Source organism: Planococcus versutus (genome assembly GCF_001186155.3).
GTDB classification, from domain to species: domain Bacteria; phylum Bacillota; class Bacilli; order Bacillales_A; family Planococcaceae; genus Planococcus; species Planococcus versutus.
The window spans coordinates 1,546,716-1,777,401 of record NZ_CP016540.2; the positions used below are offsets into that span (position 1 = coordinate 1,546,716).

The window sequence follows — 230,686 nt, forward strand, 5'->3', positions numbered from 1 at the left end:
AAGTTGGCAAAAAGCACTTAATAGTTACTGACCTAGATAAATTTTCTTTATTTGATGTGTGGAAAGACTTGCAGGGATTACCAAATAAAGCAACAGCTATTGTAGCTGCTACAGATGAAATTGCTATTCAATTGATGGACTTTTACCAAAGAGCAGGTTACAACATTCCACAAGACATTAGCATCATGGGGATTGGCAATTCAGCGATTAGTGAACATTCATCGCTTGGATTAACGTCTGTGGGAACATCGACTAGTTTAGCGAATATAGGTCAAGAAACCGTAAAGCGTTTGCTTGATATCGTCAACAATAACCAAAACGAAGCTTTTCACGTAACTAAAGAAGTTCACGTCTACGAAAGAGCGACAACAGCAATTTTGTGAGGCCGTCTTGCAATTAGCGCAAACGGTATCAAAGAGCCTTACCGAGTTTATCGGTAAGGCTCTTTGCGTTTAGAAGTCAAGTAACTTTATTTTAGTTCTTTATGTGTGAATGGACATTTTCCTTTAATCGGTTCGCTATCGTCACCAATGAAAAATTGTTTCCACTCGTTGTGTTCAGGATCTCCAAAATGGCTAATGTCTGGATGTGTCGGTAAATGATCCCATGCTTCTACACGTTGACGCACTTTTTCACGCGACATGACGCCGCCTTTTTCCGTGCCTTTTAATCCTTCAAAAATGCGACGAGGTTGGAATCCCAGAACCATTGAATTTCCGAGGTCACGTGTTTTACGTTGCTTATATGCAGGGGTATTACCGAAGACAAAGATTGGTTCGCCTTTGAACGTGAAGTCCCATAAATAATGATCAGGATCACGTGGTGCGTCTTTTGGCCAGTCCATTTCATCTTCATCATGCAAGTATTGAAGAATGTCCCAAAACTGCTTACGGTATGCTTCTAGTGTGCCTTCTTGTTTAAACGGTTCAACAAAGATAAACAATCCGTGACGTTTGTGTTTAGGATCGTTGAATAAGCTTAAGAATGATTCAACCGCAAGCGGTAAATTACGCCAATCGTCTTGTGTAATGTAGGCATAACGCAATTCACCTTTGTTCTCCCCATTCATGCCGAAATAACATGGAAACGTCTTGTCGGTCACCGTATCATGAAAAGTTTTGTATTCAGTTAAAAGCCATTCAGGCAAATCTGTCCGTGTTGAAAAATCTTTTTTTGTGAGCAGAGCAGTATTAGTTGTAATCATTAAAAGTTCCTCCATCTTCCAATTGAAATAAATTCTTGTATTTATTCTTGTTCCCTAAGGGACGAAGAACAAAACAAAAACGACTGAAAAGTTTCAGTCGTTTGTAAGTATTTAAAAAGCACCGGATCCGCCACCACCACCACCCACGCCGCCACCAGATATAGAGCCTGATGCACTAGCTGAAGCGCTTGTGCTGGTATTGGCTGCGATAAATAGCCCGGTAAGTAGTACGGGGTTATAAAAGATGCCAAAGTTTGCGAAAGCCGTGTCGCTATATGCTTGTGTAAAGCGTTTTGTTTTTTCATTTGTCGATTTTTCGTCCGTACCAAGAACATAAGCGTAAGCCCTCATTTTTTCATCTGAAGTGAGCGCACGCCATTTGGAGTTATCAAGATTTTCCATTGCTAAACGTAAGTGTTTCCATTCCTCTCGAATGACATGACCTTCATAAACAAGTGGGGAATAAAAACAAAAAGCAACAAACAAGATACTAAGAACCAGTGCAGTTGCCATTAATAATAAGAGATTCATGACTCCGAAAAATACTGCTGAACCCATTAAAGCTAGTCCGATAAATCCGACTGTCCAGCGAAGTAAGAGAGGCTTACCATACAAATTATGTTGTTTCACTTCTGCTGCAACTTCTTGTTGCCATTGTGTAATTGAATCATTGTAAGCAGCATGATTGAGTTCGTTGTCTGTATAGTTTTTTAGATCTTGTGTTTTAAAAAACTCATCATCGCCAACTTTATCAAAAAGCAATTCAATTAAAACAGACTCATGATCAAATTCTGTCTTGCGATTGATCAAGCGGAATTGATCTTCTGAAAGTTGTTCAACATTCTTTTTGCGAACCAATTCCATTAAAGCCGCTGCCGTTACAGCAGGCGTTAAAATGGAAGACTGAGTGAAATACAAAGTTGCTGGAATGCTCATTTTTTGTTGAGGTACCAAAAACTCATCTGTTTTTGGTTTTGCTTGTTGTTTTGTTTTACGTGTCCGGTTCCAAGCCCATGCGGTCATGGCGAGTAGTAAGGCAGCTACAGCAGGTAACAGACTGGTGCCAATTGATCGACCGGTGTTTTGCCTTGTTGCAAACACCAAAGCTTCGTCTTCTAACCGTTCTTTTTCATCAGCTATCTCCATTTTGATCGAGCCATTTTGTTCAGACAGTGTAGGGAACAACTCTGCATCAAAAACAACTCGGACGTCTCCGTTAGCACCTGAAGGAACTTTGCCCATCGTAAAACGAACCTCACCTTTTTCTTTTAATTGACCTGTCTCATACGCTTCACCATAACCAACAAATTCTACTTGTTGAGTTGGAGCAGGGGGCAAGACCGTTATGACCATTTGTTCGTAGTCACTGTCATTGCGGTCATCGAAAAACGGCCAATAAAATTCAGCGCCATCTTCAAATTTTTCAACAGCGTTTTGAATCTCGTAACGCAATTGGATGGTTACAGTTTCGTCATCGCCTGAGCGGAATATTTTATACACATTGCCTTCACGTTCGACTTTTAACTTTTTGCCATTTTCTTCACCTGTGAATTTCTGAATTGCTGTACCATCTTTTGGTATGATTTCGCGACTGATTCCATTAAAGTCATCTTCAAACACATAAGTATGATTTTCTGTGACATCTACCGTTCCATCAGCATTAACTTGTGCCTCAATCAGTACTTCAGAAATGGCATACTCAACAGCCAGTGCTTGTAGGGGAAACAAAGTAAATAGAAATAGCGTGATCAACACTGCAAGTCTTTTTTTCTTATACATCGTCTTCACCTCTCTTTATTTACGAGCTAGTCTGTAAAAAAATTCAGAAAGATTAAATAAACGTAATTTAGTTTACTTTTACTATTAATTGTCTCTAACGAACGAGTGTCAACAAATTCTACAGTTAAAATTGATTGATATTCACCGTGAAAAGAAAAATGGAAAGGATTTTGAATGGAAGAGCATAGTATGAATTGCAGAAATCTCTCTTTCAAAAAAGTGAATTTTCACTTATTGTTGTAAGTATAACAAGAATTAGCACAATACAGCAAAAAACTAGAAAGTTAGCTGTTTTTGAATAAATGCACAGCGGATAAATACATCCGATGTGCAAGTTTATTGCGTATTTATTTCACTTTTACAAACTTGGCCATGATCGACCATCTGCTTTAAGACCACCAAGCAATTTTCTTCGACGAGTTTCTAGTGTTGCAAAGCTATTGGTGTATTCTTTTTCTGACCTTAAGGGAATTCCTACGTCGTGAAGAAAATGAAAGTTTGGCAGAGCTGGTTCAATTTCTGATGGTTGATAAATAGATTGTTCAAGTGCTTTTAAATACAAATCGACACTTGATCGCATTTCTTGTAAAAGCATTTGATTTGGATGGTGCAGCGTTGGAATTGCAAATTTAATAATACTCAACGTTTCGTCTAACACTGTTACAGCTGTTGGAACAGCTGTGTCAGTGCTGACAGAGTGGTAATAATGTAGAACAGGATAAGCGACGTGTTGAGCGGCAAGCGAGCTCAATTGGTCCGAAAAACTAGCAAGTAGCAAATCGAAATCGTGAAAATCTTCTCCATTCCATGCACTTTTTGTCAGTTCTTCCGCCGACTGACCTAATCCTAATACACTGGCTGCAAACGATCGCTTCATGGTGACTGCTCCCAAAATGGAAAGTATATAAGTTACACCAAATGTGATCAACAGCATACCCGTACCCGTTGCAAAAACTGAAACCATTTGTGCATTGCCTTCTGCTGGACTAAAATCACCATTGCCAAGTGTGAAAATTAAATAACCAGCAAAATAAATGCGGTCAAACCAAGAAATGGGATCTGTTCCTTGTGACGGAGAAATGCCTTGTTCTAATCCAGTAAAGACAAAAGTCCATCCAGCCCACAATGATAAAATCCACATTAATAAAGTCGCACTTAAAACAATCGGACCGGCTAAACTTAACAAGGTAGATTGTCCTCCACTTAACATTTTCATCACTTTCCAAATAAGCGAAGATAAGCGATTGGTAATTGGTCCTGCGCCACCGTCGACCCATAAAGTGGTCCAAATAAAATCAATAATGCATAGTACAACCAAAATAATACCAATAAGTAAGTAAACTGTATTCAACCAATCATTCCTTTCGTGAAAAACATTCTATTATGCAGAAAAGAGGAGAGTATTATGGAAAGTAAGCTTAAACTTAACATCGTCGACAGGGCTGAAGTACGCAGAGAAATTGACGAACTTACAAATCAAACCAGTCAAGTTGACTTGTCCAAATGGGCTATTAGCATTGCCCAACATGCATACTTAGCTTTGACAAACGACTTCCCCTATAAAGCAAAACTTGAAAGTGAAATAAATGTAAATAAACAGTGGCAACAAGGTCGAGCAACCGTTCATCAAGTGAGACAAGCCGGATTCAGCGTTCATAAAATCGCGAGAGAATGTGAAGATGAAACGACAAAAGCAGTGATAAGAGCTATTGGACAAGCAATTAGTACAGGGCACATGAAGGCTCACGCATTGATTGCTTCGGACTATGCCATCAAAGCAGTCGGGCTCTATTCGAACGACAATCTTCATCTAATTACTGAAGAAAGAACATGGCAATTAGCGGAATTGAAAAAAATCCACAATTAAGGCATGGACATTTTAGTTCAAAAAAGGAGTAGAGCAAATGAAAAAAACTTTGTATTGAGCCGCTTGGTTATCACGCTATTTCTTATGATACAGGGGTGTGTCAAAAAAGACGACTTTTTAAAAAGAGAAAACCAAATGACTAAACTGCAAGGAACGTGGAATGGAACAATTCAAGTGGCTACTTAATCATTGCCTATTGATGTCACATTTGACGACCCACAAGTTTATTTTGAAATGATGATTCAAAACCAAAAACTTACATTTGATAGAGCGCTTGACCAAGAAAGTATTTTAGGAACGTTCACACAATAAAGGCAATCTTTTAGGTTTGATTTAAAAAAGTCCAGAAGTTCGGAAACAGAGGAAATTGGGACGAAAATAGAAATTCCAGTAGCAGAAGAAACATGACAGCACTCGTCGTGATACCTGAAGGAGAAGGATCGTTTCCGGCAATGTTAATTTGGTCAGGTTCTGGACCAACGGATAAACATGGCAATTCGCCATTGATGACAGGAAATAATAATAGCTTTCAAATGGTAGCGCAAGCGTTAGCAATACAAGGAATTGCATCTATTCGTTACGATAAGCAAGAAGTCGGAGAAAACACAGCGCTAGTCAGTAAAGAAGAAGACTTGCGATTTGATGATTATGTTCGTGATGCGGTGGCTTGGATAGATTATGCTAGTACGGACGACAGCTTTAGCTCGATTGGCGCCATTGGACATAGTGAAGACTCTTTAATCGGGATGATTGCAGCAAAACAACAAGCATCGTCTTTTGTATCACTTGCAGGAGCGGGAAGTGCAGTTGATATGTGTTGAGCGAGCAATTAATCGCTCAATTACGAGAAAATCTACTTGCTGAATCAACTGACATCATCGAACAATTAAAAAGCGGAAAAACCGTGGATCGTGTGAGTCCAGAACTCACTCGTATTTTCCGGCCATCGGTGCAACCTTCTTTGATTTCTTGGGTAGCTTACGACCCTCAAGAAGAACTAGCAAAGTTAAATGTGCCACTCGCAGATGGATTGATCGAGAAAATCACCACATTCATAAAATAAGATTCAAACCTGGGTTCTGTCACTTCATGCGACGAGAAGACTTTCAGTAAAAAAATAAAAAACTCTTTATTTATCTTAAATTTTTGCTAAAATAAGAAGGCGAGTGGATTAGAAGCTTTCATAGACAAAGTCGGCCACTTTGCAAAAGGGAGGAAGAGTCAATTTCAAATAATTGGTTATGGTTGCCGGTATTGATTCTTGCGATGAATTGTATTCGCTATGTAGAAAAAATAATACATAGCAGTTTGGCTTTCCATCAAGTCGTTTTATTTTCATTGTATATCGTCGGCATCCTGTATGTGCTGTGGGCTATTTATAGAGGACAACGTATACCAAATAAACCAACAGGCAAACGATATTTTAAAACCTGATGCCTAACTAAAAACCGCTTGCCCTAAGTAATGGGGCAAGCGGTTTTTAGTTTTTTTGATCAAATGGGATAATGTTCGTCTTGTAATAAGTTGTTCAGTGCTTGTCTTTCTAAATTAATTTCGCTACGTGTTCGAAAACCTTGTTGGCGAATCAATAAGAGAGGGAGGCTCCAACCTTTTAACTTTTGTTGAAGCAGAAATACACTCAAAATACCACTGACAATTGCCCATTTTTTATGGGTAAGTGATAAAAGAAAAGTTGCTGCTGTAGCGGAAGCTAAACTAACCACCAATACTTTTTCAGCATGCGTTTCACTGTCGAGTTCAGCAATCCGTTGAATGATTTCTTCAGGACTTTTTCGTTTAAATTGATGAATGCGTGCTTCAGTTTGACGTTCAATTTCCTGATTGATGTATTCAGGTGTCTTTTGAGTTATGGTTGTTTGAGTTTGTGGCAAAGTGTCAATTTCTATAGACATGTTTAATTCCCCTGCTTTCGGTCTTTTCTTTTGTATTCCGCATTAACAGACAGTTAAACATCAGATCAGTAAAAAGCGTCTACAAACTCTATTAGGAACTTTCCGCTTAGGCGAGCAACCACCCACGAATCCGTTGTGGCTATTGTGAAACTCCGTAGCAGAAAGAAGAAAAGAGCATAAACATGATCGGCATCTTATGTTGTGTGCTTAGAAATAGTTGCTGTTCGCTTAGTTTACTAGATGTCAAATTTCTTCCACACTACCGGTAACACTTCTATCAATTCGTGAGCTAGCAACGTATGTGCAGAGCGTGTGGTGATCCATTCATCGGCACACGCTCCGTGAATATGAACTGCGTTTAAAACCGCGTGTTTCCAGTCCTCGTGGCAACACAGCATGCCGAGCATCATCCCAGTGAGCGTGTCACCTGAACCGCCTTTGGCAAGTGCGCTATTTCCTGTAGGATTGATCCACGTGTCGCCGTCTGGAAAAGCAACTACAGTCGAAGGTCCTTTTAGTACGATGGCGACTTGTAACTTTTGTGCCCATAAAGATGCATAATGACTGCGGTTGGTTTCTAAAAGATTGATATCGACCCCTGTAATTCGAGCAAATTCAGCGGGATGTGGCGTTAAAATAACAGGCGATTGTCGAGTCGGGTAACTTCTTTTGCTTAATGCACCGGCATCTAAAATAATGGGAATCTGGCTTTCAAGTAAAACCATTACAGCAGATTCTGTTGCACTATCTGGATGTGTTCCAGGTCCAATAGCTGCTGCTCGGTATGGATCTATTGAACTTTTACGCTGTGCGATTTGTTGTAAGCCGTTTTGTAAGTACGTCGCTTCAGGTAAACCCGAGACAATCATCGCGATTGCTTCGGGTTCAGTGGCAATTACTAGTTTACCTAAACCGCTCCGCATGGCACCGAGTCCTGCGAGAAGTGCAGCGCCTGGCATTTCTTGTGTGCCAGCAATTAATAACGCTGTACCAAAACTGCCTTTATGGCTGTTAGAGTCTCTTCTGGGTAGTGTTGATTGCACATGAGCAGTTGTCCACAACTGAGGTGTGGAGGGAATTAAAGTCATGTTTATTCCTCCCTTAGTTAGCTTCTTTATAAAGTTTAACTTATGCATAGCTTACTAATTGCTAAATCATTTATATGGAAATGCTTTATATAAGTAGTAAGCTTCACTTTTATTGTGAAACCGGTAGAATGTTCTTATCATCGCTTTTACTTACACTCAATTCTAGTCAAAAGGGGATAGAGAAATGAAAAAAACACAACCGGTTCAGTTAACAGAACGTATCCACATTATTGATGGCTTTGATCTTGGGTTATCAGAACGCACAGGTACGTATGTCATTAATGAAGAGCAATTAACATTAGTGGATACAGGACCAAGTCCTTCAGTTTCTTATGTTAAAAAAGGATTAGCTCTTTTAGGATTTGCGTTAGAAGATATTAAATACATAATTGTTACACATGTTCATCTAGATCATTCAGGAGGAGCAGGATTGTTGCTACAAGATTGCCCTAATGCCAAAGTTGTTGTACATCCTAAAGGTGCCCGGCATTTGAGTGATCCGAGTCGGTTAATTGCGGGTGCGAAAATGGTCTACGGAAAGCAATTTGCTCAATTGTTTGATCCGATTGTAGCAATTCCAGAAGACCGTTTAGTGGTATTAACGGAAGGAGATCAATTGACCATTGGCGCTAATTGTACACTCGACTTTTGGGATACACCGGGACATGCTAAGCATCACTTTAGTATTTATGATCCTGTAAGCAATGGCGTATTTGCAGGTGATACGGTTGGCATTCGCTACGAGCAATTGGCAAAAGACGGCATTGATTTGTATTTGCCTTCTACATCGCCCAATCAATTTGACCCACAAGCGATGCAACAAGCAATTGAACGTATGCTAAATGCAAAACTAAACGCTATTTATTATGGGCATTTCAGTAAAACAGATCAACCAGAGCGCGCCTTGCACCAAGTAGAACAATGGCTCAACGTATTCTTAGAAGAAGGCAAGTCCGCTAGTAAAGAAAATTGGACGGTAGAACAATTGGCTAGTCAGTTGTTCTACCGTGTTCAAGCACATTTGCAGACAATAAATGTACCCGACGATCACCTGGTGTATGCGTATGTGCGTTTAGACATGCAAGTCAGCGCTATGGGAATTTTAGATGCTTTATCCAAATAGTAAAAGTACATGATCGAATGCAGTAAATAAAATGAATAGAATTGAATAATTTGATGAATAATGAATAATGAATAATGAATAATGAATAATGAATATTTGGAAGACATTCTTTGCTAGAAAAAATTTCATCACTGTTTATCACATCGCCTGTTAAGGGTAAAGACAATGTATATGGATTTTATAACTCCGTTTACCCGCTATTTTTTAATGTGAAAAACAGTGTAACGGAAAATGAGCGAGAGGTGGCGTATTTACTATGCAATCATTAACTGAAAAAACTGCTTTTATTACCGGTGCTGGAAAAGGCATTGGACGCGCAACAGCAATGGCTTTAGCCAATGAAGGCGTTAACGTAGGCTTAATTGCTCGTACAGAAAATGATTTAAAAAAATTAGCAACAGAAATCAAATCGCTTCGTGGACGCGCAGCTTATGCGGTGGCAGACGTTTCAGATTTGGTTCAAGTAGAAGCGGCTGTTGCCAAATTAACAAATGAATTAGGAACGGCCGACATTTTGATCAATAATGCCGGCATCGGCACATATGGACCATTTTTAGAAATTGACCCAGATGAATGGAAACGCGTAATTGACGTGAATTTAATGGGGATGTATTATGTCACCAGAACGGTTTTGCCACAAATGATTGAAAAAAAAGGTGGAGACATCATCAACATCTCATCTAGTTCAGGTCTGCGCGGAACTGAAGGGTCTAGTGCATACAGCGCTTCCAAATTTGGAGTGCTCGGCATGACAGAATCGCTATCTCAAGAAGTGCGCAAGCACAATATTCGAGTGTTTGCTTTAACACCAAGTCGTGTAGTAACCGATCTAACCTATAAAGAAGGCGAAACTGCAGCAGACAAAAAAAAGTTCATGCAACCAGAAGATTTAGCAGAATACATGGTGTCACAACTAAAGCTGCATCCGCGAATTTTCATTCCGACATCAAGTCAATGGGCAACAAACCCATTTTAATATAAAAAACGAGCGAGGAATATTTCCTCGCTCGTTTTTTATTGATTTGACAGTTTTTTTACATAGTCTTCTACTTGTTGAGAAGTACCTAATGCTAAAATACGGTCTGTATGCTCAGCCATTTCAGCTTTTGATAATTTACTGATTTGTGAACGAGCTTTTAGAATAGATGAAGCGCTCATTGAGAACTCATCTAAACCAAGGCCGAGAAGAATTGGAATGGCAATTTCGTCTCCTGCCATTTCGCCACACATGCCCGTCCATTTTCCTTCGCGGTGAGATGCGTCGATTACCATTTTCACTAAACGCAAAATCGCTGGGTTGAATGGTTGGTACAAATACGACACACTTTCGTTCATGCGATCTGCAGCCATGGTGTATTGAATCAAGTCATTGGTGCCAATCGAGAAGAAATCAACTTCTTTTGCGAACGTATCAGCCATGACCGCAGTTGATGGAATTTCGACCATGATGCCGACTTCAATCGATTCGTTCACAGCTACGCCTTCACTTTCAAGCTTTGCTTTTTCTTCGAGTAACAATGCTTTTGCTTCGCGGAACTCATCGAGTGTTGCAATCATCGGGAACATGATTTTCAAATTGCCGTGAACACTTGCGCGAAGAAGGGCACGTAATTGCGTTCTGAACATATCTGGCATCTCTAAGCAAAGACGAATTGCACGCAAGCCGAGAAACGGATTTAGTTCTTTCGGCAAGTCCAAGTAAGACAATTCTTTATCGCCACCAATATCAAGTGTGCGTACTACAGTTGGTTTGCCTTTCATGCCTTTTAACACAGCGGCATAAGCTTCTGTTTGTTCATCTTCTGTAGGGAATGAATCGCGTCCCATATACAAAAATTCTGTACGGTACAAACCAATCGCTTCGCCGCCATTTTCAAGTACACCGGCAATGTCTTTAGGTGTCCCAATATTTGCGCCTAGTTCAACTGCTTGGCCATCTGCTGTAACCGTTGCTTCGTTTTTTAATACTGCCCATTCGGCTTTTTGCTGATCCCATGCTGCTTGTTTTTGTTTGTATTGTTCAATGACAGACTCTTCAGGATCCACTAAAATTGTACCGTCTAATCCGTCAACAATAACCATCATGCCATTTTGAATGTCGTCCATCGCTGTTTTAGCCCCGACCACAGCTGGAATTTCTAAAGTACGCGCTAAAATTGCAGAGTGGGAAGTGCGCCCTCCAATATCCGTAATAAAGCCTTTGACAAACTGTGCATTTAATTGAACGGTATCCGAAGGCGTTAAGTCTTCAGCAATGATGATCACTTTATCAGAAATCATGCTTGGGCTTTGAACCGTAACACCCAACAAGTGTGCTAGCACGCGTTTTCTCACATCGCGAATGTCTGCTGCACGTTCTTTCATGTAGTCGTTGTCCATTGCTTCAAACATCGCAATAAACATGTCCGTCGCTTCTTGTAGCGCAAACTCAGCATTGACGTTTTCTGTTTTGATTTTTTCTGTAATCGGTCCTATGAGTTCTGGATCACTTAATACGAGTAGGTGAGCTCCAAAAATGGCAGCTTCTTTTTCACTAATTTGTTCGGCGGTTTTTTTCTGGATTGCTTTAAGATCAGCGGTGGATGTAGTTAATGCATGTGTTAATCGCGAAAGTTCGACGTCAACATCCGAAATTGTGCGCTTGTCCACATTCAATACCGGATTTTCTAAACGAAACGCTTTCGCGATGGCAATGCCACTTGATGCTGCTATTCCCGACATCGTTGTTGTCATTCGTTTGAAATTCCTTGTGATTTCATCACGTCTGCTGCTTGGTCCAACGCTTCGTTTTCATCTTCACCGTCTGCTGCAATGGTAACAACCGAACCGCTTGGTATACCAAGAGACATAACACCCAAAATAGACTTTAAGTTTACTTTTTTGCCTTTGTGTTCGATGGTGACCTCTGATTTAAATTTCGATACCGCTCCTACTAATGCCGATGCGGGACGTGCGTGCATACCTGCTTCATCTGTAATTGTAAATTGTTTTTCGATCATGATTGTTTTCCTCCTTTATAGGTATCGTCATTTGCTTACAGTTGGAATCAATGGTGACTGATTTTGACTGTTTAATAAATTTAAATGACTTTTTTTGATTACTTATGAACGATTATGATTGATTTTGGAAGCGATTTCAAGTATTATCTCTTTAACAGACGAATGACTTTAGTGAAAGGAAGGTGGAAATGTGCTAACAAACGAACGGCATCAATACATTTTACAGCTACTTGAAGAAAAACAAACCGTCAAAATTCAAGAACTGGTGGAATTCACTGGCGCATCAGAATCTACCATTCGAAGAGATTTAACTGACCTTGAACAAGTTGATAAATTAACACGTGTTTTCGGTGGTGCTACATTAACAGGAAAGAATTTACTGGAACCGAGCATTTCTGATAAATCCACACAGTTACTTAAAGAAAAAATAAGCATCGCTCGATTCGCTGGCTCTTTTGTTCAACAAGGCGATAGTGTGTATCTCGATGCGGGTACCACGACTTTTCAAGTGATTCCTTTTTTAAAAGATAAAAAAGTGGTCGTTGTTACCAATGGCTTGACGCTAGTTGATGCTTTAAATGAGCAAGGTATTACGACTTACTTGATCGGTGGATTAATGAAGTCACGAACTGGCGCTTTTGTGGGATCCCAAACCATTCAAGCTTTAAAAAATTATCGCTTTGATGTTTGTTTTTTGGGCGTTAATGGCTTTCATGCAGATTATGGTTACACAACACCTGACCCAGAAGAAGCAGCGGTCAAACAACTGGCGAGTTCACTAGCGCGAAAAACCTATGTGCTTGCTGATCACTCGAAACACAATAAAATTAGCTTTGCCAAAATAATGGATTTAGAACGCGCCACTTTAATTGTAGATGAAATCTCAGAAGAAGCCAATGCCATACTTGAAAAAAAGACACTTATAAAGGTTGTGAAACCATGATTTATACTTGTACTATTTCTCCTTCCATCGATTACACAGTGTATGTACCCGAATTTGAAAGTGGGAAACTAAACCGATCGGAAGAAGTTCATTATTATCCGGGTGGGAAAGGCATTAATGTTTCGCGTGTTTTAAAGCGTTTAGGCATCACAAGCCAAGCGCTCGGTTATGCTGGAGGCTTTACAGGACAGTATATAAAAGACTTCTTAAAAAATGAAGAAATCAAAACAGACTTTATTGAAACATCTACCATTACGCGCATCAACGTCAAAGTTAAATCTACACAAGAAACCGAGTTAAACGGTCCTGGACCTGAGTTATCAACTTCGCAACTTTTGGCGTTAACCGATAAAGTGCAAGCCATGAAAAAAGGTGACTGGTTTGTGTTATGTGGTAGCTTACCGGAATCTATTGCATTTGAATTTTTCTTAGAACTTGCGACTCAGTGTGAGAAAAAAGGTGTTCGATTTGTATTAGATACATCAGGTCCTGCATTAAAACAGCTATTAAAAGCTTCAGTCTTTTTGGTGAAACCCAATCAATATGAATTAGGTGAGTTGTTCGGAGTGGAGATCTCTAGTGTATCTGATGCTTTCTACTATGCTCGTCGCTTAGTAGAGGAAGGCACAGAGAACGTGATTGTATCTATGGGAGGCGACGGTGCGTTACTTGTCACAAAAGACTTCGCGTTGATCGCCAAAGCGCCGGCAGGAACCGTAGTGAATACAGTGGGTTCGGGTGATTCACTGGTTGCTGGATTTATCGGTTGTTATTCACTCACTGAAGATTCATATCAAGCGTTCCGGACAGGTGTTGCAAGTGGCAGTGCAACGGCTTTTCGATCAGACTTATGCCAAGTAGAAGATGTAGAAAAATTGCTGGGACAAGTTGAGATTTACCCATTCGAAGAAAAGGAAGTGACATGATGAAAATTACGCAATTGCTAACAGAAGCAACCATTGTCTTGAATCTTTCGGCTACGTCCAAGCTACAAGTACTAGAAGAGCTTGCAAATCAGTTGGACCGTGCAGGCAAATTAACAGACAAACGCGCATTTACAGAAGCCATCATGGAACGCGAAAGTCAAAGTACAACAGGAATTGGTGATGGCATTGCTATTCCTCATGCCAAATCTGTAGCTGTCAAGCTACCTGCCATTGCGTTTGGTCGTTCGCTCGACGGTGTGGATTTCGAATCACTTGACGGCCAACCAGCCAATTTGTTTTTTATGATCGCAGCAACTGAAGGTGCGAATGATGATCATTTAGAAGCTTTGTCACGTTTAGCGACGTTTTTAATGGATGATCAGTTTCGAACGCATATATTAGCAGCACATTCCAAACAGCAAGTGTTGCAAATTGTTGCGGACAAAGAAGCTTCTGTCGAAGAACCGGAAGCTACGGTTAAAAACACACCGACATCCACTGCACAAAAGAAAATTCTTGCAGTAACCGCTTGCCCAACAGGCATTGCGCATACTTACATGGCGGCTGAAAAACTAAAAGAACGAGCTAAAGAACTAGGCATTTCGTTAAAAGTAGAAACCAATGGCTCAAGTGGTGTGAAAAATCGCTTGACTGCAGAAGATATTGCTGGAGCGGATGCCATCATTGTCGCAGCAGACACAAAAGTAGAAATGAGTCGTTTTGACGGCAAGCCGGTCATTCAAACAGCCGTTGGTAAAGCGATTTATGAAACGGACAGTTTGTTAAACCGAGCAGTAACGAAAGACGCGCCGACTTATAGACACATACAGTCTAAAGACGAAGCGGATGCGAGTGAAACTAAAGGTGGATTTTACAAGCATTTAATGAACGGCGTATCCAATATGTTGCCGTTTGTTGTCGGTGGCGGTATTCTTATTGCCATTTCTTTTTTCTGGGGCATTAATGCTGGAAACCCGGATAGTCCAGAATACAATGAATTTGCAGCGATGTTAAATACCATTGGTGGTGGTAAAGCTTTCTTCTTAATGGTTCCTGTACTGGCTGGGTTTATCGCTATGAGTATTGCTGACCGTCCAGGATTTGCACCCGGTATGATTGGCGGATTGATTGCGATTACCGTCACTGGTGTGGAAGAAGCGAGCGGTGGATCTGGGTTTCTTGGCGGATTGATCGCGGGATTCTTGGCAGGTTATGTGACTGTACTAGTTAAGAAGGCTTTTTCTAGATTGCCTGATGCACTAGAAGGATTGAAACCAGTGCTGTTTTATCCGGTTTTTGCGATTGCTATTACCGGTATTATTATGATGCTTGTCAATCCGCAATTAACGAAGGTCTATACAGCTATTTCTACGTTCCTTGAAAGTTTAGGTGGCACAAACTTAATTCTTGTTGGCTTATTACTAGGTGGGATGATGGCTATTGATATGGGCGGGCCAATCAATAAAGCGGCCTATACATTTGGTATAGCCATGTTAGATGCACAAAACTTTAATTTCATGGCAACTGTTATGGCGGCTGGTATGGTCCCGCCATTAGGTCTTGCTATTGCGACGAGCCTATTTAAAAACAAATTCACAAAGCCAGAACGCGAAGCGGGCAAAACTGCATATGTGCTAGGCGCTTGCTTTATCACAGAAGGTGTCATTCCATTTGCAGCAGCTGACCCAGCGCGTGTGATTCCTGCAACTGTAGCAGGAGCCTCTGTTACGGGGGCACTCGTTATGTTGTTTGACATTGGACTGCGCGCACCGCACGGCGGAATCTTTGTCATCGGTCTTGTAGATGGTGGGGTTACAAGCACTATGCTCTACGTTTTAGCTATACTAGCAGGAGCATTTGTAACTGCGTTTGTAGCAGGAGCATTGAAAAAAAGAATCGTTGCTTAATAAAAACCGCTCTAGGACATACCTGGAGCGGTTTTTATGTTTTCAATGTGAATAGCATCCAAAACGACGCAAGTGACTGTAAAATTAAAAATTCATAAGCGTTATCCGTGTAGAACCAACTAACAAAACAACTGGATTACTTTGGAAAGCAGGTTTTTTTATGTAGATAAAAAAAGTAAGGGGTTTTAAGTAATACATGTAACTTTCTACATAAGGTTTATCAACTCATAATTCACGTACAGTTTTTACAAACTAAAAAAGACCTAGGAAGGTTTTAGTTTCTCGACAATTTCTCCACATGTATTCGTTATACTCAGAAAAAATAATATCGCTAAAGCAAGGGGGAAAGAAGATGGAAGTGCAAGTCATTTGTGAAGAATGTCAAGCTATCGGGAAATTTCGATCTTCTGGACTAAATGGAGAAGTTGGAATTCACTCGATTTCATCCGGTTTCCAAGTAGGTGTAAGCTGGAAAAGCGAAGTAATCGAACATATACAAGATGATTTAATACAAAAGCTAGGAAAAGTCACTACCGATCTCGAAAGAAAAGAATTGCTTGAAGAAGAACTAGCGGCTAATGCATACGCCGAAACTATCGATTTTGAATTGAGCTTTACTTGCAGAGGGTGCGGAAATCGCATTACGTTAAATGACTTTCATTTGATTGATTTGTTGGGCTTTTAATAGGCATTATTTTTTAGTTATGCTAAACTAGTCGAATCAGTAGCATGACTAAAGAGGTGAAAAAATGACCACGATTTGTCTAGTCCGACATGGAGAAACCAATTGGAATGCACAAGGAAAGATTCAAGGGAAAACAGATATTCCATTAAATGCAGAAGGTATCAAACAAGCTAAGCGCTGTGGTCAGTATTTAACGAATGCTAAGTGGGATGTTATTATTACGAGTCCTTTGAAACGTGCTCGCAAAACGGCCGATATCATCAATGAAACTTTACGCGTACCACTTGTTGAAATGAGCGAGTTTGAAGAAAAACATTTTGGAGATGCAGAAGGCATGACATACGAAGAACGAGCGCAAACTTTTCCTGAGCGTTATTATCCAAACCAAGAAAATGATACTTTATTTGTAAAACGTCTAGCTAAAGGACTTGAAACAATTCAACGACATTATCCGAATAAACGCATACTTGTTGTGTCTCATGGTGGTGTGATCAATGCGTTATTAAGAGCTTTATCAAATGGTGAGATTGGTTCAGGAAAAACAAGACTGTTGAATACGTGCATGAGTCACCTTACGTTTGATCAAGGAAAATGGGTTATTCAAAATTACAACCAAGTGAACCATCTTGAAAAAGTGATAAGTGGATCTCCTTGTCGATAGAAAAAGCAACTAGACTTGTTCAGTCTAGTTGCTTTTATTTGTCTTTCGGTGCGGGTTTGTCTTTGTCCAAACGGTACAAGTAAATAGCCAATGCGGCCATGAATAACGCAGAATTAAACCAAAAAACAAGATCTCCAAGAACGCCATCAAATAGCAATGCATTAACGGCAGTAATAAGCTGCATGGCTACAATAAGTAACACAAGAATTGTCGCTGTTTTTATTCTAATCACTCCGTTCCTTTATCTATTATAAAGGGCATATTCATTAATACAAGGCATAAAAAAGCAATAGAACGTGAATATTCATAAAATAAATGAGATACTAATTAGAAGACAGCTAATTTCGAGGAGGCTTTTCTGTGATCAAGTGGAAAGAAGAAATGACGATTGAAGCTAATATCGAACAAGTTTGGAGTTTGTTTAAAGATGAACAAATAAAAAAACTCATGCCGAAAATTGAAGAGCACATTTTGTTGGAAAACAAAAATGACTCTGTTGGTGCAAAACACGCACAAAGCTACCACGAAGGAAACCAGTTGCAAACGTATATCGTAGAAACAGTTGGTTATGAAGATTCACCAACTAAAAAACGCAAGCAAACGCAATTTGAAATGGGTCAAAGTTTTGATGTGTTTTATTCGTTTACATTGTTAAAAGAAGAAGAATATCGCACGAAATTTATATACGAAGGCTCAAACAAAGGCAAAGGACTGATGGGGAAAGCTATGTTGTTGTCAGGTAGTAAAAAAACGCGTCACCAAACTATAATAACATTTATGGAACGTGTAAAAGACGAAGCATTAAAACTACAGGAGGACTGACGATGATTGAGTGGAATGAACAATGTGTTATTAAAGCCCCGATAGATCGCGTATGGGTGCTGTTTTCAGACCAACATTTACCAACAATTATGCCGCAATTAGAAAAGCACGAGCTGGTCGAGGGATCTCCTAACAAAATCGGGGCAAAATACGCACAACAAAATCGGATTAAAGGGCGTTTAGTAAGCTATATCATGGAACTTACTGTTTTTAGCGATCTACCTGAACACAAACAGAAAGATTTGTATTTTGTTCCTGCTGGACTGTTTTACATAACACTCAGTTTTGATTTAAAAAAACTAGATGATCACCAAACTCTATTCATTTATCGTGGTTCAAACCGGGGTGCTAATGTTGTCGGGCGAACTTTGCTAAAGTTGGATTCACAAAATAGCAGCAAGCAAGAAGTATTAGCATTTATGCAACGAGTGAAAAAAATTGCAGAGTCATAAGATTTTGCAACAGAGGCTTTACTGTGGGTGAGTGAAAAGTGAGAGCGAATAGATTGCTGATTATGTGCACAGTGGCTAGATAAAGCGCATCGAAGAGTTTATCATTTGCCGATGCCGACTAAAGAGCGGATAAAAGAACAATCAGTAAACAGCTGAAAGAGAATAGCCAACTGTTATCGTGTTTTGGGTTATACATGTAACAAACTACTTAAGGAAATTTAATGATAAATAAAAACCGTTAACAACAAAAAAAATACGTAATACACAGGTTGTATAGCGACTATTTATAAACATCTGTATCATACAATACAAGGCGCCACAATGATTCGAAATCAGCAAAAGGGGATGGGTATAATTAATGTTTATAAAAAAGAACAAATTGTGTGTATAGAAGGAACGCTAGAAAGAACGGACAGCAAAGTAAAAGAATTCGTCACTTAAGTCCGAGAGCTACAACTTTAGGAGTTGTGAGAAAAGATCAATTGATTTTATTAGAACAACAATTTGTGAGACATTCAGCAGGAAATGGTCCTTTTTACCGACCGATTGGCGGAAGCATTGAACTGGGAGAGACGTCTGGTAATGCTTTGAAACGAGAATTACAAGAAGAAAGTAGCGCTGATATTGATATCGCGCGTTACTAAGGCGTATTAGAGAATATTTACACCATGAACCAACAAACTTATCATGAAATTTCACTGGTTCATGAAGTAGCCCTTTAGAGACCAAGGTTTGTACGCAGAAGAAAAAATCGACGTGATAGAACAAGGGAAAAAGACCCAAGCAAAATGGGTATCTATAGAAGAGCTTCTGCTTGAAAAAACCGTTCTTTATCCATTAGGGCTACTTGATCTACTATTGAATTCGCGACAAGCTATAGAATCCAATCCAAAGTATAATCAACAATAGACAATCAACAAGAACATCCAACGTTGTTGTATACTAAAAACAATCTTCTCGCTTGATCAAGTAGCGACGAAAGGAGACTTTCTTTGACAAACTATCTCATTATGATTTTGGAATTACTTTTAATCGCAGTATTTATTTTTTACGTAAGTGGTCGATTGATGGGATCAAAAGTTAATTTTACGAAGAGACTTCTCTCCGTATTGCTAGGAGTTAGTTTAACCACTTTTGTTTATTGGTATTCGTATTTACGCCATACTGATTTTCTAAGCGAAGGCATGGGCTTTGCAGTTGCTGATGCGAGTGCCATCATTTGGATTGGCAGCATGTTGCTCATTTCGATGTTGTTTTATTTGTTTTTCGAGTTATTTGATCCAATTGAACTAGGAGACCGAGGCGAACGCATCACAGGGCAAAAGTTTATCGTTCAACGTATGAAACATCGCTGGATGCGTCAAAAACGATTAAGCAAAGTAGTAGAAATTGCTGTACGAAATGGCTTTTCACGTACCATACGCTATGCACGTCATAGAGAAAGTAATCGAGATTTTGCCATTGCGTTCCGTGACACATTAGAACAAAGTGGTGGGATTTTCATTAAGTTTGGTCAAGTTCTATCTACACGTACAGAGTTGTTTTCACCAGTATTCATCGAAGAACTGGAAACTCTGCAACAAGACGTTAAACCCTTAACTACTGATCAAGTGACGATGATTTTGAAAAAATCTTTGTCCGCAGGAGTAGAAGACGTCTTTTCTGAATTTACCATGGAACCGCTTGCTGCCGGATCTATTGGCCAAGTGCACCGTGCCGTATTGAAAAAAACGCAAGAAGATGTGGTTGTAAAGCTTTTACGCCCTGAAGTTAAAGGTGTTATGTTGAATGATTTGGATATTCTCGTTGAATTTGCGGAATGGGTAACTAGTAAATCTGCGTGGGCAGAGAACATTGGGTTCCGTGAACTTGCTGTCGGTTTTGCAAACGGATTGCGCGAAGAAATCAATTTTGAAATTGAAATGCGCAATACCATTCAAGTCGCAAACGCCTTGAAAAAAAGCGATTATTCGGTAAAAATTCCGCATATCTACCAGGAATACAGCACCGATAATTTGATTGTGATGCAGTTTTTCAAAGGCAAAAGCATTTCGCGCGGACAAGCAGTATTTGATCAATTTAATATTAGTCAAAAAGAATTTGGCCGCACAGTTTTGTTCTCTTTTTTCGAACAAATGTTATTTTCAGGTATTTTTCATGCCGATCCACATCCAGGTAACATCTTTATAGACGAACAAGATGGCAAACCGATTCTTTTAGACTTTGGCGCGGTTGGTAGACTCGCTGCCGTCCAGCAAGACGGTTTAAACTTGTTTATCATTGGTGTGCAACAAAATGATGCAGAAATCGTTTGTGACGCGATTAACTCGCTTGTGGAAGACAATACGCACATTGATCGCCAAAAACTCGAACAAGCCGTGGGACAATTGCTGTTGAAGATTGTGTACGTAGATAAAATACAAACCGAAGAACTGATTCTTGCCATGTTTGATATTGTTCGTGAATTTGGCTTAGCGTTTTATCCTTCTGTGGGTATGGCGCTACGCTCATTAATTAGTTTAGATAGTACATTGCATACCATTGATTCAAAATTTGATATGTTCACAGAAGCGAAAGTTTTTGCAAAAAAATACAAAACATCCGTTTTGAAAAAACCATTCAAAGAACCACGTGAGACTAAACAAAAAATCGAAGAAGAGCTTGCTTTGCTAATTCCAGAACTGATGAAGTTGCCAAAACGTGCAGATCAACTGATTCAACGCATTGAAGGCGGCAAGATGATTTTGCACCATGACGTGTTTTCCGATAAACACAACGCCAATTTTATCTTGCAGTTATTTTCGCGGTTCGTGTTATTGTTCTCGGGAATCACGTTTGGCATTATTTCGGCCGCTCTACTGGCCATTGCGCAGTTTATCAATACGGCTTATGCTGTTTACTTAAACACAGCAGCGTATACTGGACTGTTCTTATGCGTTATTTTGCTTGTCCGACTATCAATTCAAGCAATACGTGATATGAAACGCAGTACGACATAAAACAAGAGGAGAATGCTAAAAAGACAACCAATTAAAGCACTAATTGGTTGTCTTTTTTCTGTTTGTTCAATTGATCGTTAAGAAATTTTCAGTCCCTAGTCGTTTAGCTACCAGCACACTGGACATTCATTTGAAGGAAGTAGTGTGTTTTTTTACCAAGAGAATTTTATGACAGGCATAGTAATTCTGCTAGACAAGTATAATACTAAAATTTCTTTATTTGAAATTTTAAAAAACACGCTTAGTATATATGTAAAAGATAAGAGGCAAGTTAGCCCAAAAAAAGGGTTATTATCAAAATTTCTTTTTAGTTTACATAATATAAATTATCGGAAGTAATGTTTCATTAAATAAGTATACTTAAGACAGTGAGATAAAACGTTTTTTACATTGAAAACAATGATTTTTTACTTAGTGCTTATCAGATAATTTTTAATCAATTTTTCCACATGAGTTGTTTATTTTACTAAAGAATTTTACATTCTATCAAAATCCTTCAGCAAAATTTAAGTTTTCAAATTAACGCTACTGTAAATTTGGCAATTTTACCTACACAAACGCAATTTATTATACCATCAGCAAATTCCAGCAATGTTCATCTAATTTTATAAATCCTGCGCTGTAAGCTTCATGTTGTACTAATACTTCCTTAAAAAAATTCCATGTTCTCTTTTTGCTTTGCTAATCATCTCAACAAGTTTATTTCTTATCTCAATAGAAATTGAAAATAACACTTGTGTGAATTTTAGAAACCACTCATCTTTTTTCAATAAGACATATATCGATCTTTTCCGATTTCTAGCTTTCTTTCTGCAGGTTCTTTAATTTACTAAGTTATTTTCCTGAATCGAATTGTCAGAATAATGCATTTTAAAACAATGAATTATGAGTAGTTTTAAATCCTGAGAATTTTTTTATTAATTCTTGTTTACTTTTCTGTTTAAGGCTAAATATTACCGGATTAATACAGTTTTTATTATTAATTCTTGCTAAACTTAAAGAAAAATAGAAATGAGTGTTTCTATTGTCCATACTCACAGATCTTTGCTCCCCGCCGTTTTTATCTCACAGCATTGAATCGTTTTTGATACCAGTCGGCGAGTCACACCAAACTCCGCTCCACCAGCACCCAGCAACTATAGAATTGGTGCTAATGTTAGAAGGTGCCGTCCAGTGCGACATCAACGATGAAAGGCATACAGCCTCTAGTGCTACAGTATTGGTCATTCCATCCGAATCTTGGCATGAGCAAGTGTATGCTGCGTCTCAACAACAATGCGGCTACCAGTTGACTGTTTGCTTGAATTCGGACCTGCTCCCTTCTTTTATAGCAAAGTGGCCACCCGTTATACCGATTCGTGACATAAAAAGACTTAAAAGCTTGTTTGTTCACTTACAACACGAGAAAGAGTGGCCACAGACAGATTCACATCAAATTAAACAGCAACTACTCGGGCTCTTGTTTACGTTCATCAACCGCTCCACAATTACACAAAACACAAGAAATGAGCTCTCTCTTGAAGATCTCATTGGAAAAATTAAAAATCATATAGAAGAAAACCATTCCAAATCGTTATCACTTGAACAGTTGGCCAATCAGTTTCAACTAACTAAATACGAATTGGCACGGCTTTTCAAGCAGGTAACCGGAATAAGTCCGCTCCAGTACATCATCTGGTGTCGCATCATGACCGCTAAACGATTGCTGCAGACAACCCAGCTTTCTATTGCGCTTGTTGCAAAAAAAGTTGGTTATAAAAGCGCAACACAGTTTCAAGCAGCGTTTAAAAAAACAACCGGTGTCACACCACGTTCTTATCGTATTCACTCTATATCGAGTAGTAACATTAAAAAAAGTTGAGTATTCGCAAACAAGCTGGATGATTCCGTAAACAAACACACAATCTCTGCAAACAAAGCTATTGTTTTAGCTGATCTATATTAAGAATGAACGTGTCCATTGTAGACTGCGACTTTTTCAAACAGTCGCTCTATTTTTAGCGTTTGAAACCAGCTATACCGATTAACTCATTAGAGACTTGATCTTCGCAACGTTGTTAGTTGAAAAACAGCCGGCCGAACGGTAGTGTGTGAGAGAAAGTAACTGTTACATTCGTCTGTAATGTGGTTAGTAATCTTACAAAACTATTCAAAAATGAGGGCTGACGATGGAATACAAGCAACAAGAAACAAAATATGAGTACGCAGCTGATAACCCAAACATTAACGTGTTTCCCATCATGCTGTCGTTAATTATCGGGGCTTTTTTTGCCATATTAAACGAAACTTTACTAAACATCGCGCTCGTGACATTGACTGAAGAATTTTCAATTACTTTGCCAACAGTCCAATGGATGGTTACTGGCTTTTTACTGGTAATGGCTGTGATCATTCCGGTATCTGCCTTATTGCTGCAATGGTTTACCACGCGTCAATTGTTTTTAGCCACGATGTCCATTTTTACCATGGGGACCATTGTCAGTGCCAGTGCACCGACGTTTTCCATTCTACTTGTCGGGCGATTAATTCAAGCGGTGGGCACAGGGTTATTAATCCCCGTTGTCTTTAACGTGGTGTTACTCATTTACCCTCCGCACAAACGTGGCAAGGTAATGGGAATCGTTGGTCTTGTTATTATGTTTGCACCTTCTATCGGACCTACATTGTCAGGTGTAATTGTCGAATACTTTGGATGGCGTTACCTTTTTATTGTGGTCATTCCATTTGCGTTGTTTTCCATCGCGTTTGCTTATAAGTATTTAGTAAACGTCTCAGAAGTAACAAAACCCAAAATTGACGTGTTGTCGCTAGTGTTTTCAACTATTGGGTTTGGGTCACTGGTTTACGGCTTTAGTTCTGTCGGATCAAGCGATAACGGATTTTTAAGTATGCCTGTTTTACTAACGATCAGTACGGGCTTGTTAGGAATTGCATTGTTTACTCTCCGGCAATTTAAACTAAAAGACCCTGTCATGGACTTACGTGTGTTTAAATACCCCATGTTTACACACGGCGTGTTGTTATTTTTAATCATTATTATGGTCATGTTTGCTTCTGAAATCATTTTGCCGATTTACATGCAAGGCCCGTTAGCATTAACGGCCGCTACGGCGGGACTTATTTTATTGCCAGGAGCTTTATTGAACGGATTAATGTCGCCAATAATGGGTGCGGTTTTCGATAAATACGGACCCAAAGTATTAATGATTCCCGCGACACTTGTATTAAGTGCAACGATGTTTGTGTTGAGCCGTTTGACAATTGACACCTCTCTATGGATTATTGTGGTTAGCTATATCGTATTAATGTTGGCCATTTCAGCTATTATGATGCCTGCTGAAACAAACGGATTAAACCAATTGCCAAAACGACTTTATCCGCATGGCACAGCCGTCATGACGACGTTGCAACCGGTAGCAGGTGCCATTGGTGTATCGTTGTTCTTGAGCATACTCAATGCGAGACAACTAAAGATTTTGCAACAATCTGCGACTCCCACAGATGCAGCCACCATCAATGCCGCCATGGTTGCAGGAGTTGAACTCGTGTACTTTATCGCTTTTGTGCTATCCATTGGCGCGGTGTTTTTGTCCTTTATGGCGTACCGTGCGGTTCCCAAAGAATTAGATGAGCCCCCAATAAAAGAAAAGGAATGCTAGCAATCATCTTGTTCTACTGGTTTTATGTCTTTAGTAGATCCGGATAATCTTAAGTTGAAGTAGTAAACGTAAAAGTTTCGTTTGCATGCGCCAACAACCCATAAGTTAAACAAAAAACAAGAGCGGGAAAAATTCTCCGCTCTTGTTTTTATATTAAAACACGTTACGATACCGAATCTGAATGGTTCTTTTGTTTATCCTTAGCCACAAGTTGGCGATGCCCGGTTAAGCCGAAAAATGCGAACATGCCAATGACTGACGTACCAAATAAAATCGTGCCCATCGGTATGGCTGAAATTTCATTAATGCCAACTAGTGGTGAAACGGCTGAACCAATCACCAGTGGCAACATCCCCACTACCGCACTAGCGCTTCCAGCTCGGTGTCCTTGTCCTTTCATCGCAAGTGTAAACGAACTCGTAAAAATCATGCCAATCGCAATCATGTAAATAAAAATTGAAATCACAAGTGATGCGAGCGGTCCTTCAATAATCGTCATGAGCAATAACACAAATGTGGCACTCACTGCAACGACTACCGCTCCTTGTAACAATCGGTGCTCTGACACAATGTCACCAAACTTGCCAATGATAACACTACCGAGAATCATCGCGATGCCATTAATGCCAAACAACACACTAAAGGTTTGCGGAGAAACACCATAAATGTCTTGATACACAAAAGGCGTTCCAGCAACATATGCAAAACTGCCACCATGAATGAGCCCAACGACTAAGGCATAGCCAATAAACGGACGTTCTTTAAACAAACTGCCCATCGTGCGAATCGAATGACCAATGGAACTGGGTACGCGTTGTTCAGGTGATAAGGTTTCCGGTAGACGTAGTGTAACAACTACTACCATGACAACACCCAGCAAACCAAGAAAATAAAAAATTGTTTCCCAACCGGCAAATGGCAAAGTCAAAATCGCGCCACCTGCAATAGGAGCAGCCATAGGAGCAACTGCATTAATGACCATTAACAATGCAAAAAATTTAGTCATTTCACGGCCTGTGAACACATCACTGACTACCGCTTTTGATAAAACCACTCCACCAGATGCGGTAAACCCTTGTACAAAACGAGCGGCAATCAGCAACTCAATGTTCGGTGCCAAAGCACACAATATAGACGCCAACGCAAATAAAATCACTGAGACAATGAGCGGTTTGCGTCTGCCTATAGCGTCACTAAAAGGACCCACAACAATTTGCCCAGCAGCGAGTCCTATTAAACACGCAGTCAAACTAAGCTGAACAAATGACACATGCGCATCGAGCTCGTTGGCGATGGCTGGAAACGCCGGCAAATACATATCGATATTCAACGGGGCTAGTATGCCAAGCATGCTCAAGATCAATGCCAGACCAATTCGCTTTCTTCCTTTTGGGTTTTGCAACATATCTTGAAAGCACCTTTCAGTTCTATATAAATTCTTTATTAACTATACAATATTCTGGTGAAAGGTGTAGGACTTTTCTAAAGTTATCCAAAAGCTTCTCTCTTTTCAATTGCAACACCTACCAAGTTTAAACATGCCAACAACTATTTTTACCAGTGGTTTTTTACTGTTTTTTTGTTGATTGCTGTGTTTGATTTAATAAATTGTTCCTTAAGTAGATTACTACATTTATAATATAATACACTCTATTCTTCTTTTTAAACTTGTTGCATAGCCCATGCATTGCCTTGAATGAAAAAACCGTGTGTGGTCTTTTTAGAACTGCTCTATAAGCTTTCTTTCTTTAAAATATAACGTTTCAATGGTATATTGGCTCACTGTTATTCCCATTATGTTTTTAGTCGTTTTACTTATGAACGTAGTTATTGGTTATTACTTCCTAAAAGTTCGTGATAAAAGTTATTGGGTTGCTTCTACTGTCATGAGTTTTGTGGGCACCATCATCTTTGTCTCTATTTTATAGCAAGTCTACAAAAAAAACGTCCAGCAACTGCCGGACGTTTTTTAAATCAGTTTATTTTTTTGAACCGTTCCAATACATTTCGCGCAGCCTGAATTTTTGCAGCTTGCCAGTAGCGGTCTTTGGTAGATCTTCTACAAACTCAATTGATTTTGGCGCTTTGAAATGTGCCATATTGTTACGTGTGTAAGTAATGATGTCTTGTTCTGTAACTTCCGCACCTTCACGCAAGACAATAATGGCTTTTGGTACTTCTCCCCATTTCTCATCTGGTACTGCGATCACTGCGACTTCCATCACAGCAGGATGTTTGTAAAGGACGCCTTCTATTTCAGTAGAAGAAATGTTTTCGCCGCCGGAAATGATTATGTCTTTGATTCGATCTTGGATTTCAATATAACCATCTGGGTATGTTACAGCCAAATCCCCTGTATAAAACCAGCCATCTTTAATCGCTTCTGCTGTTTTCTCTGGATCTTTATAATAGCCACTCATAACCACATTCCCTCGCGTAATAATTTCACCTAATTCCTTGCCATTCCATTCGACTTCTTTGTTGGTTTCTTGATTGACAACTTTGGTTTCTCCATTAAATGCTAATTCAATGCCTTGTCGTGCTTTAATGGTCGCTTGTTCTTCTAGGGTTTTGTCGTTAAACTCTTTTTTCCATTCATTATACAAAATAAATGGGGACGTTTCAGTTAATCCGTATGCATGCATCATATTCAAGCCAAGCAATTCTTGTGCTTTACCAATCAACGCTGCAGCAGGAGGTGAACCCGCTGTTGCCATCCGCGGATGGGTGGTCATCTTAATGGTTTTTGCTTTCGGTTCATTGACAAGCATGTTGACGACAGTCGGTGCACCGCATAACACAGAAATTTGGTGCGTTTCAAATAAATCCAAAATCAGCTGCGGATCGACTTTTCGCAAGCAGACATGCGTGCCACCAGCTGCAGTTATGGCCCATACACCGCCCCACCCGTTCGCATGGAACATTGGCAAAGTATGCAAATAAACATCATCGTGTTCTACTTTTAAATGATACAAAAAGTTCGCGGCATTCAAGTAATTACTGCGATGCGTCAGCATGACACCTTTAGGATTAGACGTGGTTCCGCTAGTGTAGTTTAAAGTCAGCATTTGGTTTTCATCAATGCGCACTTCCGGTAATACAAACTCACTCTCTGTTTGAATGAATGCTTCGTAACTAACACCGTTAATTTTTGAATCATGACCATCAACGTGAACGACAATAAACTTATCAATCGGCAGTTTGTCTTGAATGTCTTCAATTAATTTACCGAACTCTGCATCCACAATTAAGGTTTTTGCATCACTATGATTGAGGATGTATTCCAAATCCTTGTCAGTTAAACGGTAATTAAGAGGCACCATGACTGCGCCAATCTGACAAATACCATAAAAGCATTCCAACATGTAATGCGTGTTTGGAAGCATGACTGCAACATGGTCGCCTTGTAGGACTCCTGCTTTATGCAACGCATATGCCAGTTGATCAGTTCGTTTGCCAAATTCTTTGTATGTAAAGGTTTTTTCTTCATCAATAACCGCAATTTTATCTGGGTAATACTTAACAGCTCTTCGTTTCCAATCAAGTGGCGTTAACGGTGCAATCATTTTTGGTAGTCCCCTTTCAATCTCGTCGTTGGTTAATAAAGAAAAGCGAAGACAGCTCTTCGCTTTGTATTTGCTCCATTTCCTTTTCTGACTGTGCTCACTCTATTTCTTGTAATTGGAATGGATAGAGGCGAAGTCACCACGCGTTAACTATTTCCTAACTCTTCGAAAAACTTAAAAGCATAAAGAGCGCTTTGCTTTAAATAAAGCTAACTAAACTGCTGTATCGCAAGTATAAAGAGTGTTTGGAACTGTGTCAATATAGTTTCCAGAATAGACAAATAACTCAAAAACCGTAGAAAAGTGCCGCCGGATTTTTAATACAGCGGCACTTTTCGGTATACCCAAACACTATCAGTTTTCCGTCGCAATAAACGCACGAAAATGCATTCTTATAAACTAGCAAATTTTTGTTAAACACTGTTTCGTGTTGTACTGTCTTATAAGTTTAACAGCAATCTACAGGTACTTCTTTAGCACGCAAATTTTTAAGGTGTGGATCGGATTCAGCGATACAGCTTAAAATATCCGTTACTAATACAGCGTGAACCGACTCTTTATTCATGGAGTAAAATCGCCACTGTCCTCTTCTTTTTTCCTTTACAAGCCCCGCTTGCTTTAGCTTACGTAAATGCTGACTAATGGCTGGTTGGCTCATATCAAACATCTCAACAAATTGGCAAACACATAACTCATTAGTCTCCACCAACTTCATCATCATTAAGCGAGTGGGATCACTGACGGCTTTTAAACAAGTCGTCACGTCAGCTGCAGATTGTTTCAATACGGTCCCCATTAAACATCCACTCCTTTACCATAAGTGTAAAACAGGTTTATTAGATTAGTCAAAACGCATACAGTGCCACTAAGCCACTCTATGCACTAGTTGCATTGTTTACTGACCGTATACGAATATCGAATGAATAAAAATTGAGTAATTATTCCGTTTAATCAAAAATGAAATGAATAAGTTATTTATTTTGAATAACCCACAAATCTTTCACATCGATCCCAAAACTTATTTCTTGTCCAACAGTGATATGTGATGCTTGTTGGCTATTCAAATTACATTCCAAATAATACTCAGCTGTTTGTATATTCACTACATAAAAACCATGACTAAATCGTATTTCATTAACTGTTCCACGTAAACAAATTCCGTCTGGTGAAATAACCGATTCCTTCGTTACGAGTTGGAATGTTTCAGGACGCAGAATTAACTGGCTCTGTCCAGGAGGAGTTGTCGTGTCGATTGAAAAGTTAAACTGCTTTTCAGAACAAATAAATTGTCCGTTTTCGACAATTCCATTTACGCTATTTTTCAAGCCAAGAAACAAAGCCACTTTTGTTGTTTCGGGGCGCTCGTATAATTCTTTTGCTTTGCCCACTTGCAATATTTCTCCATCGCTCATTACAGCAATTCGATCAGATAGATAAAAAGCTTCTTCTCGGTCGTGTGTTACAAATAATACTGTAACTTGAAACTCTTGTTGTATTCGACTTAACAATTCGCGCATTTCTTCGCGTAGGCTCGGATCTAAAGCACTAAAAGGTTCATCCATTAACAACACACTAGGCTGAGTTACAAGAGCTCGTGCTAATGCTACACGTTGTTGTTGCCCCCCACTTAACACATCTGGAAAACGCGTTCCGTATCCATTAAGTCCAACACGTTCCAACATATCATGGGCTTTAGCCAAACGGATTTTTTTACTGACTTTTTGCATTTTCAATCCAAATGCAACATTGTCTTCAACGTTCATATGCGGAAATAATAAGGATTGTTGAAACACCATCGCAAATTGACGGGTTTCTGCAGGAACTGTCGTTAAATTGCGTTCCCCCATCCAAATTTCTCCATTATCCGGAGCGAGCAAACCGGCAACTAATTTAAGTAACGTGGTTTTTCCACAACCAGATGGACCGAGAAGAGAAAAGAACTCACCTTCATGAATAGTCAATTTGACAGCTTGTAAAGAAAAGGCTGTATTTTCATGTTGTTTTGTATAAGGATATTGTTTTTCAATTTGAAGGATTTGCAAATCACTCATACTATCACTCCTTTAGCCTTTTTCTGTCGTATTTGTTTACGGTGATAATAAAGTTTCAGTAAAACATCTAAGCCTACTAAAGACGTAATTGCCATCACAGCAAATAATAATGAATAAGCAGAAGCTACCGCGGGATCGCCACCACTTATGAATGGAAATAGCAAAATTGGCAACGTAACGACTTGACCCGAACCAATAATAAACGTGATTAAGTATTGACTCAATGAAATTAAAACGCTTAAACTAGCCCCTGCTACAATTCCAGGCATCAAATGTGGAAGAACTACTGAGTAAAAACGTGGAATGGCTCCAGCACCAAGCATACGTGCTTGATCTTCCCAATCGACTGATAAGGTTTGGTAACTAATCATGACAGCACGTATCACATACGGCAAAGTAGGTGATACATGTGCTAGCACAACTCCTAAAATAGTCTCTGTTAATCCGAGTCGCAAAAATGTCAAATGGATGCCCATCACAGCAACAAAAGGCGGAATCACAATTGGTGCAAACAAAATCGCTTCCATTAACCATTTGCCACGAAAACTAAAACGAACAAGCGCGTGAGCAGCCGGAATGGCTAGTAAAATGTTAATACTAGTAACAAGCAATGCAATTAAAATACTGATTCCTATCGCTTTCCACGTTCCAGAACTACCGGTTAACACATAGTTCCATGCACGCAAACTAAAAGCTTCAGGTATTATCTGTGGCCACTGCCACCCGAATGAAAAACTAGATAAAAGCAAAGGAATAAAAGGCACTGCAAACATCAAGAATACCAATAACAACAACATGCCTTTAACAAAAGAGAGACTTTTCCGCATCAGTTCCACCCCTTTAATACATTCCAGCGTTTACTAAAAGCATAAACCACTAGACCCAATAACACCATTAAAGCTGCAAGAATAATATTGACTGCAAGTGCTTCAGGACGATCTGCTACTGTGCCACTTGTATACAATTGATAAGAGTATACTGGCAATGTGCTTGGGTACGTAACACCGAGTAAAAAAGGAACTTCAAAAGCGGAAAATGTAAAGACAAATACGATGAATGTCGCAATGGTCCAAGCAGGCACTATTGCGGGTAACACAATTTCTTGGACGAAATTCCAATTATTAGCACCGTAAACACGTGCAACATCACGCCATGAGCGATGAATCCGCGACAACACGGGATAAATCATCAGTGCAATAAAAGGCGCTTCTTTCCAAGCATAAGTAAAAATAATGCCCCAGCCAAACAAATCATTCACCACAACAGGAAATTCAGCGATGGTCTCAATCCAACCTAAATTTTTGAAAACTCGTGAAACAAAGCCGCTTTGCATAAACAACAAGACGATAACATATCCGCCCACAAGATGTGGAATCGTTAACGGCAATTGAAACAATCGATTCCAAAAAACAGATACTTCCTTTTTTGTTGTTTCATTTAACATAAATAAAGAAATGGCGATTCCTGCACCTAGAATAGCTGCAAAAAGTGATGATAAGGCTGCGATGCGTAACGTTAAAGAAAGTGATGTCCAAAATTCAGCGGAGCCTAATAAGTTGCTGTACGCTGTGAGTTTAATAGTTGTTTCCCCGAGTGCAGGGAAATAGCCGAGACTTTTTAAAAACCCATCAAAAAGTCCTCCAAAAAACAGGAGGACGATGGTGCCGATGGCTGGCAACAGCAAAAGATACGGTTTATTCTTTTGCCACATGTTGTAACCATCCTTTTTCAATAATTTCGATGTAATCTGAAGACAATTCAGGAATGCGATGCGCTTCTAATTCTTCTAGCGACAACGTTGCATCTCCTAAATCCACACCATTCATCGTTTGTTGTTGTTCAGTCGATAATTTCCCTAAATCCAAAGCCGACAAATCACCCCAGTTTTCTGGTGATAGTTTAGCCGTTTGCGCTTCAGGTGACAGCAATTCATTAATTGCAACCATAGCTCCCGCTTTCGCGGTCGAATTAAATGGAATAGACACGAAATGTGTATTGGCTAGTGTCCCTGCATTTAAAACAAAAGTACGAGTGGATTCAGGGAATCGCCCTTTTAATACTTCGCTTGCTGCTAGAGCTGGATCGTAGCTCATTGTCATACCGATTTCACCACTCGCAAACAATTGGTCTTGTTTGGCCAAGCTTTCGGGATAAGTTTCTCCTTGGCGCCATAAGTAAGGTTCGATGCTGTTCAAGTATTGCCACATCGGCTCTAAACGCGCTTCCAAATCATCTATTTCATTTGCTGGTTTTTGATATTGCTGGTATCCCCCAGTCGTTTCGTATAACACATGACGAACAAATGCACTTCCAGTAAAGTCAGGGAGAGCGGGATACGTAAATTGTCCGGGATTCGCTTCTACCCACTGAGCCAGTTCTTCCATCGATTTCGGAGGATTTTTTGACTTGTTTTTATCGTGAACAAACACAAATTGGGCTTTCCCCAAGGCGCTTCTAAGCCGTCAACAGGTTCACCAAAATCATTGGCAATTTCGGGTGCATCTTGGTCAATAAAATCCACAAAATTCGGCAATTTGTTCGTAAAGCTTCCCCACAACAATTCATTGTCTTTTGCTACTTTAAAATTTTCTCCATTAATCCAAATGATGTCCATGCTTCCGCTTGTTTTTCCCGCTGCCTTTTCATCGACTAATTGGTTGACAATGTCTTGCGAATCATTCATCGGTACACGATTCAACTCAAGGTCGTGTTCTTTTTTCAAACGCGGAGCGACCCATTCATCCAGATAACGGTTGATGTTGTCGTTGCCACCCCACATATACACATTGACTTCACTGCCTTTAGCCGATTCAGCAATTTTTTGCCAGTCGCTCGACAAAAGTGTTGCTGAATCGGTGGCTGCTGTATTTTCTACTTGTTGCGAACAAGCAACTAATGTGAAAACTAGTAAACTTGGTATTAGCAATAGACGTTTTTTCATTTTTCACTTCCTAACCCCTATTGAGTAACTTACAATCATTTCTCAACTGCTTGTTTTTTGTTCCATCGATTACGTAGAATAATAGGCACTATTGTAAGAATAACAAAAACAGCAACAGCAAGAACAATAATTTTTGGGTTTCCACTAACAAAACTACTACCTAAAAAGTTATAGGCAAACGTTCCAGGGATAATACCAATCAATGTAGCTAGTGCAAAAGACGAAAAACGTACTTTCGCAAAAGCCGCAACATAACTGATTAAGTCAAAATTAATAACAGGAATAAAGCGAAACAGTAACACGTAAAAAAAACCGTTTTGTTCCATTTGAGATTGAATTTTTTTTACGTTGCCAGTCCACGTTTTGCGAACAAAGCTCTTACCGAGCGTTTTTGCTACATAAAAAGACAACATTGCGCCTAGTGTAGCTCCGATAATGGTATAAAGTGTACCAAGCCATGCGCCAAATGCTAACCCCCCGCAATCGACAAAATAGATGCCGGGAAAAAAATAAGCGGTCGGATTGTGTATATCAACATATAAACGGCTGGTGACCAATAACCAAAAGACAATATCCAGCTACGTAAATCATTGGCATCTACTTGAAATACCGAACGACTTAACCAAACGAGAACAACAACAGATATAACAATTATTAGCCACTTAAGCAGCTGGTTTAACTTGATGTTTTTCATGAATTTATTCGGTGAGCTGAAATGTTGAAATAACGACTTCTCATTTCGTCATAACGTTGTCGGTTGACGCCCCAATCGGAGTACCCTACACGAGAAGCTGAACGGAACTCAATTCGTTGCGCCGCATCGTTAAAGTAAAATTCAATATCGTCTTTAAACCGAAAGCCTTTAGTTGTGAAAACTGCATGAACGTAGTTTTCATCATTTTGATTGATCTCAACGCCTTCGTATCCTTTTAGCATGCCAATCAAATTCTTTTTGGCTTGTTGTTTCGAGCCATTATATGGCCATGCCGGGACTCGCTTGTCGGTGTCTTTTGTTTGGGAAGATACAGCATTAGGTGTTGATGGTACTTCTTTCAAACATCCATTTTCAATCCCTAGTTTCGGTTTGAGGTTGTTTTGAATCGCTATGTTCGCAATGCCAACACTGGCTACTGCCGCTGCACCATAAATAGCAATTTTTTCTTTTGGAAGTTCTCCGGCTCTTGCTTGATTAAATACTTTTACGACGGGCTGGTTGAGTAAATTGTCTACGTATACTTTCTTTCCGATTTTCACCAATACTTCACTGTAGGTTGGATAAGGGTGAATGACACCTGACAATTTGCCCATATTAATTTTCAGTGATTTGATGGTTTGAATTTGACTAATGATTTCACCAGCACGGTCTCCCAAAATACTCGCACCTAAAATATAGCCTTTTTTGTCTAAAACAATTTTCACTTTGCCGATGCTGTCTTTTTTTGTATTCGCACGGTCGATATCAGCATAGTCCTGCTCATAGACACGTATCGAATCACCATATTTTTTACGTGCTTGTTCTTCGGACATTCCCGATCTGCCAAGTTCTGGATCTGTGTATGTAACCCACGTTACCTGTTCGTAATCCATTTTTTTGTTAATGGGCAAAATCGCGTTTTGTGCAGCAGTAATGCCTTGTGCATTTGCCATATGAGACAATTGATATGGTCCGACGACATCGCCAATTGCATAGATTCCTTTTGCAGTTGTTTCCATATGATCATCGACTTGGATACTTTTTGAAGTGTATTCGACGCCTGCTGTTTCCAAGCCATACCCTTTAACATTTGCTTGACGTCCTAGTGCAACTAAAAGACCTTCACTAGTAACCGTCATTTCAGTGTTGTCTTTTTCTACAATCAAATCAATAGTATGACCTTTTTGTTCTGCTCGTACAGCCGTAGCACCTGTGTGAATAGTAACTCCTTCATCGATTAGACGTTGTTGAATCATTACCACCAACTCTTTTTCATCATTCGATAAAATACGTTCAGCTTTTTCAACAAGCGTCACTTTTACGCCGATACGGTTTAAAGCTTGACTCAGCTCAACACCAATTGGGCCACCGCCAAGAATCGTCATGGTTTTCGGGAAAGAATTTTGCGTAAAAATGGTTTCATTGGTTAAGTAAGATACTTGGTCTAGTCCTTCAATTGGTGGAACCATTGGCGAAGAGCCGGTTGAGAGAATAATTTTTTTGGCTTCAATTTTTTCGCCATCTACTTCTAGTGTATGAGGACCCACAAATTTTGCGTAACTATTCATAAAATCAATACCAGCGTTTTGCAGGACTTCAGGCGATTCACCTGCATATACTTTTTGAATAACTGCTTGAATATCGTTTAACACAACCGACGTGTCTATTTGCAAGTCAGGTGTGTATTTTTTTGCGTGATGCACTTCTTTGGCAATATTGATCAGCGATTTACTTGGAATACAACCAGACCACGTACACTCGCCTCCGGGTAAGTTTTTATCAATGAGGACGACTTTTTTTGAAAATCCTGCTGCTGTAAAAGCAGCAGTGAGTCCAGCTGCTCCAGCTCCTAAAACTACGATATCATATTTTTTTACCATCATTACCAATTCCTTTCGTTTGTTGAATTATTATTATCTTATCAATAAAGGTGTTATTTTTTCGACTAATCACTCTTAAATACACTGCACCGAGTGAAATTACGGGTTTGATGTGCCATGCTATTATATACTAAGTATAGTCTGAAAACGAAAAGGTGAACCCGATGCTTGATACACATGCTAGAAAATACATACAACCTATCGTTGAGAAGTCAGCGGATGCATTGCTCAAAACGGGTTTTACCGCTAATGGGGTTACAAAAATCGCATTTGCAATCGGCATCACTTCAGGGGTTTTCATTTACTTAAATGAGCCGATGTGGGCAGTGTTTGCACTATGGTTTTCTGGATATTTAGATGTAGTCGACGGCACGATGGCACGCAAAACAAAGCCTTCTTCTTGGGGAACTTTGCTAGATATCAGTTTCGACCGTCTTGTCGAGATTAGCGTTGTGTTGGGTTTGGCTTTCCGCTATCCGGACTCAATGTGGGCATTGTTGTTACTCAGTGTTTCCATTATCATTGCCATGACAATTTTTTTAACAGTTGGCGCTTTGGCAGAAAAACAAGGAGTCAAGTCTTTTTACTACCAAGCAGGATTAGCTGAAAGAACGGAAGGATTTATATTGTTTACCCTAATGATTATTTTTTCAACATACTTAACAGTGATTACTTTAATTTTTTTCGCGATTCAGCTATTTACTATCGCGCAGCGTATGACCGAAGCTAAACGAATACTACAATAGAAAGGAGTCGTGTGAAATGAAAACACTGATATTAGTTGGTGGTGGTCACGCCCACTTACATTGCCTTGCAGAACTAACAACTACACACACAACAAATTGGCAAGTTGTACTCATCTCGCCTTCTCCTTTTCAATATTATTCAGGAATGTTTTCAGGGTATACAGAAGGTGCTTACACACTCGATGATATTCGAATCGATTTACCAAAACTATGTGAAAAAATCGGCGTTACGTTTGCAGAAGACAGTATACAAATGATAGATGCAGATGCTAAAAAAATAACGGGTGTAACTGGTGTCGTCTACCCTTACGATCTTGTGTCTTTTGATATTGGCTCGCGTACAGACATGCCAGAAACAGTTCAAAAATACGCGTCCTCCATCAAGCCAAACTTTCGATTTCCAGAGGAATTGGTTCGTTCTCGCGATTCTGCTCATCCCGTCATAGTTGGTGGTGGTGCATCTGGCGTGGAGTTGGCATTTTCGATATTGTCTTGGAGAAAAAAACACAATCTCCCTGCAAATGTAGCGTTATTTAGTTCGACGCCACTTTTAAGTACTCTTGGTGATCTAGCGTCGAAAAAAATTGAAGCCATTGCCAGACAAAAAGCATTACCTTTTACATCAAACGTTTCGGTCGATACAATCGATAATGTTACTGTTACAACGAGTCATAAGAAGACTTACCCACAATCAGCCGTATTGTGGCTAACGGGGCCTAAAAGTGCAGCGCTGTTCGAACGTTCAGGTTTGTCAACAGATACTGATGGGTTTTTGTTGGTCAATGAAAAACTACAAAGCCTCCAACACGCTGCTATTTTTGGTGCTGGAGATTGTATCACCATTGATCAATACCCTGCGCTTGCTAAAAATGGAGTATACGCTGTTCGACAAGGTCCTATCCTTTGGGAAAATTTAAAAAAGAGCTTAAGTAAAGGTGAATTGGTCAGATTTACACCGCAAAAAAGATTTGTTTCAATTCTTTCGACAGGTGATGGCGAAGCATTTCTCTCTTATGGTAACCATCTTTTCCACGGCAAGTGGCCCTGGAAAATAAAACAATACATTGATAAAAAGTTTATGAAGCGGTTTAAAACTATATATGAATAAAATAGTCCTCGTTGAGCAATGCTCAACGAGGACTATTTTTCAAAAAACTAAAGATCAACGTATATTAAGCTTTTAACAGTTTCGCATTAATAGCCACAATGATCGTACTTAAACTCATGAGAACCGCACCGATGGCGGGACTGACGATAATACCCCAAGGAGCTAACACACCTGCAGCTAACGGAATAGCAAAGATATTGTATCCAGATGCCCACCATAAATTTTGTATCATTTTCCGGTATGTTTTTTTGGATAAATCGATCAACGTAACGACATCATGAGGATTGCTTTTGACCAATATGACATCTGCTGTTTCCATCGCAACATCCGTACCCGCTCCAATGGCAATTCCAAGGTTTGCCGTTGCGAGAGCGGGTGCGTCATTGACACCATCTCCCGTCATCGCTACTTTCCATCCTTTATCTTTAATTTTTTTAATTTGATTGGCTTTATCGTCTGGCAAAACTTCCGCGTATACTTCGTCGATGCCAACTTGTTTTGCTACCCAATCTGCCACTTTCTTATTGTCACCTGTGAGCATAATAGGATGAATGCCTTGCTCTTTTAAAACTGCAATAGCTTCTTTCGCAGTTTCACGAACAATGTCAGCAAGCGCCACCATACCAATCAATTGATCTTCCATTAACACAAATACAACCGTTTTTCCTTCTTCTGAGAGCTCGTTAAAATGGTCTGTATCATAACTAAGATTTTGATCATTGACATAACCTGGACTGACTACATTAATTTTCACACTTTCAACTTGGCCTTGAATTCCTTTTCCAGCAATCGATTCAAAATTTGTCACTTGTTTTAGTTTAAGTCCTCGCTCTTTTGCAGAATTCACAACACCTGTTGCAATAGGGTGCTCTGAATTTTGTTCAATAGCCGCCGCAAACTGCAGCACTTCGTCTTTTGTATACTCACCACTTGGTACGATGTTAGTCACACCAAATTCTCCTTTTGTTAATGTCCCTGTCTTATCAAAAACAATCGCATTTAAATTTCGTGCATATTCGAAACCGACACGATTGCGAATTAACAATCCGTTTTTAGCTGCAATCGAAGTTGAAACGGCTACAACAAGCGGTGCAGCTAGTCCTAACGCATGCGGGCAAGTAATAACCATAACTGTTACCATACGCTCTACTGCAGTGTCTACAGAGTAACCAAGTAACATCCAAACGGTAAACGTAACTAGACCTGCGACTATAGCTACGTAAAATAGCCATTTCGCTGCACGATTGGTTAAATCTTGTGTTCTTGATTTTGATTCTTGTGCTTCTTTTACCATTTTAACTACTTGAGATAAATAAGATGCATCTCCTGTTTTCTCTACTTCTACTACTAAAGAACCTTCTTTATTCACCGAACCACCAATTACTTGATCGCCTTCGTCTTTATCGATCGGCAGCGATTCACCCGTTAACATGGATTCGTCAATCGTTGATTTCCCTTCAATAATTAGTCCATCTACAGGGATTTTTTCACCCGGCTTCACGAGCAACCGATCTTGGTTTTGAATTTCAGCTAATGGCACATCTTGAACTTCGTTATTTTCATCTAGTTTATGTGCTTCGCTTGGCATGAGTTGAATCAACTCTTCTAGAGCATTAGAAGCGCCCATGATAGAACGCATTTCAATCCAGTGCCCAAGCAACATAATAACAACTAGCGTGGCAAGCTCCCAATACAATTGATTGCCATTCCATCCAAACACCACCATGGTGCTATAACCGTAAGCAATCGTAATTGCTAAGGCAATCAACATCATCATGCCGGGATTTTTTTCTTTTAACTCGCGAATCCCACCCGTTAAGAAAGGCCAGCCTCCGTAAAAGAAAACAACGGTTGATAACACAAATAAGACATACAGATCATTGTCAAAACGCCAGTCTACACCTAAAAACATTTGAATCATAGGAGATAATGCCAATATCGGAAGCATTAAAATTAAGGATACAAAAAAGCGCTTTTTAAAGTCTTCTACCATATTATCGTGTCCGCCATGTCCTTGATGATCGTGCTTTGAATGTTTTTCATGATCATGGTGCATTTCATCTGAACTCATATAATCCTCTCCTTTGTTAGCTTACAAATCCAGCATGGGGATTAGAGAAATTGAAGCTAAAGTAAGTGTCTTTCATAACTTTTTTCTCCTTACTTTTAATTTGTTACATTAAATTTAATCTAATCAAAGAAGTGTAGAGTAAGTTTAACTGAAAAGTTTTGATTTTTTGTGCAGATTTGCGTCTTTGCTTAACTAGCTAACTTTATTTTGCTTTCTTTCAAAGTAAAGTTAAACTTTTCACCACAATCAACTAAGAAACATGAAAAAATCATACTTTCAGCCATGATGAGGTCTGGTGAGTGTTTATATTCTAATATAGCGGAGATGTTTTGAGGAAAAAAGATTCGAACAGAAGAGTCACTGTGAGTTATGTGCCGATATTTCATTTAACTGTACCTGCTACTTGTAAGTGTTTTTAGCATTCGTTTACTTGTTAATCGAGCTGACGTTCCTACTAGCTTATTGCTTGCAGTATTATTTACAGTAGAATTATTGATTTTGAGTGTATTCTACTCGCTCTTTTCATGGCGAAACGGTACATATATTTTACTAACGATTACAACAACTATTCTTTACAATCTTTTTGAACAGAAAGGGACGCGTTTATACTAAAAAAATTACTATTCGGTATTTTACTTTTAGCAGGTATTGCTATCATGGCGATTAATTTCTTTTCAGAAGATGAAACCGCATCTGACTCTACAGTACTTACTGCTTCTACAAATGGCTAAAATCAGGCTTTTTCTCAAGGCGCAGTATCTCCTGACTTTACCTCAATCGATCAAAATGATAAAACAGTTCGGCTATCTGACTACCGTAGCAAAAAAGTTATTCTGAATTTTTGGGCAACGCGGTGTTTACCTTGTCGAGCTGAAATGCCACATATGCAGCAATTCAATCTTTTATTGATGAATTTGGATTAACTTTCGCGATACCAATAGACAAAACTGGAAGCGTTGCTCAAGCCTATCACGTTCGTACGGTACCACGACATTCATTTTAAATACCAAAGGCGAAGTCACTCAGAAAATCGATGGACCTATGGATAAACAAATTGTGAAAGACCAAACAGACGTTATCGATTAATAACGTCTGTTTGGTCTTTGGTGAAAATAAAGCGCCTTTGATAGATATAGTTGAATACTGTCCAGTTCGAAGGCGTTTTAGTCTGGTGAAATAATGTTTTGCTAAAATAGTGGCCTTTTTACTTTGCGCATACGGAATTATTTTTTGGTATCTTCTTTTCTAACTTGTCCATTTAACGTTTCTTCAACTAAAAAGTATTTTGATTTCCATTCTTTGTCTACATTTTTATAAAAGAACCCTAAGCCGGTGATGAATAAAGTTGCACTTATAATCAAAGGAACGATTCCAATTTCTATTAATGCTGAGCCATATAAACCAAATTGTCGGGAATAGCCAATCGAAGATAACTCCAGCGCATATATCGATGCAGCAACTAAAGTAAATCCGAACAAAGTAATACCCGATAAAACACCAACCCCGCCAATAATGCTATTTTTCACATTCATCCCATCCTCTAGTTTTATGCCTATAAATCATAAGATTATTCCTTATCAACTTTTTTTGAAATACGTTATAAATCTTATTATTTTTTATTTGTTACCTTAAATTTAAATACATTTAGACTATAAAATCGCTTACACAGTCCTATTCGCAAAATTCACAATGTTAAATCAGTAAAGAATCATGTTATCGATCGGAATCGATTGTTCTTCTACAAATACATCAATCGTCTCACTATTTTTATCTACGTTTAACTTGAATATATAGGATTCTACTCCATTATTATTTTTAGAATTTTTTTAAGTTTTACATTTAATTTATTGCCTTGCTTTTCAACAGTTACTGTCACGGTATCAGCTGACTGGTATACAATGTAGTATATTTTTTCTTTTTGTGTTGCGAGTTGGAGCGTGTCTGACGGATCTAACTGTTCTTATAGTGCTTTCGGTACTTCATCGACTTGTTCAATACTAGGAGATTTAGAACTTAAGCTACATGCGGATAATAAAAAACACATCAACAGTACGCATATTTTTTTCAACTTCTCATTCCTTTCTGATTTTCGTATTCTTTAAGAAGAACGTTTTTTTGTGGAATCATTACTAGTATTTTCATTATCTCTTATATTTTCTAAAAAGTCTGTATTTTCATGTATAGATTATTATTCGTTAATTAATAAAATTAAAAAACCATCCTCTATTTTCTAGAGGATGGTTTTTCTCATCTTATTTTTTTAAGTCATCTGCGTTTTTAGCTTTCTGCTGCAACTCGTTATAATATTGAACGCTTGTTAAAGCACCTTCGTCGACCATTTCAGAATCATCCATGTCTATTGGTTTACCTAGTTCTTTCACATATTCGGTATCTAAATTCTTCATAGCTCGATTTAAGTGGCCTTTTATTTTTTTTCTATTTTTACTTTTTGAAAGATACACTGTACTTGCAACGACACCAGCCGCTCCAACTACTTTCGTGAATTTACCCATTACACTCAGCTTCCTTTCATAAAGTTTATCGTCATTCTATGGTATTCCCTAATAAGTGGTCTTAAAACGTTTAAGTACATTCTAATCTCGCCTCTCATTCATTAAAATGCATTAGTGAATTAGTGAATATGTTTATTCGCAAAAAAGCGTTGCCACATTAATTGATAAAAGGACAACACTTTTTATATACTTATGTTAATGCAAGCTCCGTCAGACAAGTTGAATCGCCTTCAAAAGTTGAAAATTCATACTCTGTTTTCTTCCCTTCGTATTCTACTTTTATTACGTATGTCTCATTTCGCGGCAGCCAAAAATCCATAAACCCATTTTCAAGTGTAGGAACAACATCATCCACATGCACATTGCCTTCAGCATCGGTAATTGTTACATTCATTTCTTTTTCCGTTAGTTCACCTTGACACCCGGTTAAGCTATGCACTTCACATGGATGTGTGTATGTTTCATACGGAGCTACCGAAACAAAAAAATCTTCTTCAGGCAAAGCATAGGAAGTTTTTTCACCTTTATCTTCAATGATTAGTTTTTTGTCATCAATAGATGCTGAGTCTACAAGTTGACTTGCACTTAGTTCCGTTACACGTTCTTTTACCTCTTTTTCACTAGACTCTTCGCTCGTTGTTGAACAGCCTGACAAAATTGCCAATAAGCCAATTGCCATCACAAAAGATTTTAACTTCATAATAATTCCCCCTCACTCTTTTTACTATACCAAGTTTAAAGCATCAGTAGTCTCGATTTTGTCTCAACTTTGTGAAGCTAGAAACCGCCGTTTCACATTTACAAACAAAATTCCGGATGGTTCAATAGATATTGTCTTGTTGCATAATTTTTTTTAAAAGAGCTAAGTTTTCATCGAAAAACTGAGCATTTTTTGCTAGGCCTCGACGTCTGCACCAGCCGATACTATTAAAAGCATCAATAAATTGATAAAAAGGAAGCACTACCTCCAAATCTAGTAGTGGTCTTACACTATTGTAGCCTCTTTCGTACGCTTGGTACAATAGCGGGTTGAAGCTTAAAAAATCTCGATTCAATTTTGTGAAATCGATTTCTATTGAACCAAAACGAACACTTTCAAAGTCAATAACCCCTGTCACCTTTTCTTTATCCACTATAATATTTGCAGGTCGAAAATCCATATGCACAAAACTGGGTCCGTCAACAGCAGGTAATCCACTTTTCATATCATGAAACTTGTTTATGCTTCGCATATACAAATCCGCATCAATCATTTCTTTTACGTCTTTAGCAAAACTAAAGAATTGCGTTTCAATAAAAATCATCCAATTAGGAAATTCATTTTTTATACTTGTTAGTTCATAATCAGAATCAAGTTGAATACTATGCAAGTTCGCATGCAAAACGCCAACTTGAAAAGCAACTGCTGGAGATGCATCTCGAGTTAATGGCTTTCCTTTTAGTTCAGACAGCAAAAAAGCTCCTGGACACCTATCATCTCCAGGCCAGAAGTCAAGCATATGCGGAATGGAAACGCTTCCTTCTAGTATGACATAGGCCTCTAATTCTCGTTGATACTTTTGCTTTGTGTATGGGATTTTCACATAAACATTTTCATCTTCACTCAATCTACATTTATACACAACTGAACTAAAAGAATCTTCAACTCCATTGATTGAAAGTGGTTGCAGATTAAACTTTTCAAGCACACGATAGATCACTCAATCAACTCCTTACGTCCATTTTACTGTTTTGTGGATTTTTAACACAATTAAATTTATATAACCTTGTAAACGCCGTAAAGGTATGCCGGACAATTGTTGCTCCAAAGGTTCCGTGTGTTAATTTTTCTACTAAATGAGCAGAACTTGATATTTTTCATAGAAAGTAATAAAAATTTTTTGAATACAGTTTATAAAAATCTTCCAACTAAAAAATGTTTTGTTTACTGCGTTGGATTATAGGTTGCTTATAAATACTTAGTAGAAATAAATGAGGAAAAGGAGAAAATATTCCTTTTCCTTATTTATTTCTTTGATTCAATTGATAGTAAAGCTATAAGCATTTGTTAATTGATTATGGATCACAATTTCGTATTCATGACCGTACTTCTCAGCTTGTTCTATTAATAAATCAATTTCAGCAGCATTAAAATAACTTTGGGAAGCCATCAATAACAAAATCACCAAAGGAATTAGAAGAAATGTAGGCACCGTCCATTTCCATTTCGATGATGCAATTTTAAAATGCATTTGTCTTCACCCTTTCATAAAGCGTAGTTTTTCCATTCTATTGATTTTAAGGTACTAATTGTTTTAAATAATTTTCTGGTACATTCAGAGTAGTCTTTAAATGTCTCCTGTAATATTTTCCATCGACTGTTTCAATCTCTAACAAAAGTTCATCATTCGATGCTAAATTGTAAGGTGGACTGAATTGGATGTCTATAGTTTCTCCTTGTTCTAATTGGATTGGGAATTTCGGCTCTTTATCATTTTGTAAGTAACCTAATGTTGCGACTGAGTCATAATGACCAATTGTTGTTATTGACATCGGCTCTGGTGCGATAAATGTGTAGTTTAAAACATCTTCTTTTATGACTCCTTGTGCTGCTTCATTTTCTTTCAATACAATAAGAATTGTTTCAATTGGTGCATAGTCTTTGTATGAAATCGCAACAAGAAGCGTATGGCCCATTTGATCAAAATGATCTATTTCGTTTTCTGTCAGCTTTATAACATCTTCTCTCAATTGATATCCTTGCTGGCTTAAGAGATTTTTAGTAGGCACGCTTTCTGCGTTCTCTTTATCAGAATTTTTAGCAGGATAAAATATTTCACCATCTACTTCAGCACTCATTAAATATGTTTCGTCTTTTTTTGTAGTGATATAGGATATCGAAATTGTATTATTTTCTTCATTCAATTGTGCTGAGACAACGACGGGTATTTCAACGCTTGCTTTTGGCCAAAGCGAATACACTGATGCACCAAGCACTACAACTAAAATGCCAATCCCTATTTTCAATTTAATACCTCCTATTGCAATCTAGTAATAGTTAAAACTATTCGAATAGTTTTGCCAAATTAATTTATCAAACGGTTTTTATATATTTTACCATTACTGGTTAGTAATTGACCCATCATTTTTAAAAGTCGGAATGTTTTTAGTTTTCAAGTGTCTCTATAAATTGCTTGATACCTATGTTAAAATTCTAAATAATTAACAAATTCAACTTGTTGCCTATTGCTTAAAATACACAGTCTTTTTGTCACTACACATGAGAAGAAAGAAGTGAGTTTAAAATGTGGATTTTTTTTATTCCTATTGTTTTATTAATTTCATTGGGAACATGGATCGATTGGAGACGAAAAAAAAGAAATGATATTGCTCATAGAGAGAGCAATCCTCACACAAGACCTGGAGAAAGTTCGAATTATCAGATGGGTGATAATAACTATACGAGTAGTGGAGAGTAATTTTGAGTAGAAGAGATGCCGGCAACAAGTTGTTCTCGCTGGTCTATAAATACAAAAAAGACATTCTTCACCGAATGTCTTTTTTGTTCTTACGTTCTCTTGTTTAGTTTCTTAAAAAATCCTTCTTTTCCACAATGCCCAACCAATCAAGACTACTAATACTAACGCTAGCATTAATGTACTAATCCATGAAAATGGATTTTCTTCCGCAATGGGCAAAGTGACATTCATCCCAAAAAAACTAAATACTAATGTGGGAAGAGTTAAAAAGACGGTAAACACAGTAAGAGTTTTCATCGTGTTGTTCAGTTCATTGGAAATGAGCGAAGAATACGAATTGGTAATACTGTCTAGAATTTGGTTATACAGCTCAGTCGTTTCAATTCCTTGGTTATTTTCAATTTTGACATCTTCTAGAAGATCTTTATCATCTTCGTACAACTTGATGGAATGAACACGAAACAACTTGGTGATGACAGCTCCATTTGACTTTAACGATGTGAGAAAATAAACCAAACTTTTCTCAATTTCCATCAAGTCATAAAGTTGCTTGTTCGTTAACGAATCGCGCAAATTACTTTCTATTTTAAGCCGTTGTTTATTGAGATCTCTCAAATTGTCTAAATACTGCGTTGATATGGATAATAAAACTTCTAATGCAAAACGGCTTTTCATTAAAGTACTTATATTCTTTTTAATTAATCCTACTAAAAAACTACTGGGTTGATGGCAGATCGTTACAATATAATCGTCTCCTAAAATAATTCCAATTGGAATGGTGATATAGGAGTTAATTCTGTTGTTCGTTGCATTGATTACAGGGAAATCATTGATAAGTAACGTGCTATTCGTTTCATCATCATACTCAATGCGTGCAGTTTCTTCTAAATCTAAGGGATCTTCTAAAAAATCCATAGGGATGTTAAAGTGATTGGAAACTTTCTCAAGCTCTTCTTTTGACGGTGAGGTAATGTTGACCCAACAATTCTGATCAAGTGTTTTTATCGTTTCTAGAATTCCATCAGCAGAGGATTTGTAAATGCTAAACATCAAATATCCCTTTCTCTTTTATCAAACACTCTTTTATTCAACGTGCTATTCAATAACTAGCCTACCTCAAAAACACCTCTAGAAAAAGAGTTTTCTGTGAGGCGTTTTTTGTTAACAATCAGTCTATGTTGGCTACAGATTTTCTTGCTTCATCTGTTTTCTCTTCCTGTAATGGCTTTAATTCTCATTAGGTATTCATTGCTAGTGTCATAGCATTTTACTTTATACTCGAGTTCTTTGCTTTTGATTTCTAACTTTAATTTAGTCATTTTTGAATTTGCATGGGAATTCAAGAATTTTTAAAAAGCGTCTTCTAGCGTTATTTTTACATCATTATAAGTTACTCTGTCTTCAACTTATTATCAATCCTATCCAAAAGACAATTGGATATCTATTTATATGTATTACAGAAGATTGTTAATGCGTATATTCCAAAACGCATTATAAATGGACATGCTAGGAGTAGTTATTGAATCTTAAAATCGATTAGTTCTTTATGACTTCTCAATAAATCCAAAAATGCAGAAAGAGCTTTTGTTTGAAATGGTGATCTCGTAACGATAGAAAAATCCCTCGTATAAGGCAGCTCTTTGACATTCAAGATTTTTATATCCCCGTAGTGTAGCTCTTTTTGAATCGCCCATTCTGATAGGAGACTAATCCCCATGCCAGCCTCGACCATCGCTTTGATTGGCTGTGTGCTACTGAAATGCATAATAGACTGCGGAAACATCGAAAATTGCTCGAAGACATTTTCTGTTGCTTCTCTTGTACCAGAACCAAGTTCTCTCAAAATCCATGTTTCTTCTGCCAATTCCTTCATTTCTATCGGTTTGTTGTGATGTGTTAAAGGATGATCAGATTGCGCAACGACCACCATTCGATCTTTCGCAAATGGTTCAGTTTTCAATTCCATTACATCTTTGAAATGGCCTTCTACTATACCTACATCTAATTGATGGCTGAGTACAAGCTCTGCAATCGTTGCCGTATTGGCAATCGTAACAGTCGGCTTGATATCCGGAAACTGTTCTTTTGCTTCTGCGATGATGCGTGGTAGTAAGTACTCACCAAACGTATAGCTGGCACCAATTGCAATAGAACCACTCGCTTTATTGGTCAAATCATCGAGTAGATGGTTCATTTTGGCATACAGTTCTTTGATTTCGAGCGTGTGATGGTAAACAATTTCTCCTGCTTTGTTTAGTCGCACGTATTTATTTGTTCGTTCTAGCAACTTAACACCTGTTGTCTCTTCGAGTGATCGGATATACTGGCTAACAGCGGGCTGTGTCATGTGCAGTTCTTCTGCAGCTTTAGAAAAATTCTTTTTTTCAACTACTTTTAAAAATACTTCTAAGCGCTGATCCATTTTTCTTCTCCTCTCACATAACGCTTTACTTATTATAACCATATTAAATAGTTATTTTACTAATGTATCATGTTTTTTTATACTTACTGCAGGAGGTTTTGCTATGTCTACATATCTTACTAAACTTAATCGGTTTAATTTGCAGCCACCATCACCTAAAGCTGCGTGGTTAGGCGGTGTAGCATTTACATTTTTAATCGCATTTCTTGGATATTTATTAGCACAGGTGCCTGGCTTTAATCAAATTGGTCAGTTGGCTTGTGCCATTATCATCGCCGTTTTCTATCGGCAAATTTTCGGATATCCAAACGCTATTCGATCGGGCATCACTTTTTCTTCTAAAAGATTACTGCGAGTCGCTATTATTTTGTACGGATTAAAACTAAATATCGATACTGTTTTAAGTGATGGACTTGGTTTACTGGTGCGGGATATGGCTGTTATCGCTTTTGCAATCTTACTGACAGTTTGGCTAGCAAAACGTTTTAAAGCCGATAAAACCATTTCGCTACTACTTGGAGTTGGTACTGGGGTTTGTGGAGCTGCTGCTATTGCTGCAATCGCACCTATTATCAAAGCAAAAGATGAAGATACAGCGATTGGTGTCGGCATTATTGCATTGATGGGAACGGTGTTTGCCATTACTTATACAATTATCCGTCCATTTTTGCCACTTGATGACATTGAATACGGCATGTGGGTTGGCATCAGCCTTCATGAAATTGCCCACGTGGCATTAGCTGGGGCACCTGCTGGAGAAGACGGCTTAGCAATTGCATTACTAGGCAAATTGGGTCGTGTATTTTTACTTGTACCTCTTTGCTTCATCTTTATTTTCATGATGAAACGTAAAAATAAAGATGAAGAAACAACTACTAAAATTGAATTTCCATGGTTTCTTCTCGGATTTATCTTACTCAGTGTTTTAGGAAGTTATGTTTTGGGTCCAATTATTCCTTTCCCAGAAGCAATGCGTGACTTTGTATCAACAGCAACAACCTGGTTATTAACAGCGGCAATGGTAGGGCTTGGCTTGAATGTTAGTTTACGGGATTTACGAGAGCGAGCGTTACTGCCTCTCGTTGCTATGACTATTACTTCTATTATATTATCTATCCTCACATATTTTATCATTTAATATGGATTATAATGTATTTTCCATGTTATTAAAAAGGAAAAGAAATGGCCAGTTGGCTGTTTCTTTTCCTTTTCTGTTGATATATAGTCTAATTATGTTGTACTGTCCACTCTTCTCGCACTGTTAACAAAATTTATCTAATAAAGGCACTGGTATATTTCTCACTTCTCCCTTTTCTCCTGTAACTTTCACCATTAGAGCTTTCTTTATTCTATTCATTACTTTTAAACTATTGCTTTTTCAGGTATTCGCTTTTCTGGCCAATTTACTAAGAAAATTCCCATAAAAATTAAACTGCCTCCAATTAATAAAGCCAAGCCAAGCGGCTCTCCTAAAACGAGCCATCCCGATAAAATGCCGAAAAATGGTGCTAAAAAGAGAAACGCGCTCACCTTACCAGAATCGCCTTTTTGCAGCAAATGGAACCATATTGTAAATTGAACGATTGATGCCGGAATCGATAGCCATAACAAGATAGAAATCGATGTGGAGTTGATAACGATATAAGCATTTTCCAAAAACATCGAGCCCGCTAATAAGATTAAGCCTCCGAATAACATTTGATACGCCGTTAACACCCACATATCAATCGAGACGCCCCATTTCTTAATGAGAAGCGTACCGATCGCCCAAAAAGTAGCGCTCATAAATCCAAGTAATGTGCCTATTTCTAAATCCAAGTGGCTGCCCATTGTAACAAAAACCCCTGCAAAGCCAACAAAAACGCCAATCCACTGAACCAGTCGGTAACGCATGCCGAGTACCAATGTACCAATCAACACAACTAATAGTGGATTCATAAATGTCAAAATGGCCGATTGACCCGAGGTTATCGTACGCAAACTTAGAAAAATTGCCCCCATAACACCTGCAGTTTGAACCGCACCGATAACTGCAACTTTTCCCCATGTCACAGCATCTTTTGGATGTTTTCTTTTAAACAGTAAAACAAAAAAACCCATGATACTTCCGGCAATTGTAAATCGGATGCCTGCTAATAACAAAGGAGAAATATAAATCAAGCCGATTTTTGCAACAACAAAAGAAGAGCCCATCAAAGCTGTCGTCAAAACAACTAAAAATGAAAAAATTAGTTTAGCTTTCAAGTTTTCACTCTCCTTGTTTGTATGTATTTCTTACTAATTTTCCACCCGATTTCTGCGAAAGAAAAAATCATGATTTTTATCATTGTTTAAAATCTATCATTTTCATAAAATAAGCATACCATTATTCAATAAAAATACATGTACGATTTTATTCAAGCTATTATTTGAAACTTGTCCTCTTTATCGCAATGCGCTTTATCCGACAATTTGTGCAGTTTCTATGAAGTTTATTACATCCACATCAAGGTATATAAAGAACATGTGTTGTTAGTATATAAATCAAGTCGAAAGGAGGGAATTTTCTTATGACTGCCTATATAAAATTCGGTATTATGATAGTAACTTCTACTTTTTTGATGTATGGGTTAATGTACTTGAACGTTTTTCAACTAGATCACATTTTCTATAGCGAAACGCGACTGTATATGGCATTGATCATGGGATCCATTATGGCGATTGTCATGTTGTTGTTTATGTGGCCGATGTATAAAAACAAAAAAACCAATTCATTGATTTTGGGAATGGCTGCAGTTATTTTTACTCTTTCGTTATGGCTTGTACGCAGTCAAGTTTTAATTGAAGACACTGGCTGGATGAAAGCGATGATTCCTCACCATTCCATTGCAATTTTAACAAGTGAACGTGCGAATATTTCAGATCCGCGTGTACGAGAATTAGCCGATTCAATTATCAACGCGCAGCGACAAGAAATCGATGAAATGAAAAAGCTCATCAATGATTTAGAAAACAAAGAATAAAGCGAGACGATCCAATCAAAAAGACCAAGCGCAGTATTCTGTTGCGCTTGGTCTTTTGATTGAAATTTTATATACATCAAAATATTTTAGTTGAGCACTTTTCTATAATTAGATATGTTAAAAAAGAAAGTTGTTTTTTTATTTAAACTTCAAACTTAAATGAGAAAACAGTCCCATTGTCACTCGATTGAACATCAACTTTTGCTTTGTGACGTGCGGCTATAGCATAAGAGACACCAAGTCCTAATCCTGTACCGTTGTCTTTTGTCGTGTAAAAAGGAGTTCCTATTTTTTGTAAACTCGCTTCGTCCATGCCGTTTCCTTGGTCTTGAATTTCAAGTACAATGGTATGTTGATCTTCTGCATAAGTGCGGATAGACAACATCTTGCCTGGCTTCATCGCTTCTAATCCATTTCGACACAAGTTAATAATCAATTGCCGAATTTCATCACGGTTTAATAAAAAATCAGGTATATCCATTGTTTCAATTTGTATCAATTTATTTTGATTATATGAATCTATTTTTAATAAAGGAGCTATTTCATTGATAACTGTATTTAAATTTTGAATTTCCAAATCGGTAGATCTGGTATTTCCCATTGATAAAAACTCAGAAATGATAGAGTTTGCTCGATCCAATTCATCAATCATTAAATCAAAATAAGAATTATAGTTTCTCAATTCTTGTTTATCTGTGAGTAATTGCAAAAATCCACGAACAGTCGTCATGGGATTTCGGATTTCGTGGCTAATTCCGGCTGCCATTTGTCCAATAAGTTCTAAATTAGACAAACGCTTTAACTCATTTTCATAGATTTTTTGATCTGTAATATTTTTGCACAAGCAGCAAATCCCTTCATCAAAAGGATAAGCAACCATATCGTAACTATATGCATCTTCTACAGAAGACATTTCAAAACGGACTGGTTTTCTATTCAGCATAGCACCAGAAAATTCTTTATACAAAACAGCATTATATTGTTCAGGGTAAACCGCCCAGATTTTCATTCCCAATACATTTTCAGGTGTTCTGCCTAATGGAAGTGGCTGGTATTGGTTGATATAAATAAATTCCCAGTCTTTATTCAAAGCAAAAAAACCATCTGTTATACTTTCTATTACATTTATTACTTTTTCATTTGCGTTTGCAAGTTCCTGCGTTCGTGTTTGAACACGATGCTCTAGTTGATCCATATAAGTTAAATTGGAAAAAGTAATAGCTGTCGCATCAACAATGGATTGTGCTAAATGAATTTTTGACTTTTGATCAGATTCTAAAGTTTCCATTAAGCAAGCAATCGCAACGATGCCAAAGACTATGCCTTTTGAAATTAGTGGAATTAACAACAGTTCGCATTTATTTTCGTTTGGAAAAAAGCAAATTTTTTTTTTGATAATTATTTTTTGAATGATTGTCTCCGTATTTTCTGTTGATTGAAAATCCTCTATAAAGTTTTCCCATTTAGTTTTTGACCAATTAGAACTCTGACTCTTTTCTTTAAAATAAATAGCTGTTGGTTTGTTTGGATTTCTTAAAAAAACAGCGATATTATCACAGCCTACAGCCGCTCCTAAATAGTGGAAGCATGAAGTTAAACTTTCTTTAACAGAGGAACACATTGCCAGTTCACGATTTACATCAAGCAACAATTGCTTTTCAGTTAAAAGCCGTTCTTTTTGGTTTAAGTTATTGGCATTTTGTATCGCTACTGCTGCCATATTGACATAGGCTTCGACACTTTGAATTTGCAGCTCTGTCAAATCCATTTGCTTGCCATTATCGAACAAAAATACCAATCCAAATAAATGCTGTTCGTAAATTATGGGAAGTCCGAGCAGCGATTTGATATTGAAAAGTTTTACTGCTTTTAGATTTAAACGCTGTTCTTTCGATGTATCTGGTATGTACATAACTTGCTTGGTCAGCGCAATTTCTTTTGCAAAAGGATCTGTATCTAAATTGATTTTTTGAGAAGAAATCGAGTGGCCTCCTAACATCTCAGGTTTTCCAGCAACTGCACGAAACTCTCCTTCGCCGTCTGGTAAATAAATACCTATAGAATCACATTGGACAATTTCTTCTGAAATAGCGATGGCGACGTGTTGCAGCATATCATGCAACTCTAGTTTTGTGTTGATAATTCTTGTTATTTTTGCCAACCTAGAATATCGTTTTTGTTCTTTTAACATAGTTGTTCTCTCCGCTCTTCATCACGATAAATTAAGGATTCGTATTTTCCATGGCCAAACATATTACTTCTAATAGTACAGCATTTTCACGGTTGTTGGCAGACAATTTATGGATTCAATGAAAAAAGAACGCAAAATTTCGCGTTCTTTTTTATTTATTTTAAACTCGTTTTCATATAGCGGTATTCTCGCAAACTGCTTAAATTATAAATTTCTTGTAGCAAGCTTTCACCAATATTGGTTTCTCTTACTTTTTTACGTTCTAATTCTTCGTCTACCAATCGCTTCACAGACAACACATCTGTGCCATTTTGCAAAACTTCTTCTTTGGAATTGAATAATTGATGGGCCACTAATTGCATGCCATACGAATTGTACAATAAAGTATAGCCAGCAATTCCTGTTGTTGACTGGTAAGCTTTTGAAAACCCGCCATCAATCACAAGCATTTTTCCATTAGCTTTGATTGGATTTTCTCCATCTCGTTCTTTTACAGGGGTGTGTCCATTAATAATTCGTCCATGATCAGCATTCATTTCAAATTCCGTTAAAATTTTACGGCAAATTTCTTCGTCTTCCCGCAAATAATAATAAGGGTTTTTGCGTTCTTTATGTGTTTCTTTATCAGCTACAAAATAACGTTCAAATGTCGTCATTTCGCGCTTTCCAAATAAAGATGAATATTCACCCGTCCATAAATACCAAACCATGTCTGTAGCAAAATCGTCCGTTTCATTTGGATGCGCAAATGAATAGCGAAGGTACCGTTCAAACACATCTAATAATTCACGTCCTGCATATGACTTTCCGTCAATTTCCATTTTCTCCATATCGCCATTTTCATCTAATGGAATGCACCCATGAATCAATAAATTACCATTGTATTTTAAATACAAACTGCCTTTTTTCATTAAGAAATTCATATGTCTAGCCAATTTTTCAGAATGTTGCAGAGAAAAAAGTAACTTATCAATAACTTGCGCTTCTTCTTCTAACAATTCATCGGGGCGATCAAGGTTTATGGTCGCAAAGCAATTATTTTGAAGCGGATAAATCTTTCCTTGAATGGTGACTTCATTTTTTTCATAGTCAACTTTTTCAAGCAATAGCCGATCTTCCATATCAAAACAAGGCCGTCTCTTGATGATTGGACTTTCTAATTTAAACTGAATGATGGAAATGGCTTGATGTATTTTGGTAATTTGCAGTTGTTCGTGTTCCGTCATTTTCTCATTTGAAATTCGTTTTGGCCGAAAGGCAACATTGTCATCGTAGTACGTTTCCGCTAAGTTCAACAAAGGACGTAGATTGATTCCATAAACGTCTTCAATAATATCCAAATTATTATAACGTGCGCAAATCCGGATGATGTTGGCTAGACAAACTTTTGAACCTGCAAAAGCTCCAATCCACAGCACATCGTGATTGCCCCATTGAACATCAACTGAATGATAATCGATTAACGTGTCCACTATTTTATGAGGGTCAGGTCCGCGGTCATAAATATCGCCGACAACATGCAAATGATCCACAACAAGACGTTGCGTTGTATAAGCCAAACCAACGATTAATTTGTCTGCTTGACCTAAAGAGATAATTTGTTCAACCATTTTCGCATAATATTCTTTTTTGTTTTTGAATTCATCTGTTTTGTATAATAATTCTTCGATGATATAGACAAATTGAGATGGTAGTGCTCTCCTTACTTTCGAGCGCGTATATTTAGAAGAGGCATAAGAAATTAGCTTGAGGAGCCGCTCTATTACGAGTATGTACCATTCGTGCAATTCCGCTTTGTTTTTAAACTGACTTTTTATCAGTTTTAGTTTTTCTTCCGGATAATACACCAATGTCGCAAATTCATTTAGTTCTTCTTCACTCAACTCATCTTTAAACAAGTCTTTAATTTTCACTTTTACATTACCAGAGCCGTTACGTAAAACGTGTTGAAACGCCTGAAACTCCCCATGCAAGTCACTGACAAAATGTTCAGTCCCTTTTGGCAAATCCAAAATCGATTCGAGATTAATGATTTCCGTTGCCACTTTTTCTTCGCAGTCGTATTTTTGAGCTAACAGATCTAAATATTTTAAGTTCAGCATCATGTAAACTCCTTTCATCTCTCGTTTCTATGGGTGAACATAGAAAATGGAATGGTTTGATCCCTAATGATTTTTATAGACAAATTAGTTTGCACAGTCATTTTTTAAAAGTAAAAGTCTACCTTATGCCTTAGTTTACAGGAGAACAGCGATTTGCTCTAGTAGAAAAAATAAAAGTTCCACAAGCCTTGTTACTTTCTGTAGTTGCGATTACAAATACAGTTCTTCACGTGATCATCCACCATTCCAACGGCTTGCATAAACGAGTAAGTAGTCACAGGACCCACAAACTTAACTCCTCGTTTTTTTAACGCTTTGCTAAGTTCAACAGATAATGGCGTTTGCGTCGGAATCAACTCATCAGTGTCCCAATTGTTATAGATGGGTTCTTCTTCAACAAAATTCCATAAAAATTTAGCTAAACTCCCCATTCTTTTTGAATGATGATGACTGCTTGTGCATTGGTACGAATGGATGATAGTTTAGCGGCATGTTTAATGACGCCATAATCGGCTTTAATTGTTTCAAGAGTTTCATCGGTTAATGCTGCACAATAAGCAAGATCAAACTGACGAAAGGCCTCTATATAGGCTTGGCGTTTCGACAAAACAAGATTCCACGATAAGCCTGTTTGCGCCCCTTCCAAGCAAAGCATTTCAAATAGGTAGCGGTCATCCCAACTCGGTTTGCCCCATTCTTCGTCATGATACGTTTGCATACGCTTATTGCTTTGTGACCATACACATCGTTTTCCCACGTGTTTCACCTCATTTTATTGTTCTCTTTACTATATCATTTTCTGTACCTTCGGTTATTTTAACCTCCAACAAAAAACTGTACCCATCTCGGGTACAGTTTTTTGTTGGAGGTTTTTAAATAAGTAAATTAAATAATAAAGAGTCGTTATTAATGTCTTTATACGGAAAACCATTTTCTTTCATACGCTTTACAAGCGGTCCATAATCTTCTGGTGTTTTCAATTCAATTCCAACAAGGACTGGACCTTCTTCGCGATTGGTTCGTTTGGTGTATTCAAAGTGTGTGATGTCATCAGTTTCACCTAGAACTTGCTCCATGAATTTGCGTAGAGCACCTGCACGTTGCGGGAAAGTGACAATAAAATAATGTTTTAAGCCTTCATAGATTAGTGATTTTTCTTTAATTTCTTGCATGCGTTCAATATCGTTATTACCTCCACTAATCACACAAACGATGTTCTTTCCTTTAATCTCATCCTTATAAAAATCCAGCGCCGCTACTGACAACGCACCGGCCGGTTCTGCAACAATGGCGTTTTCGTTATACAGTTGCAAAATGGTGGTACACACTTTGCCTTCTGGGATTAAGGCAATATCATCGAGGACTTGCGAACAAATAGCCATCGAGAGATCGCCCACTTGCTTGACGGCAGCGCCATCCACAAATGTATCAATCGTTTTTAAACGCGTAACTTGTCCATGCGTTAAAGATGTCTTCATTCCCGCTGCACCTGCTGGTTCCACACCAATTAATTTGGTCCCTGGGCTAATCCCTTTTAAATAAGAGCCTACGCCTGAAGCCAGTCCTCCGCCACCAATTGCGCAAAACAGGTAATCTACAGGTTCTTGCATATCATTTAAAATCTCAACTGCTACTGTTCCTTGACCTGCGATGATGCGATTGTCATTAAACGGATGAACAAACACTTTTTCTTCTGTAGTACAGTAGGCCATAGCGGCTGTAAACGAATCGTCAAACGTATCTCCTGTCAACACAATCGAAACTTTATCTCCTCCAAATCGGTTAACTTGAGATACTTTTTGGCGTGGTGTCGTCAGCGGCATAAAAATTTTCCCTTCGATTCCAAGAGCAAAACACGCATATGCCACGCCTTGTGCATGATTTCCAGCACTTGCACAAACAACGCCTTTAGCACGATCAATAGCGTCAAGACTAAGAATAAAGTTATAAGCTCCTCGCAGTTTAAAAGACCTAACCGCTTGTAAGTCTTCGCGTTTCAAATACACGTTACATTCATAACGAGCTGAGAGCAATTCATTTTTTTGCAAAGGTGTTTTGATGACAACATCTTTAAGTGCTTGGTTAGCTACCATTATTTCTTCCACGGATACTTTTTTGAATAACGCTTTTCTTTCATACTCTTTGATGAGGCTCTTAGTCATAGTTGTCACCTTCTTATTTTTATTTATCACATTACTCTAACACATTAAAACAACAAATTATATCGAAAATTTCGATAATTCTACGAATATGCATTTATTACAACTTGTTTCGTATGCTCTTTTTAAATGAATACATTTTTGAACAGATCTTAAGTTAGTCATTTGTTGTTAACTTTGGATATGTTATTGAATAAAAATAATTTTTTATTCACAAAAAACTCATCCCCTTATTCAAAGGGATGAGTACTCCATATTATTCTTTTGCTTCTAAACGATATGCATTGATCACTTTGCCGTCTGTTGCTTCATCAACAATGAATGAACCGTTTGAATAACGGTCTACATTTTTTAATGAATTGACTGTGAGTGGAATTCGAATACCTTTGGATGTTTCCAAGACAATTTCTTCTTTGCCCGTTGCCCCAATTACGGCAACTACACGATGAGGATTTGATTTCAACTCACGAAGCATAATAACACCACGTTTCGCTCGGCCACCGCTTTCAAATTCTTGTTGCTTCATTTTCTTTGCTGCTCCACGATGAGTGATTAAAACAAGTTCTTGTTTAACAGTTGAATCGATCAAAACAGCGGAGACGGCATTGTCTCCATCTTTTAAATTCACGCCCTTCACGCCACTTGTTCGAAGTCCAGTTAACGGCACTTCATCCAACGAAAAGCGAACACCATAAGCTTGATTGGTTGCGATAAATAATTCCGTTTCTTTTGTTACCAGTCCTGCATAAATCATGACGTCTTCTGATTTCAAGTTCATTGTTTTCACAGTACGTGAATAGCGTTGAATTTGATAATCCTTTAACGCTGATCGTTTAACTTGTCCCATTTTTGAAACAGTTAAAATGCTAGCATCTGCATCAAAATTTTCAAACGGATATACAGTAAGAACAGATTCATTGGCATCTAATTGAATGATGCTGGATAAATGCTGACCCAAATCTTTCCATTTGATATCTGGGAGCTCGTTTATTGGCTGGAAAACGAAGTTTCCTGCAGTAGTAAAAATTAATACCGTATGCTGTGTGTTTAAATTGCCTTCAAATAACAAATGATCGGTTTCTTTCATCGCAAAATCCTTGCCGTTTGATGCAGCATAGGAACGTGTGCTTGTCCGCTTTACATATCCTTCTTTTGTAACGGTTACGACAACTTCTTCACTTGGAATCATAATTTCACGCGTGATGGTGATTTCTTCAATTTTATCTTCAATCACTGATCGACGAGGCTCCGCAAATTGCTTGCGAATATTCGCTAATTCTTTTTTAATCACATTTTTTAATTTAGTGGTACTTGTTAAAATGCCCGTCAATTCAGCAATTGTTTTTTTGAGTTCAGCTTCTTCTTTTTTTAAATCTGTGATGTCTGTATTGGTCAATCGGTAAAGTTGCAAAGAAACGATGGCTTCTGCTTGTGCTTCTGAAAAATCGTAAGAAGCAATCAAATTGTTTTTTGCATCGCGTTTGTCTTTTGACGCACGAATAGTTTTGATAACTTTGTCTAGGATGGACAAGGCTTTCATTAGTCCTTCTACGATATGCATGCGATCACTTGCTCGTTGCAAATCAAACTCTGAGCGCTTTGTAATCACTTCTTTTTGATGTTCAATGTATGCATCTAGCATCGTTTGCAACGTCATCATGGTTGGACGTCGTTTGTAAATTGCGACCATATTAAAATTATAACTAACTTGCAAATCTGTATTTTTGTAAAGATAACTCAATATCCCTTGTGCTTGTACATCTTTTTTCAATTCAATTACAATACGCAATCCAGTTCTGTCGGATTCGTCGCGCACTTCAGAAATACCTTCGAGTTTGCGATCAAAACGATGATCATCAATTTTCTTAATCATTGTCGCTTTATTCACTTCAAACGGAATTTCTGTAATGACAATTTGTTCTTTTCCACCTTTTAATGGCTCTATTTCGGCTTTAGAACGGACAATTATCTTACCTTTTCCTGTTTCATAAGCTTTTCGTATACCGTCTAGACCTTGAATAATACCGCCTGTTGGAAAATCAGGACCTTTTATGACACTCATGAGTTCAGCAACAGTCGCTTGGGAGTTATCCATTCGCATTAACACGGCATCCAGAACTTCATGAAGCGCATGTGGCGGAATATCTGTTGCGTATCCTGCGGAAATCCCTGTGGAACCGTTCACTAACAAGTTCGGAAAACGAGCTGGTAATACGGTCGGTTCCATATCGGAATCATCGAAGTTTGGAATAAAATCTACTGTGCGTTTGTCGATGTCACGCAACAACTCAGAAGAAATTGCAGATAAACGAGCTTCCGTGTAACGCATCGCAGCTGGCGAGTCACCATCCATCGACCCATTATTGCCATGCATTTCAACGAGCATATGACGAATTTTCCAGTCTTGACTTAATCGAACCATCGCCTCGTAAACAGAACTGTCTCCGTGAGGATGATAGTTCCCAATAACGTTTCCAACAGTTTTTGCAGATTTACGGAATGCTTTATCATTAGTGTTTCCTTCGTGATACATCGCATATAAAATTCGGCGCTGAACAGGTTTCAATCCATCACGTGCATCAGGCAAGGCACGATCTTGGATAATGTATTTACTATACCGGCCAAACCGATCGCCAATTACTTCTTCTAATGGCAAATCTTGAAATCGTTCGGTTTGTGTCATACAAGTTCCTCCTCAGCGTGAATCAAATCATTTTCAAGAATATTGCTATCGTTTTCTAAGCCAAAGTCGACATTGTTTTCAATCCATTTGCGTCGCGGTTCAACTTTATCACCCATCAATGTCGTAATGCCACGTTCTGCACGTGCACTGTCTTCAATAGTTACGCGGATTAACGTTCTGGTTTCTGGGTTCATAGTCGTTTCCCACAATTGGTCTGCATTCATTTCTCCTAATCCTTTATAGCGTTGTAATGTATAGCCTTTTCCAACTTTTTTAATAGAGGCATCTAGGTCAGCTTCAGTCCATGCATAATCAATCACTTCTTTTTTACCGAGTCCTTTAGAGACTTTGTAAAGTGGCGGCAAGGCAATAAAGACTTTACCAGCCTCGATTAAAGGCTTCATGTAACGGAAGAAAAATGTCAACAGCAGCACTTGAATATGGGCTCCATCAGTATCCGCATCGGTCATGATGATGACTTTATTATAAGCGATATCATCGATTGAAAAGTCCGAAGAAACACCGCCTCCTATTGCATGAATGATGGTCGAAATTTCTTCGTTTTTCATAATTTCTTCTAATTTAGCTTTTTCTGTATTGACTACTTTTCCGCGAAGCGGCAAGATCGCCTGGAATGTTCTATCACGACCTTGTTTGGCTGAACCGCCAGCAGAGTCACCTTCTACTAGATATAATTCGTTTTTCTTTGCATTACGCGATTGGGCAGGTGTTAGTTTACCTGATAACAGCGCATCCGACTTTTTGCGCTTTTTCCCGTTGCGTGCATCTTCTCTAGCTTTACGTGCAGCTAATCGAGCTTGTGCAGCGCGAATTGCTTTTCGCACTAAAGAAGCACTAAGATCCGCGTTTTCTTCTAAATAATACATTAATTTTTGAGAAACCACAGCATCAACAATGCTACGCGCTTCGCTTGTTCCTAATTTACTTTTTGTCTGACCTTCAAATTGCAACATGCCTTCAGGAATGCGAACCGATACGATTGCTGCCAATCCTTCGCGAATATCCGAGCCTTCTAAGTTTTTATCTTTTTCTTTTAACAAATTAATTTTCCGTGCATAGTCGTTAAAAACACGTGTCATTGCTGCTTTTGCACCTGTTTCATGTGTTCCACCATCACGTGTTCGAACATTATTAACAAACGATAAAATCGTTTCTGAATAGCCATCGTTAAACTGGAATGAAAATTCGATTTCCATTTCATCTTGCCGGCCTTCGATATACGATACTGGATGAAGAACATCTTTTTCTTCGTTCAAGTAAGCAACGAACGCCTCGATACCTGTATCATATTGAAAAACATCTTTCGCTTCTGTCCGTTGATCGAATAACTCGATGCGTAACCCTTTTAACAAAAAGGCAGATTCGCGTAACCGTTCAGAAAGTGTTTCGTAATTGTATTTTGCTACAGAGAAAATAGTTTCATCGGGCAAGAAATGAATCATCGTACCGGTTTCTTTTGTTGAACCAATTTCTTCTAGTGTAGTAACAGGTTTCCCACCGTTTTCAAATCGTTGACGATATTTTTTGCCATCACGATAAATGGTCACTTCTAAAAAACTTGATAATGCATTCACAACAGAAGCACCGACTCCATGGAGTCCACCACTTGTTTTATACCCACCTTGACCAAATTTCCCTCCGGCGTGGAGCACTGTCAAAATGACTTCAGGCGTGGGTTTCCCACTGCGGTGCATCCCTGTTGGCATACCACGTCCAAAATCTCGAATACTGATGCTATTGTCTTCCTGAATGGTAACAGTAATTTTGTCACCATACCCAGCAAGTGCTTCATCGACCGAATTATCAACGATTTCATAGACTAAATGGTGAAGTCCTCGTGTGTCTGTCGAACCAATATACATACCCGGACGCTTTCTAACAGCATCCAAGCCTTCAAGTACTTGGATTGCTTCTTCGTCATATGCGGTGCTTTGAATTTTAGCCATCTAATCTCCCCAACAAACGTTTGTTCGTGTTTTATTTATCTTTATGGTATTCCATCTTTAGTCTATCTGTCAAACTTCATAGAAAAAGAGCGCGATGCGCCCTTTAGCGATAAAAGTCTTATTTCAAAATGGCATGCTCTACTTTTATACACCGATCCATAATGACTGTATACCCCGCATCAGTCAAACGTTTGAATACATTTTCATCTACTACATTTAATTGAGACCAAAACACTGCGCTTTCAATTTTTATAAAGTCATCGGCAATTTCTTCTAAAAATTCACTGCGCCGAAAAACATTTACGATGTCTACTTTTTCAGGTATTTCAGTTAAACAACCATAACTTTTTTCACCAAGTACAGTGTCTGTCATCGGATTAACCGGAATAATTCGATAGCCTGCACGTTGCATTGCTTGAGATACAATATAAGAAGTACGACTTGGATCTGGGCTTAAGCCAACAACTGCAATAGTTTTAGCTGTGTCTAGTATAACTTTAATTTCGTTACGGCTAGGATTTTCCAAAAGATTCACCTGTCCTTTTTATTCTATCATACACGATTTTGTCGTGTCTGTTGAATAATCTACCGACTATTGTTCAAAGAAGTTCAGTCATGGTAAACTAAAACTATAAAATAAGGTTGTTGTAAAGGAGTTCATCATGACCATACTACTGCCCATGTTACTTGCATACTTACTTGGTTCAATCCCTTCTGCTCTATGGGTAGGGAAACTATTCTACAAAACTGATATTCGTACTCAAGGTAGTGGCAACCTTGGAGCTACAAATACTTTTCGCACACTTGGAAAAAAGGCCGGAATTGCTGTCACGCTTTTAGATATTTTGAAAGGTACTGCCGCTACATTAATACCGCTTTATATTGCAACTGATATTCATCCGCTTGTTTTTGGTGTATTGGCGGTAATCGGTCATATTTATCCGGTATTTGCTAAGTTTAAAGGTGGAAAAGCCGTGGCTACTTCAGGTGGTATCTTACTTGGTTATCAATGGCCTTTGTTTATTATGGCAGTTGCAGTTCTATTAATTGCACTTAAAATCACTAAAATGGTATCCTTATCATCAATTATCTTAGCAGTAGTATTTATCGTCTATATCACGATTTATGCCATTTTCACTGCAGATTATTTGTTTATGGCGGTCATTTATATTTTGGCGTTATTCATTATTTTTCGACACCGTGCCAATATTTCTCGTATTCGTGAAGGGACAGAACCCAAAATCAGCTGGATGTAATCAGTGGAAAGAGGTGGAATATGCAAATTATCATTAGCAATGACGCTCTCGATTGGTTTAAAAAAGAAATGGAAGTTATGCACGGAGAAGCCGTTCGCTTTTTTGTCCGTTACGGTGGTTCAAGTAAGCTACAGCCTGGCTTTTCACTAGGTGTAACAAAAGATCAACCTCGAGAAATAGGGGTTCAACTTGAACGAGATCACGTAGTTTATTTTATCGAAAAAAATGATATTTGGTATTTCGATGAGCACAATCTAGAAGTTAGCGTGAACGATGACTTACATGAACTTGAATATTCATATATAAAATAAAAAAGCATGAATAACTCATGCTTTTTTATTTTGCAGTTTATTCAATTGTGCTAAATGGCCTTCACGCTGCAAAATGTCTCGCTGACGCTCGCCAAATAAATCAAAATGAGGATAATTGCCTCGCAAATCCATCCATTCACGTTGTAATCCGTACTGCTTTCCCCATGTTTCAAGTTTAGTTAAGTCATTGCATCCGACTTTTGTTACGGTATTGCAGCCAGGAAATCGATTATCTACCCAATAATGCGTCAAAAACGAAATTTTCCCGCTATCAACACCCTGTTTCCAAGACTCGAGTTCGTCTCGTTTAATTCCGAATGCCATCGAAAATCTTTCTTTTAACTTCTTCGTATTTTTGATGCCATTCTGGGTAGATTTTTTGAATGGACACAGGACGGAATGATTCTTTTTTAACAACGACGTGTTCAGATAAAGCTTTAGCAGCGATTGTTCCATCTTCATGAACAACTTCATAGCCATACTTTGTCCGCAGACGCCCATGTTCTTCTACCCATGTTCGGATAAATGCTTTTTGTCCGTAACGAAGCGCTGCTTTATATTGAATGGAGATGTCCACTACGGGAGATAAGTAGCCATCTTTTTCCATGCCTGCATAAGTAAAACCTAAATCTTTAATCAGCTGTGTACGGCCAATTTCTAGCCAAATAATGTAGTTTGCGTGATAGACAACGCCCATTTGATCTGTCTCTGCGTAGCGAATTTCAATTTCTTTTTCGCTTATGTACATACTCACTTCACCTCTTTATCAGTATACAAGAAATTTCTTTTCGATTGTATGTTAGACGTTATAAATAACTTGAAATAGAAAAAGGCTGTCGAGAATTTCCGACAGCCTTTACTAATCTTAAACTTCTAGCAATTTGTTACGGAGTACCATTTGCAAAATACCACCGTGTCGGAAATAGTCTACTTCTACTTCAGAATCAAATCGAGCTAGCACTTGGAACTCTGTTACTTTACCATCTTCAGCAGTAGCTGTAGCTGTAAGAACGTCACGTGGTTTCACATCATCAGTCAAGTTTACACTGATTGTTTCATGACCCGTTAATCCTAGAGAATCTGCGCTTTCGCCGTTAACAAATTGCAACGGTAAAACACCCATCATAACAAGGTTAGAGCGGTGAATGCGCTCATAACTTTCAGCGATAACTGTTTTGATGCCCAAAAGGAATGTTCCTTTAGCCGCCCAGTCACGTGAAGAGCCCATACCGTAATCTTTACCAGTCAAGACCACAAGTCCTGTACCTTGTTCTTGGTATTTCATCGCTGCGTCATAAATCGCCATTGTTTCGCCCGTTGGCCAGTAAGTTGTATAACCACCAGTTGTTCCTGGTGCTACTTGGTTACGGATACGGATGTTCGCAAATGTTCCGCGCATCATGACTTCATGGTTACCACGACGAGATCCATAAGAGTTGAAATTACGTGGTTCAACTCCATTTTCTCGAAGGTATAAGCCTGCAGGCGTATCTTTACCAATTGCACCAGCTGGTGAAATGTGGTCAGTCGTGATAGAATCTGCGAATTTCGCTACGACACGGAGGTCAGATAACGCTTGAATTGGAGAAGGCTCTTTCGAAAGACCTTCAAAGAAAGGTGGATTTTGGATATACGTCGATGTCGAATCGAATGCGTATAATGAATCATCATTTGTTTCAATTGCATTCCAAGCTTCGTTCTCGTTAAATACATGCTCGTATTCTTTACGGAATAATTTTGGAGTAACTGTATCTTTTACTGTTTTTTTGATTTCTTCAGTTGTTGGCCAGATGTCTTTAAAGAATACGTCTTTACCTTCTTTGTCTTTACCAATTGGATCAACTGCAAAGTCGATATCTACAGTACCAGCAAGTGCATAAGCGACAACTAGCATTGGAGATGCCAAGTAGTTTGCTTTAACAAGTGGGTGAATGCGTCCTTCAAAGTTACGGTTACCAGACAATACCGACGATACCAGTAAATCGTTATCAAGAATTGCTTCTTCGATTTCTGGAAGCAATGGACCTGAGTTACCGATACAAGTTGTACAGCCGTATCCGACCAAGTTAAAGCCGATTTGGTTCATGTAATCTAACAAACCAGAATCGTTCAAGTAACCTGTAACAACTTTAGATCCTGGAGCTAATGAAGTTTTTACATAAGCAGGTGGAGCTAATCCTTTTTCGACTGCTTTTTTCGCTACAAGTCCAGCACCAAGCATAACGTATGGGTTAGAGGTATTTGTACATGATGTAATTGCTGCAATCGCTAGTGAACCGGTCTTCATTTCAGCAGTTCTGCCATCTTTAAAGTTGACCGTTGCTGTTTTTTCGATTTCAGCTTCATCAAGTGCAAAACCATGAGGTCCTTCTTCACCTGTTACAGCTTTATTGAACTCAGTTTTCATTTGAGACAAAGGAATCAAATCTTGTGGACGTTTTGGTCCTGCAAGGTTTGGTTCGATTTCAGAAAGATCAATTTCTACTAAATCTGTATAAATGGGATCTTCGTTATTGACAGTGAAAAACATATCATTGGCTTGTAAATAAGCTTTTGTTACAGCAATTTGCTCTTCATCACGAGCAGTTAAACGCATGTAATCAAGTGCTTCTTCATCAACTGGGAAGAAACCACACGTCGCGCCATATTCTGGAGCCATATTCGCAATTGTTGCGCGGTCAGCTAATGGCAATGTCGTAACACCAGGACCGAAAAACTCAACAAATTTACCTACAACGCCTTTTTTACGTAAAGTTTGTGTCACTTTCAATGCCAAATCAGTTGCAGTTGCACCGTTTGGAAGTTCGCCTGTCATTTTAACACCGATAACTTCAGGAATTGGGAAGTAAGAAGGTTGTCCGAGCATACCGGCTTCAGCTTCGATACCGCCAACTCCCCATCCAAGAACACCTATTCCATTGATCATTGTCGTATGTGAATCTGTTCCGAACAATGTATCAGGGAAAGTTTCGAACGTTCCGTCTTCATTTTCAATGGAATGGACAACGTTTGCTAAATACTCAAGGTTTACTTGGTGAACAATACCTGTCGCAGGTGGAACTGCACGGTAGTTGTCATACGCTTTTTGAGCCCAGCTAAGAAACTGATAACGTTCAGCGTTGCGCTCAAACTCTAGTTCCATGTTAATACGAAGAGAATCTTCAGTGCCGTAATTATCAACTTGAACCGAGTGGTCAATGACCAGATCCACTGGAATTTCAGGATTGATTTTGTTTGGGTCTCCACCCATTTCAGCCATCGCTGAACGAAGTGCAGCTAAATCAACAACTACTGGTACCCCGGTAAAATCCTGAAGAATAACACGTGAAGGTTTAAAAGGTACTTCTGCTTCTTTGTTGACATCTTTGCCCCATTTAGCTAATTCTTCAACATGCTCATCTTTGATAACGTAGCCATCATGCTGACGTAATACCGATTCCAATAACACTTTAATTGAATAAGGAAGGCGTGATACTTTAGCGATCCCTGCTTCTTCTAATGCCGCTAAACGATAATAGTTATACGTTTTGTCATTTAGCTCAAAAGAAGTACGACTATTATGCAAACTGCTCTTTGCCATATGTGTATTCCTCCTTTGAATCTTCTGAAAAGCGCCAAACAGCACTCTTCTCCTCTTCTATCATACCGAATATAAGACTATAAGTAAATTACATTAAAATTATAGAATGTCATAAGTTTTTCGAATGACTATTTTTTTAAGTCATTCAGTTTTCTTAAGGTCTCTTCTAATTGTTTAAAATGACGCTTTTCGTGCAGTCCTACAAAAGGAAACCACTGACTTAATGGTACTTTTCCAAAAACAGGGTGATCCATTGATTTTTCTTTAAGCTGTGCCTTTGATGCGGAATCATATACCTCGTACAGAAGGTTATGTGAGCTATTTAATCGTTCTTTTACTTCTTCAAGTGTTGTGAATTCATCCGTAGGTACAACATAGGTTGGAGCTTCCACTTTAAACGAACGACTAACAGTCAAAGAAATTGGCTTTTTTATGACCTGTTCACTTTTTTCTTTTGTGAGTTCTTCAGATATATTTTTAGCTACAACTTTTTCCATCAACTGAAGATGATCTAAAATTTGAATAGGTGACCATTCAGCTTCTGATGGTTTTCGATTTAACTCGTCATCTGTCATCCCTTTTACTGCTTGAAGAACTTGGTTTCTAATTTTTGCATTGTCTTCTTTAAACATTTTTTAGCCACCTTTAATTTGTCTGATTGTTTATCTATCTTAACATACCCTAAAAACAGCGAATTAAGTACCGATTATGGCTAGAATTTACGAAAATATAAAAAGAATTCATTGCGACTGTTGTCAAGGGAAAGCACGTTCTATTTTTCTGAATTAATGGTATAATGTAAAGAAATCCCTTAAGAAGAGGTGACGCACGATGCCTTATGGTTACGAGAAATTCCGACTGGACAACGGCATTAGTCCGAATACTGTTGTTCATGAAGTTCAATTGATTCGCTCGCTCTTCGCTTTTCTTAGGCACACATATAAAAAACCAGTTGAACCACATGACATTCGTCCAACTGATATTCAACAATTTTTAATGGATCAACACATGGCCGGTATTAAAGATAGCACCTTAAATCGAAAGTTAATTTATATTAGAAGATGGTTTGACTATATGTGGCAGATTGGTCGCATTCCTAATGATTTTATGCCCAAATTCAAATTCAGCCGAAAACTTGATCTCACACCAGCTGACATTCATATGAACTATGAAGAGTTATTGAAAAAGAAAGACGCTGTACTTGAAGCTGATCGCTTATCGTTGAATGCAAAAGTTTTGTACTTGCTATATTTACGTGGACTGCGTCTTCGCGATATGGTTGACATTGATGTGGATAATTTTGACGACCGTGGCGGCAAGCTTTTGTTGGCTGTCGATAAAAAAGATGGCTATCAATGTCGAATGGAATTCTTGGATAAAGAAATCCCGGTCATGCTTGATGCAATTGAACGCGCAGTATTCCGTGGCACCCCTTACTTACTTTCGTCTAAAGTAAAAAATGAGTATACAATGTTTCAGATGGGTTCTTTGTCTGACTATACAGAAGCACTTTCTTCTTTTGTCGGAATGCCGATGCGTTCAGGTGATATTCGCTTTGCGTATGTACATTATTTGTATTCTGTTGAACACAAAAATTTAGAAGAAATCCAAGAAACACTTGGTGTTTCACTCGATTCTGCTTCTCGGATTTTGAAAGACTCACTTACTCGTTTAAAGCGATAAATCAAAAACATGAAAACAGCCTACCCCATATAAATTGGGATAGGCTGTTTTCATGTTTCCGGTCATGTAAAAAAACCGAAATCCAAAGCAAAATTAAAAATGAGCAATGTATGAAACACAACAAAAATCATTGCTTGTCGATCTATTTTTTTCACATTTTCATATTGCATCAGGACCACCCCTTCTCTATTGATTAATCTGATTATACTGAAAATAAAGACTTTCTGCAAGTATTGTTTCTTTATAGCTCTTTTACTTTATACTTAAGAAAAAGAGAGGATTGGATAAATTGAAAAAAGTATTATTGGTTGTCGATTATACGGTAGATTTTGTAGCAGATGACGGAGCATTGACATGTGGTAAGCCAGGACAAGCAATTGAAGAAACCATTTGTCAGCTAACAGAAGAATTTCTAGCAAACGAAGAATTGGTTATCATGCCGGTTGATTTACATGAACAAGAAGACACTTACCATCCTGAGACAAAACTATTTCCGCCTCATAACATAAGAGGAACCGATGGCCGAGCGTTATACGGTCGTCTTGCAGACATTTATGAAGCCAATAAAAATCGTATACTTTGGATGGATAAAACAAGATATAGCGCATTTGCAGGTACAAACTTAGAATTATTGTTGCGAGAGCGCAATATTGAAGAAATTCATATTGTTGGCGTCTGCACAGACATTTGTGTATTGCACACAGCGGTAGATGCATACAATAAAGGATTCACTATTTTTATTCATAAAAATGGTGTTGCAAGTTTCGACCAATCCGGCCATGTGTGGGCTTTGCGTCACTTCACCGCAACCTTAGGAGCAGAAGTTTTATAGTTTTTTTATTTTTTATGTTTCAAATGTAATGAATAAGGTTATATCTAAAGTGTAGCACTTATACATCACATTAAAAGGAGCTGGAAAAAATGGGTTTTATTTTGTATCTTATTATGGGTGGCATCATCGGTTGGATCGCCGGAATGATTCTTGGTAAAAACGTACCAGGCGGTATTATTGGTAATATTATAGCTGGTATTATTGGTGCTTGGTTAGGTGGAATGATTCTTGGAGATTTCGGACCTGTCATTTGGGACATTGCAATTGTACCAGCATTAATCGGTGCATTAATCTTTGTATTCGTTCTTAGCCTGATCATGGGATCTATGAGAAAAAGATCATAACAAGCTAAGCAAAAAGAGTAGACATACTGTCTACTCTTTTTTCATGCATTAATTTAGTTGTTCTTCATACAAATGGTAATAATAGAGTACATCTGCTACATATTCTTCACTATGATTGTATTGAAAAATAGCTTTTTCTAAATCTCCTTCAGCTGCACCGTTTTGTGATAAGTAATTGGCAGCACTGTATAGAGCATCGGTTAAGTTATATGGGTCGGCAATGCCATCTCCATCTCCATCTACACCGTATCCGCCGTAGTAAGCTATAACATCAACATCGACTTTATCTTCTTCACTAATATTCCCTTGTCCTTGCCCCGAGCAACTTGGGTGACTCCATCCTACAAATGTACACGGCATAAACTGAAGATGCCCTTCTGCTCCAACGGGAGACAATAATGGATCCATCGTCGAAAATCTAGTTTCGATTCGGTGATGTGCTGCAAGCAATGTCCAAGGAATATCGTAGGCATCTGCTGCTTTTTTATACAACGGTATATTTTCTTCAGGAACTTTTAACTCAATCAAGTGACTGGGACCTTCTTTAATGGTTTTAACCACCAGCTCAGAATTGACTACAGCAAAAATAAGAATAGCGATTGTCATTGCAACAATCGCTGCTGGAACAAAGAGAATTAAACACCCTATCTTTCGCTTCCATCTTCTTGGCAATTTTTTTTTACTCATTTTTCCACACCTAATATTTCATTTGCTTAAGTGTAGCACATGAACACACAGTTTACCTTTTTAGAGTCAAAATTTGAAAGTAACTAGTTTTACATCCTATATTTTTCAGAATCTTTCTGATATGATAAACAATAGATTAATGGAGGTGAATATTGTGTGGGAAGATTTTAAGAAGTTTGCTTTAAAAGGAAACGTCCTTGACTTAGCAGTTGCCGTAGTTATTGGTGCGGCTTTTGGGAAAGTTGTCTCTTCTTTAGTGGAAGATATTATCATGCCAGTTGTTGGAATTTTAGTCGGTGGAATTAGCGTAGAAGATTGGAGTTATAAAGTGAATGATGTGGTCTTGAATTACGGTTTGTTTATTCAATCCATAATCGACTTTTTCATCATTGCATTCTCTATCTTCATGGTCATTCGTATCTTTACAAAAATGAAACGCAAAAAAGATATACCTGCTGAAGAAGAGCCAGAAGTTTTAGACAAAACTCAGGAAATCTTAATGGAAATTAAAGACTTGTTAAGCAAAGAAAGAACCGGTCTTTAATTAAATAAAACAATCAGTGAAATAAACTTATTTCACTGATTGTTTTGCATTTATACAAAGTAAAATTTAAACAAAAAGCGATAAACCACTCGACGTTACCAAGTAGTTTATCACTTATAATAACTTAAAATTCTTCATTCAAGTAAGTTGCGTAAATCATTGACAATATCTTTTACAGGAACATTGTCAAAGCCATCATAATTATTAACGACAACTCCTTCTTGGTCAACTAAATAAAAGCTCGTTCCGTGTATTACTTGGTCACTTTCAGGGTCGTTTCGTACAAAAGACTTAAAATTATCTTTTGCGTATTGAGCAATTTCAAGCTGTGTATAGCCCGTCAACAAATGCCATTTTGACTCATCAGGCACTGTATAATTTGATAAATAAGCTTGCATCGTTTCGGGTGTATCAACGGCTGGATCTACGCTGAATGCTACAATTTGATAATCCTCTAAGCCTTCCGCTTCTAGTTCTTCTTGAATGCTACTTAAATTAAATGTCATCGGAGGACAAACCGTCTCACAATTCGTGAAAACAAAAGTCGCCAGCCAAGGCGTACCTTCTAAATCCTCTAAAGAAACGGTATCTCCTCGTTGATCTGTATACGAAAAATCTTCAATTGCGGAATTACCGCATGCTGATAACAATAGCACTAAGCTCAGCAATGCCGCACAAGAAACGAATCGCATCAAATTGCCTCCACTCTTCTTTCTCTTTAATCATAGCGAAAGTGTAGAAACGGCACAATACATCTTAAAGCTTCATTGTCACAAATTTGTGAAGTCAATTTAGCTTCAAGGTTAAAAGTGCGTCATGAATGGCGACCAACTTTGTTTCCACACGATGCATCAAATAAAAAGATACAAATATAGGGAATCCGAGTTCTTGAATCCATTGCATCCACTCAGCCATTACTCTCACCTCCAATTAAGAAAAGCTGAAGCTGTCGTTTGATTCGACAGGCATAAGACATACTGGCGACGCGATGTCTTTTGTCGCACAGCTATTTTCTAATGAAAAAAGCTCTCCAATTCAGGAGAGCTTTTTGCTTATACTTCGTACTCTACAATATTTCGTTCGACAATACGAGCACCTTTCACAGCGCCTAATGGCGAGCCTTCTACTTCGAAAACAGCGTGTGTAATAATGGCTTGCATTCCTACAAGCAATTCAGCATCCGTAACGTCTTCTCGTGGGTCATCTACTGTCAAAGTAACATCTTTTCCGGCAGTTGTCATAAAAATCAATTCCAATGTTTTAGCCATCTTTTTTTCCTCCTAAAATGTATTACTGATAAATTGTACTAGCGGATTGCTTTTCAACATTCATCAATGTCTTTGTTCCAAAGTTTGTTAAGACAGCTGCTGTGCCAAAAATGCCGTCCACTGCTGCAGCTTCTTTAACATTATGGTACGATTTAAATTTTCTCTTTACTTTGCCATTCGTATCTAATCCGTTGTCGTACGTGTAAGTGAGTGGTTTTTTATCTAGTCAATATCAGTCAAAATAAACATCTGAAATCGAGTTCCTTCTATATAATACAGATTCAGTACTCTAATCTAATGTAGAACAATCCAAGTTGTGATGTGCGAATTTTTGTGCGAGTAACTCTATGAAATAAAAAAAGCCCTCGACCGGTTAAGGTGAGGGCTTTTACATAGGTACTCTCAATTGAGTGGTCAGCTAGTGACTTGCGCTATGTTCGCATATGCATCTTCAAACTGAACCAACGTTTCCGCGCCAGTCAGCAAAACCATGTCTTTAGTATATCGACACAACAATAAGAAAACAAATAAAAAAAGCCCTCCAACTGTTCCCAGGCAGTCAGAGGGCTTTTAGTGAAGTAATGCTATTTAGTATCTTACTCTTATTTTGTTCGTACCTAGATTATACGTTTAACCCATCGCGTCTTGCAAGAATGACCGCAAGCTCTGCACGTGTAATGTAATCGTTAGGTCGGCCATCTCGTATAAGTCTCTTTTCTTCAACGTGTTCCCAAGCCTTTTCTGCCCATTCTGGAATTTCATTTTTGTTTTCAGCACTTTCCACTTTTTCTTCCTCCTTCGGTTTCTGGACTGGCGGTACAGGTTTTACAATCGGTGGCTCTGGTTTGTTTAGATTAGCGATAATGGCATTGAGTTTTGCGTCTGTAGCTTTTCCTGCAATGCCGTCAACCTTTAATCCTGTCGCTCGCTGTACAGTCTTAATCGCATTTGTAGTTGCTTTCCCTTTCAATCCATCTACCTTTAATTTGTATCCAGCTTTTACAAGTTTCGACTGAATCACTTTCACGCGTTCTATTTCTTCTTTGATGATTCGGTCTTTCTCTTTATGGATAACTGACATTGTGCCACGTCCTGGAATACCATCTACTGCACTAAAGCCTTTAGCCTTTTGGAACTTCTCAACAGCTGTAATAGAACCGTCTCCGTGGATGCCGTCAACATCACCTGTATAAAAACCTAATTGAACTAAAACTTCCTGTACCGTTCTAATTTCAGGATCATCAATCCATAATATCGGATTAACATTTGTTGTATAGCGATTATTCCAACGCCCTTTTGACATCTCAAAGTGAAGGTGTACGCCTGTAGATTTTCCTGTCGTACCCTTCACTCCGATTTTCTGCCCTTGTTTAACACGTTGGTTCAGCCTTACGTTAATAGATGCCAAGTGTGCATATAACGTTTCATAGCCATTATCGTGTGTAATGATGAGGTAACGTCCAAATCCTGTACGATTCGGGTTGTTGTCCAGAAAGCGAACCTTGCCAGCTGCAGAAGCGACGATGTTGTTGTTCGTATGACTCGTATAATCTGCGCCCCTGTGCATGACTCGTGGCTTTCCTGTTTTAGGATCTACACGATAACCAACTAAACTGTTTAAATAACCTTCACATGGTTTAATAAATGTTGCCATCTTAAAACTCCCCTTCTTTTGATTGTCCTTCGCGCTGTTTGACTACTTCGAACAGACCTACACTCGCAAGTCCTGCAAGACCACCTGCCCACAATCGATTAACGTAATCCAAGTCTGTAAATGGTGCTGCGGAAAAGCCAATCAGTAAACCGACCAGTAAAGCGATAACTGGAATAAAGTTAAGTGGTACATTCACTGCCTTTTTAATCATTTCTACCAATGCTGTGATAATTGGCGCCAAAATCGCTGCAAAGATTAATACTGCTGCCATTATTATTCCTCCTTTTTATTGTCTTGCTTGATATTTTCATATTGGACTTGCTGTATCTCTTTGATAAGAGTTGTTTTATCAAGTTGTTCGAGTACTGGATCTCTTAACAATTTTTGTTCTTTTCCACCAGGGTCCTTATTTAATTTGTCTAATGCGTTATAAAGGATTGGTGGTATCGGTAACCCCATTTGCGCACAATTCTCTAGAATAGAAAGTCCTTCATTTACAATAAAGAAACTTGCTACGCCCATAATGATGATGCCGTTTGTATCTTGGCTCATATGAATAAAAAAGTATTCGATGCCTGCTGTCATAGCCAGTACAACGAATACTGCAAATTTCTTAATAAGACCAGCCATCCCTAACGTGCTATTTAATGATTTTGTCATCCAAGCACGCAAGATTCCGGTAGTCATATCTAAAAACATAAAAAATAATAATACGACGGTAGCCTCATTGATTAAGCCCGCCAAATAAACCGCAAAGCTTGTCAATGCTGCCATGAAACCTTTCACCGCCGTAACCTCCCACCTGAGCATATGCCTCATCCTCTCCCATACCTCAATCCCCCTATTTCTCTTTTTAGCAAAACAAAAAGAGCGCCCGATTGGACACTCTTTGGATAGTTGCTGAGTTTTACTTATAGCGTATTCTCTAAATAACTATCTTGTTGGCAAATTAATCGATAACTTCTAGAGTTATTTTCACAATTTTTCCCTTCAGCTCAATCAGTCTTTCGTCAAGTGAATCACTGCAATCAGAAATGCTGGAAACTTCCATAAAATCTCTGCAAGACTCCCCTTCCCAATCTTCATTCAGCCAAACCCTACCAACAAACGCCTCCATAAATCTTACTCCCTTCTATCGATAAAGTAACTCATTTAGCCAGATGCTAAAGTGCTCATCGTCCATCTTAATTACATGATTTAGATCTGTTAAGAATCTCTTTATAATTCTTCTGAGTATTTCATCTACCTCTGTTGAAAGTTCTTCAACACTGTCCAAAAACTTCAAACTTCTTTTCAAGGTTTTTTCACTAGAAACAGAACCATGAATGTAATTTGATCTGAAAGTATACGCTATGCTGATTATACGGTTGATTCGAACCCTTTCCTCATAAGAACTACCTAGTATTCTTGCGACTCTATCAGCTACTTGCATCCTTAACTCAACATTTGAATTAGATAAAAGCGACTCTAATGCAGAAATGTAGAATGTTAACTTGCCTGGTAAAAATGATTCGCTTCGCGCTAATAAAATAAAACGATTTGCTCTATCAAGTTTGTCCGCCTTAAAGTATGGTAGACTATTTGTGGTATAGGTTGTCATAGAGCCTATGGTAATCTTAGGTCTATTGTAGTCTGGTTTCTTCTCTGTAATTGCTAACTCTTTAATAAACCAAGATTCCGCTTCAACTATTTCTTCTTTAGAAAAATAATTTTCTGTATAGTAGCCCTTTGAATTCACAAAGGTAACCGGGGATTTATTTATGGATAACCCACTTTCACTAACGCCTAAAATAATATCAGAATGTAAAGAATGATCTTTAACTAGCCAAAATGAAAATAAAATTCTTTGATAAATAGATCTAATAGTATGCAGCTCGTTGGAATAATCCAATTGATTATCCGGAACCTCCATATTCAAATAAAAGCAGGGGGAGTTATTTGCTGAATCGTACCCTATCGTACCGATCTGATCTTTTACGCGATTTTTTTTCAATAGCGAGACTTGAGAACCGCTTTTTTCTAGATTCATCAGTGAAAATTTCATTCTTTTAAACTCATCTGCTAATTTCATGTTCGGTAATGTACCGATGACCGCCATTCTCATACTTGTGCTCCTTTTATACTTTGATTTTCCATGGTATAATAGGATTAACTGAATTCTATTATACTAAGACCTCACAGGGTTACCGCCCTTACGTGAGGTCTTTTTCTATTGTAAATGTTTCCCTTCAAGAAGAAAAGTTTATTCTTTATTTAAATTGTCCGCTTAGTCGACAGTTTGAACCGATTTTTAATCGAAAACAGTAACCGAAAAACGGTGTCGGGTACTTAAATCGCTAGTATTCGGGTTTGTAATTCTCACGTATGCTTTAGCGTCCGCAATGTAAGGCATGAAGAATAAGTTAAACCCTAACGGCATCCCATAACCCGATATAGAAATTTGACTACTGTTGACCACACCTACCCCCGTTAATTCTTTATCAATGTACGTATTTGCTGGAATGTTAAAAGTTCCTAAATCAACTTGTGGATATTTTCGGTACTTTGCTTGTTTTTCCCATGGCAAGAAAGTAGTTGCCCCTGTCGAGTTTCGGTAGTATACATCGTTACTATTTCCATCGTGGAAAAATTGGAATGTCCAAAAACCGATGTTTTTTTTCTTTGTCTTGTACGTGATAAACGTACCCGATGGGGTAGGAAAACCGCCATTGTCCGATGATGTTACACGCATGTTTGATATGCCAAGTGGGAACACGTCTAAATTAGACGTATTGGTTGCAAAGTTCCTCGGTAAAATATTCACACCCCCGCTTGTACTTCTCCCTTCTTTCGATACCGTAAAATCTGCTAAATTGGTCGCGTTGCCGTGGTACAGTAATGCTTTTGTCACAGTCGTCATTTCAATTTTTGAAGCTGTGGCTTTAGTTAAGAAAGAGCGTAACCGTAGTTCTAATCCTCCCCATCCGTTTGTATGTCCTAACACAATCAACAGGCTTTTTTCAGTGGCTACTTTTGTGAGTAAGTCGTCCATTTGTTGATCTGTTAACACGAGCAATTCTGAACATTTCATTTCAAATTGATTTAACGGAATTTCATCACCATCAAATACACCACCGTTTGTGCCTGCAACCCCGTTTGTCGCACTTCTCGCATAACTGAAATGACTTTGAATCACTTTTTTAGCAGAATCTGTTGTACTGCCCCACGGATATGCTAACCCGTTACAAGGAATATTAAGCGATTGTAAAAACTCTTTTGGTTTCACAATTTCAAGAAGAACATCTTCTTCGTGCAACCAAGCTTGTGCGGGTTTCGGTAAATTAAAGTTTACAGGTTCTGATAATTGTAGTGTTAGCACACTACCTGTCAATGAATACCCCGTGGAAACAACCGTTTTGTTGATCGTCCCTGCTGAATCCATCAACCTTATCTTCGTACCCTTTGCAAAGGTTTTCACCATTGGAATACCGCTTGTGTTGATTAGTTTTAACGTAGTATCTCCAATTGCTAACGGTTCAGAAAAAGACATATAACTTAAAATGGTGTGACTGTCGGTATGTGAACCAAATTCCCAACCTTCTTTATACATTTCGATAATTTCAGTTTCACCTAACTTACTTTCGGTATACCCTGTGTAAGTGCTATTGATAAAGATTGTTCCTTTTACGCCAAATTCATCCATAACGGGTTTCATCTTCGTGTAGTCATTCATGTACGCATCATCGAATGTAATGGCTATGACAGGTTTACGTTCATAACCGCCACCGTTGCTAATGTTGTGAGTGGCAATCCCTTGCGATTTTTCTTTATTTAATAAAATGGGCAGTTCTTCGAGTTTTAACGATTCTTCTGCAAGCTGTTCACTAAGCTCTTGCTTTTCAGCATCTAATCGTGCTTTTAAAGTTACATACGTTTTGTCGTCTGATACTCTAGCTGCAGCTGCTTCTATAGATGAATCGCCTTCCACTATAATGCTGTCGAATTGCGATTGAACGCCTTTCGCTACTATCTCAGCTGTGGTAGCTTTTGATAATGCTGTAGTTGACTTGGTTTCCGCATTCAATACTTTTGTATCAACTTTAGATTCGTAGGCACGTTGTATTGCTAGTTGTTCACCTTTTAATTGCGAAACCGTAATCACATTAACGCCCGTAGCTTCTAAATCATCAGAACTTTTCTTAACTGTAATGCGCCCAGACGTCGTGTTGGTCGGAAACTTCTTACGATAACTCGAATCTGTGGAAGACGTAGCTGTAAACTCCACTTGGTATTCACCGGCTGGAATTAACTCTTTCAACGTGAATCGGATTATTTCTGCACTAAACGTTGCTGAACCTTCAAATACTACTCCGATACGTCCCCAAATAGAAACGGATAATATTTTATTCGACAGATCCACAACACCACCTTTTTCATCACGAGGAATATACCCAAGCGTTAAATGGTGCCCTTGCTTGAATACATTACCACCTTCGACCAAATCTATATTGGTCACTTCGAGATTATTCATTCGGCATAGCTCCTTCCTTTAGCACTAGCGATTTCTTAAAACCGTCAAGTTGCACTTTGTATTTGTCTAACTCTTCAGCTACAACAGGCGAGACCATGAAGAAGAAGTCAAAGTCTTCTGATGCGGCGATGTTTTGTCCGATTTGTCCTGAGAGGATATCGCCGTTTTTATCTACGTTCACAAACACCTGAACAGTTTCCTCCATATTCAACCCTCCTGCCAGTAATCCGAGACAATGGCAAACACATCTGCACCATCAAGAGAACTTCTCATTCTAATTTGGAACGTATCGCGTTGCCCGTCAGGAACACCCATATCTACGGTTAGCACGGAACCATTAAGTACACTTGGATCATACTCGTCCGTAACATTGGTAAACGCAGAGGCAACCTTCACTCCGCCACGCCAAATTTCTAAATGTGCCCTATTTGAACCGCCCGCCAATAAACGGAAACCGACTTTCAAATAACGACTGTCATGCTTAAATCGGTACTGGTTGTAATCAAGAGACACAGTACTTCGTGAGCGCATCCATACAGAATAACCTTTCTGAACTTGAGCCACACCAGCACTATGAAACATCGGAACAGTGATCGCTTGAATGTTGACGTCATAAACGCTCATACCGTTATAGATGGTCGTGTACCCATCTGGACGTTTAACGTTTAAGCCGCCACCCTCCACATCAATATTGCCTGGTGTAATACGTACAAATTTATTTGTATCTGTTAACGACGTTGATTTAAATTCATCGCCAGTTAAGAAAATTTTGCCGTCTGCACCTTCAAGGCGCACTAACGAAGTGTTTACCGTTCCACTCGTTATAGCTGTAGCGTTTATTCCATAACCCGTTAATGCTTCGGGAAACGTTTGACCACCATCACGAGATACACCGATACCCGCTGAATTAAACAGCACCATGATATTCGGATTTACTTTATCTATTGCTAAGATTCCCCCACTTTCAGGGAATGTTAATTCAGTTTGCGCACTTTGTAATGCTGTAGTCGCTTGCTGTACCGCATAAGCCAACGCTTCAAACGGCAATGGACGTTTACCCTCTATTGCATCTGCCAACGTCTTAGTAGCGTTGTGAATACGCCTCTGTTGTTCGAAGATGTTTGAGAAGTTAGAAAGCGTGACATCACAATCAAGAACTGTTCCGTTCGGGTGAAAGTATTCAGTGATTTCAACGATTCGTGTATCTACCTTCAAATCTAATCGCTCGTCAATCAGTAAAATCATGTCGCCTTCGTTTGGATGAATCTTGTTATAACCAGAAGCGCGTAGATCGTTTTGCTTCACTATAAGCGAAATTTTTAAACTATCATCCACAGTTTTTTTCACTTTTTCGAACAGGCTCTGATATACAGTAAATCGTTCATCACGTATCGCTTTTATTGGTCGGCTGCCATGGAGTGCTGCCAGTGGTGAAGTATATTCTGCAAACAGCCCATTCTTGCCGTATGCTTTACCATATGTGCTGAAATCAAGTGCATCCACATTGCGCTCAATCGATTCTAAATTAAACTTGTGTCGATATTGAAAGTCGGTTGTTTCGCCAATTTCCTTCTGTAATGTCACTACTTTGCCATCCACTGTAAATTCAGCTTCGTATCTTTCTAATGCCGTCTTAAATAATTCTAGACCGTAATCGTCTCCAAAGTTTTCAAAGGTTTTTGCATAGAATGAGCTGACAATGTTAAACGTATAACCCGAACGATCAAAAATAAAATTCATCATGTCGATAAATGTTTTAGAACTCGAAAACGATTCATACACCACGTGATTCCGCATGTCATCAAAAAAGCTATGAAGGCAACTGACTTGCCTTACATAGCCATCTCCTTTTGCGATATCCCGATAGATTAGGACGGGGTATTCTTCTCTATCAAAATCAATGACACGCCACAGCTTTCCTATATCATCAAAGAAGTGTGCGTTTTGATCTGTTTTTTCAATCGTTAGTGATAATTCTCTTTCGCCATTTACACGCCGCGTTCTTTTGATTTCGGAAGCGCCTGTTAAGATATATTCTTCGCCGTATAAGTCTCGAATGGCTAACATGACACGCCTCCTTTATCTAAAGTATTCACGGAACTCAAAGGCAATTTGTCCGAAGGTTGCGCCTTCTACCTTGATTCGGTTTTGTCCTGGTGACAATGTGATCAACCCAAGGTTGGTATTTCGGACAATCGATAACCCTTTTAATTTCGACTGTACACCATCAATTTCAATAACGTTTCCTGATGCAGATGATCCAGTAAAGCTCCATATAGTGCCGTTCGTAAGATTCTTAATTTTTAAGTTGGTGCTTGGACCGATGTAATAAATATAGAGGTGCATACCTTCGACAGGATCTATAGTTTCTGTACCGTTATTCGTAACAATAAAATCAATGGGTACATCGGATTTCTTTTTATGAATCATTGCTGATTCACCGAAAGGCAATTTGATTGTAGAAAAAGTAATTTCATCTAATCCCCACAACCCTTGCTGATTCGGTGACATTTCATTGGTGCGTCTAACAAGATATCGTTTGCTAAAATCAATGTCCGATTGATAGTCCCAAGTGTCATTGCTTTCACCTGGTAACTCGAATTGCGCTTCCACTTCGCTACGTCCCTCGTAAATATAGAACGCTTCTTTACCACCAAGCCACGCGAATATTTCATCACGTTTTTCTCCATAGCTTGCCAAATCTTCTGATTCAAACATAAAAGGCACGGCGATGTTTTTTACATCGTAATCCGCGCCTTTATCAATTCTTCCAGATCTACCCGTTACCTGTGAGCCATATTCACGCAACCCAATTGATGATACGCGGAAGTCTCGAGGGATTAGCCCTAAATCAGAAAACCGTTTTGTCTGACCATCTAGTTTTTCAATTAATACATCCACGCTTTCCCCTCCTACTTCCCGTAAAACCCATCTGAAAGACGCGACTGTCTAGCTTGCCCACGATTCACAGTAGTTAAAATCTTGTCCCCAACCAATTCATTCGTTACGTAAATCGCCGGTTCGTTTTGTTCAACACTATCAACTTCAGCAGCAAATGCATGACGTACTACACCCATGTCTGCACGACTGACAGAAGTATTGAGTTGGGCCGAAGCGCTCATGTTCGCCATTTCTAGTTGCGGATTAAATGAGCTTGTCATATCGCTCGCCATCCGTTTTACACTGCTGACAGCCATCTTCGCCTTGTTTTTAACGCCTACTGCTAAACCTTCACTTACGTAAGCACCCATTTCCATGAATACCCGAGAAGGTGATTTGATTTTGAAGAAGCTTAATGCCGCATCAACCATGTCACCAGCAATTCGTTTAACAGCTCCGATTGCGCTACTTGCCATTCCGACAGCACCATCAATTAAACCTTGGATCAAATTTCCGCCTGCAGAAACCATTGCACTGACATAGGACAAGACTTTGCCTGGCATTTCCGCGACTTTTGCGCCAAGTGTCGTGACTGCTTCAGTCATTTTCTCACGCACTTTAGTTACGACTTGCGAGAAGAATTTGTATACTGATGAAACTAAATTAGCAAGCTTAGAAGCTGTAGCTGATTTTGCTTCTTCCCACTTATTCGCAAGTGCTGTTTTCGCTTCAGTCATTTTTGTTCGTACTTTCGAAACAATTTCAGTGAACTTCGTCGCTACCGATACAACGATAGAAGCAATTTTTGAAATCGTCGCCGCCTTTGCTTCTTCCCATTTTGCCGATATTTTTTGTTTTATTTCATTCATCTTCACTGCTGTAGCGACTGCCATTTCAGTGAATTTTGTCTTAACAGCGTTAACGATAACGGGCAAGGCTTTGGCAATATACGCTTGTATAGCAGACCAAATTCTAGAAATTGACGCACTCATTAACTCCATTTGAGCCGATGCCGCATCTTTCATCCCTTGAAAATCACCCGTAACGAGTGCTTTCAGCCAAGCTAGTGCGTTTGTAAAAGTGCCTTTTATTAATTCCCAAATTGTAGAAAGGAATTCACTTGCCATCGTCATGTATGCTTGTATGACTGTATACAAAGCAGGGAATTTTTCAGATACCCATGCCATAATTTTATCAATTGCTCCTGTTACGGCCGTAGATACAGCCGTCCAAGCTTTAGCTGTCCATGCAGAAATTTCATCCCAGTATTTATAAATAAGGATAGCTAAAGCTGCTATCGCGATAGTTACCCAACCGATTGGACCCATCGCAATAAGCCATCCAGCTGCAACTCTTGCACCTTGTAAAAGCGCTTGTGCTCCCATTTTTATTAATGTTGCGATAAAGCCATCAGTTAATGCGTTCAGTCCGACAAGAATCGGCATGGCCGCTAAGAGTGCACCCGCCATGACAGTCATAACGACTACGATTTTCCCTATCCATGGATGCGCTGCAATTAAACTGTTAGTGAAACCTAATACTGCTGAAGCTACCGATAACATCCAAGAACCGATTGGAGCCGCCGCCATACCTAATCTGACAATAAACTCTACAATTTTACCAATGACAGATACCACGACTGGTCCATTTGTTTTGATGTAATCAATGAAGTTTTGAAATCCTTGATTCTGTGCAAGAGTTGAGGACCATTCTTTGAAACGTTCCATCATGTCTTGTAATCCGGACATCATATCTGATGATGAAACGCTAAAGCCTGCAAACAGATTAATGATTCCTTGAATTGCATCGCTAAAGATTGAACGTACTTTTGGCATGTTTGTGCTTACGTAATCTACAAAGGATTGGAATTTTTCACTTTCACTCAAGCCATCAGCCCATGATCTGAATGATTCGGACATTTTCAAGAAGCTATTTTGTGTTTCGGTTGCTAAAGGACCGAACGCATTCATCATATTAAATAGCCCCATTGTGAAGTTACCAACAGCTTTACCGATTGTTTCAAGTGCCGGGCCCGCAAAGTCACCTAAGAATTTAAAGAAGTCTTTCACGTCTGTAGCTTCTAAACTCGCATTCAGTGAGTCCATTAAGTTCTTTACAGAATCCGTGACATTTTCTATCATTGGACGCGCTAAATCTAGAATTCCGGTTACCCCTGTCAATCCCGAAGCAAATGATTCAAGCACTGGTTTTTCCATGTCTTTAACAAGATTCGAATAATTGTCTTTGAATTTGTTTAACGCATCACCAGCGGTAATTTGAGCCTTGGACATGCCATCCAAAATGCTACTTTGCTCTTTCATGAGCTTGTTGCGCTCTTTCCATGTCGTTGCCGCTGCTATTTTCTCTTCGATATCCTTCAGTTCTTTGGATGTTTTCACCACTTTACCGATAGAAGGAATGGCTACTGCCGCGAATCCTGCTGCACCTATTCCTGCTGCGCCAAATGAAGTTGCTAAAGCAAATGTAGATCCCATGATTACTCCGAGCATTGGTCCAAGTTGACCGAGCAAGCCGACAAGCGAAGCTACAATTGGTACAATTGCTGGTGAAATAAAGATTCCGATACCACGGGCAGTCATGCCAATAATTTCACCGAAATTCCGAGAGAAAGCCGCCATCGCTCCCATCACTGCTTGGTAGTTCGCCCATCTAGCTCGAATGCCAACTACAAAGTCTCTTGCCGTTAACGCTCTGACTTGTAACCATAGCGCTGAAATCCTCGCACTAGCACTTCCTGTATCGGCTCGAATGTTAACATCGTGTGTACGCGTTACAAGGTCTAATTGTGATTCTACTGAAGCCATTTGAGCCATGAACCCAGCAATATCTGCTTCTACTTCAGGACTGGCAGTTGATCGTGCAACTTGTCGCATACGATCCTGGACATCCGAAATATCTCGCATAAAACTGTTAATGTCTGCTTCTATACGAGGCGTTACAGTATCATCAGCATCTGCAAGCGCTCTAACCACTTCAACCATACGATTTTCAAATTGACCGATATCAGCGCCAATCTGTGCTTCTGTGATGCGTCTACTTAGCGTATTTGTTTGCCGATTGACACCTCGAACAGCATTGTCGAAATTCGAGCTATTGCCATTGATGTTAATCGTTGAGTCATCATCAAGACCTGCTAGACCTGCGTTTGCTTCTGCAATCGCTTGTTGCAGGTTCGAGACATCGCCTCTGATGGTTACTTCCGTTCCGCGATCTAAATTCTCGATTTGCCTTTCAACAGTCGTCGCATTCGCCATAAAGTCCGTAATGTTTGCACCAATGTCGACAATCACTTCAGAAGCCATCTTTTGTATGGTCTTGTTAACAGTTGCAGCTTTTTTCATAAACTTGCTAATATCCGCATCAATAGTTGCGTTAAACTTCGGTGTTATTGCCATTTATTCACCCTCCTTTCTCTATGTTCTGAGGACGGAAGTTCCGCATAGCTTTTTGTGCTGCATGAAAACGTCCTAAATGACGAACGGTTTCTTTCTTATTTTTCGGTGCAAGGATTTTCTTGCGTGCCGAGTTCGCATCGTAGAGGTCCTTGATGCTTACTTTCTTTTTGCTATTTGATGCTTTGGCTGTAAATAACGCATTGGCTGCTTCGCGTTCCCACTGATCCGTTTCACGAAGCTGTGCACCCTTGATAAAGTTATTGAATTCTCTCGGTGTCCACGAATAAATCAAGTCAATGTCGTAAACGTTTAAAAAACGCGCCGCATCAATAAGCAATTGATCGTAGTCTATGCCAGTAGTTTGTCTCTCGTTTCTTCCAGCTCCTGATACGATGCCTTGCTCTGTTCCTGTTCCTCTTCCGTTTCGCCCGCTTCTTTCATCTTCTCGAACTGTTTCCAGATCTTGTTCTTCTGCTTTCTGTAAAACCCCGAATTATGAATCGCTTTGAAGGCATCTTTAAATAAGCGTTCGACTTCCTCTTCACCGTTTTCTTCATCGTCAATAAAGGCCATCAATGTTTGTTCAATGTCTTTTCTCGAAGGTGCTTTCTTTCCATATTCCGAACATGCCGAATCCCAGAAAGCGAGTAAGCCTTTGAGGTCATCTCCTAGCAATTTCATGTAAATGCTCATGAATCCGCCTATTGCATTTCCTTTTTTGTCGACTTCGTTATACTTTTCGTCTGCTGCTTGATCAAATGCGAAATTGCATTTCCCTTGATACTCAATTCCGTTCACGTTTAAAATTGCCATTTTCCTATTCCTCCTAAAAAGTTGAATGATTTATACAAATAAAAAAAGAAGTAGGGGAATCCCTACCTCTCGTTAAACTGTTTTTTGATCTGGAAACTCGCCTGTTGCTTCACCAGGTGTTTCAAATCCGTATTTCGCAAATTCAATAACTTCTGGTGGAAGTGCCGGGAACTTACCTTCGACTGATTCATGAATAACTTGCACAGTGGACGAGATTTCCTCGAAGCTTTCACCTGAAGTACGTTCAACGCTTTCTACGATGCAGTAAGCAAAGATTGCGTCATGTGTACCAAGCTCATCGGGGGTTACTTCAACTTCCCAAATCTTAATTTGCTTCTTGTTTTTAATGGCATCGAGTACTGCCTTTTGACCGGCATCGCCTTTTTCGCCATATGCCGTAATTTCAAACGATTCGCTATTTTGACCGTAGCCCACGATGCGACCAAACTTTGTTTTCTCATCGATAATGTCGTTCTCAATCGAATGGCCGTGTTCGGTTAAGCTACCAAACACAACAGCATCCGTTCCTAATACAGCATCTGCTGCTTGAATCAATAAGATTTTATCTTTCCCTTGGTTCATGAATGTCCAACTCCCTTAGTTGTTTTTAATCGTAAATGTAAATCGTGCCAATCCGTGCTTAATGCGTGGATCTGCATCGTCGATGACTTGTAAGTCCGGACGACTCACCGCGAGCAAACGAAAAGGACCCTCAATTGAGAGCCCTTTGCCGATTGCTTGGTGAATCAAATTTAAGAGTGCATAACTTTCCTTTTTGCCATTCGCTACACTCCACGTGCTAAGTGTTACACTCACCTCTTCAACAAACGTAGTTCGCGTGCTGATATTGAGCGTTGAAGGCGCGCCCATAGTCACGTAAGGAAAAGTTAAATCCTCTTCTACAGCGTCATATACACCTGTAGATAGCTGCATCAATTGACTATCCGAAGACAATCGCTTATACACTGCTTTCTGCAACTCCCATAAAGCCGTTTGCGTCATTTAAAAACGCCTCATTTCTCTCATGAAGTGGCGTTCTCCTGCATCAACTGCTGGTTCCCAAAACTCTTGCGCACGCATACCGGAAGTTGTAACGAAACGTCCTAGCTTTTCCGAGAAGTACACCCAAGGAATTTTCTTAGCACGACTTCCGCCAGGTCCCTCAGCATAAATTCCGGTGCCGTAGTTGACGTAGATTGCGTAAAAGGCTCCGACATGAACAACAGCGGTATATCCGCCATTCTCAATTTCCAAGGTGACGGAATCAATTAAGTGACCGCCATCACGCGGCGCTCTCGCTTTTACCTGCGCTTGGATAATTTGTGCTGTTTCCAAAACGATTTGTTTCGCTCGCTTTTCCACTTTGTCGGCATACTCTCTCGCATGACTTTCAAGTTTGGGCCAGCCGTATTTGATCGTGCCCATTACTTCACCAACTTTAATGGAACTAGCATAACTTCACGCTGTCCACCTTGATCTTGTGGCTTGCCAATCAGTTCGTATGTTTCGATAATACCGTCGTTATTATAAACACAACGCATATTCGGATAAATATCGGTTCGATAAGGAAAATAAAAATTGCGATCCAGTGGATTGTTTAACTGCTGCGCTTCAAAAATCTCACGACTCGATGGCGTATCTAAGAAGCCTTGCGCCATTACTTTTGTCGTCCATAGCTCAGTAAATCCACCACCACCATCCGGAACCTTTGAAAGCGTCTGAAAAGTGACTGTGTGCGGGTATTCATCGTGAAGCATGGAATTTCACCTTCTTATAAGGCGTTAAAAGCCGCATCAATTCTTTTGGAATTTCGGTATCGTATGAATAAGAAACAGAACCCATTGAACGGGATTTTAACCCCGTTTTCATGGTGTTTCGTTCAATTGCTTTCGCCAGATAGATTTTCACGCCACCTGGTATGCGCATGGTTCCATCTGCTTGGATGTTGAAGGTGTTATTGGTTTCAGCCATGACTGCTTCCATCATTAACGGCAACATCGTTTTGATATAAGGATCCTTCGAATCGTCTTCAAACGAGATGCCCATGATCCCTTTGATTGCTTCTACGTCTTCTTCTGTAGGAATGAATTCTACAAACATTCACTTCACCTACTTTCCAAGAATCGCGTCGATGTAGTCCTGTTTCTTCGATTCTGTTGGATACTCAATTTCTTTTTTGTCCAAGTATGCTTGTAGATCATCGTTTTTTACTTTCTTTAGTTCATCTTCTGAAAAAGTCGCATAGTCGTTTTCCTTCTCTACATCTGAAGCCAGCTTATAGCCACGTCCTTTGTAGATCACGTCAAACGCACGTTGCGTTACTCGTTTCGGTAAACCTTCCGGATTCACCACATCGATGAATCCGTCTGTTGCTTTTACGTATACAGTCATATCAATTTCCTCCTAAATTTGAATTGTATTATGGTCCAGGAACGACAGGAGTCAACGCGGCAAATGCTTCTGGCTTCACGTTCATGTAACCAATGTGCATTGTTGCACGAATTGCGAACATGTCACGTTCAAACAAGTTAATTGGTTTACCATCTGCACCAACTACTGAAGAAAGTGTCGCATCTTCTGTTACCGCATACTCAATCCCTTGTAAGATGCCGTAACGCGCATAATCCCAGTCACCCATAAGTGCTGCGGCTTTTGTTGTATCGAATGCTTCTGGTTTCGCGTAAGTTACCGGCATACCTTCCACATCGTTCAAGTTTTCGTACAAACGTGGACCGTTGACGCCAGTTTTAGCACGACGTAAGTTTTGTTTGAATGTGTTTGTAGCAGCAACGCCATCTGGATTAAAGCCTTCGCTTTCAATAAGCGCCATTGCGTCAAATACTTCATCCTGCAAGTCTGTGCCAGAACCTAAAGCAATCAAGTTACCTGCTTCTGTTGCACCTGTAAAGATAGATTTACCGCTTGTATGTGTAGCAAATGGTGAGTTAGTGCCGAATAGCGCTGCAATATCAAAAGTTTCATAAAACGCTTCAGCAATTAGTGGTTTCACTTCGTTGAAGAAGTCTTTTGCCGTATAGCGCAAAAACTCTTTAGAGAATGGAATGATAACTGCTAGTTTTTCTGCAGTCATGGAAGCTGTCAACCATTCGACTTTTGAAGTCTTGATAACTTCTGTTTCTGATACCCAGTAAGCGCCTGCGCCTTTTGCTTTAAACGAGAAGGTTTTCTTCGGTTTTGTCATCGGTTCGTTTTTAGCAAGCTTCATAACAGTAGATCCTTTGATGACATCCTCGATAATTAAGCCGCCTTGTTCTGCTGGGATTGTCCCTGTCTTTACATCGGACATTAGTACATGATCCGGCGTGTAAGTTTGTGCAGCAAAGAATTGTAGATTTCCTTTTCCTAGTCGTAAACGTTTTGATGTTGGCATTGTTTAATTTCCTCCCTGTTGGTTACGGATGTTATGAGTAGCTGCCATGTCCTGAATCGATTTCACAGTCGATGTACCAGAAGCGCCGCTATTCACATCTCGCCCATTTTCTTTGAATTTGCTGTTGACGCCTTCATTGATCAGTCCATCTAAATCCGTTTTCAATTCAGCAAGCGTTGCTGTTGTCGTGGATTCATCGTCTCCTAAGAAACGTTCGATGTACTTAGATGCAAACTGTGCCGGCAATTTATTATCTGTCGCGTAAGCCATTGCTTTGTTTTTCAATTCCGCACGCTTTGTCGCTTTTTCACCGTTTGCAATCTTTTCTTCAAGTTCACGAATGCGCTTTTGCTCCGGCGTTTCTTCAACTGGATTGCGTTTTTTCACTTCTTCTTCAATTAACCCGTTAAGGTTATTTTCTTTCCAAGTGGTTATTCCAGATTGGTTTTCGATACCGTTTCCACATCGCTTTTTTCAATTCCTGAAAGAATATACGTGTCAAGCGCTGTTTTATCGCCGTTTTCTACCAATGTTTTCAATTGCTCAATATCAATTTTCATTCCTAATTCCTCCTCAGCCCTTCGCACGTTTGCACCCACGAAACGCATAATAAATAAGCCTGTTTAAAGACTGTTGCTCAAAGTCTGCTTTTAAATAATCGTATATAGATCTGATGCAACGCCGTAGCTTACTAAACGAATACAAACTTTACTATTCATCACGTGTACTAATTCGTTATTGTAGGCTTTATCGTAAAACTGTTCTTTTGCATCGAATGACTTTGCAGGAATAACGATAACTTCGTCCGTTCCCTCCGCATTAACCTTCACAAAGACAAAGGGGGATTCTGTTTCTCTCGCTTTATCAAATGTTTGAAACAACGCTTCTTTTGCTAATCCCAATTTAATCACCACCTTTAATATTGTTTTATGGCTCTAGCTATCTTCATTTCTTCAAGCTGTTCAATTTCACTTTGAGATAACTCGACCGTATCAACAATTACTGACTGGACACTACGCCCTTGTTTCTTTAATTCCTTTAGAATGTCTTTCAACGTGCTATCAATCGAACTGAGAAGCTTTTCTTCTTTCGGTGTAGCCATTTAATCAGTCCTCCTAAAATACTTATTCTAAGCGTTTATTACAGCGTTCACAGTACACCTTTTGCCAAATGTAACTGTATCCGAACAAGTCTTTTTCATCTTCTCTAACAGGTTTGTGTCTTAGTAATGCACATAGAAATCTATTCATACACCCTTAACCCCCATAATCTTCAACCATTCCTCATACGAGACAAACGGCATATTCGATTGTGGTTCTGGAATCTCTTTAATGGCTTCAGCAAATGCTTTTTCGTAGACAGCCCCTGCATCCACTTTCTTTTTCGTTAGTGCTTCCAGCTGCCGTTTGTATTCGTCGTTGTTGTAAACCACACCTTCTGCAACCATCGGCACTTTAAAATCAAGTAATGTTAGCTTCTTACAACGACAATAGTTATCCATGCCAGGAACGCCCCACATTCGAGGTCCGATTGCTTTTAGTCCTTGGTAGTGGAAGTATCCTTTGCGATCTGTACGCTGGCCGTCGAGCTTGCGGTGTGCTTTTCTTACAATGCCATCTCGTTTACTCAACCAAACACCGCGAACGTCACTAATAGCCGTGATTTGATTCTCGACATTCCCTAGAGCCAATGCACGAACACGATCACTCACATCACGCAAAAATAAACGCAGTGAATTGTTTTCTTTCTCAATCAACTCGCTAATGCGCTTGTTTAACTGAGATACCGTTTCATTCTTTCGCAAGGCTATGCCTATTTGTTTCCGAATCCGAGCAACTAACCGATTCCGCTTGACCGTTAAGAAATGGGTTAGCGTTAAACCGTCAATTTTTACTTCTTTACGAATCTCACTTAGCTTAGGTATATCGATTTTCCCGACGTTTACACGCACTTCTAAGCGTTCTGTTAAGGCATCAGTCAATTGTTCAGCTAATCCTTTTTCACTCTTCAGCAAAGAAGGCAAGGTGCTCTCGATGCGTTTAACCAAGTTAGCTTGTGAGTCGCCGCTGTCTACACCTTTTTGCAGTGCTTTTTCGATGTTCACTACGACTTCCGATTGCTTACCTCCTGGCAGTTTCGGCAGCTTAAACGTTCCTAATATGAATAGGAAAACAGCGCCAATAACTTCCGTGGTTGGCAATGACGGGCGCGCAATGAACTGATCGAATAGATAAGCCGTTAACAAGAAGTTAAGTAAATAGTGACTCTCTTCGACCTCCTGCACTTCGGCTACCACTTTCTGATATTGCGTTGTGGCGATGCCGGCAATCGCTCGCAATTCGTTCTCTAAGCGATTGTACTTATTCATTTCTTGGTAGCTTAGAACACCGTCACGTTCGTATTTTTGATACATGGCTGAAAGTTGTAAAAGGATTGCCTTTTGCATGGTGAGCATTTGTTTCTGCAGCTGGCTTTCCGTTTTTGCTAACTCTTGATCCAGTCGACGTTCGATATCTGTTTGGTTCACTTTTTCCTCACACCCGTTCCTTTACATGAAGGGCATTGGATTTGTTTAGAGGTAACACGACTTGTGATTTTGCCATCACCACCGCACTCTGGACAAGGATAGCCGTCGTCTTTTCGACTTTCTGCTTTAGTCGAACCTTCTTCGTTAGACTCCCAAGTGCCTTCTTCTAAATCAGGTAGGTTCTCTCCTAATCGCAAGGCATCCTCTTCCATTTCGTTCAGCTCATACTCCACATCGTCTACGAACGTTAATAAGCCCAAGCGTGTACGTTCGCTGACATTACCTTTCAATGCTTCAGTAGACTGTGCTTCATCAAGAATGTTCGCTGGTAAGTTACGTTTGAATGAGAAGAATACTTTCAGGTAATCTTCTTTGTTGATGCCTTTACGTTTCGCCCAAGCGCTAAAAATCACTTTGAATTGATAACGCAACGAAGAAATGAATTTCCGTTCCATCGTGATGCACTTCGCTTCCAGTGCCATAATCTTGTATTTCATTGCAACGCCTGAGGCTTGACCTGAAAACGAAACGTCTGTGAAATTAATCGATTTAGCAAAGCGTAAGATGTTTTCTTCTAATCGGTCCAAATGGTTTTCAATCATCTGATCGTTGATGTCCTTCGTTAAATACTTCACGTCATCATGCTCACCGAATAGCTCAAACACACCGTTCTTTTTCAAGTTCGATAGCGTTTCCTCATCGGCGCCTATTCCTTTTAGAATCAAATAAGCCAGCCGGTATTGTTCAATCTCGTTTGAAGCATCTGATAGTGTACGATCATAAGCATCAATTAACGCCAGTACCTTTTCGGCATCGCCTTTGAGTTCGGCATTGTTTGCTAACCCGAATAACGGATTGTATTCGAATAGATGCTGCTTCACTTCAACTTGTTGGAATTTCTCTCCGTTGATCGCTTTGTAATAGGTGATATGCGAATCATCATAAAACTCAGCAAACGTATCGTCATCCTGTTTGAAGTACCGCAAAGAGTAATCCGGTTCGTGTAGATCTTCTCCAATGAACACGGCTTCCCACGGATTCAAGTTCTTGATGCGTTCATCACCATTTCGGTCGATATAAGCCAAACGTGGAGATTGACCGCAGATAGCTGCCATCTTTCCATATTCCGAATCGTTATCCTCTGCATTGTTACGCAAAAGGAATAGTTCAATCTCTTTTTTTAGTGATTTGTTCTCTCCCGTTTGTTCGTCTACCCCGTAGCTGATGGGATGGCCGAACATGTACCCAACCTTGGTGTCTACAATATCCGCGTCAAAAGCGTTATTGAGTCGGTTGTTTACCTTGTCATCTAACCGGCGCACATTTCCACCCGTTTCGAATTCTTCGTACTCAATCGTTTCGCGAGTAAATATCTTAGGACCATCTGCATCGGCTTTGTATCGCTGATAAAGTTGCAGCATGCGCGCCCGTTCTTTTTCGTGTTCGTTGATGATGTCATTCACCAAGTCGCTGGTAATGCCTGTTTTATCGATTTCCCATTTGAAATGAAGCAATGCGTTCACCTACCCTGTTTTTCGTCTTTGTGGTTTCAAGTGCGTATAAATTGCATATCGAATTGCATCGAGTACGTCGTCCCATTGCTTAACCGGTTCACCAGTAATCGGATTCCATACATACATATTGATTTCTTTTTTAAAGCGTTCAACTTTATCTTTAACGACTTTGAGTTTTCTCAACTTGAATAGCCGAGCTACCTCTTCTATGCCTGCAATAACCGATTTATCTGCATTGATGGCACGCATACCTTCTCTTCTGAATCGAATAATATGTTCAGGACGTGCGGTATCGCAATAGAAGTTGATATTTCCGAAGCGACTCTTTATTTCTATTGCAACTTTCACCCAGTAATCAATTTCTTCATGCTGCTTGGCGTGTTCTTCTAAGATATAAATATCTCCCTGGTCATCTTCAGCAATCAAAACAATTGAGCCAGGGTGTTCGTAACCCCAGTCAACTCCTGCCCAGTAACGAACGAAATTGAGCTTCTCAGCCTCTTCTGAAGTAATGTAGTGAACACTGTCATGAAAGTCCTTGTATATGGCTCCTTCTGCTGCTGCCCATCGACCAAAGATGTCTCTATCGGTAAACATTCCAGACGGCGTAGAAGCAATGATACTTTCCACATACTCTGGATCTAGAAATATGTTGTCGTGTAAGGTGAAATGAAAAGAGCGAATGTTTAAGCGTCCACTTGCCAGCATTTGCCCATCTTTATCGATGTAATCCTCTTTTACTGGATGTGCTGGGTTTTCTGGGTTTGTATCGATAATGATGCGAGCGCCCTTATATGAGCAACGAGAAATGACTTCTTTCACGAACATGTTGTGAAGTGCAGTCCCCTCATTTAAAAAAGCGCCGGCAGCTGTAAAGCCCCGCGCTTTCTTCCATGAATCCGACTTTGACCCATCGAACACATATATTTTATTTCCAAATAGCTTGAAAGCATTTTTCTTATCTAGCTTTATCTCTCGGCCAATTACCTTTTCCATATCATCTAAAATGTTTCGCCAAATAGAAGAGTAAGTTGCGCCGCCAATGATAAAAGCAAGCCCTTCACCCTCGTACTTTGCCACGTGAGCTAGAAACAGCAATAAAGCCACATACGTTTTTCCTGCACGTTTCGCTCCACTTAGTAATAAAATCTTAGGGTCTTCTGTCCGGACGCTCTCAACCACTTCAATCTGCTTTGGTGTTAAGTCCATTGACTAACCCCCTTAATGCAGCTGCCACATCTTTTTGTCCTTCGTCATCGTCTGTCGTATTAAGTTTCTCGATTTCAGCTTTTAGCTTCTGGACTTTCAATTCGTCAATCGATAGCAAGCGTTTGTCCAGTTCCTGCATAGCCTTTTGTTTGTCGTAGAGCTTGAGAGAAACACCGTCTCGTCCTTGCTTTACTTCCTGGATCATCGTTCCATCTACTTCCGTGTAGTCTTTAAACTCTACGAAAGAAACAGTTCTCATTTGAGGATTCCCTTCGTCATCCAATAGAGGAAGGCCCTCCAGATATTCTTGAACTTCACGTGTGCCGAATACAAGGAAGTCTGTAATATCAGCAAACGCCATCTTCACGTACTCTCTAGCGATATCCGCTGCATCTAAAAACAATTCATTTTGCATTTCCGTCTTTAGCCTGCGGATTTCATCTTTTATGCAAGCATTTGCAAGCAGTCGAGGACCGTTATTTCTTGCTGAATTATAATCACATTCATAAGCTTCTTGATAAGCCTTCGTAGCATTGAAATGCCTGATATAATGCAGACAAAATTGCTGTTGCTTTTCAGTAAGATCTGTAGATTCAATCACAGGCTTAAAGGATGCATCCTTTTTCTTTAGGGTTGCAACCTTTTTAGGTGAACCTCTGGACCATCCTTCGCGACTCTTTCTACTCTTCAATGTACCAATCTTGACATCATGCTTTTCAGCTAATGCTTTTAGTGTGATAGAGGAAGACTCAAACTCCTCTCGAATCTGTTGCCAATCCATCTACATCACCGCCGCCTCCTAACATCATTTGCATGGTGTATCACCTCTTTCGCGCTGTACGCTTTTTTAGACATTAAAAAAACACCCTTAGAGGGCGTCCTTGTTTTTAAGTTGAGGTAATCTCACTACACCTTTGTTAGAGCAAGATTTAGTACAGAACCTCTTCTTTTGATATTTATTTGAAGTGAATGGAGTTCCACAAAACTCGCAATTTTTAGTTACGTCATCTACGCCACTTTCTCTTCGTGCTTTTGATTTACATTTGTTAGAGCAATAAAGATTTGCTTTGCTTACAACAACTTCGTAATCAATACCGCAGTATTTACACTTTTTTGTTTCCGTCTTATAAAGCGAAGCTTTATGTTTTTCATAATGTTGTTTATGCCATTCTGACCCTTCGGCACTCTTATGCCATTCAGCTGCCTTCTTTTGTCCTTCTACCTGGATCCTTTTCATTTTCAATATATTTTCTAAGTATTTACCGTGCAAATAAGCATGTTCTTTAGCGGGCATGCATTCTAAATTGCTAATGTCATTGTTGTTCTTATTACCGTCTATGTGATGTATATGATAGCCTTCTGGAATTTCACCATTATGATGCTCCCATATTGAACGGTGCAACCTCTTTCTTTTGGTTGAATTAAGATAGTATCCTGTTTTTTCATCAAGCGTATATACCAAGTCATAAAAAGTTATGAATTTACTTCCCATATGTTCGCTCCTCTCGCTTATAAGTTAATTATAAACTAGTTTATTGCGATACACATTGGAATGTCATATAAGCTTTTATCGTATAAGCACCCAGCAATGAAGCCAGATGCCACCAATCTTTATTCTTAAATCAAAAAATAAAAATTTAGTGACAGGCCAAGTGAAAATTCAAGTAAAAGTTCAAGTACCAACGCCGAAGAGAAAGCCCGTACTTAACGGGTTATATATCCGGGTGTATCACTCGAACAACCTGCCTCCCCGACCTGCCTTTAAGTGTATCATGCGTTTTTTAAACTGTGCATCTTTCCGACGTTTGCGACTTATGCGACATATGCGCCACGACGCGGTCTTTGATTCTGCCAATATGCTTGTCTGACAATCCCATGTGAAGCCCTATCCACCGCATGCTCTTGCCTTCTAATAACCAATGAAGAACTTCTGTTTCTCGTTCGTCACTAATGAGCTCAAGTCGTGATTGAATGAATTTAATATCTCTTTCGAATGCATGAATCTTTTTCCATCGTTCATCTCGGCGCTCGACTTCTTTTAGAATCGGGTCACTGGGATCTCCACTTGCTTTAGGCATAGCAGCTTGCAATCCGTATTGAGCGACCATGCTCACATTAATTTCGTTCATGGACTCCCTCATGATTTTAACGCTATGTAATTTCCAATGATAATCCTTCAACAAATCTTCAATTTGCCATTTGTTCATGAAAATCCCCCCTAGCGTTTTCTGCGGATTGCTCCGTTATGCTTTTGATATGTCTGTCGGTTCATCCCCATTAATTCTTCCCATTCTTTACGGCTTAGACATTCTTTATCTATCAACCTTGTATTGGTGTTCAAATTAGGTACAGTTCGTTCTGGCGCATTCGTGAGCCCTTTTTCTTTGAGTTGTTGTTGAATCGTTCTCATAGCTCCCATCTCCTCAACGAATGATTTTCCTTATCAAGTGATTCGGTTTTCTAGTCAATACTTGATGCTGTATAGAAGAGCGCTTTCGAAAATCTATCAAAGGAATGCTGTTATTTTTGCGAGAAGGGACTTCCCAATACTCATCCAGATAAGTTACTTGTGATTTAATGCCTGACCATATATCCTTAACCGTTTCTTTGAATTGATCGAACGCACTCACAATGCGGTTAATTAATCCTTTGGTGGATAATCGTAGATTGAAGAAGAAAAATCCTATTGAGTTTCCGGCTTTCGTTATTTTAGCTGTATCAAACATCTCCTCTTCGGTATAACCTGCTTCATACATATACCTCAGCAGTAGTTGATCATTAGTTTTCATTAGTTCCATCTCCTTTTTGAGAAATAAAAAAGAGGACACAAAACAGCGGTTAAGCTGTAATGTGTCCTCCAGTTTGCTGGTGCGGACTAAGATTTTATATTAGACAAATCATTATCAATTTCATCTATAAGTTGTTTTAACTCCTTAATTGTAGAAAAGTAAAACTCCCAATAAGTAAGATAAATGTTCGGGTTATATTTATCCATGGCATCAATCATTTCTTCTACGCTATTTAGTAAAGATTTAACATTACTAAGAATTAGCGTAAACTTGAAAAAGATTTCCGAAGGTATTTCCGTAATATCAATTCTTTCAAGTTGGATTAATTCATTTGTTATGAATTTTTTTATTGCCCTTAATGAATCAGCATCTTCTTCAAATGCACTAATGCCACCCGCAAAACTTTCGTGTTTCTTTACTACATCCTTTAAATTTTCTAAAAAAGTATATAATTTTAAGGATGTGGCTCTGTACAATACTAAGCTTTTCAATAAATTATTATGTTCTCTTTTTTTCTCTTTCTTTTCCGTGTTAGCAATTTGTCTTTCAACAGACTCAATTGCGTATTTACCAGCAACTTTAGCACCAAAATACGCGCCGCTAACAGTTCCTAAAACAGTCAAAATAGTTTTTAAGTCAATTATTTCTTGAAAGCTAAATCGTACTTGATACATATGAAAAACTAAAAGTAGTAAACATATTAAAAGAAACCAGGATGACCAAAAATAGAAGTCATTTTTTAACTTCAAAAATCTTCCCCCTCATCAAAATTCACACGCTTCACTTTGCCTTTATACGTCACAATGCTTGTTTCAGCATGCGCAGGAAGCTTTCCAATCTTAACCTTTCCCTCAGATATAATCAGGAAGCAACTCGTTGGTAACTCCATTATATCTAACTTTAGCTCCCCTGTCTCGGAAATTTCTACCGGTTCCATCCTCAAAATTACCCCTCCTCATAGCCTGTGCACGTCTTTATCTCTTTTCTTAATCAATCCCCGTTCAGCATGATCAAAGACAAGGAGCGCCACTTCACTTATCTTTCTCTTCATCGTTTCAGCAATCTCTGTCACACTGACGTTTTTCTTCCACTGATCACGAAACACTTCCAGTTCCTCTTCTGAAAATACTAAGTCTAAATCATGGTCATCAGCTTCAAAAAGGAAATAGTTCATGGCGATTCCTCCTCTGCCTCTAATATCGAATGGTCACTTCAACTCTTGGCAATAAGCTATAAAGCTTTTGAACGTGCATACTCACAACCTGACTGTCATCTTGCCAAATGATTTTCGTAATGCCATCTTTGACACCCTTCACCAGGTTATCCAAGTCGGGTTTGGTAATCGGTAATAGCTCACCTGACTCAATGAGCGCTTGCTTGGGCTTCGTATGATACTTCTTTGGTGTCGGTTGATGAAAGATAAGCTCTAAATGTATCGGGCTTGTAATGAGCTCCTTTGGGCGATGCTGTGAAGCAACTAAACTCACATACTGCTTAAAGTCCCGTGAATTAATCGGATCATAGAGAACCGTCTTGCCGGAAAAACTCTTTCCGGCTCTTGGTCTCCCTTGCGCTTGAGCTTCTCCGTGAATGACAAAGCTAATGGTTTCCAATGACTCGCTCCCTTTCTATTTTAAAAACACTTTCATCATTAATATTCCGATAGCAACCAGGACCAGTAGCAATAAGATGAATCGTGCATATCCTTTCACTTTCTTGCCTCCTAATAAATCAATCTCAATTTATCGACTTCCTGAAGCAACCGTTCATCGCTAAGTCCTTCAAAATAAGAGCGTGGTATGCGAGTGGATGCTGTTAGTTCGTCAATGATTTCTTTACGGTGTTCGCTGGTCATTTAAATCCCTCACTTATTCTTCAACCTCTTAATCTGTTCATTCAACAGCTTCAATTTCTTGTCACGCGCACGAATTTCACCTTTTAAGTAGGTAGTCTCACTTGTTTCGTTTTTCTCTGCATCCAGTGATACATTGAGCGAGTTTAATAATTTCAGCAGTTTCGTAACACTTACGGTTTGTTGTTCACCCAAGACGCGCTTTAATTCCAATTGCGCATTGGTATATTTGCTTTGCTTATTCATATCAATATCCTGTGTTTTGTCGTTGGTAATTGATTTCATTCTTATTTAAGTATGCTTTTTCGATTTGTTCCCAATCGAAACCAAGCATTGCACCTAGTCCGATAAGAAGTTCCATGTTTCGACAATAACCGTGATAGACATTTGTGTAATAAGTTGACCAGTCGGCTTGCATCAGGTCTATAAATTGTTCTGTAATAGTTTCTTTTCGATAAGGTCCCCAATCCAGCATTTGAGGGATATTTAACTGTAAACCGATAGAAAGAGCGAAATGAATACAATCTACATATTCTTCTAAGAGTGGATTGTAGAATTCCACGCCTGGCCCATCTTCTAAAAGAACACTTCTGTAAGTCCAGATTCTCGACTCCTGATCCGTACTCCAAAACTTAAACCCTCGCCATTCATTAGCCAATTCTCCTAATTCCACCAACAAAGCAAGAATTCGTTTCTCTAAACGATCTTCATCTGGTAATCGAGGATGATTCTTTGCAATCTCTGCATCTAATCCACGTTGCACCTCAAACAATTTATCTAAATTCATTATGCGGTCCCCCTTTGATTTACAAGCTATGTTCGTCTTTCCGCACAGCTTCAATAGCCTGTGCGCGTTCCTTTTTCAGATGCCGTCTGTAACTCCTAACAAAAGCGACAAGTGACGTGATCCATCCTGCAAGTACAGCCGCGTTTAATATTAGAATCATGGTCTGCCTCCTAGTTTTTAATCAATCCGCTTATGTTCCGTCAAATACTCATGCAATACCTTGATGTATTTATCTCCCAAGAACTTAAAACGGTCCTGATGCAACTTGCTACTCCATTGCGTCAATTCATCCAGCTCTCTCATTTGTGAGAAACCTTTTTGAATCTCGCTGTAATGCAAGTCCATAGCAGCAGAAGCTTTCCAATGCCTGCTTGATCGAACACCTTGTCCTGTTTCGCCAGTGGCTAATGAAGTGGTTACGGCTGCATCTTTCTTCTTTTGGTGCGATTGGATATTGGCGACTATTTTTTTAAGGATTAAGTCTACGTATAGTTTGGTAAAGTTGGTTTGTTGACTCATTTTTAAGCTCCTTGGTCAGCTATATGGTCGAAATGGATAGTCTACACTTAGTTGGACAGAAAAAATAAGGGGGCGTAGAATAGTCCACAATACGTGAGGAGAATCTACCATGCCCCAAAAAAGACGAACATTTTCCCCGGAATTCAAAAAACAGGTCGTGGCGCTGCACGCAGGCGGAAAAAGCCGACCGGATATTGTCCGGGAATACGACCTGACGGCTTCCGCCCTCGATCGGTGGATTGCCCAATCCAATCAAACTGGCTCGTTCGAGGAAAAAGATAACCGAAGCCCTTTGGAAACGGAATTGCTTGCCTACAAAAAACGAAATAAGCAGTTGGAGATGGAAGTGGATATTTTAAAGCAAGCGGCGCTGATCATGGGACGAAAATAGAGATTATCCAACAGAATCAACACCTCTATTCAGTATCAGCAATGTGCACTGTCCTCCAAATTGCCCGCAGCACCTTTTACTATGAGACTTCCGTTTCGGTAGAAAAAGCACACCAAAAAGCCCAAGCAGAACAGGAGTTGAAAGACGAAATCTGGGCGATCTTTCACGAGAATCGCCGCGTCTATGGCACACGCAAGCTGAAAAAAGAGTTGGCGAACAGAAAGAAATGGGTGATCTCGAGACGCCGTATTGGACGCCTCATGGCGTCACTTGGCATCCAATCGAAATACGCGCTGCCATCCTACAAACCGATGGTCACGCCTCCCAATGAAGCGACATACCGGAATGTGCTGAACCGCCAATTCAATCCGGCAGCGAAAAACGCCGTGTTGGTCAGCGACCTGACGTATGTAAAGGTTGGCGGCCGCTGGAACTATATTTGTTTCCTTCTCGATTTATATAACCGTGAAATTGTGGGGTACAGTCTGGGCGAGCGTAAAGACGCTGCCCTGGTTCAACGTGCCTTCGCATCGGTCAAAGGCGACTTGGGAGCCGTGAAGCTGTTCCATACGGACCGCGGATCTGAATTCAAGAACACCGGCATCGATGCGCTATTAAAGACGCACCAAATCGAACGGTCGCTGAGCCAAAAAGGAACCCCTTACGATAATGCGGTGGCGGAAGCCACGTTCAAGATTTTGAAGACGGAACTCATCAACGGAATGTGCTTTGACACGCTTAACCAGCTAGCGCTTGAACTGTTTGATTACGTGAATTGGTACAACCATGTCCGTCTACACAGCAGTCTGGGCTATACCAGCCCTGTCACTTATCGAAACGCAACCCTTAAAAAAGTTGTTTGATTTAGTGTTGACGTACCAAAACGCCGATTAAACTAAATAATAGGTTCAACGTTTTTTAAGGTTTTGACTGATAATTTAATATCAATTTTCTCGAATCCGTATACCTCAATCGTTTTAATCATTTCTTCCAAGTGTTTACGGGCTTCTTGTGGCGTTATATTGTCAATTCCAAACCTTAAAACTTCCACTTTCTTTTGCTTAGGCATTAAGTTTCCTCCTTTCCTATTTCGTTCGATCGTTGACTACCTACTCAAACGTTCCCAACGCCGAAACTCTTCAATACTGAAAAGCTCACCTTCTTGCTTATTTGTTTCTTTTAAGAAAGTGTTGAAGGTCGGACTCGAAAAGTTCTTTTTAAAATGATGTTCATTCAAACGCACGATTAATTTATCTGTCGGCTTCATGACGCTTTTCGTCTTTTGGCTTTTTTCTTTTTCGATATACTCGAACATTTCGAAAATGTCTGTTTGATTTTCGGGTATTTCATGGACTTCCATCAAGACCACTCCTTTCTCAATCTTTCCACTCAAAGAATCGCCAGCCATGCTTCAACATCCACTTGACCCCTGCCGAACGATAGCGACCAAATTGCCAAACTTTCTGGCCGCCTTCAAAGCGATAAAACCAAAACTCTCGACCGCCAGCCATCAGAACCAAGGACTCGCTTTCACTTCAATGTCTAACTGTAAGTGTGTTTTCAGCAAGAGTGCGCGTAAATCGTAATACTCCTTACTCTCTATCGGTTCACCGTTTGGACTTGTATGAATGCCGTACCCTTTCAATTCATCAATCCAGAAGCCCATGTGGATGTGTTTGTGTTTCATGCAGCCACCTCCCCGCTAATATGCGTGCAAAGAAGTTGTTCAGCCGCCGCATGACTCAATCCCGTAATCTGCTTCAACTCTTCAAACAGAATGCTGAAGTTTTGTGCAATCACTGGATCTTCATTCGTCTGCCAAGCACCTGCGATTAGGATGAGTTTATTTAATAGTTTATCCATAGCTATTCCTCCTAGTTGTTAAGTAGATGATCAAACTTAGACAATCGCCCTTTCGCGACTTGTCTACGGTAACTAGTAGCCTTGTTTTCAATTGGCTGTGAAATTTCAATCAGACGATCATAAGAACGTTTGCCTAGTTGCCCAGCCAGTTCTTTGGGCTCCAAATTAGATGTGGCCATAATCGGTTTATTGCGACGGTATCGATTGTCGATAATCAGAAACACGATTTCCTGCACCCAGTCGCTGGTTTTCTCTGCCCCGATGTCATCAATAATGAGTAAGTCACAAACATTCAAGGCTTTTAAAATCTGTTGTTCACTTTCACTTTTGCCTTTGCCGAATGTGTTTTTTATTTTCTTTAATAGATCCGGCATCGAAACAAACACAACCACTTTGCCCTCTTTGTGCAATTGATTATGAACAGCTGCGGCTAAGTGAGATTTCCCGTTCCCTGGCACACCCCATAACAAAATGGACTCCAGTCCGAATTCGTCAAAATTGTCAGCATAGTAACGTGTAATCTTTTCAGCTTTTTCAGCACCTGGACGTGTAGCAAAGTTGCCGAAATCGGATTCCTCAAACCGTTCGCCCAACTCGCTAATCGAAAACAACTCTCGTACTTCGCGTTCACGCTGTGCATTCTTGTAGATTTCAAGTTCGGCTTTTTGAACATCCGCTTCACATTTACAAACGGGCTGTACCCATCGCGTATGTCCCAAGACTTCAATTTCGAGTGGTGGAACAATCTCTTTGCAATGCGGGCATTCAACGCCTTTAGAGTGAGAGTCCGTCCCATTCTTCGTCACTAGCCCCTGCATGATCTTTTGAAGTGGTTCCATTCGAGCTCCCTCGCTTTCGTCTGTCGAATTCTTTATCCGCAGCAACTACATCTGCCAGTGTCTTAATACGTTGATCGCTCCAAGATTTCAAGATGCTGTCAGCAAAGTTCATTTTGTTTCGTGCGTTGGCTTCGACTGAACGTTTCAATGCCTCATGAACCAACTCCTCAGATGATTCATCAATCATGATAGAAATTCGTTCGGCAATATGCGGTACTAAGTGACTGATGTTTTGTTCATAGAAGCGAAATGCCATTCCTGCGCTCTTATCTACAACAACAACTTCTTTTTCTAGTTCTAGTTCTAAATCTAGTTCTAGTTCTGTTGCGTTATCTTTCGTTACTGAAACGTTACTTGTAACGTTACTTTCATTTTCAGGACCCTTTTTAAGTGGTGGAGCTAATTGCTTTTTTTTAGCTTGCCGATGCTTTTCGACTCGTTTTTTCGTTTGTTCACGTATTTTATCGAGTCCTGCAACGTTTTGATGCTTTTCCCAATTCGATATACTGATAAAGTGATTTTCATCAATATCAATCATTCCAAAGGTACGAAACACTTCTAAAGCCATTCGAACCGTGGAGAGAGGCCTATTAAATATTGTTGAGAGCATTTCATCCGTATAAGGTATGGTCTCGCTCAAGTAAATATAGCCATTGTTATTGGCTCTTCCTGCTTGCGAAAGTAACTTTACCCACACGATTAAGATGGTATCTGCCTCTGGCATACTCTCAATCAGTCTTATCTTTTCGTCCTCAAACATTTGTGTACTAAGCTTTATCCACTTAACATCGCTCATTACAAATCCCTCAAATCTTTTATATTTATATAATTAGTAGGGGAGCTCCTCAACTCCCCTGCCTATTCCTTAAACTAGCGTTTGGTCATGAATGCTTTGTTTCTTTTCTTTAACAGGTTCTTTTGTTTCCTCCTGCACATCTGGCTGATCGTCTTCGATAATGGTATAGTCCGTTACATCAATGACATCGCTCATATCGCGACTGATTTCATTTTTGATAGTGGAATCAGCTTCTACTGTCTTCTGCAGCTCAATAGATTTCGGAGCGTATTTCAGAACTTCTTTTAAGACGGTTTTTTTAGCCATCGCATCATAATTTGTTTTCCAAGGACTCGTCCAGCCTTTTTGCACAGCTTGAGAGAACTTCTGTGCGTGATGATCAATGCGTTCTTTCGTCCAGTACACGAAGTCGTAACCGCCATTTTGAAGGTGATAAACAGCGTAGTATCCGATAGGTTCTCCGGAAGGAATGGCAGCTGGTTTGTGCATCAAGTCTTTAACTAAGCCATAGCTAAATTCGAATTCGTCATCTGCATAGACTTCATGCGCATAAATCGCTTTGTATTGACCGCTACGGACCGCTAAGTCAATCAGACCCTTGTACCCTAATTGGAATTGAACTTGCTTGCCATAAGGAATCAGGTACGCCTGACCTAATCCTGTATTTGGTTCAACGCCTAGTTGTGCAGATTGCATAATAGCTGCTAAGAAAGAAGTTTGGTCACATTCGAGTAATTTCGGTGTCGTGCGAACTGCTGTTAAAGCGATACGTGCAATTCGATCCGCATCCATATGCTTCGGAAGCGCTCGCTGGATTTCAGGTCCCATGCGTTTTAATAATGCGTTTAATGTTTGTTCCGGTGGGACAGCTTTCTTTGCTACCCCGTTTGATTTTTGAGCTAATTGGTTTTTGACTGCTTCATTTGTTGCCATGATTGATTTCCTCCTATTTCACCGTGAACCGTCTAGCGGTTGTGGTGTTTGTGTATTTTTTGTACAGATCCGGCTGTTCAACTTTTAACCGTTTGGAATCGATGCGATTGGATTCGTAATTTTTCCAAAAGACAACACGATTTAATGTGTTTCCTTTTTCGTTTTCGCCCATAATATTTTTGATTTGGTTTTCGTATTCTTTCTTCTGCTTTTCGGCTATTTTGATATCTTCGGCAAGTTGATCCATCGCATCTAACATTTGCTCAATGTCGTTAGATAAATTAATTTCACTGAGTGGCTCAGCTTGCGGATAGAGAGCTTTCAATAATTCACTTGATGCGTCAGAGCCGTCGAATACCGGTGGCACTTCAGCTAGTACATGATTGATCCAAAAGTCTTTTTCGATACCAATGAGGTATTCGATTAACTCTTCATCTCGTTCAATTTTTTTGTGAATAAATTTATTGCCACCGATCAATACTGCAATGTGCCACGCTTGATACCCTGTTACCGCCATATAGTGTTGACATTGAAGTAAGTACGCTGCAGGAATCTCTTCGTTCTCCCAGTCTCCTTTGAGGTATTCGGATGCCGTTTTGCATTCCAACCCCTCTCTTTTGCCGACAATCAGCCGGTCCACGTTCGCCAACATAAATTCGTGTTCAGGATGTTTCAAAATGGCATTCCGTTTACGAACCCTTATGCCCGTTCGTATAGTGAATTCTTGAGCAACTACGTCTTCCATAACGTTGCCCCAATATGCCGCTTCGCCTGCGGTATCTTCATCTGGTGATTGACCAGTTTTATCGAGATAAACACCGATTGGAGATTTCCATTTATTTAATCCTGCAATGGCAGAAACATCACTGCCACCAATACCTTGTCTACGCGCCTCAAGCCATTGTTCTCGGCTCATATCCGTTGTGGTAGCTAAAGATTCAGCTCTCATTGTTATCCCTCCGATAGTTGTGTTAAAATGGCTCTATAACCGTTATTCCAAGCCACATGATTTACCTAAGTCAGCTGTTGTCGCAGCTGGCTTTTCTTATTCTCGAACATTTGGTTCTGAATATTTCTGTTTGATTTCTTGCCAAACTGAGAATGTTAATCCGTCCGGCCAAATATCATTTTCTACCGCTTCAATTAGTTCTTCTTCAAAACAATCTTCACATTTCAAAGTTTGCCCTTTTGGGTTCGCGCTAATAAAGCAACCACAGCTTTCGCAAAAGATGCCATCTAGTATCATTTCAGCGAATTCTCCCATTTTCTTTAGCCTCCCTTCACAATGATTTCATCGTTCCCTAAATCCACTACGTACCCTTTGATCTGCAATAAAGTGATAATGAAGATAGCTTCTCTGGACGTTCCAAGCTCTTCGAATGAGAAACGTGTATCTTCGTTTTTCATTTCCTTTGAGGCTTTTACGACTGAGAGAACTTGTTGCATTTTTAATGATTGGTCAAACCGATCTAAGCTAATTGCTGCTTGATTATGCGCTGTCATGTGTTCACCTCTTTCTGATGGTTTGAATCCCATCAATAAGATCAGGAACGAAAAGGAGTTAACGCTCCTGAGCTTATTGACGAGAGCCAATGCTCTCGTGTAATATATGAGTTACCACAGTGATTCAATCGCCGCTTGACCTACCCAGTCAGCGGTTTTTTTCATGCTCTTTTTCGGGAATGCTTGTGAGTTGTGTACCAATCAATATGCTGATAAAAGAGATAAATACCATTGCTCCTGCGATGTGTGCTGGTTCACCAAATTCCATCATGTCGTGTCATCCTTTCGAAGTGAATGCCCGTTTTTTTTAGGTCTTCTAACAATCGACCTAAGCCATCCCATTCTTTTTTAGCTTTTGCTAACCGTTCAATTTCTTTTGTTGAACGTAAGATTTCTTCTGCTCTTCTTGCTGCTACTTCGTATTCGCCAACTTCTAACAACTCTTCAATTGCGTTTAGTGATCCTTCAATGCGCCAGTGTTCCTTTTCAGCTGCTCGTTGATCTTGTGGACGGAAGTTTGACTGTTTCATTGGACATATCCTTTCGCTCTTAGCTGTGTGTGGTGGTTCTGCCAAACGTCTGTATAGCTGATGCCTGTTTCTTCGCAAACAACAACTAACAAGTGTTCTAAACCAGTTATTGCTTCAACTGCTTCTTCTAATAGATGGTGAAGCTTTGGTTTTTCCCATTCCGATAGATTCTTTAAAGGTTTGGCAAAGCTAAATTCTGTTAAGCACTTCACTAACTCGGCAATTTCTTCAAGTGCCTTCTCGCGAACACTGGATCGATGCAAGTCTGCATTTGGTCCGTCTAGCCAGATTGGGCCAGTCTTGGTGTATTCATTTCGAATAGCGAAGGCAAGGCGTGGACTATCTGCTTTTGCCATTAAAATATTTGTGATGTCAGCCGGTATACGAACATGACCGTTTTCATATTTTGAAATGGATTCACGTGATACATTCAGCTCCATCGCCAGTTGCTCTTGCGTCAATCCGTTACGTACTTCTTTAAATGACTGTGTTAATTTTGATTTACTCATAATTTTTCTCCCCTTTTCCCAGATGATTCACATTTCATTAGCAAGTTGACTTGTTCTTTACCAGCGTTGACTACAGGCTGGTTTATAATTAACCTACAGAGCGAAAGTAGCCTGTATACTCCTCCACCCAGTCAGAGTTTCGGCGAATCCATTCGAGTAAGAACTCACTCTCGATTAAAATCTTCCCTTGTCGAAACACTCTGAAGTCGGGTCTATCAAAAATCCTAGTCGCGGTCGTGGAACTGATGTGCATTACTTCCATGAACTCCTCACGCGTCAAGATTGCCGGCAATTGTTTAATCACACCCTCAACCTTTCCTCGCTTTTCCATCGCTTTATTGAATTCCTCGCTAACGACTTTCCGTAAATCCTCAACGGTCATCGTTACCAACATGGTCGATTCCATGTGACTCACTCCTCCTGGGCGTTCCTCGCGCCCTTTTTTTATTTAGATGCCTAATGCCTCTAACTCTTCTTCTAAGTGATGTCTCACAATATTTAACTGGTATTTCACCGCAAGCTCTTTTACGACTGTGATGTAAACAGCAATCAATTTCTTGTCTTCTGCGATGATGTCGAGCGCCGTTGTTTTGTTAATGGCTGTTTTCGATGAGCCTCGTAATGCCATCTTCGCTTTACGGTTGTTTAATCTAATGCTGATGGAGCAACCTGCACGATCTTCAAGCAACTGATAGCTTTCATTTTTAATATCCGAGTAGTATTGACCGCCACCGAGCTTTAATGCGATGCCGTTTAGAATGGCGTTGACTTTGTTGCGCCAGTCATTGTTGGTGAGTGACAGGATTCCGGTAATGGTTTCTTGCTTCTCTTCAACCACGGATAAGCGACGTTCTTGCTCCACGTTGTTTTGCGCCATCATGGCGATTAGTTCGGCTGATGATTTTGGTTGAACCATCTTCTTTTCCATTTCGTTGAAGGCATTAATGTATTCCAGTTTGAAGTGCAGCGCTTTAGATCCAGTGAAGCCCATTGCTAGTAAAGTGAAGCCGTCCCGGTTCATTAGGTAAATTCTGCGGTTACGACCATAGCTATCAGGTTCTGTTGTTTCGAAAAACATGGCGTTAAAATTAACGACATCTTTTTTTAGGCCTTCAATGGATTTCATGACGTTGTGGTGCTCCTTGGCAAAAGTTGCTGCGATATTTGATGAACTGGTTACAGCTTGCTGGTTGTGCATTACTAACAGATTTTTCATTTTTCTTCCTCTTTTCTTTGTTATAATTTCCCTATCCGATATAGATGGGAGGTGAATAATATGACCACACAAGAAATAGCTAAAGAATTAACAATTGCCGCTATGCAAAACGGGTATATTGGAAAATCAACCGACTCCGCAAAAATGGCAGAAAAAGTTTTAGCCTTTTATAAGGCAGCTCTTAAAACGGTGAATGAAAATCAATAACCATGTTCTTTAACTAACGAGTTGTAACTATTCACAAGTTCTGCAAGAGCCGCTAACTCTTCTGGACTTGTGTCCTCTTGTAAATAAGTTGCTCGTTTTATAATCAATTCCTCAAGTTCCTCTATAACTTTCTTCATTTCTATTCCTCCTATTTTTTATTCAAAAATTGCTAATTAAAAACTGATAACGAGATTCTTAGTTGTTTAATATTTCCGACTTCTCTGTCACTCTCCCAAATCAACTGGTAAAATGTAGTTGATGGGAGGTGAAAAAATATGGCTACAAACGTTTATGCTTGTTTGATCGGTGAATGGGTGAACCTTAGTGATGATCCTGATTGCAAGATGGGTAACAATTATGCTTCTCCACAGATATGGTGGGAAGAAAGCGCTAAAATCTGGAGTCCGTTTACAAGAGAGAAACCAGACACCATGTACCAGTTGGATCATCTACACATTCGTTATCAAGGAAAGGACTACAGAATCAGTCCGATCTATCTCCAAATCGTCGAAGGTTAAAATCCACTTCGAGGTTTATCTTTAGTTTTGATGAGTCGTCAAGTACTAGCTTGTCGGCTTTCGAACTAAAGTGGCTGTCAACACGTGCTTTGAATCGTGACCAATCAGAGAAATTGATACCTTCAATTGCTTGTAATATCTCTTGAATTTTATTTTTGTCCATCTAACTCTCTCCTCTTTTATCTAATAGTAGAATACTTGTTCTGTACTACATTTAGTGTTAAAATAATGTACAGGCGCAATATATAGTGGTTCCAAAAAATATAAAACCGAGGTGTATAATATGCCAAAACGAGTTACCGTAACTTCAGAAAGTAAAACCGGTAGAAATAATAGATTTCTCGATAATTTCAATAAAAATGATATGACGAGAAGTCAGTTCGTTAAAGAAATCAAAGCCGGAAAATATGACAACTACCATGTTCGAAATGTAAACGGTGTCCTAACACCTGTTTCAAATCCCGATGGAACAAGAAATAACAATTTAGACTAATCTTTGACAGGAACCACTATCACTTTTGTGCTGCCATGCGTGATGATCTGATTGGAGGTTATGGATGCGATTAATCCGCCTTCTTGATCAGTAACTTCAATCGATTCAATTGCTTCTTTATTTATGAATATAGGTGCAGGTTTCAAACATAATTCGTAATCAAAACCCCTTACCTTCGCTTCGCTTTTTAACCCTGACAAGACCTTTGTTCCAATCCCTTTGTTTTTGAGTACTTCTTGAAAGTGTGACCTTGTGATTCCAATGGCTTCAGCCATATCTGATTTAGATTCGTAATGATATAGAAGAACGTCATTCAAATAACCAAGATCTAATTGTCTCCTCATCTAACCCTCTCCTTTCTTAGACTGCTGCTCGCTTTTCACAAGAAACCTCTAATGTATGAGAATCTTGTACATTAAAACTAAATAAAAAACTAATATCCTTCTCTAGGATTTCCGATAGTTTAAATGCTATCGATAATGGTGGTTTGCTATGACCGTTTTCCCAGTTAGAAACTGATTGCTTACCTGCTTTTCCTAGCAATTTCGCAAGTTGTTCCTGAGTAAGATTTTTGCTTTCTCGAGCTTTTATCAAGTTTGTATTCTTCATATCCTCACCTCCAAAGTATAATTAACTTGTACCTTTAGTATAAGTACAAGAATTTCATATGTCAACACTTAAATACAATTTACTTGTACTTTTTTTGTTTAGCAAGCCATTTAATGTACAATGTAGTTGTACTATTAGTTAGGGGGATATGAATGTTAACTCAACGTTTAAAAAGCGCTAGAAAATCATTAAAGCTGACGCAAGAAGGCTTAGCCAAGAAAGTGAATACTACAAAAGCAACAATAAGTAATTATGAAAACGGGCATAGTACTCCCTCTAATGATATGCTCTCGGCATTAGCGGATGCCTTAAATGTTAGTACTGATTACCTCCTTGGTCGTGAAGAAAAAAAATCCCCTTCCTGGGGAGACGAAGCCGAATTCGAAGCATGGGTGAATGATCCAACGGTGAATAAATTCTATAAAGAGTTTAACGAAAGTCCAGAAGAGAGAAAGAAGGCTTTGCTGGCTGTTTGGGAGATTTTGAAGACGCAAGGAAAATGAAATTGAGGAGTTTTTAAATTGAGAAAAACCACTTTATCAATATTTTTTTTACCTTTTATTATCTTAAGCGCTTGTTCATCAGACAATACTGAAGTGCAGTCAGAAAAGAAAGCTGTAAGCGAAGAAGATGCTGTAAATGAATCTACCGAGTCTACTGAAATAGAAGATTATTCACTTTCCATCCCAACTACCGAAGACATGGAAATCGTCAATGAAGTGACCTATGCTTTTTCTGACGAATCCAGCGAAATAAACTGGGCTTCTTATTACGCTGAAATTAAGAACAACAGCGATATGCCTATCAATCTTTCTTCTTCTTCAGTTGTTTATGAGGATGAGGCTGGAGAAGTCGTAATAATGGTAAGTGATATGGGATTAGAAGTGCATCCTGGAATCGTTAATCCAGGAGAAACAGCTTTCGTAAACGTTTATGATCCGATTCAAGACACAGAACCGTTTACAGGAACTTATCAAGCAAATATTGAAATGCAGCCAATAGAATCTATCGATACTTTAGTAATGCATGAAACGGAAAAAGTAAATGTTATCTTTGATGATAGTGGCAGTTTTCCAATGATTCGTGCAACAGGTATTGTAAAAACTAGCAAAGAAGTAGTGGGATATGATTTAGCTGTTATTCTATATGACGCTGAAGGAAATTTTTTAGGAGCCCTTACTGGCGGTTCTGATGATGATTTTTATAGCGCCGGCGCTACAACTGCCTTCGATATTGAGAACCCACCTTTTCCTGGACAGTTAATGTCTGAAGTTGCAGATTGGAAAGCGATTGCGTATAGCATTCAATGAAATATATATAGAACGAAAGAAATACTTGTTGTCTATTTGGGAGATATTGAAGACACAGGGGAAGTGAAAAAAATTTCATAGTAGATTGTATAGTTCCTTCGGAATAACTGAGGAAGTTAATTCGTGAAAACGCTCATTGTGGAGAAGACGTTAATATTAAAATTAATAACTCTCGCTACTGCTAGGTCTTATATTTCTTCAGAAAGTATTTTTCACTTTTTTGGTACACCTAAATTGAAAAACAATAGGATGGTGAATAATTTTGGTTGCAATAAAAGAAACACCTTATAAAATTAAAGTTCATACCTTTCAAGCAGGCACTCCTGCAATTGATTTAGAATCTGCAAATCTAGTGGATTCTTATTACAATAATGATTTTTTCGAAAAATTTTTAAAATTAATTATCTCTAATAGAAATAATAAACATAAAAACGGCACAAATTATTTTCATTTGGTTTCACTAAAACAATCTAGCGATGCTGATGTTCTTGAAGGCAAAATTCATACAACAAAGTATGGCGTTTTGAGTGATATTATAGATACTGATACTGATATAATTGTAAATAGAGTAGAGCCTGTACAGGGAGTAAGAAATGAAATAAATTTTGTAATTAACAAAAATAATGGTTTATTTTTAATCCAAAATGATCCTTTTAGAATTGTTTCTCGTAATTTTCTTTTTGACTTCTTAAAAGAAAGAGAACCCCTTGCTTTAAATTTAGTGAAGCAGTTCAATTTAGATAATCTTTCACATTCATTATTTGAAAAGTTTTCTTTTACTTTCGTTACAGTTCATGACAAAGGATTTTATGAACAATTGGCCAAAATACATAATATTAAATCTATATCCGTTAATACCACTGTCGAAAGACCAGCCGTAAATAGTGCTTTGAATCGCTTTACTAAAGAAGGCGTATCTGAAGAAGATTTACTCGCTGATGTAACAGATATAATGTATACTTTTAAAAACACTAAAAGAAGTGATGGAATAAAAAGAGTTGAAAATTTTGTGGAAAATGCTTTGGATCTCGAAAAAATAGATTCTATTGTAGCTGAAGGTCAAAATCTAAAAGCTGAGTTTAAAATTAAACCTCAAAGTTATCAAATAAAAACATCTAAAAACAAGCATGGAATCTTAGATCAATCGAAAATTATAAACCAAATGATTGAACTTGTTAAAACTCTTTAAAATATTCTTTGCGGAGGGAAATGAGTGCTTAAATACAAGGTCAAATCCAATAGAGTTAAATCTAAAAAAAATAAATTTGTGCAAAATAATGTTATTGATTACTTAAGATATTCGACTCCAAGTGAACTGAAGTTCGATTTTTTTGTACCATTATTTATAACACTTATTGTTACAGCTATTGTGGCTTTTATTATTCCAACACCTCGTGATTATGCATCGATGATATTAGAACTAAACAGTCTTGCAATTACTATAATTGCTATACTAGCCGGATTTAACACTGCTAGTCTTGCAATTATAGCTACTGTAAGCAACAAAAACATAAAATCTCGGACTACAAATGAAAATAAAAACATACCCTCTACTAAGCTAAAAGGATATAAAAGATTGAAAAACCTGATCTATAATAATCCACCTCAGAAAGAGCTAGATGCTTTTGTTTCTTTTTTTGCATATGCAGTTATCTCACAATTAATCATAATTGTAATAAGTCTAGTAATTAATTTTTTATTAACATCTATATTAAAAACTGAAGGTATTTTTCTTACGTTAAGCATGTTTAGCAAGTATGTTATTATGGTTCCACTTTCTGCTATATGGATTTTCCTAGTTCTTCACTCTATATTTTTATCAATAAGAAATATTGACATGATTTCTCACTTTATAAAATTTAACTCAAAATAAAAACTTGCTTTTAATTAGCAGGTTTTTATTTTATACTAATATAGAACATAAGTTCTATATTAGGAGTGAGAAAATGGGTAATACGTATAATAGTATTGAGGAATATATCAGGCAACTTATTAATTCCATAGGCATTTATCACCCGCACCAACTAAATATCGAAAATATTTATCCGCGACTTAAATTAAGCATCTTTTACATACCACATGAATCTATGGCCATTGGCGGAAACCTGTTTTTAGATAATAGAAAAAGTGACGCTGCTCAGTGGCAAGATTTCGGTCATGAATTGGGTCATACACTCTTTCATGTTGGAGACCAGGCTTTCATACCTCTTTCAATGCGCGAATGGCAGGAATGGAAGGCCGAAAACTTCTCACAGCACCTCTGTATCCCTACATTCATGCTAAACAAGATAACCCTGCCCAACAACGAAAATGAAGCCATCTGGTTAATCATGGAGACGTTTGGCGTTACACGTCCCTTCGCTGAGAAACGGCTGCGACAATACATACAGAACATGATTTATGGATGATTGTTACCAAAGCAATCCTGAGTTGAATAGGATTCTACCATTTGAAGAATTGGCGTAAGAAGAGAAGACCGTCAGACTGGCTGAGTGAATGATACGGTGAACAGAGGGAGTGTGAGCCATGAAATGCAGGAAATTACCTAATAATAAGTGGGAGTGTTACGAGGAAGGTCCGAGAGATCCTGTAACGAATAAGCGGAATGCCATTCGTAAACAAGCAACTAAGAAAAGTAGTGCTCAATTAAAAGTACAAATGGCTATAGATGCACTGGAGTCAGGAATCGATACCAAAAAAGCGAATCGAGTAACATTCGAAGAGATTGCATGGGAATGGTACAACGTCTATAGCGTCACTGGCATTAAGAATAGCACGATGCGAACGCGCGTACATGCCATTAAGGTGCTTTCCAAATACATTGGAGAAACACTCATTAACCGAGTAACACATGGCCACTTACAAAATATTTTAATAGACTTAGATAAACGCGGTTATTCATCTTCTCTGTTAAATGGCGTAAAAGTAACGGCTAATTTTGTTTTTAAACATGCTATTATCCATCGACTTAGAAAAGATAATCCCGCTACCGGATTAATCATCCCAAAACGACGAATGACCGTGGCAGAAATTGAAAGTGAAGAAATCAAAGAAAAGTACTTCGAATCTGAGGATCTCAAAAAGTTTTTAAAAGCTGCTATTGATAATGGGCTGCCAAACGATAAAGAATGGTTTTATTTAATGGCTTTTACGGGGATGCGCGTAGGAGAAGTTTGTGCCTTAAAATGGAGTGACGTGGATTTTAAAGAAAAAACGATTCGTGTAACGAAAACCTTGGACAATCCAAATGGGCGCATGTACACATATGAACTCACCCCACCAAAAACAAAGAAATCGATTCGCATTATTGAAGTCGATGACGATTTATTGGACATACTTAAATCCCATAAATCACGTCAATTAAAAACACGAATGAAATTTCGAAAACAATTTGAAAAGTACGACGAGGGCAATTTCGTTTTTGCTAGAGAAAACGGTTTCCCCTTTTACAGCAGACTGGTTTACACTCGGACGATTCGTCTTTGCAAATTGGCAGAATTAAAAAAAGTCGAAGGACCTCATATTATTCGCCACACCTATATCACGATGCTAGCAGAAGCTGGCGTAGACCTTCAGACGATTATGCAACGTGTCGGTCACGAAGATTCTAAGACGACCACCAGCATTTATATGCATATTACAAAAGCGATGAAGAAAAATGCTACCGATCAAGTTCATCATCATTTCGGCAACCTTTTTCGCATGAATCTCTAACTTTTGTGCGAGTATTGTGCGAGTAGGCGTTTTTTACAACAATAAAAACCCTGTAAACCCAATGGTATCAAGCTTTTTTCGATTTTGTACCCATTATCGTACGTGCAGCGTATACTGGCGCTCTTAAAATCGCTATAAGCCATGTTCTTCACCTCCTTTCATTCGCTATATAGACACAGATAAAAAAAAGAGATACATATTTAATGAATTTCTTTCTAAATCCTTCTATAATAGAAGTAATGGAAAAATGAGGTGAAACAATATGGAGCTGAATGGCTGGTTTTTATGGTTTATTCTATTTTGGGTAGTCGTCTTAGTAGGCCTTTTTGCTATTGGTGGATATTTTATGTTCAGAAAATTTCTGAAGTCGATGCCGAAAGAAGATGGCCTTTCAGATTTGAACTGGGAAGAATATTACGTTGATAAAACGATTCATTTATGGGGCGATGAAGAAAAAGCAATGTTGAACGAATTGGTTCAACCGGTTCCTGATTTATTTCGTCCGGTAGCTAAACAAAAAATTGCTGGTAGAATTGGACAAGTCCTACTCGAAGAAAAAGCCAAAAAGATGAAGTTAGAGCATATTATTCGAGGGTATATTCTAGCCACACCAAAAAGAGACCATAAATTTTTACGAAAAAAACTCAAAGAAATGCAAATTGATATTAATCCTTACGAACAGTATTTTGAACAGTAAAAAGCGCCGCTTCCTATTATGTAGGAGCAGCGCTTTTGTTTTTTGTAGCGAGTTTTTTATATTGCCACAGCATTGTCAATCGCCATGGCCAAAGCATACCGAATGCCAAGATCCAGAACATGCCTCCTAGCTCTCCAACATCTATGCTAGAGCTCAAGACAACTTTACCAATCACACGCACTAGTAACAGTCCAAATAAAATAAAGACAAATGCTTTTGACTGTTTCAAGTAGATATCCCCATCCCGAATTTCAAATTTCGACGTCCAAATTAAAATTGTCGAAAAGAGAATACCAACGGCCAAAGCTTCTACAATCTGCATAGGTGCAACTCGGAAAACCGGGAATATAAACATTAATGCCCCAGTCGACATAAAAAATGGAGGAAGAATAATTTTTTTGACCGAAGCTGGTTTTTTTGCTGCTTTAGATCGAATAATCATTGCAAGCAAGCCCATCACAAAAGCACCGACTGTCGTAACGATTAAATAAACTTCTGTAGGAATTTGATCAAACATGTAGATTATCCTCCAACTCATCTAATCGACGACGTAATTCATCGATTGGCACAAATCGGGCAAAACGCTGAACTTCTTTGCCTTCACGGAATAACATTACAACAGGTGCAGTAAACAGCATTAATTGGCCCGCCATTTCTGGCACTTTCGCAACATTGACCAAGTGAAAAGACAGCTTGTAGTCATCTTCAAAGCTTTCTACTTGAGGATGTAAACCTTCACAGACTGAACAATTGTCTGTTTTCACAAAAAGCAAAAAGGTCTGCTCTCCGCTAACTAACGATTGGAATTCTTCTATGTTTGAGATGAGTCTCACTGGTTTCACCAACTTTATACTAGTTTAAAATCCTTGGAAATCACCAAAAATCGGGCTAAGCACACGGATTAAATACGTCATGCCATCGAAAAACAGTAAAATACCAACTGCAATCATAACATATCCGCCAGCTTTCATAATCTTTTGGTTGTGTTTACGCAACCAACCCATACGTGTCACGAAGAATGATAAGACAAAAAACGGAATAGCAAAACCGAGTACGTAAGCTACCATATACCAAACGCCAGATCCGGGATTCGTTGCAGCAAGAGCGTAAATAGCTGCCGTTATGGGTCCTGTACATGGCGTCCAACCTGCTGCAAAAGCAAGACCAATTACGAATGTGCCGAGAAATCCTGATGGTCGGTTTTTAAAAGAGAACTTGCGGTCTTGCATTAAGAATTTTGGTGAAAAAACCCCGACAATCATTAACCCGAACAAAACAATAAAAATTGCGCCTGCTTGACGAATTACTTCATCGTATTGAATAAACCATTCATAGAAAAATGAAGTGCTAAACCCAAGTGCAATAAAGATTGTTGAAAAGCCTAATAGGAAAAACAAGGTATGAAACATGCCCCGTCTTTGCATCACTTTTTTATCGTTTTTAATTTCATCCATAGTCATACCTGTTATATAAGATAAAAATGCTGGATACAAAGGCAGTGTACATGGAGAAATAAAACTCAAAAAGCCGGCTCCAAAAGCTAAAAATAGATTAATATCAGATCCCACTTGTAATTCTCCTTCCTATGCTCTTCTCATCTTAACAAATTTCCTACTGAAACACTGCTTCTGTACCTGTGAAATCTTTGTGGACAAAATTTTATTTGTTGCGTTAATTTTTTTAGATGCTTTTTTTGAACTTTCGTAAAGATCCTTTAGTAGTTTACTACATATAAAATAAAAAAAGCTTACTTTCTCTTAAACTATTTCTTAAACTAGAAAACACAGCCATCTAGTCTTTAAATGGCCGTGTTTCAACAATTATTAGTACACTTAAGAACTGTTAACTATGCCTGATTTCTAATCATCCATTCACTTTTGCGGTACCGTTTTTTTCTGTACTATTAACGCTTTGTGTAAATTAGAAAACTTCTCTGGTTTACTCGACAATACCATTTTGCAGCAAATACATTTTATGATACAGACCATGCTGTTGAAGCAGTTGTTGATGTGTGCCACGCTCTACAATCTCTCCCTTGTGCAGCACCAAAATCAAGTCTGCTTCTTGAATCGTACTAAGTCTATGTGCGATTGCAATCGTCGTCCGTCCGAGTCTCATACGTTCAAGACTTGTTTGAATTGCGACTTCCGTCTCAGTATCAATATTTGCCGTCGCTTCATCAAGCACCAAAATTTTCGGATCAGTCACAATTGTCCGCGCGAATGCGACCAATTGTCGTTGACCACTTGAAAACGTCGACCCGCGCTCTGTGACTTTTTGATGGTAGCCTTCTGGTAATGCCTCGATAAACTGATTTGCTTGAACAAATTCTGCCGCTTCGCGAACAGCCGAGTCAGTGATCGTTTGATCATATAACCGAATATTACTTTCGATTGTTCCATAAAAAAGAAAAGGATCTTGCAATACCAACCCTAATTTTTTTCGTAACTCAGTCGTTTCATATTCTTTCACTGACATACCGTCTATACGAATGTTGCCTTCTGTAAATTCATAAAAACGCATCAATAAATTGATAATGGAGCTTTTCCCGCTACCTGTATGACCAACAAGTGCGACTGTTTGCCCTGGTAACGCAGTAAATGAAATATTTCTTAAGACATCTGTTTGGCCATCATAAGAAAAACTAACTTCTTGAAATTCAATTTTTCCTTCATCAATTCTAGCGGGGAGTCCTGTTTGATTTGGCGTCTTTTCTTGTTCATCTAGCAATAAGAACACACGTGATGCAGCGACAATCGCTTGTTGAAAAACCGATAGTCGCTGCATTACTTGATTAATTGGCTCAAAAAAGCGATCAATATACGTAACGAATGCATAAATCACACCCACTTCAACAGTATTCGAAAACGACGTAATCCCAAAGTAGCTTAATAAAAGAATTAGCGCCAGTGCATAAACCAAGTCAATCGCTGGACGCAATAATAATGCATCGACTTTAATATTCCGTTTTCCTGCTTCCCAATGCTTATCATTAATGGCGTTAAATTCATCTTTCAAGCGATTTTCTTGACCAAAAGCTTGAATTATTCCCATTCCTTGAACAGATTCGGATAATTTAGCATTTAATTGTCCAAGTCGCTCTCGTAGATCTAGATAAAACACCGAACTATATTGTCGGTATAAGTAAATAATCCATACCAATATTGGCAATAATATCAACGTGATAAGTGCCAATCGGACATTTAATATAAACATTGCGACATAAACACCAACAATCAAAAATGCACTTTGAATAAAACCAATCAGTACGGTAACAAACATTTCCTTGATCGCTTCGGTATCATTCGTAACACGCGACACGATACCTCCCGCAGGCGTTTTATCAAAATAGCGCATGCCAAGTCCTTGTACTTTTGTAAAAACATCGACACGCAGTTGTTGAATGATTTTTAATGCCACTTCTTGAAACTTCAATAATTGAAAATAACTGATAAGCACATTCGATGTTTGAATAATTAGATAAGCAACTGCTAAACCAACAATCGGTCCTGTTGGAAAATTTTCTAGTGTTAAATAATCGTCGATAAAAATTTTGATAAGATAGGGTCCTAAGATATCGCCAAGTACTGTCAGAATTAACAATCCCATTGCCAACGTTAATATTTTTTTATGCGGCGTCAAATACTGTAATAACCGCTTTAAGACAATCCATTGATCTCGCCCAGTCAACTCTTGCTGTTTTTCAGTTTCTTTAGTCAGCATTAGGATTCGCCTCCTTGTTCGACAAGCGCTTCTAATTGCTGCAGCTCATACATTTCATAATAACGTCCTTTTTTCTTCATCAATTCTTCATGTGAACCAATCTCTTCTAAGCTTCCTTGGTTCATTACTATAATTTGATGAGCATGTTGAATAGCACTTAGACGGTGTGACGTAATAATAGTCGTTTTTCCTGTTCGCGTTTTCTTCAACGATTTTAAGATAGATTCTTCTGTTTTAGCATCTACTGCTGACAATGAATCATCCAAAATCAAAAGCTCAGGAGTTGTCATAAGCGCTCGTGCAATTGAAATTCGTTGTTTCTGACCGCCTGACAACGACACACCACGTTCTCCTACCATCGTTGCATAACCTTCCGTAAAGTTTAAAATGTCTTCGTGAATGTATGCTAGTATAGCTGCATCTTGAACTTCCTTTAGACTAGCGTTCGGACGTGCGAAGGCAATGTTACCGGCAACACTTGTTGAAAACAAAAAATGATCTTGAGGAACATAGCCAATTGCTTGACGCAATCGCTGTTTTTTATAAAGATCAATAGAATACTCTCCAAATTGAATCACACCTTCGTAATCATCAAATTCTCGCAATAACAAACGCAAAATTGTTGATTTACCGGATCCTGTCTTTCCAACAATGCCTAATGTCTCACCACGTTTAACCGTAAAATGAACATCACGGAGCGCCGCTCGATCATCTCCAGTAAAGTTAAACTGCTCTAATGAAAAAACCAAATCTCCTGCTGGGTCTTTGTCAATCGCATCTTCTCTGTCATCGATATCAATCGGCTCCGCTAGCAATTGGCGAATACGATCGTAAGAAGCACGCCCACGCTCTACAATATTAAACAGCCAACCAAACGCCAACATCGGCCACACCAATAAGCCTAAATAAGCAGTAAAGGCAATGAGGTCACCAATCGTCATGTCACCATTGATCACAAAGTAAGACCCAAATCCAATGGTTAGAAAATAACAAATGCCAATAATCGCCGAAATCGTTGGATCAAACAAAGAATCCACGCGTGCTACTCGAATATTTTCTTCTACCACGCGTTCTGATAAACTTCTAAAATCTTCAATATCTTGTTGTTCTTGGCCAAAGGTCTTGATGACTTTCATTCCTGAGATGCTTTCTTGCGTTTTGTCATTTAATCCCGAAAAAGCTTGTTGCGCTCCGCGAAATCGTTCATGCAGCAATTTCCCGTAATAATTGGTCATATAAGCCATTACTGGCATTGGCAATAACACAATTAGCGTTAACTTCCAATCAATTGTGATTGCCATCGCAGCGATTACAAAACCACCTGTTGCAATGGAGTCAACAAGTGTCAAAACACCTGAACCGGCAGTTTGTTGCACTGCTTGTAAATCATTCGTAGCGTGTGCCATTAAATCCCCAACACGGCGCTTCTGATAAAAAGCCGGCGACATTTGTGTAAAATGCTGAAACAATCGCTCACGCAAACTGCGAGCCAACAAAATCGATGAGCCAAAAATCTGCAATCTCCAAATATATCTAAGAGCATACATCGCTAGTCCAGCCGCCGCTAAAATACTAAGCCATTTGATCAAATACGCAGCTGTCAATGTTCCTTCAGTAATGCGATCAACGATAAATCCAATAATGCGCGGAGGCAACACTCCGAGAAATGCGACGATCATTAATAAAAGTATTCCCAAAGCGTACTGCTTTTTCCGTTCTTTAAAAAACCAGCCCAATTCCCAAAATACGCGCATTTCATTTTACCCCTTACTGTTTATGTTTTTCGAGAGTATTTTGATACAGTATTTTTCATCTTATTTATTTTAGCAAATAGTGTTAACTATTGGAAAGACAATACTCCGACTTATGAAATAAGTTGGTCTTTTAGATAGGCTCGGTACTTTCTCGACTTTTCTTTAAGAAAGCTCCATAAAAGACCAAAATAAAAGCCGATTTTCCAAGGGGAAGAGGAAAATCGACTTCTATGGACCGACAGCGAGTACCAATCGCTAACGGCTTTATAGGGAATGGACTGTTTACCCGATGAGTTGCTTGGCAAGTCCCAATTGATGATGTACTTGTTCAAATCCTGTGCCACCCAGTGAGTTTCTTCTCTCTACTGCAGTTCTTGGCTTTAAGGTATGGTAAATATCTTCATCGATTAGCGGACTTGCTTGTTGAAGGTCAGCAAGTGGCAAATCTTTTAAAAAATATCCGCGCTGGATACAAGTGAAAACGAGTTTTCCAGTCACGTCATGCGCTTCTCTAAACGGCATCCCTTTGGCAGCAAGATAATCCGCCAATTCGGTGGCATTTGAAAAATCAGTATGTACCGCTTTTTCCATAGATTCTGTGCGGACGGTCATGGTACGGATCATGCCTTCAAAAATCGGCAAAGAACCTAGTAACGTGTGGACTGTATCAAACATACCTTCTTTGTCTTCTTGTAAGTCTTTGTTATAAGCCAGTGGCAGGCCTTTCAATGTCGTCAGCAAGCCAAATAAATTGCCGTAAACACGTCCCGTTTTGCCGCGGATCAACTCTGCCATATCTGGGTTTTTCTTTTGCGGCATAATGCTTGAACCGGTAGAGAACGCATCATCTAATTCAATGAAACGAAATTCTTCGCTCGACCACAGAATAATTTCTTCGGCAAAGCGAGACATGTGCATCATTAACATTGAAGCATTGCTAAGGAATTCAAGAATAAAATCACGGTCACTGACAGCATCCAAACTATTTTGATAAACCGCTGAAAATCCTAGCAGTTTTGCCGACATTTCGCGGTCAATCGGGAACGTTGTGCCAGACATCGCACCTGCTCCAAGTGGCGAAATATCAATGCGTTTCAACGATTCTGTTAACCGTTCTTTATCGCGCTGCAACATCCAAAAATACGTCATCAAGTGATGTCCAAAGGAAATGGGCTGTGCGCGTTGCAGATGCGTATAACCTGGCACAATCGTTTCCACGTGTTTCTCTGCTTGCATGACAATGGCTTCTTGAAAAGCGGTAATAGCCTCGATAATTTCGCCAACCCTATTTTTTAAATACAAATGCATATCCGTTGCTACTTGGTCATTTCGACTTCTGGCGGTATGCAATTTGCCACCAACCGGACCAATTTCATCGATCAGCTGTTTTTCTAAGTTTAAGTGGATGTCTTCATTCGATACGCTAAACTCTAAATCCCCGTCTTGTGCTTTTTGTTTTAACGTCGCAAGACCAGATAAAATAAGTTCGGCATCTTCTGTAGAAAGAATTTGACAGGCCGCTAGCATTTTCACATGTGCCGTGCTGCCTTCTAAATCTTCCATTACCAACTTTTGGTCGTAGGAAATGGAAGCACCAAATTCATCGACCCACTGTTCGGCCGATTTTTGAAAACGGCCGCTCCACAGTTTGGTCATGCTTTCACCTTCTCTTTCAAGTCTTCAGGAATCGCTACTTCTTTTTTGTTGACCATTGAGTTCACAACTGTCGGAAGTCCCCATAGTTCGATAAAACCAACTGCAGATGCATGGTTAAATGTATCATCTGTCGAATACGTAGCTAATTGCTCATTGTAAAGTGAATTTGCAGATTTACGTCCTTCGATAATGGCATGACCTTTAAACAATTTCACACGTACTGTTCCGTTGACGTAAACTTGCGTTTCTTTTAAGAATGCTTCAAGCGCAACACGTAGCGGAGAGAACCATAAACCTTCATAAATCAACTCAGTCAATTTCTTTTCGATTACTGGCTTGAAATGAGCCATTTCTTTGACCAATGTAATATCTTCAAGCTCTTTATGTGCTGCGATTAACGTCATTGCTGCAGGAGCTTCGTATACTTCACGCGATTTAATGCCCACTAAACGGTTCTCAATATGATCAATTCTACCGACACCGTGTTTGCCGGCAATTACATTTAATTCTTGAATTAATTTAGATAACGAGTATGAAATGCCATTTAGTTGTGTTGGAACACCGTTAACGAATTCGATTTCAACACTATCCGCTGTGTCGGGTGTTGTTTCAAGAGAATTTGTAATGTCATACGCTTCTTCTGGTGGCGTTGTCCACGGGTTTTCCAATACGCCACATTCGTTCGCACGTCCCCATAGATTTTGATCGATTGAAAATGGGCTATCCAAATTCACTGGGATTGGAATATTATGCAGTTTTGCATAAGCGATTTCTTCATCACGTGACCATCCCCATTGTCTAACTGGTGCTACAACTTCAAGATTCGGGTTTAACGACTTGATCGAAACTTCAAAACGTACTTGATCGTTGCCTTTGCCTGTACAACCGTGAGCAACAGCGCTTGATCCTGTAGCTTCTGCAATTTCAACTAATTTTTTGGAAATCAATGGACGAGACAAAGCAGACACTAATGGATATTTCCCTTCATATAAGGTATGAGCTTGCAATGAGATTAAGGCATATTCATCTGCAAATTCGTCTCTTGCATCAATCATATAACTTTCAACCGCTCCTACTTGAAGCGCTTTTTGTTTAATAAAATCTAAATCTTTGCCTTCCCCGATATCTAGACAAACCGCTACAACGTCGTAGCCTTCTTCTTTGAGCCATGGAATGGCTACCGATGTATCTAGTCCACCTGAATATGCGAGCACAATCTTTTTAGTCAATATAAAAACCTCCAATGTATTTTTATGCATCTTATTATATGAATATACACATAATATCATGGATATTTAACAAGTGCAAGAAATACCTTACGAAAATTTTTATAAAAAAAAAAGCAGCCGAAGCTGCTCCATTTCTTTATTCACTATCATCTCCACCAATATTGTACTCATGTGTTTCCAAATCAATTCGAACTTCATTCATTTCTCCTGTTTCCATATTACTGAATAAAAAACCAATTTCATTATCACGGACAATAGGCTGTCCCATCATAATCAAACGTGATAATTGTTCTTTATTAATAAAAGCTTCTAAAGCGTCTGATTGTGCCACAGATTCTTCATCCGTTAAAATCGTAATGGTTTCCGCTTCACCTTGCATAGGAAATGATTCTGCTAACGGCCCTTGATAGTCCATGCTAACTTTCATTCCTGTGCGGATATCACGAATAACACCTTCAGTTGTTTCTGCACCATCACTCAGTTGCACTTTAACATCTTCTGGAATACTAAAGTAAATATTGTTAACAAGAATGCTATCGCCACTAACTTGCGTAATAAATCCTTCTTCTGTCATATTTTTTTGTTCAACTGCCATTTCCGTATCATCTTTTTTGTCCGCTTTTTTTATCTCAGCCAGTTTTGCTTCTTCGTTCGAACATGCAGCCAGTAGCAATACACTAGCTAAAAATAAACTCCATTTTTTCAAAGTTACCCAATCCTTTTCTTGTTTATTCATGATGTCAACTACGTTCTAGTTAATTTTAACGGTTGTCTGAATGAGTTGCAATTATCAGCTTTGTTTAAACTTTACTGTAGTAGAAAATGCCACCGTCTCGTATTTGTTCTTTGATCAACCCTTCTTCTACTAAGTAATCCAGTTGACCAATTGTTTCAGATAATGTAAGACCTAGTTCTTTTTCATATGCGTGAGCAAACAACTCTTTTGTTAATTCGTAAACAGTCCGTTCTTGGTTACCAATTAACCCTAAAGCCTTTACAGCTCGCTGATGTTGTTTTTCAAGGCGACTTGCTATTAAGGCATGCGCATCGTAAACTTCTTCTCCATGTCCACTGTAAATTACATTGATGGGCATTTCCAACAAACGGCTAAGTGAAGCATTGTATTGAAGCAATGATTTTGGTCGTCCTTGCGTAGGATCTAGTGGTGGTTCTATGAGCGGATTGGAAGATACTGTTGCGATAACATGATCGCCTCCAATCATTTCTCCTGTCTTTTTGTTCCAAAATGATAAATGACTTTGAGCATGTCCAAGTGTTTCGAGAACTTGCCAATCAGGATGTCCCGGGACTATATCTCCTTCATTAATGGACTTATCTAATGGTCGATTGCCCATTAAATTTAACGGTCGCTTCATTTTTTTTACCCAAAATTGCAAATCACCTGGAACGCCTTCTTCTTTTAACCGCTCCAAATAAAAGGTGTCATGGTAGTCAAAAAATTGTTGGTCGCGTCGAAGCCACGGGTCATTATACGGATGTCCATAGAGTTTTGCCTGTTCAAAGCCATCTACCCAGCCTGTATGATCTGGGTGATGATGCGTCAACACCACTTGTTCGATGTCATTTGGCACAGCGCCCAGTTTTTTTAGTCCTGCTTTTAAAGCAGACCAAGCTTCTGGCGTTTTCGGGCCAGCATCAATTAATGTTAGCATATCTCCTTTTAATAAATAGGAATTAACGTCTCCCACCGCAAAAGGTGTAGGAATAATAATCTTATGTAAAGTCAATCTACCATCTCCTCTGAATGAATCACTATTCATCTATCATACATGGAAAATCCCGTATCGTCATTTTTTTATGTAATTTGACAAAAAGTCGCTTTGTCCTCTATAATTTACTAAGATATGTGAGCGAAGATAAAGAAAAGTAAACAAAGTGATGTGTAAAGAGAGTGCTACTTTAGCTGAGATGTGCACCTCCTCTCCTTTGTAGAACCTCCTTTTGAGCTGTCGTGAAAACGCGACCGTTTTTCCGCGTTAAGGATATCGAGTGGTGTCTTTATGACAAACTTAGGTGGTACCGCGGAAACAAAGCGTTTTCGTCCTTGTATAAACAGGGATGAATGCGCTTTTTATTTTGAGGAAAGAGAGTGATAGATATGAAGATAGTCTGTGTAGGCGCAGGATCAATGGCAGAGTCCATGATCCACGGCTGGATCAATAAGCGAATTATGAAGCCAGAAGAAATTTCGGTCATGAATAAATCGGACCAAGATCGCTTAGAATTTTTAAGTGATGAATACGGAGTAAATATCGTATGCCAAGAAAAATCAGAATTAAAGAATGCTAATTTTGTTTTATTAGCCATGAAACCAAAAGATGTAGAAGCAGCACTTAATGGCATCAAAGACAAGCTCTCAGGCAACACCGTAATATTATCAGTTGCAGCAGGAGTTTCAATTGATAGTATTCAAAAACATGTCGGTAATTTCGCTGTAGCTCGTGCGATGCCGAATACATCTGCAAAAATCGGAAAATCGGCTACAGGTGTAGCTTGGAGCAAACATGTGACACTTAATCAGCAACACGAATTGCGTGATTTATTATCTTCAATTGGTAGCGTAACGGTTGTTGAAGAAGAACAATTGCATGCCGTTACCGGTGTTGCCGGAAGCGGACCTGCTTATATTTATTATTTTGCTGAAGCAATGACAGAGGCAGCGATTGCCAATGGTTTATCTAAGGCAGATGCTAAAAAACTAGTCCGTCAAACGTTTGCTGGTGCAGCCGAAATGTTGCAACAAGAAGATTTTGCTGAATTGCGTGTTAAAGTTACAAGCCCCAACGGCACCACTGCAGCAGGTCTTGATTCTTTAGCAGAAAACAATTTTAAAAACATCGTTGGCGAATGCGTGACAAAAGCTTCTGAACGTTCAAAAGAGCTTGGAAAAGAATTTAAATAGTCTCTCCTGTATAATTTGTAGTTGTATCTAAACAAGGAGGAGTTTTTTATGGTCAAGTTATTTGAACCCTTTACAATTAAAGGAACGGTATTTAAAAATCGCATTGTTATGGCACCGATGTGCATGTATCAAAGTGATCAAGAAGATGGACAAATTACCGACTGGCATCGTGTGCATTATCCGACGCGTGCAGTTGGGGGAATCGGTCTTATTATTACTGAAGCTACTGCGGTTCAACCACAAGGGCGTATTTCCTCCAGAGACCTTGGCATATGGGACGATCATCATATTGAAGGTCAATCAGAAATTGTTCGATTGATGAAGCAAAACGGTGCAAAGACCGGTATTCAATTAGCTCATGCAGGTAGAAAAGCAACAGTCGATGGAGACATTTACTCATCAAGCGCACTTGCTTTTGATGACAGCTACAAATTGCCAGTAGAGATGTCTGTTGCTGATATTAAAGACACAATCCAAGCTTTTAAAAATGGCGCAATTCGTGCAAAAAAAGCAGGGTTTGATGTTATTGAACTTCACGGAGCACATGGTTATTTAATCAATCAATTTTTATCTCCATTAACAAACAAACGGACAGATCAATATGGTGGCACGGTAGAAAATCGTTACCGTCTTTTGCGAAACGTTATAGACGCAGTTAATGAAATATGGGATGGTCCTTTATTTGTTCGCATATCTGCTCATGATTATACAGAAAGTGGCATGACTCCAGAGCACTATGTAGAAATGTGTCAATGGATGAAGCAACAAGGCGTTGATTTGATCGATGTTAGTTCTGGTGCTGTGGTCCCTGCACGTATCCCTGTGTTTCCTGGCTACCAAGTTCCTTATGCGGAAACCATAAAAAAAAATACACCCATCGCGACGGGTGCTGTTGGATTGATCACAAGTCCATTGCATGCAGAAGAAATTTTACAAAACGGACGCGCAGATATGATCTTTCTAGCGCGTGAATTGCTTCGTGATCCTTACTGGGCATTTACCGCTGCTAAACAACTAAACGCAGACATAACGGCTCCAGTGCCTTATAAACGAGGATGGGTATAAGGTAGTTGCAAAATACTTCAGATTTAGTATACTAAAGGTAACGTAAAAAAACCGAATGCTTTCGCATTCGGCCAGCTGTAACCCGCTACGAGAGCGGCCGGCTGGAATACAGGCTTAAAAAATAACCGTCATTCCACGCCACATGGGACGGTTATTTTTTTTTGTTAGTGACCAAAATCATGGAAACGACAAGTGTCAAAGCACTAATCGTCAACCCAATACTCGTAAATACGAGACCGAATGATTCTGCAATGGTCATGTTACCACCCCCTCTCTTTGGGAATGGCCAAACCGCCCTCATACAGCTGTACCTTTATTTTAACACAAAAAGAACGTATGTTCTATTATTTACAAAAATTATTTTGTTTCTTACTAAAAAAAACCATCTTCAAAGATGGCTTCCCTGTTTTTTCCTGATTTTTTTTTCGTGTTGAATCCATTCAAATTCCATAAAGTCGCGTGCAATAAACCCACATGTATGAATTTCTCGCATTTGTTTTAACAATAATTTTTCATCTTCCGGTAAAAATCGAGCACTAATATGATTCATGATCAATGTATGAGCATTGGCTCTTCGGGCAGTTTCTGCCGCTTCGAAAACGGTAGAATGACCATATTCTCCAGCCATTTTAATAGCACTTCCATCAAAGGTTGCTTCATGTACTAAAACATCTGCATCATACGCTAACTCAATTGCCGCCTGACAAAAACGACTGTCTCCTAGTATAGTGACAATAAACCCCCGCTCTTCTGCATCAGTCACATCACTACTGCGAACCCATGTACCATCTGAAAGTTCAACATCTTGTCCGTTTTTCAATGCGGCCAATAAAGGACCTTTCGGCACACCAAGTAATAAAGCTTTATTGATTTGAAGCTTTGGTGGCAGTGGGTGTTGTGAGATTCGAAATCCGTAAGACGGTATCACGTGATCAAGAAGACGTGTTTCTACTGTCATTAATCTATCTTCAAAAACCTTTCCTTCTACTAGTTCGTGAAAAACAATTGGATACGTTAAATGCGTTCGACTAATTTTTAAAGTCATCGTGACATAGTCTTTTATACCAACGGGTCCATAAATTTCTAAAGGTTCATCTCCTCCTTGAAAAGAACGTGAGCCTAGAAGTCCTGGCAAACCAAAAATATGATCTCCATGCATATGTGTTATAAAAATTTTTTCGATTTTACGTGGCTTGATCGTTGTATGTAAAATTTGATGTTGCGTTGCTTCTCCGCAATCAAATAACCAAACAGTTCCTCGCTCTTCGAGCAATTTCAATATCAATGCAGAAGTGTTGCGTTGTTTTGAAGGCATTCCAGCACCTGTACCAAGAAATAATAACTGCATGCTTTCCCTACTTTCTATGATGGTCGTGATCATCTAAAAAATCTTTGCTGAAACTTGTTTTAGCATCGTAGTTGACTTTTTTTGTTTTCGTCCCTCGTGTCAACACACTTTTGCCAAAACGCGTTTCTAGTTTTGCCATTAAATCTAAAATGGGTTCTTCTTTGACATGTTCTTGAAAGTTGAAAATGGATAGTTGTTCAGTCATGTCTTCTTTAGCCGCGACATTTGACACGGTTACGCCAATCAGTCGTAAAGGTTCCCCATTCCAATGTCTTGTAAACAATTGCCACGCATTGCGTTGAATGTCTTTAGATTTCCAAACCGTGTTATTTAAAGTCACGCTACGCGTTCTATTTTTCCAGTCTGAACTGCGTGTTTGAATACTAACAGTTGAACCAGCCAATTCTTTTGCTTCTAATCGATTGGCCACTTTGTCGCTAAGCTGTCGAAACAAAACACGCAAATTTTGTTCATCTGTTTCGTCTATAGGCAAGGTCGTAGATGTTCCCACACTTTTTGTGTCATAAATAGAGTCTGGGTCTACCGCTCGCTCATCAATGCCATTTGCACGTTCTCGCAAACGCAAACCATTTTTTCCGATTGTTTCTTTAACTAATCCTTCGTTAGCAGTTGCCAATTCACCAATTGTTTCAATTTTAATCGTTTTTAAGCGTGTAGCTGTGCTTTCCCCAATCCCATGCATATCAATTACAGGTTTGGGCCATAGCAAATCTTGTATGCTTCGCTTTCGTAGCACCGTAACACCCATTGGCTTTTTCATATCAGATGCTGTTTTCGCCAAAAACTTATTTGGAGCAATACCGATCGAACACGGCAAATCTAATTCTTTTACTAAACGCTGTTGGATTTCTTCAGCAATCTCCAAAGCATGACGATGTTCTGTTAATGATGTAACATCCAAATAGCCTTCATCAATCGATACGGGTTCGACTAACTCAGTAAACGACCTTAAAATATCAAACATCGCTTTTGATGCTTCGCGATATCGCTCAAAGTTAGGTGGCATTAGCAACAAGTCAGGGTATTTTCGTTTTGCTTCATGCACTTGCATGGTGGTATAAATGCCATGCGCTCGTGCTTCGTAAGAACAAGTGACAATAATACCTCTTCGTTCTTTTGGATTTCCAGCAATGGCTATCGCTTTTCCTTTTAGCTCCGGGTTGTGTGCTTGTTCCACGGATGCATAAAAACTATTCATATCTATATGAAAAATAACTCGACTGGCCATGACGCGTTCTCTCTTTTCCTTTTCTTTTAGTGTATCAAAAAAGAGAGAACATACATACTGTTCTCTCTTTTTTCATACTGACTTTTTTATTTAGCTGACCGTGGATTCTTTCACGATTTCAACTAGTAATTCTGTTAATTTTTCAAGCTCTTCGATTGGCATGCGTTCATTTTTTGTGTGAATTTCTTCATAGCCGACACATAGGTTTACAGTAGGAATACCAAATCCATTAAAGATATTGGCATCACTACCTCCACCACTTGTTAGGATTGGAGAAGGACGACCAATTTTAGCTGCTGCTTTTTGAGCAATTTCGACAACAGGATTCATATCATCAAAATAGAAACCTGGATACATTAATTTGACTTCTGTTTCAGCATGACCTCCAAGTTTTTCAGCTACTTGTTCAAAAACTGATTCCATATGTGTTGTTTGTGCGGCTAATTTATCTTCACTGATCGAACGTGCTTCTGATAAAATGTGAACTTCATCACACACAATATTCGTAGCTCCGCCACCTTCAAAATGACCAATATTAGCAGTTGTTTCTTCGTCAATGCGACCAAGTGACATTTTAGCAATCGCTTTTGCCGCAATGGTAATCGCTGAAATCCCTTTTTCAGGTGCCACACCAGCATGTGCCGTTTTCCCATGGATTGTTGTCCATAATTTTGCCTGGTTTGGAGCTGCTGTTACAATGCCGCCCACTTTCCCATCACTATCTACAGCATAGCCGTATTTCGCAATAATTAATGAAGAATCCAACTCTTTAGCGCCTACTAAACCACTTTCTTCTCCTGCTGTTATAACTAATTGAATATCTCCATGAGGAATTTCTTGCTCTTGAAGTACACGAATCATTTCAAACAAAGCAGCCATTCCCGCTTTGTCATCTGCACCTAAAATCGTTGTGCCATCCGAATAAATATAGCCGTCTTTAATTTCAGGCTTAACACCAACGCCTGGTGTTACTGTGTCCATGTGTACAGTAAAGTAAATAGCTGGAATTTCAGTTAAGTTGCCACGAAGCGTAGCAATAATATTTCCTGCACCGTGACCTGTAAGAGCAGCTGATTCATCGATTACGACATGAAAACCCATTGCTTCTAGTTTACTTTTTAATATGAGTGAAATAGGACCTTCATATTTTGTTTCCGAATCGATTTGAACCAATTCTAAAAACTCATTTATTAATCTTTCTTTATTCATTTTAAGCACTCCTTTTTTATTTACAATGGCATATTGCCGTGTTTTTTGGCAGGACGTGTATCTTGTTTATGGCGCATCATTTCTAAAGCTTGAATTAATTTAATGCGTGTTTCACGTGGATCGATTACATCATCTACCATGCCACGAGCTGCTGCTACATATGGATTGGCAAATTTCACACGGTATTCTTCTATTTTTGCAGCACGCGTTTCTTCTGGATTATCACTTGCTGCAATTTCACGTGCAAAAATAATGTTGGCAGCACCATTAGGCCCCATTACAGCAATTTCTGCGTTTGGCCATGAATACACTAAATCTGCTCCGATTGATTTGGAGTTTAATGCGACATATGCACCACCGTAAGCTTTTCTTAAAATTACCGTCATTTTAGGAACCGTTGCTTCTGAATACGCATACAAAATTTTTGCGCCATGACGAATAATGCCACCATGTTCTTGTTTGATTCCTGGGAAAAAGCCTGTAACATCTTCAAACGTAATCAAAGGAATATTAAACGAGTCACAAAAACGAATGAATCGTGCTGCTTTATCGGACGAATCAATATCAAGTCCACCAGCCATAACTTTTGGTTGGTTACAAATTAACCCTACAGTTTCGCCTTTAATACGTGCTAGTCCAATAACAATATTGCGCGCAAATTCCGGTTGTACTTCCATGAAACTGTCTTTGTCTACAACTTGTTCCACAACTTTACGAACATCATATGGACGAATCGCTTCAAAAGGAACGACATCTGCCAAGTCTGGACGGTAATCGTCGTCTTCGCCAGCTTCAAGACGTGGTGGCATTTCTTTATTATTTTGCGGCAAGTAACTAATTAGTTGACGTACCATTTCTAACACTTTTTGTTCTGAATCTCCACGAAAATGCGCATTTCCGCTTATTGCTGTATGTACTTTTGATCCACCAAGGTCTTCGGCAGATATTTTCTCTCCTGTTACTGTTTCAATTACTTTAGGTCCTGTAATAAACATTTGACTCGTTTTATCAACCATAAACACAAAATCAGTGATTGCTGGTGAATAAACAGCACCACCTGCAGATGGTCCCATTATGACAGAAATTTGTGGAATAACTCCAGAATAAATGGAATTGCGATAGAAAATTTGGCCATAGCCATCTAATGACAAGACACCTTCTTGAATGCGAGCTCCGCCTGAATCGTTTAATCCGATAAATGGCGCTCCGTTACGAGCTGCCAAATCCATTACATTGGCAATTTTTTTAGCATGCATTTCACCCAAAGCTCCACCGAACACAGTAAAATCTTGAGAAAATAAATATATAGGTTTGCCGTTAACTTTTCCGTATCCTGTAACCACACCTTCACCAGGTCCCTCTGCCATTCCAAAATCTGTTGTTCGGTGCTCAACAAATGGACTTAGTTCAACAAATGAATCTTCATCAACCAATAAATCAATGCGTTCGCGCGCTGTTAATTTTCCTTTAGCATGTTGCTTTTCAATGCGTTCTTCACCACCACCAAGTTCAATTTCTCGCTTACGGTCGTACAACTCATTAATTCTTTCGTAAATGTCCATTTTCTCCACTCCTAATTACTGTTTTTCGCAAAGCTCATACAACACGCCATTTGATGATTTGGGATGTAAAAAGGCAACCATTGCTCCACCAGCTCCAGGTTTTGGCTGATCACTCAGTAATTGAACGCCGTTTTTTCGAAGTTCGTTCATTCGCTCTTCAATATTATCCACGCCAAATGCAATATGATGAATGCCTTCGCCTTTTTTTTCTAAAAATTTAAAAATGGCATTTTGTTCATCCATTGGTTCGAGTAATTCTATTTTAATGTTCCCCGCATCAATAAAGGCAACACGCACTTTCTGAGACGCGACTTCTTCGATTTTCAACAACGGAAGTCCAAGTGTGTCCGTATAGTACGGAAGAACAGCGTTCAGATCTCTCACAGCGATTCCGATATGATCTACTTTTTTCATCTCATTTTCACTTCCTTTTTCGGCTCTTCTCTTATTGTACAGATTCGCTGCGAAAAACTCTAGTTGTTAGTGAATATTAGAAAACCACTAACATGTCTCTTCAATTTTTATAGAATCTATGATATGCTTTGCTCAAGTATTTGATTGATAAAGGAGTCTACCACCAATGAGAAACGCCGCGTTCCGTAAATTTATTGTCTATGCAATGATTGCCATCATGCTTCTTTCGAGCCTTATGTTTGGCTTGAGCTTTGTACTTTAATGGATTCAAAAACAGCAAAAGCTAAAGCTTTTGCTGTTTTTTATAGTCAGCATTTATTCTTTTTAGTTGTTGAATGGCTACCCGTCAGATTTATACAGGAATTTTCACTTTTTTGTATGAAATCCTTTATAGGACTGTTTGATTTCTAAATAGCTTTCTATTTCGTGAATTACTTGATATAACTCGGCCATTGCTAAAAATTTTTCGTGGCTACCGGGTAACGGAAGTTTGGCAAAATTATCTTTAACAATATCTAGTTTGGATATATACCGATACGCAGTATTCCCTGAGTGAACATGTTCTGCCAAATCTTCCAAGAAATCGGCTACTAAGTCAGTTTGGTCGACAATCACGGGTAAAGCTGCAATTTTCGGTAAAATGCGCTCGATGATTTCAAGTTGTTGTTCTCTCATTTCAAAGTAATGATAGTATTTATTCTCGTGACGTGTAAGGTGGTTTTGAACATCTTGGTATGCTAATGCTTTTGCTTTTTCGAGAAGCATGCGGGCGTCCATTAATTCTTTCCCACTCCAACTAGATTCTCCTTCGCGCAAATAGACAACGATTTCACGAAAAATAGAAGCATATAAATTTTCGATTTCATAACGATAAGTTTCAAGTTTTTTCTCAATACTCGGCATGTACATATTCACAGCTAAGGCTGTACCAAAACCGACCATCATCAAGACCAATTCGTTGCTCAGCAAATCCAAGTTTAAATTTTTTGCATTGTATATATGCAATAGAATAACTGAGCTGGATACAAAGCCATCTTGAAAACGCAATGTTACCAATAAAGGAATAAAAAGAACGATTAAAATTCCGATCATGATTGGATGATAAGCAATTCCTTCGAAAAATACGAATGCGTAAGCAATACCGATTATACTGGCAATAAACCGGGAAAATGCTGCACGAATCGATTTTTTCTTAGTTGGTTGTATACAAAGAATGGTTAAAATTCCAGCAGATACATAATAGTCAAGCTCTAAAAATTGAGCCAAAGAAATAGCAATTACTACACCTAACGCAGTTTTTAACGTACGGTAACCAATAGAATAAGGCTTAACATTCAGCTTCATTGTTCCCTCCAAATTTAGACATGAAAAAAATGCCTCTATATAAGAGGCATTTTTTTAAACTTCTTCGCAGTGCTGTTCAAATATTGCTTGAATATTTGTAATTACAGACATTGGATCATGACCTTCAATTTCGTGACGACCAATTTCGTCCACCATTTTTCCGTCTTTTAAGAAAACAAAAGATGGAGAAGAAGGAAGATGATCATCACCAAAAATAGCACGTGCTTGAGCTGTTGCTTCTTTGTCTTGTCCAGCAAATACTGTAAACAAGTTATCTGGACGTTTGTCGTAGTGAATCGAATGCAAAGCTGCTGGACGGGCAATGCCGCCTGCACATCCACATACAGAATTAATCATGACAAGACTTGTGCCTTTTTGTGAAAAAGCAGTGCTTACATCTTCAGCTGTTTGGAGCTGTGTATAGCCGCCGTCAATCAGTTCTTGGCGAGCTTGTGTGGTTATATCATTCATCAGGAAGTTAAAATCCATGCTCATCAAGTATCACTCCTTATTATTGCTTCTTTTATCATAGCAGGTGTTTAATAGACTTGCAAAAAAGCTTACTCAAAAAGCTTAACGATTGCTTGTGCTACCGTCAGTTTATCACTAAGCACTTGTTTCTCCAATAGTCCAACTACCTCTCGACGATTTCCATCGTCAAAAAAGCGACTATGCAGTTCATCTGTAATCATTGAACGGAACCACTCTTTTGTTTGTTCTTGTCGACGTTTTTTCCAATAGCCACTTTCTTTCACAGTTTCATCAAACTCTTGGACCATTTCCCAAACTTCAGTGATGCCCGTATTGTCAATTGATGACGCTGCAACCGAGCGAGTTTTCCAACTTTCCGTCGCAGGCTGTAAAAAATGCATCATTTGTTTGTATTCAGAAACTGTCTTTTTTGCTAGTCGAGCATTTTCACCATCTGCTTTATGCACAATAATAGCATCTGCCAATTCCAAAATACCTTTTTTCATGCCTTGCAATTCGTCTCCAGCACCAGTCAATACAAGCAACATAAACATATCTACCATGCTCCGCACCAGCGTCTCACTTTGGCCGACGCCTACTGTTTCTACTAAAATTATATCGTAGCCTGCTGCTTCACAAAGCAACATCGTTTCACGTGTTTTTTTATGAACACCACCAAGTGTACCGGCAGTTGGTGAAGGTCTAATAAAAGCCTTTGGATTACGTGCTAGCTCTTCCATACGGGTTTTGTCACCTAGAATACTACCGCCTGTTAAAGAAGAACTCGGATCAATTGCCAATACCGCCACACGGTGACCAAGACTTGTCAACATTTCGCCAAAGGTTTCAATAAACGTACTTTTACCTGCACCCGGAACACCGGTAATTCCTAATCGTAAACTGTTTCCGGTATGTGGAAGCAACTGATTAAGTAGTTCTTGACCATCTTTTTTATGTTCGGGATTTGAACTTTCAAGCAATGTAATCGCTTTTCCAAGATAAAGTCGAGATCCGCTCTGTACTCCTTGAGCGATTTCTTCAATATCCAAGATGTAGCCGTTTGGTTTCTTAAACTTTTTCCGTGGCACAGCTGTCATACCGTCATGTGCTTCACGAACGCCTTCCATAACGCGTCGTGATTTTTTTTGGAGGCTCATCAGTCTATCACTTCCTCGTAACCAAGACGCACGTAAATCTCACTAATAACTTTTTGTGCGGCAACAGGAATGACCGTTCCAGGACCAAAAATAGCACTCGCTCCATTTTTACGTAAAAACTCGTAATCTTGTGCCGGAATAACACCCCCGACAACAATTAAAATGTCATCACGTCCAATTTTTTCTAGTTCTGCTTTTAAATCTGGAACCAGTGTCATGTGTCCTGCAGCAAGAGAACTAACACCTATCACGTGAACATCATTTTCCACTGCTTGCTGGGCTGTTTCAGCAGGCGTTTGGAATAACGGACCAATATCAACGTCAAAACCTAAATCAGCAAATGCTGTCGCAATAACTTTTGCTCCACGATCATGTCCGTCTTGTCCCATTTTAGCAATTAAAATACGTGGACGACGCCCTTCATTTTCAATAAAATCTTCTGTCATTTCTTTGACGATTTCCATTTCTTGTTGGTTAGAGAAATTCGAACTATAAACACCACTCACAGAACGAATCACTGCTTTATGTCTTCCAGATACTTTTTCAATGGCATCAGAAATTTCACCAAGTGATGCTCGGTGCCGTGCCGCTTCAATCGCACAAGCCAGTATATTGTCTTTCCCTGTTTCTGCTGCTTGCGTTAATTTTTTTAGCGCTTTTGTTACTTTTTCGCTATCTCGCTCTGCTTTCATGCGATTTAGTCGCTCAATTTGCGTTTTGCGGACCATCGTATTATCAATATTTAAAATATCGATTGGATCTTCTTGATCTAGACGATGACGGTTAACTCCAATAATGGTTTCTTCGTTGGAATCAATCTGAGCTTGTTTTTTCGCAGCTGCTTCTTCAATACGCATTTTGGGCAAGCCAGTTTCAATTGCTTTCGCCATTCCTCCGAGTTCTTCCACTTCTTCAATCAATTCCCATGCTTTTTCTACTAATTCTTTTGTTAATGACTCGACATAGTACGAGCCACCCCATGGATCAATCACATTGGTCATCATTGTTTCTTCTTGAAGAAATAATTGCGTATTACGTGCTATTCTTGCCGAAAAATCGGTTGGTAACGCAATTGCTTCATCAAGCGCATTGGTATGAAGCGATTGTGTATGTCCCATTGCTGCTGCATTCGCTTCAACTAAAGTACGTGTGACATTATTAAATGGATCTTGTTCCGTTAAACTCCAACCTGAAGTTTGAGAATGCGTTCGCAACGCCAATGCTTTGCTATTTTTTGGATCAAAAGTTTTCATCATTTTCGCCCAAATTTCGCGGCCTGCACGCATTTTAGCAATTTCCATGAAATAATTCATTCCAATACCCCAAAAGAAAGACAAACGCGGTGCAAAATGATCAATATCGATTCCAGCCGCAAGACCTGTACGAACGTACTCAAGACCATCAGCAAGAGTATAAGCTAATTCTAAATCGGCTGTTGCGCCTGCCTCTTGAATATGGTAGCCAGAAATTGATATTGAGTTGAATTTCGGCATATGATTGGACGTGTATTTAAAGATATCAGCAATAATTTGCATCGACATTGCTGGTGGATAAATATACGTATTTCGAACCATGTATTCTTTTAAGATATCGTTTTGAATCGTACCTGCTAATTGGTCCGGAGAAACCCCTTGTTCTTCAGCGGCAACGATAAAGAACGCCATAATAGGTACAACTGCTCCATTCATTGTCATTGATACAGACATTTGATCTAATGGAATTCCATTAAACAAAATCTTCATGTCTTCCACGCTATCAATGGCAACGCCTGCTTTTCCTACATCTCCAACTACGCGTTCATGATCTGAATCATAGCCACGGTGTGTTGCTAAGTCAAAAGCTACAGACAATCCTTTTTGTCCCATTGCTAAGTTGCGGCGATAAAAGGCATTACTTTCTTCTGCAGTTGAAAACCCTGCATATTGACGAACAGTCCAAGGACGTGATACATACATAGTTGGGTATGGTCCACGAATGTTCGGTGCAAATCCCGGCATGCTTTCTTCAAAAAATTCTATATCTTTCTCTGTATAAACAGGCTTAATATCAATGCCTTCGTTAGTCATAAAAGGAGGTGTTTCATTAACTGATTGAGCAACATTCGTTAAATCACTTAAGTTTATTTTAGAAAAATCTGGCTTGGTCATTTACAGCGACTCCTTTCCTAAAGCGAAAATCTTCTCAAGTTTCGCAGTCATATGTTTGCCAGAATAGAGCGTATCGCTAATGCCATATTGCGTCCAATCTGCTAACTCTTGTTTCGAATACTTTCCAGCAAGATCGATATTCGCTTTAGCCTTTAGCCCAGGAACTACTGATGCAATCGTTTCTTTAGATCCACATAGAACGGCATATTCAATTTTTTCATTTGTAAGAAATTGATTAATTTCTTCTGCAGTAGCTAAATGTTTGCTTATTAAGGGTTCAATGCCACCAACTGCTAAGAAACCAGATACAAAGTCAACTTGTGCTTTACTCTTTTTTAACGGTTCTACAAGGACGATGGCTGATTTTAAGCTAGTTTTTTTGCTTTCTGCACGAAGATTTTCAAAAGGAGTTGCCAATCGTTTCGCAGTCATGTATTCCATGTGACTATCGCCAATTTTTGCATCTTTAACAGTTTCTTGAGGATTCGCGTAAATATTCGTACCAATTAATGATTGTTTGCGAGTTGCTATGTTTTTTTCTCTTTCAATCCATTTTGCTTGAATATCATCTGTTAGCCAACCTGATTTAATGACTTCCGCATACCCACCAGCTTTTTCGATTTCTAAGAAATAATTCCAAGCAGCTTCTACATATTGCTTTGTTAAGGTTTCAATAAAATACGAACCTGCCGAAGGATCCACTACATGAGAGACATGCGTTTCTTCTTTTAAGACCAGCTGCACATTACGTGCAATTCGACGACTTGATAAATCTGGTTTTGTCAAAAAATCATGCGGATGGACAGTATGAGCATCTGTACCGCCAAGAACTGCTGCAAATGTCGAGTTTCCTGCACGCAATAAATTTACGTAAGGATCTAGTTTGGAATACGAACGGACGGACGTTTCCGTAAACAATGGCAGCGTAGGTGTTTCTTCACCAAATGCAGAACTAAATACTTGCCACAATACACGAAATGCACGTAATTTCGCAATTTCTTGAAAAAATTGCGTGTCTACCGCAAAGCGAATCCACGTATTTTTTGCAACACTTGTAAAGTCACCGTCTGCCATACGTTCTGAAAGAATACTAAGTGCAACGCCAAGTTCATGTATCGCCGTTCCACCAGCATGATGGATTGGAATGGTATCTACCAATTGTGTACGAACATTTTCTGGCGCTTCCACAGTATCTTCTGAAAAAATAACGCCTTGTACTTTTGAAAGTTGCTGTGGATTTACAAAATCAAAAACATGTAAAATATGTTGATCATCACTCGTTAATTTAAAATAAATTGGGTATTGAACAATCATTTCTGCTAGATCTATTAATTGTTTGTCTGTCCACTCAAATTTACTGAAACCCGTATAGACAACGGTTTCATTTCCACGCAGAATATCATCTTTCATCAGTGCCAAGTATTCTTCAGCAGAATCTGCTGTTACTTCTTGAGAAACAAGCCAGCTTGGCTGATGCTTGCCGCGTTGAATAGCCGCTACTTGAGCAGGTATATAACGATCTAATTTGTCCAGCATTGCTTTTGTGTATAACGGTTCGAGTGTAATGTCTTCGATTGTGGATGTTTTTAACGTTTCCTCAAAAGGTTTACCATTGATCGCTTTTTCAGCAGCTTCTTGCCAGTCGTTATATGTATGCGTCGGAAAATTGATGTTTTTCATAGATTCGATTGTCACACTAGTCCCTCCTTAAAAGGCTTTCTATCTTCATCTTACCCGAATAGAGACTGACATTAAAGAAGAAAAGCTAGAAGTCCAAGGACTTCTAGCAATTGTTAATACACAGATGTATTTTCTTTAGACATGTTTTCTAAAATTTCTTTCACGCGAGCTAAAAATTGTCCACAAACAAGACCATCTAGCACTCGGTGATCTAACGATAAGCAAAGATTAACCATGTCACGTGCAGCGATCATGCCGTTGTCCATAATAACAGGACGTTTAACGATTGATTCGACTTGCATAATTGCAGCTTGTGGATGATTAATGATTCCCATCGATTGTACAGAGCCGAATGACCCAGTATTATTCACGGTGAATGTTCCACCTTGCATATCCGCAGACTTTAATTTACCTGAACGTGCTTTAAGTGCAAGCTCATTTACTTCTTTGCCAATGCCTTTAACTGATTTTTCATCAGAATTTTTAATAACCGGCACAAACAAAGCACTATCAGACGCTACGGCAATTGAAATATTAATATCTTTTTTCTGGATAATTTTATCGCCAGCCCACATGGAGTTCATCATTGGGAATTCTTTTAATGCTTGTGAAACAGCTTTAACAAAGAAAGCGAAGTACGTAATATTAAATCCTTCTTTTTTCTTGAATTCGCCTTTGATGGAATCACGGTATTGAACCAAATTTGTGACATCTACCTCAATCATCATCCACGCATGCGGTGCTTCGTGTTTACTTTTCAGCATGTTGGCAGCAATTGCTTTGCGCACGCCGGAAACTGGGATCTCGATATCGCCTTCGGCACTTTCGATTGGAGCTGAAGTCGCTTTTGGCGCAGCAGCAGGTGTTGACGGTTGAGCTGCAGGTTGTTCTTGTTGCGCAGGAGCCGCTTGAGCTACCGGTGCATCTCCAGCTTTTGGAATATTACCGCTGTCAATTAACTTCATCAAATCTTTACGCGTGATGCGCCCTTCGTTACCTGAGCCTTCAACTTGTGTTAAATCAATGTCGTTATATTGAGCTAACCGTAAGACAGCTGGTGAATAGCGCCCTTTTGCTCCAGATGGTTTAGCTGGAGTTGCAGAAGCTTTTGGTTCTGCTGATTGCGCTTCTGGTGCTTTTTCTTTAGTAGCTGTTTTTTCTTCAGTCGGTGCCTCAGCGCTGCCACCTTCTGTTTCAATAGTGCAGACGATTTCACCTACTGCTAATGTTTCACCTTCAGAAGCAATTAATTCTTTAATGGTTCCTGTGAAAGAAGACGGAACTTCCGCTGTTACTTTATCTGTATTGACTTCGGCAAGCGGGTCGTATTTGTTTACATGATCACCTGGTTGAACTAACCATTTTTCAATGGTTCCTTCTGTTACACTTTCACCCAGTTGAGGCATTTTGATATTTTCAATAGCCAAGGGAACTCCTCCTTTACTTGTTGTTCAGTTTTGTGTTTTTTTACTTAAGCCGCTCCGGCTGTGCGTCTTTTGCCCGTCGAATCTACACGGGCGCTTACGCTTTTCTTGTCTAGTTTCACCGGCCAACTCCTCGGGTCATAAGTCACTTTGGCTGTGCGGCTAAAAAGACGCCGCTTCGCCAATGCGCCTTATGCCTGCCGGAGCTGTGCGGCCGGTTCAACTTTTCTTTTGTCTAGCTTCAGCGCCCAGATTCTAGGGTCATAAGCCACTCTGGCTGTGCGGCAAAAAACGCCGCTTCGCCAGTGTGTCTTACGCCCGTCGAATCTAGATGGGCGCTTACGCTTTTCTTTTTAAAATTCTGCTAGTTCTCTCATTGCTTTTTCTACTTTGTCTGGGTTGATCATGAAGAATTTCTCCATGGTTGGCGCATAAGCCATTGCTGGAATATCTGGTCCTGCTAGACGTTTAATTGGAGCATCCAATTCGAATAGGCAGTTTTCAGCAATAATAGCCGCTACTTCCCCAATAATGCTTCCTTCTTTATTGTCTTCTGTGACTAATAGCACTTTCCCCGTTTTCTTCGCAGCTTCAATAATGCCGTCTTTATCCAATGGATAAATTGTACGCAAGTCCAGAATATGAGCAGAAATTCCATCTTCTGCAAGACGTTCTGCAGCTTGAAGTGCAAAGTGAACAGCTAAACCGTAAGTGATGACCGTAATATCTTCACCTTCACGTTTAACGTCTGCTTTACCGATTTCGATTGTATAATCTTCTTCTGGTACTTCGCCTTTGATCAACCGATACGCGCGTTTGTGTTCAAAGAACATCACTGGATCTTCGTCGCGAATTGCTGCTTTTAAAAGACCTTTAGCATCGTATGGAGTAGAAGGAATAACAATTTTCAAGCCAGGCTGGTTCGCAAAAATCGCTTCTACAGACTGTGAGTGATAAAGGGCACCGTGGACGCCTCCGCCAAATGGTGCACGGAAAACAATTGGGCATGTCCAATCGTTATTTGAACGGTAACGAATACGAGAAGCTTCAGAAATAATTTGGTTAACTGCAGGCATGATAAAATCTGCAAACTGCATTTCTGCGATTGGACGTAATCCATACATTGCTGCTCCAATACCAACACCGGCAATTGCCGATTCTGCAAGCGGTGTATCTAATACACGATCTTCTCCGAATTGATCGTAAAGACCTTGTGTGGCTTTAAAAACGCCACCTTTTTTACCAACGTCTTCTCCGAGAACAAAGACGTTTTCGTCACGTTCCATTTCTTCTTTCATGGCAAGCGTGATGGCATCAATATAAGACATAATAGCCATTATTCGTCTCCTCCTTCTTCGGCATAGACATACTTCATTGCATCTTCTGGTTTTGCGTATGGAGCTTCTTCGGCATAATCAGTCGCTTCATTGACGATCAGCATGATGCGCTCATTGATTTCTTTTTCAATTTCATCTGTCATAATATTATTTTCTTTTAGGTAAGCACCAAATGTCAAAATCGGATCTGTTGATTTTTGGGCTGCTAATTCGTCTGCTGAACGGTACTGACGGTGATCATCATCCGAAGAGTGAGCTGTCATTCGTTCGGAAACGGTCTCGATTAAACTTGGGCCTTCACCACGACGAGCACGGTCAGCCGCTTCTTTTACATGTTTGTAAACTTCAATCGGATCATTGCCATCAATCGTTACACCTGGCATCCCATAGCCAATTGCACGATCTGAAACGTTTTTGCAAGCTAATTGGCGTTCAACTGGTACAGAAATTGCGTATTTATTGTTTTCAACCATGATGATAACTGGTAATTTGTGAACACCGGCAAAGTTCATGCCTTCGTGGAAATCGCCTTGGTTAGACGAACCTTCACCAAGTGTTGTAAATGTAATGAAATCTTTTTGCTTCATCTTACCTGCAAGAGCAACACCTACTGCGTGAGGCAATTGTGTAGTAACAGGTGAAGATCCTGTGATGATGCGATTACTTTTTTGACCAAAATGACCGGGCATTTGACGTCCACCTGAGTTTGGGTCTTCTGCTTTAGCGAAAGCTGAAAGCATCAACTCTTTTGGCGTCATACCAAAATGAAGAACCACACCAATGTCGCGGTAATAAGGTGCGATATAATCTTTCGTATTGTCCAGTGCAAAAGCCGCTCCTACTTGAGCTGCTTCTTGACCTTGACATGAAATTACGAAAGGAATTTTTCCAGCACGGTTTAATAGCCACATACGCTCATCTACACGTCGAGCCATTAACATCGTTTCATACATTTTTAGAACATCATCATTGGTCAAACCAATTTCTTCGTGTTTCGTAGCCATTATGTTTCCCCCTTTAACTGTGGATTGCTTTTCCATCTACTGCTAATGCTGCTTCGCCCATTACTTCTGAAAGTGTTGGATGCGGATGGATTGTTTCAGCGATTTCCCAAGGTGTTGCGTCGAGTACCATTGCCAGACCTGCTTCAGAAATCATATCTGTTACATGTGGACCGATCATATGCACACCAAGAATATCATTTGTTTTTTTGTCTGCGATAATTTTTACAAATCCATCAGACTCGCCGTAGACCAATGCTTTACCAATTGCTTTAAACGAGAACTTGCCGACTTTCACATCGTGCCCTTTTTCTTTTGCTTGTTCTTCTGTAATCCCGACACTTGCTGCTTCCGGACTAGAATAAACACAACGTGACACTAAATCATAATCGATGGCATGTGGGTTATTGCCTTTAATGTGTTCGATGGCTGTGATGCCCTCGTGTGAAGCAACATGCGCTAATTGAAGGCCACCAATTACATCTCCGATTGCATAAATATGGGATTCTTTTGTTTGGAATGACTTTTTCACTTGAATAAAGCCCTTTTCAACGATAATATCTGTGTTTTCAATACCAATGTTTTCAACGTTTGCTTGACGGCCAACAGATACAAGCATTTTTTCAGCAGAAAAACTTTCGTTCTTGCCGTTGATCTCTGCTTGAATTGTTACACCGTTTTCACCGGTTTCTAAGGTGTCAGCCATTACTTTTGCACTTGTCACAAACTTAACGCCTTTTTTCTTCAACAGTTTCATCATTTCTTTCGAAACATCTTTATCTTCTGTCGGAATGATCCGGTCTGCGTATTCAATAACAGTTACATCAACACCAAAATCGTTAAGCATTGAGGCCCATTCGATTCCGATAACGCCACCACCAACGATTAAAATAGATTGTGGCAAACTTTCCATTTTCAATGCCTCGTCTGAACTCATGACAAATTCGCCATCAATTGTTAATCCAGGCAACGTACGTGGACGTGATCCTGTTGCAACAATTACGTTATTCGGAATTAACATTTCGTTTTCTTCACCGTTATTCATTTCAACAGAAATCGTTCCTGCGTTTGGCGAGAAAATCGACGGTCCGAGAATGCGGCCAATGCCTTCATAAACATCAATTTTACCTTTTTTCATCAATCCTTGCACACCTGCGTGCAATTGATCAACAATACTTTGTTTGCGCTGTTGAACGCGCGCAAAATCTAAAGTTACTTCGCCTGTTTGAACACCAAAATCAACTGCATGATTTTTAGTTGTGGAGTAAACTTCAGCGCTGCGAAGTAATGCTTTACTTGGAATACAACCTCTATGTAAGCAAGTGCCTCCCATTTCGGCTTTTTCAACAATAGCTGTTTTTAACCCTAGTTGCGCAGAGCGAATAGCAGCTACGTAACCACCTGTTCCTCCACCTAAAATAACAACATCATAATTTTGAGCCATGGATTTTTCCTCCTTTTTATTCACATTAATTAAATTTTTTAAAAAAATTAATTTATTCATTCATTGAAACGAATAAGTTTTTGCTTGTTCGATTCCATTTAATACCCGCACAGCTCCTTCAGCCAATGCTTGAAGCTCATTCTCACCCGGTTGAATTTCAACATCTGCAATCCAATTGACCCGTTCAATAATGGCTTCTACAAAGCTTTTGCCGTGAGCCAAACCGCCAGTTAAAATAATAGCATCTACTTGTCCTTTTAAAACGGTACTGACAGCACCAATTTCTCGAGCAATTTGATAAGCCATTGCTTGATAAATCAATTCTGCTTTTGTATCTCCAGCTAAAATGCGTTTTTCGATTCTCACTACATCTTTCGTTTCAAGATAAGCAACCAATCCACTTTCTCTAATTAGTTTTTTCATTATTTCAGAACGGCTATACTGTCCCGAAAAACACAAATCCACTAAACTGCCTGCAGGTATGGTTCCTGCTCGCTCGAGACTAAATGGGCCGTCGCCATGCAAGCCGTTGTTGACATCAATAACGCGTCCTTTTTGATGTGCTCCAACTGTTATTCCTGAACCCATATGAGCGACAACTAAATTTACGTCTTCATAAGCACGTCCAGTTTTATGCGCATACTTTCGAGCTACAGCTTTTTGGTTGAGCGCATGAAAAATGGATTTCCGTTCTATAGAAGAAAAACCGGATATGCGTGCAATTGGTTCTAGTTCATCTACAACCACCGGATCGACAATAAAAGCGGGAATATTTAGTCCACTAGCAATGTCATGAGCAAGAATACCACCTAAATTAGAAGCATGTTGTCCTGAATAGCCGTCGTTTAAATCCTTCATCATTTCCTCGTTCACTTCGTATGTTCCACCTTTGATTGGGCGTAACAAACCACCTCTTCCGCACACCGCTGCTAAATTTGAAACATTCATACATTCTTCATCCAATGCTTCCAAAATAGCATTTTTTCTGTATACATGCTGTTTTGCAATACTTGGAAATGCATTAATAGCTGCTATTTCGTGGTGTATGGTTTTTTCCATAATTAAGATTTCGTTATCAAAAACGCCAACTTTAGTCCAAGTAGATGCTGGGTTGATTACTAGTATACGATTCGATTGCTCTGGCATACGTTCTCCCCCTTTGGCTGTTGATCGATTTTATGATCTCATTAACTAAAACAAGAAGCCAGGCGTACTTTACCTGACTTCTTGCGGAGGCCATGCCGAGTACGGCTGAAGCGCTGCGGAACAGATTCCGTTTTGCAGTTTGGTCTTTTATCTTCTACTTAAAATATTGTGTTCGTTTCTCAAGAATTGAGATCTCGATTTACGTGTACGTTCAATGCGCTCTTCAGCCATACGGTCTGCAGCGATGTAACTTGGCACTTTATCACGTTTTGCGATTGCAAATATTTTTGTAATGCTATCGTAAATTGTTTCAACGCGTTTCATTGCACGCTCATTGTTGTATCCGTATAACTCATCTGCAACGTTGATTACACCGCCTGAATTGATAACAAAGTCAGGTGCATAAACAATTCCACGAGCTTCTAATTCATCGCCGTGACGTTCTTCTTTTAATTGGTTGTTAGCAGATCCTGCAACAACTTTAACTTTCAATTGAGGAATCGTGTCATCATTAATAATTGCGCCCATAGCACATGGTGCGAAAATATCTGCATCTTGTGAGTAAATATCATTTGGTGCAACCGCTGTTGCGCCAAATGCTTCCACTGCACGATTTACAGCATCTTGGTTAATATCAGTTACGATTAATTTCGCGCCTTCTTTGTGCAGATATTCGCAAAGTGGGTAAGCAACGTTACCAACGCCTTGAACTGCAACTGTTTTACCTTTAAGTGAATCGTCACCGAATGCCTCTAAAGCAGCAGCTTTCATTCCGATGTATGCGCCGTAAGCTGTTACTGGTGATGGATTACCTGAAGAACCAAATGCCGGTGAGATTCCAGTTACATAGTCCGTTTCTTCGTGGATAAGATCCATATCAGCAACTGTTGTTCCAACATCTTCTGCTGTGATATAACGACCGTTTAGTCCTTGAATAAAGCGGCCGAACGCACGAAACATTTCTTCGTTTTTGTCTTTTAGTGGGTCTCCGATAATAACTGTTTTCCCGCCGCCTAAGTTAAGACCAGCTGCAGCGTTTTTATAGGTCATTCCGCGACCTAGACGAATTGCATCTTCAATTGCTTCTTCTTCTGTTGCATAGTTCCACATACGAGTACCACCAAGTGCTGGTCCTAAAGTTGTATCGTGGATACAGATGATGGCTTTCAAGCCCGAACTTTTATCTTGGCAAAATACTAGCTGTTCATAATCATGTTCTTCCATTTTTTTGAATATTTCCATTGTTAATTCCTCCTAATAGTGGTTCCTTAAGTTAGTGATGAACAAATGGCTAAAGCCAGTGAATACAATTTACTTTCAGCACTGTCAGCACGTGATGACAAAACAATTGGCGCTTTTGCACCCGTCACGATACTGCCAACTTTCGCATTTGCGAAAAAGACCAGTGATTTATACAAAATATTACCAGATTCAATAGTTGGAACAAGCAGGATGTCGGCTTTCCCGGCATTCACTCCTGCTATGCGTTTGTTTTTGGCTGCATCAATGGAGATAGCATTGTCGAGAGCAAATGGCCCATCCACAATACAGTCTTTGATTTGACCACGCTGATTCATAGCGGTGAGTGCTGCTGCGTCAAGAGTTGCTTGCATGTTAGGATTGATAACTTCTACACCTGCTAAAGGTGCAACAATCGGCATCTCCACACCGACTGAACGTGCAATTTGGACAGCATTTTCGATAATCTGTACTTTTTGAGATAAATCGGGTTTGATATTCATACCCGCATCCGTTACAAAAATGAGACGGTCAAATCCAGTAACTTCAAAAGCAGCAACTTGTGACATAACTGTTCCCGTTCGCAAACCAAACATTGGATGCAAAACGGCTTTCAGTAGTATGGCCGTAGCAATTTGACCTTTCATTAAAATATCAGAATCATTATTGAATACAGATTTCACAGCTGCTTCAGCAGCTAATTCAGAACTATCAACATGAAAAAGTTGGACATGAGGATGATCGAGCAATTGTGGAAATTCTTGTCGCATCATCGCTACTATCTCTTCTTTATCATCGTACAGTCGAAAATAAGCCATTTTCCGCTCTACTGCCATATTAATGGCTTTAAGCACGACTGAATCAGCTGCCGCTGCAACGGAGACCGTATGAATAGGACCGCTTGGTACATTTTCGATTAATTGCTCTAATGTGGCCAAGATTGCTCACCTCATTCTTCTTAATTAAAACAGAATGAATGGCTATTTATAAGACATGAAAGCGTTTTATTTGTGTTTTAATCCATAAAATATTGCAATTTGTTGCAAAACCCTGCAAAGTATTGCAAAAACCTACATCAATCCATATTTTTCGAGCTTATAATATAAGGTGCGCAGAGAGATTTCTAATTGCTTAGCAGCTTTTGATTTGTTGCCACCTGCTTCTTTTAATGCATGATGCAAAATTCCTCGCTCAACCGTATCCAACTGTTCTTGCAAAGGCATCGAAGATTGGATAAGCACTTCATTTTTTGCTTCGGGTACACGAAGCATATTTAGTGGGATATGCTCTTCTGTTAATTGCCGCTCATTCATTTGCATAAAAATCATCGAACGACTCAAGACATTTTCAAGTTCTCTAACATTTCCCGGCCAGTCATACACACGTAAATACTGCAAAGCTTTGTCAGAAATTGATTCGACGCTACGGCCATATTCTTGATTTAACTTTACTAACAAGCGTTCAGAAATTCGCGGAATATCTTGCTTGCGATTGCGCAAAGGCGGAATTAGAATCGGCATTCGATTCAAGCGATAATAAAGATCTTCGCGAAACTTGCCTTCTAGCAATGCTTTTTCCATATTGGCATTTGTTGAAGCAATCACACGTACATTGACTGGAATGGATTTACTACCGCCGATTCGCAACGTTTCATGTTCTTGAAGTACACGCAATAGTTTGCTTTGCAATGTAGAGGATAGTTCTCCAATCTCGTCTAAGAAAATACTGCCGTTATTTGCTTCTTCAAACAAGCCTCTTTTTTCACCTGTTTTTATTCCTGGAATGGCGCCTTCTTCGTAGCCAAAAAGTTCGCTTTCTAGTAATTCCTCAGAAAGTGCAGCACAGTTGATGCGAACAAACTTATTGTATTTACGCTCGCTAGCACTATGTATGGCGTGAGCAAACAACTCTTTACCTGTCCCCGACTCACCACGCAACAAAACAGTCACTAAAGTTTGTGCAGCAAGTTTGGCTTGCTGAAGTGATAATTGCATTTCGGAAGATAAGCCGATAATATCATCAAAGGTATACTTGGATTCCAATGTTCGAATGATACTGCGGGCACGATCTAGCTCTTTCATTAGCGATCGGATTTCAGTTGTGTCGTGAATAACACCAACACTGCCTTTTAATTTATTGTCTACAATAATTGGCGCTACATTTACAATAACTTCGCGATTTGAAGGTCCAACTTTTAAATTAACTCCTCGCACCGGTTTTCGCGTTTGTAGCGCTTTTAAGTGCATACTCTCGCCTTCTGAAATATCAGCAGATGCAGGCTGACCGATAACATCTTTCATTTGCAAGCCTGTAATGCGCGTGTAGGCTGGATTGACCAATAAGCCGTTTCCTTTTTCATCAACAACAGAAATGGCGTCATCGCTCGATTGAATAATAGCTTCTAACATTGTTTGAATTTCTTTTAAATCTGTAATTTCTTCTGCAAGTGCTACGACTTCCGTTATGTCTTTGAACACTGCAAAGGCTCCAATTATTTCTCCGTTGTCACCAATCATCGGAAAACGCGATGTGACAATTCGCGATCCATTTCCGAGCTCTAATTCCCGGTTTAACTCAATGCGTCCGGTTTCATAGGTTCTTGGTAATTCGCTTAATGAAATAAATTCGTGAATATGTTTGCCGATGGTATTGTTAACTCTGACTTCTAGCATCCGAGCTGCACTTTTATTCATGAAGGTAATATGGCTTGTTTTGTCAATGCCGATCATTCCTTCTTCAATCGAGTTAAAAATAATTTTCTCTCGATGACTTTCTTTACTAAGTCGATTGATAAAATGCTCTTTTTCTTCAAGTAAGCGAACCAATACATTTGCAAGACTACCAGGAACAATAACGGTACTTGTCAAGAAATAATCTTTTAGTTCTTGATAAAGCTCATTGCTTCCAGTTACATTGAAAACAATATCAATTTCTTTTTTATCAAACTTGCGGTAATGATCGGCAATCTTAATCCCCAGTGATTTTGCAGTAACAATAGCTTGAGCGTCAAGATTAATATCCACCACACCAAAAACCTGTAAATAACTGGTTTCGGACAGCGTTTTCAAAATTGCTGAACCTCCAATTCCGCCACCTACAATCAACACATTTTGCATATTATTTCAGCCTTCTCTCATTATGTGCGAATAATTGCAATCGTATTTAAAGCCTACAACAGGAAGCTTTTCTTGACAACTTTAACGTAATTGGAAACAATAGAAACTGAAGGATGTGGAACTATGGGTCGTCTTGTAGCTTTTATTATTTTATTGATTCCTGGAATCATGGCGGCATACGGTATTAAATTGATGCGTGATACGTTATTTAACAAATTACTTGAGCCTTATCCGGCTCTTTGGCTTCAGTTTACACTCGGTACTGTTTTTGTCGTAATCGGAATCGGTTTTTTTGCGGGTTTTTTACTTAACCGAGATCGTAAAAAAGGAAGAGTTGCAAAAAAATTTCAGAAATAAAAAATGATGTTTACCTTGTTAAGGTAGACATCATTTTTCTTTTAACTTGATCTGGATAATTGGTGATAATTCCAACCAATTGCGGATGAAGGCGGTCCATTAGTGACTCTGTTCCTATCATACCGTACAACCGAACTTTCTTATTTTGCTTTAATATTTCTCTATACAAAGGTTTTCCGATAAATCGCTTATGAAGATGGATACTATCAATCCACTCCATATCATGTAAAGCCGTTACTTGATTTTTCTTCTTAATAATCCAAGCCATTTCAGTATCAGGCATTAATTGCTTCATTTTTTTCAGTAATTGCCCATTAAACGAAGATAAATGAACATCGCTCATTCCTTCTAGCATTGCAGCAAGTATTTGAGGACCTTTAAGATTTTTTGCGAATGATTCTTTTAGTTCAACATTGAGCGGAATGTTCTTTTTCTTGGCCCATTGAAATACTTCATAAGCAAGCGGTATTTCATGTTGCTGTAATTTTCGCACCCATTTTTTTCCGATACGCAGTTGTTTTATATCTTCGTAAGCAAGCGTTTCAATTTCTGCATTGACTCCTGTTAAACGCCGCAAATTGTCGTCATGGTAGACGATCACAACGCCGTCTTTTGTAATTTGTGCATCGAGTTCGATGCCAACACCCAATTCGCATGCTTTAATAAACGCATTCCATGTGTTTTCAAGTGCATATCCTGAAGCGCCTCGGTGTGCATACACTTTAACTTCAGACAATAAAATCATCCTCTTCCATTTCTGAAATCTACTAACTTCATAAAGCTAAACCTTGTTAGCTTTATAGTTTGTCTTCAGTTTCAACTCAATTTTACCATTTTTAATGACAAACTTAAAGTGAAGTTGGTTGTTAATAGCTTTTGGGTTTTGAATTTACTTTAATAGCCTTAAGTAGTAAATTACATTTAAAGTAGGACAAACAAACATGTCACTAAAACTCGACTGATTAAAAACCGTTAGTTTATTTACATGGATGACATTGTTATTAAAGCTATCATCATACTCACTCCATATACACCATAAAAATAAAGTCGATCAACAACAGTTCCTTCTTCATTGCCTATAAAATAATCATCGATTTGCCGAATTAGCTGCAAGTGGGTTCGCCTCTTTTCAATTTGCTCGATGTGTTTATACAGTTAGTATTGCTCGTGTATGTTAAGTCATTTCAGAAAACTAGATATAGACCTTTTCCTTTAATAGCGTTTTTTTAAACGTATGTTTTTTTAAAAAATTGTAAAGTGTTCTTTAAATCTGCTGGGCATAAAACAAAAAAAGCCTCTGAATTTTTTATCGCTAAACGAGCGATTAAAAATTCAGAGGCTTTTACCATTGTGAATCATTTCGAATATCGAGTTTTAAACTATCTACTACCATAGCAATAAATTCGGAATTGGTTGGTTTTGATTCGAGATGGGCAACACTATAACCAAAAATAGTAGATATGTGATTGACTGTTTCGTGACGGGTCCACGCTTGTTCGATGGCATGACGAATTGACCTCTCTACTCTCGAAGACGTCGTGTCAAACTTTTTTGCAATGCTTGGATAAAGCTGTTTTGTCACTTTATTTAAAATTTCAGATTGTTCGAGTACTAATAAAATAGCTTCTTTTAAATATTGATAGCCTTTTAAATGAGGAGGTATTCCAATACCTTTAATCATATTTGTAATGCGATCTTCTTTTGTTAATTTAGTTAATGAGTGTTCTTGTTTATTCGATCGTGCGTTCATAATGTGGTTGATTTGCAGAACTAAACGATCCGACTCAAAAGGTTTTAAAATAAAATAAGAAGCACCGTTTTCAGCAGCTTGACTCATAATCGATTCTTGTCCAAAAGCTGAGAGCATAATTACGTCAATATTCTGAAACTCTTCACTGTCTTTAATGGCATCTAAAACAGCAATGCCATCTAGATGAGGCATAATAATATCCAGTAGTAGAATATCGATTGGCTGATTTTCTAGCATATTAATACACGTTTTGCCATTATAGGCAACATCGACTACTTTCATATTTGGTTGTGCATTTAAATAATCTTTTACCAGCCGAACCAACTCGCGATTATCGTCTGCAATTGCAATTTTAATAGTTTCCATTCGACTCTCTCCTTGATGACTGACTCTTGCAAGTACGTAATCGACTTATTTCATCAATAATTTTCGATCTGCTGCGAGCGATAATAGTTCTTCTGCATGTTGTAATGTTAACTCTGTTATTTCGGCTCCTGATAGCATTCGACTCATTTCTTCTGTACGCTCAGATCCATCGAGTTCCGTTACTGCAGTTGTCGTACGCTGCTTGTCTACTTTTTTCTCAATGAATAAATGCTGATCTGCCATTGCCGCCACTTGAGGCAAATGTGAAATGCATAAGACTTGTGAATCTATTGAAATCGCTGCAATTTTTTCAGCAATCGCTTGAGCTACCCGTCCACTAACACCTGTATCCACTTCGTCAAAAATAATAGAGGTAATGCCTTGATGTTTAGAAAAAATAGTTTTTAGTGCCAACATCATACGAGATAATTCTCCACCCGAGGCTACTTTTGTTAAAGGTTTTAATGGTTCGCCCAGATTTGTCGAAATATAAAACGTAATCGAATCATGGCCATATCGATCAAACCGTCCATTTGGCAAGATCAAAAAGTTTACTTCGAAAGATGCTTTTGCCATGTGCAATTCTTTCAACTGCTCCATAATGGCTTTGCCTAAATTTTTCGCCGCTTTTTTACGAAGAATGGTTAGTTCTTCTGCCTCTATTCGTAAATCTTCAGTCAGTTCTTTTAATTTTTCTTGATCTAATTGATAACGTTGATCCCGATTGACCAATTTATCGAGATCATCTGCTTGTTTTTCATGGTAAAGCAAAATATCTTCCACCGAAGAGCCATATTTTCTTTTCAAAGACTGAATAACAGCCAACCGTTGTTCGATATCATTTAGTCTAGCTGGATCAAATTCCATATCATCTAAAATTCGTTTGATTTCAGATCCTGTATCTTGAATTAAATAAAATGCACTCGACAACGTTTCAGAAGAACTACTAAAGCTTTCATCAACAGATGCGGCGTGTTCAAGTTCAGACATTGCGGAACCTATCCAGTCCAAGCCCTTTGTTTCTCCTTGAATTGCTTCATGCGCCGTTGAAATTGATTCATAAATCTTATTAAAGTTTTGTAGCTTTTTTCGCTCTTGCACAAGTTCTTCTTCTTCTCCAATAACGAGTTCTGCTGCTTCAATTTCTTGCAACTGAAACGTTAATAAATCAATGCGCTGGGCAATTTGTTGTTCATTTTCTGTATATGAAGAAAACTCACGTTTTAATTTTGTGTATTTATCGAATGTATGACTATAACTTTCTTTTGATTTAGCCAAACTTTTTCCTGCATATTGGTCAAGTAAATAAAGGTGTTGTTTTTCATCCATCAATTCTTGAGTTTCATGTTGACCATGAATATCAATTAATGAAGCGCCGACTTCACGCAAAATAGAAATGGTCACTAATTTACCATTGATGCGACATACATTTTTACCTTTGTCGTTTAGCTCTCTACGCAACAAGATATCGCCATCACTTTTAGTAACGCCAAATTCATCTAATTTACGAAATACCGGATGCTGCTCGTCATCTAACGAAAATAATCCTTCGATTTCCGCTTTTTTAGCACCATGTCGAATAAATTCTTGGCTTCCTCGTCCGCCTGCCAAAAGATGAACCGCATCGATAATAATGGACTTACCAGCACCAGTTTCTCCAGTTAAGACCGTTAACCCTTCTGAAAAACTGACGGTTAACGCTTCAATAATGGCGAAATTACGTATATCTAATTCCCGAAGCATTTCTGTTCACCTCTTCTTAAAGCATTTCAATTAAACGCTGTTTTAAAATTTCACGTTGTTCTGTATCTCTACAAATAATTAAACACGTGTCGTCTCCACAAATTGTTCCAAGAATTTCTTCCCAATCCAAGTGATCTATTAAAGAGCCAATCGCATGAGCATTGCCTGGCAAGGTTTTCATCACTAAAAAATGACTGGCACCATCAATACTTACAAATGCATCTGTTAGCGCACGATGCAGCTTTTGCATAGGATTAAAGCGCTGGTCAGCTGGTAAACTATACTTATAGCGACCGTCCTGTAGTGGTACTTTAACTAAATGCAGTTCTTTAATATCACGTGAAACAGTTGCTTGTGTTACTTCATAACCGGCTGATTTTAATAATTCGACCAGCTCGTCTTGTGTTTCGATTTCGCGATTTGAGATTAGATCGCGTATTTTAATGTGACGCTGTCCTTTATTCATGATGCTCCCCCTTGAAAGAATGAATATTTATTCTAGATGCTTAATATTCTACATTTATATTATTAATAAGACAACAAAAGGAAGAATGATCAGTTCTTAATAATGTTTAACTCCAAAAGAAGAGTCTTAGTTTGTATTCCCATTTTCGAAAAGAAAACACATTCCTTTTGGAATGTGTTTACAATAACTCGTGAGCTGTTTTAACCGTTTCGTTGATAAGTGTTTCTGAAATAGCGACGATTTCAGAACTTTCATCAGCCGACTGTAAATGAAATAAAAATTCAATGTTGCCTTCTCCACCTGTAATAGGTGAAAATGACATATTTTTTATATGAAAACCTGAATCTACAGCGAATTGACCTACTTTACTCAATACATCGCGGTGAATTTTCGGCTCACGAATAATGCCTTTTTTTCCAACATTTTCTCTGCCTGCTTCAAACTGTGGTTTTACTAATGCAATTACATCGCCATTCGGCACAAGAATTTTTTTTAACACTGGCAAGATAATGCGCAACGAAATAAATGACACATCAATTGTCGCAAATTCTGGTAAACCTTCTATAAAGTCTTCTGGCTTTGAATGCCTGAAGTTGACGCGTTCCATCACTGTTACACGCTCATCTTGCCTAATTTTCCATGCCAATTGATTATAGCCGACATCGAGTGCATAACAATGTTTTGCTCCATTTTGAAGAGCACAATCTGTAAAACCACCTGTCGATGAGCCTATATCAAGCATCAATTTACCTGTCACAGATAAATCAAACTGTTCTAAAGCTTTTTCTAACTTTAATCCGCCTCGACTAACATATTTCAAATCATTGCCTTTCATTTGTAGCAGAGCATCGGTCATAATCTTCTCACCAGGTTTATCCATCCGTTCAGATCCTGAATAAATTATTCCTGCCATTATGGCTCTTTTTGCTTTTTCACGTGTTTCGCAAATGCCTTGTTCAACTAACAAGACATCTACACGTTCTTTTTTAGGTTTGTTCATAAAATCGATATACCTGCCTGTATTTTGGAATGTGTCCGCTTTTTAATCACTCGAACTACTTCATCACTGTTTAAGTTAATTTCATCCATTAACTCAGCAACATCTCCGTGTTCGATAAAGTGATCAGGAATTCCTAAACGATCAATGACCGAACCGCGATACTCTTGTTCTTGAGCAAACTCCAATACAGCACTACCAAATCCACCTTGTAATACGGCTTCTTCGATTGTCAAAATTGGAATCGCTCTTTTGAAAATCGTGTGTAACATCGCTTTGTCCATTGGTTTTATAAAACGAGCATTGACTACTTCTACTGAAATGCCTTGTTCATGTAATTCTTCTGCTGCTTGCATCGCCATTGGAATAGTTGTACCGAAAGTTAAGATTACAGCATCTGTACCTTTTTTCAATACTTCCCATGAGCCAATAGGCAATGCATGTAGTTCTTCATCCATTGGGACACCTAAGCCATTTCCTCTAGGATAACGTAGTGCAATTGGACCGCCATTATAATCAATAGCTGTTTTGACCATGTGTTGTCCTTCGTTTTCGTCTTTAGGCATCATGATGACCATATTCGGCAAATGGCGCAGGAAGGCAATATCAAATACACCTTGATGCGTTTCCCCATCTGCCCCCACTAAACCAGAACGATCAATTCCAATAAATACATTTAAATTTTGTCGACAAATATCATGAACCACTTGATCGTAAGCACGTTGCAAAAATGTCGAGTAAATAGCTAAAAATGGTTTCATGTCTTGAGTAGCAAGTCCAGCAGCCATTGTTGTTGCGTGCTGTTCAGCAATGCCTACATCATACATGCGTTCTGGAAATTCAGAAGCAAAACCTTCAAGTTTTGAACCAACTGGCATTGCAGGCGTAATTGCTACAATTCGCTCATCCGTACGTGCCAATTTCCGAACTGTTTCTGCGATTAAACCGCTCCAAGAAGGTGCTTTGGATGATGACTTGACTAAATCGCCTGTTTCCATTTTGTATGGACCTGTGCCATGCCATGTACCAATGATATCTTGTTCTGCTGGTAGAAAGCCTTTGCCTTTTTTCGTCACAACATGCAACAAAACAGGACCTTTTGTTTTCTTTGCGTAACGTAAATTATCTTCTAATTCCTCTAAATCATGTCCATTAATTGGTCCTAAATAGGTAAAACCCATTTCCTCAAAGAACATCCCCGAAACCACCAAATATTTCAATGAGTCTTTTACGCGTTCAGCCGTTGAAGCTAACCGATCACCAACTGCAGGTACTTTTTTCAATAGATATTCCAAATCGTCTTTAACTTTATTGTATTTTCCAGCTGTTCGCATTCTCCCGAGCATGCTGTGCATAGCACCAACGTTTGGCGCGATCGACATTTCATTGTCGTTCAGTATAATTGTCATATCGGTTTTAGTATGACCAATATGATTTAATGCTTCAAAAGCCATCCCACCCGTTAACGCACCATCGCCGATAATCGGAATAATATGGTTGCCGGTTTTTTTAATATCACGAGCAGCTGCCATACCCATTGCAGCTGATAGAGACGTTGAACTATGACCTGTTTCCCAGACATCATGTTCACTTTCATTGCGTTTTGGAAAACCACAAAGCCCTTTGAATTGACGCAATGTATCGAATTGCCCAGCTCTACCGGTAAGAATTTTATGGACATAAGATTGATGTCCTACATCCCAAATAAATTTATCAGAAGGGCTGTCGAATACTTTATGAAGTGCAATTGTTAGTTCTACAACACCCAGGTTTGGACCAATATGCCCGCCTGTTCTAGATAAGTTTTCTATTAAAAATCGTCTTATATCTTCACTTAATACTTCAAGCTGTTTCGTGTTCAGCTCTTTTAAGAAAGATGGACTAGTAATCGACTGTAGATTCATTGCCATCACGCACCTTTTATAAAATTTTCCTTCAGACTGTCTGTTCATATTATATCAGTCTACAGCGATTGTACAAATCAGAGCCTTAAAAATCAGCTTTTTCTTTGAACAATTAATTGCGTTAGTTGCACTAACAGTGTTTTTTCACCTTTTAATTTCTCAAGAGCATTTACAGCTTCAGCTGCGTGAAAATTTAATTTTTCTTTTGCTTTTGGTAAAGTCAGTAAACTTGGATATGTGCTTTTCTCACTAGACTCATCTTTACCAGCTGTTTTGCCAAGTTCCTCAGATGTTCCAGTAATGTCTAAAATATCGTCTTGAATTTGGAACGCCAGTCCAAGGTGTTGACCAAATTGACTAAGCGCTATAATTTCTTCATCTGAAGCTTGCGCTAAAATACCACCTGCTAAAATGCTATACGTTAATAAAGCACCTGTTTTTAAGCGATGCACTTGTTCTAATTCTTCAAGTGTTAATTGTTTTTCTTCGCCTTCAATATCAAGTACTTGTCCACCAACCATTCCTTCGGCACCTGCTGAGACACTCATTAAATCAATTAAACGAACTTTGTCGTCACTAGATACTTCTTGGAGACGTGCCACAATCCCAAAGCTATACGTTAATAATGCATCACCTGCGAGAATGGCAACGGCTTCTCCAAATACTTTGTGATTGGTCGGCATGCCACGACGCAAATCGTCATCATCCATACTTGGTAAGTCATCGTGAATCAAAGAATACGTATGAATCATTTCAATTGCCGCTGCTACTTTCAACGCTTCAGGATGTTCTTTGTCACTTAATTCATGAAGAACTGCCAACAGCAAAATAGGACGGATTCGTTTTCCACCGGCTTGTAGCGAGTAATGCATCGATTCTTTTAATGAATCGGGTATCGATAAAGACAAAATCAATTGGGCCATTTCCTGTTGAATTAACGGTTCATAGTAAGTACGAAATTTAATTAGATTCATTTAGCATTCCCATCCATTTCTATATCAGCTGGAACTTCTTTGCCGTCTTTCATCATTGTAACCAATTGACTTTCAGCATTTTGTAATTTAGTATGGCAAACTTTTGAAAGTTCCATGCCTTTTTGATAAAGTGTCAACGCTTGTTCAAGTGGAACGTCTCCTTGTTCGAGTTGACGAACGATTTCTTCTAGTTGCTCCATTGCATCATTAAACATGATTTTCTTTTCAGACACTGTTCTCATCTCCTTTTACTACTGCATTTACTTGATCAACTGTTGCTTGAATCGTACCATCTTGCATTGCTACCGTGAGCTGATCACCTATTTTGATATTCTTCACACTTTTAACAACCGTTTCTTCAATATATGGAATCGAATAGCCACGGTCCATAATTTTTAAAGGACTCAGTGCATCTAATGTCCGAATTGCAGATGATAACTGCTGGGATTGGTTTTTTAGCAATTGATCCAGTTGATAATCGAGTCTTCTGCCTAGTTCTATAACTTGAATTTTTGATTGATGAATTTGTTGAAGTGGCGATCGTGATTTCAAGCGATTTTCAAGTGTTTGATAATATTCTTTTGAACGATTTAACTGCTGCAATGATTCGCGTTGCAACGATTCTGTCGCTCGCTCAACTCGCTCCGTAAATGGTCTGTATAACCGTTCTGGATAAGCCAAAGGGAATGATGTGGTCAAGCGATTTAAGAGTTGCTTTTGCTGACTAATTGTTCCTGAAGCTGTTCGGTACATAAGGCTTCTGTAACTCGCTATGCGCTCTAACAACTCTGTCTGACTAGGAACAGCAAGTTCCGCCGCAGCAGTTGGTGTAGCTGCACGCAAATCTGAAACAAAGTCAGCAATCGTCGTATCGGTTTCGTGACCGATTGCAGAAATAACTGGAATAACAGAACTGAATATAACACGTGCGACTGCTTCGTCATTAAAAGCCCATAAATCTTCAATAGATCCTCCACCACGTCCGACAATCAATACATCGAAATCCTTTTTATTGGCAGCTTGAATCGATTGGACAATCGATTGAACAGCACCTGTTCCCTGAACGAGTGTGGGGTACAACACAACATCAGCTAATGGATAACGACGGTGTAATGTAATAATAATGTCGCGCACTGCTGCACCCGTTTGCGCCGTTACCACCGCAATTTTTCGGGGGAAACGTGGCAACAATTTCTTATGTGAAGCATGAAAGAGTCCTTCTTTTGATAGTTTTTCTTTTAATTGTTCAAAGGCCAAGTAATAATCGCCAATGCCATCAATTTGCATTGACTGTGCGTATAGTTGATATTGACCAGAGGCCTCATAAACCGTGACATCTCCTCTAATCAATACGGTCATGCCACTTTCCGGTTTGAATTTGACGGATTTAGCACTTGCTGAAAACATAACCCCTGGCAACCGTGCAGCATTATCTTTTAAAGTGAAATAAATATGTCCACTTGTATGAATTTTAACGTTCGATAACTCGCCTTTTACATAGACATCGCGGAGATGAGGATCGGCGTCAAACTTCTTTTTTATGTATTTGGTCAAAGCTTTAACACTTAAGTACGGGTCGGCCGACATATTTTCAACCCCTATCTATGAATTTAAAAAGCTGTTTTTCAATAGAAAAACAGCCCTATTACTTTTTATTTTACATACTTACTGTTGTTTTGTCTTTGCAGATCCTTTTCAGCTGATTGTACTGTATTTCCCATAAGCATAGCAATAGTCATGGGACCCACTCCACCTGGAACTGGTGTTACAAAACTAGCTGTTTCTTGAACGTCTTGAAAATCTACATCTCCACAAAGTTTACCGTTTTCATCTCGATTCATTCCAACATCGATAATAACGGCTCCTGACTTAACATACGTATGATCAATAAATTTAGCTCGACCAATCGCAGCGATTAAAATATCTGCCTGCTTTGTAAAGCTTGCTAAATCGTTTGTTTTGGAATGACAGTATGTAACCGTCGCATCTTTTTGAAGCAATAACTGACCGATTGGCTTACCAACAATATTGCTGCGTCCGATGACAACCGCATGTTTACCTGCGAGATCGATTTCGTAATTAGAAAGTAACTCCATAATGCCATGTGGTGTACATGGCAAAAAAGCTTCCTTGCCAATCATCATGTTGCCAACAGAAATCGGATGAAAGCCATCTACGTCTTTATCCGGACTAATCGCTGATATCACTTTGAATTCATCAATTTGTTTTGGCAAAGGCAATTGTACAAGTATCCCGTGAATTTCTGGATCAGTATTCAATTCTTCAATTTTTGAAAGTAACTCCTGTTCAGTCAATGTGTCCGGATATTGATGAAGATCCGAACGCATCCCTAGTGCTTCACAAGTCTTTTTTTTATTTTTTACATATGTAAGAGAAGCGGAGTTTTCTCCAACTAACACAACGGCAAGCCCTGGTATGATTTCTTGTTGCGCCAATTTTTCCACACGCTCTTTTACTTGAATTTTTATTTTTTGGCTTACGGCTTTTCCATCAATCAATTTTGCAGTCATGTTAACTCCTCCAATTAATTTGCTGTTTCGTCGGTAAATTTTGAAAGAACACCATTAACAAACCGACTCGATTTATCGTCTCCAAAAGTTTTGCAAAGTTCAATAGCTTCGTTCATGACGACGCGTGCTGGTGCATCTTCCATATAATCTAGTTCAAAAATGGCCATGCGAAGAATCGTACGTTCAACTTTTGGCAAGCGTTCTAATGACCAGTTTTCTAAATGACCTACTAGCTTTTCATCAATTGTAGCCATATTTGTATAAGTGCCTTGAACTAATAAATCATAAAAATGATCATTTTCTCCTGCCATCACATGGTCCATTGCTTCATCAATTGTCAATTCAGTACCTTCTAATTGAAATAAGGTCTGAAGCGCTTTTTCTCGTGCTTCGTGTCGTTTCATTGTATATCCGGTCTCCTTTTCACAGCTAGTTGTCCCTTATTATACAGGTATTCGGTCTGAACTTCCATGTTTGAAATGTTCGGTCAATAGCATATAACACAATGTCTCTTGCAGCAAAGTTCTAAGATTTGCGAATCAAAACAAGCAAGGCTGCCTCAAACCTAAAAGGTCTTTTGGCAGCCTTGCTGTTTACTCTGTGGGTTTAGGTTCGAAATTGACGCCTGTAATATGAACATTAACTTCTTGAGTTTGAAGTGAGGTCATATTTTCAAGCGTTTGACGAACTTGTTCTTGAATTTTTAACGCGGTCTTGGGAATCGACACACCATAATCGATGACACAATAAACATCAATGGCTAACCCTTCTTCAGATAATTCGGTTTTGATGCCTTTGCCATGAACCTTTTTTCCTAAACGTTCAACAACATCCGAAGCAAAGTTACCACGCATGCTCGCAACGCCTGCGATGTCTGTTGCTGCAATACTAGCGATAATTTCCAATACTTCTGGGGCTACTTCAATATTACCTAAATCTTGTGCACCGTGAGACTTCATCCGTACGTAAGGTGCTGTTTTTTCTACCATTTGAGAAGCTCCTCCTTAAGATCCCAGTACATCGTATTTTTCAAGGAATTTCGTATTAAATTCTCCTGATTTAAATACTTCGTGATCCATTAGTTTTGAATGGAATGGAATCGTTGTGAACACGCCTTCGATTACAAACTCGTCTAATGCTCGTTTCATTTTTGCAACTGCTTCTTCGCGAGTGTCTGCAAATGTAATGAGTTTAGCGACCATAGAATCATAATACGGTGGAATCGTATAGCCCGAATACATAGCAGAATCGATTCTAACGCCCATGCCCCTGGAGGCAAGTACATATCTACTCTTCCTGCTGAAGGCATAAAATTTTTAGCAGGATTTTCCGCATTAATACGGCATTCAATCGACCAACCTTTAAAAGTAACATCTTCTTGTTTGTAGGCTAAGGTTTCACCAGATGCAACTTTCAATTGTTGCTGGATCAAATCTATTCCTGTAATCATTTCTGTTACGGGATGTTCTACTTGAATACGCGTATTCATTTCCATAAAGTAAAATTTTTGATTGACTGCGTCAAAAATAAATTCTACAGTACCTGCTCCGCGGTAGTCAACAGCTATCGCTGCTTTAACTGCAGCATCGCCCATTTCTGCACGTAATTCAGGAGACAGCGCCGGCGATGGTGCTTCTTCAACCAATTTTTGCATACGTCGCTGAATCGAGCAATCACGCTCTCCTAAATGAATAGCATTGCCATAAGAATCAGCAAGCACTTGGATTTCGATATGACGGAAATCTTCAATGAATTTCTCAATATAAACGCCAGGATTTCCAAAAGCTGCAGCCGCTTCTTTTTGCGTCATTTTCAGACCCGTGACGAAATCCTCACGCGTTCGCGCCACACGAATTCCTTTACCGCCACCACCTGCAGTAGCTTTGATAATGACTGGGAAGCCAATTTCATCAGCAATACGCAAGCCGTCTTCTTCACTTTCCACAATGCCAGTAGAACCCGGCACGACTGGAACACCTGCTTTGCGCATTGTTTCACGCGCAACGTCTTTAGTACCCATACGGGAAATCGCATCTGCAGTCGGCCCGATAAACATCATGTCACACGCTTCGCAAAGCTCAGCAAAACTAGCATTTTCAGCCAAAAACCCATAACCAGGATGAATCCCATCACAATTTGTCAGTTTCGCAACTGACATGATATTCGAAAAATTTAAATAGCTGTCTTTTGATAATTTTGGACCGATACAATACGCTTCATCGGCAAGTTCTACATGTAGCGCTTCTTTATCTGCCTCTGAATAAACCGCTACTGTTTCGATGCCCATTTCTTTACAAGCACGGATAATCCGAACCGCGATTTCTCCACGGTTTGCAATCAATACTTTTTTCATCGTTTTCATGGCTATCTCTCCTTTCCTCAGTTTGCTTTCACGAGGAATAAAGGCTGTCCATACTCAACAAGCTGTCCATCTTTTACAAGAATTTCAGCAATTTCCCCATCCACTTCTGCTTCAATTTCATTGAACAATTTCATTGCCTCAACAATTGAGACGATTTGGTCTGCAGTAACTTTCGTGCCGACTTGCACGTAAGCCGCTTCGTCTGGAGATGGCGATTCATAGAATGTCCCGACCATTGGTGATAAAATTTTGTGATAGTCAGAATCAGCGCCAGGTAGATCTGCTGTTTGTTCTTCAATTACCGGTTTTATTAGTTCTGTTTCTTTAGCCGGTTTTGTTGTCGGCATTTCTTCAGCATTAGCAAATTGTGGCTCTTGAATAGCCGTTTGACTTGGCTGCTGAGCATTTCCTAATCCATTTTTCTTCATTTTCACTTTAACGCCTTCGTACTCATAAGAGAATTCATCGATAGACGACCCATCTACTAATTTAATGATTTCACGGATTTCTTGAATTTTCATATCCATCCTTCTTTCTGATTATGTATTTAACTAATGTCTCTTCTATTTTAGACTTATTCCAACAACTTTGAAATAGATAATCTGAATTTCTAAAAAAAGACCTCTATATTTAGAGGTCTAGAGGGTTTTAATGAGCTCTTGAAACATATGAAGAGTCAGTTGTGTTGATGATTAATCGATCGCCTTCGTTAATAAAAAATGGCACTTGTACAGTTAAACCTGTTGTCAGTTTTGCTGGTTTTGAACCACCACTTGCTGTATCGCCTTTAATACCTGGGTCTGTTTCAGCCACTTCTAAAACCACCGTGTTTGGCAATTCCACACCTAATACTTCACCTTGAAACTGAATCACTTGAACTTCCATATTCTCTTGTAGGAATTTTAACTCGTGTTCAATGTTTTTCTCAGGCAATTCAATTTGATCGTATGTTTCTGAATCCATAAATGCATGCATATCACCATTAGCATATAAGTATTGCATTTTGCTGTTGTCAATTTGTGCTTTTGCAACTTTTTCTCCTGCGCGGAATGTCTTTTCAGTAACACTCCCAGTACGTAAATTACGTAGTTTTGAGCGCACAAACGCTGCACCTTTGCCTGGTTTTACATGTTGGAATTCCATAACACGCCAAATTCCGCCGTCTACTTCAATGGTGACACCTGTCTTAAAATCGTTTACTGAAATCATAGTAGTTCCTCCGTTTGTTATAAAATGCGTAGCTCTTTTGTGGAGTTAGTCAACCGTTCATTTCCTGACTCGGTTATCAGTATATCATCTTCAATGCGCACTCCGCCAATTCCCGGTAGATAAATTCCCGGTTCTACTGTTACCGCCATTCCCTGCTCTAAAATCGTTTCTGATTTAAAAGACAAACCTGGACTCTCGTGCACTTCTAAACCGATGCCGTGACCTGTCGAATGACCAAATGCATCGCCGTATCCTTTAGACTTGATATAATCACGCGCAATGGCATCTGCTTCGATTCCACTCATTCCTGGTCCGATCTTTTCAACGCCTAATTCTTGCGCCTTTAAGACAACATTATAAATTTCTTTCATTTTTTCTGAAGGTTCTCCAACAGCAACTGTGCGCGTGATATCTGAAATGTAGCCATTGTAAAGCGCACCAAAATCAAGCGTGATCATGTCGCCTTGTTCAATCACTTTATCCGATGCCACACCATGAGGAAATGCCGAACGAAGTCCTGAAGCCACAATAATATCAAAACTAGATGAAGTCGCACCTTGTTGTCTCATAAAAAACTCTAACTCGTTAGAAACTTCAAGCTCGGTAACACCAGCGCGAATAAACCCGCAAATGTGTTCAAATGCATCGTCCGCAATTTTGGCTGCGGCTTTTAACACAGACACCTCTTCTGGTGTTTTAACCATTCGAAGCTTTTCAATCAAATCGCTAATGGGTTCGAATTTTACATCTACTTTTTCTTTATAGGACATAACTGTTGAATACGTCATATAATCTTGTTCAAAAGCAAGTGTTTCGATTCCCCTCGATTGGACTGTTTTGATTACTTCATCCATTAGGTTTTTTTTCGCTTGAACTACTTTAAATTCTTTAACTTGCTCATTTGCTTGTTCGGTATAGCGAAAATCAGTAATAAAAACAGCTTCTTTCTTAGTGACAAGTGCCAGTCCTGCTGTTCCTGTAAATTCTGTAATGTACCTCAAATTATAAGGACTCGTGACGAGCACCGCTCCTACGTTTCTTTTTTCCATTTCAGCACGTAATTTTTGAAGTTTCACTGTATCCATCCTCTCTGTTATTGTAAAAGCAATGCATGAAGTGCTAATTTGTAAACATTTTGACCAAAGCCAACTATTTGTCCGGCGCTAACCGGTGCAATAAATGAATGATGGCGGAATGTCTCTCGTTTGTGGACATTTGATATATGTACTTCTATAACAGGAACGTCTATCGCAGCAATAGCATCTCGTATCGCAATGCTCGTATGTGTATAAGCACCTGCATTTAAAACAATACCAGATAACGCATCATCCCCAGCGCCGTGAATCCAGTCAATCAATTCACCTTCATGATTAGATTGTCGGCAAATCAATTCAATACCGTGATGGTAAGAAAATTCCACAAGATCTTGTTCTAACTCTTCTAATGTGAACGTTCCATATGCTTCTTTTTCACGCTTACCCAGACGATTCAAATTCGGACCGTTCAAAACCAGTACACGCATGCATCGATACCCTCCTCTCAATGCTCTCTCCATTATTTTAACATATCAGAACAATCGAGCAACTATAAAAGAAAAATGACAGTAGCCGTGTAGATTCGACGGGCATAAGATGCTCTCGCGAAGCGACGTTTCTTCAGCCGCACAGCTAGAGTGGCTTATGACCCTAGAATCTGGCTGTTGGAGCCTAGACATAAGAAAAGCGACAGCAGCCGTGTAGATTCGCCGGGCTTAAGACGACTTACTAAAAAGCCTTTTCAAGCTAAACACATATAAAACGCGGTGGCTAGTTAGCCACCGCGTTCATTAGTTTACAATCCACATTTTAATTGAGCACTACAGTTGGTGCATGTGTTGCAACCACCCATTTCTTCGACTGTTCCTTTTCGACAAACTGGACAAGTGTCGCCTACTTCAGAACCAATCGAAACGTTTGTTGAACGAATGTCTTGAATCGTATCAATTAATACGATCGGGCGTTTACCCGATTCTTCCGGTTGCTCTTCATCTTCAAAATTATTGTCTTCTGCTGTTAATGTTAATACTTGAGAATCCCGACTGCCATCGACATAAACTGTGCCGCCTTTAGCCCCACCTTTATACAAACGCTCATATACGCCTTCTACTTGTTCGACCGTATAACCGCGTGGTGCGTTAACCGTTTTTGAGATAGAAGAATCAATCCAGCGTTGGATAATGCATTGAACATCTGCATGTGCTTCTGGTGCTAGTTCCATTGATGTTACAAATGCTTTTGGTAAGTTTTCTTCATCAGCTTCTGGGTTGTTTTTTAAGTATTCACGAACAATATCCGCTTTAACTTCAATAAATTTACCAAGACGTCCACTACGGTAATAAGTAAACGAATAATAAGGTTCAAGTCCTGTTGAAACGCCTACCATTGTACCAGTAGATCCTGTAGGAGCGACTGTCAATAAATGAGAGTTGCGAATTCCTTTTTCAAGAACTGCTTCGCGAACATGCTCTGGCATGTCTTGCATAAATCCAGTGTTCGTAAATGCTTTGCGAAGTGCTGCTGTTTCTTCATCTGTTTTACCAACTAGGAATGGAAAACTGCCACGTTCTGCCGCTATGTCCGTTGAAATTTCGTAAGCTGCAGTCGCAATCGTCTTGAAGATTTCATCCACAAGTTCATTGCCTTCTGGTGAACCATATTCTTTGTCGCAGTAAATCAGTAGATCAGCTAATCCCATAACTCCAAGACCTACACGGCGTTCGCCAAGTGCTTGTATTTGGTTTTCTTCAAGGAAATATGGTGTTGCATCAATTACGTTATCTTGCATGCGGACACCGACACGAACAGTTTCTTTTAAGCTTTCAAAATCAACTGTTTTTGTTTTTGGATCTGCAAATTGCGCCAAGTTGACTGCTGCTAAGTTACAAACCGAATAAGGCGCTAATGGTTGTTCTCCACAAGGGTTTGTTGCTACAACTTTTTGACCATATGCTGCGGCATTGGTTTTTTCATTAGCATTATCGATAAAGAAAATACCCGGTTCTGCTGAATACGTTGCACAAATATTGATCAAGTTCCAGAGTTCACGCGCTTTCATCGTACGGTAAACACGAACGCCATGTCCCATGCTTTCCCATTCACGAACATCACCAATTTCTTGCCATTTTTTGTTATAAACAGCCATTTCTTCTTTTGAATATGACTCAACTGCCGGGAAACGCAAGTCAAAATCCGCATCATTTTCGACTGCTGTCATAAAGTCACTCGTCAATGTAACTGAAATATTCGCTCCAGTTAGGAATTCTTCGTTATGAACAGAATACGTACCACCATCGCGCAATTTCGTGTCAGCATCTCGCATAATTTTTTCATTAAATCCACCCATGCCAGGAATTGTACGGTAGTTCAAAATTCCTTGATACATTGCATCTTCTTGAGCTGTCAGCGGTTTAAATTTCAATTTATCGTAAGCTAACTTTTTAATCGTCTCATCATTTGTTTTTTCGATTAAATAACGTAAAATTCTTGGGTTTTGCATTTTCGAAATGATAAATTCTGCGATATCTGGATGCCAGTCTGCAAGCATGATCATTTGCGCACCACGTCGTGATCCACCTTGTTCAACAAGATGTGTCAGTTTTGCAATATCATCCAACCAAGATACAGATCCTGATGATTTGCCATTGACTCCACGAGCTAACGTGTTGCGCGGACGAAGGGTTGAACCGTTTGTACCGACGCCTCCTCCGCGACTCATAATTTCCATTACTTGTTTACGGTGATCTGAAATGCCTTCACGTGAATCCGCAACAAATGGCATTACGTAACAATTAAAATAAGTTACATCTGTATCTGCTCCCGCTCCATAAAGAACACGTCCAGCTGGAATAAACTTCAAATCAACCAATTGCTGATAGAATTTCTCAAACCATTCTTGACGCTTTTCAACTGTTTTCTCAACAGAAGCAAGACCAGTTGCGTTACGTTTTGCAATTTGCTCATAGAAAACTTCCATCGGCTTTTCAATCACTTCGATCGGACGGTTAACAACGCCTGCTGCTTGTTCTTCTGGGTTATCAATTGCGCTTCTATAATCTTCTTCAATCCAAACTTTTGCTTTGTTTGCATCTTTATCGATTGAAACGATATATCCAAGGCCGCGAGCTGGAAACTTCGGATCTTCTTTAACCGTTAAAACAACAAAATCACCTGCTTTAAGTGTTTTTTTCTCTGTGTCCTTAAACGAATAACGGTCAATCATAACAAGGCGCGATACCCCTTTATGCGTTAACTTCATATCGGGTGAGATTGCATGAACTTGTGGGAACGTTTTGATATCTTCATTTAAAGCTTGTGTGTTTAATGAATACTGGGATTGTTGTGTGGCGGAAACCATTTGACAATTCCTCCTTTATGTTATATGGAGCTAGATACTATATATAGTATTACTTCGATTCCCATCATACTACATATTGAAACTTGTTTTCAATAACAAGTTTCTGACGGAATTTCCAATTTGCTTGGAAAGCTCGATTCATCAAGGTTTCTCCAATGAAAATGAGCCGAAAGACACTACACGCGAAAATTCCATTCAGAATTCGCATATTTTTTTTGTTCAATGGTCTTGACTTCTTCAAGTTGTTGAGCAGTTAGTTGGAATGGAGTAAAGTTGATCGATAAAGCCTGTTCAAATCCAGCTTTAAAAGCTCGGATGCATTGTTCTTGTGTGACTGGCTGCTCGCTTAGTAAATTAATAGCAACGGCTTTTTCTGGGATTTTAAGACGCATCCGCTCTTTCGCCGTTTCACTTGAAAATTTAAAAACCGATAAAAGTTTTTCAGCGTCCAAGTCAAGCAAAATGGCACCGTGTTGCAAGATAACTCCTTTTTGGCGCGTTTGAGCACTTCCTGCTACTTTCTTGCCTTCAACGACCATTTCATACCAGCTTGGCGCATCAAAACAAACAGCTGATTTTGGCTTTTTCAAATCCGTTCGCTGATCTTCTGTATCAGGCACCGAAAAGGAAGCATCTAATCCTAAGTTGTGAAAACCTTTTAATAAACCTTCACTCAATGCCCGGTAGACCTCTGTGACTGTTTCAGGCATACCCGGATAAGCTTCGCTCACAATAATACTATATGTAAGTTCATGTTCATGAAGAACACCTCTGCCACCAGTTGGTCGACGAACAAATCCCAGTCCAAGCCGATCTACTGCTTCCATATCGATTTCTTTTTCTACTTTTTGAAAATAGCCGATTGAAAGAGCTGCTGGTTGCCAACTGTAAAAACGAATCACAGGTGGAATAAGTCCTTCACTATGCCATGTTAGCAAGGCTTCGTCTAACGCCATATTAAAAGATGGACTTCCCGCACCTGAATTTATAAAATTCCATTTTGGATATTTCACAAGATCGCCTCCTATTTCCGATAATTAGTGTAACATTGGCATTGAATATCCGTCATCTCTTCTCTTATAATAAAGGAAGAGTAGAAAGGGGCAAGAACATTGGAGTTTTTATACATTACGATCGCAATACTGTTAGCAATCCTCATTTATGCGGTAATTACTTATTTCCGCATGAAAAAAGCTGTCACGAACTTGACACAAGAACAATTTATCGAAGGTTATCGCAAAGCTCAATTAATTGATGTCCGCGAGCCGAAAGATTTTGCGGCAGGTCACATTTTAGGAGCCCGCAATATTCCTCAAACACAATTGCGTCAGCGTTATAAAGAAATCCGTCAAGACAAGCCGGTTTATTTATACGACCAAAACGGAGCACGTAGTGGCCGTGTTGCAATTTTCTTGAAGAAAAAAGGCTATAAACAATTGTTCCAACTGCAAGGCGGGTTTAAACAATGGACCGGAAAAATTAAAGCTAAAAATTAAACACTTAAAACCCTTCCACCTATGCTTGGAAGGGTTTTTTTCTATCTTCATGACTTCCTCACTGTCTAAGACCCTAACAGCCACTCAGGTGCGTTAATAGCGTTGTATCTCTCTTTTTTTAAAAGAGCCGTTACTTAAATGCTTCCATACAAAAAAGGCGTGAAAGCCAAATAGCTTTCACGCCTTTTTAATTTCTATTCAGTTTTATAGTAACGAAGCACAGGCTTACGTGCCGCTTTTGTTTCATCTAAGCGGTTGATGACTGTCGTATGCGGTGCATTTTGAACAATTTCCGGATTATCTTCAACTTCTTTGGCAATTTGAATCAGTGCATCGATAAACGCATCCAATGTTTCTTTAGATTCGGTTTCAGTTGGTTCAATCATCATGCCTTCTTCAACGTTTAATGGGAAGTAGATTGTTGGCGGATGATAGCCAAAGTCAAGCAAGCGTTTGGCCATGTCTAATGTACGGACGCCCAATTTTTTCTGGCGACGTCCACTTAAGACAAATTCATGCTTGCAATGACGATCGTATGGCAAATCAAAATGAGGCTGTAATTTACGCATCATGTAGTTGGCGTTCAACACAGCATATTCTGTGACTGCCTTTAAGCCATCTGGTCCCATTGACCGAATGTACGTATAGGCGCGTACGTTAATACCGAAGTTACCATAGTATGGTTTAACACGACCAATTGACTCTGGACGGTTGTAGTCAAACGTATAAGCATCATCTTTTTTTACTAATAGTGGTTTTGGCAAATACGGCAGTAAATCTTTTTTTACGCCTACTGGACCTGATCCCGGACCACCGCCACCATGAGGTCCTGTGAACGTTTTATGCAAGTTCAAGTGAACCACATCAAAGCCCATGTCACCAGGACGAGCCTTTGACATAACCGCGTTCAAGTTGGCACCGTCGTAATACAGTTTCCCACCAACTTCATGAACAATCGCTGCCATTTCTAAAATTTGTTCTTCAAATAAACCGAGTGTATTTGGGTTGGTCAACATTAACGCCGCTGTATCGTCTCCAATAACACGCTTCAAATCTTCTAAATCCACAAGTCCTTGATCACTCGATTTAACCGTTACCGTCTCAAATCCAGCAACAGTTGCTGAAGCAGGATTTGTGCCATGTGCCGAATCTGGAACAATAACTTTTGTTCGTTTTAAATCGCCACGTGACTCATGGTAAGCCCGAATCATCATCAAGCCTGTCCACTCACCGTGTGCGCCTGCAGCCGGCTGCAATGTTACTTCGTCCATCCCAGTAATTTCTTTCAAATGTTCTTGTAAATCAAACATCAATTCAAGAGCTCCTTGAACTGTTTTTTCATCTTGTAACGGATGAATGTTTGCAAATCCGGGGAAACGCGCAACAGATTCATTAATTTTTGGATTGTACTTCATCGTACAAGAACCGAGTGGATAAAAACCTGAATCTACACCGTGGTTACGGTTTGATAAGGCTGTGTAATGACGCATGATATCAAGTTCTGATACTTCTGGCAGTTCTGCTACTTCTGTACGAATTAAATCAGCTGGTAATAACTCGCTCAAATCAACTTCAGGTACGTCAAGTGTTGGCAAGCTATAGCCGATGCGGCCTTCTTTTGTTAATTCAAAAATTAGCGCTTGGTTGTCCTTATGCATGAGTAGCACCTACTTTCTGTACTTTTGCAGCAATTTCTTGCACAAATATATCGATTTCTTCTTTTGTTCGCTGTTCAGTAACTGCAATTAGCATATGGTTTTGGAATTCGTCGTAGCTCAATCCCAGATCATATCCGCCGATTATGTCTTGTTCAAACAAATGATCGTTTAATTGCTTGACCGATTCTTTGGTCTTTATAACGAATTCATTAAAGTGAGCGCCTTTAAAGACAATTTCGAATCCGGCTTTTTCCATTTGTTGTTTCATATAATGTGTTTTAACGATATTTTGTTTTGCAATTTCTTGTGTTCCTACTTTGCCGAGAGCTGTCATCGCAACTGAAGCCGCTAATGCGTTCAACGCTTGGTTCGAACAGATATTAGACGTCGCTTTATCGCGACGAATATGCTGTTCACGAGCTTGCAACGTCAACACGAATCCGCGACGGCCTTCATCATCTGTTGTTTCTCCAACAAGACGACCTGGAACTTTGCGCATTAATTTTTTCGTTACTGCAAAATAACCACAATGCGGTCCACCGTATGCTTCTGGAATGCCGAAAGGCTGTGCATCCCCCACCGTAATATCTGCACCTAGTTGACCTGGGGCAGTTAATGCACCAAGTGCTAATGGATTTGAAGAAACTGATAACAATGCGCCTGATCCATGTACGATTGGTTCAATTTCTTTTAAGTTTTCAACTTGACCGAAAAAATTTGGATATTGAATCATTACTGTCGCAACGTCATCGTCCATCATTTCTTTTAATGCGTTCAAGTCAGTATGCCCGTCTTTTAATGGGATTTCTATTACATCAATCGACTGGCCAAGTGCATATGTGCGCACAACGTCACGTGATTCTGGATGAACTGCACGAGATACAAGTATTTTCTTACGTTTTGTGTGTCCCGCAGCAAGCATCCCTGCTTCAGCAAGTGCTGTACCGCCGTCATACATAGAAGAGTTAGCAATATCCATGCCTGTCAATTCACTAATCATTGTTTGGAATTCAAAAATTGCTTGCAATTCACCTTGTGAAATTTCTGGCTGGTAAGGAGTGTAGGCTGTGTAAAACTCAGAACGTGAAATTACATGATCAACAATAATTGGCTTGTAATGATCGTATACACCCGCTCCAAGGAATGAAGCATAACGATTAGTGTCGGCGTTTTTAGCAGCAAGCTGTGCCAATTCTTTGGTCAGTGAAGACTCAGATTTAGCCGGTTTGATATTGTATTCGCCTTTAAAACGGACTTTTTCTGGAATGTCTGCAAACAATTCATCTATAGATTCGATACCGATTGTTTCCAACATTTCTTGTTTGTCTTGTACGGTCATTGGTAAATAGCGATGTTTCATAGAGTGCTGTCCCCTTTTCAAGTTAGATTAGTTTGATCGTTTGTAAAATGGTGTTTCTATTGTTCTCGCTTTTAATCGTTTGCCACGAATTTCAACTTCTAATTCAAGACCCAATTCAGTGTGCTCACTTGAAACTAACGCTAATCCGATATTTTTCTTAAGTGTTGGCGATTGCGTACCTGTTGTCACTTCACCAATTTTTTGGTCTCCTGCATATACTGGATAGCCAAAACGTGGAATTCCTTTATCCACCATTTCAATGCCTATTAACTTACGCGGCACACCCGCTTCTTTTTGAGTAGCTAAGGCTTTTTTGCCACTAAAATCTTGTTCTTTTTTTAGTTTTACCACAAAGTTAATACCTGCCTCTAGTGGGGTAATGTCTTTGGACAATTCCTGGCCATATAACGCAAGACAGGCTTCAAAGCGCAATGTGTCACGAGCACCTAAACCAACAGGAACTAGCCCTTCAGCTTCACCTTCAGCTAAAATAGTTTCCCACAAACTCACTAACGATTCAGGAGCGGCATAAATTTCAAAACCATTTTCTCCTGTATAACCTGTACGAGATAAAATCACTGTTTGGTTTGCTATTTTCACATTTTCTTTAAAACGGAAAGGTTTAATGGTTGTTAACTCTTCGTCTGTTAATCGCTGAAGTATAGTTTCAGCTAATGGGCCTTGCAACGCTAACAAGCCGTAACGATCAGAGGCATTATCTATTGTCACATCGCCCTTTTTTGTTTGTTCCATCCATTCAACGTCTTTTTCAATATTAGAAGCATTTACTACTAATAAGTAATGCTCATCTGCTAATTTATAAATCAATAAATCATCAACGGTTCCACCGTCTTCGTAACACATTGCTGTATATTGCGCTTGACCATCTTGAATTTTGGACACATCATTCGTGACGAGGTGTTGGAGGTACGTTAAGCTATCTGCACCTGTGACAAAAATTTCTCCCATATGTGATACATCAAAAAGACCCGCTTTTGTTCGAACTGCTTCATGCTCTTCTTTAATACTCGAAAATTGCACAGGCAATTCCCAACCGCCAAAATCAATGGTTTTACCACCATATTTTGAATACGTTTCAAACAGAGGTGTACGCTTTAACTGTGTCAATGAAATTCCTCCTCATTCTTCAACTTCGTTTTGGTCAGACCAAAAAGCATCTGAGCACAAAAAAAGACAGAGATTTCCCTTTAAAGGGAAATCTCTGTCCTGGAACCTGAAAGTTTACCGTAATGGTTTTCCTCGTTGGTAGCTGACATGCAGCATTCTCCAGAGATGCGTCCTATACGAGTCTTTTTGCCTGAGAGATTCACGACTTTTGTCATTTGCTCCTTCGGCGACGCATTCGCGTTCTCTCCTCGTACAATCATCCGCCCAAATCAAAAATGTTTGGTCCAAAATGCTATACAGAATAGTATAACTTTGAATATATCTTAACATTGATTATAGGAAAGCGCAATCTTTTTTACATAGTAGAACAAAAGACGAATAATTAATTTTTTTAAGATAAAATCATTCGCCTTTTAGTCTATTTACTTGAAAAGCAGCATATTGTGTAATTTGTCGCAAGGTCCGAAATTCCGTTCGTATTGTAATATGAGCCGTTTGTTTATAATCCCGATAACGCGATTTATGCAACGCTTCTATTTCATCGCGTGTCGATTGTCGCACAATCGGTCGATTCGGATCTCGATGAATGCGACGCCAAATTTCCCGAAAAGGCGCATCTAAAAACATTACCAATCCTGTATTTCTCATGATTTTTTGGTTTTCTTTCCGCATCGTCACACCACCTCCAGTAGAAATGATGCAAAAATCGTTTTTAAAATTTTGCAAAAACTGTGTTTCGAGATCCCTAAAATATCGTTCGCCATACTGTTCAAAAATTTCAGGGATCGTTTTCCCTGTCTGTCGAACAATTTCTTTGTCCATGTCATAGAAGGGCAGTTTTAACAGAAAGCTTAGTCTTCTGCCGACTGCGCTTTTTCCGCAGCCCATGAATCCAATCAAATATATTCTATTCATCCTACCCACCCGATACTTACCTCTACTCAGGTATATTATTTTGCTCAAAATCCTTCAGTAGTTGTATAGTAGCATGTCTATGCATTTTTTCCAAACCATCATATGTTTTATATTGAATGGAATACTGCATAAGTAGGTGAGATAACAGCATTAAGGCTGTTATGAAAAAAACGATTGCAATCGGATACACGGCACCTTTTTCATTACGGAGCTGACGTAAAAACATATTCAGCCTCTTCTATTGTTCCAGTTGAAAATTCTACGCGAATTTGTAAGCTATCGCCGCTTATCGAAAATTGACTTTGGTAGATTCGTGTCAACATAACTTCATGGCCTTTTCTATTTTTTTGTTTACGAACCATATTTGTGTAAAGTTCGATATCAAATTCCTCTCCTTTTTGGACAACACGAATTCCGTTACCTCCATTTATAACTTCAATCGAGTCACTTTGATGCAAGTAGTTTTGCAAATCAATTGCAAACAATCGCCATTCTGCCTCATGCGGATCCAAGTCCTCTGTAAATCGAATCATAAAGCTAAAAAATAAGACGATGAGCGGCAATATAAGCATAAGTACAAACAAATCGAAAAGCGCCGTTAAAAAGGTAAATCCTTTGTCATCCAATTGTCTTACTTGATGCATAATTGTCGCCGTTGTTTTTTATAGTCCATATATTCTACACAAAGTTCATCCGACATTTGCCATTGATACAAAATGCCATTCACCATTCGTTGTCCTTGCATGCGACCTGTTGCATTCTTCTCCCTGGCTGCTTCGTGCAAAGTTTCAAATGCATTTACTCGTTCTTTTTTTACATGAAGACTGTGTTGTGCACCAATCATCACAGGAAGCAAACTACCAAAAATCACAAAGACAATCGACAAACTGACCATAGTTTCTGCCCACGAAACCCCTCTATCATTCAGAAAACACCACTCTCCCTCCCCCGAGATGAACGGTCACTGCTTTTTCTCCACTGCTTGTAGCAAATCGCAGTGTTCCAGATTGAACAACTGTACCGTTTGAATTAAAGTAAATTTCAGTGAGATTGCTAGTTTTTTTTAGTTGAATTGATTTAGGTATCTTTCTGGATAGAACAATCGTTTGAATATCTGTAAAGATTTCATAACTTTCTTTTTTTTCTCTAAAAACCACTTTGGCTGTTTGAGTTGTAGCATGAGTTTGACTTTGTGCAAAGTAGATATCTTGTTGAAAAAGCTCAAAAAAACGTTTTTCTTCTTTTCTGATCGTATAATTTTGATAACTTGGAATAACAATCAAAACAACGGTCATTAATACCGCTAACACTAAAAGCATCTCCAGTAAGGTGAATCCTTGCTCTTTAAGGTTTGGCAGAAGTTACCACGCCTTCAGCTGAAATGGTGATCAAGTCTCCATTCGGGCAATCCGTTTCTCCATTTTTTAGATATCCTTCACTTTCAAGGTTACCTATAGTTGGAACCGCTTTAAAATCCATTCGATAAGACTCTACTTGACCTTGAACCATTTGCACAAAAGCTTTACATCCTTTTTCATCAACAGCAGACGATTGTTTCGTAACGTTCGGAATCGCAATGGCTATAAGCACAGTAATAATTAACATTACGATTAACATTTCAATTAATGTAAATCCTCTTTGATTTTTTAAGTAACGCATGTGTTTCCTCCTTATATGGTATGAACTAAGTTGTACATTGGCATCAAAATTGCTAAATAAGCACCTACTATGCAAATAGCAATTATGATAAAAAAGCTAGGTTGAATAATTCGTAATAATTGTTGCGTTTGTTGTTCAATTCTTTCCATTAGTACTTCGCTGTAAAGAATCATTTCTTTACCCAAATATCCTGTTTGTTCACCGTGTCGAATAAAAGCTGCCATGTCTTTAGAAATAAATGAAAAACGTTCCAGCGACATTGAAAATGACTGCCCCATCAATAACTCTTCATGGGATAAATTCGCCATGTACTGAATGATTTTGTGATAATTTTGGCGTTGCAATAAATCTAGTGATTCTTGCATTGAAATTCCACTATGCAATAAAGTTCCTAACTCACGAGCCAACAAATGCGACCAGTATAATTTCATAAATCTTCGCAAAATAGGTATAGCTAGTAACCAAGTAATTTGTTTTTGAATCACTTGTCTTTTAAGCACTAGTCTAAAGACGTAAATTGAAAAAGCAAAACTTACAAAGAGCGCAATAAAAAAATCGGGCAAACTTAACAAATAAGCTGGAACTCCACTTTCTTCGCTTCCTGATTGCAGCGATTTCATCATCTCAGTTAAATTTGGAACATAACTGGTTCGAAAAAATAAAAACAAGATAGAAGTGAATATCAATAGCGATACTGGATAAATGAGTATATTTTTCAACTTTTTTTGCACTTGTTCTGTTCGTGCAAAACTTTTCGCAATGCTGTCGATAGATTCTGGCAAACGTCCATGGTATTCTGCAATTTCTATTGGAAACAACACATGATCGTTGAACCCTAAAAATTTTAGAATTTCAGCAGCATTGCCACCACTTTTTAAAATTCCAGCGATGCCACTCAATGCTAGTTCTAGCTTTTGAGTATGCATCGGCAACAATAGGCTTAAGGCAACTGGCAACAAATATCCTTCTTTCATTAAGACAGCTAAACGCGTCAAGAACTGCTCACGATCATGAAGACGGATCTTGTTTGACTGCATAGGAAGCCTCAATGGCACCAATTTTCACTCCTTCTTTTACTTGTCCATCAAATGATAAATGACTGGGCAAAGCATATGCTTTTTTATCACTAGCCGAAGATAAGGCTTGCTCTAATCTTTGTCCTTCTAAAATTTCATAAAGTGCACGGTAACAAGGCTCTGTTTGTCCGATTTCAGAAAACATTGGAATAATTTTTTGAGCCGAAACAGCGATTAAGGTTTGAGCCATCTCTTCAAATGAAATACCGAGATCATATAACCGATGCAAACAGCCAACAGAATGTCTAGCGTGAATAGTCGAAAACACTAAATGTCCAGTTAATGCAGCACGTACTGCAATTTGAGCCGTTTCTGCATCACGAATTTCTCCAATCATAATGATGTCAGGGTCATGACGTAAAATCGCTTTTAACCCAGTTGCATAGCTGAGCCCCGCTTTTTCATTTACTTGAATTTGTAAAATCGCTTGATTTTTTCGCTCTACAGGATCTTCAAGTGTAATAATGTTTCGATTGAGTTTTTCAGCACAATGCTTTAATAAAGAATACAACGTCGTTGATTTTCCACATCCAGTCGGACCCGTAAATAAAATTAACCCTTGAGACGCTTCAGATAACTTCTCAAGCAAATGTGCTGAATCACGAAAAGCAGCTAATTGATGAATCGATTGTGCTGTATCGTCTGGCATAATACGAATGACGATGCTTTCTTTTGTTAAAACCGATGGCAAGGTTGAAATTCGAAAATAATGGGATAAGTCGTTGATGGCAAGCTGAAAAGAACCGGTTTGGGGTTTTCTTTTTTCACTCATGTCCAGAAGGGATAAATATTTGAAATAAGCAATCATGCGATCACCTAAATCAAAGGGGAGTTGTGTCACTTGTCGCAAGTTTTGGAACGAACGATAAGAAACAGTATAGCAGGATGGTTCGGGTTTAATGTGGATGTCTGTAGTGCCTTTTTTTGCCGCATCGTGCAAAAGATCAACACAGCGACGCTCGATAATTGATTGCATATCCACCTCCTGTTTCACTTTGAACAAAGGCCGCTTCTTTGCTCACCCATAGTATAACCAGCTCTTTTTGAGAAAGAAATACTATTGGTCAAAATAATTTTTTACCTCCCGAAATCAAGCCAAATCTCATTTTTGACTAGGTTGTTTGTAAACACCCACTATACGCAAAACAAAATTTTTCTAGATTTAATCATCAGACTCAAACCGTACACGTGTTTGTCACAAAGAAAGATGAACTCGCTGTTTACACATTCACTCTGTTTCCTATATAATGAATGAGAGATTATTGTGTTGTGGCAAAGGAGGGATTACCCATGAATAATATGTTCAAATTAATGGGATGGTGGACTGGAATATTTGCAGTTCTCTTTTATGTTGGCGATATGGTTGAAGTATCATTGCTAATGGTAGCGAATACCGGTATTTTTGTTCTTCTTGGATTTTTAAATATTTCTGAACGCATGTATTTGTATATTTTTGGTGCTTATTTAACAATCTTTTTCGTAGGCTTTACTTATTACTCTACGTTCATCCACGTTCCTGGCGCTGGACATTAATCAATGTGAATAAAAAACAAAAGGTGCATCGGAAAGTCCGATGCACCTTTTGTTTTTTATAATCCAACCAAAAATGGATTGCTTTTCTTTTCTTGCGCTGGCGTCGTTTCTGGGCCATGTCCTGGATAAAGAATCATGTGTTCAGAGAGTGTCAATAGCGACTCTTGTATCGACTGTAAAAGCTTTTTCTCAGAGCCTTCGATCAAGTCAGTCCGACCAATACTTCCACGGAATATCGTATCTCCAACAATTGCAAATCCTTCTTTGCCAAATGAATAACTGACACTGCCCGGCGAATGTCCCGGCGTATGAAAAAGATCCATTTCAAAAGAATCGATTTGCAAAGTCTTTTGATCTGTCAATAACACATCCGCGTCTTTTATTCGATAATCAGGTACTTCTGCGTATTTTCCTGAACCGTTTAAATTCGGACGGCTAAGCCAGTCTTTTTCTAAGTGATGCAAATAAACAGGAACCGAATAATATTCGCGGATGTCATCTACTGCTCCAATATGATCAAAATGAGCATGCGTCAATAAAATCGCAAGTGGTGTTAAACTTTTCTTTTTCACCAATGCTTTAATTTTTGCACTTTCTTCTCCTGGATCGAAAATCAAGCAATTTTTCTGATTATCCGAAATAATGTAACAGTTTGTCTGGATAGGTCCCAGCTCTAGTTGGTCAATTTTCAACATTTACTTTCACCTCACTTTGATTATAGCATGTGACTTTCTTTCATACTGTCAAGATACCGACACTTTTTATCCTCGACAAAACCGCAGAATATCATTACAATATAAAGAGAACAAAGCGGCACTGGCTGTTTAAGTTGAAGGGAGTGTCATCGATGAGTTGGATGTTAGTAGTTATTTTTGGACTTATTGCAATTCTTGCAGCAATCGGCACTGTACAAACGCTCAAAAATAAAGAAGTTCTAGGTTTTCTTTTTAACTTTGGGACATTGGTAATTTTTGGCGGCTTTGCTATTGCTACACTTATCACACAAGGTTATCCACCCGCTCTTTAATTGATTGAAAAAAACTGACTCCTTTATGGTGTCAGTTTTTTCTTTGCACAAAAAAAGAGCGTTTTTTCGCTCTCTCTTTATTGTTCTAATTTCACATTTGGTATTGATGTAAGCTGACCATCTTTATCGTCGTAAAAGCGTAACAAATCACCGTTGATGATCGACTCAGAATACTCAAGTTCTGTAAAGGCTTGCTCGATAAATGGCGCGCACAGTTCTTGTTCTGTCGGCTCACCAGTTTCTTTGTCGTAGCAAACATTTCCTGCATATACGACTTTATCTGTAACAAATCGACCGTCACGGAAAACTACAAATTCTTCATGTTCTTCTGAAAATAAATCCCCACCAAATTGAATATCTTTCGATGTATCAATATTCATCAGATTCATGATTGTTGGTCGCATATCAATTTGGCCACCAACTTCATCGTCAACATAGCCTTCCCCATATCCTGGAATATGAACAAAAAACGGAACTTTCTGTAACTCAGCAGACTTTAAATCGGTTACTTCTTCGCCTAGATATTGTGTCATGGCTTCATTATGATTTTCAGAAATACCATAATGATCTCCATACATCACAATTATTGAATTTTCATAAAGCCCTTTTTCTTTTAACTCATCAAAAAGAACTTTAACAGATTCATCTAAATAACGGGATGTTTGAAAATAACGATTTAAAGTTCCTGAATTTGAATCGTATTCATCAATCAATTTATCTTCTTCATCCAAGGTAAAAGGATGATGGTTAGTTAATGTTAACAAACGACTGTAAAAAGGTTGTTGCATTTCAGTCATATGATGGACGGATTGCTCCATAAACGGAATATCCTTTAAGCCCCAGTTGACTGCATTCTCTTCAGTAATATCGTAGCTTTCAATGTCATAAAACTCATCGACATTTAGCGATTCATACATAATATCTCGATTCCAGAAACTTTTTGTATTAGCGTGCTGTACATTTGTAGAATAGCCTTTATCGCCAAGGCTTTCGGCCATCGAGTCGAATGTATTGCCGCTATGCGTAAAAAACACAGCCCCGCCACTTAGTGGGTAAAGCGAATTTTCAAGCAAAAATTCTGAATCTGAAGTTTTTCCTAACCCAGTTTGGTGATAGAAATTTTCAAAATATATGGTATCCTCATCTTCTGTTAAGGAATTCATAAATGGTGTGATTGTTTGCCCGTTCATTTCCTCGTTAATGACAAAACTTTGTAATGACTCTAGCGTAACAACAATTAAGTTACGTCCTTCAGCAATGCCTTTCATCTCTTCAGAAGGTTCTATTTGATTGGCACGCACATAGCTGTTTGCTTCTACTAATTCAGACCCATCTGCAAGCGCACGTTGCGCTTGTGATTTAGATTGAATGTAGACATCATACAAATGGTAGTTGTACATTCCGAGATTTTTCACTAACATTTCACGATCAAAACTACGCGTTAGTAATTGTGGACGCTCTGTTTCAGCTAATCCCAAATTGAAAAACAAAACTGCTAAAGCCAAAATATAGTAAGCTTTGCGTTGAACCGAATTCGAGCCGATTTTACTTGGTTTTGTTTTAATAAATTTAATGGCTAGTAAAATAACAAGAACATCAGCAAAGTACAAAAGATCTGTCCAAAACACGCTAGCTGCAGCACTTGAACCTAAGTCACCAAAATTATCCGTTTGAAACAAAACAGGCAAGGTAATAAAATCATTAAAAAAGCGATAAAATGCAACGTTTCCATACAAAACAATCGATGAAATCACAGCAATTGCAACTAGGTATCGATTTTTTGCCTTGTCGCTTTTCAAAAACAATGAAATTCCGTATACAAACAACAGCATACTTAGCGGATTAATAAACAAAATAAATTCTTGCAAAAAATTATCAATAGTGATTGAAAAACTTGTTTTGTAGACGATATATGTTTTTAGCCAAGTCGCGATGATAGCAAGTGCCAGAATTGTGTGTTTCGGCCATTCTTTTTTAAGCATTCCCAGATGTCCTCCTATTCTATTAATGATTTTGAGTCTATCTTAATGATTCAGTATAAGGCATTACTGAAGTCATTTGAACTATTTGCCCTTATTTTAGACGAATGAGACATTACGAAGTTTCGTTTACCGAATTATTTTTTATCGTATTCAGATCTTTTTTGACGCAAAATGAGCATTGCCGTTGCATATTCTTGTGCAGTAATAAATTGCATGCGGTATAATTCTTTAATTTCATCTTCCATCAATCCAAGATCTGCACTGTAATCTGCTGTGTAAATGATGGTTCCGTAACGCTTTAAAAGTTGCATCACATCAAATAGGTTTTTCATTTACTTACCGCCTTCGTATCAATCATTCGACTTTCTGTATAAATGCCACCAACAGGAACATCATGGTCTTCTATCGGAATTTTTTTTACTAGCTGAAAATCAAAAGCTAAAGAACGTGTAACGCCAGGATAACACGCTAAAAAACGATCATAATAGCCTCCACCAAAACCAATTCTAAATCCTTGTTCTGAAAAAACAACACCTGGTACAATCACCAAATCAATGTCTTCTGGTTTTATGTAAAGTGTTTCAGCAACAATTGGCTCTTGCAACTTCATGTAGACGACTTCTAGTTGATCGATACGTTCGAATATTCGAAAATCCATTGTACGATCTTTAGCGTGACATTTGGGTGCTGCAACTTTTTTTCCTAATGCCCAGCACTTTTTCATTAGTTCGAATGTGTCAACTTCAGGAAAGGCTGAAATGGTCATACCGATAGTTGTCGCTGCTTGAAATACAGGATCTTCTATTAAACGGTTGATAATTTCTAGTGATTTCATTTTATATTGTTGTTCTGTCATTTGATTGAGTAAGTTCAGCATTTCTGTACGGTGCATTTTTTTATCCATTTCAACATCTTCTCCTTTAAAAAGAAAAAAGCCAAAACCTAAATTAGGTTTTGGCAATCAATGAATTACTTCGTTTCACGGTGTACTGTCATTTTGTTATCACGTGAGCAATATTTTTTCATTTCAAGACGCTCAGGGTTGTTGCGCTTATTTTTAACAGTGCTGTAGTTACGTTCGCTACATTCTGTACAAGCTAAAGTGATGTTAACACGCATCGGTATCCCTCCTAATTCTTTCAAAGATCATTTGTAAATAAGCGTGATCTATACGACTTAATTATTATAGCATATATTAAAGCAAAGTCTACTGTAATATTCCCATAAATGAGAAGTTTTTTACTTCTAGAAAATCTTCATTATTTGTTTAAATCATAATGACGTCCACGTACCAAGTAAAACAATTGTTCTGCAATATTCGTCGCGTGATCTGCAGATCGTTCCATATAACGACTAATAAAAGAAAGTTGTGTAATTTGGCTAAGTTTGTCTGGGTGCTCCCCACCCACTCGCATTAATTGACGAATCACATTTCCGTATAATTCGTCTACTTGATCATCAAGTTCAGCGATTTCTTTTGCTTTTATAACATCTTCTTCTACAAAAGCTTCAATTACTTGATTGAGCATCGCAACTGCCAGTTTTTGCATTTGCTGAATTTGAGTGATTTGAGCTAGCAATGGCTGATTGCCAATCCGAATAGTTTCTTTCGCAATGTTTACCGCATAATCTCCTACCCGTTCCATGTCTGATGCTACTTTGATTGTTACAATCAATCGTCTCAAATCAGTTGCGACTGGCGACTGTTTGGCAATTAGTAATATCACTTGATCATTAATAGTTTCTTCTAACTGATTAATTTCTTTGTCATGCTCAATAATTTCTAATGCAGCATCTACATCTTGTGTAACTAATGCTTCCATTGATTTATTTAACGCGTCAACTGCCATAGTACTAAGCGTGGTTAACTCTTCCTGAGCGGAATTTAATTCAAACTCAAATTTTTCACGTACTGACAACGCTTCCGCCTCCTTTATTAACCAAATCTTCCTGAAATGTAATCTTCCGTGCGTTTATCGGAGGGATTTGAAAAAATAGTATCAGTAAGATCATACTCGACAACTTCTCCGTTTAAGAAAAATGCAGTTTTGTCTGAAATACGTGCTGCTTGTTGCATATTATGGGTAACGATAATAATGCTATAGTCTTTTTTTAACTCTTGAACCAATTCTTCAATTTTTAATGTAGAAATCGGGTCTAAAGCTGACGTTGGTTCGTCCATCAAAATCACATCGGGCTCGATGGCTAGTGCACGCGCGATACAAACGCGTTGCTGTTGCCCGCCTGAGATGCTATAGGCATTTTCAGTTAAACGATCTTTTAGTTCTTCCCATATCGCCGCTCCACGCAAACTTTTTTCGACAATTTCATCAAGAATTTTCTTGTTTTGAATCCCATGAATTCGTGGTCCATAAGCAATATTGTCATAAATAGATTTTGGAAATGGATTGGGTTTTTGAAACACCATGCCGACACGCGTTCGCAGCTCTTCTACACCATAGTTTTGATCGAATATGTTGCGACCTCTATAAAGAATTTCACCTGAAGTTTTGACAGATGGCACTAATTCAACCATGCGATTGAGCGTTTTCAGATAAGTTGACTTACCACATCCTGAAGGCCCGATAATCGCCGTTACTTCATTTTCCAGAATTTCTAAATCAATATTCTTCAATGCATGATTCGTGCCGTACCAAAGATTAAGTTGATTTGTTTTGTAAACTGCTTTTTTTGTCAAATTGTTTGTTTGTTCTTCACGTCTTGGTGGATTTGCTATGATGATCGTCATTTAACAATGCCCCTTTCACATATTTAGCGTTAATAGCGTTTATCAAATTTATTACGAATAATAACGGCAATGGAATTCATAATTAGCAAAACAGCCATCAATACCATAATTCCAGCAGCGGCTACTGTTTGAAATTCTTGTTGTGGACGACTTGACCAATCATAAATTTGCATCGGCAACGCTGTAAATGTATCCATCACACCAGCCGGTAAAAATTGAATGATGACAGGTACACCAATAACGATTAATGGCGCTGTTTCACCAATAGCACGCGATAGCGCTAAAATACTTCCTGTTAAAATGCCTGGTAAGGCAGCCGGTAAAATGATTTTAATAATAGTTTGCCATTTTGTTGCACCCATGCCGTAAGATGCATCCCGCATTTCACCTGGAACCGATCGAATTGCTTCTTGAGCGGCAACAACTATGACTGGTAGGATCAATAAACTCATAGTAAAACCTGCTGCTAAGACACTATTTCCTAACGCCATCGCGCGAACAAATATAGTTAACCCGAGTAATCCGAATACGACAGATGGAACCCCTGCTAGATTAGAAATATTCATACGAATAAACGACGTAATGCGATTTTGTTTCGCATACTCCTCAAGGTAAATAGCCGAACCTACTCCTAAAATAATTGATGTTGGAGCCACCACCATCATCAGCCAAAGTGAACCAATAAGTGCAGCTTTAATCCCCGCTTTTTCTGGAAAGCGAGAAGCGAAATTCATCAAAAATTCTAGTGATAAATGTCCCACTCCCTGTGATACAATCCGGTATAGCAAAATAACCAATGCCAATAAAGCTAGTAATGTGGCTAATAGAAAGATGGATTGAAAAATTTTATTGATAATCAATCTACTATTCATCCGTTTGACGACTGTTTGTTGTTCAATATAGCGCATCTTAATACTCCTCCCTAAACCGTTTTGAGACATAGCTAGCGAGAATATTCATGACCATCGTAAAGACAAACAATGTAAAACCGACAGCGTAGATAGAGTAATAAATAGTTGTGCCAAATCCCGCATCTCCTTTTGACACTTGAACAATATAGGCGGTCATGGTTTGAATTGAACCGGTAAAATCTCCATCGAGCCTCGGCGTCGAACCTGCTGCCAATGACACAATCATAGTTTCGCCAATTGCTCTTGAAACTGCTAAAACGACAGATGCAATAATTCCTGAAAGTGCAGCTGGCACAGTGATTTTCCACGCGACTTCAAATTTTGTCGACCCCATCGCTAATGCACCTTCACGAATACTTTTAGGCACAGATGAAAGGGCATCTTCTGACAAAGAAGCAATCATGGGAATGATCATAATACCGACAACTATTCCGGGTGAAATCGCATTAAAAATTTTGATTGCTGGAAAAATTAATTGCAACATTGGCGTTACGAATGTTAAAGCAAAAAAACCATAAACAATTGTGGGTACTCCGGCCAATACTTCAAGTATTGGCTTTAATACACGTCGTATGTTTTCACTCGCATACTCGCTCAAATAAATCGCAGCAGCTATACCAATTGGTACAGCAACCACAATTGCAATAAATGTCACTTTCAATGTCCCGACGATTAACGGCAAAATCCCAAATTGAGCATCTTTGTTGGAAAAGGGTAACCATGTTGTCCCAAAAATAAATTCAAAAAATGGAACGCGCGTAAAAAATGTGATGGTTTCAACAATTAATGTTAAAACGATTCCAATCGAAGTTAAAACTGAAACCGATGCAATAAGAAACAACAAAATAGGAATAAGTTTCTCTGTCATTTTCTTATTTTTTTTGCTCTGTGAGCGTGCGATCATTTCTTGTACAGATGGTCGCATAACGAATCCCCTTTCAACCGCGAAAGGTGAGCAGCGGCAGCTCACCTTCAGACTAAACTAGCTACATTAGAGTTCTTTTAGCTTGCTGATCTTCCACAAACTAGATGGCAATATCTTTGTTTCTGTATTGCATGATGGCTTCATCTATAGGAAGTCGCGTAACTTCTTATTGAGCAATTTGCAAGACCTTCATCCTTTCGCTCAAAATGTTACTGATTGTTAGTTAATGCTTCTAACTTGGCTAATGCTTTATCGTATTCTTCTTGTGGCAATGCTACATATCCTACTGCTTCTGCCATCATTCCTGCATTTTCTAGTGTGTACATCATAAAGTCGTAAGCAGCTGCGTTATCTGTGAGTGCTGTATTATTCGCATAGATGAACAACGGACGCGACAAAGGAGAGTAGCCTCCTGATTCAATGGTGTCTTTTGTAGGTTCGATGCCATCAATTGAAACTACTTTTAAGGTATCTTGATTCGCCACATAATAGGCATAGCCGAAGAATCCAACAGCGTTAACATCTGCTTGAATGCCTTGAACCAATGTGTTGTCATCTTCGGAAAGAGTTGCTGAGCTGACTAAGTCTTCATCTTCTAAAATCACTTCGTTAAAATAATCGTAAGTTCCTGAATCTGTGCCTGGTGCATAAAAGATCACTTCTTCATCTGGCCATTCCGAGTTAATATCGGACCATTTTTTAGTCGTGCCGTCTTCTATCCAAAGTTTTTTCAAATCTTCAACGGTTAAGTTTTCCACCCAGTCGTTTTCTTGACTAACGACTACTGATAATCCGTCATATGCAAGTTGGAATTCTGTATAGTCAATGCCTGCCTCTTTTAGACTTGCAACTTCTTCTTCTTTTATCGGACGAGAAGCGTTAGAGAAATCCGTTTCACCTTGGATGAATTTTTCAAATCCCCCTCCTGTGCCTGACGTTCCAACCGTTACTTGTACATCTGGTTGAGCGCCGGCATACTCTTCGACAACACCTTCCATAATTGGTGCTACAGTTGAAGATCCATCACCTGATACCATGCCTTCAACAACTGCTTCTCCGGCTGTTTCTGAATCAGTTTCTTCTGTTTTAGTGCCAGTATCTGTACTGCTACACGCACCTAAAATTAAAGCTGAGCCAAGAATTGTTGACGCCATCGCAAATTTCCAGTTTCTCATATTGCTAATTCCCCCTAATGATTATGTTGTTTACATTCTCTACTCTATAGAGAGATTGTTGAGAGGATATAAAGCCTGTGTTAAGAGATTGTAAATAGCCAAACGTCACAAAAAAACCCCAAGGAATATTTCTCTATAAGAGAAGTTCCTTGAGGCTTTTGTTTATTCACCTTCAACTTTAACAGAATCGCTGTATGGCTTTTTTATTAAATTTGATGCTTCTTGTGCTTCTGTATTTTTCAATTCAAAGTATTTGTCAGCGGCAGCTCGAGCGATTTCATTATTCGCTTTTGGAACATTTCTTGGATCTGTCGTGACATATGGAATGACTACAGCATAAGCAATTTCGGGGTTTTCAAAAGGTGCATAGCCTACATGCGCAATATTAATTGCATATTCACCATTCATTTCATGATCCTTTTCATAAAAATAGACTTCTGCTGTACCAGTTTTTCCGGCAGCGGTATAAGGTGTATTGCTAAATTGCGCACGCGCTGATCCTGAACTTCCTGTGTAAACATTGTGCATCCCTTTTTGAACTTGTTCAATTTCTTCTTGTGTGTTGTTGATACGGTTCAAAATTTTCGGTTTGATAATGGTTTGGATAGGTCCAAGTGTTTCACCGTCTCGAGAAGCTTCACGAATTTCTTTGACTACGTGTGGCTCCATTCGATAACCGTCGTTTGCAATCGTTGAGATATACTGTGCCAGTTGTAAAGGTGTATAGGTATCAAACTGACCAATTGCTAAATCGAGCAGTTTCGCACCTGGTGAAGTTCCACCCATATAACCTGTCGCTTCGTTTGGCAAATCGATGCCGGTTTTTACTCCAAGACCAAATTGAGCAAACGAATTACGCATCAATGCAAAACTTTCTGGTGCTACATATAATCCTCGATTGTATTGGTACTGCGCTCCTGCAATTTTCATCGCGATTTTAAACATATATACGTTCGAAGAGCGTTCGATTGCCATTAAATCACTCATAGGAATACGGTTGAATAGTCGGGTATTAAAAATAGAGTTTTTTTGAGCAGTTCCTGCAAATTTTAAAGGCTCATCAATTTGAACTTCGCCCAATTCAACGGCATTCTGAGAATACCCAGTCAAAAGCGTTGCACCTTTGACCGTCGATCCCATTTCATGAGATGCCGTAAATGCCCCAAATGCGTAATCATACATCGCTAGTTCGCCATTATTGTCTTCGCCTAGGCGCTTGCCGACCATAGACAAAACCTCTCCCGTTTGGGGGTCCATCATCACTAAGTAAGCATCTTTAACCAATTTCGAATTCGGTAGAGATTTTAACTGCCATAATTTATCTTCCACAATCTTTTCTAGTTCACTTTGCAGTTCACTATCAATAGAGAGCACTAAATCTTTACCAGCTTTTCCTTCATCTACTGGAATGGTTTCGATGACACTTCCTCGACCATCTGTGATATTTTTCACTACCGACTTTTGACCTTGCAATACTTCTTCATATTGCTGTTCAAGAAAGCTTGTGCCAATCCGGTCGTTACGTGAATAATCGCGTGCTAAATAATAATCGAGTTTTGTAGCAGGAATACCCACTTCAGGAGTTGTCGTACTTCCCAAAATCGTCAAGTCACTTGATTTGATTCGTTTCCAATCCGTCACTGTATTAACACCTGTTAATTTCGGGTCTGTTAACCGTTCAGAAACACGCGCAAACTCTTCGTCTGTAACGCCTTCGTTTTTAATCATTTGCGGAGTTAATGCATAACCTGAAGTCATTTCCCGGTATATCGCCAAAACTTCGAGTTCTTCGTTGCTTAAACTAGCAAGCTCTTTATCGCTGATTTTGTCTCTGACTAAAGTATCTAGTTTGCGTTGCTTTTCTTTTTCAGGAATATCTTCAGCTACAATTGCTGCCTTTTCTTCTTCTGTCACTTTACTTGTAGCAGTTTCCGTATTTAATTGTATATAAAAATCCTGTTTATCTCGGAGAGTCACTTTGTCGACATCTTTTTCGATCAATTTTGCCAGTTCTTTGGCCACGATCATTTTTTCTTCACTTTTAGTCGTTTGCATGGCCGTGTAGGTAATGGCATTGACAGGCATATTGCTCACTTGAATCCGTCCTTCGCTATCAAAAATGCTTCCTCTTGGAACACTCGTGTTAACGGGAACTTCTTCTGTTCTCGCGATGGCACGTGCATAGTCTTCGCCTTTTACAATTTGAAGATAACCTAAACGCAAAATTAATAATGAAAATAAAAGAAAAATCGTGAAGAACAAAACATTCATCCGAAAGACTGTGTTTGACTGCAGTTTCACTCTGGCAAGAGAAACGCGTCTTTTTTGAGGCGGCTTCATGAGCTATTTGCTCCTTTCGCAGAAATATCCATTTATCAGTATAGCATCCAAATAAAAAAACACACACTTTTTCTGACGAAAAAGTGTGTGTAAAGTTTCAATTAAGATGTATTATTTTGCTGTTTCGTAACGGTTTAAAGCTTCTTCCCAGTTTACTAGGTTCCAGAATGCGTTGATGTAGTCTGGGCGCTTATTTTGGTATTTCAAGTAATAAGCATGTTCCCATACATCAAGGCCAAGTAATGGAGTCTTGCCTTCCATTAATGGAGAGTCTTGATTAGGTGTTGACATAATTTCAAGTTCACCGTTTGAAAGAACAAGCCAAGCCCAACCAGAACCAAAACGAGTTTTACCAGCTGCAGCAAATTTTTCTTTGAATTCGTCGAAGCTTCCAAACTTACTATTGATGGCTTCGCCTAAAGCGCCTGTTGGATTGCCGCCGCCGCTTGGAGATAGTAATTTCCAAAACAAGGAGTGGTTCGCATGTCCGCCGCCATTGTTTCGAACTGCTGTACGAATAGATTCAGGAACTGCATCTAAGTCAGAAACTAATTCTTCCACAGATTTTGAAGCAAGGTCATCGTGGCCTTCTAAAGCCGCATTTACATTTGTAATATACGTGTTGTGGTGTTTTGTGTGATGAATGTTCATCGTTTCTTTATCAATGTGTGGTTCAAGTGCGTCATACGCATAAGGTAATTCTGGTAATTCATATGCCATAATTAAATTCCTCCTTGAGTCTATTTGTCTACCTTCTTAGCGTATCAAACTTTTTAAAGCGTTACAAACATAATGCACGTCAGCACCTATTATTCAGACCTTTGACCGACTTTCACTTGCTTGTACGCTTTTTACTCACTTATTATACGGTTAAATCGTTATAAAAAAAATGATAATCATGACCACTTGAATAATACCTTTTGTAAACACTGAGGTAATAAATCCAACCACTGATCCTACACCGGAAAGAAATGATTTTTTCAGTGAAGATTTGTTAAATAAAATTTCTGCGATTAATGCGCCGAGAAACGGACCAATTAAAATGCCGATGATTGGAAGAATAAAAGGACCTACAATTAAGCCAATCGTACTACCCCAAAGTCCAGCTCTTGATCCTCCGAATTTTTTAACGCCAAAAGCATTTGCAATTGTATCTGCTCCAAATAATAATATGACGAATAAAATTTGAATTGCCCAGAACCACCAAGGCAAATCGCTAAAGCTAAAAAAGAGTCCATACATGACAAATCCCCCGAAAATAAACAACACTGAAGGTATGATTGGGTAAACTAAGCCAATAAATCCGATCACAAAACTAAGTAGAATAACAATCCAACCGATGATTTCCATCTGTGTCCCTCCCCATAAAAAAAGCTCTCTTCTATCGTGCTCTACAATTTCAAAAATGTAAAGTGTGATAAAAGAGAGCATACTAGTTTTTGTGATGTGTATCTTTTGCCTGTCAGAACTGAACAAGCACTTCTACTTTTCTTTTTCTAGGCTCGGTTTCCTAGTATGGCTTCTGCGATGTTTACTGCATGGTCTCCGATTCGCTCTAAATTACTGACGATATCGACAAAAACGATTCCTGCTTGACCTGTACAAATGCCTTCGTTCAAGCGCAGAATGTGTTTTTTACGGAATTTGCGTTCCATTTTGTCGATTAGGTCTTCTTGTTCAGCTACTTCACGAGCTAGTTCATGACTAGTTGTATCTAATGCATTCAGCGCTTTTTGAACAGTTGCAATGGTCAATGTGAACATTTCTGTTAAATCTTCCATCGCGCTTTCTGTGATTTTCACTTTGTTGTTTTCTTGGTAATCGACTAACTCGATAATATTCTCAAAATGGTCTCCGATTCGTTCAATATCACGAACAGTTTCCATCAACATTGTGTGGCGTGTAGAATCAGCCGCTGAAATAGATTCTGCTGAAATCAACACCAAATAATCCGTGATTTTGCCATCTAAGTTATTAATGGCGTCTTCCAACTGATAACCCATTTCTGCATTTTTCTTACTTTTTGTCATTAAGTATTTATACGTCTCCTGTAAACCTTGAACTGAATACTCACCCATACGCAAAATTTCTTCTTTTGCTTGTCCTAATGCAATGGAAGGAGATTGCTCGATAAAGTGAATATCCAAATGTTTTGGTTTAAATTCAATCAATACTTCTTCTCCTGGAATTGCTTTTGTGACGAGATAAGCCCAGGCACCTATTAATGGAAATTGAATAATTGTGTTGGCAACGTTAAATGAACCGTGTGCAAAGGCAATTTGCATTTTTGGTTCTAATGCCAAAACACCCGAGATCCATTCTACATAAGCTGTAAATGGAATCAGCAATATTAAGAATAAGACAGAACCGACGATATTGAATAATACGTGTACAGCTGCTGCACGCCGTGCGGCAATGGATGTTCCGAGTGCGGCAAGCACTGCTGTTATGGTCGTTCCAATATTGTCTCCGAACAGAACTGGCAATGATGCACCTAGAGTTAAGATGTTTTCATCATAAAGTCCTTGAAGAATCGCTACTGTACCACTTGAGCTTTGAACAATTAATGTAAAGACCGTTCCGACTGCAACGCCCAAAATGGGGAAATCACTCAGACTAACCGTCAAATCAATAAATGCTGGTAATTCGCGTAAAGGCTTCATGCCTCCACTCATTAACTCCATGCCGTAGAATAGACCACCAAAACCAAAGATAACTTGTCCGATGTTCTGAACTTTGTTTTTCTTGATAAAGAAAATCAATGCGGCTCCGACTGCCATGATTGGTAACGCAAAAGCACCTACATCCAATCCAATGATAAAAGCGGTGACTGTAGTCCCGATATTGGCACCCATGATAACACCTATTGCTTGTCTCAAAGTCATAAATCCGGCACTTACTAACCCCACAACGATTACAGTAGTACCTGAACTCGATTGAATTAAGACGGTCACGACAATTCCGACTAACACACCCATAAATGGATTAGTTGTAAAACGATCCAAGATGCCTCGTAGTCTATCGCCTGCTGCTTTTTGTAAAGCATCACCCATAAACTTAATTGAAAATAGGAAAATCCCTAATCCACCAAAAAAGGAAAAGAGGATTTCTTGCCAGTTCATTTCCACGATTCTTATTCAACTCCTAAACTTCATATTCACACCTAACCTATTATGCGTAGTTTACTAATAATTTGTAAACACCTTTATTGAAAATTTACATTCCCGTAACAAAGCAACGTTTTTTTCTATGATCTACGTGTTACGATTATTCTACACAATGAAAGGAAGATGAATTTGAACATCTATCAATTAGTTAAAGCGAGTTTAATGGAACCCAAAAAACAAGCGGCCGTCCGCATTATGACGATTGGAAAAATAATGCGTTTTGTTTTTATCTTTATAACTGTTTTAACCGTAGTTTCTTTTATCGAATGGGTTATTGGTTTAAACAACACATCTAGCAGCATTGATGGCTTAGTTGAATTTGTAGAAGAAATTGAGTGGCTACTTTACCCATTTGGTTTTATTTTTTTATTTGTTTCCACCACGATTTATCATTTTCTTAAAATTAGTTTGTTCGCATTAATTGGCTTAGTAATGTTAAATGCTCGTAACCGTCGTGGTGAATATCGACATTTATGGCGAACAGCCGCTCTTAGTGTCACATTTCCGACATTACTTGCATTTGTGTTAAGTTATTTTAATTTGGGTTTCGGCGTTACTTTCGCTACTAGTTTACTAACGATTTTGTATTTATACTCCGCTATTGGCTATTATCCGAAAAAACCTAGTGCACGAAAAGAATAAGTTTTAAAAAAGTTATTGCAAAAGACCAATCGGCTTCAGCCGTCTTTCTTGTCTTTTAGAACGCTACACTGCTAAAATGACTATAGGTAACAGAAGAGAGCTTGTGAATTTCGGCAAACCCGTTATTTACAGGACAAAGATGTGTGAGCTGTTTGACTATGCCACCACTAAAAAGGAGAGATTTTTTCATGAGCGAAATGACACACCGTTCAAACACACGCCCCGTAAAAGTCGGAGATTTGACGATTGGCGGCAGCAATGAACTATTTATACAAAGCATGGCAACAACAAAAACACACGATGTAGAAGCAACTGTAGCAGAAATTCTTCGACTTGAAGAAGCAGGATGCCAAATTGTTCGCGTTGCATGTCCAGACGAACGAGCTGCTTATGCGATCGGTGCGATTAAAAAACGCATTAATATTCCTTTAGTAGTAGATATCCATTTTGATTATAAATTGGCTTTAATCGCCATTGAACAAGGTGCTGATAAAATCCGCATCAACCCTGGAAACATCGGTCGTCGCGAAAAAGTAGAAGCTGTTGTAAATGCGGCAAAAGCTAAAGGTATTCCAATTCGTATTGGGGTCAACGCGGGCTCACTAGAACGTAAAATTCTTGAGAAATACGGCTATCCAACAGCCGAGGGAATGGTCGAAAGTGCGCTTCATCACATTAAAATTTTAGAAGACTTGGATTTCCATGACATCATTGTTTCATTAAAAGCATCGGATGTTAGTTTAGCAGTGGAAGCTTATGAACTGGCTGCAAAAGCATTTGACTACCCATTGCACTTAGGTATCACCGAATCAGGAACACTGTTCTCAGGTACAGTAAAAAGTGCCGCTGGTCTTGGAGCATTGTTTGCAAAAGGTATTGGCAACACACTCCGAGTATCATTAAGTGCAGATCCTGTTGAAGAAGTAAAAGTAGCGCGTGAAATGCTGAAAATTTTCGGCTTGTCCTCAAACGCGGCAACACTTATTTCATGCCCAACATGTGGACGTATTGAAATTGATTTGATTTCTATTGCCAATGAAGTTGAAGAATACATTTCTACTATTAAAGCACCTTTGAAAGTTGCCGTTTTAGGTTGTGCGGTAAATGGACCTGGTGAAGCGCGCGAAGCAGATATCGGTATTGCTGGTGCTCGTGGAGAAGGATTGTTATTCATGAACGGTAAAACGGTCCGCAAAGTTCCTGAAGCGACAATGGTTGAAGAATTGAAAATCGAAATCGATAAATTAGCTGAAGCGTATTTTGAAAAACAAGCGGCTGAGAAAAAAGAATTAGAACAACAACAAGTATAAGGTTGTGAATAAATGAGATATCGTTTTGGTATAGACATTGATGGGACTGTGACTTCTCCTACATCACTGATTCCTCATATAAATGAACAATTCAACAGCAAACTAACATTGGATGACATTAAAGAATACGATTTGACTGCTGCTCTTCCCCATTTGACGCAAAGCGAATTCTATTCTTGGTTCAGAGATTCAGAGCCGCGTATTTATGCAGCTTCTCCTGTTTCTGAAAATGCAAAACGCATTTTAAACAACTGGAAAGAGCAATACGAATTGTATTATATTTCAGCAAGAGGCGACAATGTTCGAGATGTCACTTTTAATTGGTTTGAAGAACATGCAATTGCATACGATCACATCGAATTGATTGGGTCGCACAAAAAAATCGAAACAGCAAAACGCCATAACGTCCATTTGTTTTTTGAAGACAAACACGACAATGCCGTAGAAATTGCTGAAGAACTCGATATTCCTGTTATTCTTTTTGATACACCTTATAATCGCGAAGCTATTCCAACAAATGTCATTCGTGTTTATGACTGGCTTGAAGCAGAAGAATGGGTAAAAAATGAATTTAGCCTTCAACAAGCCGGTATCGGTAACTAAAATATAAAAGCGAGAGTGGACAGTCCACTCTCGCTTTTATTTGCATTCAGGGCATTTCCCGTAGATTTCAAACTTGTGATTGGCAATCTCATATGCCGGTAAAGCCGAGCCTACTAAATCCATTGGGCAAACAGGAATTTCTTTTATTTTTCCACAATCCATACAGATAAAGTGATGATGATGATGATCACTTTCACATTGCATCCGGAAATGACGTTCTCCTGAAAGCTCCGTTTCTTCTAATATATCAAGTGATACAAATGTTGCTAAATTCCGGTATACCGTATCAAAACTCATGCTTGGATAGTCTTGTTGCATAACATCCAACAAATCTCTGGCAGTCAAATAACGTTCATCGTTCGCAAACAACTCTAATATTTGGTTGCGTTTTGATGTTTCTTTAAAACCATTGTCTTTTAGAATTTTCCATGCATTGGTTAAATTCATGCAATCGCTCCTTTTTTACGTGACACCATGATTTTTTTATAAACAATAACTAGCAATAACAAGAAAATAGAAGTAACGACGATTGTACCACCCGGTGCTAAGTCAAAATAAAACGCACTGACAAGACCAGTAATGACTGAAACTTCCCCAAAAACGATTGATAAGATAATCGTTTGCTTGAAGCTTTTGGTCACACGCATTGCAGTTGCAACTGGAATGGTCATCAGCGAAGATACCAGCAAAATACCAACAATTCGCATGGATCCGGCAATAACAAGAGCTGTGACAATCATAAACATAAAATGAATCCATTTAGCTGGTAATCCCGAAGCTCTTGCATACTCATCGTCAAATGACAAAACAAATAACTCTTTGAAAAAAGTAGCAATAAACACAAGAACCACCACTGCGACTCCGGCCACAATCAAAAGATCTTCTCTACTCACTGCTGAAACTGAACCAAACAAATAACCAAACAGGTCATTCGAAAATCCTTCAGCTAATGATATAAAAATCGCACCAAAACCAATTCCTGCAGATAATATAATGGGAATTGCTAATTCTTCATAATGCTTGTATAAACTTCTCAAACGCTCGATTAACACTGATCCTGTAACTGAAGCTACAATGCCGAGAAATAATGGATTTAATAATGCTAATGAAGCAACGCTTTGACTCAGATACAAACTACCAGCAATGCCAGCAAGTGTTACATGACTCAGCGCATCAGCGATTAACGACAGTCTTCGTACAACAATAAAAACACCAAGAAGAGGCGCAATTACCCCAATAATAATCCCTGCCGCAAAGGCATTTTGTAGAAATTCATACGTGAAAATAGCTTCAATCATATATGGTTGCCTCCGATGTGGTGAATTTTACGGACCGAATGGCCATACCATGCTTCGCGCTTTTCATCACTCATTGTGTGAAGTTGCTCTTTATAGCCATGGAAATGAATCGTTTGGTTTAAACAAGCAACATGCGTAATACGATCTGTTACTGTATCTACATCATGAGTAACGAGTACTAAGGTGATGTTCTTTTCTCGATTAAGTTTAGCCAACATGTCGTAAAACGATTGAACATTTTCATGATCAATGCCAACTGTTGGTTCATCAAGTATTAACATTTTAGGTTTTGCGATTAATGCACGAGCAATAAAAACACGCTGTTGTTGACCACCTGATAGTTCACTAATGCCTCTATTGATAAAATTTTTCATACCGACTGCCTTTAGTGCTTCTACAACTTGCTCATTTGTCGATTTTGGTAACCGATGAAACAAGCCTGTTTTCTTCGTTAGTCCTCCTGCTACGACTTCTTTGACCGTTGCTGGAAATCCCGAATTAAAAGAGTTGGATTTTTGTGACACGTAACCAATCCACTCACGCTGTTTAAAATTTTTTGAATCCACTCCAAAAAGTTCAATTTTTCCTTTGCTTGGCTTAATTAACCCAAGCATGATTTTTAATAAAGTCGATTTACCTGAGCCATTTGGTCCTAAAATCGCGAGAAAGTCACCTTCTTCTACTTTCATAGAAATATGATCTAATGCTTTTGTTTGCTCATATTCAAAACTAATATCTTGAATATCGATTAATGGCGCAACCATTGTTTCGCCTCTTTTCTAATTAATAATGATTACGATTTACATTAGAAAAGTATAGTAGACTTTAGCTTGAATGTAAATAGATTGTGCTTATGTTAAGTGTAAATGCTTGTTAAGCTATGTAAAAAAATAAAGACACCGCCGGTAAAACAGCAGTGTCTTCAACGCTTATTTTTGCAATGAAGATTTTAACTCTTCAAGTACAGTTGGAGTAAAGACGCCCGATTTAAGCATTTCAATTTCAAATGAATAAGGTGGCTTTTTGTTTTTAGCGTCTGTTCCCACATATGGTGTTTCGAGAATTTTTGGCACGTGCATCAAATCCGGATGATGAACAATCCCGTGTAATGCTTCAAAGCCAATTTCACCGAAACCAATGTTTTCATGACGATCTTTGCTCGCACCACGAACGTTTTTACTGTCATTGATATGCAAGACTTGAAGACGATCGATTCCCACAATTCGGTCGAACTCTTCTAATACGCCATTAAAATCTTCTTTGATATTGTAACCTGCATCGTGTGTATGACACGTATCAAAACATACAGACAAGCGTTCATTATGCGTGACGCCGTTAATGATTGCAGCAATTTCTTCAAAACTGCGACCACATTCTGTACCTTTTCCAGCCATTGTCTCAAGTGCGATATTGACCGGATAATCCTGTGTCAATACCTCATTTAAGCCTTCGATAATCTTAGCAATACCAGCCTCTGCTCCAGCTCCGACGTGAGCACCTGGATGCAATACAATTTGTTTTGCACCTAGTGCGGCCGTTCGTTCAATTTCTTTTTGAAGAAATTCAACACCGTGTTGAAAAGTTTCTGGTTTTTGTGTATTGCCTAAATTAATAATATACGGTGCATGGACCACGATATTGGATAAGTGATGAGCAGCCATATGAGCGAGTCCTGCATCGATATTCAAGTCTTCAATCGGCTTACGGCGCGTGTTTTGAGGTGCACCCGTATAAATCATGAAAGTCGATGCCCCGTATGAAGCAGCTTCTTCACTAGCTGCAAGCAGCATTTTTTTGCCACTCATTGATACGTGAGATCCTAATAACATAGACTTATCTCCTTATTTTTTGCGATTTTTGCGTCGTTCCATTTTTTTGATTTCGTCCATTTTCCACTTCATCTTCTTCTTGTACATTGGTCTTACTTTTTTGGGTTTATGAACCATTGTCTTAGCTTTTTCAGCTGCTTCGTCTACTTTTCGTACACGTGTTGTCCGGCTATGGCGTTCTTTTAAATCCACGAATTCGCCTTTAACAATATCTTTTTGTTGGAAAGGAATGCCCATTTTTTCAATACGAACAATCGCGTCATCTTCTTCAGGTTTGAACAAAGTAATTGCTAAACCTTTCATTCCAGCACGAGCTGTACGACCTACCCGGTGAATAAAAAATTCAAGGTCTTCCGGCAATTCGTAGTTGATGACGTGACTGACGCCTTGAATGTCAATTCCGCGCGCAGCAAGATCCGTTGCAACGATATACTGATATTCAAGATCACGAATTTGACGCATCATTTTCACACGTTCGCGTGGTGCTAAATCGCCGTGTACACGACCTACACGAATACCTTCTTTCGCTAATTGCTCAGCTACATAGTCAGCATTGGTGCGTGTGTTCACAAATATAATAGCCAAATAAGGATTAATGACTTTCATCACTTCTTGCAAACGTTCCATTTTCTTTTTACTACGAACAGGCACGAGGTAAAAATCTAAGCCATCTGCTGTTGGGCGTTTGTCTCCAACTTTTACATGAATCGGTGACTCCATATATTTTTTCAAAAACGGTTTTAATTTTTCTGGAATTGTCGCAGAAAAAACATACATTTCGAGATCGTCTTTCATTTTTCCAGCCACTTGATCAATTTCTTCGATAAAACCGAGATCAAAAGCCAAATCAGCTTCATCTATAACGAGGATTTTACCTGTGTGTACCAACAGTGCGTTTTCTTTCACTAAGTCTCTTAAACGACCAGGCGTTCCAACGACGATATGTGGCTGCGTTTTTAATTTATTGATTGATCGTTGCTTGTCAGTTCCACCGATAAACGATTTTACTTCAATGCCAGATCCAACAACTAGTTTCTGCAATTCGTTAAAGATCTGCACGCCTAGTTCACGCGTCGGTGCTGAAATGACTGCCTGCACTTCTTGTTTGCTGACGTCAATACGTTCAACGATAGGAATAATGAAACTGTGTGTTTTCCCAGTCCCAGTATGAGATTGGCCAATTGCGCTGTTGCCTTTTAATATATGGGGCATCATTTCCTTTTGAATCTGAGTTGGTTCTGCAAACCCGAGTTTTTCTACCGCTTCTAATAGGAACGGCTTGAATGGATATTCGTTAAATTTTGTCATGGGATTAAATTCCCTCCTTACGCTCTAGATATTATAGCATGAAAAGACGTCTTTACGCGATGCATCTTTTGTAAAGCTACGTTGTCTCAGTTATAATGAATACAGGATTTTGAATTTGAAAGGAGCGCGGTACTGGATGAAAGTTATGAAAATATCGCCAAGAGGATATTGTTACGGAGTGGTTGATGCTATGGTGATCGCAAAAAACGCTGCGATGGACGAAAGTTTACCACGTCCCATTTATATACTAGGAATGATTGTCCACAATAAACATGTGACGGACGCTTTCGAACAAGATGGCATTATCACATTGGATGGACCCAACCGTCTTGAAATTCTAGAAAAAGTAGAAAGTGGTACGGTTATTTTTACAGCACATGGCGTTTCTCCACAAGTTCGCGAGTTAGCAAGACGTAAAGGTTTGGTATCTATTGATGCGACATGCCCTGATGTTACTGTGACGCACGACTTGATTCGTGAGAAAACAGCAGACGGCTATCAAATTGTTTACATTGGAAAAAGTGGACACCCTGAACCTGAAGGCGCAATCGGTGTCGCTCCTGATATGGTTCATTTAGTCGAATGTGTCGACGATGTTAACCGTTTGGAACTTGTTTCTGAAAAAATTATCGTTACCAATCAAACAACCATGAGCCAGTGGGATGTCGTAGATATGATGAAACGATTGAAAGAAAAATTTCCGCATTCTGAAGTTCATAAAGAAATTTGTTTGGCCACTCAAGTTCGACAAGAAGCGGTTGCACAACAAGCGGGCGACACCGATTTATTAATCGTTATTGGTGATCCAATGAGCAATAACTCAAATCGTTTGGCGCAAGTCTCTCAAGACATCGCAGGGACACCTGCCTACCGCATTTCCGATATTTCCGAACTAAAATTAGAGTGGTTAGAAGGTGTTGAAACTGTTGGTATTACAGCAGGTGCTTCTACGCCTACACCTATTGTTAAAGAAGTGATGAAATTCTTGGATCTTTACGACCCGGCAGACCCAAGCACACACGCATTGACTCGTTCTGTACCACTCAACAAAATTTTACCGAAAATCAAACATCCGAAACCTTCTGATCGCATCGAACCATATCCAGTAGGTGAATAAGTAAAAGCTGTCGCAAAAGTTAAAACCTAACTTTTGCGACAGCTTTTTTAATGTATTGCATTAATCTGAAGTCATGCAATTGATACTCTGATATTTTTGATTGATCCAATTCAACTTTTCAAGTTAAGGACTAGATAACTGCAACATCCACTTCGCTACCTGTACATGCAGATGTGTAGGTTCATATACTTTGAATAAAGAGATTCAACATGAGTTTTTTAGAAAGTTACGTGACAGAAATCTAAAAGAGTTAGGATTTCCCAAGAAATGGACAGACAATCAATTAGAATATACAATCGCTACAGTATCATTCGACGCAAAAATCATTTAGACCTTACGCAAAGCGAAGTTGTTTCACACATGCACACCAAGCAAAACTGATATCTCGCATTAAAAATGGCAGTCAGAATGTGACTTTGAAAAGCTTGAACACGTTTGCTGCAGCTCTCCGGAAGGATATTCCTTCTTTTATACAACGATATGATAAAAAGCAAGATGAGTAAAAGAACAGCTCCAATCTAGTAAAAAACTAACAATAACGACTATAATAACTCTCGCTCAGCTACTCAGTTAATTAAGGGTTATCTTTATTTTGTATGCAACTTAATTGCTATTAAGTTGCATACACATTAAGTAAAAAATTATTATAAAACTTATTTTTTATGCGCTTAGGCAAGAACAAAGAGCTACTGCCCATCAATAATCCTCCTAGTCCTGCAAGTAATACATCAACTACAATTCATGTTGTAGTTAAAAAAGTGGAGATATAAATTCCTATAGTTAAGATTATCAGTCCCATAAACATATATGTTAGTACTTTCCCCATTTTCTCCTCCGATAGATATTCTTTATTTTTGGTATACTAAAGACAGTTAGTGTCTTTTTAAAGATAATTGTCCTAAGCTAATTCAACTTACGGATTCAGAACTAGTAATTTTTGAGATAACTACTATTTGCATGACAAAAGGGGAGCGCTGATATGGAGAGATTAAATAATTCTCGTTGGAAAATGAGTATGGCTGGCTTTACTGCGTTTGTGTTAGCTTCTATTTTCTTCTTAATCACTGGTCCTAATTTAGCTGGAATACTTGGGTTTTCAATATCTGCAATTGTATTGTTCATTCTAAATGTTAGTTATGTTTTTTACACAAACACGAAATCAGGGAACAAAAAAAATCAGAAATAGACTGCCCACTACGCGTTTTCCTTTCTCTTAAATGTAATATAATGTAATTGAATTTTTGTCACATTCAAAACTATTAGAAGATCTCTTGAAATTTATTAATTTAAGAAAAACGAAACCTTATTTTTATCAATCCAATAAGCCCCGACATACCCGATAACTTTTCTCTCTGCTCTTATCAAAAGGGATGCTGGCACTCCTGCTGCAATCTCATCTTCATTCAACCAGTATTTACGATGTTCTTCCTTCGTCATCTGCTGTTCGGGAATGTATGGTCCATTCCATTTTTTCGCTTCTTGTTCCTTTTCTTCAAATCTCCAATAATACAATTTATCCAAGTTTTCTTCCTTATTTTCTATTAATGCAATTTTTCTTCCGATTACCTCTACCATATTAATTGATCAACCTCTCTAAATTAGCTCGCGGTTTAAATAAACAAGTGATTTTCGTTTAGTCACATTCTTTCATTCTTGAAAATTACGCCATTTTATGTTTTTTAAATTTTGATTGTTTGCTACCGATAACTCAGGATATGCAAACCAATTGCGATTCATTCTGCCTCTGCTTTTAGTTAGTTTCGTTTAATTTGAAGAAATCGTGATTTGGTTTCTTCCTTCAACTTTTGATGTATACAAGGCGGAATCCGCGAACCCGAAAAGTTCGGTTACCGAATCGGTTTGTTTTAGGTATTCTGAAATTCCAATCGACACTGTTAGGATTTCATTAGGTATATAGCTGGTTTTTTCAACTTTTCTCCGAATCTTTTCTGCCACATTATAAGCACTTAAAGAATCCGTATCTGGGAGTAGAATAACAAATTCCTCCCCCCCATATCGAAAGCATAAATCATTTTTACGACTAACTGTGCAAAGGGTTTCAGCAATCATCTTTAATGTTTGATCTCCTACTTGATGTCCATACGTATCGTTGACGGACTTGAAGTAATCGATGTCCAGCACTAGTAAAGAGAACAACCGACCTTCCTCTGACCAAACGCTTAAAACTTCGTCCAGATTTCTCCGGTTCAGTAGTCCTGTCAACGAATCCGTCTGTGCAGATTGGGTGAGTTGCTGATTGTTTCTTTCGATTGTTTCAAAAGCCATACCCACACTTTTGGTTAACAGGTCGGCTTCCCGATTCCAATGAGCTTCTTTAAGAACCTCTTTTTCAGATTGTAAAATTGGTTTTCCTTCGGCTAATTGATTCACAAGAGTACCCAGTCGATTAAAAGGCGCTGCTAACTTTCGAGCGATAAAGATCGACAACAAAAGTAGAAGTAAAAATGGCACCAAAGCTCTCATTAATAATTGTTGGAGTTCTACTAGCAGTAAATTCTCAACAAAGGAATATGGAGTCTGCTGCACAATTCCCCATCCTGCTTCTGGCACATAACTATAAGCTGATAGCATAGAAACGCCTATGACGTTCGTAGCAATCTCCTTTCCGCTTTGTCCCTCTTCTATTTTGCGCACCAGTGAATGTTCATCAAAATTTTCACCAATCCGCTGGCTCTGCGGATGAAATAATAATATACCGTTGGGGCCAACGACATAATAGTGGGAACCACTGTTATCACTCGCCTCATTATCAAGAATCTGATTCAAGGCATTTTCCTTTTGAAGATAAATGGTTCCGCCGATTATCCCCCTATAAGTTCCATCTTTCGAAAAGATGGGGTGACTCATTAAGATCAGTAGCTGATTCGAGGGTCCAACATAAGGTGTAGTCAACATGGGCATTCGTGCGTCAAGTACATCTTTTGTATTGCCAGAGATTATCTTTGTTCCCTCCAATCCAATGCCTCCTGGACTGTTAACACGAATTATTCCCATTTCATCAACCCATGAAAGGGAGTTGAAATATCCACTGCTACTCCTTAAAAGCTCTAATTGCTCATGGATTTCTTGATCAGTCATTTCTTCGCGTCTTTCTAAGAAATCTGCTGTAGATTCTAGATGAGTTCTCATCGAAATAAATAATGAGTCGACCGAATGACTCATCTTTTCAACCTTGGAATAATTAAGTGCTAAATAAGTCGATGTTAAGGACTCTTTAGTCAAATGATAAGTCGAAATCGCAAGAATCAAAAGAGTCGAAATTACGGAAACGGAGACAAGTATAGATAACAACGTTGCCAAGCTCACTTTGTGAGTGGTAAGAATTTTTTTCATTTAGTGGACTCCTTATTAAATTAAAAATAGTCATTTATATAAAAACGTTCTGATTTATTGAAAGCGCAAAATAGCAATTATAAAATGAGCAATAAGAAAGATCTCTTTTCTTTATTTTCACATCACAGTTTTTAGTCCATAAACGATAATTTTTTTCCTTATACTTCAAAACAACTATACCATTGTACATTTAAAATCTTTTTTATTGCTTCTGATATATTAAAAAGAAGATTTAGTAGAAAAATAGAGAGAAGATGTGCTTAGAACAGCCTGTTCTCTCTATTTGCTTAGCTTCAGATAAGTGACGATATGAAAGCTCAAAAACTATTTATTAAATTCATACATGGTGTCTTGTAAATTCAATGCGTAAATGTTAAATCAAACTTCTTTTGAGAGCTGTATTTTGATATGTAAGTAAGCGACTTCCCTTTTGAGGTGGCTCACTTTTCAGTTACTGTAAACATTAAAGAATATCTTTTTAATCGATTATTTACCCATTCTCTAGGTATTCGCTTAGAATAAAGCAAGTAAAGAACCGCCTATTGCTCCTGTGACAACTACCAGCCATGGTGGCAATTTCCAATAAGCCAACATACTGAATAAGACAGCTGCCAAAGCGAAATCCTTTGCTTCTATGATGGAACTTGTCCAAATCGGCGTGTAGAACGCAGAAATTAAAATCCCCAAAACTGCCGCATTGACCCCCATGATTGCACCCTTTACTTTCCGATTTGCGCGCAGTGCATCCCAAAAAGGCAAGACTCCCACAATCAACAAGAACGCCGGTAAAAAGATAGCGAAAGTAGCGAATAGGCCACCAATCCAGCCATTCATGATCGTTCCTAAATAAGCTGCAAAGGTAAACAAGGGTCCCGGTACTGCTTGAGTCGCCCCGTATCCAGTCAGAAAAGCTTCTTCACTCAACCAGCCTGTCGAGACAAATTCCTGCTGCAAAAGCGGCAAGACCACATGTCCCCCACCAAAAACCAATGAGCCTGCACGATAAAAACTATCGAACATCGCTACCCAGTATGAGCCGGTAACTTCTCGGAGAATTGGCAGAAAAAAAAGGAATCCAAAAAATAACAGCAAGCAAGCAGTTCCTACCTTTTTCGTAATTGGAAATTGCATCTGTCCCTCTGTTGTTTCGGCAGTGTTTTTATACAGAATATAACCAATTAAAGCTGCAATCAAGATGACTCCCACTTGCGTAAAAGCAGTCTGCCAGAAAAGCGTCCCAATCAAGGCAAACAAGACAATTGCTTTCCTCTTCAAGTCAGGTGCGAGATTTTTTGCCATACCTAAAACGGCATGAGCCACTACTGCGACGGCAACAATTTTCAATCCTTTTAGCCATCCAGCATCCGATACATCAAAACTTTGTAATAGCAACGCAAATAAAATTAACGCGATAACCGATGGAAGGGTAAAACCAATGAAGCTCACGATTCCCCCTAATACGCCTGCACGCATCGCTCCAATTCCGATCCCTACCTGGCTGCTAGCAGGTCCAGGAAGAAATTGAGATAACGCAACTAGATCTGCATAACTTTTCTCATCCATCCATTTTTTCCTTCGTACGTACTCTTCATGAAAATAGCCTAGGTGCGCAATTGGCCCTCCAAATGAAGTAAGTCCTAACCGAATGGAAACAATAAAGATTTCCAGTAATGATTTGAAACTGACAGTCGGTTTTTTTTGATTCATCATTCTCTCTTCTCTCCTTTGATTCAGTCTTTTATCTCCTTAAACAGTTCGTAAGCTTTTTTTTGAGCTTCAACTAAAACGTGTTTCCCTTTTTCCGTAATACTGTAGTACTTCCGGATTTTACCTTCTACGTTCCGGTCTTCTCTCGTCAGCAAACCATCGGATTCCATGGAATGAAGAATCGGATAAAGCGTTCCCGGTCCGATACTATAGCCATGTTCCTGAAGTTCCTCCAGCATCCAAACACCATAAATCGGCATTACTTTAGCATGGTGCAAGATATGGATATGAATAAATCCTAAAAAAAGTTTGCGAAGCACTTTGTCTTCCATTTGACTTCTCCTTTTAATAACGGTTTCCAATATTGAATTCCGATATTGATATTTGTTATTAAGATAACATAAAACCTTTATAATATCAGCGCAATTTCATAAAATTCACATTCATTTAACATTAAAGAAATAGTAGAACTACTGTTTCGATGAACTGTTCGCAAAAGTACACTGTCACAAATAAATAAAAATCTCCATTTGATTACTACGATATAATCGTATATAACGGGGATACAAAGCCATATAACTGGCGCGATCCGAGTGGGAAAACAAAAGTACAATGAAAACGTCGAATTATTGTTTGTTTATACAAAAATTTTTAGTGAAATCTGGAAATACTATAGATTGTCAGAAAAAGATAAAAAGAGATTCGAAAAACTAGTTCGAGAATATGAAGAAACACTTGCTGACAAAGAAAAAAATATTAAGAATAGAGCAAAAGATTTGAAGAAAAATCAGTAAAAAGGTGATGCGTCGAATGAAATCAAACAAATTGGATTTTGAAAACTTACTTGAAGAGAGTGTCAATCAGTTTGCCAAGGGCAATTCAGAACATATCGAGGTTATTACTTATAAATTGCGTGATTTACCTGAAATCGATCTCACTTCAGTTAAAGAATTGAGAAAAGCTTTAGGCGCTACGCAAAAAAAATTTGGCGATGTGCTTGACGTATCTACACGAAAAGTAGAGGCATGGGAGATTGGGCGTTCTTCCCTTAATGGCTCCGCAGCTAGATTAATGCGTTAGATAACCCTTCCATTAAGCAATCCTTTAAACAAACGATAAAAAATGAAAAATTAGTAAAAAGAGAAATCATTTAGCCGAGCAGCGCTAACTGCCTTCCTGCCCAGTCAGGAATGAATGCAAGTTTTGGTATACACAATGAATTGAACCCCAGTGACGGATGAGTTTAACTATCCTGCACTGGGGCTTTTCTGTTTTTAATAGCAATTGAATCTGCATGAAGAGGATTTCCTTCTGAATTTAGTTTTTTATACTTCTGACAATCCTGAATATGAAAACTCCCGTTCATTCCTTACATGACTTATTTCAAAGCAAATAAAACATAGCTATTGGCTCAGCATTTGTATCGATTCTCGCTCGTCCACAAGCTCTAGTTTAGAAGAGATTGCTATAATTACTCGTTTTTTTCCATAATCCCCCACAAATAAACTCATTTTTAATTCTAATATTAACTCGAAAAACTGTCAGTAAATATTTTCAGTGTAAAAAGATGGATTAATTTTAAAAAATACAAATAAAACTCAAATTAATGGGTATATAAGTTCTATGTCTTGTTTATTCACATGAATAATAAGACTCAATTTTAGCGAAATGACGAAAAATAGAAGTGATCGAGCTCGAAACACCTCAACTGCTGATTCTTTATTTCGCTATTATTCAGGAGGTTTTCTATTGAAATATAAGCATTTTAAAAATGTAATTGAGAATCAACATCAGACATTTTAAAAAAGATCTTCTATGAAATTTATGTCGCAGAAGAATTGAATGCCGTGAAGGCTCAAAAAATCGGGCATAGCCAAAGAAGTATTTGCTTATTGGACGCATTACTATCGTTTTGAAGAAAGACAACGATAGTTTGACCGAACAATAAAAATAAGCCGACTTTTCAGATGATAAAACAAAAGAGTTTACCGAATGCTGTAATTCAATAACTAAACAATCATGAAGATTGAAAGGAATTAAAACCAATGACGATCGCGCTAGAAAAGAAGTAGATTCCACTAGCAAACTATTTTTCCATGGCAACAAAAGCAACCCTTACGTTGCACCTTACTGAAATTGAAAAAATCATGGGACAGAACCTGCCTAATAGTGCCTACTTAAATCAAAGTTGGTAAAAAAAGACCAAAGCACCATCAAAGTATTTCCATGCTTGGCTAGATAACGGCTACATAGTTAAGGAGTTCAAGTCAAATCGTTATGTCAGTTTTGAAAGACTGGATCTTTTGACTAAAAACGATGAAAATAAGGATCATGCCAATGAGGATATTTTGCTCGTTCGTCCAGCTGGACATAGTGATGCTCGTTTTCTCGCAGAATTGCAGAAAAATATAGAAGGAGAATCAGATTTTCTATTGTATGGAAAAGAGGAACGAGCACTGTCTACACAAAAAGTGAGAAAGCAGATTATTGAGTGGAATCAACGCGGCCATTCAATTATCTTTCTTGCTATTTTAAATGGAAAACACGTCGGTTATTTGATGGTTATAGGGAATGAGGTTAAGCGAGCCAATCCCCGTGCTGCCTTACTCCTTGTTATTCAAGCTGATGCACAAGGCAAAGGAATCGCTTTCTCTCTTCTTCAAAAAGCAGAGGAATGGACTATTTCAAAAGCTATAAGTCGTCTTGAGCTGACTGTTTCAGAAGAAAACATTCCAGTTCGGAAGGCATTCGCAAAAATTCACTAATTATCAACAATAAACTACACAATGAAATTTATATGGCCAAGTTTTTAGACTACTAAACTTTGAACTCATATTACCCTTAATGGGAAGTCTTTCGTTCTATATTTTAAGGATGAGCCCATTCAATTATTGCAGTGTAAACTGTCTGCAGTTGCTGTTCTTCTTATAGTCAATGACGAGATAATTTAGGCAGCTGCCATCGTGTAAATTTAGTGTGAATCAAGTTGCTTCTACAAATGCCATTCAACTTTGGCAGCATCCTAGTGTGTAAGGGACAATCCGTTGATATTCCAAAATGCGTTGTTTTATTCTCAGAAGTTCTTTTCTACTTATCGTTGAGTCTTTGATTTAATGTGCCTCAATGCATGATTAGTTTTGGCTTATGCTTAAATAGTTTTTTATTAAAGGCAAAACTTGAGCTAATAATTGCTCATCTGTTAGTTCGGTTCCACGCTCAGTCCAAAATGTGTATGCGGTACCTTTAAGGACATCTTGCGTGTCAACTTCGCCGTAGGGATTATCTTTGTAACAAAATACAGTTGATTTATGAAATGCCTTTACGTAGTCAATTTGTTCTGCGATAGCTTCTGTATTTATACTGTCATTACTTGGACTGTACACTAATGTATAAAAATTCGAATTGTGAAGCGGTCTATTGTGTGAAATAAAAACCTCTGGAGTCAACATGTTTTCTTGCCAATAGACAATCTCTACATTTGAATTTAGTGCATATAATCCGACTTCATTTAAAGAATCGTTCCACATTCTCGGTTTGTAGCCGCATTGCTCGACATAACCAGAAATTGTATTGATAAACCTTATATACTCTTCCTGGAAGTTATTTGTTCCCGGCACTTCGTCACCGCCTATTGAGAATATTTGGTGTCCTTTATATTTGTCTTGCTTAAATAAAAAGGCTATTTCCTCGATCAAATGTTTAACGAGCGTTGTTGCTTGAGGGTTATCAAAATAGTCAACTAAACCCTCATCAAAGTCTGACACGATCGATTTGTAAAAGTTTTCGTCGAATTTTTCTTTGACCAGGTTCAACCACCCCTTTGAGTGGCTTGGAACATCAAAATCTGGAATGATCATCACGTCTCTATCATTTGCATAAGCGATGAGTTCTAGAATTTCGCTTTTAACGAGGTATTGATCATTCGTTTTTGTCAAAGTTTGACCTAGGATTTCAGAGGATAACCGGTATCCCTCTGCATCCGAAAAATGTAATTGAAGATAGTTTCCACCACCTGTTTGAATCTCATCGATAACGCGCATTAAGAACGCTACTGGCACATGACGTCTCGAAGTATCTAATATAATACCGCTGACCAATCGAGACCGAGTGGCTTCTCCGCGTAGGTGTTTCGATAAATTGAAGAGCTCTTTTTTAATACGGTTCTGCAAAATAAAAACCTCCTATATCTAAGGATATGGTTAAAGTAGTTTTGTTGCTTTGTAAGTATATCGACCTTTTTAAAAAAGAAGTAAATAAAATTAATATACTTATTTTTTTGAAAAAACTTCACTATATAAATATAGAAACACGAAAGTAGGAATATTGAAATGGACTTCTTTTCAGGACCCTATGGTTTGGTCACAAGTTTTGTTTTTTGGTATCCATTTCTAATGGCACTTTTTTGGATGGCAGGATCTATTTTTTTTCTGAGAACAAAAGAAAATAACCAAAGTGACATCGATATAGATGGATTTGATTGGCCAATGATCAGTATCCTCGTTCCTTGTTACAACGAAGAAGATACGATAAAGGAGACCATAGAAAATCTATCTGGATTGTCCTATCCCAAAAAGGAAATTATTCTAATAAATGACGGATCAACCGATCTAACCGCTTCTCTTTTAGAGGAATTATCAACAAAACATACAGAAGTAAGAGTAATTCAATTAGAACAGAACCGAGGAAAAGCAAATGCTTTACAAGTTGGCTTATTTGCTGCTAAAGCTGAGTATTTAGTCTGCGTTGATGCAGATGCCCTTTTAGCAGATACAGCCCCTTACTATATGATTCATCAGTTTTTTGTAAGTGGAGAACGAGTGGGCGCTGTTACAGGAAGTCCATCTATTCGGAATCGAAACACGCTTTTGAGCCGCATGCAATTGGTTGAATATGCTTCAATTATTGGCGCGATCAAGCGAACACAAAGACTGTTAGGCAAAGTAATGACGGTATCTGGAGTCGTTGTGACATTTCGTAAAAAAGCATTAGTAGATGTTGGGTTATGGGACCGCGATATGATTACAGAAGACATTGCGGTTAGTTGGAAATTGCAAAAACGATTTTGGGATGTTCGCTATGAACCTCGTGCAATTTGTTGGATGCTTGTCCCGGAAACACTGTCGGGTATTTGGCAACAGCGAATTCGTTGGGCGCAAGGAGGACAGGAAGTCGTTTTGCGTCATTGGCGCATCTTATTCAGCTGGAAACAAAGACGGCTGTGGCTTATTTTTTTGGAGCAATGTGTTAGTACAATCTGGGCTTTAAGTTGGCTATTTATTACACTGGTTCTTATTTTTTCAGCTAATGCTTTTCAAGATTTATTACTTTGGTTGACATTAACTTCTTTTTTCCTTGTATTTATTAGCATGATTCAACTGTTTATCTCTCTTGTAATTGATTCTAGACAGAACGGTGTGATGAAGTATTATTTTTGGGCCGCGTGGTATCCGGCTATTTACTGGATGGTAAACACACTCGTGGTTGTGGTTGCTTTACCAAGAGCCATTAAATCTCGTTACAAAGGAGGTTACGCTGTATGGTCAAGTCCAGATCGAGGTCTAAAGAAATCATGATCATTAGTGGAAATCGTTCAAATTTTAGATTTGTTACCGATCTGCTTATTACTTTATTTTTTTGGGTGTATACAGTGATTGTAATCATTTTCATTTTATCAGCTACTACTGGATTTAGTAATGTTGTGACAAGAACGCTAAACACTACATTCAAAACAACAAATAGTGAAGTTCAAGCAGTGATTTTATTTGGATTTATCGTATTCATTGTTATTTATTTACTATTATTTATTAATCGTCTTTATAATAAAAAACGGTTTGGCAAACTAACCCGGCGAACTTATCCAGAAGTGGTTACTCAGCGTGAACTAATCGCATTGCAATTAATGAGTGTCAAAAACATTAAAAAACTTGAAAGCAACTATGTGATTTTTGAAAAAAATCCAATTATCTCATTAGAAGAGGAAAAAAAGCATGAAGAAAGCGATTAAATTAATCATTATTTTAGCTTTGGTATACACGATATTTTTGTTCAGAGATGACATTAAAGAAAAAGTGTTTACGGTAAATGAGTCAGCGATGTCTTTTCCAGAAGAGCTGAACAAAGAGAGCTGCATAGGTTTAAACTATCATCGTGTGTTAGAGGATAATTCGCTTGTTCGAATAAGCAGATGGCTGTTAAACTCGGATGAATTGGTTAAGTATAGCGTAGTAACTACAGAATTCGAAGAACAATTAAAGTCATTAGCCGATGCAGGGGCTGTGTTTTTGTCAGAAGACGAATTACTTCAAGCAAAAAAATCAGGAAACTTCCCGGCAAAATGCGTATGGGTTTCTTTTGACGACATTGATTACTCAGTTTATAAAAATGCCTTTCCAATCTTGAAAAAAGCAAACGTTCCATTTACCATGTTTGTCATTGCAGGACGCGTTGGAGATGAAGATTTTAACAACTTAAAAATGGCAACATGGGACCAAATAAGAGAAATGGAAAAGAGTGGACTTGCCAGCGTTGGATCTCATACGTATAAAATGCATCGATTTGAAAACGAAACTCCCATATTCCTTGTTCCAGAAAATAGAGTGGCATTTAAAAGCGATTTGAAAAAAAGTATTGAAGTTATTGAAAAAGAGCTTGAAATAACTGTACGTAGCTTCGCTTACCCATACGGGGATACTGATGAGTTTACGGCTCAGGCACTACGGGATCAAGGACTAGAAGCAGGATATATATTAGCACCTCAAACAATAGTGCCGACAGATGATAATTTTTACATCAATCGCGTACTTGTTAACGATGCAACACATCGCAATGTCATTCTTCCTTTCATTAAAAGTCAGTAAGGTTCAAATAAAGAACATCAGAGAGTAGTGTTTTCTAAAAGTTACGTTTGAACGCTAACTTTTAGGAGGCATTACTAATCTTGAAGTTCTTTTTCTTTTTGATCTTTATACGAATAGTTAATAGCTTCTTTTATATCTGATCCTTAATTTTCGTACCATTCATTTTATCGCAGCCATAAGCTATTCATGCATTGAACTATACATATAAATTTTATAATTCTGTTGAAAATCAAACGTATCCGAAAAAACTGCAATAGAAAAATATATTTTATTTTTAACACTAGCATATAAGCAAGGTCCATACGACATCAATAAAAATCGCCACGACCACATTTGGCACTCCTATCCAAAAGAAACAGCTCTGGCCATATGAACCAGAAAGAGATTCTAGACTTTCTTCTGACGTTTAATTAGGTCACCCCCAAAGTACTCAATTGCAACATGTCCTTTGAATTATTCTTGAATTTCAGACCTTGTTTGACTTAAATTGATAATTTACGATATCAGATTCATAGTAGCTACCGATAATGCTTGCTATATAAACTATGTCCTTCACCATGACTGCTGTAAATCCCGATAGACTAGTCTTTTGAATGTAGTTTACTTAGAGGTATAGTACATTCAGAACCACAAGTAGTTTATTCCGGCGCTATTACTACGTATAGCTGGTGATTTACTACATGAATAGGTTGGTTCGCTTTTTTACTTCATCATCTCGTTATAAATATAGAAGTGGTAAAAGGCTGGGATTAACAAAGCGCCTGCAATACAAATAAGTGCAGCTATTTTGCTCCTCTCTCTTAATCGATGCTCACCGCTCTTCAAGTGCTCAAAAAAAGTGAATGTAAAATAAATGCTGAAAATCAGCAGTGTTGTCGACAAAATCCCGAGCCAATTTCCTGTTCCAAACATGCCTAAATTAGACATCCAATTATCTTCCTTTCCTTTATCCTTTTTTTAAAGCTAAGGAATATCATTTCTAAAAAAACACGACTGTAGCTTGACTGTACTTGAATTACGGAAGGATTCAATAAAAAGTCGTGCTCTTTTTTTGAATGTGATCATTCATTTAGCCCTTCTATTTTAGTTAAGCTTATCTTCTGTCTTCCTTTTTTTTTATAAAATGATCCATTCTTAGTGCAATATAAATCAAGACCATTGCCGCAATGGCTTCCCAAATCCCTCCGAAAAAGAACCCTATGACTGCACCAAAAACAATATAAATGGCAAGCGTTTTCTCCATTCCAATAACCTCCTCTATTCCTAAATATTAGTATAACTGAAAAAGAGTATGAGGTTGTTTTAATTTTGATAGTCCTATGAATTGGAAATTTCTTAAGTAGTTCATCCAATAAATCTATAATTTATGAATCACTTCAAACCGTTCACATACTAGAAGCATGGTTTCTGAGTACGGTAAATTATGTACTTTTAGTTCACTTTTAAAAAATTGTTCATGAGCATTCCACCAATAGGTATAATCGCCTTCGCCTTCTGCTAAAGCAAATTCAATTGGAACTTCATTCATCGGCCAAATCGAGACATCTGTCACTTTAATTATTGCAACGGGCAATTCCTTTGAATTTAATACAATGTTATATTGGCCTACCTGCGGTAATGGTTCATTTTCAAATTCATACCATACGTGAGCTGAGCATGTCGCTTTTTTTTTCCCCTCGACTACTAAACTAGCTAACCAATCTGCATCAGCACCGAATTGAAATGCTTCTACTTCGTTTGTCTGGATTTGGCCTTGACTTGTCCAGTAATCGTTCCAAAACTTTAATGTTTTTTCATTCATAAAATCTCCTCGATTCCTAAGTAGTTTTGTGATTTGCTATTAGCAAATCTACTAATGAAAAAGTGCCCTATGTTTTTTTAGTAGCCTCCCATATTTTTAAAGCTACCAGGTAGCACTTTTCGATTGATAAAAATATTTCAAACCATTTTATGAAAACTTGTCTGATTTTTAATGCAAGTTCATCAACCGATTTCACATCGGGCAAGAGCGCTGCAATATCTTTGATTTCAGGAGTGTATTCATCCTCTGGGCAAAAGTCCAATAAATTAATCGGATCCCATTCGTCAATGATACTTTTTACCAATATATACTCATTCATAGTCATCCACCGAATCTATGCTTTATTTTTTCTAGTAGCGCCTCGGCTCTTTATCTGAATGTAACTTAATTACTATTATGTTACATTTACAATCTATCACTTTAATTCATTTTAGGTCTCTTTAAGATATATCTTGGAGGCGACCCAAAACCTTGTTCAGCTTCAAAATAGGCTAATTCTCCAGGAATGCACGAAATGATTGAAGGAAAACCAAAACCAACTGCATGTTCCAATGCTTCTTGCAACGGCAGTTCTTTTCCGTCTATCTTTTCATTGTAAGACAGTGAGTAGCACATCTTTGCAGCACCGTTACTTTTTAGCAGCTCGTAAATGTATTTGGGACTTGAGTTCGGTGGGGGAATCTCAAACATGTATTTTTCCTTTAACATCTTTGTATATTGGTGACAGAGCCGATTCAATGAATGATTCCTTTTCTTAGGTGTAAATAATTCATAAAGAACTCTTTCCTGCATCTGTTTTTCAAAAAAAGATTTCACAATTAATTCTTCCATTTCCTTCTTCATTTTGCTTTGCTCCTTCCCACTCTGCTTATTAAGCAATTCACAATTTACGGTCTTTTGAATATAACTTAATTCACAATAAGTTACATTCAAATTCCTAGTGAATTAAAGCATTTTCTCTCTATCAGGTTCTTTCAAAAACACATCTTCACCTTCATCAAATCCTTCGGGTCTCCAGTGATCTTCTGGCAGTCCACTTTCCTCAAACAACTTTCGAAGCTTTTTAATGGCTTCATTCCAAGATGAAAATACTTCAAAAGCATAAGGTGGTTCTGCCTCGTCATCATTCCATACAGCCCATTTTTTATTGGGAAGCTGTGTCGCAGAGTACCAAGTATCTCCTTCCATTTCATATATACCAAAAGTATTTTCAAAAGTGATATCCCAATTCGGATAACCTAATTCCTCTGCAAATTGATGGTATTTTTCAAAGATCCACTTGTGCAAAATCTTTTTTAAACGCCACATATCTTCACTCCCATTTGCTAATTGAATGTAACTTATCTGCACATAAGTTACATTCAATTCCTACTCTTTATGCCAAAACTTCCAATTGGATATTCCTAAGAATCTTTCTCTATTTTCATCAGTTATTTTTGTCTTTCTTTTCAAAGTATATTCAAATTCAAAATTAATCATGTTGTTCCTCGAGAAGCGGAAGCTAAGAACTGCAATATAAAAGAAGAGGACAGTTAGATTACACTTTCTTTACCTGGCTCCAGATTTCTTTTAGCAGTTTACCGTTAATGGTGGCGTTCTCCAATAGATCCCCTACTGTAGGATAGGATTGAAAATCCGTTTGGTAATCGGACAAATGCCAAAGGTTCGAATGTTCGTTCACATGATAAATTTCACCTTGATAAGAAAAGCTTTCCATTCCTGTTAGTTCCACGTCTTCTCTTAATTTTTCAAAAGGATAATTCATTTTTTCCTTGATCAAGTCAGCAAACAGTTGAACATCACTTTCTAAATCTTTTTCAAAATGTGCCAACAATCTATTGAGCGTGGGATCTTCCAACTGGTGAGTCATGCCCCAGATAATTCGGGCCACTTCAATTCTCACGACTTCACTCGGATGTACGCTTAATTCCTGTAATCGTTTACCAAACCATTTCACATCGACATCGGTATACGACAAGTGCACCAAAGCCATCACCAATTCATCACATTTGTTTTGTTGGATAAACCTTTCAAGGTCTTGTTCACTGTATTCCTCTACTGCATCTCCATCTTCTTCACAAGCATCAGATTGCTCAATAGATAACTTGGTTAAAAATTCATCAAAACTTCCTGCAACTTGTGTGATCTGCTCTGCCTCATTGTCCACGTAAACAATCGGAGGGTTTGAAACGATATTGCGATAATCCATAGCAAGCCAGGTATGTCCATCCCCGCTAAATAGAATGAGTCCTTCTGGCATGTCCCACTCATTCAAAAAATAAGCATTATCAAGAATGCCGTTCTGAAGGCCAATTCCTTTAATATGATCAACCGGAATAAATGCGTCATACTGGACCGGAGCCATAGAATGGGGAAAAGCATTATAAAGAATACGTCCTCCATTTTGTTCTTTAAGAATTGCTAGGTAAGCGTCAAGAAATGTTATACCGAACATTTCTTCTGCACTTGTTACCATGTCATCTGTCAGAGATTGTAGCTTAAATTCATGACTCTCTTCTTCCCAAATACTTGTCGCCAAAATATTCACCTCTATTTTATTATCTTTAAGAATTGATTTGGACCACTTAGCTTAAATATACTTAGAACTCTCATGAATAGCTAGATAATTTTGGAAATAAAAGCATGCATAAAAGTACAAGTTTACGGACAAAAAATGAGTTCCAGTACTCAAAAAGACCAATCATAATGATTGGTCTTCCTTTCTTTACCCTATAAAAGTAATGGCATCGATGATAGCCTTGCATTCTTCAATCAACTCTTGATCGGCCTCGTCTGTTAATCGTGCAGCTCTAGCCAATGGATCAATTGCCTTTATCTTTTCACACAATACATACCCAATTGTCTGATTATTTACTACGCTGTTCTTGTTATTCTTGGTTCTTCCATTTACCGGTACATGAGTCGGGTAACCTTTATTCGTATTGGTAATTGGCAAGACCCAAATTAAGTCGGTCTCTTTATGTACATTTTCTTCTGAAACAACGATGGCTGGACGATAACCTTGCTGTTCGTGCCCTTTTGCCGGCGACATATCGACCTTTATAATATCTCCAACTTTAAAAAATCTTGTCATCATTGCTCCTCCAATTAAATAGTGCCTGTACTTTTCCATTGAGGATTAAGTACAGGCAAACGATTTTTGAGCCTATTAATTGCTTACCAATCTTCTTTTCCGACTGGTTCTACTTCATCCCAAAGTGCTTCAGGCTCAGGTTTTTCACCATTATAACCAATAAATAACTTTTGAAACGGAGTTAACTGGCTTTTTCGAACTAATGAAATTCGATTTGGTTCAATCTCAACATCAAATACAACATCATCAGTTGCATTGAATCCTGCCTCCTCAAGGATATCTTTTGTAAGCCGAACTCCTTTACTGTTACCCCAATTCTGAAGTTTAGCCTCTCGGCGACTAACTTTCTGCTTGATTTGCGGCATGTGAATCAACTCCTCAGAGTGCTATTTATATACCGAGTATATACAATGTATCTACATTCGGCAAGCAATAGCTCTTTTAAGATTCTTCTATAATGGAACTCGATAAAAAGTAGTCACCATTCGCAATAAACTCTTTTGATCCATCTAGCTGTTTATTTTACTTCCGATAATCCGGAATATGTAAACTTTTTAGCCCATGCTTTTAAAAATACCTCTTAGCGGTTTATCCATTAGCCTCTATATAACATCGATTAGCTGCATTGTAAATCAGCCATTCCCACACCGGTTGACAGTTTACAAATGTGCGTTGGGAAAGCTCAGAGGATAGATTTGCTATAAAAGATGAAGTACGTAAAAACAAAAGAGCCAAAGAAAATAAAAACTTCTGCACTTCTAGTTTTAGGTAATATCTAATTCGTAAGTCTGCTGTCAATTTTCACTTTCATTTCCTTTATTACTTCTAAATCAAGAAGATCTATCAGCTCAAACACCATTTCTAACTTTCTATTTTCATCAGTAGTAAGTAAATCTAATATGTCCATTAGGGTCTCATCTTCCTCTTCTTTTTCTATATCATCAAAACCTTTCTGATGATAGTTATTTATATCTTCATAATGTTTATGACCAAATTTTTCTCTAATACTCTTAGATAAGTTTCCAAGTAATTCTCTATATAGTTCATCACCAGGATTAGTCAATAGAGCAATAATGATTTCATGAAAGTTGTCAAAAGATACTAATGAAGGGTCTTTTATTGCAAAGTCATAGATATATTTTAGAATCTCCTCAAAATTATCATCACTAATAGTCAAACCCTTGAAGATTGTTTTGGAGGACAGGGGTTCGCCTAATTCTGGACTAGCGTGAAGGGAGAGAAATTCGCCTAATCCTGCACTTGTGTTAAACCAACCAACTTCTTTACATTTTTCTAATTGCAAATTAATTTCTTCTGCTAATTTCCTAAGCCCATATAGAAATGATTTTTCTGGATTGTTTTCTATCTGATATATACGTGCTACTATTCCACTATTTTTTGATTCATAATAATCAATTATTGTAGTAGGTGAATCTAAATCCCAATGTTTCATAAAATAATATTCGTCAAACTTACTCTCGTAATAAAAGGGATACCTAAAAATATCCCTTTTATTCTTATGTATCCAAAGCACATTCTTATACTTTTCTAGCACCTGGATAGTCTACACTTAGTTGGACAGAAAAAATAAGGGGGCGTAGAATAGTCCACTATACGTGAGGAGAATCTACCATGCCACAAAAAAGACGAACATTTTCCCCGGAATTCAAAAAACAGGTCGTGGCGCTGCACGCAGGCGGAAAAAGCCGACCGGATATTGTCCGGGAATACGACCTGACGGCTTCCGCCCTCGATCGGTGGATTGCCCAATCCAATCAAACTGGCTCGTTCGAGGAAAAAGATAACCGAAGCCCTTTGGAAACGGAATTGCTTGCCTACAAAAAACGAAATAAGCAGTTGGAGATGGAAGTGGATATTTTAAAGCAAGCGGCACTGATCATGGGACGAAAATAGAGATTATCCAACAGAATCAACACCTCTATTCAGTATCAGCAATGTGCACTGTCCTCCAAATTGCCCGCAGCACCTTTTACTATGAGACTTCCGTTTCGGTAGAAAAAGCACACCAAAAAGCCCAAGCAGAACAGGAGTTGAAAGACGAAATCTGGGCGATCTTCCACGAGAATCGCCGCGTCTATGGCACACGCAAGCTGAAAAAAGAGTTGGCGAACAGAAAGAAATGGGTGATCTCGAGACGCCGTATTGGACGCCTCATGGCGTCACTTGGCATCCAATCGAAATACGCGCTGCCATCCTACAAACCGATGGTCACGCCTCCCAATGAAGCGACATACCGGAATGTGCTGAACCGCCAATTCAATCCGGCAGCGAAAAACGCCGTGTTGGTCAGCGACCTGACGTATGTAAAGGTTGGCGGCCGCTGGAACTATATTTGTTTCCTTCTCGATTTATACAACCGTGAAATTGTGGGGTACAGTCTGGGCGAGCGTAAAGACGCTGCCCTGGTTCAACGTGCCTTCGCATCGGTCAAAGGCGACTTGGGAGCCGTGAAGCTGTTCCATACAGACCGCGGATCTGAATTCAAGAACACCGGCATCGATGCGCTATTAAAGACGCACCAAATCGAACGGTCGCTGAGCCAAAAAGGAACCCCTTACGATAATACGGTGGCGGAAGCCACGTTCAAGATTTTGAAGACGGAACTCATCAACGGAATGTGCTTTGACACGCTTAACCAGCTAGCGCTTGAACTGTTTGATTACGTGAATTGGTACAACCATGTCCGTCTACACAGCAGTCTGGGCTATACCAGCCCTGTCACTTATCGAAACGCAGCCCTTAAAAAAGTTGTTTGATTTAGTGTTGACGTACCAACCTCTAAACCGAGTTCGGTAAGAACAAAACATCTCTTATCTGTATTATTACGAATATCTTCATCACTCGCATGAGTCTCTATCCTATTAATTACTACATCTCTCGTTCCTTTAACTGGTTTAGATATTGCCTTTAGGATACTTTTCATTTCCACAACTGTTAAATGCTTTAGTATTTCTCTAGGTAGGTTCTCTCTTATCAATTTATTTTCTTGTAATTTTGAAACCACTTGAACAAAATCAAGAAATATATCTCTCGCTTTAAACGAGTCTATCGAGTGTGTATGACCAGAAAAGGTTTCTAAAGGATCATTTACATAAGTTGGTCTTTTATTTAACTCATGTAATACTAGAATATCTTCAACTTTATATATACTATTATTGTTGTGTATTGCAGGTGGGCTAAATTTCGTCATGACAATGCTCCTTAATATTTTTTATCGAGGGCTTTCGTAATGGATAACGAGCTGATTGCCTATTATAAATCATACCATTTTCGTAGATTCCGTATCTATGCTCTGTACTGTTCCAGTTTACATATCACAGGTTATGAAAATTTCTATAAAGTAAAGGGAATGCTAATAGCCAGCATCTCCCTTTGCTTTAAGTATAACTTCCGATAATGTGTCATATGTAAACCTATTCTTCTTGTATACTTTTCTTATACAAGAGAAAAATTAAAATAAATTTCAAAAAAAAACGACTTTTGTTTTTTCATTACGTCTAACAAGTAGAAATCATAAATGAGGGGGCGAGATTCTTTGACTAGAGAGAGGAAAAACGAAGTCACTGATTGGTACCAGCAGCACAGTGATTCGATATTCAGGTACATATTGTTCATGGTCCGTGATTATCAACAGGCGGAGGATTTAACACAAGAAACGTTTATTAAAGGATTTCGATATTATGATACCTTTGAACGCAAGGCAAATGCGAAAACTTGGCTTTTTCGCATTGCCCATAATCTCACCATCGATTTTTTACGAAAACAAAAGCCCTTGGAATTGTTAAAAGACCTTGTATTTCTCGGAAAAAACACGAGTACTTTGCCTGAAGAACTGGTGGAGATAAAAGAAAGCTCAACAGAAATTTACCATGCGTTAGGTCTGTTAAAACCTGCTTACCGCGAAGTCATTATCCTGAGAAAAATTAAGGAATTCACTATAGAAGAAACCGGAGAAATTTTGAATTGGTCAGAAAGTAAAGTAAAAAATACGCTTTCTCGCGCACTTTCTGCACTGGAAAAGCAATTAAACAAGGAGGGAATTATCCATGAAAAAAACTGATGGTATGCATACTTCATTAGACAATCAGTTGAAACAATTGGAACAGGATACTAGTTGGAACCAAAAGCACAAAGCAAAATTGCATACTCAACTATTATTGAATTTGGACAAGCAAGAGTCCCGAAACCGATTTTTCACTGGCTTTAAATTTACCTCTAGTTTAGTCCTTTGCTCGATCCTTTTAGTCGCCGGGGTTCTGTTTCTTTCACAAAACATTCTTCAAAATGATAGTGGTTTGACAACAGGAACTAACACGGGTGAAGAAATTACTTTGGTAGCAAGTGAAGAGATAGATGTCGAAAAAACCAAAGAAACCATTCAAGCAGTTATAGAAGAAGAGTTCAACGGACCAGACAAGAAGTATAAAGAATTATCAGAAGCTGCCATGGAAGCCCAAAACAATATAGAAACTCAAGAAGAGTTTGATGCTTTGCAGGAAACACCCATATGGCAAGACTATACGGACTATATGGTCGATACGTACGCTTCTTATTTCACCGAGAATGGCTATGACCTTTTTTTAACCACAACACCTGCTTTTATGTACAGTGATTTTGATGGCGACTACAACCTGACAGCTTCGGATATTAACATCAGCCAGAATAAAAACAATTTGAACATGTTTCAATTCACTTTTCAAGTGGACTATGAAAACGCAAACGGAGAAGTTCAGTCCTACTCTTTCGAAGGTGAAGCCATTGCTTCTGAAGAAGGAAAAATTGAGAAGCTGCAATTTCTAGATAAGGATGACTTACTTGCAGAAATGAATGAAGATATTTAGTGACGCTGCCTTTTGGTAGCGCTTTTTTTATATTTTAGTTAACTGTTCTTCGCTCTTTACCTTCCGTTCACAAAAGTATGCTTACGCAAACCTCCAAAAGAGAACCGCTATCTTAGCTTCTTCACTTCCGATAACTCTTGATATGTCAACTTGTTTTTAATCCTTTCCATTCAAATTACTTTTAACAAAAAAATTTCAACGAGCTTTATTCCCAGCGGGAGTAATGTTGTTTTAGTCAAAATACTTTTTGATAAGCTCCATCTGCTCATCTGGGTTCACAGTGTGCTCATCATATTCATCAATAAACACCTTTGCCTGAAGTTCCTCCATATAATAACCGGTAGTTAACCCGATATCATCCGCAACATAGCCTATTATTTTTCTCATTGCCTGATTATACCTTTCTCGATCCTCTTCTGAAGTGCTGTCTCCTCCATCCTTTCTAGAAGTGTAGTCCATTGTACCAATCAGCGCTTTTATGCCTGCTAAGACCATGGCCAGTTCTTCTGTTTCATCGCTCTTGATTTCTACCTGTACAGCATAGTCCCCTTTATTAGTTAAACCGGTTTGGATCATGTAATCATTTTTCTTCATCTTTTTGCGCCTTCTTTTGGTTATGACTTGTGTAGCAGCAGTCTTCTGACACTCCATTCTACCACCTATCAGAAAGGTGGAAAATGGCATTCAGCTGCCTATCCATTGCTTGGGAAAGTTATCAGCCACCTATAGATGGGATTTTCATAAAAGAGTTTCCCAATTAAGACGATGCTCTATAATGAATGCAGAAGAAAAAAACAGACCTTGAAAGCAGGTGTCAGATGTTTGTTGTCGATGATTACATCGCTTCAGTCGCAAGTAATTTAGTGGAGAAGGATGATCTTTTGCTCGCGTACTTTCGCAAGGTTCGTGAACTGGAAAGTTCGCTGGATGCAAGGAATCTCCTGTTTACACTCTACATCGAACCTTCCAGGTTCGAACTCACTTTTGTTCTCTTTGCGTATGATAACCACGCAAATGAGGTAATGGGGCTCTTGGAAGGTGAAAATTTCGTCAGCAACGTATCTTCACAAGAGATCCCGTACTTTTCCTTGTCCAACTCTGAATTCGAAAAGTACGAGAAGTTTTATGAAGAACATGAATGGGAAATTGACACTAAACAACAGGAAGTCTTTTTTAGCTGGTTTCTTTCCAACTGGAAAGTTGGAAGACGAGCCCAACATCCGATGCCGATATACTTGCAAATCCACGATGAGGAACGGACGCTGGACCTAAACCAGGAAAAGTGGATTTCTTCCGAAGAAATATGGAAAGGATAATTCCCTTAAAAAAGAACCTTTCGTAAAGTCCACTTTCCTATTCACAAGAAAAAGAAGAAACTCGTGGTTATGCTTCTTCGCTTCCGATAAGCTACGATATGTAAACTAGACAATTCTTTTTATAAAATTTGTGCTTTCCAATAAACTATTCTTACCGCAAAATATTTTTACCTGACACGTTTCGATAAATAAAAACACTGAAATAAAATAAGATACTCTCAACAACAGCATGAATCTTGTTGAAGAGAATATCCTTTTAGTTATTTTAATTTACTGCTTTACCTGTCTTACATTAATCATCTAAGACAAGCTACACATATTCTGAAAGTGAATTTTAAAAACGTACGATTGCGACAAGTAATGCCAAGCCAATAATAATCACATTAGTAACGATCGCTTTGTATTCTCCCCGCTTCGCGTGAAATATTGTCGCAAACACCATAATCAGTAATAAACCTAGAGCCGCTAAGGGAGTTAAAATTGGCACTATGCCTAAAGCAAGTGGCAGTATTAATCCAATCCCTCCTAAAACCTCGACCATACCAATAAATGCAATAAAGCCCTTCGAATGATTGCTGACCCACGGCAGTGATTTTTTTGCCTTTTCATATTGTAACTTGGTCGTACCCGCACTAATAAAAAGTAATGCCAATAATCCTTGGATAATCCATAAAGCTATGTTCATTTAATTTCCTCCTTGTTTCGAATCAACTACTAAGGCTATAATAAACCCTAGTAAACTTATTGAGAAGTAGGCACTTTAAAGTGTCATAGTATACAAAAGGATACCTATAGAGGAGGAATTTTAATGGCTACTGAATGTAATGGCGGAATCGAAACAGCTCTTGATTTACTCGTTGGCAAATGGAAACCCGTAATTCTTTTCCACCTAATGAATAATGGCATTTTGCGTTTTAGTGAACTGCAACGCTCGATTCCCGGGATAACCAAAAAAATGCTGACTACCCAATTAAGAGAATTAGAATACCACAATATTGTTAACCGCAAAGTCTATGCGCAAGTCCCACCAAAGGTTGAATACTCAATTACCGAATATGGAAAAGGCCTAGCTCCTACTTTATTGTCTATGCATGAATGGGGTTTTAAACACTTGGAGCACTTAAATAAACTTTATGGCACACACTATGAAGATCAGATTCAAATAAAAAAGAGCTGATACTCACTCTTTTTATCACGATCCAGTTCTTGAAAAAATTTATTGTAATAAACTTTCCTATTAGCCTAGCTATGAATGAAAAAAGATATTAGGTAAGTTTATTGAAGCTGAATTGATTAACAAAACTAGAAACACCATATGAAATTGCACTTAAAAAGAAAACTTAAACGCCTAACCAGGAAACTGGTTAGGCGTTTTCTCGTACAAGACGATTTACAAGTAGGCATTAGGAAAACAAAGGTGACAAGCTTATACTTGAACCTCTTGCCTTTTGATAAGCTGCGTTATGTAAATTTTTATTCACTCAAGATACGTTCTTGAAGCCTTATAATATGGACATTTGAATGTATCATTTTTCTGAAAACTTCAGTTTTGCCCACTTTTTCGGAAATGCAATTGAATCTGTGTTTTGAATGTAACTTACTTACACTTAAGTTACATTCAAAATGAGTAGAAAAATCTCTTTGAATTACTTTTTTTTAGAAAAACGAAACCTTTATGGAGAAAAATGGTATATATAATACTGAGTGAAATATTAAAATTTTCTAGCGAAAGGAACATAATATGTTTAAATCAAATTTTACTAACCAAGTACTTCGAATTGCAGGATTATGGGCCGTGTACTTTATTATCTTGTTTACTAGTGATTTCTTTTCCTATTCTCAAAATAAAACCTTTTTTGTTATTGTTACAGCACTTTATATTTTGCTAACGATCTTCTTCCTTTGGAGAATAAAAAAACCAAGTAAAAAAGCGCGCTATCAAGAGAATGGGCAAAGCACGACTTAAGTGCCGATATGTAAATAATTAAGGTGGCCAGACAAGGGATTTAAACCCCTTGTCTGGCTTTTTTGAATGTAACTTACTTGCTATTAAGTTACATTCGTTCTCAACTTCTAACATATCTCAATTGATTTACAGGTAATCTGACAATCCATCATAGGAATAACCATTTTAACTTGATAAAGATGGACGTCTTCTACTAAAATTTCTCTAATTGAGATGTCATGAAAATAGAAAGCTAAGTCATTGGGGGATTGTGGAATATCTCCTTTTGCCCCTTCCAGCCAATTATTGAAGATGGTTGAAAAACATTCTTTAAACAGAACGGTATACTCTCTTTCTTCGCCCTCAACATCGCTTAAACCCATATATTTCATTGTCACTAAATGCTTGGTATGATCATAGTTTAAACCCTTTAATTCTGAATCAATATAGTGAGTAGCCATTAATTTCTCTTCGAGTTCTTGACAACTTAGTTTCAATTTTTATAACCTCCACTACTAAACTTCAAATCAAAATGCTGTAAAGTTTCGGTTTTGAATGCAACTTAATTCACATTAAGTTGCATTCAAAACACATAAACCTTTAACTGTATATGTAAAGATCAAATTGTATCTCAGCATCTATGGTACTAGCAAAATTGATAATGTCTTTTTTAAAATACATAGCAGGTTTTTCATTATTTTCTATTTCGATGACAATCATAAAAATATACGTTAGTTCATATTCTTCTTTCAGCCGAATTAAGTTTTTCTCTTTTCCT

General features: G+C 38.7%; 260 protein-coding genes, 3 pseudogenes, 1 riboswitch and 1 other annotated feature (2 of these 265 only partly in view). Of the genes and pseudogenes, 64 read left to right on the forward strand and 199 right to left on the reverse strand.

What is annotated here, in order from left to right; translation table 11 throughout:
* Positions 1–383, forward strand: partial view of a LacI family DNA-binding transcriptional regulator gene (locus I858_RS07860; protein ID WP_065524874.1) — the 3' portion only. The gene continues 616 nt to the left of window position 1, outside the view; the window shows 383 of its 999 coding nt (coding positions 617–999); its start codon lies beyond the left edge, outside the window; the stop codon is at positions 381–383.
* A gap of 86 nt (positions 384–469) precedes the next feature.
* On the opposite strand, the gene I858_RS07865 is transcribed toward I858_RS07860, so the two are convergent.
* From I858_RS07865 to I858_RS07875, 3 genes are all read right to left on the reverse strand, one after another.
* On the reverse strand, positions 470–1,204 hold the full coding sequence (locus tag I858_RS07865) for a YqcI/YcgG family protein (protein WP_065524873.1): 735 nt from the start codon (positions 1,202–1,204) through the stop codon (positions 470–472).
* 111 nt (positions 1,205–1,315) lie between these two features.
* On the reverse strand, positions 1,316–2,983 hold the full coding sequence (locus I858_RS07870) for a DUF2207 domain-containing protein (RefSeq protein ID WP_065524872.1): 1,668 nt from the start codon (positions 2,981–2,983) through the stop codon (positions 1,316–1,318).
* 358 nt (positions 2,984–3,341) lie between these two features.
* Positions 3,342–4,334 (reverse strand): potassium channel family protein, encoded by a 993-nt coding sequence (locus tag I858_RS07875; RefSeq protein WP_065524871.1) that lies wholly within the window; start codon positions 4,332–4,334, stop codon positions 3,342–3,344.
* A 54-nt stretch (positions 4,335–4,388) separates the two neighbouring features.
* Between I858_RS07875 and I858_RS07880 the strand changes: the two genes are divergently transcribed.
* From I858_RS07880 to I858_RS07890, 4 genes are all read left to right on the forward strand, one after another.
* Positions 4,389–4,850, forward strand: a complete 462-nt coding sequence (locus tag I858_RS07880; RefSeq protein WP_065524870.1) for a putative immunity protein — start codon at positions 4,389–4,391, stop codon at positions 4,848–4,850.
* Positions 4,851–5,039: 189 nt separating this feature from the next.
* Positions 5,040–5,162 (forward strand): hypothetical protein, encoded by a 123-nt coding sequence (locus tag I858_RS17495; protein ID WP_275425621.1) that lies wholly within the window; start codon positions 5,040–5,042, stop codon positions 5,160–5,162.
* A 92-nt stretch (positions 5,163–5,254) separates the two neighbouring features.
* A complete protein-coding gene (locus tag I858_RS07885; RefSeq protein ID WP_065524869.1) occupies positions 5,255–5,671 on the forward strand; it encodes an alpha/beta fold hydrolase in 417 nt (138 codons plus the stop codon).
* Positions 5,668–5,913 (forward strand): hypothetical protein, encoded by a 246-nt coding sequence (locus tag I858_RS07890; protein WP_157886492.1) that lies wholly within the window; start codon positions 5,668–5,670, stop codon positions 5,911–5,913. The genes I858_RS07885 and I858_RS07890 overlap by 4 nt, the downstream gene beginning before the upstream one ends.
* 430 nt (positions 5,914–6,343) lie before the next feature.
* On the opposite strand, the gene I858_RS07900 is transcribed toward I858_RS07890, so the two are convergent.
* Positions 6,344–6,763, reverse strand: a complete 420-nt coding sequence (locus I858_RS07900; RefSeq protein WP_065524867.1) for a hypothetical protein — start codon at positions 6,761–6,763, stop codon at positions 6,344–6,346.
* A 236-nt stretch (positions 6,764–6,999) separates the two neighbouring features.
* A complete protein-coding gene (locus I858_RS07905; protein ID WP_065524866.1) occupies positions 7,000–7,851 on the reverse strand; it encodes an NAD(P)H-hydrate dehydratase in 852 nt (283 codons plus the stop codon).
* Between the two features lie 184 nt (positions 7,852–8,035).
* Here I858_RS07905 and I858_RS07910 point away from each other — a divergent pair, with 184 nt between their 5' ends.
* Together I858_RS07910 and I858_RS07915 are read left to right on the forward strand one after the other, a co-directional pair.
* On the forward strand, positions 8,036–8,974 hold the full coding sequence (locus I858_RS07910; RefSeq protein ID WP_065524865.1) for an MBL fold metallo-hydrolase: 939 nt from the start codon (positions 8,036–8,038) through the stop codon (positions 8,972–8,974).
* Between the two features lie 256 nt (positions 8,975–9,230).
* Positions 9,231–9,950 (forward strand): 3-ketoacyl-ACP reductase, encoded by a 720-nt coding sequence (locus I858_RS07915; protein WP_065524864.1) that lies wholly within the window; start codon positions 9,231–9,233, stop codon positions 9,948–9,950.
* Between the two features lie 38 nt (positions 9,951–9,988).
* On the opposite strand, the gene ptsP is transcribed toward I858_RS07915, so the two are convergent.
* Together ptsP and I858_RS07925 are read right to left on the reverse strand one after the other, a co-directional pair.
* Positions 9,989–11,707: a phosphoenolpyruvate--protein phosphotransferase gene (gene ptsP, locus I858_RS07920; protein ID WP_065524863.1), complete on the reverse strand. Its 1,719-nt coding sequence runs from the start codon at positions 11,705–11,707 to the stop codon at positions 9,989–9,991.
* Positions 11,704–11,973 (reverse strand): phosphocarrier protein HPr, encoded by a 270-nt coding sequence (locus I858_RS07925; RefSeq protein ID WP_065524862.1) that lies wholly within the window; start codon positions 11,971–11,973, stop codon positions 11,704–11,706. Before I858_RS07925 ends, ptsP begins: the two co-directional genes overlap by 4 nt.
* 190 nt (positions 11,974–12,163) lie before the next feature.
* Between I858_RS07925 and I858_RS07930 the strand changes: the two genes are divergently transcribed.
* The 5 genes from I858_RS07930 (at position 12,164) to I858_RS07950 (ending at position 17,095) form a co-directional block, all read left to right on the forward strand.
* Positions 12,164–12,916, forward strand: a complete 753-nt coding sequence (locus tag I858_RS07930) for a DeoR/GlpR family DNA-binding transcription regulator (protein WP_065524861.1) — start codon at positions 12,164–12,166, stop codon at positions 12,914–12,916.
* A complete protein-coding gene (gene pfkB, locus I858_RS07935; protein ID WP_065524860.1) occupies positions 12,913–13,842 on the forward strand; it encodes a 1-phosphofructokinase in 930 nt (309 codons plus the stop codon). The genes I858_RS07930 and pfkB overlap by 4 nt, the downstream gene beginning before the upstream one ends.
* The gene (locus tag I858_RS07940) at positions 13,842–15,749 is read left to right on the forward strand and encodes a PTS fructose transporter subunit IIABC (protein ID WP_065524859.1); all 1,908 of its coding nucleotides are present in this window, start codon (positions 13,842–13,844) and stop codon (positions 15,747–15,749) included. The genes pfkB and I858_RS07940 overlap by 1 nt, the downstream gene beginning before the upstream one ends.
* A gap of 352 nt (positions 15,750–16,101) precedes the next feature.
* Complete coding sequence (locus tag I858_RS07945; RefSeq protein WP_065524858.1) at positions 16,102–16,434, forward strand: hypothetical protein; 333 nt, start codon at positions 16,102–16,104, stop codon at positions 16,432–16,434.
* A gap of 64 nt (positions 16,435–16,498) precedes the next feature.
* Complete coding sequence (locus I858_RS07950) at positions 16,499–17,095, forward strand: histidine phosphatase family protein (RefSeq protein ID WP_065524857.1); 597 nt, start codon at positions 16,499–16,501, stop codon at positions 17,093–17,095.
* A gap of 34 nt (positions 17,096–17,129) precedes the next feature.
* On the opposite strand, the gene I858_RS07955 is transcribed toward I858_RS07950, so the two are convergent.
* Positions 17,130–17,327: a hypothetical protein gene (locus I858_RS07955; RefSeq protein WP_239457237.1), complete on the reverse strand. Its 198-nt coding sequence runs from the start codon at positions 17,325–17,327 to the stop codon at positions 17,130–17,132.
* Between the two features lie 128 nt (positions 17,328–17,455).
* Between I858_RS07955 and I858_RS07960 the strand changes: the two genes are divergently transcribed.
* The 7 genes from I858_RS07960 to I858_RS07985 all read left to right on the forward strand — a co-directional run bounded on the left by I858_RS07960 (position 17,456) and on the right by I858_RS07985 (position 25,027).
* Complete coding sequence (locus tag I858_RS07960; protein ID WP_065524856.1) at positions 17,456–17,917, forward strand: SRPBCC family protein; 462 nt, start codon at positions 17,456–17,458, stop codon at positions 17,915–17,917.
* A 2-nt stretch (positions 17,918–17,919) separates the two neighbouring features.
* A complete protein-coding gene (locus I858_RS07965; protein WP_065524855.1) occupies positions 17,920–18,369 on the forward strand; it encodes an SRPBCC family protein in 450 nt (149 codons plus the stop codon).
* A gap of 467 nt (positions 18,370–18,836) precedes the next feature.
* Positions 18,837–19,013 (forward strand): NUDIX hydrolase, encoded by a 177-nt coding sequence (locus I858_RS16965; protein ID WP_157886493.1) that lies wholly within the window; start codon positions 18,837–18,839, stop codon positions 19,011–19,013.
* A gap of 88 nt (positions 19,014–19,101) precedes the next feature.
* Positions 19,102–19,278 carry a hypothetical protein gene (locus I858_RS16970; protein ID WP_157886494.1) on the forward strand — a complete coding sequence of 59 codons (177 nt, stop codon included), beginning with the start codon at positions 19,102–19,104 and terminating at the stop codon, positions 19,276–19,278.
* A 101-nt stretch (positions 19,279–19,379) separates the two neighbouring features.
* Entirely contained in the window at positions 19,380–21,368 is a 1,989-nt protein-coding gene (locus tag I858_RS07970; protein ID WP_065524942.1) for an ABC1 kinase family protein, read from the forward strand.
* A gap of 1,084 nt (positions 21,369–22,452) precedes the next feature.
* Positions 22,453–23,229 carry a helix-turn-helix transcriptional regulator gene (locus tag I858_RS07980; RefSeq protein WP_239457239.1) on the forward strand — a complete coding sequence of 259 codons (777 nt, stop codon included), beginning with the start codon at positions 22,453–22,455 and terminating at the stop codon, positions 23,227–23,229.
* A 307-nt stretch (positions 23,230–23,536) separates the two neighbouring features.
* Complete coding sequence (locus I858_RS07985; protein ID WP_065524854.1) at positions 23,537–25,027, forward strand: MDR family MFS transporter; 1,491 nt, start codon at positions 23,537–23,539, stop codon at positions 25,025–25,027.
* A 163-nt stretch (positions 25,028–25,190) separates the two neighbouring features.
* Here I858_RS07985 and I858_RS07990 read toward each other — a convergent pair whose 3' ends face one another.
* Positions 25,191–26,432 (reverse strand): Bcr/CflA family efflux MFS transporter, encoded by a 1,242-nt coding sequence (locus I858_RS07990; RefSeq protein WP_065524853.1) that lies wholly within the window; start codon positions 26,430–26,432, stop codon positions 25,191–25,193.
* 361 nt (positions 26,433–26,793) lie between these two features.
* Between I858_RS07990 and I858_RS17215 the strand changes: the two genes are divergently transcribed.
* Positions 26,794–26,955: a hypothetical protein gene (locus I858_RS17215; RefSeq protein WP_204249452.1), complete on the forward strand. Its 162-nt coding sequence runs from the start codon at positions 26,794–26,796 to the stop codon at positions 26,953–26,955.
* Positions 26,956–27,006: 51 nt separating this feature from the next.
* On the opposite strand, the gene I858_RS07995 is transcribed toward I858_RS17215, so the two are convergent.
* The 9 genes from I858_RS07995 to I858_RS08030 form a co-directional block, all read right to left on the reverse strand.
* The gene (locus I858_RS07995) at positions 27,007–28,593 is read right to left on the reverse strand and encodes a long-chain-fatty-acid--CoA ligase (RefSeq protein ID WP_065524852.1); all 1,587 of its coding nucleotides are present in this window, start codon (positions 28,591–28,593) and stop codon (positions 27,007–27,009) included.
* A 448-nt stretch (positions 28,594–29,041) separates the two neighbouring features.
* Positions 29,042–29,389, reverse strand: coding sequence for an ArsR/SmtB family transcription factor (locus tag I858_RS08000; RefSeq protein ID WP_065524851.1), 348 nt, complete (start codon positions 29,387–29,389; stop codon positions 29,042–29,044).
* Between the two features lie 175 nt (positions 29,390–29,564).
* Positions 29,565–30,644: an ABC transporter ATP-binding protein gene (locus I858_RS08005; RefSeq protein WP_065524850.1), complete on the reverse strand. Its 1,080-nt coding sequence runs from the start codon at positions 30,642–30,644 to the stop codon at positions 29,565–29,567.
* Entirely contained in the window at positions 30,641–31,471 is an 831-nt protein-coding gene (locus tag I858_RS08010) for an ABC transporter permease (protein ID WP_065524849.1), read from the reverse strand. Before I858_RS08010 ends, I858_RS08005 begins: the two co-directional genes overlap by 4 nt.
* Positions 31,471–32,355, reverse strand: coding sequence for an ABC transporter permease (locus I858_RS08015; protein WP_065524848.1), 885 nt, complete (start codon positions 32,353–32,355; stop codon positions 31,471–31,473). Before I858_RS08015 ends, I858_RS08010 begins: the two co-directional genes overlap by 1 nt.
* Complete coding sequence (locus I858_RS17345; RefSeq protein WP_239457241.1) at positions 32,339–33,091, reverse strand: ABC transporter substrate-binding protein; 753 nt, start codon at positions 33,089–33,091, stop codon at positions 32,339–32,341. Before I858_RS17345 ends, I858_RS08015 begins: the two co-directional genes overlap by 17 nt.
* Entirely contained in the window at positions 33,004–33,585 is a 582-nt protein-coding gene (locus I858_RS17350) for a type 2 periplasmic-binding domain-containing protein (protein WP_239457243.1), read from the reverse strand. Before I858_RS17350 ends, I858_RS17345 begins: the two co-directional genes overlap by 88 nt.
* A 35-nt stretch (positions 33,586–33,620) precedes the next feature.
* On the reverse strand, positions 33,621–34,142 hold the full coding sequence (locus I858_RS08025) for a TVP38/TMEM64 family protein (protein WP_239457244.1): 522 nt from the start codon (positions 34,140–34,142) through the stop codon (positions 33,621–33,623).
* 133 nt (positions 34,143–34,275) lie between these two features.
* Entirely contained in the window at positions 34,276–36,159 is a 1,884-nt protein-coding gene (locus I858_RS08030) for an FAD-dependent oxidoreductase (RefSeq protein ID WP_065524847.1), read from the reverse strand.
* A gap of 164 nt (positions 36,160–36,323) precedes the next feature.
* Between I858_RS08030 and I858_RS08035 the strand changes: the two genes are divergently transcribed.
* Positions 36,324–36,905 carry a CDP-alcohol phosphatidyltransferase family protein gene (locus tag I858_RS08035; RefSeq protein ID WP_065524846.1) on the forward strand — a complete coding sequence of 194 codons (582 nt, stop codon included), beginning with the start codon at positions 36,324–36,326 and terminating at the stop codon, positions 36,903–36,905.
* Positions 36,906–36,921: 16 nt separating this feature from the next.
* Complete coding sequence (locus I858_RS08040) at positions 36,922–38,013, forward strand: FAD-dependent oxidoreductase (protein WP_065524845.1); 1,092 nt, start codon at positions 36,922–36,924, stop codon at positions 38,011–38,013.
* A 64-nt stretch (positions 38,014–38,077) separates the two neighbouring features.
* On the opposite strand, the gene I858_RS08045 is transcribed toward I858_RS08040, so the two are convergent.
* Positions 38,078–40,084, reverse strand: a complete 2,007-nt coding sequence (locus tag I858_RS08045; RefSeq protein ID WP_065524844.1) for a heavy metal translocating P-type ATPase — start codon at positions 40,082–40,084, stop codon at positions 38,078–38,080.
* Between the two features lie 776 nt (positions 40,085–40,860).
* Between I858_RS08045 and I858_RS17355 the strand changes: the two genes are divergently transcribed.
* A complete protein-coding gene (locus I858_RS17355; RefSeq protein ID WP_239457263.1) occupies positions 40,861–41,007 on the forward strand; it encodes a TlpA disulfide reductase family protein in 147 nt (48 codons plus the stop codon).
* A gap of 300 nt (positions 41,008–41,307) precedes the next feature.
* Here the strand turns inward: I858_RS17355 and I858_RS08055 are convergent, their stop codons facing one another.
* From I858_RS08055 to I858_RS08090, 8 genes are all read right to left on the reverse strand, one after another.
* Positions 41,308–41,610, reverse strand: a complete 303-nt coding sequence (locus I858_RS08055) for a hypothetical protein (protein WP_157886495.1) — start codon at positions 41,608–41,610, stop codon at positions 41,308–41,310.
* Between the two features lie 726 nt (positions 41,611–42,336).
* Positions 42,337–42,597, reverse strand: a complete 261-nt coding sequence (locus I858_RS08060) for a hypothetical protein (RefSeq protein ID WP_065524842.1) — start codon at positions 42,595–42,597, stop codon at positions 42,337–42,339.
* A gap of 190 nt (positions 42,598–42,787) precedes the next feature.
* Positions 42,788–43,297 (reverse strand): CueP family metal-binding protein, encoded by a 510-nt coding sequence (locus I858_RS08065; protein WP_065524841.1) that lies wholly within the window; start codon positions 43,295–43,297, stop codon positions 42,788–42,790.
* A 121-nt stretch (positions 43,298–43,418) separates the two neighbouring features.
* Complete coding sequence (locus I858_RS08070; protein WP_065524840.1) at positions 43,419–44,297, reverse strand: phosphotransferase; 879 nt, start codon at positions 44,295–44,297, stop codon at positions 43,419–43,421.
* 318 nt (positions 44,298–44,615) lie between these two features.
* Positions 44,616–44,828 carry a hypothetical protein gene (locus I858_RS08075; protein WP_065524839.1) on the reverse strand — a complete coding sequence of 71 codons (213 nt, stop codon included), beginning with the start codon at positions 44,826–44,828 and terminating at the stop codon, positions 44,616–44,618.
* 46 nt (positions 44,829–44,874) lie between these two features.
* Positions 44,875–45,603, reverse strand: coding sequence for a hypothetical protein (locus I858_RS08080; protein ID WP_065524838.1), 729 nt, complete (start codon positions 45,601–45,603; stop codon positions 44,875–44,877).
* Positions 45,604–46,166: 563 nt separating this feature from the next.
* Positions 46,167–47,105, reverse strand: coding sequence for a magnesium transporter CorA family protein (locus I858_RS08085; RefSeq protein WP_065524837.1), 939 nt, complete (start codon positions 47,103–47,105; stop codon positions 46,167–46,169).
* Positions 47,106–47,571: 466 nt separating this feature from the next.
* Positions 47,572–48,477 (reverse strand): LysR family transcriptional regulator, encoded by a 906-nt coding sequence (locus I858_RS08090; RefSeq protein WP_065524836.1) that lies wholly within the window; start codon positions 48,475–48,477, stop codon positions 47,572–47,574.
* Positions 48,478–48,580: 103 nt separating this feature from the next.
* Between I858_RS08090 and I858_RS08095 the strand changes: the two genes are divergently transcribed.
* On the forward strand, positions 48,581–49,615 hold the full coding sequence (locus I858_RS08095; RefSeq protein ID WP_065524835.1) for a YeiH family protein: 1,035 nt from the start codon (positions 48,581–48,583) through the stop codon (positions 49,613–49,615).
* A gap of 224 nt (positions 49,616–49,839) precedes the next feature.
* Here the strand turns inward: I858_RS08095 and I858_RS08100 are convergent, their stop codons facing one another.
* A complete protein-coding gene (locus tag I858_RS08100; protein ID WP_065524834.1) occupies positions 49,840–50,721 on the reverse strand; it encodes a DMT family transporter in 882 nt (293 codons plus the stop codon).
* Between the two features lie 305 nt (positions 50,722–51,026).
* Here I858_RS08100 and I858_RS08105 point away from each other — a divergent pair, with 305 nt between their 5' ends.
* Positions 51,027–51,479 (forward strand): DUF305 domain-containing protein, encoded by a 453-nt coding sequence (locus tag I858_RS08105; RefSeq protein WP_065524833.1) that lies wholly within the window; start codon positions 51,027–51,029, stop codon positions 51,477–51,479.
* Positions 51,480–51,621: 142 nt separating this feature from the next.
* Here the strand turns inward: I858_RS08105 and I858_RS08110 are convergent, their stop codons facing one another.
* The 7 genes and pseudogenes from I858_RS08110 to I858_RS08140 form a co-directional block, all read right to left on the reverse strand.
* Positions 51,622–53,670 carry a GAF domain-containing sensor histidine kinase gene (locus I858_RS08110; RefSeq protein WP_065524832.1) on the reverse strand — a complete coding sequence of 683 codons (2,049 nt, stop codon included), beginning with the start codon at positions 53,668–53,670 and terminating at the stop codon, positions 51,622–51,624.
* A gap of 155 nt (positions 53,671–53,825) precedes the next feature.
* Positions 53,826–55,769 carry a fructose-bisphosphatase class III gene (locus tag I858_RS08115; RefSeq protein ID WP_065524940.1) on the reverse strand — a complete coding sequence of 648 codons (1,944 nt, stop codon included), beginning with the start codon at positions 55,767–55,769 and terminating at the stop codon, positions 53,826–53,828.
* A gap of 194 nt (positions 55,770–55,963) precedes the next feature.
* Positions 55,964–56,490 (reverse strand): annotated as a pseudogene (locus I858_RS17680) (DNA-3-methyladenine glycosylase I).
* Between the two features lie 154 nt (positions 56,491–56,644).
* Positions 56,645–57,934 carry a threonine ammonia-lyase IlvA gene (gene ilvA, locus I858_RS08125; RefSeq protein ID WP_065524831.1) on the reverse strand — a complete coding sequence of 430 codons (1,290 nt, stop codon included), beginning with the start codon at positions 57,932–57,934 and terminating at the stop codon, positions 56,645–56,647.
* 253 nt (positions 57,935–58,187) lie between these two features.
* The gene (gene parC, locus I858_RS08130) at positions 58,188–60,614 is read right to left on the reverse strand and encodes a DNA topoisomerase IV subunit A (RefSeq protein ID WP_065524830.1); all 2,427 of its coding nucleotides are present in this window, start codon (positions 60,612–60,614) and stop codon (positions 58,188–58,190) included.
* A complete protein-coding gene (gene parE, locus I858_RS08135) occupies positions 60,611–62,581 on the reverse strand; it encodes a DNA topoisomerase IV subunit B (RefSeq protein WP_065524829.1) in 1,971 nt (656 codons plus the stop codon). The genes parC and parE overlap by 4 nt, the downstream gene beginning before the upstream one ends.
* Positions 62,582–62,699: 118 nt before the next feature.
* Entirely contained in the window at positions 62,700–63,107 is a 408-nt protein-coding gene (locus tag I858_RS08140) for a CoA-binding protein (protein ID WP_065524828.1), read from the reverse strand.
* A 136-nt stretch (positions 63,108–63,243) separates the two neighbouring features.
* On the opposite strand from I858_RS08140, the gene plsY reads away from it, so the two are divergent.
* Complete coding sequence (gene plsY / locus I858_RS08145; RefSeq protein WP_065524827.1) at positions 63,244–63,837, forward strand: glycerol-3-phosphate 1-O-acyltransferase PlsY; 594 nt, start codon at positions 63,244–63,246, stop codon at positions 63,835–63,837.
* Positions 63,838–63,857: 20 nt separating this feature from the next.
* A complete protein-coding gene (locus I858_RS08150) occupies positions 63,858–64,148 on the forward strand; it encodes a HesB/YadR/YfhF family protein (protein WP_065524826.1) in 291 nt (96 codons plus the stop codon).
* 15 nt (positions 64,149–64,163) lie between these two features.
* Here I858_RS08150 and I858_RS08155 read toward each other — a convergent pair whose 3' ends face one another.
* The 4 genes from I858_RS08155 to I858_RS08170 form a co-directional block, all read right to left on the reverse strand.
* Positions 64,164–64,472 carry a hypothetical protein gene (locus tag I858_RS08155; protein WP_065524825.1) on the reverse strand — a complete coding sequence of 103 codons (309 nt, stop codon included), beginning with the start codon at positions 64,470–64,472 and terminating at the stop codon, positions 64,164–64,166.
* Complete coding sequence (locus tag I858_RS08160) at positions 64,456–64,896, reverse strand: acyl-CoA thioesterase (RefSeq protein ID WP_065524824.1); 441 nt, start codon at positions 64,894–64,896, stop codon at positions 64,456–64,458. The genes I858_RS08155 and I858_RS08160 overlap by 17 nt, the downstream gene beginning before the upstream one ends.
* Positions 64,897–65,013: 117 nt before the next feature.
* Positions 65,014–67,728, reverse strand: coding sequence for an aconitate hydratase AcnA (gene acnA / locus I858_RS08165; RefSeq protein ID WP_065524823.1), 2,715 nt, complete (start codon positions 67,726–67,728; stop codon positions 65,014–65,016).
* 128 nt (positions 67,729–67,856) lie between these two features.
* Positions 67,857–68,360 (reverse strand): DinB family protein, encoded by a 504-nt coding sequence (locus tag I858_RS08170; protein ID WP_065524822.1) that lies wholly within the window; start codon positions 68,358–68,360, stop codon positions 67,857–67,859.
* A gap of 199 nt (positions 68,361–68,559) precedes the next feature.
* On the opposite strand from I858_RS08170, the gene I858_RS08175 reads away from it, so the two are divergent.
* The 3 genes from I858_RS08175 (at position 68,560) to I858_RS08185 (ending at position 70,587) form a co-directional block, all read left to right on the forward strand.
* The gene (locus I858_RS08175; protein ID WP_065524821.1) at positions 68,560–69,411 is read left to right on the forward strand and encodes a site-specific integrase; all 852 of its coding nucleotides are present in this window, start codon (positions 68,560–68,562) and stop codon (positions 69,409–69,411) included.
* A 289-nt stretch (positions 69,412–69,700) separates the two neighbouring features.
* Positions 69,701–70,243, forward strand: a complete 543-nt coding sequence (locus tag I858_RS08180) for a cysteine hydrolase family protein (RefSeq protein WP_065524820.1) — start codon at positions 69,701–69,703, stop codon at positions 70,241–70,243.
* A gap of 89 nt (positions 70,244–70,332) precedes the next feature.
* Positions 70,333–70,587 carry a GlsB/YeaQ/YmgE family stress response membrane protein gene (locus I858_RS08185; RefSeq protein WP_065524819.1) on the forward strand — a complete coding sequence of 85 codons (255 nt, stop codon included), beginning with the start codon at positions 70,333–70,335 and terminating at the stop codon, positions 70,585–70,587.
* Positions 70,588–70,635: 48 nt separating this feature from the next.
* On the opposite strand, the gene I858_RS08190 is transcribed toward I858_RS08185, so the two are convergent.
* Positions 70,636–71,274, reverse strand: a complete 639-nt coding sequence (locus tag I858_RS08190) for a lytic transglycosylase domain-containing protein (RefSeq protein ID WP_065524818.1) — start codon at positions 71,272–71,274, stop codon at positions 70,636–70,638.
* 154 nt (positions 71,275–71,428) lie between these two features.
* Between I858_RS08190 and mscL the strand changes: the two genes are divergently transcribed.
* A complete protein-coding gene (gene mscL / locus I858_RS08195) occupies positions 71,429–71,818 on the forward strand; it encodes a large conductance mechanosensitive channel protein MscL (protein ID WP_065524817.1) in 390 nt (129 codons plus the stop codon).
* Positions 71,819–71,952: 134 nt separating this feature from the next.
* Here the strand turns inward: mscL and I858_RS08200 are convergent, their stop codons facing one another.
* From I858_RS08200 to I858_RS08395, 44 genes and pseudogenes are all read right to left on the reverse strand, one after another.
* Complete coding sequence (locus I858_RS08200) at positions 71,953–72,510, reverse strand: SCO family protein (protein WP_065524816.1); 558 nt, start codon at positions 72,508–72,510, stop codon at positions 71,953–71,955.
* A 94-nt stretch (positions 72,511–72,604) separates the two neighbouring features.
* The gene (locus I858_RS08205) at positions 72,605–72,733 is read right to left on the reverse strand and encodes a YvrJ family protein (RefSeq protein WP_071645356.1); all 129 of its coding nucleotides are present in this window, start codon (positions 72,731–72,733) and stop codon (positions 72,605–72,607) included.
* Between the two features lie 137 nt (positions 72,734–72,870).
* Positions 72,871–73,086 (reverse strand): DUF2922 domain-containing protein, encoded by a 216-nt coding sequence (locus I858_RS08210; RefSeq protein ID WP_065524815.1) that lies wholly within the window; start codon positions 73,084–73,086, stop codon positions 72,871–72,873.
* Positions 73,087–73,108: 22 nt separating this feature from the next.
* Positions 73,109–73,288: pseudogene (locus I858_RS17500) on the reverse strand (DUF1659 domain-containing protein); the annotation flags it as partial.
* Between the two features lie 420 nt (positions 73,289–73,708).
* Positions 73,709–74,740 (reverse strand): peptidoglycan-binding protein, encoded by a 1,032-nt coding sequence (locus I858_RS08220; RefSeq protein ID WP_065524814.1) that lies wholly within the window; start codon positions 74,738–74,740, stop codon positions 73,709–73,711.
* Between the two features lies 1 nt (position 74,741).
* Positions 74,742–75,011, reverse strand: coding sequence for a holin (locus I858_RS08225; RefSeq protein ID WP_065524813.1), 270 nt, complete (start codon positions 75,009–75,011; stop codon positions 74,742–74,744).
* Positions 75,012–75,013: 2 nt separating this feature from the next.
* Positions 75,014–75,526 (reverse strand): phage holin family protein, encoded by a 513-nt coding sequence (locus I858_RS08230; protein ID WP_065524812.1) that lies wholly within the window; start codon positions 75,524–75,526, stop codon positions 75,014–75,016.
* A gap of 163 nt (positions 75,527–75,689) precedes the next feature.
* A complete protein-coding gene (locus I858_RS16980) occupies positions 75,690–75,857 on the reverse strand; it encodes a hypothetical protein (RefSeq protein WP_157886496.1) in 168 nt (55 codons plus the stop codon).
* A gap of 15 nt (positions 75,858–75,872) precedes the next feature.
* Positions 75,873–76,844, reverse strand: a complete 972-nt coding sequence (locus tag I858_RS08235; protein WP_065524811.1) for a HEPN domain-containing protein — start codon at positions 76,842–76,844, stop codon at positions 75,873–75,875.
* Between the two features lie 186 nt (positions 76,845–77,030).
* Positions 77,031–79,250 (reverse strand): polysaccharide deacetylase family protein, encoded by a 2,220-nt coding sequence (locus I858_RS08240; protein WP_065524810.1) that lies wholly within the window; start codon positions 79,248–79,250, stop codon positions 77,031–77,033.
* A complete protein-coding gene (locus I858_RS08245; RefSeq protein ID WP_065524809.1) occupies positions 79,243–79,455 on the reverse strand; it encodes a hypothetical protein in 213 nt (70 codons plus the stop codon). Before I858_RS08245 ends, I858_RS08240 begins: the two co-directional genes overlap by 8 nt.
* 2 nt (positions 79,456–79,457) lie before the next feature.
* Positions 79,458–81,317, reverse strand: a complete 1,860-nt coding sequence (locus I858_RS08250; RefSeq protein WP_065524808.1) for a phage tail protein — start codon at positions 81,315–81,317, stop codon at positions 79,458–79,460.
* A 12-nt stretch (positions 81,318–81,329) separates the two neighbouring features.
* Entirely contained in the window at positions 81,330–82,151 is an 822-nt protein-coding gene (locus tag I858_RS08255; protein WP_065524807.1) for a phage tail domain-containing protein, read from the reverse strand.
* Between the two features lie 11 nt (positions 82,152–82,162).
* Positions 82,163–85,546 carry a phage tail protein gene (locus I858_RS08260; RefSeq protein ID WP_065524806.1) on the reverse strand — a complete coding sequence of 1,128 codons (3,384 nt, stop codon included), beginning with the start codon at positions 85,544–85,546 and terminating at the stop codon, positions 82,163–82,165.
* Between the two features lie 4 nt (positions 85,547–85,550).
* The gene (locus I858_RS08265) at positions 85,551–85,883 is read right to left on the reverse strand and encodes a hypothetical protein (RefSeq protein ID WP_065524805.1); all 333 of its coding nucleotides are present in this window, start codon (positions 85,881–85,883) and stop codon (positions 85,551–85,553) included.
* An 11-nt stretch (positions 85,884–85,894) separates the two neighbouring features.
* The gene (locus I858_RS08270; RefSeq protein WP_065524804.1) at positions 85,895–86,359 is read right to left on the reverse strand and encodes a tail assembly chaperone; all 465 of its coding nucleotides are present in this window, start codon (positions 86,357–86,359) and stop codon (positions 85,895–85,897) included.
* Positions 86,360–86,431: 72 nt separating this feature from the next.
* Complete coding sequence (locus I858_RS08275) at positions 86,432–86,941, reverse strand: phage major tail protein, TP901-1 family (protein ID WP_065524803.1); 510 nt, start codon at positions 86,939–86,941, stop codon at positions 86,432–86,434.
* A gap of 15 nt (positions 86,942–86,956) precedes the next feature.
* Positions 86,957–87,361, reverse strand: coding sequence for a DUF3168 domain-containing protein (locus I858_RS08280; protein WP_065524802.1), 405 nt, complete (start codon positions 87,359–87,361; stop codon positions 86,957–86,959).
* A complete protein-coding gene (locus tag I858_RS08285) occupies positions 87,362–87,784 on the reverse strand; it encodes an HK97-gp10 family putative phage morphogenesis protein (RefSeq protein WP_065524801.1) in 423 nt (140 codons plus the stop codon).
* Positions 87,784–88,116 (reverse strand): phage head closure protein, encoded by a 333-nt coding sequence (locus tag I858_RS08290; RefSeq protein WP_065524800.1) that lies wholly within the window; start codon positions 88,114–88,116, stop codon positions 87,784–87,786. The genes I858_RS08285 and I858_RS08290 overlap by 1 nt, the downstream gene beginning before the upstream one ends.
* Positions 88,103–88,459, reverse strand: a complete 357-nt coding sequence (locus I858_RS08295) for a phage head-tail connector protein (protein ID WP_065524799.1) — start codon at positions 88,457–88,459, stop codon at positions 88,103–88,105. Before I858_RS08295 ends, I858_RS08290 begins: the two co-directional genes overlap by 14 nt.
* A gap of 9 nt (positions 88,460–88,468) precedes the next feature.
* Positions 88,469–88,750: a hypothetical protein gene (locus I858_RS08300; RefSeq protein WP_065524798.1), complete on the reverse strand. Its 282-nt coding sequence runs from the start codon at positions 88,748–88,750 to the stop codon at positions 88,469–88,471.
* Between the two features lie 28 nt (positions 88,751–88,778).
* Complete coding sequence (locus tag I858_RS08305) at positions 88,779–89,750, reverse strand: phage major capsid protein (RefSeq protein ID WP_065524797.1); 972 nt, start codon at positions 89,748–89,750, stop codon at positions 88,779–88,781.
* A 3-nt stretch (positions 89,751–89,753) separates the two neighbouring features.
* Positions 89,754–90,137 carry a capsid assembly scaffolding protein Gp46 family protein gene (locus I858_RS08310; protein ID WP_065524796.1) on the reverse strand — a complete coding sequence of 128 codons (384 nt, stop codon included), beginning with the start codon at positions 90,135–90,137 and terminating at the stop codon, positions 89,754–89,756.
* A gap of 44 nt (positions 90,138–90,181) precedes the next feature.
* The gene (locus I858_RS17505; RefSeq protein WP_275425607.1) at positions 90,182–90,310 is read right to left on the reverse strand and encodes a hypothetical protein; all 129 of its coding nucleotides are present in this window, start codon (positions 90,308–90,310) and stop codon (positions 90,182–90,184) included.
* A gap of 90 nt (positions 90,311–90,400) precedes the next feature.
* Positions 90,401–90,664 carry a hypothetical protein gene (locus I858_RS08315; RefSeq protein ID WP_204249418.1) on the reverse strand — a complete coding sequence of 88 codons (264 nt, stop codon included), beginning with the start codon at positions 90,662–90,664 and terminating at the stop codon, positions 90,401–90,403.
* Between the two features lie 2 nt (positions 90,665–90,666).
* Positions 90,667–90,852, reverse strand: coding sequence for a hypothetical protein (locus I858_RS08320; protein ID WP_065524794.1), 186 nt, complete (start codon positions 90,850–90,852; stop codon positions 90,667–90,669).
* A gap of 144 nt (positions 90,853–90,996) precedes the next feature.
* A complete protein-coding gene (locus I858_RS08325; protein WP_065524793.1) occupies positions 90,997–92,277 on the reverse strand; it encodes a hypothetical protein in 1,281 nt (426 codons plus the stop codon).
* Complete coding sequence (locus I858_RS08330; RefSeq protein ID WP_083553744.1) at positions 92,274–93,791, reverse strand: phage portal protein; 1,518 nt, start codon at positions 93,789–93,791, stop codon at positions 92,274–92,276. Before I858_RS08330 ends, I858_RS08325 begins: the two co-directional genes overlap by 4 nt.
* Before the next feature lie 9 nt (positions 93,792–93,800).
* Positions 93,801–95,000, reverse strand: a complete 1,200-nt coding sequence (locus tag I858_RS08335; protein ID WP_065524792.1) for a PBSX family phage terminase large subunit — start codon at positions 94,998–95,000, stop codon at positions 93,801–93,803.
* A complete protein-coding gene (locus tag I858_RS08340) occupies positions 94,975–95,781 on the reverse strand; it encodes a terminase small subunit (protein ID WP_065524791.1) in 807 nt (268 codons plus the stop codon). The genes I858_RS08335 and I858_RS08340 overlap by 26 nt, the downstream gene beginning before the upstream one ends.
* Before the next feature lie 87 nt (positions 95,782–95,868).
* Entirely contained in the window at positions 95,869–96,492 is a 624-nt protein-coding gene (locus I858_RS08345) for an HNH endonuclease signature motif containing protein (protein WP_065524790.1), read from the reverse strand.
* 289 nt (positions 96,493–96,781) lie between these two features.
* Positions 96,782–97,207: a helix-turn-helix domain-containing protein gene (locus I858_RS08350; protein ID WP_065524789.1), complete on the reverse strand. Its 426-nt coding sequence runs from the start codon at positions 97,205–97,207 to the stop codon at positions 96,782–96,784.
* A gap of 11 nt (positions 97,208–97,218) precedes the next feature.
* Positions 97,219–97,410, reverse strand: coding sequence for a hypothetical protein (locus I858_RS08355; RefSeq protein WP_065524788.1), 192 nt, complete (start codon positions 97,408–97,410; stop codon positions 97,219–97,221).
* Positions 97,411–97,423: 13 nt separating this feature from the next.
* Positions 97,424–97,789: a hypothetical protein gene (locus I858_RS08360; RefSeq protein ID WP_065524787.1), complete on the reverse strand. Its 366-nt coding sequence runs from the start codon at positions 97,787–97,789 to the stop codon at positions 97,424–97,426.
* A gap of 86 nt (positions 97,790–97,875) precedes the next feature.
* Entirely contained in the window at positions 97,876–98,538 is a 663-nt protein-coding gene (locus I858_RS08365) for a hypothetical protein (protein ID WP_065524786.1), read from the reverse strand.
* Complete coding sequence (locus tag I858_RS08370; protein WP_083553745.1) at positions 98,535–98,726, reverse strand: XtrA/YqaO family protein; 192 nt, start codon at positions 98,724–98,726, stop codon at positions 98,535–98,537. The genes I858_RS08365 and I858_RS08370 overlap by 4 nt, the downstream gene beginning before the upstream one ends.
* 18 nt (positions 98,727–98,744) lie before the next feature.
* The gene (locus I858_RS08375) at positions 98,745–98,963 is read right to left on the reverse strand and encodes a hypothetical protein (protein ID WP_065524784.1); all 219 of its coding nucleotides are present in this window, start codon (positions 98,961–98,963) and stop codon (positions 98,745–98,747) included.
* A 19-nt stretch (positions 98,964–98,982) separates the two neighbouring features.
* A complete protein-coding gene (locus tag I858_RS08380; protein WP_065524783.1) occupies positions 98,983–99,402 on the reverse strand; it encodes a RusA family crossover junction endodeoxyribonuclease in 420 nt (139 codons plus the stop codon).
* A 110-nt stretch (positions 99,403–99,512) separates the two neighbouring features.
* A complete protein-coding gene (locus tag I858_RS17510) occupies positions 99,513–99,644 on the reverse strand; it encodes a hypothetical protein (RefSeq protein WP_275425608.1) in 132 nt (43 codons plus the stop codon).
* 9 nt (positions 99,645–99,653) lie between these two features.
* The gene (locus I858_RS08385; protein WP_065524782.1) at positions 99,654–99,887 is read right to left on the reverse strand and encodes a hypothetical protein; all 234 of its coding nucleotides are present in this window, start codon (positions 99,885–99,887) and stop codon (positions 99,654–99,656) included.
* 1 nt (position 99,888) lies between these two features.
* Positions 99,889–100,428: a dUTP diphosphatase gene (locus tag I858_RS08390; protein WP_065524781.1), complete on the reverse strand. Its 540-nt coding sequence runs from the start codon at positions 100,426–100,428 to the stop codon at positions 99,889–99,891.
* Between the two features lie 19 nt (positions 100,429–100,447).
* Positions 100,448–100,588 (reverse strand): hypothetical protein, encoded by a 141-nt coding sequence (locus tag I858_RS16985; RefSeq protein WP_157886497.1) that lies wholly within the window; start codon positions 100,586–100,588, stop codon positions 100,448–100,450.
* A 17-nt stretch (positions 100,589–100,605) separates the two neighbouring features.
* Entirely contained in the window at positions 100,606–100,947 is a 342-nt protein-coding gene (locus I858_RS08395; RefSeq protein ID WP_065524780.1) for a DUF1140 family protein, read from the reverse strand.
* A gap of 109 nt (positions 100,948–101,056) precedes the next feature.
* Here I858_RS08395 and I858_RS08405 point away from each other — a divergent pair.
* Positions 101,057–102,201, forward strand: a protein-coding gene (locus tag I858_RS08405; protein WP_157886498.1) for an IS3 family transposase whose coding sequence is annotated in 2 segments (ribosomal slippage) — positions 101,057–101,303 and positions 101,303–102,201 — 1,146 coding nt in all. Because the reading frame shifts where the segments join, the coding sequence is not laid out codon by codon here.
* Between the two features lie 32 nt (positions 102,202–102,233).
* On the opposite strand, the gene I858_RS16990 is transcribed toward I858_RS08405, so the two are convergent.
* From I858_RS16990 to I858_RS08465, 16 genes are all read right to left on the reverse strand, one after another.
* Complete coding sequence (locus I858_RS16990; protein WP_157886499.1) at positions 102,234–102,407, reverse strand: hypothetical protein; 174 nt, start codon at positions 102,405–102,407, stop codon at positions 102,234–102,236.
* A gap of 36 nt (positions 102,408–102,443) precedes the next feature.
* The gene (locus I858_RS08410; RefSeq protein WP_065524779.1) at positions 102,444–102,698 is read right to left on the reverse strand and encodes a hypothetical protein; all 255 of its coding nucleotides are present in this window, start codon (positions 102,696–102,698) and stop codon (positions 102,444–102,446) included.
* A gap of 16 nt (positions 102,699–102,714) precedes the next feature.
* Positions 102,715–102,849: a hypothetical protein gene (locus tag I858_RS17515; RefSeq protein ID WP_275425609.1), complete on the reverse strand. Its 135-nt coding sequence runs from the start codon at positions 102,847–102,849 to the stop codon at positions 102,715–102,717.
* Complete coding sequence (locus tag I858_RS16995; protein ID WP_157886501.1) at positions 102,849–103,025, reverse strand: hypothetical protein; 177 nt, start codon at positions 103,023–103,025, stop codon at positions 102,849–102,851. The genes I858_RS17515 and I858_RS16995 overlap by 1 nt, the downstream gene beginning before the upstream one ends.
* On the reverse strand, positions 103,022–103,201 hold the full coding sequence (locus I858_RS08415) for a hypothetical protein (protein ID WP_065524778.1): 180 nt from the start codon (positions 103,199–103,201) through the stop codon (positions 103,022–103,024). Before I858_RS08415 ends, I858_RS16995 begins: the two co-directional genes overlap by 4 nt.
* Before the next feature lie 11 nt (positions 103,202–103,212).
* Entirely contained in the window at positions 103,213–104,007 is a 795-nt protein-coding gene (locus tag I858_RS08420; protein WP_239457111.1) for an ATP-binding protein, read from the reverse strand.
* Complete coding sequence (locus I858_RS17360; RefSeq protein ID WP_065524776.1) at positions 103,976–104,836, reverse strand: phage replisome organizer N-terminal domain-containing protein; 861 nt, start codon at positions 104,834–104,836, stop codon at positions 103,976–103,978. Before I858_RS17360 ends, I858_RS08420 begins: the two co-directional genes overlap by 32 nt.
* Before the next feature lie 69 nt (positions 104,837–104,905).
* Complete coding sequence (locus I858_RS08430) at positions 104,906–105,769, reverse strand: recombinase RecT (RefSeq protein WP_065524775.1); 864 nt, start codon at positions 105,767–105,769, stop codon at positions 104,906–104,908.
* Between the two features lie 13 nt (positions 105,770–105,782).
* Positions 105,783–106,718 carry a YqaJ viral recombinase family nuclease gene (locus I858_RS08435; RefSeq protein ID WP_065524774.1) on the reverse strand — a complete coding sequence of 312 codons (936 nt, stop codon included), beginning with the start codon at positions 106,716–106,718 and terminating at the stop codon, positions 105,783–105,785.
* A 96-nt stretch (positions 106,719–106,814) separates the two neighbouring features.
* Entirely contained in the window at positions 106,815–107,033 is a 219-nt protein-coding gene (locus I858_RS08440; protein WP_065524773.1) for a hypothetical protein, read from the reverse strand.
* A 5-nt stretch (positions 107,034–107,038) separates the two neighbouring features.
* Positions 107,039–107,272, reverse strand: a complete 234-nt coding sequence (locus I858_RS08445; RefSeq protein WP_065524772.1) for a hypothetical protein — start codon at positions 107,270–107,272, stop codon at positions 107,039–107,041.
* A gap of 148 nt (positions 107,273–107,420) precedes the next feature.
* On the reverse strand, positions 107,421–107,543 hold the full coding sequence (locus I858_RS17520; protein WP_275425610.1) for a hypothetical protein: 123 nt from the start codon (positions 107,541–107,543) through the stop codon (positions 107,421–107,423).
* Positions 107,527–107,802 (reverse strand): hypothetical protein, encoded by a 276-nt coding sequence (locus I858_RS08450; protein WP_065524771.1) that lies wholly within the window; start codon positions 107,800–107,802, stop codon positions 107,527–107,529. The genes I858_RS17520 and I858_RS08450 overlap by 17 nt, the downstream gene beginning before the upstream one ends.
* The gene (locus tag I858_RS08455) at positions 107,799–108,311 is read right to left on the reverse strand and encodes a helix-turn-helix domain-containing protein (RefSeq protein ID WP_065524770.1); all 513 of its coding nucleotides are present in this window, start codon (positions 108,309–108,311) and stop codon (positions 107,799–107,801) included. The genes I858_RS08450 and I858_RS08455 overlap by 4 nt, the downstream gene beginning before the upstream one ends.
* An 88-nt stretch (positions 108,312–108,399) precedes the next feature.
* Positions 108,400–108,717, reverse strand: a complete 318-nt coding sequence (locus tag I858_RS08460) for a hypothetical protein (protein ID WP_083553686.1) — start codon at positions 108,715–108,717, stop codon at positions 108,400–108,402.
* A gap of 42 nt (positions 108,718–108,759) precedes the next feature.
* Entirely contained in the window at positions 108,760–109,527 is a 768-nt protein-coding gene (locus I858_RS08465) for a Rha family transcriptional regulator (RefSeq protein ID WP_065524769.1), read from the reverse strand.
* Positions 109,528–109,587: 60 nt separating this feature from the next.
* Here I858_RS08465 and I858_RS17010 point away from each other — a divergent pair, with 60 nt between their 5' ends.
* Entirely contained in the window at positions 109,588–109,734 is a 147-nt protein-coding gene (locus I858_RS17010) for a hypothetical protein (protein ID WP_157886502.1), read from the forward strand.
* Here I858_RS17010 and I858_RS17015 read toward each other — a convergent pair.
* Complete coding sequence (locus tag I858_RS17015) at positions 109,728–109,871, reverse strand: hypothetical protein (protein WP_157886503.1); 144 nt, start codon at positions 109,869–109,871, stop codon at positions 109,728–109,730. The genes I858_RS17010 and I858_RS17015 overlap by 7 nt on opposite strands.
* 138 nt (positions 109,872–110,009) lie before the next feature.
* Here I858_RS17015 and I858_RS08470 point away from each other — a divergent pair, with 138 nt between their 5' ends.
* A complete protein-coding gene (locus I858_RS08470; RefSeq protein WP_065524768.1) occupies positions 110,010–110,252 on the forward strand; it encodes a hypothetical protein in 243 nt (80 codons plus the stop codon).
* A 489-nt stretch (positions 110,253–110,741) separates the two neighbouring features.
* Here the strand turns inward: I858_RS08470 and I858_RS08485 are convergent, their stop codons facing one another.
* Together I858_RS08485 and I858_RS08490 are read right to left on the reverse strand one after the other, a co-directional pair.
* The gene (locus I858_RS08485; RefSeq protein ID WP_065524765.1) at positions 110,742–111,089 is read right to left on the reverse strand and encodes a hypothetical protein; all 348 of its coding nucleotides are present in this window, start codon (positions 111,087–111,089) and stop codon (positions 110,742–110,744) included.
* 16 nt (positions 111,090–111,105) lie between these two features.
* The gene (locus I858_RS08490; protein WP_065524764.1) at positions 111,106–111,354 is read right to left on the reverse strand and encodes a helix-turn-helix transcriptional regulator; all 249 of its coding nucleotides are present in this window, start codon (positions 111,352–111,354) and stop codon (positions 111,106–111,108) included.
* Positions 111,355–111,506: 152 nt separating this feature from the next.
* On the opposite strand from I858_RS08490, the gene I858_RS08495 reads away from it, so the two are divergent.
* From I858_RS08495 to I858_RS08525, 7 genes are all read left to right on the forward strand, one after another.
* Positions 111,507–111,857: a helix-turn-helix domain-containing protein gene (locus I858_RS08495; protein ID WP_065524763.1), complete on the forward strand. Its 351-nt coding sequence runs from the start codon at positions 111,507–111,509 to the stop codon at positions 111,855–111,857.
* Positions 111,858–111,875: 18 nt separating this feature from the next.
* Complete coding sequence (locus I858_RS08500; RefSeq protein WP_065524762.1) at positions 111,876–112,664, forward strand: hypothetical protein; 789 nt, start codon at positions 111,876–111,878, stop codon at positions 112,662–112,664.
* 262 nt (positions 112,665–112,926) lie between these two features.
* On the forward strand, positions 112,927–113,853 hold the full coding sequence (locus I858_RS08505; RefSeq protein ID WP_065524761.1) for a hypothetical protein: 927 nt from the start codon (positions 112,927–112,929) through the stop codon (positions 113,851–113,853).
* A 24-nt stretch (positions 113,854–113,877) separates the two neighbouring features.
* Positions 113,878–114,537: a hypothetical protein gene (locus I858_RS08510; protein ID WP_065524760.1), complete on the forward strand. Its 660-nt coding sequence runs from the start codon at positions 113,878–113,880 to the stop codon at positions 114,535–114,537.
* Positions 114,538–114,610: 73 nt separating this feature from the next.
* Positions 114,611–115,072 carry an ImmA/IrrE family metallo-endopeptidase gene (locus tag I858_RS08515; RefSeq protein ID WP_065524759.1) on the forward strand — a complete coding sequence of 154 codons (462 nt, stop codon included), beginning with the start codon at positions 114,611–114,613 and terminating at the stop codon, positions 115,070–115,072.
* Between the two features lie 118 nt (positions 115,073–115,190).
* The gene (locus I858_RS08520) at positions 115,191–116,378 is read left to right on the forward strand and encodes a tyrosine-type recombinase/integrase (RefSeq protein WP_065524758.1); all 1,188 of its coding nucleotides are present in this window, start codon (positions 115,191–115,193) and stop codon (positions 116,376–116,378) included.
* 262 nt (positions 116,379–116,640) lie between these two features.
* Positions 116,641–117,075 (forward strand): DUF2621 domain-containing protein, encoded by a 435-nt coding sequence (locus tag I858_RS08525; RefSeq protein WP_065524757.1) that lies wholly within the window; start codon positions 116,641–116,643, stop codon positions 117,073–117,075.
* Between the two features lie 16 nt (positions 117,076–117,091).
* On the opposite strand, the gene I858_RS08530 is transcribed toward I858_RS08525, so the two are convergent.
* The 9 genes from I858_RS08530 to I858_RS08570 form a co-directional block, all read right to left on the reverse strand.
* Complete coding sequence (locus tag I858_RS08530) at positions 117,092–117,592, reverse strand: CcdC family protein (protein ID WP_065524756.1); 501 nt, start codon at positions 117,590–117,592, stop codon at positions 117,092–117,094.
* A complete protein-coding gene (locus I858_RS08535; RefSeq protein WP_420812602.1) occupies positions 117,585–117,917 on the reverse strand; it encodes a thioredoxin family protein in 333 nt (110 codons plus the stop codon). The genes I858_RS08530 and I858_RS08535 overlap by 8 nt, the downstream gene beginning before the upstream one ends.
* Before the next feature lie 15 nt (positions 117,918–117,932).
* The gene (locus tag I858_RS08540; protein ID WP_065524754.1) at positions 117,933–118,643 is read right to left on the reverse strand and encodes a cytochrome c biogenesis CcdA family protein; all 711 of its coding nucleotides are present in this window, start codon (positions 118,641–118,643) and stop codon (positions 117,933–117,935) included.
* Positions 118,644–119,013: 370 nt separating this feature from the next.
* Positions 119,014–120,798, reverse strand: a complete 1,785-nt coding sequence (locus tag I858_RS08545) for an ABC transporter ATP-binding protein (protein WP_065524753.1) — start codon at positions 120,796–120,798, stop codon at positions 119,014–119,016.
* Complete coding sequence (locus I858_RS08550) at positions 120,798–122,552, reverse strand: ABC transporter transmembrane domain-containing protein (protein ID WP_065524752.1); 1,755 nt, start codon at positions 122,550–122,552, stop codon at positions 120,798–120,800. The genes I858_RS08545 and I858_RS08550 overlap by 1 nt, the downstream gene beginning before the upstream one ends.
* Positions 122,553–122,834: 282 nt before the next feature.
* Complete coding sequence (gene argH / locus I858_RS08555) at positions 122,835–124,208, reverse strand: argininosuccinate lyase (RefSeq protein WP_065524751.1); 1,374 nt, start codon at positions 124,206–124,208, stop codon at positions 122,835–122,837.
* Positions 124,205–125,467 carry an argininosuccinate synthase gene (locus tag I858_RS08560; protein ID WP_420812603.1) on the reverse strand — a complete coding sequence of 421 codons (1,263 nt, stop codon included), beginning with the start codon at positions 125,465–125,467 and terminating at the stop codon, positions 124,205–124,207. The genes argH and I858_RS08560 overlap by 4 nt, the downstream gene beginning before the upstream one ends.
* A gap of 106 nt (positions 125,468–125,573) precedes the next feature.
* On the reverse strand, positions 125,574–126,173 hold the full coding sequence (locus I858_RS08565; protein WP_239457112.1) for a DUF3221 domain-containing protein: 600 nt from the start codon (positions 126,171–126,173) through the stop codon (positions 125,574–125,576).
* Between the two features lie 64 nt (positions 126,174–126,237).
* Positions 126,238–127,185: an MBL fold metallo-hydrolase gene (locus I858_RS08570; RefSeq protein WP_065524749.1), complete on the reverse strand. Its 948-nt coding sequence runs from the start codon at positions 127,183–127,185 to the stop codon at positions 126,238–126,240.
* A gap of 117 nt (positions 127,186–127,302) precedes the next feature.
* Positions 127,303–127,507, forward strand: a binding site (T-box leader).
* Between the two features lie 49 nt (positions 127,508–127,556).
* On the opposite strand from I858_RS08570, the gene proC reads away from it, so the two are divergent.
* Positions 127,557–128,360, forward strand: coding sequence for a pyrroline-5-carboxylate reductase (gene proC, locus I858_RS08575; protein WP_071645358.1), 804 nt, complete (start codon positions 127,557–127,559; stop codon positions 128,358–128,360).
* Between the two features lie 48 nt (positions 128,361–128,408).
* The gene (namA, locus tag I858_RS08580; protein ID WP_065524748.1) at positions 128,409–129,425 is read left to right on the forward strand and encodes an NADPH dehydrogenase NamA; all 1,017 of its coding nucleotides are present in this window, start codon (positions 128,409–128,411) and stop codon (positions 129,423–129,425) included.
* A 388-nt stretch (positions 129,426–129,813) separates the two neighbouring features.
* Here the strand turns inward: namA and rnz are convergent, their stop codons facing one another.
* From rnz to mce, 5 genes are all read right to left on the reverse strand, one after another.
* Positions 129,814–130,773: a ribonuclease Z gene (rnz, locus tag I858_RS08585; RefSeq protein WP_065524747.1), complete on the reverse strand. Its 960-nt coding sequence runs from the start codon at positions 130,771–130,773 to the stop codon at positions 129,814–129,816.
* Positions 130,774–130,780: 7 nt separating this feature from the next.
* A complete protein-coding gene (locus I858_RS08590) occupies positions 130,781–132,022 on the reverse strand; it encodes a DNA polymerase IV (RefSeq protein WP_065524746.1) in 1,242 nt (413 codons plus the stop codon).
* A gap of 90 nt (positions 132,023–132,112) precedes the next feature.
* On the reverse strand, positions 132,113–133,231 hold the full coding sequence (locus I858_RS08595) for a M20/M25/M40 family metallo-hydrolase (protein WP_065524745.1): 1,119 nt from the start codon (positions 133,229–133,231) through the stop codon (positions 132,113–132,115).
* 20 nt (positions 133,232–133,251) lie between these two features.
* A complete protein-coding gene (locus I858_RS08600; RefSeq protein WP_065524744.1) occupies positions 133,252–134,793 on the reverse strand; it encodes an acyl-CoA carboxylase subunit beta in 1,542 nt (513 codons plus the stop codon).
* A 15-nt stretch (positions 134,794–134,808) separates the two neighbouring features.
* Positions 134,809–135,207, reverse strand: coding sequence for a methylmalonyl-CoA epimerase (gene mce, locus I858_RS08605; protein ID WP_065524743.1), 399 nt, complete (start codon positions 135,205–135,207; stop codon positions 134,809–134,811).
* Between the two features lie 166 nt (positions 135,208–135,373).
* On the opposite strand from mce, the gene prli42 reads away from it, so the two are divergent.
* The gene (gene prli42, locus I858_RS17020) at positions 135,374–135,469 is read left to right on the forward strand and encodes a stressosome-associated protein Prli42 (RefSeq protein ID WP_157886504.1); all 96 of its coding nucleotides are present in this window, start codon (positions 135,374–135,376) and stop codon (positions 135,467–135,469) included.
* Between the two features lie 104 nt (positions 135,470–135,573).
* Here the strand turns inward: prli42 and I858_RS08610 are convergent, their stop codons facing one another.
* From I858_RS08610 to I858_RS08670, 13 genes are all read right to left on the reverse strand, one after another.
* Positions 135,574–136,551: an aromatic acid exporter family protein gene (locus tag I858_RS08610; RefSeq protein ID WP_065524742.1), complete on the reverse strand. Its 978-nt coding sequence runs from the start codon at positions 136,549–136,551 to the stop codon at positions 135,574–135,576.
* Between the two features lie 54 nt (positions 136,552–136,605).
* Complete coding sequence (locus I858_RS08615) at positions 136,606–137,046, reverse strand: BrxA/BrxB family bacilliredoxin (protein ID WP_065524741.1); 441 nt, start codon at positions 137,044–137,046, stop codon at positions 136,606–136,608.
* A 65-nt stretch (positions 137,047–137,111) separates the two neighbouring features.
* Entirely contained in the window at positions 137,112–138,179 is a 1,068-nt protein-coding gene (meaB, locus tag I858_RS08620; protein WP_065524740.1) for a methylmalonyl Co-A mutase-associated GTPase MeaB, read from the reverse strand.
* A complete protein-coding gene (scpA, locus tag I858_RS08625; RefSeq protein ID WP_065524739.1) occupies positions 138,179–140,326 on the reverse strand; it encodes a methylmalonyl-CoA mutase in 2,148 nt (715 codons plus the stop codon). The genes meaB and scpA overlap by 1 nt, the downstream gene beginning before the upstream one ends.
* The gene (locus I858_RS08630; protein WP_083553687.1) at positions 140,327–142,021 is read right to left on the reverse strand and encodes a methylmalonyl-CoA mutase family protein; all 1,695 of its coding nucleotides are present in this window, start codon (positions 142,019–142,021) and stop codon (positions 140,327–140,329) included.
* 98 nt (positions 142,022–142,119) lie between these two features.
* Positions 142,120–143,433, reverse strand: coding sequence for a dihydrolipoamide acetyltransferase family protein (locus I858_RS08635; RefSeq protein ID WP_065524738.1), 1,314 nt, complete (start codon positions 143,431–143,433; stop codon positions 142,120–142,122).
* 350 nt (positions 143,434–143,783) lie between these two features.
* Positions 143,784–144,767 carry an alpha-ketoacid dehydrogenase subunit beta gene (locus I858_RS08640; RefSeq protein WP_065524737.1) on the reverse strand — a complete coding sequence of 328 codons (984 nt, stop codon included), beginning with the start codon at positions 144,765–144,767 and terminating at the stop codon, positions 143,784–143,786.
* Positions 144,767–145,771, reverse strand: a complete 1,005-nt coding sequence (locus tag I858_RS08645) for a thiamine pyrophosphate-dependent dehydrogenase E1 component subunit alpha (protein ID WP_065524736.1) — start codon at positions 145,769–145,771, stop codon at positions 144,767–144,769. Before I858_RS08645 ends, I858_RS08640 begins: the two co-directional genes overlap by 1 nt.
* 13 nt (positions 145,772–145,784) lie before the next feature.
* A complete protein-coding gene (lpdA, locus tag I858_RS08650; protein WP_065524735.1) occupies positions 145,785–147,212 on the reverse strand; it encodes a dihydrolipoyl dehydrogenase in 1,428 nt (475 codons plus the stop codon).
* A 60-nt stretch (positions 147,213–147,272) separates the two neighbouring features.
* Entirely contained in the window at positions 147,273–148,358 is a 1,086-nt protein-coding gene (gene buk / locus I858_RS08655; RefSeq protein WP_065524734.1) for a butyrate kinase, read from the reverse strand.
* 147 nt (positions 148,359–148,505) lie between these two features.
* Complete coding sequence (locus tag I858_RS08660) at positions 148,506–149,600, reverse strand: Leu/Phe/Val dehydrogenase (RefSeq protein ID WP_065524733.1); 1,095 nt, start codon at positions 149,598–149,600, stop codon at positions 148,506–148,508.
* A gap of 26 nt (positions 149,601–149,626) precedes the next feature.
* Entirely contained in the window at positions 149,627–150,535 is a 909-nt protein-coding gene (gene yqiS, locus I858_RS08665) for a phosphate butyryltransferase (protein WP_065524732.1), read from the reverse strand.
* A gap of 132 nt (positions 150,536–150,667) precedes the next feature.
* Positions 150,668–152,713 (reverse strand): sigma-54 interaction domain-containing protein, encoded by a 2,046-nt coding sequence (locus tag I858_RS08670; RefSeq protein ID WP_065524731.1) that lies wholly within the window; start codon positions 152,711–152,713, stop codon positions 150,668–150,670.
* Between the two features lie 123 nt (positions 152,714–152,836).
* On the opposite strand from I858_RS08670, the gene I858_RS08675 reads away from it, so the two are divergent.
* Entirely contained in the window at positions 152,837–153,070 is a 234-nt protein-coding gene (locus I858_RS08675; RefSeq protein ID WP_065524730.1) for a DUF2627 domain-containing protein, read from the forward strand.
* Positions 153,071–153,080: 10 nt separating this feature from the next.
* Here I858_RS08675 and I858_RS08680 read toward each other — a convergent pair whose 3' ends face one another.
* From I858_RS08680 to I858_RS08770, 20 genes and pseudogenes are all read right to left on the reverse strand, one after another.
* Entirely contained in the window at positions 153,081–153,806 is a 726-nt protein-coding gene (locus I858_RS08680; protein ID WP_083553688.1) for a glycerophosphodiester phosphodiesterase, read from the reverse strand.
* Between the two features lie 245 nt (positions 153,807–154,051).
* Positions 154,052–154,183, reverse strand: a complete 132-nt coding sequence (locus I858_RS17525; protein ID WP_275425611.1) for a hypothetical protein — start codon at positions 154,181–154,183, stop codon at positions 154,052–154,054.
* Between the two features lie 229 nt (positions 154,184–154,412).
* Complete coding sequence (spo0A, locus tag I858_RS08685; RefSeq protein ID WP_065524728.1) at positions 154,413–155,186, reverse strand: sporulation transcription factor Spo0A; 774 nt, start codon at positions 155,184–155,186, stop codon at positions 154,413–154,415.
* A gap of 45 nt (positions 155,187–155,231) precedes the next feature.
* On the reverse strand, positions 155,232–156,929 hold the full coding sequence (gene recN / locus I858_RS08690) for a DNA repair protein RecN (RefSeq protein WP_065524727.1): 1,698 nt from the start codon (positions 156,927–156,929) through the stop codon (positions 155,232–155,234).
* Between the two features lie 16 nt (positions 156,930–156,945).
* Positions 156,946–157,395 carry a transcriptional regulator AhrC/ArgR gene (gene ahrC / locus I858_RS08695; RefSeq protein WP_058385497.1) on the reverse strand — a complete coding sequence of 150 codons (450 nt, stop codon included), beginning with the start codon at positions 157,393–157,395 and terminating at the stop codon, positions 156,946–156,948.
* 178 nt (positions 157,396–157,573) lie between these two features.
* Positions 157,574–158,395 (reverse strand): TlyA family RNA methyltransferase, encoded by an 822-nt coding sequence (locus I858_RS08700; protein WP_065524726.1) that lies wholly within the window; start codon positions 158,393–158,395, stop codon positions 157,574–157,576.
* A complete protein-coding gene (dxs, locus tag I858_RS08705) occupies positions 158,392–160,296 on the reverse strand; it encodes a 1-deoxy-D-xylulose-5-phosphate synthase (RefSeq protein ID WP_065524935.1) in 1,905 nt (634 codons plus the stop codon). The genes I858_RS08700 and dxs overlap by 4 nt, the downstream gene beginning before the upstream one ends.
* Before the next feature lie 92 nt (positions 160,297–160,388).
* Positions 160,389–161,270 carry a polyprenyl synthetase family protein gene (locus I858_RS08710; protein ID WP_065524725.1) on the reverse strand — a complete coding sequence of 294 codons (882 nt, stop codon included), beginning with the start codon at positions 161,268–161,270 and terminating at the stop codon, positions 160,389–160,391.
* On the reverse strand, positions 161,267–161,503 hold the full coding sequence (gene xseB, locus I858_RS08715; RefSeq protein WP_065524724.1) for an exodeoxyribonuclease VII small subunit: 237 nt from the start codon (positions 161,501–161,503) through the stop codon (positions 161,267–161,269). Before xseB ends, I858_RS08710 begins: the two co-directional genes overlap by 4 nt.
* On the reverse strand, positions 161,496–162,857 hold the full coding sequence (xseA, locus tag I858_RS08720; RefSeq protein WP_065524723.1) for an exodeoxyribonuclease VII large subunit: 1,362 nt from the start codon (positions 162,855–162,857) through the stop codon (positions 161,496–161,498). Before xseA ends, xseB begins: the two co-directional genes overlap by 8 nt.
* Positions 162,858–162,922: 65 nt before the next feature.
* The gene (folD, locus tag I858_RS08725; protein ID WP_065524722.1) at positions 162,923–163,801 is read right to left on the reverse strand and encodes a bifunctional methylenetetrahydrofolate dehydrogenase/methenyltetrahydrofolate cyclohydrolase FolD; all 879 of its coding nucleotides are present in this window, start codon (positions 163,799–163,801) and stop codon (positions 162,923–162,925) included.
* A 14-nt stretch (positions 163,802–163,815) separates the two neighbouring features.
* Positions 163,816–164,205 carry a transcription antitermination factor NusB gene (nusB, locus tag I858_RS08730; RefSeq protein ID WP_065524721.1) on the reverse strand — a complete coding sequence of 130 codons (390 nt, stop codon included), beginning with the start codon at positions 164,203–164,205 and terminating at the stop codon, positions 163,816–163,818.
* Positions 164,206–164,394: 189 nt separating this feature from the next.
* Entirely contained in the window at positions 164,395–164,790 is a 396-nt protein-coding gene (locus I858_RS08735) for an Asp23/Gls24 family envelope stress response protein (RefSeq protein WP_065524720.1), read from the reverse strand.
* Between the two features lie 15 nt (positions 164,791–164,805).
* A pseudogene (gene accC, locus I858_RS08740) lies at positions 164,806–166,154 on the reverse strand (acetyl-CoA carboxylase biotin carboxylase subunit).
* Between the two features lie 26 nt (positions 166,155–166,180).
* Complete coding sequence (accB, locus tag I858_RS08745; RefSeq protein WP_065524719.1) at positions 166,181–166,684, reverse strand: acetyl-CoA carboxylase biotin carboxyl carrier protein; 504 nt, start codon at positions 166,682–166,684, stop codon at positions 166,181–166,183.
* Between the two features lie 127 nt (positions 166,685–166,811).
* Complete coding sequence (gene efp / locus I858_RS08750) at positions 166,812–167,372, reverse strand: elongation factor P (RefSeq protein WP_065524718.1); 561 nt, start codon at positions 167,370–167,372, stop codon at positions 166,812–166,814.
* Positions 167,373–167,389: 17 nt separating this feature from the next.
* On the reverse strand, positions 167,390–168,457 hold the full coding sequence (locus I858_RS08755) for a M24 family metallopeptidase (protein WP_275425612.1): 1,068 nt from the start codon (positions 168,455–168,457) through the stop codon (positions 167,390–167,392).
* A gap of 8 nt (positions 168,458–168,465) precedes the next feature.
* Entirely contained in the window at positions 168,466–168,894 is a 429-nt protein-coding gene (gene aroQ, locus I858_RS08760; RefSeq protein WP_065524716.1) for a type II 3-dehydroquinate dehydratase, read from the reverse strand.
* 308 nt (positions 168,895–169,202) lie between these two features.
* A complete protein-coding gene (locus I858_RS08765; protein ID WP_065524715.1) occupies positions 169,203–171,764 on the reverse strand; it encodes a vitamin B12-dependent ribonucleotide reductase in 2,562 nt (853 codons plus the stop codon).
* Between the two features lie 176 nt (positions 171,765–171,940).
* Positions 171,941–172,720, reverse strand: a complete 780-nt coding sequence (locus I858_RS08770; protein ID WP_065524934.1) for a lipoate--protein ligase family protein — start codon at positions 172,718–172,720, stop codon at positions 171,941–171,943.
* 156 nt (positions 172,721–172,876) lie between these two features.
* On the opposite strand from I858_RS08770, the gene I858_RS08775 reads away from it, so the two are divergent.
* Complete coding sequence (locus I858_RS08775) at positions 172,877–173,260, forward strand: rhodanese-like domain-containing protein (RefSeq protein WP_065524714.1); 384 nt, start codon at positions 172,877–172,879, stop codon at positions 173,258–173,260.
* Between the two features lie 194 nt (positions 173,261–173,454).
* Here I858_RS08775 and gcvPB read toward each other — a convergent pair whose 3' ends face one another.
* From gcvPB to comGA, 10 genes are all read right to left on the reverse strand, one after another.
* Positions 173,455–174,918, reverse strand: a complete 1,464-nt coding sequence (gene gcvPB / locus I858_RS08780) for an aminomethyl-transferring glycine dehydrogenase subunit GcvPB (RefSeq protein WP_065524713.1) — start codon at positions 174,916–174,918, stop codon at positions 173,455–173,457.
* Positions 174,911–176,278 (reverse strand): aminomethyl-transferring glycine dehydrogenase subunit GcvPA, encoded by a 1,368-nt coding sequence (gcvPA, locus tag I858_RS08785; RefSeq protein ID WP_065524712.1) that lies wholly within the window; start codon positions 176,276–176,278, stop codon positions 174,911–174,913. Before gcvPA ends, gcvPB begins: the two co-directional genes overlap by 8 nt.
* A 27-nt stretch (positions 176,279–176,305) precedes the next feature.
* The gene (gcvT, locus tag I858_RS08790; RefSeq protein WP_065524711.1) at positions 176,306–177,406 is read right to left on the reverse strand and encodes a glycine cleavage system aminomethyltransferase GcvT; all 1,101 of its coding nucleotides are present in this window, start codon (positions 177,404–177,406) and stop codon (positions 176,306–176,308) included.
* Between the two features lie 168 nt (positions 177,407–177,574).
* Positions 177,575–177,666, reverse strand: a riboswitch (glycine riboswitch).
* A gap of 142 nt (positions 177,667–177,808) precedes the next feature.
* Positions 177,809–178,321, reverse strand: coding sequence for a shikimate kinase (locus tag I858_RS08795; protein WP_065524710.1), 513 nt, complete (start codon positions 178,319–178,321; stop codon positions 177,809–177,811).
* A 203-nt stretch (positions 178,322–178,524) separates the two neighbouring features.
* Positions 178,525–178,965, reverse strand: coding sequence for a competence type IV pilus minor pilin ComGF (gene comGF, locus I858_RS08805; RefSeq protein ID WP_065524708.1), 441 nt, complete (start codon positions 178,963–178,965; stop codon positions 178,525–178,527).
* Positions 178,953–179,216 (reverse strand): hypothetical protein, encoded by a 264-nt coding sequence (locus I858_RS08810; RefSeq protein WP_065524707.1) that lies wholly within the window; start codon positions 179,214–179,216, stop codon positions 178,953–178,955. The genes comGF and I858_RS08810 overlap by 13 nt, the downstream gene beginning before the upstream one ends.
* A 25-nt stretch (positions 179,217–179,241) precedes the next feature.
* Positions 179,242–179,679, reverse strand: a complete 438-nt coding sequence (gene comGD, locus I858_RS08815; protein ID WP_275425622.1) for a competence type IV pilus minor pilin ComGD — start codon at positions 179,677–179,679, stop codon at positions 179,242–179,244.
* Complete coding sequence (gene comGC / locus I858_RS08820; protein WP_065524705.1) at positions 179,666–179,980, reverse strand: competence type IV pilus major pilin ComGC; 315 nt, start codon at positions 179,978–179,980, stop codon at positions 179,666–179,668. Before comGC ends, comGD begins: the two co-directional genes overlap by 14 nt.
* Positions 179,981–179,991: 11 nt before the next feature.
* Positions 179,992–181,017: a competence type IV pilus assembly protein ComGB gene (comGB, locus tag I858_RS08825; RefSeq protein ID WP_065524704.1), complete on the reverse strand. Its 1,026-nt coding sequence runs from the start codon at positions 181,015–181,017 to the stop codon at positions 179,992–179,994.
* On the reverse strand, positions 180,989–182,032 hold the full coding sequence (gene comGA, locus I858_RS08830) for a competence type IV pilus ATPase ComGA (RefSeq protein WP_065524703.1): 1,044 nt from the start codon (positions 182,030–182,032) through the stop codon (positions 180,989–180,991). The genes comGB and comGA overlap by 29 nt, the downstream gene beginning before the upstream one ends.
* Positions 182,033–182,346: 314 nt before the next feature.
* On the opposite strand from comGA, the gene I858_RS08835 reads away from it, so the two are divergent.
* Positions 182,347–182,589, forward strand: coding sequence for a DUF2626 domain-containing protein (locus tag I858_RS08835; RefSeq protein ID WP_065524702.1), 243 nt, complete (start codon positions 182,347–182,349; stop codon positions 182,587–182,589).
* Between the two features lie 56 nt (positions 182,590–182,645).
* Here the strand turns inward: I858_RS08835 and I858_RS08840 are convergent, their stop codons facing one another.
* Positions 182,646–183,284 (reverse strand): MBL fold metallo-hydrolase, encoded by a 639-nt coding sequence (locus I858_RS08840; protein WP_065524701.1) that lies wholly within the window; start codon positions 183,282–183,284, stop codon positions 182,646–182,648.
* Between the two features lie 152 nt (positions 183,285–183,436).
* Between I858_RS08840 and I858_RS08845 the strand changes: the two genes are divergently transcribed.
* The gene (locus tag I858_RS08845) at positions 183,437–183,616 is read left to right on the forward strand and encodes a DUF2759 domain-containing protein (protein ID WP_065524700.1); all 180 of its coding nucleotides are present in this window, start codon (positions 183,437–183,439) and stop codon (positions 183,614–183,616) included.
* Positions 183,617–183,693: 77 nt separating this feature from the next.
* Here the strand turns inward: I858_RS08845 and I858_RS08850 are convergent, their stop codons facing one another.
* The 13 genes from I858_RS08850 to I858_RS08910 form a co-directional block, all read right to left on the reverse strand.
* Entirely contained in the window at positions 183,694–185,598 is a 1,905-nt protein-coding gene (locus I858_RS08850; RefSeq protein ID WP_065524699.1) for an LTA synthase family protein, read from the reverse strand.
* A gap of 134 nt (positions 185,599–185,732) precedes the next feature.
* Complete coding sequence (locus I858_RS08855) at positions 185,733–185,930, reverse strand: YqgQ family protein (protein ID WP_065524698.1); 198 nt, start codon at positions 185,928–185,930, stop codon at positions 185,733–185,735.
* Positions 185,927–186,502: a 5-formyltetrahydrofolate cyclo-ligase gene (locus I858_RS08860; RefSeq protein WP_065524697.1), complete on the reverse strand. Its 576-nt coding sequence runs from the start codon at positions 186,500–186,502 to the stop codon at positions 185,927–185,929. Before I858_RS08860 ends, I858_RS08855 begins: the two co-directional genes overlap by 4 nt.
* A 65-nt stretch (positions 186,503–186,567) precedes the next feature.
* A complete protein-coding gene (gene rpmG, locus I858_RS08865; RefSeq protein ID WP_065524696.1) occupies positions 186,568–186,717 on the reverse strand; it encodes a 50S ribosomal protein L33 in 150 nt (49 codons plus the stop codon).
* 140 nt (positions 186,718–186,857) lie between these two features.
* Entirely contained in the window at positions 186,858–187,517 is a 660-nt protein-coding gene (gene phoU / locus I858_RS08870) for a phosphate signaling complex protein PhoU (protein ID WP_065524695.1), read from the reverse strand.
* 17 nt (positions 187,518–187,534) lie between these two features.
* A complete protein-coding gene (gene pstB / locus I858_RS08875; protein WP_065524694.1) occupies positions 187,535–188,347 on the reverse strand; it encodes a phosphate ABC transporter ATP-binding protein PstB in 813 nt (270 codons plus the stop codon).
* A 29-nt stretch (positions 188,348–188,376) separates the two neighbouring features.
* On the reverse strand, positions 188,377–189,255 hold the full coding sequence (gene pstA / locus I858_RS08880; RefSeq protein ID WP_065524693.1) for a phosphate ABC transporter permease PstA: 879 nt from the start codon (positions 189,253–189,255) through the stop codon (positions 188,377–188,379).
* Position 189,256: 1 nt separating this feature from the next.
* Positions 189,257–190,183 carry a phosphate ABC transporter permease subunit PstC gene (pstC, locus tag I858_RS08885; protein ID WP_065524692.1) on the reverse strand — a complete coding sequence of 309 codons (927 nt, stop codon included), beginning with the start codon at positions 190,181–190,183 and terminating at the stop codon, positions 189,257–189,259.
* A 209-nt stretch (positions 190,184–190,392) separates the two neighbouring features.
* The gene (locus I858_RS08890; protein ID WP_065524691.1) at positions 190,393–191,358 is read right to left on the reverse strand and encodes a PstS family phosphate ABC transporter substrate-binding protein; all 966 of its coding nucleotides are present in this window, start codon (positions 191,356–191,358) and stop codon (positions 190,393–190,395) included.
* A 162-nt stretch (positions 191,359–191,520) separates the two neighbouring features.
* Positions 191,521–193,698 carry a peptidoglycan D,D-transpeptidase FtsI family protein gene (locus I858_RS08895; RefSeq protein ID WP_065524690.1) on the reverse strand — a complete coding sequence of 726 codons (2,178 nt, stop codon included), beginning with the start codon at positions 193,696–193,698 and terminating at the stop codon, positions 191,521–191,523.
* 111 nt (positions 193,699–193,809) lie between these two features.
* Complete coding sequence (locus I858_RS08900) at positions 193,810–194,418, reverse strand: superoxide dismutase (RefSeq protein ID WP_065524689.1); 609 nt, start codon at positions 194,416–194,418, stop codon at positions 193,810–193,812.
* Between the two features lie 150 nt (positions 194,419–194,568).
* Complete coding sequence (locus I858_RS08905) at positions 194,569–195,048, reverse strand: DUF456 domain-containing protein (protein ID WP_065524688.1); 480 nt, start codon at positions 195,046–195,048, stop codon at positions 194,569–194,571.
* A 146-nt stretch (positions 195,049–195,194) separates the two neighbouring features.
* Positions 195,195–196,826, reverse strand: a complete 1,632-nt coding sequence (locus I858_RS08910; RefSeq protein ID WP_065524687.1) for a Na/Pi cotransporter family protein — start codon at positions 196,824–196,826, stop codon at positions 195,195–195,197.
* Between the two features lie 162 nt (positions 196,827–196,988).
* On the opposite strand from I858_RS08910, the gene I858_RS08915 reads away from it, so the two are divergent.
* From I858_RS08915 to I858_RS08925, 3 genes are all read left to right on the forward strand, one after another.
* Positions 196,989–197,507, forward strand: a complete 519-nt coding sequence (locus I858_RS08915; protein WP_065524686.1) for a DUF1189 family protein — start codon at positions 196,989–196,991, stop codon at positions 197,505–197,507.
* Positions 197,508–197,695: 188 nt separating this feature from the next.
* A complete protein-coding gene (ispG, locus tag I858_RS08920) occupies positions 197,696–198,817 on the forward strand; it encodes a flavodoxin-dependent (E)-4-hydroxy-3-methylbut-2-enyl-diphosphate synthase (RefSeq protein WP_065524685.1) in 1,122 nt (373 codons plus the stop codon).
* A 12-nt stretch (positions 198,818–198,829) separates the two neighbouring features.
* Positions 198,830–199,420, forward strand: coding sequence for a hypothetical protein (locus I858_RS08925; RefSeq protein WP_065524684.1), 591 nt, complete (start codon positions 198,830–198,832; stop codon positions 199,418–199,420).
* A 36-nt stretch (positions 199,421–199,456) separates the two neighbouring features.
* Here I858_RS08925 and I858_RS08930 read toward each other — a convergent pair whose 3' ends face one another.
* The 5 genes from I858_RS08930 to I858_RS08950 form a co-directional block, all read right to left on the reverse strand.
* A complete protein-coding gene (locus I858_RS08930; protein WP_065524683.1) occupies positions 199,457–199,867 on the reverse strand; it encodes a Fur family transcriptional regulator in 411 nt (136 codons plus the stop codon).
* Positions 199,864–200,718 carry a metal ABC transporter permease gene (locus I858_RS08935; protein WP_065524682.1) on the reverse strand — a complete coding sequence of 285 codons (855 nt, stop codon included), beginning with the start codon at positions 200,716–200,718 and terminating at the stop codon, positions 199,864–199,866. The genes I858_RS08930 and I858_RS08935 overlap by 4 nt, the downstream gene beginning before the upstream one ends.
* Positions 200,715–201,482 carry a metal ABC transporter ATP-binding protein gene (locus I858_RS08940; RefSeq protein WP_065524681.1) on the reverse strand — a complete coding sequence of 256 codons (768 nt, stop codon included), beginning with the start codon at positions 201,480–201,482 and terminating at the stop codon, positions 200,715–200,717. Before I858_RS08940 ends, I858_RS08935 begins: the two co-directional genes overlap by 4 nt.
* A 165-nt stretch (positions 201,483–201,647) precedes the next feature.
* Positions 201,648–202,547 carry a deoxyribonuclease IV gene (locus tag I858_RS08945; protein WP_065524680.1) on the reverse strand — a complete coding sequence of 300 codons (900 nt, stop codon included), beginning with the start codon at positions 202,545–202,547 and terminating at the stop codon, positions 201,648–201,650.
* A 12-nt stretch (positions 202,548–202,559) separates the two neighbouring features.
* Positions 202,560–203,855, reverse strand: coding sequence for a DEAD/DEAH box helicase (locus I858_RS08950; RefSeq protein WP_065524679.1), 1,296 nt, complete (start codon positions 203,853–203,855; stop codon positions 202,560–202,562).
* A 136-nt stretch (positions 203,856–203,991) separates the two neighbouring features.
* Between I858_RS08950 and I858_RS08955 the strand changes: the two genes are divergently transcribed.
* Entirely contained in the window at positions 203,992–204,972 is a 981-nt protein-coding gene (locus tag I858_RS08955; protein WP_065524678.1) for a 4-hydroxy-3-methylbut-2-enyl diphosphate reductase, read from the forward strand.
* Between the two features lie 979 nt (positions 204,973–205,951).
* A complete protein-coding gene (locus tag I858_RS08960) occupies positions 205,952–206,158 on the forward strand; it encodes a hypothetical protein (RefSeq protein ID WP_065524677.1) in 207 nt (68 codons plus the stop codon).
* A gap of 95 nt (positions 206,159–206,253) precedes the next feature.
* Here the strand turns inward: I858_RS08960 and I858_RS08965 are convergent, their stop codons facing one another.
* From I858_RS08965 to I858_RS08980, 4 genes are all read right to left on the reverse strand, one after another.
* Positions 206,254–206,547, reverse strand: a complete 294-nt coding sequence (locus I858_RS08965) for a hypothetical protein (protein ID WP_204249419.1) — start codon at positions 206,545–206,547, stop codon at positions 206,254–206,256.
* 189 nt (positions 206,548–206,736) lie between these two features.
* On the reverse strand, positions 206,737–208,326 hold the full coding sequence (locus tag I858_RS08970; RefSeq protein WP_065524676.1) for a sensor domain-containing diguanylate cyclase: 1,590 nt from the start codon (positions 208,324–208,326) through the stop codon (positions 206,737–206,739).
* A gap of 513 nt (positions 208,327–208,839) precedes the next feature.
* Positions 208,840–210,033 carry a chromate efflux transporter gene (chrA, locus tag I858_RS08975; RefSeq protein WP_065524933.1) on the reverse strand — a complete coding sequence of 398 codons (1,194 nt, stop codon included), beginning with the start codon at positions 210,031–210,033 and terminating at the stop codon, positions 208,840–208,842.
* Between the two features lie 23 nt (positions 210,034–210,056).
* Complete coding sequence (locus I858_RS08980; RefSeq protein WP_065524675.1) at positions 210,057–210,365, reverse strand: PadR family transcriptional regulator; 309 nt, start codon at positions 210,363–210,365, stop codon at positions 210,057–210,059.
* Between the two features lie 261 nt (positions 210,366–210,626).
* Between I858_RS08980 and I858_RS08985 the strand changes: the two genes are divergently transcribed.
* From I858_RS08985 to I858_RS17365, 3 genes are all read left to right on the forward strand, one after another.
* Positions 210,627–210,827, forward strand: a complete 201-nt coding sequence (locus I858_RS08985; RefSeq protein WP_065524674.1) for a hypothetical protein — start codon at positions 210,627–210,629, stop codon at positions 210,825–210,827.
* A gap of 16 nt (positions 210,828–210,843) precedes the next feature.
* Entirely contained in the window at positions 210,844–211,113 is a 270-nt protein-coding gene (locus I858_RS08990; protein ID WP_065524673.1) for a helix-turn-helix domain-containing protein, read from the forward strand.
* A gap of 1,223 nt (positions 211,114–212,336) precedes the next feature.
* Complete coding sequence (locus I858_RS17365) at positions 212,337–212,798, forward strand: GNAT family N-acetyltransferase (protein WP_239457114.1); 462 nt, start codon at positions 212,337–212,339, stop codon at positions 212,796–212,798.
* Between the two features lie 366 nt (positions 212,799–213,164).
* Here the strand turns inward: I858_RS17365 and I858_RS09000 are convergent, their stop codons facing one another.
* Positions 213,165–214,202, reverse strand: a complete 1,038-nt coding sequence (locus I858_RS09000; protein ID WP_065524672.1) for a family 20 glycosylhydrolase — start codon at positions 214,200–214,202, stop codon at positions 213,165–213,167.
* Positions 214,203–214,439: 237 nt separating this feature from the next.
* Between I858_RS09000 and pgaC the strand changes: the two genes are divergently transcribed.
* The 3 genes from pgaC to I858_RS09015 are packed head-to-tail and all read left to right on the forward strand — an operon-like array spanning position 214,440 to position 216,890.
* Positions 214,440–215,606, forward strand: a complete 1,167-nt coding sequence (gene pgaC, locus I858_RS09005) for a poly-beta-1,6-N-acetyl-D-glucosamine synthase (protein ID WP_239457116.1) — start codon at positions 214,440–214,442, stop codon at positions 215,604–215,606.
* Complete coding sequence (locus I858_RS09010; RefSeq protein WP_065524670.1) at positions 215,570–216,037, forward strand: hypothetical protein; 468 nt, start codon at positions 215,570–215,572, stop codon at positions 216,035–216,037. The genes pgaC and I858_RS09010 overlap by 37 nt, the downstream gene beginning before the upstream one ends.
* Positions 216,021–216,890 carry a polysaccharide deacetylase family protein gene (locus I858_RS09015; RefSeq protein WP_065524669.1) on the forward strand — a complete coding sequence of 290 codons (870 nt, stop codon included), beginning with the start codon at positions 216,021–216,023 and terminating at the stop codon, positions 216,888–216,890. Before I858_RS09010 ends, I858_RS09015 begins: the two co-directional genes overlap by 17 nt.
* A 702-nt stretch (positions 216,891–217,592) precedes the next feature.
* Here the strand turns inward: I858_RS09015 and I858_RS09020 are convergent.
* The 10 genes from I858_RS09020 to I858_RS09060 form a co-directional block, all read right to left on the reverse strand.
* Positions 217,593–217,817 (reverse strand): hypothetical protein, encoded by a 225-nt coding sequence (locus I858_RS09020; protein ID WP_065524668.1) that lies wholly within the window; start codon positions 217,815–217,817, stop codon positions 217,593–217,595.
* A gap of 166 nt (positions 217,818–217,983) precedes the next feature.
* On the reverse strand, positions 217,984–218,133 hold the full coding sequence (locus I858_RS17140; RefSeq protein ID WP_162273621.1) for a DUF3329 domain-containing protein: 150 nt from the start codon (positions 218,131–218,133) through the stop codon (positions 217,984–217,986).
* A gap of 114 nt (positions 218,134–218,247) precedes the next feature.
* The gene (locus tag I858_RS09025) at positions 218,248–218,691 is read right to left on the reverse strand and encodes an ASCH domain-containing protein (protein ID WP_065524667.1); all 444 of its coding nucleotides are present in this window, start codon (positions 218,689–218,691) and stop codon (positions 218,248–218,250) included.
* A gap of 67 nt (positions 218,692–218,758) precedes the next feature.
* Positions 218,759–219,010: a DUF1871 family protein gene (locus tag I858_RS09030; RefSeq protein WP_157886506.1), complete on the reverse strand. Its 252-nt coding sequence runs from the start codon at positions 219,008–219,010 to the stop codon at positions 218,759–218,761.
* A 101-nt stretch (positions 219,011–219,111) separates the two neighbouring features.
* Positions 219,112–219,534, reverse strand: coding sequence for a hypothetical protein (locus tag I858_RS09035; RefSeq protein WP_065524665.1), 423 nt, complete (start codon positions 219,532–219,534; stop codon positions 219,112–219,114).
* Positions 219,535–219,636: 102 nt separating this feature from the next.
* Entirely contained in the window at positions 219,637–219,999 is a 363-nt protein-coding gene (locus I858_RS09040; protein ID WP_065524664.1) for a hypothetical protein, read from the reverse strand.
* Positions 220,000–220,228: 229 nt separating this feature from the next.
* The gene (locus I858_RS09045) at positions 220,229–221,230 is read right to left on the reverse strand and encodes an SMI1/KNR4 family protein (protein WP_065524663.1); all 1,002 of its coding nucleotides are present in this window, start codon (positions 221,228–221,230) and stop codon (positions 220,229–220,231) included.
* A gap of 186 nt (positions 221,231–221,416) precedes the next feature.
* Positions 221,417–221,785 carry a type II toxin-antitoxin system PemK/MazF family toxin gene (locus tag I858_RS09050; RefSeq protein ID WP_065524662.1) on the reverse strand — a complete coding sequence of 123 codons (369 nt, stop codon included), beginning with the start codon at positions 221,783–221,785 and terminating at the stop codon, positions 221,417–221,419.
* An 83-nt stretch (positions 221,786–221,868) separates the two neighbouring features.
* Positions 221,869–222,150, reverse strand: a complete 282-nt coding sequence (locus tag I858_RS09055; RefSeq protein WP_065524661.1) for an AbrB/MazE/SpoVT family DNA-binding domain-containing protein — start codon at positions 222,148–222,150, stop codon at positions 221,869–221,871.
* Between the two features lie 410 nt (positions 222,151–222,560).
* Positions 222,561–223,238: a hypothetical protein gene (locus I858_RS09060; RefSeq protein WP_157886507.1), complete on the reverse strand. Its 678-nt coding sequence runs from the start codon at positions 223,236–223,238 to the stop codon at positions 222,561–222,563.
* Between the two features lie 179 nt (positions 223,239–223,417).
* Between I858_RS09060 and I858_RS09070 the strand changes: the two genes are divergently transcribed.
* Positions 223,418–224,562, forward strand: a protein-coding gene (locus I858_RS09070; protein WP_157886508.1) for an IS3 family transposase whose coding sequence is annotated in 2 segments (ribosomal slippage) — positions 223,418–223,664 and positions 223,664–224,562 — 1,146 coding nt in all. Because the reading frame shifts where the segments join, the coding sequence is not laid out codon by codon here.
* Here the strand turns inward: I858_RS09070 and I858_RS09075 are convergent.
* Positions 224,529–224,996 (reverse strand): SAP domain-containing protein, encoded by a 468-nt coding sequence (locus tag I858_RS09075; RefSeq protein ID WP_065524658.1) that lies wholly within the window; start codon positions 224,994–224,996, stop codon positions 224,529–224,531. The genes I858_RS09070 and I858_RS09075 overlap by 34 nt on opposite strands.
* A gap of 345 nt (positions 224,997–225,341) precedes the next feature.
* Between I858_RS09075 and I858_RS09080 the strand changes: the two genes are divergently transcribed.
* Together I858_RS09080 and I858_RS09085 are read left to right on the forward strand one after the other, a co-directional pair.
* Positions 225,342–225,866 carry an RNA polymerase sigma factor gene (locus tag I858_RS09080; protein ID WP_157886509.1) on the forward strand — a complete coding sequence of 175 codons (525 nt, stop codon included), beginning with the start codon at positions 225,342–225,344 and terminating at the stop codon, positions 225,864–225,866.
* A complete protein-coding gene (locus I858_RS09085) occupies positions 225,853–226,647 on the forward strand; it encodes a hypothetical protein (RefSeq protein WP_065524656.1) in 795 nt (264 codons plus the stop codon). The genes I858_RS09080 and I858_RS09085 overlap by 14 nt, the downstream gene beginning before the upstream one ends.
* 231 nt (positions 226,648–226,878) lie before the next feature.
* Here I858_RS09085 and I858_RS09090 read toward each other — a convergent pair whose 3' ends face one another.
* The gene (locus I858_RS09090) at positions 226,879–227,241 is read right to left on the reverse strand and encodes a hypothetical protein (RefSeq protein ID WP_157886510.1); all 363 of its coding nucleotides are present in this window, start codon (positions 227,239–227,241) and stop codon (positions 226,879–226,881) included.
* A 185-nt stretch (positions 227,242–227,426) separates the two neighbouring features.
* Between I858_RS09090 and I858_RS09095 the strand changes: the two genes are divergently transcribed.
* Positions 227,427–227,963, forward strand: coding sequence for a hypothetical protein (locus tag I858_RS09095; protein WP_162273622.1), 537 nt, complete (start codon positions 227,427–227,429; stop codon positions 227,961–227,963).
* 334 nt (positions 227,964–228,297) lie between these two features.
* Here I858_RS09095 and I858_RS09100 read toward each other — a convergent pair whose 3' ends face one another.
* A complete protein-coding gene (locus I858_RS09100; RefSeq protein WP_065524653.1) occupies positions 228,298–228,648 on the reverse strand; it encodes a DoxX family protein in 351 nt (116 codons plus the stop codon).
* Between the two features lie 123 nt (positions 228,649–228,771).
* On the opposite strand from I858_RS09100, the gene I858_RS09105 reads away from it, so the two are divergent.
* A complete protein-coding gene (locus I858_RS09105; RefSeq protein ID WP_038703906.1) occupies positions 228,772–229,140 on the forward strand; it encodes a winged helix-turn-helix transcriptional regulator in 369 nt (122 codons plus the stop codon).
* An 896-nt stretch (positions 229,141–230,036) separates the two neighbouring features.
* Here I858_RS09105 and I858_RS09115 read toward each other — a convergent pair.
* Both I858_RS09115 and I858_RS09120 read right to left on the reverse strand, forming a co-directional pair.
* Positions 230,037–230,405, reverse strand: a complete 369-nt coding sequence (locus I858_RS09115) for a hypothetical protein (protein WP_065524652.1) — start codon at positions 230,403–230,405, stop codon at positions 230,037–230,039.
* A gap of 103 nt (positions 230,406–230,508) precedes the next feature.
* Positions 230,509–230,686, reverse strand: partial view of a DUF4279 domain-containing protein gene (locus tag I858_RS09120; protein ID WP_065524932.1) — the 3' end only. 230 nt of this gene lie beyond the right edge of the window; 178 of the gene's 408 nt are visible here — the last part of the coding sequence; its start codon lies beyond the right edge, outside the window; the stop codon is at positions 230,509–230,511.

Excerpts from the sequence above, each read along its gene's own strand:
- I858_RS08415 (WP_065524778.1), bottom strand. The coding sequence starts at position 103,201 with ATGGATAAACTATTAAATAAACTCATCCTAATCGCAGGTGCTTGGCAG.
- I858_RS08175 (WP_065524821.1), top strand. The coding sequence starts at position 68,560 with ATGCCTTATGGTTACGAGAAATTCCGACTGGACAACGGCATTAGTCCG.
- pstC (WP_065524692.1), bottom strand. The coding sequence starts at position 190,183 with ATGCGACCATCTGTACAAGAAATGATCGCACGCTCACAGAGCAAAAAA.
- prli42 (WP_157886504.1), top strand. The coding sequence starts at position 135,374 with ATGAGAAACGCCGCGTTCCGTAAATTTATTGTCTATGCAATGATTGCC.
- I858_RS08105 (WP_065524833.1), top strand. The coding sequence starts at position 51,027 with ATGACTGCCTATATAAAATTCGGTATTATGATAGTAACTTCTACTTTT.
- I858_RS08060 (WP_065524842.1), bottom strand. The coding sequence starts at position 42,597 with ATGGGTAAATTCACGAAAGTAGTTGGAGCGGCTGGTGTCGTTGCAAGT.
- I858_RS09025 (WP_065524667.1), bottom strand. The coding sequence starts at position 218,691 with ATGAATGAAAAAACATTAAAGTTTTGGAACGATTACTGGACAAGTCAA.
- I858_RS07990 (WP_065524853.1), bottom strand. The coding sequence starts at position 26,432 with ATGTTGCAAAACCCAAAAGGAAGAAAGCGAATTGGTCTGGCATTGATC.
- I858_RS08840 (WP_065524701.1), bottom strand. The coding sequence starts at position 183,284 with ATGTTGAAAATTGACCAACTAGAGCTGGGACCTATCCAGACAAACTGT.
- I858_RS08270 (WP_065524804.1), bottom strand. The coding sequence starts at position 86,359 with ATGGCAATTTTAAACGTGAACGGAATTGAGTATCAAGGGAAATGCAAT.
- I858_RS17510 (WP_275425608.1), bottom strand. The coding sequence starts at position 99,644 with ATGACCAGCGAACACCGTAAAGAAATCATTGACGAACTAACAGCATCC.
- I858_RS08160 (WP_065524824.1), bottom strand. The coding sequence starts at position 64,896 with ATGTACATAAGCGAAAAAGAAATTGAAATTCGCTACGCAGAGACAGAT.
- I858_RS08710 (WP_065524725.1), bottom strand. The coding sequence starts at position 161,270 with ATGAATCTAATTAAATTTCGTACTTACTATGAACCGTTAATTCAACAG.
- I858_RS07915 (WP_065524864.1), top strand. The coding sequence starts at position 9,231 with ATGCAATCATTAACTGAAAAAACTGCTTTTATTACCGGTGCTGGAAAA.
- I858_RS09015 (WP_065524669.1), top strand. The coding sequence starts at position 216,021 with ATGAAGAAAGCGATTAAATTAATCATTATTTTAGCTTTGGTATACACG.
- comGB (WP_065524704.1), bottom strand. The coding sequence starts at position 181,017 with ATGCAGTCAAACAAGATCCGTCTTCATGATCGTGAGCAGTTCTTGACG.
- I858_RS08090 (WP_065524836.1), bottom strand. The coding sequence starts at position 48,477 with ATGGATCAGCGCTTAGAAGTATTTTTAAAAGTAGTTGAAAAAAAGAAT.
- I858_RS09105 (WP_038703906.1), top strand. The coding sequence starts at position 228,772 with ATGGCTACTGAATGTAATGGCGGAATCGAAACAGCTCTTGATTTACTC.
- I858_RS08395 (WP_065524780.1), bottom strand. The coding sequence starts at position 100,947 with ATGAGTCAACAAACCAACTTTACCAAACTATACGTAGACTTAATCCTT.
- pstA (WP_065524693.1), bottom strand. The coding sequence starts at position 189,255 with ATGCGCTATATTGAACAACAAACAGTCGTCAAACGGATGAATAGTAGA.
- I858_RS08850 (WP_065524699.1), bottom strand. The coding sequence starts at position 185,598 with ATGCTTAAAAAAGAATGGCCGAAACACACAATTCTGGCACTTGCTATC.
- I858_RS08860 (WP_065524697.1), bottom strand. The coding sequence starts at position 186,502 with ATGGATAAAAAAATGCACCGTACAGAAATGCTGAACTTACTCAATCAA.
- folD (WP_065524722.1), bottom strand. The coding sequence starts at position 163,801 with ATGACTGCAAAATTGATTGATGGAAAAGCCGTAAGCCAAAAAATAAAA.
- I858_RS08210 (WP_065524815.1), bottom strand. The coding sequence starts at position 73,086 with ATGGCTAAAACATTGGAATTGATTTTTATGACAACTGCCGGAAAAGAT.
- I858_RS17360 (WP_065524776.1), bottom strand. The coding sequence starts at position 104,836 with ATGAGCGATGTTAAGTGGATAAAGCTTAGTACACAAATGTTTGAGGAC.
- I858_RS17015 (WP_157886503.1), bottom strand. The coding sequence starts at position 109,871 with ATGAAGAAAGTTATAGAGGAACTTGAGGAATTGATTATAAAACGAGCA.
- I858_RS08150 (WP_065524826.1), top strand. The coding sequence starts at position 63,858 with ATGCAAATTATCATTAGCAATGACGCTCTCGATTGGTTTAAAAAAGAA.
- I858_RS08200 (WP_065524816.1), bottom strand. The coding sequence starts at position 72,510 with ATGCGATTCGTTTCTTGTGCGGCATTGCTGAGCTTAGTGCTATTGTTA.
- I858_RS09090 (WP_157886510.1), bottom strand. The coding sequence starts at position 227,241 with ATGAAGAAAAATGATTACATGATCCAAACCGGTTTAACTAATAAAGGG.
- chrA (WP_065524933.1), bottom strand. The coding sequence starts at position 210,033 with ATGAATCAAAAAAAACCGACTGTCAGTTTCAAATCATTACTGGAAATC.
- I858_RS08010 (WP_065524849.1), bottom strand. The coding sequence starts at position 31,471 with ATGCGGAAAAGTCTCTCTTTTGTTAAAGGCATGTTGTTGTTATTGGTA.
- I858_RS08930 (WP_065524683.1), bottom strand. The coding sequence starts at position 199,867 with ATGAATTTAACCAATGCATGGAAAATTCTAAAAGACAATGGTTTTAAA.
- I858_RS16980 (WP_157886496.1), bottom strand. The coding sequence starts at position 75,857 with ATGGAGGCGTTTGTTGGTAGGGTTTGGCTGAATGAAGATTGGGAAGGG.
- I858_RS08795 (WP_065524710.1), bottom strand. The coding sequence starts at position 178,321 with ATGAATAGAATATATTTGATTGGATTCATGGGCTGCGGAAAAAGCGCA.
- comGC (WP_065524705.1), bottom strand. The coding sequence starts at position 179,980 with ATGCGTTACTTAAAAAATCAAAGAGGATTTACATTAATTGAAATGTTA.
- I858_RS07880 (WP_065524870.1), top strand. The coding sequence starts at position 4,389 with ATGGAAAGTAAGCTTAAACTTAACATCGTCGACAGGGCTGAAGTACGC.
- parC (WP_065524830.1), bottom strand. The coding sequence starts at position 60,614 with ATGACACAAACCGAACGATTTCAAGATTTGCCATTAGAAGAAGTAATT.
- I858_RS08600 (WP_065524744.1), bottom strand. The coding sequence starts at position 134,793 with ATGGACATTTACGAAAGAATTAATGAGTTGTACGACCGTAAGCGAGAA.
- I858_RS16985 (WP_157886497.1), bottom strand. The coding sequence starts at position 100,588 with ATGATTCTAATATTAAACGCGGCTGTACTTGCAGGATGGATCACGTCA.
- I858_RS08240 (WP_065524810.1), bottom strand. The coding sequence starts at position 79,250 with ATGAATAATCTCGAAGTGACCAATATAGATTTGGTCGAAGGTGGTAAT.
- I858_RS08895 (WP_065524690.1), bottom strand. The coding sequence starts at position 193,698 with ATGAAGCCGCCTCAAAAAAGACGCGTTTCTCTTGCCAGAGTGAAACTG.
- gcvPA (WP_065524712.1), bottom strand. The coding sequence starts at position 176,278 with ATGAAACATCGCTATTTACCAATGACCGTACAAGACAAACAAGAAATG.
- I858_RS07905 (WP_065524866.1), bottom strand. The coding sequence starts at position 7,851 with ATGACTTTAATTCCCTCCACACCTCAGTTGTGGACAACTGCTCATGTG.
- I858_RS07940 (WP_065524859.1), top strand. The coding sequence starts at position 13,842 with ATGAAAATTACGCAATTGCTAACAGAAGCAACCATTGTCTTGAATCTT.
- I858_RS09050 (WP_065524662.1), bottom strand. The coding sequence starts at position 221,785 with ATGACAAGATTTTTTAAAGTTGGAGATATTATAAAGGTCGATATGTCG.
- I858_RS08095 (WP_065524835.1), top strand. The coding sequence starts at position 48,581 with ATGTCTACATATCTTACTAAACTTAATCGGTTTAATTTGCAGCCACCA.
- I858_RS08005 (WP_065524850.1), bottom strand. The coding sequence starts at position 30,644 with ATGAGTGATTTGCAAATCCTTCAAATTGAAAAACAATATCCTTATACA.
- I858_RS08030 (WP_065524847.1), bottom strand. The coding sequence starts at position 36,159 with ATGGTAAAAAAATATGATATCGTAGTTTTAGGAGCTGGAGCAGCTGGA.
- I858_RS08900 (WP_065524689.1), bottom strand. The coding sequence starts at position 194,418 with ATGGCATATGAATTACCAGAATTACCTTATGCGTATGACGCACTTGAA.
- I858_RS08045 (WP_065524844.1), bottom strand. The coding sequence starts at position 40,084 with ATGAGTTCAGATGAAATGCACCATGATCATGAAAAACATTCAAAGCAC.
- I858_RS08110 (WP_065524832.1), bottom strand. The coding sequence starts at position 53,670 with ATGTTAAAAGAACAAAAACGATATTCTAGGTTGGCAAAAATAACAAGA.
- I858_RS08970 (WP_065524676.1), bottom strand. The coding sequence starts at position 208,326 with ATGAAAAAAATTCTTACCACTCACAAAGTGAGCTTGGCAACGTTGTTA.
- I858_RS07950 (WP_065524857.1), top strand. The coding sequence starts at position 16,499 with ATGACCACGATTTGTCTAGTCCGACATGGAGAAACCAATTGGAATGCA.
- I858_RS07870 (WP_065524872.1), bottom strand. The coding sequence starts at position 2,983 with ATGTATAAGAAAAAAAGACTTGCAGTGTTGATCACGCTATTTCTATTT.
- I858_RS08170 (WP_065524822.1), bottom strand. The coding sequence starts at position 68,360 with ATGTTTAAAGAAGACAATGCAAAAATTAGAAACCAAGTTCTTCAAGCA.
- I858_RS16995 (WP_157886501.1), bottom strand. The coding sequence starts at position 103,025 with ATGAAACACAAACACATCCACATGGGCTTCTGGATTGATGAATTGAAA.
- I858_RS08220 (WP_065524814.1), bottom strand. The coding sequence starts at position 74,740 with ATGGCAACATTTATTAAACCATGTGAAGGTTATTTAAACAGTTTAGTT.
- I858_RS08410 (WP_065524779.1), bottom strand. The coding sequence starts at position 102,698 with ATGGAAGTCCATGAAATACCCGAAAATCAAACAGACATTTTCGAAATG.
- I858_RS08320 (WP_065524794.1), bottom strand. The coding sequence starts at position 90,852 with ATGGCTACACCGAAAGAAGAAAAGCTTCTCAGTTCGATTGATAGCACG.
- I858_RS08955 (WP_065524678.1), top strand. The coding sequence starts at position 203,992 with ATGAAAGTTATGAAAATATCGCCAAGAGGATATTGTTACGGAGTGGTT.
- I858_RS08445 (WP_065524772.1), bottom strand. The coding sequence starts at position 107,272 with ATGACAGCGCATAATCAAGCAGCAATTAGCTTAGATCGGTTTGACCAA.
- argH (WP_065524751.1), bottom strand. The coding sequence starts at position 124,208 with ATGACCAAACTGTGGAGCGGCCGTTTTCAAAAATCGGCCGAACAGTGG.
- I858_RS08965 (WP_204249419.1), bottom strand. The coding sequence starts at position 206,547 with ATGGTAGAGGTAATCGGAAGAAAAATTGCATTAATAGAAAATAAGGAA.
- I858_RS08925 (WP_065524684.1), top strand. The coding sequence starts at position 198,830 with ATGAGATATCGTTTTGGTATAGACATTGATGGGACTGTGACTTCTCCT.
- I858_RS08350 (WP_065524789.1), bottom strand. The coding sequence starts at position 97,207 with ATGAACAAATGGCAAATTGAAGATTTGTTGAAGGATTATCATTGGAAA.
- pstB (WP_065524694.1), bottom strand. The coding sequence starts at position 188,347 with ATGACGATCATCATAGCAAATCCACCAAGACGTGAAGAACAAACAAAC.
- I858_RS08280 (WP_065524802.1), bottom strand. The coding sequence starts at position 87,361 with ATGACGCAAACGGCTTTATGGGAGTTGCAGAAAGCAGTGTATAAGCGA.
- I858_RS07865 (WP_065524873.1), bottom strand. The coding sequence starts at position 1,204 with ATGATTACAACTAATACTGCTCTGCTCACAAAAAAAGATTTTTCAACA.
- I858_RS09100 (WP_065524653.1), bottom strand. The coding sequence starts at position 228,648 with ATGAACATAGCTTTATGGATTATCCAAGGATTATTGGCATTACTTTTT.
- accB (WP_065524719.1), bottom strand. The coding sequence starts at position 166,684 with ATGAAAATTCAAGAAATCCGTGAAATCATTAAATTAGTAGATGGGTCG.
- I858_RS08935 (WP_065524682.1), bottom strand. The coding sequence starts at position 200,718 with ATGATTGAAGCTATTTTCACGTATGAATTTCTACAAAATGCCTTTGCG.
- nusB (WP_065524721.1), bottom strand. The coding sequence starts at position 164,205 with ATGAAACGACACGAAGCACGAGAAAAAGCGCTTCAGACCTTATTTCAA.
- I858_RS08700 (WP_065524726.1), bottom strand. The coding sequence starts at position 158,395 with ATGAACAAACCTAAAAAAGAACGTGTAGATGTCTTGTTAGTTGAACAA.
- I858_RS09030 (WP_157886506.1), bottom strand. The coding sequence starts at position 219,010 with ATGAATGAGTATATATTGGTAAAAAGTATCATTGACGAATGGGATCCG.
- I858_RS08810 (WP_065524707.1), bottom strand. The coding sequence starts at position 179,216 with ATGGTCAGTTTGTCGATTGTCTTTGTGATTTTTGGTAGTTTGCTTCCT.
- comGA (WP_065524703.1), bottom strand. The coding sequence starts at position 182,032 with ATGCAATCAATTATCGAGCGTCGCTGTGTTGATCTTTTGCACGATGCG.
- I858_RS08370 (WP_083553745.1), bottom strand. The coding sequence starts at position 98,726 with ATGGAACCGGTAGAAATTTCCGAGACAGGGGAGCTAAAGTTAGATATA.
- I858_RS17520 (WP_275425610.1), bottom strand. The coding sequence starts at position 107,543 with ATGATGGAATTTGGTGAACCAGCACACATCGCAGGAGCAATGGTATTT.
- parE (WP_065524829.1), bottom strand. The coding sequence starts at position 62,581 with ATGGCTAAAATTCAAAGCACCGCATATGACGAAGAAGCAATCCAAGTA.
- I858_RS17350 (WP_239457243.1), bottom strand. The coding sequence starts at position 33,585 with ATGAAAAAACGTCTATTGCTAATACCAAGTTTACTAGTTTTCACATTA.
- rnz (WP_065524747.1), bottom strand. The coding sequence starts at position 130,773 with ATGCAGTTATTATTTCTTGGTACAGGTGCTGGAATGCCTTCAAAACAA.
- I858_RS08515 (WP_065524759.1), top strand. The coding sequence starts at position 114,611 with ATGGGTAATACGTATAATAGTATTGAGGAATATATCAGGCAACTTATT.
- lpdA (WP_065524735.1), bottom strand. The coding sequence starts at position 147,212 with ATGGCTCAAAATTATGATGTTGTTATTTTAGGTGGAGGAACAGGTGGT.
- I858_RS17215 (WP_204249452.1), top strand. The coding sequence starts at position 26,794 with ATGGTATATTGGCTCACTGTTATTCCCATTATGTTTTTAGTCGTTTTA.
- pgaC (WP_239457116.1), top strand. The coding sequence starts at position 214,440 with ATGGCAGGATCTATTTTTTTTCTGAGAACAAAAGAAAATAACCAAAGT.
- I858_RS08990 (WP_065524673.1), top strand. The coding sequence starts at position 210,844 with ATGAAATCAAACAAATTGGATTTTGAAAACTTACTTGAAGAGAGTGTC.
- I858_RS08765 (WP_065524715.1), bottom strand. The coding sequence starts at position 171,764 with ATGGTTTCCGCCACACAACAATCCCAGTATTCATTAAACACACAAGCT.
- scpA (WP_065524739.1), bottom strand. The coding sequence starts at position 140,326 with ATGACCAAGCCAGATTTTTCTAAAATAAACTTAAGTGATTTAACGAAT.
- spo0A (WP_065524728.1), bottom strand. The coding sequence starts at position 155,186 with ATGGAAACTATTAAAATTGCAATTGCAGACGATAATCGCGAGTTGGTT.
- I858_RS08465 (WP_065524769.1), bottom strand. The coding sequence starts at position 109,527 with ATGAAAAATCTGTTAGTAATGCACAACCAGCAAGCTGTAACCAGTTCA.
- I858_RS08155 (WP_065524825.1), bottom strand. The coding sequence starts at position 64,472 with ATGGCATTCGGAATTAAACGAGACGAACTCGAGTCTTGGAAACAGGGT.
- I858_RS08440 (WP_065524773.1), bottom strand. The coding sequence starts at position 107,033 with ATGGGAGAATTCGCTGAAATGATACTAGATGGCATCTTTTGCGAAAGC.
- I858_RS08000 (WP_065524851.1), bottom strand. The coding sequence starts at position 29,389 with ATGGGGACCGTATTGAAACAATCTGCAGCTGACGTGACGACTTGTTTA.
- I858_RS08560 (WP_420812603.1), bottom strand. The coding sequence starts at position 125,467 with ATGCATAAAAATACATTGGAGGTTTTTATATTGACTAAAAAGATTGTG.
- I858_RS09060 (WP_157886507.1), bottom strand. The coding sequence starts at position 223,238 with ATGAAACATTGGGATTTAGATTCACCTACTACAATAATTGATTATTAT.
- I858_RS08295 (WP_065524799.1), bottom strand. The coding sequence starts at position 88,459 with ATGTTTGTAGAATTCATTCCTACAGAAGAAGACGTAGAAGCAATCAAA.
- I858_RS08660 (WP_065524733.1), bottom strand. The coding sequence starts at position 149,600 with ATGGAAATATTCAAAAAAATGGAAGAACATGATTATGAACAGCTAGTA.
- acnA (WP_065524823.1), bottom strand. The coding sequence starts at position 67,728 with ATGGCAAAGAGCAGTTTGCATAATAGTCGTACTTCTTTTGAGCTAAAT.
- gcvPB (WP_065524713.1), bottom strand. The coding sequence starts at position 174,918 with ATGCATAAGGACAACCAAGCGCTAATTTTTGAATTAACAAAAGAAGGC.
- ilvA (WP_065524831.1), bottom strand. The coding sequence starts at position 57,934 with ATGACTAAGAGCCTCATCAAAGAGTATGAAAGAAAAGCGTTATTCAAA.
- I858_RS08190 (WP_065524818.1), bottom strand. The coding sequence starts at position 71,274 with ATGAGTAAAAAAAAATTGCCAAGAAGATGGAAGCGAAAGATAGGGTGT.
- aroQ (WP_065524716.1), bottom strand. The coding sequence starts at position 168,894 with ATGCGTGTACTGGTTTTGAACGGTCCGAATTTGAATCGTCTGGGTAAG.
- rpmG (WP_065524696.1), bottom strand. The coding sequence starts at position 186,717 with ATGCGTGTTAACATCACTTTAGCTTGTACAGAATGTAGCGAACGTAAC.
- I858_RS08670 (WP_065524731.1), bottom strand. The coding sequence starts at position 152,713 with ATGCAAAATGTGTTGATTGTAGGTGGCGGAATTGGAGGTTCAGCAATT.
- I858_RS08595 (WP_065524745.1), bottom strand. The coding sequence starts at position 133,231 with ATGAATAAAGAAAGATTAATAAATGAGTTTTTAGAATTGGTTCAAATC.
- I858_RS08375 (WP_065524784.1), bottom strand. The coding sequence starts at position 98,963 with ATGAACTATTTCCTTTTTGAAGCTGATGACCATGATTTAGACTTAGTA.
- I858_RS08225 (WP_065524813.1), bottom strand. The coding sequence starts at position 75,011 with ATGGCAGCAGTATTAATCTTTGCAGCGATTTTGGCGCCAATTATCACA.
- I858_RS08205 (WP_071645356.1), bottom strand. The coding sequence starts at position 72,733 with ATGGCTGAGTGGATGCAATGGATTCAAGAACTCGGATTCCCTATATTT.
- I858_RS08550 (WP_065524752.1), bottom strand. The coding sequence starts at position 122,552 with ATGCGCGTATTTTGGGAATTGGGCTGGTTTTTTAAAGAACGGAAAAAG.
- comGF (WP_065524708.1), bottom strand. The coding sequence starts at position 178,965 with ATGCATCAAGTAAGACAATTGGATGACAAAGGATTTACCTTTTTAACG.
- buk (WP_065524734.1), bottom strand. The coding sequence starts at position 148,358 with ATGCCAGAGCAATCGAATCGTATACTAGTAATCAACCCAGCATCTACT.
- I858_RS08615 (WP_065524741.1), bottom strand. The coding sequence starts at position 137,046 with ATGAGCATGGATTTTAACTTCCTGATGAATGATATAACCACACAAGCT.
- I858_RS08245 (WP_065524809.1), bottom strand. The coding sequence starts at position 79,455 with ATGGAGGAAACTGTTCAGGTGTTTGTGAACGTAGATAAAAACGGCGAT.
- I858_RS08890 (WP_065524691.1), bottom strand. The coding sequence starts at position 191,358 with ATGAGAAACTGGAAATTTGCGATGGCGTCAACAATTCTTGGCTCAGCT.
- dxs (WP_065524935.1), bottom strand. The coding sequence starts at position 160,296 with ATGAATCTACAGTCGATTACTAGTCCATCTTTCTTAAAAGAGCTGAAC.
- I858_RS08960 (WP_065524677.1), top strand. The coding sequence starts at position 205,952 with ATGGAGAGATTAAATAATTCTCGTTGGAAAATGAGTATGGCTGGCTTT.
- I858_RS08485 (WP_065524765.1), bottom strand. The coding sequence starts at position 111,089 with ATGAGGAGACAATTAGATCTTGGTTATTTGAATGACGTTCTTCTATAT.
- I858_RS08940 (WP_065524681.1), bottom strand. The coding sequence starts at position 201,482 with ATGGTTGCGCCATTAATCGATATTCAAGATATTAGTTTTGAATATGAG.
- mce (WP_065524743.1), bottom strand. The coding sequence starts at position 135,207 with ATGAAAAAAGTAGATCATATCGGAATCGCTGTGAGAGATCTGAACGCT.
- I858_RS08085 (WP_065524837.1), bottom strand. The coding sequence starts at position 47,105 with ATGTTTAGCATTTACAAATCCTCTGCTGATGGAATTCTAGAAACGATA.
- I858_RS08735 (WP_065524720.1), bottom strand. The coding sequence starts at position 164,790 with ATGGTAGAAAAAACAGCACCTTACGTACGGATGAAGTCTCACGGTGCA.
- ptsP (WP_065524863.1), bottom strand. The coding sequence starts at position 11,707 with ATGACAACAACGATGTCGGGAATAGCAGCATCAAGTGGCATTGCCATC.
- ispG (WP_065524685.1), top strand. The coding sequence starts at position 197,696 with ATGAGCGAAATGACACACCGTTCAAACACACGCCCCGTAAAAGTCGGA.
- I858_RS09040 (WP_065524664.1), bottom strand. The coding sequence starts at position 219,999 with ATGTGGCGTTTAAAAAAGATTTTGCACAAGTGGATCTTTGAAAAATAC.
- I858_RS08360 (WP_065524787.1), bottom strand. The coding sequence starts at position 97,789 with ATGAAAACTAATGATCAACTACTGCTGAGGTATATGTATGAAGCAGGT.
- I858_RS08260 (WP_065524806.1), bottom strand. The coding sequence starts at position 85,546 with ATGGCAATAACACCGAAGTTTAACGCAACTATTGATGCGGATATTAGC.
- I858_RS09035 (WP_065524665.1), bottom strand. The coding sequence starts at position 219,534 with ATGAAGAAGGAAATGGAAGAATTAATTGTGAAATCTTTTTTTGAAAAA.
- I858_RS08640 (WP_065524737.1), bottom strand. The coding sequence starts at position 144,767 with ATGGCTATTATGTCTTATATTGATGCCATCACGCTTGCCATGAAAGAA.
- I858_RS08755 (WP_275425612.1), bottom strand. The coding sequence starts at position 168,457 with ATGGATACAGTGAAACTTCAAAAATTACGTGCTGAAATGGAAAAAAGA.
- I858_RS08435 (WP_065524774.1), bottom strand. The coding sequence starts at position 106,718 with ATGAGAGCTGAATCTTTAGCTACCACAACGGATATGAGCCGAGAACAA.
- plsY (WP_065524827.1), top strand. The coding sequence starts at position 63,244 with ATGACCATACTACTGCCCATGTTACTTGCATACTTACTTGGTTCAATC.
- I858_RS08455 (WP_065524770.1), bottom strand. The coding sequence starts at position 108,311 with ATGAGTAAATCAAAATTAACACAGTCATTTAAAGAAGTACGTAACGGA.
- I858_RS08290 (WP_065524800.1), bottom strand. The coding sequence starts at position 88,116 with ATGCTTCACGATGAATACCCGCACACAGTCACTTTTCAGACGCTTTCA.
- I858_RS08390 (WP_065524781.1), bottom strand. The coding sequence starts at position 100,428 with ATGAATTTAGATAAATTGTTTGAGGTGCAACGTGGATTAGATGCAGAG.
- I858_RS16990 (WP_157886499.1), bottom strand. The coding sequence starts at position 102,407 with ATGCCTAAGCAAAAGAAAGTGGAAGTTTTAAGGTTTGGAATTGACAAT.
- ahrC (WP_058385497.1), bottom strand. The coding sequence starts at position 157,395 with ATGAATAAAGGACAGCGTCACATTAAAATACGCGATCTAATCTCAAAT.
- I858_RS08565 (WP_239457112.1), bottom strand. The coding sequence starts at position 126,173 with ATGAATAAACAAGAAAAGGATTGGGTAACTTTGAAAAAATGGAGTTTA.
- I858_RS08590 (WP_065524746.1), bottom strand. The coding sequence starts at position 132,022 with ATGGCCAGTCGAGTTATTTTTCATATAGATATGAATAGTTTTTATGCA.
- I858_RS08915 (WP_065524686.1), top strand. The coding sequence starts at position 196,989 with ATGAATTTGAACATCTATCAATTAGTTAAAGCGAGTTTAATGGAACCC.
- namA (WP_065524748.1), top strand. The coding sequence starts at position 128,409 with ATGGTCAAGTTATTTGAACCCTTTACAATTAAAGGAACGGTATTTAAA.
- I858_RS08835 (WP_065524702.1), top strand. The coding sequence starts at position 182,347 with ATGAATAATATGTTCAAATTAATGGGATGGTGGACTGGAATATTTGCA.
- I858_RS08305 (WP_065524797.1), bottom strand. The coding sequence starts at position 89,750 with ATGCCAACATCAAAACGTTTACGACTAGGAAAAGGAAATCTACAATTC.
- I858_RS08300 (WP_065524798.1), bottom strand. The coding sequence starts at position 88,750 with ATGACTGTATACGTAAAAGCAACAGACGGATTCATCGATGTGGTGAAT.
- I858_RS09085 (WP_065524656.1), top strand. The coding sequence starts at position 225,853 with ATGAAAAAAACTGATGGTATGCATACTTCATTAGACAATCAGTTGAAA.
- I858_RS07925 (WP_065524862.1), bottom strand. The coding sequence starts at position 11,973 with ATGATCGAAAAACAATTTACAATTACAGATGAAGCAGGTATGCACGCA.
- I858_RS07910 (WP_065524865.1), top strand. The coding sequence starts at position 8,036 with ATGAAAAAAACACAACCGGTTCAGTTAACAGAACGTATCCACATTATT.
- I858_RS08470 (WP_065524768.1), top strand. The coding sequence starts at position 110,010 with ATGGCTACAAACGTTTATGCTTGTTTGATCGGTGAATGGGTGAACCTT.
- I858_RS07945 (WP_065524858.1), top strand. The coding sequence starts at position 16,102 with ATGGAAGTGCAAGTCATTTGTGAAGAATGTCAAGCTATCGGGAAATTT.
- I858_RS08450 (WP_065524771.1), bottom strand. The coding sequence starts at position 107,802 with ATGAAACAGTCAAACTTCCGTCCACAAGATCAACGAGCAGCTGAAAAG.
- I858_RS07885 (WP_065524869.1), top strand. The coding sequence starts at position 5,255 with ATGACAGCACTCGTCGTGATACCTGAAGGAGAAGGATCGTTTCCGGCA.
- I858_RS17505 (WP_275425607.1), bottom strand. The coding sequence starts at position 90,310 with ATGAAAATTGATATTGAGCAATTGAAAACATTGGTAGAAAACGGCGAT.
- I858_RS08525 (WP_065524757.1), top strand. The coding sequence starts at position 116,641 with ATGGAGCTGAATGGCTGGTTTTTATGGTTTATTCTATTTTGGGTAGTC.
- I858_RS09095 (WP_162273622.1), top strand. The coding sequence starts at position 227,427 with ATGCAGAAGAAAAAAACAGACCTTGAAAGCAGGTGTCAGATGTTTGTT.
- I858_RS07985 (WP_065524854.1), top strand. The coding sequence starts at position 23,537 with ATGGAATACAAGCAACAAGAAACAAAATATGAGTACGCAGCTGATAAC.
- I858_RS08495 (WP_065524763.1), top strand. The coding sequence starts at position 111,507 with ATGTTAACTCAACGTTTAAAAAGCGCTAGAAAATCATTAAAGCTGACG.
- I858_RS08950 (WP_065524679.1), bottom strand. The coding sequence starts at position 203,855 with ATGACAAAATTTAACGAATATCCATTCAAGCCGTTCCTATTAGAAGCG.
- I858_RS08490 (WP_065524764.1), bottom strand. The coding sequence starts at position 111,354 with ATGAAGAATACAAACTTGATAAAAGCTCGAGAAAGCAAAAATCTTACT.
- I858_RS08905 (WP_065524688.1), bottom strand. The coding sequence starts at position 195,048 with ATGGAAATCATCGGTTGGATTGTTATTCTACTTAGTTTTGTGATCGGA.
- I858_RS08520 (WP_065524758.1), top strand. The coding sequence starts at position 115,191 with ATGAAATGCAGGAAATTACCTAATAATAAGTGGGAGTGTTACGAGGAA.
- I858_RS09055 (WP_065524661.1), bottom strand. The coding sequence starts at position 222,150 with ATGCCGCAAATCAAGCAGAAAGTTAGTCGCCGAGAGGCTAAACTTCAG.
- I858_RS08530 (WP_065524756.1), bottom strand. The coding sequence starts at position 117,592 with ATGTTTGATCAAATTCCTACAGAAGTTTATTTAATCGTTACGACAGTC.
- I858_RS08075 (WP_065524839.1), bottom strand. The coding sequence starts at position 44,828 with ATGCATTTTAAAATTGCATCATCGAAATGGAAATGGACGGTGCCTACA.
- I858_RS08015 (WP_065524848.1), bottom strand. The coding sequence starts at position 32,355 with ATGTGGCAAAAGAATAAACCGTATCTTTTGCTGTTGCCAGCCATCGGC.
- I858_RS08610 (WP_065524742.1), bottom strand. The coding sequence starts at position 136,551 with ATGAAGCTGAATGTTAAGCCTTATTCTATTGGTTACCGTACGTTAAAA.
- I858_RS08385 (WP_065524782.1), bottom strand. The coding sequence starts at position 99,887 with ATGAATAAGCAAAGCAAATATACCAATGCGCAATTGGAATTAAAGCGC.
- I858_RS08275 (WP_065524803.1), bottom strand. The coding sequence starts at position 86,941 with ATGAACCAAGGGAAAGATAAAATCTTATTGATTCAAGCAGCAGATGCT.
- I858_RS08845 (WP_065524700.1), top strand. The coding sequence starts at position 183,437 with ATGAGTTGGATGTTAGTAGTTATTTTTGGACTTATTGCAATTCTTGCA.
- xseA (WP_065524723.1), bottom strand. The coding sequence starts at position 162,857 with ATGTCGGCCGACCCGTACTTAAGTGTTAAAGCTTTGACCAAATACATA.
- I858_RS17515 (WP_275425609.1), bottom strand. The coding sequence starts at position 102,849 with ATGGCTGGCGGTCGAGAGTTTTGGTTTTATCGCTTTGAAGGCGGCCAG.
- I858_RS08645 (WP_065524736.1), bottom strand. The coding sequence starts at position 145,771 with ATGGCTACGAAACACGAAGAAATTGGTTTGACCAATGATGATGTTCTA.
- I858_RS08345 (WP_065524790.1), bottom strand. The coding sequence starts at position 96,492 with ATGGGAAGTAAATTCATAACTTTTTATGACTTGGTATATACGCTTGAT.
- I858_RS07900 (WP_065524867.1), bottom strand. The coding sequence starts at position 6,763 with ATGTCTATAGAAATTGACACTTTGCCACAAACTCAAACAACCATAACT.
- I858_RS08035 (WP_065524846.1), top strand. The coding sequence starts at position 36,324 with ATGCTTGATACACATGCTAGAAAATACATACAACCTATCGTTGAGAAG.
- I858_RS08770 (WP_065524934.1), bottom strand. The coding sequence starts at position 172,720 with ATGGCGTTAGACGAAGCCTTGCTAACATGGCATAGTGAAGGACTTATT.
- proC (WP_071645358.1), top strand. The coding sequence starts at position 127,557 with ATGAAGATAGTCTGTGTAGGCGCAGGATCAATGGCAGAGTCCATGATC.
- I858_RS17010 (WP_157886502.1), top strand. The coding sequence starts at position 109,588 with ATGACCACACAAGAAATAGCTAAAGAATTAACAATTGCCGCTATGCAA.
- I858_RS08430 (WP_065524775.1), bottom strand. The coding sequence starts at position 105,769 with ATGGCAACAAATGAAGCAGTCAAAAACCAATTAGCTCAAAAATCAAAC.
- I858_RS08980 (WP_065524675.1), bottom strand. The coding sequence starts at position 210,365 with ATGGAAGACAAAGTGCTTCGCAAACTTTTTTTAGGATTTATTCATATC.
- I858_RS08040 (WP_065524845.1), top strand. The coding sequence starts at position 36,922 with ATGAAAACACTGATATTAGTTGGTGGTGGTCACGCCCACTTACATTGC.
- I858_RS07965 (WP_065524855.1), top strand. The coding sequence starts at position 17,920 with ATGATTGAGTGGAATGAACAATGTGTTATTAAAGCCCCGATAGATCGC.
- I858_RS08945 (WP_065524680.1), bottom strand. The coding sequence starts at position 202,547 with ATGTTATTAGGATCTCACGTATCAATGAGTGGCAAAAAAATGCTGCTT.
- recN (WP_065524727.1), bottom strand. The coding sequence starts at position 156,929 with ATGCTTCGGGAATTAGATATACGTAATTTCGCCATTATTGAAGCGTTA.
- I858_RS17140 (WP_162273621.1), bottom strand. The coding sequence starts at position 218,133 with ATGGAGAAAACGCTTGCCATTTATATTGTTTTTGGTGCAGTCATAGGG.
- I858_RS08855 (WP_065524698.1), bottom strand. The coding sequence starts at position 185,930 with ATGAAAAACCTATTTGATGTGATGCAACTTTTAAAGCGTTACGGAACC.
- I858_RS08355 (WP_065524788.1), bottom strand. The coding sequence starts at position 97,410 with ATGAGAACGATTCAACAACAACTCAAAGAAAAAGGGCTCACGAATGCG.
- I858_RS08675 (WP_065524730.1), top strand. The coding sequence starts at position 152,837 with ATGGGTCGTCTTGTAGCTTTTATTATTTTATTGATTCCTGGAATCATG.
- I858_RS08285 (WP_065524801.1), bottom strand. The coding sequence starts at position 87,784 with ATGGGCACGATCAAATACGGCTGGCCCAAACTTGAAAGTCATGCGAGA.
- I858_RS07970 (WP_065524942.1), top strand. The coding sequence starts at position 19,380 with ATGATTTTGGAATTACTTTTAATCGCAGTATTTATTTTTTACGTAAGT.
- I858_RS09010 (WP_065524670.1), top strand. The coding sequence starts at position 215,570 with ATGGTCAAGTCCAGATCGAGGTCTAAAGAAATCATGATCATTAGTGGA.
- I858_RS08335 (WP_065524792.1), bottom strand. The coding sequence starts at position 95,000 with ATGGACTTAACACCAAAGCAGATTGAAGTGGTTGAGAGCGTCCGGACA.
- I858_RS08250 (WP_065524808.1), bottom strand. The coding sequence starts at position 81,317 with ATGTTAGCCATTCGAGACTTATACGGCGAAGAATATATCTTAACAGGC.
- meaB (WP_065524740.1), bottom strand. The coding sequence starts at position 138,179 with ATGAGCCTCCAAAAAAAATCACGACGCGTTATGGAAGGCGTTCGTGAA.
- I858_RS08235 (WP_065524811.1), bottom strand. The coding sequence starts at position 76,844 with ATGAGAATGGCGGTCATCGGTACATTACCGAACATGAAATTAGCAGAT.
- I858_RS08340 (WP_065524791.1), bottom strand. The coding sequence starts at position 95,781 with ATGGATTGGCAACAGATTCGAGAGGAGTTTGAGTCTTCCTCTATCACA.
- efp (WP_065524718.1), bottom strand. The coding sequence starts at position 167,372 with ATGATTTCAGTAAACGATTTTAAGACAGGTGTCACCATTGAAGTAGAC.
- I858_RS08185 (WP_065524819.1), top strand. The coding sequence starts at position 70,333 with ATGGGTTTTATTTTGTATCTTATTATGGGTGGCATCATCGGTTGGATC.
- I858_RS09075 (WP_065524658.1), bottom strand. The coding sequence starts at position 224,996 with ATGACGAAATTTAGCCCACCTGCAATACACAACAATAATAGTATATAT.
- I858_RS07995 (WP_065524852.1), bottom strand. The coding sequence starts at position 28,593 with ATGATTGCACCGTTAACGCCACTTGATTGGAAACGAAGAGCTGTTAAG.
- I858_RS08460 (WP_083553686.1), bottom strand. The coding sequence starts at position 108,717 with ATGGAATCGACCATGTTGGTAACGATGACCGTTGAGGATTTACGGAAA.
- I858_RS08545 (WP_065524753.1), bottom strand. The coding sequence starts at position 120,798 with ATGCTGACTAAAGAAACTGAAAAACAGCAAGAGTTGACTGGGCGAGAT.
- I858_RS09020 (WP_065524668.1), bottom strand. The coding sequence starts at position 217,817 with ATGTCTAATTTAGGCATGTTTGGAACAGGAAATTGGCTCGGGATTTTG.
- I858_RS08065 (WP_065524841.1), bottom strand. The coding sequence starts at position 43,297 with ATGAAGTTAAAATCTTTTGTGATGGCAATTGGCTTATTGGCAATTTTG.
- pfkB (WP_065524860.1), top strand. The coding sequence starts at position 12,913 with ATGATTTATACTTGTACTATTTCTCCTTCCATCGATTACACAGTGTAT.